Source organism: Streptomyces sp. CA-288835 (assembly GCF_050936385.1).
GTDB lineage: Bacteria > Actinomycetota > Actinomycetes > Streptomycetales > Streptomycetaceae > Streptomyces.
Genome location: NZ_JBNJMW010000001.1, coordinates 6,875,155 through 7,105,840, shown reverse-complemented (window position 1 = coordinate 7,105,840; position 230,686 = coordinate 6,875,155). Strand labels below are relative to the sequence as shown.

The 230,686-nt window shown below is 69.7% G+C and carries 192 protein-coding genes and 4 tRNA genes (2 of these 196 running past the window's edge); 79 read left to right on the top strand and 117 right to left on the bottom strand.

Annotation, left to right across the window (positions count from 1 at the left end):
• Window positions 1-188 carry the end of a molybdopterin oxidoreductase family protein gene (locus ACQEVY_RS32150; RefSeq protein WP_432952879.1) on the top strand. It extends 2,047 nt beyond the left edge of the window, so 188 of the gene's 2,235 nt are visible here — the last part of the coding sequence; the start codon falls outside the window, past its left edge; its stop codon occupies window positions 186-188.
• A gap of 111 nt (window positions 189-299) precedes the next feature.
• On the opposite strand, the gene ACQEVY_RS32145 is transcribed toward ACQEVY_RS32150, so the two are convergent.
• Window positions 300-2,759 carry a CBM35 domain-containing protein gene (locus tag ACQEVY_RS32145; protein WP_432952878.1) on the bottom strand — a complete coding sequence of 820 codons (2,460 nt, stop codon included), beginning with the start codon at window positions 2,757-2,759 and terminating at the stop codon, window positions 300-302.
• Between the two features lie 260 nt (window positions 2,760-3,019).
• Here ACQEVY_RS32145 and ACQEVY_RS32140 point away from each other — a divergent pair, with 260 nt between their 5' ends.
• Together ACQEVY_RS32140 and ACQEVY_RS32135 are read left to right on the top strand one after the other, a co-directional pair.
• Complete coding sequence (locus tag ACQEVY_RS32140) at window positions 3,020-4,045, top strand: LacI family DNA-binding transcriptional regulator (RefSeq protein WP_432952877.1); 1,026 nt, start codon at window positions 3,020-3,022, stop codon at window positions 4,043-4,045.
• A 71-nt stretch (window positions 4,046-4,116) separates the two neighbouring features.
• A complete protein-coding gene (locus ACQEVY_RS32135; protein ID WP_432952876.1) occupies window positions 4,117-6,270 on the top strand; it encodes an alpha-galactosidase in 2,154 nt (717 codons plus the stop codon).
• A gap of 542 nt (window positions 6,271-6,812) precedes the next feature.
• Here the strand turns inward: ACQEVY_RS32135 and ACQEVY_RS32130 are convergent.
• The 9 genes from ACQEVY_RS32130 to ACQEVY_RS32090 form a co-directional block, all read right to left on the bottom strand.
• The gene (locus ACQEVY_RS32130; RefSeq protein ID WP_432952875.1) at window positions 6,813-7,286 is read right to left on the bottom strand and encodes a DUF6069 family protein; all 474 of its coding nucleotides are present in this window, start codon (window positions 7,284-7,286) and stop codon (window positions 6,813-6,815) included.
• A 108-nt stretch (window positions 7,287-7,394) separates the two neighbouring features.
• Complete coding sequence (locus ACQEVY_RS32125; protein WP_432952874.1) at window positions 7,395-7,811, bottom strand: gamma-glutamylcyclotransferase family protein; 417 nt, start codon at window positions 7,809-7,811, stop codon at window positions 7,395-7,397.
• A complete protein-coding gene (gene cutA / locus ACQEVY_RS32120) occupies window positions 7,808-8,134 on the bottom strand; it encodes a divalent-cation tolerance protein CutA (RefSeq protein WP_328771777.1) in 327 nt (108 codons plus the stop codon). Before cutA ends, ACQEVY_RS32125 begins: the two co-directional genes overlap by 4 nt.
• Window positions 8,135-8,368: 234 nt before the next feature.
• Window positions 8,369-9,181 carry a methyltransferase domain-containing protein gene (locus tag ACQEVY_RS32115; protein WP_432952873.1) on the bottom strand — a complete coding sequence of 271 codons (813 nt, stop codon included), beginning with the start codon at window positions 9,179-9,181 and terminating at the stop codon, window positions 8,369-8,371.
• Between the two features lie 166 nt (window positions 9,182-9,347).
• Window positions 9,348-11,000, bottom strand: a complete 1,653-nt coding sequence (locus ACQEVY_RS32110) for an AMP-binding protein (RefSeq protein ID WP_432952872.1) — start codon at window positions 10,998-11,000, stop codon at window positions 9,348-9,350.
• Window positions 11,001-11,051: 51 nt separating this feature from the next.
• Window positions 11,052-11,975, bottom strand: coding sequence for an NAD-dependent epimerase/dehydratase family protein (locus tag ACQEVY_RS32105; RefSeq protein WP_432952870.1), 924 nt, complete (start codon window positions 11,973-11,975; stop codon window positions 11,052-11,054).
• A 647-nt stretch (window positions 11,976-12,622) separates the two neighbouring features.
• Window positions 12,623-13,672 carry an LLM class flavin-dependent oxidoreductase gene (locus ACQEVY_RS32100; protein WP_432952868.1) on the bottom strand — a complete coding sequence of 350 codons (1,050 nt, stop codon included), beginning with the start codon at window positions 13,670-13,672 and terminating at the stop codon, window positions 12,623-12,625.
• 99 nt (window positions 13,673-13,771) lie between these two features.
• Entirely contained in the window at window positions 13,772-14,452 is a 681-nt protein-coding gene (locus tag ACQEVY_RS32095; protein WP_432952867.1) for a Clp protease N-terminal domain-containing protein, read from the bottom strand.
• Between the two features lie 138 nt (window positions 14,453-14,590).
• Complete coding sequence (locus tag ACQEVY_RS32090; protein ID WP_432952866.1) at window positions 14,591-15,202, bottom strand: NADPH-dependent FMN reductase; 612 nt, start codon at window positions 15,200-15,202, stop codon at window positions 14,591-14,593.
• Window positions 15,203-15,506: 304 nt separating this feature from the next.
• Here ACQEVY_RS32090 and ACQEVY_RS32085 point away from each other — a divergent pair, with 304 nt between their 5' ends.
• On the top strand, window positions 15,507-16,067 hold the full coding sequence (locus tag ACQEVY_RS32085; RefSeq protein WP_432952865.1) for a hypothetical protein: 561 nt from the start codon (window positions 15,507-15,509) through the stop codon (window positions 16,065-16,067).
• Between the two features lie 361 nt (window positions 16,068-16,428).
• Here the strand turns inward: ACQEVY_RS32085 and ACQEVY_RS32080 are convergent, their stop codons facing one another.
• Window positions 16,429-17,493 (bottom strand): acyl-CoA dehydrogenase family protein, encoded by a 1,065-nt coding sequence (locus ACQEVY_RS32080; RefSeq protein WP_432952864.1) that lies wholly within the window; start codon window positions 17,491-17,493, stop codon window positions 16,429-16,431.
• A 719-nt stretch (window positions 17,494-18,212) separates the two neighbouring features.
• Here ACQEVY_RS32080 and ACQEVY_RS32075 point away from each other — a divergent pair.
• The 6 genes from ACQEVY_RS32075 (at window position 18,213) to ACQEVY_RS32050 (ending at window position 25,280) form a co-directional block, all read left to right on the top strand.
• Window positions 18,213-19,427, top strand: a complete 1,215-nt coding sequence (locus tag ACQEVY_RS32075) for an NAD(P)/FAD-dependent oxidoreductase (protein WP_432952863.1) — start codon at window positions 18,213-18,215, stop codon at window positions 19,425-19,427.
• Complete coding sequence (gene nirB / locus ACQEVY_RS32070; protein WP_432952862.1) at window positions 19,427-22,021, top strand: nitrite reductase large subunit NirB; 2,595 nt, start codon at window positions 19,427-19,429, stop codon at window positions 22,019-22,021. The genes ACQEVY_RS32075 and nirB overlap by 1 nt, the downstream gene beginning before the upstream one ends.
• Window positions 22,018-22,377: a nitrite reductase small subunit NirD gene (gene nirD, locus ACQEVY_RS32065; RefSeq protein ID WP_432952861.1), complete on the top strand. Its 360-nt coding sequence runs from the start codon at window positions 22,018-22,020 to the stop codon at window positions 22,375-22,377. The genes nirB and nirD overlap by 4 nt, the downstream gene beginning before the upstream one ends.
• Before the next feature lie 61 nt (window positions 22,378-22,438).
• Entirely contained in the window at window positions 22,439-23,023 is a 585-nt protein-coding gene (locus ACQEVY_RS32060; protein ID WP_432952860.1) for a TetR/AcrR family transcriptional regulator, read from the top strand.
• Window positions 23,024-23,097: 74 nt separating this feature from the next.
• On the top strand, window positions 23,098-24,468 hold the full coding sequence (locus tag ACQEVY_RS32055; RefSeq protein ID WP_432952859.1) for an MFS transporter: 1,371 nt from the start codon (window positions 23,098-23,100) through the stop codon (window positions 24,466-24,468).
• Window positions 24,469-24,512: 44 nt separating this feature from the next.
• Window positions 24,513-25,280 carry an SDR family NAD(P)-dependent oxidoreductase gene (locus ACQEVY_RS32050; RefSeq protein WP_432952858.1) on the top strand — a complete coding sequence of 256 codons (768 nt, stop codon included), beginning with the start codon at window positions 24,513-24,515 and terminating at the stop codon, window positions 25,278-25,280.
• Window positions 25,281-25,334: 54 nt separating this feature from the next.
• On the opposite strand, the gene ACQEVY_RS32045 is transcribed toward ACQEVY_RS32050, so the two are convergent.
• From ACQEVY_RS32045 to ACQEVY_RS32035, 3 genes are read right to left on the bottom strand one after another with little or no spacing between them, the layout of a single operon-like run.
• Window positions 25,335-26,261 (bottom strand): oxidoreductase, encoded by a 927-nt coding sequence (locus tag ACQEVY_RS32045; RefSeq protein ID WP_432952857.1) that lies wholly within the window; start codon window positions 26,259-26,261, stop codon window positions 25,335-25,337.
• 59 nt (window positions 26,262-26,320) lie between these two features.
• Window positions 26,321-27,199, bottom strand: coding sequence for an NAD(P)H-binding protein (locus ACQEVY_RS32040; RefSeq protein ID WP_432952856.1), 879 nt, complete (start codon window positions 27,197-27,199; stop codon window positions 26,321-26,323).
• Window positions 27,199-27,621: a nuclear transport factor 2 family protein gene (locus ACQEVY_RS32035; RefSeq protein ID WP_432952855.1), complete on the bottom strand. Its 423-nt coding sequence runs from the start codon at window positions 27,619-27,621 to the stop codon at window positions 27,199-27,201. Before ACQEVY_RS32035 ends, ACQEVY_RS32040 begins: the two co-directional genes overlap by 1 nt.
• Window positions 27,622-27,717: 96 nt before the next feature.
• On the opposite strand from ACQEVY_RS32035, the gene ACQEVY_RS32030 reads away from it, so the two are divergent.
• Window positions 27,718-28,311: a TetR/AcrR family transcriptional regulator gene (locus ACQEVY_RS32030; protein WP_432952854.1), complete on the top strand. Its 594-nt coding sequence runs from the start codon at window positions 27,718-27,720 to the stop codon at window positions 28,309-28,311.
• Between the two features lie 56 nt (window positions 28,312-28,367).
• Window positions 28,368-29,108 (top strand): SDR family NAD(P)-dependent oxidoreductase, encoded by a 741-nt coding sequence (locus ACQEVY_RS32025; RefSeq protein WP_432952853.1) that lies wholly within the window; start codon window positions 28,368-28,370, stop codon window positions 29,106-29,108.
• Window positions 29,109-29,334: 226 nt separating this feature from the next.
• On the opposite strand, the gene ACQEVY_RS32020 is transcribed toward ACQEVY_RS32025, so the two are convergent.
• Both ACQEVY_RS32020 and ACQEVY_RS32015 read right to left on the bottom strand, forming a co-directional pair.
• Complete coding sequence (locus ACQEVY_RS32020; protein WP_432952852.1) at window positions 29,335-31,815, bottom strand: SulP family inorganic anion transporter; 2,481 nt, start codon at window positions 31,813-31,815, stop codon at window positions 29,335-29,337.
• On the bottom strand, window positions 31,812-32,426 hold the full coding sequence (locus ACQEVY_RS32015) for a carbonic anhydrase (protein WP_432952851.1): 615 nt from the start codon (window positions 32,424-32,426) through the stop codon (window positions 31,812-31,814). Before ACQEVY_RS32015 ends, ACQEVY_RS32020 begins: the two co-directional genes overlap by 4 nt.
• Window positions 32,427-32,727: 301 nt before the next feature.
• On the opposite strand from ACQEVY_RS32015, the gene ACQEVY_RS32010 reads away from it, so the two are divergent.
• The 9 genes from ACQEVY_RS32010 to ACQEVY_RS31970 all read left to right on the top strand — a co-directional run bounded on the left by ACQEVY_RS32010 (window position 32,728) and on the right by ACQEVY_RS31970 (window position 38,840).
• Window positions 32,728-33,672 (top strand): winged helix-turn-helix domain-containing protein, encoded by a 945-nt coding sequence (locus tag ACQEVY_RS32010; protein ID WP_432952850.1) that lies wholly within the window; start codon window positions 32,728-32,730, stop codon window positions 33,670-33,672.
• Complete coding sequence (locus ACQEVY_RS32005; protein WP_432952849.1) at window positions 33,669-35,183, top strand: sensor histidine kinase; 1,515 nt, start codon at window positions 33,669-33,671, stop codon at window positions 35,181-35,183. The genes ACQEVY_RS32010 and ACQEVY_RS32005 overlap by 4 nt, the downstream gene beginning before the upstream one ends.
• 46 nt (window positions 35,184-35,229) lie before the next feature.
• On the top strand, window positions 35,230-35,565 hold the full coding sequence (locus ACQEVY_RS32000; RefSeq protein ID WP_432952848.1) for a hypothetical protein: 336 nt from the start codon (window positions 35,230-35,232) through the stop codon (window positions 35,563-35,565).
• A gap of 216 nt (window positions 35,566-35,781) precedes the next feature.
• Entirely contained in the window at window positions 35,782-36,219 is a 438-nt protein-coding gene (locus ACQEVY_RS31995) for an LAETG motif-containing sortase-dependent surface protein (protein ID WP_432952847.1), read from the top strand.
• Window positions 36,220-36,246: 27 nt separating this feature from the next.
• Window positions 36,247-36,378, top strand: coding sequence for a hypothetical protein (locus ACQEVY_RS31990; RefSeq protein ID WP_432952846.1), 132 nt, complete (start codon window positions 36,247-36,249; stop codon window positions 36,376-36,378).
• A 164-nt stretch (window positions 36,379-36,542) separates the two neighbouring features.
• Entirely contained in the window at window positions 36,543-37,142 is a 600-nt protein-coding gene (locus ACQEVY_RS31985; protein ID WP_432952845.1) for a sulfite oxidase-like oxidoreductase, read from the top strand.
• Complete coding sequence (locus ACQEVY_RS31980; protein ID WP_432952844.1) at window positions 37,112-37,876, top strand: ferredoxin reductase; 765 nt, start codon at window positions 37,112-37,114, stop codon at window positions 37,874-37,876. The genes ACQEVY_RS31985 and ACQEVY_RS31980 overlap by 31 nt, the downstream gene beginning before the upstream one ends.
• Before the next feature lies 1 nt (window position 37,877).
• Complete coding sequence (locus ACQEVY_RS31975; protein ID WP_432952843.1) at window positions 37,878-38,159, top strand: DUF6510 family protein; 282 nt, start codon at window positions 37,878-37,880, stop codon at window positions 38,157-38,159.
• Window positions 38,160-38,225: 66 nt separating this feature from the next.
• Window positions 38,226-38,840 carry a GOLPH3/VPS74 family protein gene (locus ACQEVY_RS31970; protein WP_432952842.1) on the top strand — a complete coding sequence of 205 codons (615 nt, stop codon included), beginning with the start codon at window positions 38,226-38,228 and terminating at the stop codon, window positions 38,838-38,840.
• 259 nt (window positions 38,841-39,099) lie between these two features.
• Here the strand turns inward: ACQEVY_RS31970 and ppdK are convergent, their stop codons facing one another.
• Together ppdK and ACQEVY_RS31960 are read right to left on the bottom strand one after the other, a co-directional pair.
• Window positions 39,100-41,841, bottom strand: a complete 2,742-nt coding sequence (ppdK, locus tag ACQEVY_RS31965) for a pyruvate, phosphate dikinase (protein WP_432952841.1) — start codon at window positions 41,839-41,841, stop codon at window positions 39,100-39,102.
• Between the two features lie 453 nt (window positions 41,842-42,294).
• Window positions 42,295-43,539 (bottom strand): ROK family protein, encoded by a 1,245-nt coding sequence (locus ACQEVY_RS31960; protein WP_432952840.1) that lies wholly within the window; start codon window positions 43,537-43,539, stop codon window positions 42,295-42,297.
• A gap of 119 nt (window positions 43,540-43,658) precedes the next feature.
• On the opposite strand from ACQEVY_RS31960, the gene ACQEVY_RS31955 reads away from it, so the two are divergent.
• Together ACQEVY_RS31955 and ACQEVY_RS31950 are read left to right on the top strand one after the other, a co-directional pair.
• A complete protein-coding gene (locus ACQEVY_RS31955; RefSeq protein ID WP_432952839.1) occupies window positions 43,659-45,188 on the top strand; it encodes an MGH1-like glycoside hydrolase domain-containing protein in 1,530 nt (509 codons plus the stop codon).
• Window positions 45,185-47,119, top strand: coding sequence for an amylo-alpha-1,6-glucosidase (locus ACQEVY_RS31950; RefSeq protein ID WP_432952838.1), 1,935 nt, complete (start codon window positions 45,185-45,187; stop codon window positions 47,117-47,119). The genes ACQEVY_RS31955 and ACQEVY_RS31950 overlap by 4 nt, the downstream gene beginning before the upstream one ends.
• 79 nt (window positions 47,120-47,198) lie before the next feature.
• Here ACQEVY_RS31950 and ACQEVY_RS31945 read toward each other — a convergent pair whose 3' ends face one another.
• Complete coding sequence (locus ACQEVY_RS31945; protein WP_432952837.1) at window positions 47,199-47,855, bottom strand: response regulator; 657 nt, start codon at window positions 47,853-47,855, stop codon at window positions 47,199-47,201.
• Entirely contained in the window at window positions 47,852-50,263 is a 2,412-nt protein-coding gene (locus ACQEVY_RS31940) for a sensor histidine kinase (protein WP_432952836.1), read from the bottom strand. The genes ACQEVY_RS31945 and ACQEVY_RS31940 overlap by 4 nt, the downstream gene beginning before the upstream one ends.
• A gap of 219 nt (window positions 50,264-50,482) precedes the next feature.
• Here ACQEVY_RS31940 and ACQEVY_RS31935 point away from each other — a divergent pair, with 219 nt between their 5' ends.
• Window positions 50,483-50,929: a peptidoglycan-binding domain-containing protein gene (locus ACQEVY_RS31935; protein ID WP_432952834.1), complete on the top strand. Its 447-nt coding sequence runs from the start codon at window positions 50,483-50,485 to the stop codon at window positions 50,927-50,929.
• 165 nt (window positions 50,930-51,094) lie between these two features.
• Here the strand turns inward: ACQEVY_RS31935 and dusB are convergent, their stop codons facing one another.
• Window positions 51,095-52,303 carry a tRNA dihydrouridine synthase DusB gene (dusB, locus tag ACQEVY_RS31930; RefSeq protein WP_432952833.1) on the bottom strand — a complete coding sequence of 403 codons (1,209 nt, stop codon included), beginning with the start codon at window positions 52,301-52,303 and terminating at the stop codon, window positions 51,095-51,097.
• A gap of 103 nt (window positions 52,304-52,406) precedes the next feature.
• On the opposite strand from dusB, the gene ACQEVY_RS31925 reads away from it, so the two are divergent.
• Window positions 52,407-53,852 (top strand): MFS transporter, encoded by a 1,446-nt coding sequence (locus tag ACQEVY_RS31925; RefSeq protein WP_432952831.1) that lies wholly within the window; start codon window positions 52,407-52,409, stop codon window positions 53,850-53,852.
• Window positions 53,853-53,857: 5 nt separating this feature from the next.
• On the opposite strand, the gene ACQEVY_RS31920 is transcribed toward ACQEVY_RS31925, so the two are convergent.
• Complete coding sequence (locus ACQEVY_RS31920) at window positions 53,858-54,793, bottom strand: helix-turn-helix transcriptional regulator (protein ID WP_432952830.1); 936 nt, start codon at window positions 54,791-54,793, stop codon at window positions 53,858-53,860.
• Between the two features lie 101 nt (window positions 54,794-54,894).
• Between ACQEVY_RS31920 and ACQEVY_RS31915 the strand changes: the two genes are divergently transcribed.
• On the top strand, window positions 54,895-56,328 hold the full coding sequence (locus ACQEVY_RS31915) for an MFS transporter (protein WP_432952829.1): 1,434 nt from the start codon (window positions 54,895-54,897) through the stop codon (window positions 56,326-56,328).
• 125 nt (window positions 56,329-56,453) lie between these two features.
• Entirely contained in the window at window positions 56,454-56,660 is a 207-nt protein-coding gene (locus ACQEVY_RS31910) for a hypothetical protein (RefSeq protein WP_165343914.1), read from the top strand.
• Window positions 56,661-56,672: 12 nt separating this feature from the next.
• Here the strand turns inward: ACQEVY_RS31910 and ACQEVY_RS31905 are convergent, their stop codons facing one another.
• On the bottom strand, window positions 56,673-57,569 hold the full coding sequence (locus ACQEVY_RS31905; protein WP_432952828.1) for an AraC family transcriptional regulator N-terminal domain-containing protein: 897 nt from the start codon (window positions 57,567-57,569) through the stop codon (window positions 56,673-56,675).
• 135 nt (window positions 57,570-57,704) lie between these two features.
• Here ACQEVY_RS31905 and ACQEVY_RS31900 point away from each other — a divergent pair, with 135 nt between their 5' ends.
• On the top strand, window positions 57,705-58,751 hold the full coding sequence (locus ACQEVY_RS31900; protein ID WP_432952827.1) for an aldo/keto reductase: 1,047 nt from the start codon (window positions 57,705-57,707) through the stop codon (window positions 58,749-58,751).
• Window positions 58,752-58,776: 25 nt separating this feature from the next.
• On the opposite strand, the gene ACQEVY_RS31895 is transcribed toward ACQEVY_RS31900, so the two are convergent.
• The 4 genes from ACQEVY_RS31895 to ACQEVY_RS31880 form a co-directional block, all read right to left on the bottom strand.
• Window positions 58,777-59,364, bottom strand: coding sequence for a TetR family transcriptional regulator (locus ACQEVY_RS31895; RefSeq protein ID WP_432952826.1), 588 nt, complete (start codon window positions 59,362-59,364; stop codon window positions 58,777-58,779).
• 26 nt (window positions 59,365-59,390) lie between these two features.
• Entirely contained in the window at window positions 59,391-60,395 is a 1,005-nt protein-coding gene (locus ACQEVY_RS31890; RefSeq protein WP_432952825.1) for an aldo/keto reductase, read from the bottom strand.
• 149 nt (window positions 60,396-60,544) lie between these two features.
• Window positions 60,545-61,483, bottom strand: a complete 939-nt coding sequence (locus ACQEVY_RS31885) for a DUF4394 domain-containing protein (RefSeq protein ID WP_432952824.1) — start codon at window positions 61,481-61,483, stop codon at window positions 60,545-60,547.
• A gap of 402 nt (window positions 61,484-61,885) precedes the next feature.
• A complete protein-coding gene (locus ACQEVY_RS31880; RefSeq protein ID WP_432952823.1) occupies window positions 61,886-63,268 on the bottom strand; it encodes a glycine--tRNA ligase in 1,383 nt (460 codons plus the stop codon).
• A gap of 293 nt (window positions 63,269-63,561) precedes the next feature.
• Here ACQEVY_RS31880 and ACQEVY_RS31875 point away from each other — a divergent pair, with 293 nt between their 5' ends.
• The 4 genes from ACQEVY_RS31875 to ACQEVY_RS31860 are packed head-to-tail and all read left to right on the top strand — an operon-like array spanning window position 63,562 to window position 66,834.
• A complete protein-coding gene (locus ACQEVY_RS31875; RefSeq protein ID WP_432952822.1) occupies window positions 63,562-64,587 on the top strand; it encodes a zinc ABC transporter substrate-binding protein in 1,026 nt (341 codons plus the stop codon).
• A gap of 60 nt (window positions 64,588-64,647) precedes the next feature.
• Window positions 64,648-65,430, top strand: coding sequence for a metal ABC transporter ATP-binding protein (locus ACQEVY_RS31870; protein WP_432952820.1), 783 nt, complete (start codon window positions 64,648-64,650; stop codon window positions 65,428-65,430).
• Between the two features lie 19 nt (window positions 65,431-65,449).
• Complete coding sequence (locus tag ACQEVY_RS31865; RefSeq protein WP_432952819.1) at window positions 65,450-66,346, top strand: metal ABC transporter permease; 897 nt, start codon at window positions 65,450-65,452, stop codon at window positions 66,344-66,346.
• A 59-nt stretch (window positions 66,347-66,405) separates the two neighbouring features.
• The gene (locus ACQEVY_RS31860; protein ID WP_432952818.1) at window positions 66,406-66,834 is read left to right on the top strand and encodes a Fur family transcriptional regulator; all 429 of its coding nucleotides are present in this window, start codon (window positions 66,406-66,408) and stop codon (window positions 66,832-66,834) included.
• A 246-nt stretch (window positions 66,835-67,080) separates the two neighbouring features.
• Here ACQEVY_RS31860 and ACQEVY_RS31855 read toward each other — a convergent pair whose 3' ends face one another.
• Complete coding sequence (locus tag ACQEVY_RS31855) at window positions 67,081-67,932, bottom strand: isoprenyl transferase (protein WP_432952816.1); 852 nt, start codon at window positions 67,930-67,932, stop codon at window positions 67,081-67,083.
• A gap of 48 nt (window positions 67,933-67,980) precedes the next feature.
• On the bottom strand, window positions 67,981-68,727 hold the full coding sequence (gene recO, locus ACQEVY_RS31850; RefSeq protein ID WP_432952815.1) for a DNA repair protein RecO: 747 nt from the start codon (window positions 68,725-68,727) through the stop codon (window positions 67,981-67,983).
• Window positions 68,728-68,863: 136 nt separating this feature from the next.
• On the opposite strand from recO, the gene ACQEVY_RS31845 reads away from it, so the two are divergent.
• Both ACQEVY_RS31845 and ACQEVY_RS31840 read left to right on the top strand, forming a co-directional pair.
• Window positions 68,864-69,136, top strand: a complete 273-nt coding sequence (locus ACQEVY_RS31845) for a hypothetical protein (protein ID WP_432952814.1) — start codon at window positions 68,864-68,866, stop codon at window positions 69,134-69,136.
• Complete coding sequence (locus tag ACQEVY_RS31840; RefSeq protein WP_432952813.1) at window positions 69,133-69,537, top strand: twitching motility protein PilT; 405 nt, start codon at window positions 69,133-69,135, stop codon at window positions 69,535-69,537. Before ACQEVY_RS31845 ends, ACQEVY_RS31840 begins: the two co-directional genes overlap by 4 nt.
• Before the next feature lie 31 nt (window positions 69,538-69,568).
• Here ACQEVY_RS31840 and ACQEVY_RS31835 read toward each other — a convergent pair whose 3' ends face one another.
• The 3 genes from ACQEVY_RS31835 to ACQEVY_RS31825 all read right to left on the bottom strand — a co-directional run bounded on the left by ACQEVY_RS31835 (window position 69,569) and on the right by ACQEVY_RS31825 (window position 70,707).
• Complete coding sequence (locus tag ACQEVY_RS31835; protein WP_432952812.1) at window positions 69,569-70,195, bottom strand: DUF1266 domain-containing protein; 627 nt, start codon at window positions 70,193-70,195, stop codon at window positions 69,569-69,571.
• A 75-nt stretch (window positions 70,196-70,270) separates the two neighbouring features.
• Window positions 70,271-70,486 (bottom strand): hypothetical protein, encoded by a 216-nt coding sequence (locus tag ACQEVY_RS31830; RefSeq protein WP_328771702.1) that lies wholly within the window; start codon window positions 70,484-70,486, stop codon window positions 70,271-70,273.
• Window positions 70,483-70,707, bottom strand: coding sequence for a hypothetical protein (locus tag ACQEVY_RS31825; protein ID WP_328771701.1), 225 nt, complete (start codon window positions 70,705-70,707; stop codon window positions 70,483-70,485). Before ACQEVY_RS31825 ends, ACQEVY_RS31830 begins: the two co-directional genes overlap by 4 nt.
• Window positions 70,708-70,825: 118 nt before the next feature.
• Here ACQEVY_RS31825 and ACQEVY_RS31820 point away from each other — a divergent pair, with 118 nt between their 5' ends.
• Together ACQEVY_RS31820 and ACQEVY_RS31815 are read left to right on the top strand one after the other, a co-directional pair.
• Window positions 70,826-71,659, top strand: a complete 834-nt coding sequence (locus ACQEVY_RS31820) for a helix-turn-helix domain-containing protein (protein ID WP_432952810.1) — start codon at window positions 70,826-70,828, stop codon at window positions 71,657-71,659.
• Window positions 71,641-71,919: a DUF397 domain-containing protein gene (locus ACQEVY_RS31815; protein WP_432952809.1), complete on the top strand. Its 279-nt coding sequence runs from the start codon at window positions 71,641-71,643 to the stop codon at window positions 71,917-71,919. Before ACQEVY_RS31820 ends, ACQEVY_RS31815 begins: the two co-directional genes overlap by 19 nt.
• Before the next feature lie 1,563 nt (window positions 71,920-73,482).
• Here ACQEVY_RS31815 and ACQEVY_RS31810 read toward each other — a convergent pair.
• Window positions 73,483-73,680 (bottom strand): hypothetical protein, encoded by a 198-nt coding sequence (locus ACQEVY_RS31810; RefSeq protein WP_432952807.1) that lies wholly within the window; start codon window positions 73,678-73,680, stop codon window positions 73,483-73,485.
• 20 nt (window positions 73,681-73,700) lie between these two features.
• Window positions 73,701-75,047 (bottom strand): MFS transporter, encoded by a 1,347-nt coding sequence (locus ACQEVY_RS31805; RefSeq protein WP_432952806.1) that lies wholly within the window; start codon window positions 75,045-75,047, stop codon window positions 73,701-73,703.
• Between the two features lie 57 nt (window positions 75,048-75,104).
• Here ACQEVY_RS31805 and ACQEVY_RS31800 point away from each other — a divergent pair, with 57 nt between their 5' ends.
• Entirely contained in the window at window positions 75,105-75,734 is a 630-nt protein-coding gene (locus ACQEVY_RS31800) for a CGNR zinc finger domain-containing protein (RefSeq protein ID WP_432952805.1), read from the top strand.
• A gap of 16 nt (window positions 75,735-75,750) precedes the next feature.
• Here ACQEVY_RS31800 and ACQEVY_RS31795 read toward each other — a convergent pair whose 3' ends face one another.
• The gene (locus ACQEVY_RS31795) at window positions 75,751-76,905 is read right to left on the bottom strand and encodes an abortive phage infection protein (RefSeq protein ID WP_432955502.1); all 1,155 of its coding nucleotides are present in this window, start codon (window positions 76,903-76,905) and stop codon (window positions 75,751-75,753) included.
• A 310-nt stretch (window positions 76,906-77,215) separates the two neighbouring features.
• On the opposite strand from ACQEVY_RS31795, the gene ACQEVY_RS31790 reads away from it, so the two are divergent.
• A complete protein-coding gene (locus tag ACQEVY_RS31790; RefSeq protein ID WP_328771697.1) occupies window positions 77,216-77,668 on the top strand; it encodes an NUDIX hydrolase in 453 nt (150 codons plus the stop codon).
• 87 nt (window positions 77,669-77,755) lie between these two features.
• Here the strand turns inward: ACQEVY_RS31790 and ACQEVY_RS31785 are convergent, their stop codons facing one another.
• Entirely contained in the window at window positions 77,756-78,235 is a 480-nt protein-coding gene (locus ACQEVY_RS31785) for a protein-tyrosine phosphatase family protein (protein ID WP_432952804.1), read from the bottom strand.
• Window positions 78,232-78,903: a FadR/GntR family transcriptional regulator gene (locus ACQEVY_RS31780; RefSeq protein WP_432955500.1), complete on the bottom strand. Its 672-nt coding sequence runs from the start codon at window positions 78,901-78,903 to the stop codon at window positions 78,232-78,234. Before ACQEVY_RS31780 ends, ACQEVY_RS31785 begins: the two co-directional genes overlap by 4 nt.
• Window positions 78,904-79,281: 378 nt before the next feature.
• Here ACQEVY_RS31780 and ACQEVY_RS31775 point away from each other — a divergent pair, with 378 nt between their 5' ends.
• Genes ACQEVY_RS31775 through ACQEVY_RS31755 form a run of 5 tightly spaced genes read left to right on the top strand, consistent with a single transcriptional unit; the run spans window position 79,282 to window position 86,009 of the window.
• Complete coding sequence (locus ACQEVY_RS31775) at window positions 79,282-80,910, top strand: ABC transporter substrate-binding protein (RefSeq protein WP_432952803.1); 1,629 nt, start codon at window positions 79,282-79,284, stop codon at window positions 80,908-80,910.
• A gap of 24 nt (window positions 80,911-80,934) precedes the next feature.
• A complete protein-coding gene (locus ACQEVY_RS31770) occupies window positions 80,935-81,897 on the top strand; it encodes an ABC transporter permease (RefSeq protein WP_432952802.1) in 963 nt (320 codons plus the stop codon).
• Window positions 81,897-83,951 (top strand): dipeptide/oligopeptide/nickel ABC transporter permease/ATP-binding protein, encoded by a 2,055-nt coding sequence (locus ACQEVY_RS31765; protein WP_432955498.1) that lies wholly within the window; start codon window positions 81,897-81,899, stop codon window positions 83,949-83,951. The genes ACQEVY_RS31770 and ACQEVY_RS31765 overlap by 1 nt, the downstream gene beginning before the upstream one ends.
• Window positions 83,952-83,959: 8 nt before the next feature.
• Window positions 83,960-85,057 (top strand): oligopeptide/dipeptide ABC transporter ATP-binding protein, encoded by a 1,098-nt coding sequence (locus ACQEVY_RS31760; protein ID WP_432952801.1) that lies wholly within the window; start codon window positions 83,960-83,962, stop codon window positions 85,055-85,057.
• 16 nt (window positions 85,058-85,073) lie between these two features.
• Window positions 85,074-86,009 carry a dihydrodipicolinate synthase family protein gene (locus ACQEVY_RS31755; protein ID WP_432952800.1) on the top strand — a complete coding sequence of 312 codons (936 nt, stop codon included), beginning with the start codon at window positions 85,074-85,076 and terminating at the stop codon, window positions 86,007-86,009.
• 352 nt (window positions 86,010-86,361) lie between these two features.
• On the opposite strand, the gene ACQEVY_RS31750 is transcribed toward ACQEVY_RS31755, so the two are convergent.
• The 3 genes from ACQEVY_RS31750 to ACQEVY_RS31740 are packed head-to-tail and all read right to left on the bottom strand — an operon-like array spanning window position 86,362 to window position 90,456.
• Window positions 86,362-87,033, bottom strand: a complete 672-nt coding sequence (locus ACQEVY_RS31750) for a response regulator transcription factor (RefSeq protein ID WP_432952799.1) — start codon at window positions 87,031-87,033, stop codon at window positions 86,362-86,364.
• Complete coding sequence (locus ACQEVY_RS31745; RefSeq protein ID WP_432952798.1) at window positions 87,030-88,301, bottom strand: sensor histidine kinase; 1,272 nt, start codon at window positions 88,299-88,301, stop codon at window positions 87,030-87,032. The genes ACQEVY_RS31750 and ACQEVY_RS31745 overlap by 4 nt, the downstream gene beginning before the upstream one ends.
• Before the next feature lie 58 nt (window positions 88,302-88,359).
• Window positions 88,360-90,456: an MMPL family transporter gene (locus tag ACQEVY_RS31740; protein ID WP_432952797.1), complete on the bottom strand. Its 2,097-nt coding sequence runs from the start codon at window positions 90,454-90,456 to the stop codon at window positions 88,360-88,362.
• 385 nt (window positions 90,457-90,841) lie between these two features.
• Between ACQEVY_RS31740 and ACQEVY_RS31735 the strand changes: the two genes are divergently transcribed.
• The 4 genes from ACQEVY_RS31735 (at window position 90,842) to fxsT (ending at window position 99,411) form a co-directional block, all read left to right on the top strand.
• Window positions 90,842-92,092, top strand: a complete 1,251-nt coding sequence (locus ACQEVY_RS31735; RefSeq protein WP_432952796.1) for an alpha/beta fold hydrolase — start codon at window positions 90,842-90,844, stop codon at window positions 92,090-92,092.
• A gap of 121 nt (window positions 92,093-92,213) precedes the next feature.
• The gene (locus tag ACQEVY_RS31730; protein WP_432952795.1) at window positions 92,214-93,869 is read left to right on the top strand and encodes an effector-associated domain 2-containing protein; all 1,656 of its coding nucleotides are present in this window, start codon (window positions 92,214-92,216) and stop codon (window positions 93,867-93,869) included.
• Window positions 93,866-94,921, top strand: coding sequence for an AAA family ATPase (locus ACQEVY_RS31725; protein ID WP_432952794.1), 1,056 nt, complete (start codon window positions 93,866-93,868; stop codon window positions 94,919-94,921). Before ACQEVY_RS31730 ends, ACQEVY_RS31725 begins: the two co-directional genes overlap by 4 nt.
• Entirely contained in the window at window positions 94,918-99,411 is a 4,494-nt protein-coding gene (gene fxsT, locus ACQEVY_RS31720) for an FxSxx-COOH system tetratricopeptide repeat protein (RefSeq protein WP_432952793.1), read from the top strand. Before ACQEVY_RS31725 ends, fxsT begins: the two co-directional genes overlap by 4 nt.
• Before the next feature lie 85 nt (window positions 99,412-99,496).
• Here the strand turns inward: fxsT and ACQEVY_RS31715 are convergent, their stop codons facing one another.
• The 5 genes from ACQEVY_RS31715 to leuA all read right to left on the bottom strand — a co-directional run bounded on the left by ACQEVY_RS31715 (window position 99,497) and on the right by leuA (window position 105,551).
• Entirely contained in the window at window positions 99,497-101,380 is a 1,884-nt protein-coding gene (locus ACQEVY_RS31715) for an aKG-HExxH-type peptide beta-hydroxylase (protein ID WP_432952792.1), read from the bottom strand.
• On the bottom strand, window positions 101,380-101,559 hold the full coding sequence (locus ACQEVY_RS31710) for a hypothetical protein (protein ID WP_432952791.1): 180 nt from the start codon (window positions 101,557-101,559) through the stop codon (window positions 101,380-101,382). Before ACQEVY_RS31710 ends, ACQEVY_RS31715 begins: the two co-directional genes overlap by 1 nt.
• Before the next feature lie 165 nt (window positions 101,560-101,724).
• Complete coding sequence (locus tag ACQEVY_RS31705) at window positions 101,725-102,870, bottom strand: effector-associated domain 2-containing protein (RefSeq protein WP_432952790.1); 1,146 nt, start codon at window positions 102,868-102,870, stop codon at window positions 101,725-101,727.
• A gap of 57 nt (window positions 102,871-102,927) precedes the next feature.
• Window positions 102,928-103,638, bottom strand: a complete 711-nt coding sequence (locus ACQEVY_RS31700; protein ID WP_432952788.1) for a TerB family tellurite resistance protein — start codon at window positions 103,636-103,638, stop codon at window positions 102,928-102,930.
• A 173-nt stretch (window positions 103,639-103,811) separates the two neighbouring features.
• The gene (gene leuA / locus ACQEVY_RS31695) at window positions 103,812-105,551 is read right to left on the bottom strand and encodes a 2-isopropylmalate synthase (protein WP_432952787.1); all 1,740 of its coding nucleotides are present in this window, start codon (window positions 105,549-105,551) and stop codon (window positions 103,812-103,814) included.
• Window positions 105,552-105,972: 421 nt separating this feature from the next.
• On the opposite strand from leuA, the gene ACQEVY_RS31690 reads away from it, so the two are divergent.
• The 4 genes from ACQEVY_RS31690 (at window position 105,973) to ACQEVY_RS31675 (ending at window position 109,478) form a co-directional block, all read left to right on the top strand.
• Entirely contained in the window at window positions 105,973-107,043 is a 1,071-nt protein-coding gene (locus tag ACQEVY_RS31690; RefSeq protein WP_432952786.1) for a M4 family metallopeptidase, read from the top strand.
• 64 nt (window positions 107,044-107,107) lie between these two features.
• The gene (locus tag ACQEVY_RS31685; protein ID WP_432952785.1) at window positions 107,108-107,374 is read left to right on the top strand and encodes a protealysin inhibitor emfourin; all 267 of its coding nucleotides are present in this window, start codon (window positions 107,108-107,110) and stop codon (window positions 107,372-107,374) included.
• 57 nt (window positions 107,375-107,431) lie between these two features.
• Window positions 107,432-108,769: a GH1 family beta-glucosidase gene (locus ACQEVY_RS31680; RefSeq protein WP_432952784.1), complete on the top strand. Its 1,338-nt coding sequence runs from the start codon at window positions 107,432-107,434 to the stop codon at window positions 108,767-108,769.
• 232 nt (window positions 108,770-109,001) lie between these two features.
• Window positions 109,002-109,478 (top strand): hypothetical protein, encoded by a 477-nt coding sequence (locus ACQEVY_RS31675; protein WP_432952783.1) that lies wholly within the window; start codon window positions 109,002-109,004, stop codon window positions 109,476-109,478.
• Between the two features lie 102 nt (window positions 109,479-109,580).
• Here the strand turns inward: ACQEVY_RS31675 and ACQEVY_RS31670 are convergent, their stop codons facing one another.
• Window positions 109,581-109,919, bottom strand: a complete 339-nt coding sequence (locus tag ACQEVY_RS31670) for a P-II family nitrogen regulator (protein WP_165341890.1) — start codon at window positions 109,917-109,919, stop codon at window positions 109,581-109,583.
• Between the two features lie 106 nt (window positions 109,920-110,025).
• Here ACQEVY_RS31670 and era point away from each other — a divergent pair, with 106 nt between their 5' ends.
• The 7 genes from era (at window position 110,026) to ACQEVY_RS31635 (ending at window position 119,515) form a co-directional block, all read left to right on the top strand.
• The gene (era, locus tag ACQEVY_RS31665) at window positions 110,026-110,994 is read left to right on the top strand and encodes a GTPase Era (RefSeq protein ID WP_432952782.1); all 969 of its coding nucleotides are present in this window, start codon (window positions 110,026-110,028) and stop codon (window positions 110,992-110,994) included.
• Window positions 110,995-111,162: 168 nt separating this feature from the next.
• A complete protein-coding gene (locus ACQEVY_RS31660) occupies window positions 111,163-112,215 on the top strand; it encodes a PhoH family protein (RefSeq protein ID WP_432952781.1) in 1,053 nt (350 codons plus the stop codon).
• Between the two features lie 13 nt (window positions 112,216-112,228).
• Complete coding sequence (gene ybeY / locus ACQEVY_RS31655) at window positions 112,229-112,726, top strand: rRNA maturation RNase YbeY (protein ID WP_432952780.1); 498 nt, start codon at window positions 112,229-112,231, stop codon at window positions 112,724-112,726.
• Window positions 112,723-114,030 carry a hemolysin family protein gene (locus tag ACQEVY_RS31650; protein WP_432952779.1) on the top strand — a complete coding sequence of 436 codons (1,308 nt, stop codon included), beginning with the start codon at window positions 112,723-112,725 and terminating at the stop codon, window positions 114,028-114,030. The genes ybeY and ACQEVY_RS31650 overlap by 4 nt, the downstream gene beginning before the upstream one ends.
• Window positions 114,027-114,386, top strand: a complete 360-nt coding sequence (locus ACQEVY_RS31645) for an MmcQ/YjbR family DNA-binding protein (protein ID WP_432952778.1) — start codon at window positions 114,027-114,029, stop codon at window positions 114,384-114,386. The genes ACQEVY_RS31650 and ACQEVY_RS31645 overlap by 4 nt, the downstream gene beginning before the upstream one ends.
• Window positions 114,387-114,493: 107 nt before the next feature.
• Entirely contained in the window at window positions 114,494-119,134 is a 4,641-nt protein-coding gene (locus ACQEVY_RS31640) for an HAD-IC family P-type ATPase (RefSeq protein WP_432952777.1), read from the top strand.
• 33 nt (window positions 119,135-119,167) lie between these two features.
• Window positions 119,168-119,515, top strand: coding sequence for a cytidine deaminase (locus ACQEVY_RS31635; RefSeq protein WP_328771666.1), 348 nt, complete (start codon window positions 119,168-119,170; stop codon window positions 119,513-119,515).
• Between the two features lie 75 nt (window positions 119,516-119,590).
• Here the strand turns inward: ACQEVY_RS31635 and ACQEVY_RS31630 are convergent, their stop codons facing one another.
• The 5 genes from ACQEVY_RS31630 to ACQEVY_RS31610 all read right to left on the bottom strand — a co-directional run bounded on the left by ACQEVY_RS31630 (window position 119,591) and on the right by ACQEVY_RS31610 (window position 124,503).
• Window positions 119,591-120,703 carry a carbohydrate kinase family protein gene (locus tag ACQEVY_RS31630; RefSeq protein WP_432952776.1) on the bottom strand — a complete coding sequence of 371 codons (1,113 nt, stop codon included), beginning with the start codon at window positions 120,701-120,703 and terminating at the stop codon, window positions 119,591-119,593.
• Between the two features lie 237 nt (window positions 120,704-120,940).
• A complete protein-coding gene (locus ACQEVY_RS31625) occupies window positions 120,941-121,933 on the bottom strand; it encodes an adenosine deaminase (protein WP_432952775.1) in 993 nt (330 codons plus the stop codon).
• Window positions 121,934-121,953: 20 nt separating this feature from the next.
• Window positions 121,954-122,859, bottom strand: a complete 906-nt coding sequence (locus ACQEVY_RS31620) for a ribonuclease Z (protein WP_432952774.1) — start codon at window positions 122,857-122,859, stop codon at window positions 121,954-121,956.
• A gap of 16 nt (window positions 122,860-122,875) precedes the next feature.
• Window positions 122,876-123,256: a histidine triad nucleotide-binding protein gene (locus ACQEVY_RS31615; RefSeq protein ID WP_432952773.1), complete on the bottom strand. Its 381-nt coding sequence runs from the start codon at window positions 123,254-123,256 to the stop codon at window positions 122,876-122,878.
• 116 nt (window positions 123,257-123,372) lie between these two features.
• Window positions 123,373-124,503, bottom strand: coding sequence for a hypothetical protein (locus ACQEVY_RS31610; protein WP_432952772.1), 1,131 nt, complete (start codon window positions 124,501-124,503; stop codon window positions 123,373-123,375).
• Window positions 124,504-124,796: 293 nt separating this feature from the next.
• Between ACQEVY_RS31610 and ACQEVY_RS31605 the strand changes: the two genes are divergently transcribed.
• The 4 genes from ACQEVY_RS31605 (at window position 124,797) to ACQEVY_RS31590 (ending at window position 130,359) form a co-directional block, all read left to right on the top strand.
• The gene (locus ACQEVY_RS31605; RefSeq protein ID WP_432952770.1) at window positions 124,797-125,396 is read left to right on the top strand and encodes a cysteine hydrolase family protein; all 600 of its coding nucleotides are present in this window, start codon (window positions 124,797-124,799) and stop codon (window positions 125,394-125,396) included.
• 10 nt (window positions 125,397-125,406) lie between these two features.
• Entirely contained in the window at window positions 125,407-126,315 is a 909-nt protein-coding gene (locus ACQEVY_RS31600) for a GlxA family transcriptional regulator (protein WP_432952769.1), read from the top strand.
• 69 nt (window positions 126,316-126,384) lie between these two features.
• The gene (locus ACQEVY_RS31595; protein ID WP_432952767.1) at window positions 126,385-127,011 is read left to right on the top strand and encodes a hypothetical protein; all 627 of its coding nucleotides are present in this window, start codon (window positions 126,385-126,387) and stop codon (window positions 127,009-127,011) included.
• 189 nt (window positions 127,012-127,200) lie between these two features.
• Window positions 127,201-130,359 (top strand): S41 family peptidase, encoded by a 3,159-nt coding sequence (locus ACQEVY_RS31590; protein WP_432952766.1) that lies wholly within the window; start codon window positions 127,201-127,203, stop codon window positions 130,357-130,359.
• Between the two features lie 55 nt (window positions 130,360-130,414).
• Here the strand turns inward: ACQEVY_RS31590 and ACQEVY_RS31585 are convergent, their stop codons facing one another.
• The 4 genes from ACQEVY_RS31585 to hrcA all read right to left on the bottom strand — a co-directional run bounded on the left by ACQEVY_RS31585 (window position 130,415) and on the right by hrcA (window position 134,557).
• A complete protein-coding gene (locus ACQEVY_RS31585; protein WP_432952765.1) occupies window positions 130,415-131,161 on the bottom strand; it encodes a 16S rRNA (uracil(1498)-N(3))-methyltransferase in 747 nt (248 codons plus the stop codon).
• Window positions 131,161-132,243: a nitronate monooxygenase gene (locus ACQEVY_RS31580; RefSeq protein WP_432952764.1), complete on the bottom strand. Its 1,083-nt coding sequence runs from the start codon at window positions 132,241-132,243 to the stop codon at window positions 131,161-131,163. The genes ACQEVY_RS31585 and ACQEVY_RS31580 overlap by 1 nt, the downstream gene beginning before the upstream one ends.
• Window positions 132,244-132,403: 160 nt before the next feature.
• Window positions 132,404-133,540, bottom strand: a complete 1,137-nt coding sequence (gene dnaJ / locus ACQEVY_RS31575) for a molecular chaperone DnaJ (RefSeq protein ID WP_328771655.1) — start codon at window positions 133,538-133,540, stop codon at window positions 132,404-132,406.
• Window positions 133,541-134,557 carry a heat-inducible transcriptional repressor HrcA gene (gene hrcA / locus ACQEVY_RS31570; RefSeq protein ID WP_328771654.1) on the bottom strand — a complete coding sequence of 339 codons (1,017 nt, stop codon included), beginning with the start codon at window positions 134,555-134,557 and terminating at the stop codon, window positions 133,541-133,543.
• Between the two features lie 214 nt (window positions 134,558-134,771).
• Between hrcA and ACQEVY_RS31565 the strand changes: the two genes are divergently transcribed.
• Together ACQEVY_RS31565 and ACQEVY_RS31560 are read left to right on the top strand one after the other, a co-directional pair.
• Window positions 134,772-135,566: an MBL fold metallo-hydrolase gene (locus ACQEVY_RS31565; protein ID WP_432955496.1), complete on the top strand. Its 795-nt coding sequence runs from the start codon at window positions 134,772-134,774 to the stop codon at window positions 135,564-135,566.
• Between the two features lie 28 nt (window positions 135,567-135,594).
• Window positions 135,595-136,398, top strand: coding sequence for a DUF3097 domain-containing protein (locus ACQEVY_RS31560; protein WP_432952763.1), 804 nt, complete (start codon window positions 135,595-135,597; stop codon window positions 136,396-136,398).
• A gap of 340 nt (window positions 136,399-136,738) precedes the next feature.
• Here the strand turns inward: ACQEVY_RS31560 and ACQEVY_RS31555 are convergent, their stop codons facing one another.
• Complete coding sequence (locus ACQEVY_RS31555) at window positions 136,739-137,392, bottom strand: TetR/AcrR family transcriptional regulator (RefSeq protein ID WP_432952762.1); 654 nt, start codon at window positions 137,390-137,392, stop codon at window positions 136,739-136,741.
• 349 nt (window positions 137,393-137,741) lie between these two features.
• Between ACQEVY_RS31555 and ACQEVY_RS31550 the strand changes: the two genes are divergently transcribed.
• The 3 genes from ACQEVY_RS31550 (at window position 137,742) to ACQEVY_RS31540 (ending at window position 139,280) form a co-directional block, all read left to right on the top strand.
• Entirely contained in the window at window positions 137,742-138,140 is a 399-nt protein-coding gene (locus ACQEVY_RS31550) for a VOC family protein (protein ID WP_432952760.1), read from the top strand.
• A gap of 94 nt (window positions 138,141-138,234) precedes the next feature.
• Window positions 138,235-138,876: a CatB-related O-acetyltransferase gene (locus ACQEVY_RS31545; RefSeq protein WP_432952759.1), complete on the top strand. Its 642-nt coding sequence runs from the start codon at window positions 138,235-138,237 to the stop codon at window positions 138,874-138,876.
• A gap of 50 nt (window positions 138,877-138,926) precedes the next feature.
• Window positions 138,927-139,280: a YciI family protein gene (locus ACQEVY_RS31540; protein ID WP_432952757.1), complete on the top strand. Its 354-nt coding sequence runs from the start codon at window positions 138,927-138,929 to the stop codon at window positions 139,278-139,280.
• 192 nt (window positions 139,281-139,472) lie between these two features.
• Here ACQEVY_RS31540 and ACQEVY_RS31535 read toward each other — a convergent pair whose 3' ends face one another.
• From ACQEVY_RS31535 to ACQEVY_RS31525, 3 genes are all read right to left on the bottom strand, one after another.
• A complete protein-coding gene (locus ACQEVY_RS31535; RefSeq protein ID WP_432952756.1) occupies window positions 139,473-139,952 on the bottom strand; it encodes a hypothetical protein in 480 nt (159 codons plus the stop codon).
• Between the two features lie 94 nt (window positions 139,953-140,046).
• A complete protein-coding gene (gene hemW / locus ACQEVY_RS31530) occupies window positions 140,047-141,279 on the bottom strand; it encodes a radical SAM family heme chaperone HemW (protein WP_432952755.1) in 1,233 nt (410 codons plus the stop codon).
• 40 nt (window positions 141,280-141,319) lie between these two features.
• Window positions 141,320-143,326 carry a SpoIIE family protein phosphatase gene (locus ACQEVY_RS31525; protein WP_432952754.1) on the bottom strand — a complete coding sequence of 669 codons (2,007 nt, stop codon included), beginning with the start codon at window positions 143,324-143,326 and terminating at the stop codon, window positions 141,320-141,322.
• A 210-nt stretch (window positions 143,327-143,536) separates the two neighbouring features.
• On the opposite strand from ACQEVY_RS31525, the gene ACQEVY_RS31520 reads away from it, so the two are divergent.
• Together ACQEVY_RS31520 and ACQEVY_RS31515 are read left to right on the top strand one after the other, a co-directional pair.
• Window positions 143,537-147,664 (top strand): HAMP domain-containing protein, encoded by a 4,128-nt coding sequence (locus tag ACQEVY_RS31520; RefSeq protein ID WP_432952753.1) that lies wholly within the window; start codon window positions 143,537-143,539, stop codon window positions 147,662-147,664.
• 18 nt (window positions 147,665-147,682) lie between these two features.
• Complete coding sequence (locus ACQEVY_RS31515; protein ID WP_328771649.1) at window positions 147,683-148,255, top strand: response regulator; 573 nt, start codon at window positions 147,683-147,685, stop codon at window positions 148,253-148,255.
• Window positions 148,256-148,437: 182 nt separating this feature from the next.
• Here the strand turns inward: ACQEVY_RS31515 and ACQEVY_RS31510 are convergent, their stop codons facing one another.
• Complete coding sequence (locus ACQEVY_RS31510) at window positions 148,438-150,324, bottom strand: AMP-dependent synthetase/ligase (protein WP_432952752.1); 1,887 nt, start codon at window positions 150,322-150,324, stop codon at window positions 148,438-148,440.
• Window positions 150,325-150,601: 277 nt separating this feature from the next.
• The gene (lepA, locus tag ACQEVY_RS31505) at window positions 150,602-152,470 is read right to left on the bottom strand and encodes a translation elongation factor 4 (RefSeq protein ID WP_432952751.1); all 1,869 of its coding nucleotides are present in this window, start codon (window positions 152,468-152,470) and stop codon (window positions 150,602-150,604) included.
• A 294-nt stretch (window positions 152,471-152,764) separates the two neighbouring features.
• On the opposite strand from lepA, the gene rpsT reads away from it, so the two are divergent.
• Window positions 152,765-153,031 carry a 30S ribosomal protein S20 gene (gene rpsT / locus ACQEVY_RS31500; protein ID WP_432952750.1) on the top strand — a complete coding sequence of 89 codons (267 nt, stop codon included), beginning with the start codon at window positions 152,765-152,767 and terminating at the stop codon, window positions 153,029-153,031.
• A 339-nt stretch (window positions 153,032-153,370) separates the two neighbouring features.
• On the opposite strand, the gene holA is transcribed toward rpsT, so the two are convergent.
• From holA to leuS, 8 genes are all read right to left on the bottom strand, one after another.
• Window positions 153,371-154,375: a DNA polymerase III subunit delta gene (gene holA / locus ACQEVY_RS31495; protein WP_432952749.1), complete on the bottom strand. Its 1,005-nt coding sequence runs from the start codon at window positions 154,373-154,375 to the stop codon at window positions 153,371-153,373.
• Between the two features lie 72 nt (window positions 154,376-154,447).
• Window positions 154,448-154,696, bottom strand: a complete 249-nt coding sequence (locus ACQEVY_RS31490; RefSeq protein WP_432952748.1) for a hypothetical protein — start codon at window positions 154,694-154,696, stop codon at window positions 154,448-154,450.
• A 29-nt stretch (window positions 154,697-154,725) separates the two neighbouring features.
• On the bottom strand, window positions 154,726-155,613 hold the full coding sequence (locus ACQEVY_RS31485; RefSeq protein WP_432952747.1) for a YceI family protein: 888 nt from the start codon (window positions 155,611-155,613) through the stop codon (window positions 154,726-154,728).
• Between the two features lie 167 nt (window positions 155,614-155,780).
• Complete coding sequence (locus ACQEVY_RS31480; protein WP_432952746.1) at window positions 155,781-159,848, bottom strand: ComEC/Rec2 family competence protein; 4,068 nt, start codon at window positions 159,846-159,848, stop codon at window positions 155,781-155,783.
• A gap of 140 nt (window positions 159,849-159,988) precedes the next feature.
• Window positions 159,989-161,080, bottom strand: coding sequence for a helix-hairpin-helix domain-containing protein (locus ACQEVY_RS31475; RefSeq protein WP_432952745.1), 1,092 nt, complete (start codon window positions 161,078-161,080; stop codon window positions 159,989-159,991).
• A gap of 260 nt (window positions 161,081-161,340) precedes the next feature.
• Complete coding sequence (locus ACQEVY_RS31470) at window positions 161,341-162,186, bottom strand: DegV family protein (RefSeq protein ID WP_432952744.1); 846 nt, start codon at window positions 162,184-162,186, stop codon at window positions 161,341-161,343.
• Window positions 162,187-162,279: 93 nt separating this feature from the next.
• Window positions 162,280-163,062 carry a hypothetical protein gene (locus tag ACQEVY_RS31465; RefSeq protein ID WP_432952743.1) on the bottom strand — a complete coding sequence of 261 codons (783 nt, stop codon included), beginning with the start codon at window positions 163,060-163,062 and terminating at the stop codon, window positions 162,280-162,282.
• Between the two features lie 189 nt (window positions 163,063-163,251).
• Complete coding sequence (leuS, locus tag ACQEVY_RS31460) at window positions 163,252-166,128, bottom strand: leucine--tRNA ligase (RefSeq protein WP_432952742.1); 2,877 nt, start codon at window positions 166,126-166,128, stop codon at window positions 163,252-163,254.
• Between the two features lie 594 nt (window positions 166,129-166,722).
• Between leuS and ACQEVY_RS31455 the strand changes: the two genes are divergently transcribed.
• Together ACQEVY_RS31455 and ACQEVY_RS31450 are read left to right on the top strand one after the other, a co-directional pair.
• The gene (locus ACQEVY_RS31455; RefSeq protein WP_432952741.1) at window positions 166,723-168,024 is read left to right on the top strand and encodes a ferric reductase-like transmembrane domain-containing protein; all 1,302 of its coding nucleotides are present in this window, start codon (window positions 166,723-166,725) and stop codon (window positions 168,022-168,024) included.
• The gene (locus ACQEVY_RS31450) at window positions 168,021-169,646 is read left to right on the top strand and encodes an NADH-ubiquinone oxidoreductase-F iron-sulfur binding region domain-containing protein (protein WP_432952740.1); all 1,626 of its coding nucleotides are present in this window, start codon (window positions 168,021-168,023) and stop codon (window positions 169,644-169,646) included. Before ACQEVY_RS31455 ends, ACQEVY_RS31450 begins: the two co-directional genes overlap by 4 nt.
• A gap of 89 nt (window positions 169,647-169,735) precedes the next feature.
• Here ACQEVY_RS31450 and ACQEVY_RS31445 read toward each other — a convergent pair.
• From ACQEVY_RS31445 to ACQEVY_RS31400, 10 genes are all read right to left on the bottom strand, one after another.
• Window positions 169,736-169,808 (bottom strand) — tRNA-Ala (locus tag ACQEVY_RS31445).
• An 87-nt stretch (window positions 169,809-169,895) separates the two neighbouring features.
• The gene (locus ACQEVY_RS31440; RefSeq protein WP_328771636.1) at window positions 169,896-170,129 is read right to left on the bottom strand and encodes a hypothetical protein; all 234 of its coding nucleotides are present in this window, start codon (window positions 170,127-170,129) and stop codon (window positions 169,896-169,898) included.
• Window positions 170,130-170,132: 3 nt separating this feature from the next.
• A complete protein-coding gene (locus ACQEVY_RS31435; protein ID WP_328771635.1) occupies window positions 170,133-170,306 on the bottom strand; it encodes a hypothetical protein in 174 nt (57 codons plus the stop codon).
• A 281-nt stretch (window positions 170,307-170,587) separates the two neighbouring features.
• A tRNA-Ala gene (locus ACQEVY_RS31430) sits at window positions 170,588-170,660 on the bottom strand.
• A 159-nt stretch (window positions 170,661-170,819) separates the two neighbouring features.
• Window positions 170,820-171,512 carry a histidine phosphatase family protein gene (locus tag ACQEVY_RS31425; protein ID WP_328771634.1) on the bottom strand — a complete coding sequence of 231 codons (693 nt, stop codon included), beginning with the start codon at window positions 171,510-171,512 and terminating at the stop codon, window positions 170,820-170,822.
• Window positions 171,509-171,952: a ribosome silencing factor gene (gene rsfS / locus ACQEVY_RS31420; protein ID WP_432952739.1), complete on the bottom strand. Its 444-nt coding sequence runs from the start codon at window positions 171,950-171,952 to the stop codon at window positions 171,509-171,511. Before rsfS ends, ACQEVY_RS31425 begins: the two co-directional genes overlap by 4 nt.
• Window positions 171,953-172,074: 122 nt before the next feature.
• A complete protein-coding gene (locus tag ACQEVY_RS31415; RefSeq protein WP_432952738.1) occupies window positions 172,075-173,835 on the bottom strand; it encodes a LytR C-terminal domain-containing protein in 1,761 nt (586 codons plus the stop codon).
• Between the two features lie 25 nt (window positions 173,836-173,860).
• Window positions 173,861-174,523 (bottom strand): nicotinate-nucleotide adenylyltransferase, encoded by a 663-nt coding sequence (nadD, locus tag ACQEVY_RS31410; protein WP_432952737.1) that lies wholly within the window; start codon window positions 174,521-174,523, stop codon window positions 173,861-173,863.
• 47 nt (window positions 174,524-174,570) lie between these two features.
• Window positions 174,571-174,735 (bottom strand): hypothetical protein, encoded by a 165-nt coding sequence (locus ACQEVY_RS31405; protein WP_328771630.1) that lies wholly within the window; start codon window positions 174,733-174,735, stop codon window positions 174,571-174,573.
• A 183-nt stretch (window positions 174,736-174,918) separates the two neighbouring features.
• Complete coding sequence (locus ACQEVY_RS31400; RefSeq protein WP_328771629.1) at window positions 174,919-175,074, bottom strand: hypothetical protein; 156 nt, start codon at window positions 175,072-175,074, stop codon at window positions 174,919-174,921.
• Between the two features lie 102 nt (window positions 175,075-175,176).
• Here ACQEVY_RS31400 and ACQEVY_RS31395 point away from each other — a divergent pair, with 102 nt between their 5' ends.
• Window positions 175,177-176,286, top strand: coding sequence for a M48 family metallopeptidase (locus ACQEVY_RS31395; RefSeq protein WP_432952736.1), 1,110 nt, complete (start codon window positions 175,177-175,179; stop codon window positions 176,284-176,286).
• 25 nt (window positions 176,287-176,311) lie between these two features.
• Here ACQEVY_RS31395 and ACQEVY_RS31390 read toward each other — a convergent pair whose 3' ends face one another.
• The 5 genes from ACQEVY_RS31390 to proB all read right to left on the bottom strand — a co-directional run bounded on the left by ACQEVY_RS31390 (window position 176,312) and on the right by proB (window position 181,205).
• Entirely contained in the window at window positions 176,312-177,379 is a 1,068-nt protein-coding gene (locus tag ACQEVY_RS31390) for a hypothetical protein (RefSeq protein ID WP_432952735.1), read from the bottom strand.
• A gap of 54 nt (window positions 177,380-177,433) precedes the next feature.
• Complete coding sequence (locus ACQEVY_RS31385; protein ID WP_432952734.1) at window positions 177,434-178,021, bottom strand: hypothetical protein; 588 nt, start codon at window positions 178,019-178,021, stop codon at window positions 177,434-177,436.
• An 86-nt stretch (window positions 178,022-178,107) separates the two neighbouring features.
• Complete coding sequence (locus tag ACQEVY_RS31380; protein WP_432952733.1) at window positions 178,108-179,394, bottom strand: glutamate-5-semialdehyde dehydrogenase; 1,287 nt, start codon at window positions 179,392-179,394, stop codon at window positions 178,108-178,110.
• Window positions 179,395-179,479: 85 nt separating this feature from the next.
• Complete coding sequence (locus tag ACQEVY_RS31375; protein ID WP_388671726.1) at window positions 179,480-179,944, bottom strand: hypothetical protein; 465 nt, start codon at window positions 179,942-179,944, stop codon at window positions 179,480-179,482.
• 154 nt (window positions 179,945-180,098) lie between these two features.
• A complete protein-coding gene (gene proB / locus ACQEVY_RS31370) occupies window positions 180,099-181,205 on the bottom strand; it encodes a glutamate 5-kinase (protein ID WP_432955495.1) in 1,107 nt (368 codons plus the stop codon).
• A gap of 346 nt (window positions 181,206-181,551) precedes the next feature.
• On the opposite strand from proB, the gene ACQEVY_RS31365 reads away from it, so the two are divergent.
• Window positions 181,552-183,633, top strand: coding sequence for a hypothetical protein (locus tag ACQEVY_RS31365; protein ID WP_432952732.1), 2,082 nt, complete (start codon window positions 181,552-181,554; stop codon window positions 183,631-183,633).
• Window positions 183,634-184,135: 502 nt separating this feature from the next.
• On the opposite strand, the gene obgE is transcribed toward ACQEVY_RS31365, so the two are convergent.
• The 18 genes from obgE to ACQEVY_RS31275 all read right to left on the bottom strand — a co-directional run bounded on the left by obgE (window position 184,136) and on the right by ACQEVY_RS31275 (window position 210,118).
• A complete protein-coding gene (gene obgE / locus ACQEVY_RS31360; RefSeq protein ID WP_432952731.1) occupies window positions 184,136-185,572 on the bottom strand; it encodes a GTPase ObgE in 1,437 nt (478 codons plus the stop codon).
• A 144-nt stretch (window positions 185,573-185,716) separates the two neighbouring features.
• Window positions 185,717-185,971 (bottom strand): 50S ribosomal protein L27, encoded by a 255-nt coding sequence (rpmA, locus tag ACQEVY_RS31355; protein ID WP_033328070.1) that lies wholly within the window; start codon window positions 185,969-185,971, stop codon window positions 185,717-185,719.
• Between the two features lie 14 nt (window positions 185,972-185,985).
• On the bottom strand, window positions 185,986-186,306 hold the full coding sequence (gene rplU / locus ACQEVY_RS31350; RefSeq protein WP_033328069.1) for a 50S ribosomal protein L21: 321 nt from the start codon (window positions 186,304-186,306) through the stop codon (window positions 185,986-185,988).
• A gap of 291 nt (window positions 186,307-186,597) precedes the next feature.
• On the bottom strand, window positions 186,598-191,037 hold the full coding sequence (locus ACQEVY_RS31345; RefSeq protein WP_432952730.1) for an Rne/Rng family ribonuclease: 4,440 nt from the start codon (window positions 191,035-191,037) through the stop codon (window positions 186,598-186,600).
• A gap of 259 nt (window positions 191,038-191,296) precedes the next feature.
• The gene (locus tag ACQEVY_RS31340; protein WP_432952729.1) at window positions 191,297-192,085 is read right to left on the bottom strand and encodes a TIGR03936 family radical SAM-associated protein; all 789 of its coding nucleotides are present in this window, start codon (window positions 192,083-192,085) and stop codon (window positions 191,297-191,299) included.
• Between the two features lie 169 nt (window positions 192,086-192,254).
• Window positions 192,255-193,613, bottom strand: a complete 1,359-nt coding sequence (locus ACQEVY_RS31335; RefSeq protein WP_432952728.1) for a hypothetical protein — start codon at window positions 193,611-193,613, stop codon at window positions 192,255-192,257.
• Between the two features lie 15 nt (window positions 193,614-193,628).
• Window positions 193,629-194,162: a GNAT family N-acetyltransferase gene (locus tag ACQEVY_RS31330; RefSeq protein ID WP_432952727.1), complete on the bottom strand. Its 534-nt coding sequence runs from the start codon at window positions 194,160-194,162 to the stop codon at window positions 193,629-193,631.
• A gap of 75 nt (window positions 194,163-194,237) precedes the next feature.
• On the bottom strand, window positions 194,238-196,163 hold the full coding sequence (locus ACQEVY_RS31325; RefSeq protein WP_432952726.1) for a TIGR03960 family B12-binding radical SAM protein: 1,926 nt from the start codon (window positions 196,161-196,163) through the stop codon (window positions 194,238-194,240).
• 43 nt (window positions 196,164-196,206) lie between these two features.
• Window positions 196,207-197,790 (bottom strand): CHAD domain-containing protein, encoded by a 1,584-nt coding sequence (locus ACQEVY_RS31320; RefSeq protein WP_432952725.1) that lies wholly within the window; start codon window positions 197,788-197,790, stop codon window positions 196,207-196,209.
• A gap of 150 nt (window positions 197,791-197,940) precedes the next feature.
• Complete coding sequence (rodA, locus tag ACQEVY_RS31315) at window positions 197,941-199,140, bottom strand: rod shape-determining protein RodA (protein WP_432952724.1); 1,200 nt, start codon at window positions 199,138-199,140, stop codon at window positions 197,941-197,943.
• Window positions 199,137-201,404, bottom strand: coding sequence for a penicillin-binding protein 2 (gene mrdA / locus ACQEVY_RS31310; RefSeq protein ID WP_432952723.1), 2,268 nt, complete (start codon window positions 201,402-201,404; stop codon window positions 199,137-199,139). The genes rodA and mrdA overlap by 4 nt, the downstream gene beginning before the upstream one ends.
• A 226-nt stretch (window positions 201,405-201,630) precedes the next feature.
• Window positions 201,631-202,326, bottom strand: a complete 696-nt coding sequence (gene mreD / locus ACQEVY_RS31305) for a rod shape-determining protein MreD (RefSeq protein WP_432952722.1) — start codon at window positions 202,324-202,326, stop codon at window positions 201,631-201,633.
• 13 nt (window positions 202,327-202,339) lie between these two features.
• Window positions 202,340-203,293, bottom strand: a complete 954-nt coding sequence (mreC, locus tag ACQEVY_RS31300; protein WP_432952721.1) for a rod shape-determining protein MreC — start codon at window positions 203,291-203,293, stop codon at window positions 202,340-202,342.
• Window positions 203,294-203,432: 139 nt separating this feature from the next.
• Window positions 203,433-204,452: a rod shape-determining protein gene (locus tag ACQEVY_RS31295; protein WP_037747701.1), complete on the bottom strand. Its 1,020-nt coding sequence runs from the start codon at window positions 204,450-204,452 to the stop codon at window positions 203,433-203,435.
• 349 nt (window positions 204,453-204,801) lie between these two features.
• Window positions 204,802-205,215, bottom strand: a complete 414-nt coding sequence (ndk, locus tag ACQEVY_RS31290) for a nucleoside-diphosphate kinase (protein ID WP_328771610.1) — start codon at window positions 205,213-205,215, stop codon at window positions 204,802-204,804.
• A 293-nt stretch (window positions 205,216-205,508) separates the two neighbouring features.
• Window positions 205,509-205,862, bottom strand: coding sequence for a DUF4233 domain-containing protein (locus tag ACQEVY_RS31285; RefSeq protein ID WP_432952720.1), 354 nt, complete (start codon window positions 205,860-205,862; stop codon window positions 205,509-205,511).
• 3 nt (window positions 205,863-205,865) lie between these two features.
• On the bottom strand, window positions 205,866-207,374 hold the full coding sequence (folC, locus tag ACQEVY_RS31280) for a bifunctional tetrahydrofolate synthase/dihydrofolate synthase (RefSeq protein WP_432952719.1): 1,509 nt from the start codon (window positions 207,372-207,374) through the stop codon (window positions 205,866-205,868).
• Between the two features lie 119 nt (window positions 207,375-207,493).
• Window positions 207,494-210,118, bottom strand: a complete 2,625-nt coding sequence (locus tag ACQEVY_RS31275) for a valine--tRNA ligase (protein WP_432952718.1) — start codon at window positions 210,116-210,118, stop codon at window positions 207,494-207,496.
• Window positions 210,119-210,253: 135 nt separating this feature from the next.
• On the opposite strand from ACQEVY_RS31275, the gene ACQEVY_RS31270 reads away from it, so the two are divergent.
• Window positions 210,254-211,198 carry a hypothetical protein gene (locus tag ACQEVY_RS31270; RefSeq protein WP_432952717.1) on the top strand — a complete coding sequence of 315 codons (945 nt, stop codon included), beginning with the start codon at window positions 210,254-210,256 and terminating at the stop codon, window positions 211,196-211,198.
• A gap of 68 nt (window positions 211,199-211,266) precedes the next feature.
• Here the strand turns inward: ACQEVY_RS31270 and clpX are convergent, their stop codons facing one another.
• The 5 genes from clpX to ACQEVY_RS31245 all read right to left on the bottom strand — a co-directional run bounded on the left by clpX (window position 211,267) and on the right by ACQEVY_RS31245 (window position 216,283).
• Entirely contained in the window at window positions 211,267-212,553 is a 1,287-nt protein-coding gene (gene clpX, locus ACQEVY_RS31265; protein WP_432952716.1) for an ATP-dependent Clp protease ATP-binding subunit ClpX, read from the bottom strand.
• Between the two features lie 170 nt (window positions 212,554-212,723).
• Window positions 212,724-213,404, bottom strand: a complete 681-nt coding sequence (locus tag ACQEVY_RS31260; protein WP_432952715.1) for an ATP-dependent Clp protease proteolytic subunit — start codon at window positions 213,402-213,404, stop codon at window positions 212,724-212,726.
• A gap of 132 nt (window positions 213,405-213,536) precedes the next feature.
• On the bottom strand, window positions 213,537-214,145 hold the full coding sequence (locus ACQEVY_RS31255; protein ID WP_119103789.1) for an ATP-dependent Clp protease proteolytic subunit: 609 nt from the start codon (window positions 214,143-214,145) through the stop codon (window positions 213,537-213,539).
• A gap of 404 nt (window positions 214,146-214,549) precedes the next feature.
• The gene (gene tig / locus ACQEVY_RS31250) at window positions 214,550-215,962 is read right to left on the bottom strand and encodes a trigger factor (RefSeq protein ID WP_432952713.1); all 1,413 of its coding nucleotides are present in this window, start codon (window positions 215,960-215,962) and stop codon (window positions 214,550-214,552) included.
• 244 nt (window positions 215,963-216,206) lie between these two features.
• Window positions 216,207-216,283: transfer RNA gene (locus ACQEVY_RS31245), tRNA-Pro, on the bottom strand.
• A 153-nt stretch (window positions 216,284-216,436) separates the two neighbouring features.
• Between ACQEVY_RS31245 and ACQEVY_RS31240 the strand changes: the two genes are divergently transcribed.
• A tRNA-Gly gene (locus tag ACQEVY_RS31240) sits at window positions 216,437-216,510 on the top strand.
• A gap of 162 nt (window positions 216,511-216,672) precedes the next feature.
• On the opposite strand, the gene ACQEVY_RS31235 is transcribed toward ACQEVY_RS31240, so the two are convergent.
• Window positions 216,673-216,867 (bottom strand): hypothetical protein, encoded by a 195-nt coding sequence (locus tag ACQEVY_RS31235; protein WP_328771602.1) that lies wholly within the window; start codon window positions 216,865-216,867, stop codon window positions 216,673-216,675.
• A 740-nt stretch (window positions 216,868-217,607) separates the two neighbouring features.
• Here ACQEVY_RS31235 and ACQEVY_RS31230 point away from each other — a divergent pair.
• Window positions 217,608-218,708 carry an acyltransferase family protein gene (locus ACQEVY_RS31230; RefSeq protein WP_432952711.1) on the top strand — a complete coding sequence of 367 codons (1,101 nt, stop codon included), beginning with the start codon at window positions 217,608-217,610 and terminating at the stop codon, window positions 218,706-218,708.
• Window positions 218,709-218,722: 14 nt separating this feature from the next.
• Here ACQEVY_RS31230 and ACQEVY_RS31225 read toward each other — a convergent pair whose 3' ends face one another.
• The 4 genes from ACQEVY_RS31225 to ACQEVY_RS31210 all read right to left on the bottom strand — a co-directional run bounded on the left by ACQEVY_RS31225 (window position 218,723) and on the right by ACQEVY_RS31210 (window position 224,418).
• Window positions 218,723-219,178 (bottom strand): HD domain-containing protein, encoded by a 456-nt coding sequence (locus ACQEVY_RS31225; RefSeq protein ID WP_328771600.1) that lies wholly within the window; start codon window positions 219,176-219,178, stop codon window positions 218,723-218,725.
• Window positions 219,175-221,628 carry an ABC transporter permease gene (locus tag ACQEVY_RS31220; protein ID WP_432955494.1) on the bottom strand — a complete coding sequence of 818 codons (2,454 nt, stop codon included), beginning with the start codon at window positions 221,626-221,628 and terminating at the stop codon, window positions 219,175-219,177. The genes ACQEVY_RS31225 and ACQEVY_RS31220 overlap by 4 nt, the downstream gene beginning before the upstream one ends.
• Window positions 221,628-222,458: an ABC transporter ATP-binding protein gene (locus ACQEVY_RS31215; RefSeq protein ID WP_432952709.1), complete on the bottom strand. Its 831-nt coding sequence runs from the start codon at window positions 222,456-222,458 to the stop codon at window positions 221,628-221,630. The genes ACQEVY_RS31220 and ACQEVY_RS31215 overlap by 1 nt, the downstream gene beginning before the upstream one ends.
• Before the next feature lie 793 nt (window positions 222,459-223,251).
• On the bottom strand, window positions 223,252-224,418 hold the full coding sequence (locus tag ACQEVY_RS31210; protein WP_432952707.1) for a PP2C family protein-serine/threonine phosphatase: 1,167 nt from the start codon (window positions 224,416-224,418) through the stop codon (window positions 223,252-223,254).
• Between the two features lie 195 nt (window positions 224,419-224,613).
• Here ACQEVY_RS31210 and ACQEVY_RS31205 point away from each other — a divergent pair, with 195 nt between their 5' ends.
• On the top strand, window positions 224,614-225,849 hold the full coding sequence (locus tag ACQEVY_RS31205; RefSeq protein WP_432952705.1) for a GNAT family N-acetyltransferase: 1,236 nt from the start codon (window positions 224,614-224,616) through the stop codon (window positions 225,847-225,849).
• Between the two features lie 16 nt (window positions 225,850-225,865).
• Here the strand turns inward: ACQEVY_RS31205 and ACQEVY_RS31200 are convergent, their stop codons facing one another.
• The 4 genes from ACQEVY_RS31200 to ACQEVY_RS31185 all read right to left on the bottom strand — a co-directional run bounded on the left by ACQEVY_RS31200 (window position 225,866) and on the right by ACQEVY_RS31185 (window position 229,358).
• Entirely contained in the window at window positions 225,866-226,675 is an 810-nt protein-coding gene (locus ACQEVY_RS31200; protein ID WP_432952703.1) for an Fpg/Nei family DNA glycosylase, read from the bottom strand.
• A 294-nt stretch (window positions 226,676-226,969) separates the two neighbouring features.
• The gene (locus tag ACQEVY_RS31195) at window positions 226,970-227,455 is read right to left on the bottom strand and encodes a ribose-5-phosphate isomerase (RefSeq protein ID WP_432952702.1); all 486 of its coding nucleotides are present in this window, start codon (window positions 227,453-227,455) and stop codon (window positions 226,970-226,972) included.
• A gap of 68 nt (window positions 227,456-227,523) precedes the next feature.
• The gene (locus ACQEVY_RS31190) at window positions 227,524-228,567 is read right to left on the bottom strand and encodes a serine/threonine-protein kinase (protein ID WP_432952701.1); all 1,044 of its coding nucleotides are present in this window, start codon (window positions 228,565-228,567) and stop codon (window positions 227,524-227,526) included.
• A gap of 215 nt (window positions 228,568-228,782) precedes the next feature.
• Complete coding sequence (locus ACQEVY_RS31185; RefSeq protein ID WP_432952700.1) at window positions 228,783-229,358, bottom strand: biotin transporter BioY; 576 nt, start codon at window positions 229,356-229,358, stop codon at window positions 228,783-228,785.
• A gap of 322 nt (window positions 229,359-229,680) precedes the next feature.
• Between ACQEVY_RS31185 and ACQEVY_RS31180 the strand changes: the two genes are divergently transcribed.
• On the top strand, window positions 229,681-230,322 hold the full coding sequence (locus tag ACQEVY_RS31180) for a superoxide dismutase (RefSeq protein ID WP_432952699.1): 642 nt from the start codon (window positions 229,681-229,683) through the stop codon (window positions 230,320-230,322).
• Between the two features lie 122 nt (window positions 230,323-230,444).
• Here ACQEVY_RS31180 and ACQEVY_RS31175 read toward each other — a convergent pair whose 3' ends face one another.
• Window positions 230,445-230,686, bottom strand: the 3' portion of a protein-coding gene (locus ACQEVY_RS31175; RefSeq protein ID WP_432952698.1) for a methyltransferase domain-containing protein. It continues 1,423 nt past the right edge of the window; only the last 242 of its 1,665 coding nucleotides appear in the window; its start codon lies off the right edge, out of view; it ends in the stop codon at window positions 230,445-230,447.

The following is a 230,686-nucleotide window of genomic DNA, read 5'->3' as shown; positions in this document are numbered from 1 at the left end:
CCGCGCCCGCGCGGATCACCACCTCCATCCGCCCGGACACGGTCTTCATGCCCTTCCACTGGCCGGGCGAGGGCCGGGCCAACACCCTGACCAACCCGGCCCTCGACCCGACATCCCGCATGCCGGAGTTCAAGGCGTGCGCGGTGCGCGTTGAGCGAGCCGACCGCTCCGCGGAGGGGGCGGTTTGACGCTGCGGGTGCGTCGTGGCTGGTCGCGCCCACGCGGCGGAGCCGCATATCGACACAGCACCGCGCCCCTGAGAGGCCTGCGGCCTCCACAGGGGCGCGGTGCTGCACCAACTAGCCCAGTACCGGCGCCAGTTCGACCCTGTCAATGTTCGGCGCCCACGCGGTGGCGTTGCCAAACGTCACCGCGTTCGCGCCCTTCTTCAAGTCGACCGGAAACCCCACCGTCCAGTAGTCGTCCCAACTCCACGTGTTCTTGAAGGTCACCTTCCGCGTGGTGTCGCCCACCGTGACATCCGCCGTGCGGGACACGATGTCCGTGTTGTACGCGTGGCCGTTGTCGCGGCGGTCATTGTTCGCGTACGAGATCACCAGCATGTAGCGCCCCGCCTTCGGCGCGTCGACCGTGAACTGCGCCGTGCTCCCCGACGAGTTGCCCAGCCACCCGATGTACGAGCCCGCCGAGGCGTACGGCGAGGACTCCAGGCGTGCTCCCCCGGCCAGGGTCGCGTCCGCGCCCTCGTACGCGAGCGTGCCCGAGGACGAGCCCGCCCCCGACACGTCCAGCGAGCGCAGTCCGACGCCCGAACCGGTCGCCGTCACCCGGTTGTTGCCCGCGACCAGGTACAGCCGGAGCGCCCGGTCGGGCGGTGCCGTCACCGACTGGCCGTGCAGGGACAGCTTCACGGCCGCCGAAGCCCGCGAGGTCAGCGTGTAGTAGCCGTCGCGCGGCGCGTACACGTCGAAGACCGCCTTGTCGCCGGAACCGAGCCGCAGCGTGCCCGTCCCGGTGCCGGCCGAACTCCCGTAGTCGTACGTCGGCTTGCCCGAGATGTCCGCGAGCGTCGCCTCGTACCGCGCCGAAGGCGTCGTGCTCGCCGTCAGGTCGACGCGGTCCAGCGTCACCTCCTTGCTGTCCTTGGCCAGCGTCAGCGTGTGGCTGCCCGCCGTGAGGGAGACGGGGACGGTCTTCAGGGCGCGGTACGTCCAGTTCTCCGTCGAGGGATACGTCACCGTCGTCGCCGGACCGCCGTCCACGGAGAGCTTCTGCGTGGCGGGCGTCCCGCTCTGGTTGCCGTACAGGATCCCCAGGTCGTACGTCCCCGTGCGCGGCACCGAGACCGTGAAGTCCACCTTGCTGGAAGCGGTGTTGAGCGAGCCGACATCCTTGGTGCCGGAGGCGGCGTACCCGTTGGCGTTGGACACCGTGCCCTGGGTGTAGACCTGGCCGCCGGTCATGGCCGCGTCCTCGGCCTCGTACGACGCCGACCAGGGGACGGACGGCGTGGCGGGCGTGCCGGAGCCGGCCGGGTTGAGGACGACGCGGTACGCCGACATCTTTCGCATCCCGGTGAGCGGAACGGTGACCGTGCCGTCCTTCGCCACCTTCAGCTTCACGCGCTTGAGCACCTGAGGCGCCGCGTGCGCGCCCTCGTACCCGGACCAGGCCGCCTCCGCCACGGTCGCGGTGACCGAGGACCCGAAGACCTTGCGGTCGACGCTCTTGACGACGACGTCCGCGTCACCCGCCGCGCCGCCGAGCACCACCTGCGCCTGCCGACGCTTCGTGTCGTACGAAGCGAGGCCCTGGAGTGTGTCGATGGTGTTGGCCTGCGGCGGGGTCACCTTGACGGTGTCGCCGGTCAGTCCCGCGTACCAACGGAACAGCCACCAGCCGCCGTTGGGGATGTTGGAGCGCACGACATGGCCGCTGAGATTGCCTGCGGCGTCCCAGTACGCCATGTTGCCGTACACCTTGTTGCGCTCGAGCATCGAGACCCACTGCACGAGTTGCCCCGGCACGGACAGGTCGCGGCGGTTGGCGTACTCATCGATGTTGATCTTCAGCGGGGCGATGCCCAACTCACGCTCGATGGAACGGTAGTTGTCGTAGTGCCCCTGGAAGTCCCGCAGCGAGCCGGAGCCGAGCTCGTGCCAGGTCATGATCTGCGGAAGTACGTTCTCGCGCTTGGCGAAGGCGAGGAAGTCCGTCAACAGGCGTGTGTGGTACGCGGCTTCGTTCGGGCCCGCGATCCTGGCGTCCGGGTCGATCGCGCGGATCCGCTGGTACACCGTCTTCCAGTCCTTGAAGAACCGGTCGCGGTTCTTCTCGTACGTCGCCTGGTCCGCGACGCCGAGGTTGTACCAGATCTGGTCGGGCTCGTTGAACGGGATGTAGACGAAGCGGTCGCTGTTCGGGGCGGCCGACACCTCCTTGGCGATCTTGTCGACCTTGGGGAGGTAGTCGTCGATGCCGAGATCCTCGTACGGCCACTTGGCGTAGATGTCCTGCATCATCACGTTGATCTCGCCGCCGCCGTTGCGGAAGAACGACTTGGAGACGGTGATCGCGTCCCCGTTGGGATGCTGGGCGCCGCCCTCCGGCTTCTGCGAGATGCTGGTGACCTTCAGAGGCTCGAGCGCGGCGTCGCTGGGCACGCCGTCGTCACTGAGCCCGTACAGCGCGCCGTTCGCGCCGCGCATCACCGGCCCCTCGGAGTCGGCGAGGTCGACGGAGAGGCGGGGCGCCGCCCGTTCCGCGCCTTGGGCCGCGGACATCTGGGCCGCCGACATGGCGCCTCCCATCAGTGCGAACGCGAGGACCGTGGTGGTCCACCGTCTGATCCCTGTGATCCCTGTGATCCCTGTGATGCCTTTGGTCCCTTGTGTCGTGCGCGTTCTCCGAGTCATCCATCGGCTCCTGGACTCTTGTGTGAACGATCACATCAGCGCATGATTCTCCCGCCGCAGTACCATCTGTCAACACCTGTTGCAGCAATAAGCAGCGATAACACTGAAGTAGCCAGTGCAGTAAACAGGGAGTGACCGTTCACATGAGGAGCGTTCAAGAGCCCACCATCAGGGACGTCGCCCGCGCGGCCGGCGTCTCGTACCAAACCGTCTCGCGCGTCATCAACGGCAACGAACGCGTCGCCGAAGCCACCCGCCGACGGGTGCAGACCGCCATCGGCGAACTCGGCTACCGGCCCAACCGGGCCGCCCGCGAACTCGCCGGCAAGGCGGTCCGCTCGCTGACCGTGCTGACCTCCGACACCTCCCTGTACGGCAACGCGGCGGCGCTGCGCGGCATCGAGGAGGCGGCGCGCACTGCGGGCTTCGCGGTCTCCATCAGCGTGCTCGACCGCCACGCGGCCCTGGACGCCGAGGAGTTGCGGGCCCGGCTGGTACGCCCGGGCGAGCCCGTGATCGTCATCGCCTTCGACGCGGCGGGCGTCCGGGCGCTGGAGCTGCTGCCCTCGGACGTACCGGTGACCGCGCTGGTCGAGCGCCCTCCCGGCGACGACCCGGACCCCCGGCACGTCTGGCTCGACGACCGCCTCGCCGCCACCCGCGCCACCCGCCATCTGCTCGGCCTCGGCCACCGGACCGTGCACTGCCTCGCTCTCCCGTCGTCCACGGCACGAACCGCACAGCGGACGGAGGGCTGGCTGGATGCCTTGCGGGAAGCGGGAGTTGACGCGCCCGCGCCGGTCGAGGGCGGCTGGACACCGCGCTCCGGTCACCTCGCGGCGCGCACGCTCCTAGAACGCCACCCCGACGCCACCGCCGTACTGTGCGGCAACGACGACCTCGCGCTCGGAATGCTGCGGGCGGCACGGGAGGCGGGGCGCCGGGTGCCGGACGAGCTGAGCGTCGTGGGCTTCGACGACACGCCCGCGTCCGCGTACCTCGCCCCCGCGCTGACCACGGTGCGGCTGGATTTCGAGGGGCTCGGGCGTACGGGTTTCGGCTTGCTGCATCGGCTGCTGGATCCGTCGGCTCCGGGGCAGGAGCCTTGTGCGGAGCCGGAGTTGATTGTGCGGGAGAGTACGGGGCCCGGTGGCAGGGGTAACGGTTGACTTGTTGGCTTGAAGATCACGGCATCACGGCACCAGGACATGAGTCATCAGGGCTATCGCGGGGAGATCGGGTGACGCAGGACCACGGCAACGGCGTACGGCACTTTCGCTGGGGGCATTCGGAGCTTGCGGTCGACTTCGACTTCGGCGAGTCCGGTGAGACGGGTGAGACCGGCGGGGCCGCTTGGGCCGCCGGTGTCGGCGGGGACTCGGCTCGGCTGCTCCAAGTGGGGCGGCCGGGCGATCCGGAGCCCAAGGACGAGGATGCCGAGATCCGTGCCGCGTTGCCGCTCGTCGATCTGGTGTTGGCCGGTGAGGGTACGGGATTTTCGGGGCCGCGGTTCACGGGGACGGCGCTCGGGCCACGGCTGAAGTACCGGGCGCATGCCGCCACGTACGACGACGACGGCTGGCACCGTCTGACCGTCGAACTCCACGATCCCGCAAGCGAGTTGGTGGTCTTCGCGGAGTACACCTCGCCCGACGGGGTGCCGGTGCTGCGCTCCCGGGTGCGGCTCCGCAACGACGGCTCCGCGCCGGTCACCGTGCGCTCGGTCAGCAGCCTGCTGCTGGGTGCCCTGCCCTCCCCCGACGACCTGCTCGTGTTCCGGGCGCGCAACGACTGGCTCGCCGAGTGCCGTTGGTACGCCGAACCGCTGCGGGCGTCCGTGCCCGACATCGGCCGGGACGTCCACGAGCACGACAGCCGGGCCTCGGTACGCCTGTCCGGGCGGGGCAGCTGGCCCACCGACGGGCACTTGGCGATGGGTGCCCTCAACCACCGTACGGACGAACGCAGTTGGCTGTGGCAGATCGAGTCCGCGGCGAGCTGGGCCTGGGAGGCGGGGGAAGCCGGCGGGCACACGTACCTGACACTCGGCGGGCCGACCTCGGACGAGCACGGCTGGCGTGAAGTCCTTGAGCCGGGCGGGGAGTTCGGCAGCGAGTGGGCTGCACTGGCCCTCGGTACCCGCTTCGACGGAGCGCTGGCCGCGCTGACGACGTACCGCCGTCTCGTCCGCCGCCCGCACCCCGACCACGAGCGGCTCCCCGTCATCTTCAACGACTACATGAACACGTTGATGGGCGACCCGACGACGGAGAAGCTGCTGCCGTTGATCGACGCGGCCGCCTCGGCCGGGGCGGAGTACTTCTGCATCGACACCGGCTGGTACGACGATGACGCGGCGGGCTGGTGGGACAGCGTCGGCGCCTGGCTGCCGTCCGCCGGGCGGTTCCCTGGTGGGGGGCTCGGCGCGGTGCTCGACCGTATCCGCTCGCGCGGGATGGTGCCGGGGCTGTGGCTCGAGCCGGAGGTCGTGGGCGTCCGCAGCGCCGTCGCGCGCTCGCTGCCGGATGAGGCGTTTCTGCGCCACGAGGGGGGCGTGCGAGTCACCGAACAGGGCCGTCATCAGCTGGACTTGACGCATCCGGCGGCCCGGGCGCACCTCGACGAGACGGTGGACCGTCTCGTGGGTGAGTGGGGTGTGGGGTATCTGAAGCTGGACTACAACATCACCACGTCCGTGCCGGGGTTGCTCTCGCATACGCGGGCGTGGCTGTCCTGGCTGTCGTCGGTCCTTGACCGCCACCCGTCGCTGGTGATCGAGAACTGCGCGTCCGGCGGTATGCGCATGGATGGCGCGTCCTTGGCGGTGGCTCAGCTGCAGTCCACGTCCGACCAGCAGGACCCGCTCCGCTATCCGCCGATCGCGGCGGCGGCGCCTACGGCTGTGCCGCCGGAGCAGGGGGCTGTGTGGGCGTACCCCCAGCCCGAGTTCTCGGACGACGAGATCAACTTCACGTTGGGTACGGCGTTGCTGGGGCGGGTGCATCTGTCCGGGCACCTCGACCGGATGTCGGCCGGGCAGCTGTCGCTGGTACGGGACGCTGTGGCGACGTACAAGTCGATCCGGGATGACCTGCGGTCGGGGGTGCCGTTCTGGCCGCTTGGGTTGCCGGGGTGGGGGGATGGGTGGGTGGCTTTGGGGGTGCGGGTGCCGTCGGCGAGGGTGACGTATCTGTCGGTGTGGCGCCGGGGCGGCGAGGCCGAACAGACGCTGTCCGTGCCGCACTTGGCGGGTCGGGGGGACGTACGGGTGGAGGTCCTGCACCCGTCGGTGCCGACCGGTACGGCGGAGTGGGATGAGGAATCGGGGTCCTTGCGGGTCGCGCTTCCCGCGTGTCCGGGGGTGCTGTTGGTGCGGGTTGCCTCCGGCGGTTGAGCAGGGGGGGCCATTTTGGCTGCGGCGCCATTGTGGCTGGTCGCGCAGTTCCCCGCGCCCCTGAGGTACATGGTGGGTGCGGGGCCGCGTCGGGGGTGTCCGTCCTCGGACCGGCGCGCGTTGCTGTTGGCTGGTAGAGGGTGCTCGGGGTGGCGCGCCGGCCGCTGCGGGCGCACACCCCCGCCCCGTCCCCTTGCCGCCGCGGGCGGCTGCGGGGCCATGGGGGTGCGGGCTTTTCCGGGGCCCTTGCTCGTCGGGGTGCGGGCAGTCGCAGGTCCTTTAGGGGCGCGGGGAACTGCGCGACCAGCCACGACGCGCCCGCAGCCGCGACACGAGTGTCACCCACCACCCCCTGGCGGGGGGGCCTGGGGCGCAGCCCCCCACGCGGCGGAGCCGCAAATTGTTACAGCCGGGAAGGGGCGGGGCTGGGGATCGACCCCGTTGATCACGCCGCCTCGATACGCCCCCACCCCACCCGCCCGTAGTGGCACCCTCGGTATCGCCGAGGGTGCCACTACGGGCGGGTGGGGTCGTCCCCTTCGTCACCGGTGGTGCTCGGCGAGGCGGCGGGCCAGTACGGGGATGATTACGGCGGCTGCGACCACGTGGGACGCGGCCAGGATGATCTGGGTGGACGTGGCGGTGTGCGGGGCGGCGGCCGGGCCGGCGAGGGAGAGGGCCGTGAGGGCGACGGTGATCGTCACGAAGGTACGGGCGGGACGCTTGGCCCAGCGGGCGAGAACCACCGCGAGGACGATCCCGGCGATCGACCAGAACACCACGCCTCCGGCGAAGCCGCCGACCGGAATCTCCGCGGCCTCCTTGGCCCCGGGACTGGCCGCCTCCATTGGTACTCCGACGCCGCGAGCGATCAGCGCGAACACTTCGGTCACAACGGCCCCGGCGAGCGTGGCCAGCACGCCGACCAGCCACACGGGCCGCGTGACGAGGGACCGGATCGAGGAGGGGGAGGAGGACTGGGCGATGGTCTGGGTCTGGGGCGTGGTCGCGGTCATGGCTCTGACTCCTGTTTGTCGTACGGGGGTTGGTGTTCCTTTCGTAGATGTAGACCGGGGTGCGTCAGAAAACTGAGCGGTGATTGGACGACAGTTTTTGCTCGCCCCTCAACAAGCCCGCGCCCGCCAGTCCCCGCCCTCGATGAGCTTGCCGCGGGCGCGCAGGCGTGTGGCGACGGTAGGTGCGGCCACGTACACCCAGGCGTCCACACTCGTGCCGTCCTCGCGGATCACGTTCCGGGCCACACGCTCGTACAGGTTCGCGGGATCCCCCGGCGCGTAGTCCTCCAACCGGTCGAGGGTGAGCAGGAGTTGGTCGTAGCGCTCGGGTGCGGGAGTGATCAGCTCGCCGGAGACCATGCCGCCGGGCTCCTCGACGGCGTACGGGTAGCCGGGGCCCTCGTACAGCACCGCCCCCGCCAGTCGGCCCGGCACCTCGGACACGGTGTGCCCGAGCAGGAAGAGGTCGTGGTTGGGCTCTCCGGGGCGCAGCGTTCCGTACACGAAGATGGGTGGACGGCTCACCCCGCCGTCTCCTGCTCAAGCCACTCCAGATACGCCGCACTCCCCCGCACGATCGGTGTGGCGATGATCTCCGGCGTGTCGTAGTCGTGTGCCTCGCGCAGGTACACCTCGAGCTCCGCGTACCGCGTTTCCGTGGTCTTGAAGAGCACCTGCCACTCGGACGCGGTCTCGATCTCTCCCTTCCAGCGGTAGACGGACGTGACCGGTCCGGAGATCTGCGCGCAGGCGGCCACGCGTGCCGCGACCGCGCCGCGTGCGAGTGCGTCCGCCTTCTCCGGGGCGTCGGTCGTGGTCAGGACGGTGAGCCAGTCGGGCATGGCCATGATCGATCTCCTTTGCAGACCTTCGCAGAACGATTCTCGCTCCTCACACGAACGGCCGCTTCGGGCTTACCTCCGGGGCGACGGCCGTACGCCGGGAAGCGCGGGCGTCACACGGGTGTCCGTCCCTGCGTCCTCCATGTCGTCCGCGGTCGCCTCTCGCAGGCTCGGCACCTCGCCCTTCGGGTCGGAGACTGAGGCGGCCTCGCATGCACTCCCGACCGAACGGCTCCACCCCTACGACGCCAGGCGGGCCGTGGTGACGAAGAAGGTCGCCGTCGCGGTGAAGGCGTTCCGGCGAGAGAGATCGCTCAGGTCGTCCTTCCACCGCTCCGCCGCCTCCTCGCTGACGGCGCCCTGGGCGAGAGCCGCCGTCAAGGCCGGCTCCAGTACCACGCCGAACGCGGACGCGTGGTCGTTCAGAGCCGCCATGACGGGAACGACCTCGATGTCGGTGAATCCCGCGTCGGCGAGGTGGTAGGCGCTGTGGGTGCCGGCGTGGGGATTCGGGACGGCTGAGCAGAACGCGTCCTTGACCGCGTCGGTCGTCTCCGGGATCCGCGAACTCAGCACCATCGACCCGAGATCGGGGTCCGCGAGAACGATTGTCCCGCCCGGCCTCAGCACCCTGCGGGCCTCGGACAGTGCCTCGGCGGGATCGCCGAAGTGGAGGAAGGTCCGCTCGGACCGGTACCACGACAGTTCACCGTCCTCGAACGGCAGCTCGAAGGCGCTGCCCCTGACGACGCGACAGTGCGGGAACCTGGCCAGGGCCGCGTCAACCATGGCCTGGCTGCTGTCGACCCCCACGGCGTCCTTTCCGAGCCGTACGAGATCCGCGACGGCGCGGCCGGCGCCGCACCCGATGTCCGCTCCCTTGCCCTCGGCGGCATCCAGGGCGCGGTAGGTGATTTCCCGCACTGCGCGGCCGCTCTCGCTCTCCTCCATCTTCTGCAAATAGGCGATGAAGTCCTCGGGGACGCCGGACGAGTCGACGTCGTGGAAACGTGCGGCAAGGCTTTCGGCGGTGCGTGGTCCGGTGGTGTCCACGTGCTGATGTCTCCTGTCAGGGGGTGCCTGATGCTTCAGTGCGGATAGCGCTTGTCGATGAGCCGAATCAGCTCACGTGCTACGTAAGTTCGGAACAAGGCCTGGTAGTCGGGTCGCCCGGGGATGATTCTCCCGGGCGACCCGAGCCTCATGGCGCAAGGACCCCTTAGTCAGCTGCGCGGAGCTGAAGCCGTTCCCGGAGCAGGTTCTTCCGCACCTTGCCGGTCTCGTTGCGCGGCAGTTGGGGCAGGAGTTCCAGGCGGGACGGCTGGCACCATTCGCTCATGCCGAGCCCGCCGAGCCAGTCGCGCAGGCCCTCGAGGGTGGGCGTCCGCTCCCCCGGGACGACGACCGCGCAGGCGAGCTCGCCGCCGTGGCCGTCCGGGTAGCCGACCAGGGCGACATCCCGTACGTCGGGGTGGTCCAGCAGTGCCGACTCGACGTCACTGACCGGGATCATGATGACGCCAATCCGGTCTTCGGCACGGCCGTGCAGCCGGATGCCGCCGTGGCCGTCCGGTGCCGCGAGGTCACCGGTGTCGTACCAGCCGTCGTCGTGCTCGGCGAGCACGGTCAACCGACCGTCATCCCGGCCCCAGGTGGCCAGACACAGCGAAGGGCCGCGGACGAAGAGACGCCCGGGTTGGTCGTCGCTGATCGGGTGGTCGGCCCGCAGGTCGATCTCATGGCCCGGGGCGGGGCGCCCGACGGTGTGGCCGGCCAGCTCCGGGTGTTCTCCGGAGCGGGTGAAGACATTGGCGCCCTCAGTCATGCCCCACCCCACATCCAATGGGATTCCGAAGGTCTCGGTCACCCGCCTGAACAGCGGCTGCGGGACCGTGGTGCCTCCCGCGCGGATGATCCGCACGGTGGGCAGCCGCAGCGAGGTGCGTTCCATCGCGTCGATCAGGGTGGAGAGGAAGACGGGGACGATGACTATCCAGCTGACCTGGGCCTCGGCCAGGAAGGGAATGACAGCCTCCGGCTCCCAGCGGTCCGTGATGACCGCGCAGGCCCCGCGGTGCAGCGGCATGAAGATCCCCATGGTGAGGCCGACGATGTGCGTCGCCGCGTTCGGTGAGTAGACGCGGCTGGCGGGGCCGATTCCGTCGGCGGCTGCGACGGCGGCATACCAGGCGTAGCAGGTGTTCATGGTGTGCAGCACGGCCTTCGGCTCGCCGGAGGTGCCGGAGGTGAACAGCACCAAGGAGACCCGGTCCGGGTCCACGACGGACGCATCCGGCAGGGTGCTGTGCTCTGTGTGCTCGAAGTACTCGCGGAAGTCGAGTTCCCCGTCGTCCCCGTCGGCGGTTCGCTCGCCGAGCACCACACGGTGGCGCAGTGCGGGCAGCCGGTGGGCCATCTCGGCCAGCGCCGCAGCGTGTTCGAAGTTGTCCCACCGATCGATGGTCACGCAGACGACGGCATCCAGCCGGCGGAGCATCCGCTCCAGCTCACGGGGGCGGAACGCGCACATGATCGGCGCGGCGACGGCCCCGAGCCGGGCGCAGGCCAGTACCAGCGGTCCGACCTGCCAGAGGTTCGGCAACTGCATCGCGACGACCTGACCGCTGCGCACCCCCAGCGCGTGCAATGCGCCGGCGAAGCGGTCCACATACTCGGCGTACTGCGCGTAGCTCAGCTGCAGGAGGCCCCGGCCGGCCTCCGACACAAGAAGGGCGGGGGCGTCGGGAGTCTCGGCACGCCACCGCGCCAGGTCGTCCAGGATGGTGTCAGCGCGCCAGAGGTCCTCCTTGCGGTACTGCTCCACGGTGGTGGCGGAGGGGCGCAACCTGGGGATCGGGTTCACAATTTCCACTTCCAATAAGGTAAATCCGTAAGTTTATTTCGTTTGGTTCCGTTGGGCCGGTCATTCCTGGCCCAGCCCGTCGCGCCAGCTCGGCCGCAGCGGCTTCCAGCCCAGCGTCGTACGGGCCCGGTCGTTGGACGCGCCGTGTGCCGCGGTGAGTTGATGGGTCAGGTACCAGCCGAGCATCCGGGGTGCGAGCTCCGCCGGGATCGTGCGCGGGGACGGGCCGGCCAGCACCTGGGCGTAGTGCGGCAGCCACTGCGCGGCCGGGGCCGGGTCGTCGTACGTCACATGGAACACCCCGATGGCATCCGATTCGACGGCAGCGACCGTGGCCCCCACGGCGTCCTCCACGTGCAGGAACGACATGATCCCGGCGCCGTCCCCGGGCAGCGGGAGCTGTCCGGCCAGCACGGCTTGGGCAGCCCCGCCGGTACGGGCATACATGGTGCCGGGGCCGTACAGCGTGCCGTACCGCAGCACCACGCCGGCGAGCGGCCCGCTGTCCAGAACCAGCCGCTCCAGCTCGGCGACGGCCCGTACGGTGGCAGCCCAGCCGGGGTCGGGGGCGTCCACGTACAGCGGCGCGTCCTCGTCGACGACGGGAACCGAAGCCGGGGCGGCGGCGAAGGCGATGGACTGCGCGACCAGCCGCCGCGCACCGGCCGCCCGGGCCGCCTCGATGAGGTTGGCGGTGCCCTCGGTACGCAGCCGCGCGGTCAGCGCGAAGGCCGCCACAGGGTCGTCGCCCAGCAGCCGCAGCGCCGACATCTGATGGACGATCACCTCGGGCCGGGCAGCCGACACCGCCGACAACACGGCCTCGCGGTCGAGGGCGTCGGCGACCACGACGTGGTCCGCCTCCGGGGCCCGCTCCCGCGATTCCTGGCGTACCAGCGCGCTCACCTCGTGCCCCCGTGCCCGCAGCGCGCCCACCAGGGGGTGTCCGATCACTCCGGTGGCCCCGGCGACGAGAATGCGCATGGTTCAGTCCTCCGTATTTGTGTAGAGAGGGGAGTGGCGACCCGCATCAAACGAAATAATTTGCCAGTTATCAGCATGAGTAATGCGCCTTCCGGGCCCAGCGACCGCACGGCAAGGACCGGCAGCGACTTCGAGCGAAACATTACGGAAAGCCGAGCCACTGCACCCCATCACCTGTGCCCGAAAAGCGGTGGTCCTATAACTTTCAAGCCTTGCCACGCATCAGCATTCCCCCCGTGATCACTCGTTGACAAGGCGAAGCCGCTGGTAAATTTTTATGCCAACCGCCGCATGATTATTGATAATAAATCGACAGGAATGCCAGCCTTGACGACGCCGAGCAGGGGTGTTCGTGGGCTATTATGCGGAAATTAGCGAGGTGACACGTCGCTGTATGCTCTGCACCTGTTTGGGAGACCTGTCCGCACCCATAACTGCATCGGATATTTTGCGGCTGTTGTGATGCGCAGGGGGCGCCTATTCCTTTCCCCCCGCGCGGCCTCCTCCCGGTTAAAACGTACGAGTCCATGGAGCACGGTGATGATCGCGCGGGGGCATTCGGCTGCGAAATCGAACCGGACCGACCCCGTCCCCTATGAGTGAGCCGTCCGGGAGCCTGGATCAGCAGTTCGGCAACCGGTGTCCGGTCACGCGAACGCCGGCATCATCCGCTCCCGAATGAGGCGGAGCTGGGTGTTCACGTCTGCCACCTCCGCCAGGTCACGGCCGGTGAAGGCCTTGACCAGGGCGCGGTCGGTGAGGGCGCAGATCATGTGGTTCACACCGGTGGGGGCGATCTCGCGTTGAATCTTGTCCCGGCATTCCTCGGGGGTGCCCGCTATGGAGAGGCGCTCGGCTATCTCCGGCGTCGTCAGTTCGATGCCTCGGGCCAGGTCGCCGGCGGCGATGGCGTCGATGATCGGTTTGAGTTCGGTCGGGTCGACGCCGTTGCGGCGTAGTTGTTCCTCGGGCATCGAGGAGGCGTAGATGCCGACCATGCTGCGTGCCGCGTCCTTGGCGGCGGCGGAGTCGGGGCCGGTCGCGAAGACGACCCAGGCGCCGATGTCCAGGGACTGCCAGTCCTTGCCGGCACGCTCGGCCCCGGCCCGGATGTGCCGCACCGCGTACTCGTACGCCTCGCGCTTGTAGCTCAGCGCGTGATGGCAGCCGTCGGACAACTCCCCTGCCGCTTCGAAGGACTTGGGCCCGCGCATCGCCCCGAGCTTCAGCGGCACCCGGCTCTGGACCGGTCGCGCGAACGTGAACAGGCCTTCGTACGAGGCGAATTCGCCGTCGTACGAGATCGTCCCCTCGTCCAGCAGCGTGCGCACCACATGCAGCGCTTCCTTGACGCGGGACAGCGGGCGGGTGCGGGCCCAGTCGATCTTGTACTGAGCGAGGAGCCCGAAGTTGCCGCTGGAGAGCACGGCCTCCGCGCGTCCGCCGGACAGTTCGTCGAGTGTGGCGACGGCCTGGGCGATCAGGGTCGGTTCGCGGAGGGTTATCGGTGAGACGCTCGGGCCGAGGCGGATGCGGCTGGTCTGCCCGGCGGCCGCGGCGAAGAGGAGCCACAGGTCCTTGTGCCAGGTCTCGTCGGCGGCGTAGCAGGCGTGGAAGCCGAGTTCATCGGCGAGTTTGATCGAGTCCAGGGACTCCGTGAGCGGGTAGTCGGGGAGCAGCGCGTAGCTGAACTTCACGATGTCACCTTCCGAAGAGGGGGACGGCGGTCAGTACGGGTCTCTCCATGAGGATGGGAAAAACGGCGCCCAACTGTCCAGCGTTTTCAAGCCCGTTGGCTACCCCTCGTCCGGTGCGGCCGTCGTGAAGCCGGCCTCGGCCAGTACCGTCGCCGCCACCCCACGGCCGACCCGGCAAAGACCCCTCAGCAGGTGGTCGCAGTCGATGAGGGCGGAGCCCGCTTGTTCCTCCGCCAGGGCGATGGCCTTGCGGGAGTAGGGAGTCCAGGCGATCCGTTCGGCGGCTTGCGAGGCGCCCATGCTCAAGTGGGCCTCGACCGAGCGGTGTACGACGTCGGGGGCGACTCCGGACGCCTCGAGGAGCCGGGTGGCGCTATTGGGCTTCGCGGTGAGGCCCCACAACAGGTGCTCGGTGCCTATGTAGTTGTTGCGGTGCTGCACCGCGGCCCGCTTGACGTGGGTCATCGCCTCGCGGAGGTCGTCGGTCATCGTCTCGGGGGCGTATCGCTTGTGTGGGGCGTGAAAGCGCTGCTGCACCGCCTGCCGGGTGACGCCCAGGGCGGCCCCGATGTCGGTCCACGAGCAGCCATGCATCCGGCAGTGCTCGACATAGTCCTCGACCAAGTCGTCCGCCAGGGCCTGCAGTTGGCCGGAAAGCTGCGCGGCCACGGTCAGCAGGGCGAGCCAGTCCGGCTGCTCCGTACCGCCGCCGGGTCGGTGTGCGGTGTCGCAGGTGCGGTCGACTTCCGCGATGAGTTCGTCCAGGTCTGGGAGAGGCATGAGGCAAGTGCGCCTTGACAGTTGGGGATTGTCAAGGCGCACTTGCCTATCCGCCGGCGCAAGGAGCGAAAACGCGTCACTCGCCGTCAGGGCGGTCGGGACCGTCGGAACCGTCGGGCGGCCGACAGCCCGTCACCGTCATCCCGCGTACGGGCGTACCTTCTTCGCCTCCCTCAACGTCCGTCCCCACCACTCCAGTTGGTCCAGCATTCCCTTCGCGGCGGCGTTCGGAGTCGCCGGGTCCTTGTGGCGGCCCTCGTCGTCGAAGTGGGCGCCCGCATTGTGGAAGGAGACGGTGTCGCGGACGGTGACGGCGTGGAGTTCGGCGAAGACCTGGCGGAGGTGCTCGACGGCGCGGAGACCGCCGGAGAGTCCGCCGTACGAGACGAAAGCGACGGGCTTGGCCTGCCACTCGGTGTAGTGCCAGTCGATGAGGTTCTTCAGGGGGGCCGGGAAGGAGTGGTTGTACTCGGGGGTGAGGACCACGAAGGCATCGGCGCCGGCGAGCTTCGGCCTGACCTTCGCGAGCTCGGCGGTCACCTCGGCGGACGGCGAGTGGGACAGGGCCGTCGGCAGTCGCAGGTCGGCGGTGTCGACGACGTCGGCCTCGATGTCGTCGCGCTCGCGGATGCGGCCCAGCAGCCATTCGGCGACCACGGGGCCGAAGCGGCCCTCGCGGTTGCTGCCGATGATGAGGGCGACGCGGATGGGGTCGTCTGTGGTGGAGTGCGTGGGGTTCATGGAGTTCATGGGGACAGGCTCGTATCTCAACCAAAGTTGAGGTCAAGTGTTGCGGGGCCGCTTGCCGGGACCACCCGATCGGGCCACCGGTGGAGCCGCTCATCGGCGAGTGCTGGTCACCCGTTCACACCCGCGCCCCACGCCCCGCCGATACTTTTTGCTCGTACGTCCGTGACCTGCCGAAACGCTATCGGGCACCCTGGCCGCCGCCGCCGCTGACACCCGTTCTGACGCCTCATCAGGAGGCGTTCCGGGCGGAGTGGCACTTACCTCGACAGTGCAGGGATGCGACCGAGGTGGAGGAGCGAGCACGATGCGCACAGGGCGTCTGCTGACCGGTACCGGGCTGGCGCTCGCCGCTGCGGGCCTCCTCGCCGCGCCCGCCTATGCGCAGGCGTTCGCGTTCGCGCTCGGCTCGGACGCCGGTCCGCTGGAGGTGTACCCGGCGACCGTCGCGCCTGGTGCCGAGGTCACGGTGAACACGGCGTTGTGCGGTGCGGACGGGGCGATGACGGGGGACGCGAGTGCGGTCGGCGCGGGGGCGTTTGCGCTGACGCCCAGCGTGCACGAGCGGAACGCGGTCGGGCGGTTCCGGGTGCCGGCGTCTGCGCAGCCCGGAACGTACGAGATTGTCGCGCTCTGTTCCAGCGGTACGCGGCTGACGGGGGATCTGGAGGTCGCGCTGGCCCATGTGAAGGGGGCCGAGGAGGGGGCCGGGGAAGCGGTGCGGCCGCGAGGGGGTGTGAAGACGGGGGCCGGTGGTGCGGTTGGCTCCGGCCCTGTGCAGGCTGCGGCGGGAGTGACGGTGGTTGCCGTCGCCGCCGTGGGCGGTACCTGGTTCCTGGTTCGCCGGGCGAGAGGCGACGGGGCCTGACGGACACCTCCGCTGTCCATCGGTACCGCTGTCCCCTTCCCCTTCGGGTCCGATGCCCCTCGCGGCCCGCGGGGGAGGGGGTTTTCTTTCCCCAGCCCCGCCCCTTCCCGAAACTGGGGGCTGCGCCCCCAGGCCCCCCGTTGCCTCCGGCGGGGTGGGGGCGCCTACGGCGGGTGCGCGCCTACCGCGGGTGGGTGGGGTGCTTACCGCGGGTGGGTGAGGTGCCTACAGGGGTGGGGTGTTGGGGATCGTGTCGCGGCTGCGGGTGCGTTGTGGCTTGGCGCGCAGTTCCCCGCGCCCTGATGGGGCGCTCCCGGAGCCGCCAGCCGCCATGCTCGCCCGGGGGTGGTGGCTTCCATGCTCATGATGTTGCTGCAAGGTCCGTGCCGTAGGCCTCGGTTGCGAGGTATGGGTTCATGTGGGGGTGGCGGCTGGCGACGGCGACGTCTCGCCAGTAACGCTGAAGCGCGTTCGCGGACTTGAAGCCGCTCGCGCCGTGCAGGTCGAGCATCCGGTCGACCGCGGCTCGGCAGTCCCTGGCGGCATCCGCGAGGTCCATGCGCAGGCGGGGGCCGTCGGTTTCGGACAGTTCGGTCGTGTCTGCCGCGCGGGCGACCGTGAGCATGGTGTTCTCGGCGCGGTTCACTAGGTGGGTCGCCTCCGCCAGCCAGTGCCGGGCACCGGGAGACTCGCCCATCCGGAAGTACTGGGTCATGTACGGCTTGCGGTCCGAGGCGAACATCTCGTTGACCACGTCGAGCGCGCCCTTGGCGGCCCCCACCACCGGGCCGAGCGTCGTCATCGAGTACAGCATCAGGTCCCCGACGGGGAAGGGGGACCCCGGCACGACTCGATCGGCCGGCACCAGGACGTCCTCGGCGACCAGGGTGTGGCTGCCCGTGCCGCGCATTCCGGCCATGTTCCAGTCCCGCTTGATGGCCAGGTCGGCAACGGGTACGACGGCGAAGGAGAACTCGCCGTCCACCATCAGACCGAGCCCGGCCCAGGCCGCGTCCTCACACCCGGAGACGTTCGGCCAGCGGCCGTTGACGCGTACGCCCTCGGACACACGCTGGCCCTGGGCGCTGGGGGCTCCCGCTCCGCAAACGAGCGCGTCGGGGTCGGCGAAGACCTCACGCGCCGGCGCGGCCGGGAAAAGCCCGGCGATGAGGCTCTTCCCGACCACGCATGTCCCGGCGACCCATGCCGTGGAGGGACAGGCTCGGCCCAGCTCGGTCAGGCGCCGGGCGACGGTCTCCGCGCCCGCCCAGGCACCCCCGTACTCGCGCGGCGTCCGCAGGGCGAAGACCCCGTCCTTGCGCGCGGCTTCCAGGCTTTCCGGGGCCGGCCGATCGTTCTGTTCCGCGTTCTCGGCGTGGGCACGTAGGACCCGGGTGGTCTCGTCCTCGGTGGCGTAATCGATCACCCCACCGACCCAACCAGCGACCACGCGTGCCGGACCATACGTGAGCCGCCCTAGTTCATACGCGGCTGCCCCTCCCGGCGGTTGAGCAGGGCGCCTGCCGGGAGGGTGGGTTCGGTTCGTTGGCGACTGCGGGCCCGTGTGGGTGGTCGCGCAGTTTGCCCCAGTCCCGCCCCTTCCCGAAACTGGGGCTCCGCCCCAGACCCCCGCCAAGGGGTGGTGAGTGACACTTCGTGTCGCGGCTGCGGGTGCGTTGTGGCTGGTCGCGCAGTTCCCCGCGCCCCTAAAAGCAAAAGCCTGCGACTTCCCTGGGCCCGGAAAGGCCGCCCGGAGGGAGCCCAGACCCCCATGGCCCCGCAGCCGCCCACGGCGGCAAGGGGACGGGGCGGGGGTGTGCGCCCGCAGCGGCCGGCGCGCCACCCCGAGCACCCTCTACCAGCCAACAGCAACGCGCGCCGGTCCGAGGACGGACACCCCCGACGCGGCCCCGACCCCCAACGAACCCAAGGGGCGCGGGGAACTGCGCGACCAGCCACGACGAACCGTCAGCCGCCCAACCGTCGGAGGCACCCCGCACGGCTGCGCGACCAGCCACCACGGCGCCGCACCAAAAAAGCGAACCCAACCCTCACACCGCCGGAGGCACGTCGCTGAGGGCAGCGTTCCCCGCGGGAAACAACCGTGATGCCACCGGGTAACACCCACCCCGCACCCTCGACACCATGACCTCGAATACGCGTGTGGTGGTGATCGGCGCCGGCCTCGCGGGCGTGCGGCTCGCCCGGCGGCTCGGCGAGCTCGGGCTGCGCGCCACGCTCATCGGCGAGGAGGAGCACACCCCGTACAACCGGGTGCTGCTCGCCGAAGTGCTGGCCGGCCGGTACGCCCCCGAGGTGATCGCCCTGCCGGCACCGGCGGACTTGGTCCGCTCCCGAGTCACCCGCATAGACCGCGCGGAGCGCCTCGTGCACTGCGAGAACGGCTCAGTGATCGCATACGACACGCTGGTCCTGGCGACCGGATCGAACGCGAAGCTGCCACCCCTCCGCGGGCTCTTCACCGAGGATCACGTACTGCCGGAGGGCGTCCATGCCTTCCGTACGATGGACGACTGCCTCGGCCTGTCCAAGGCCGTACGCCCGGACGCCCGAGCCGTCGTCATCGGCGGCGGCCTCCTCGGCGTCTCGGCCGCCCGCGCCCTCGCCGCCCGCGGCGCGCAGGTCATGCTCGCGCAGCAGGCCGAACGCCTCATGGAACGCCAACTCGACCCGTCCGCATCGAAGTTGGTGCTCCGCCACCTGAAGGACCTCGGCGTCGAGGTGCACACCGAGTGCCGCGTACGGGACGTGCGCTGCGTCGGCGGCGCGGTCCGTTCCGTCGAGCTGGCCGACGGATACGCGCTCGACGCCGACCTCGTGGTGCTGACCTGCGGCGTACACCCGCGCGTCGGCCTGGCCCAGGACGCGGGCCTCGCCGTACACAAGGGCGTCATCGTCGACGACGAGCTGCGTACGTCCGACCCGCACATCCGGGCGATCGGCGACTGCGCCCAGCACGCCGGCACCGTCTACGGTCTCGCGACGCCCGCCCTCGAACAGGCCGAAGCGCTCGCCGAGTTGCTGGCGACGGGCGAGGGCGCCGCCCGCTACACCGGCACCCGCGCCCTCACCCGCCTGACCCTCGCCTCCGGCACCCCGCTCGACCTCGCCGCCTTCGGCGAGCCCACCCCGCAGCCCGGTGACGACGTCATCCAGCTCGCCGACGCGACCCGCGGCACCTACCGCAAGGTCGTCGTCCGCAACGACCGCGTGGTCGGCGGCGTACTCGTCGGCGAACTCGGCACCGTAGGCGCGCTCGCCCGCGCCTGGGAGGGAGCAGAGCCGCTCCCCCAGACCGGCCCTCTGCTCCACCTGCTCACCAACGATGGAGGCTCCTGATGACCGCCACTGGGGCGACCCCCACGATCGTGCTCGTCGGCCATGGCATGGTCGGCCAGCGCTTCCTCGAGGCGCTCGCCGAGCGCGGCCTGACCGCCACGCACCGCGTGGTCGTGCTGTGCGAGGAGCCGCGCCCTGCGTACGACCGCGTGGCGCTGACCTCGTACTTCTCGGGCAAGACGCCCGAGGACCTCTCGATGACCGACATGGCGTTCATCGAGAAGGAGGGCATCGAGCTGTACGTCGGCGACCCGGCCGAGACCATCGACCGTGAGGCGCGCAGGGTGACCGCCCGCTCCGGTCTCGTCGTCGACTACGACGTCCTCGTCATGGCCACCGGCTCGTACCCGTTCGTGCCGCCGGTGCCGAACAAGGACGCCGAGGGCTGCTTCGTCTACCGCACGATCGAGGACCTCCTCGCGATCGAGGAGTACGCGAAGTCGAAGGCGACGACCGGTGCCGTGGTCGGCGGCGGTCTGCTCGGTCTGGAGGCCGCGGGCGCGCTGAAGGGTCTCGGGCTGAACGCCCACATCGTGGAGTTCGCGCCCCGCCTGATGCCGGTGCAGGTCGACGACGGCGGTGGCGCCGCCCTGCTGCGCACGATCGCGGACATGGGCCTGTCCGTCCACACAGGCGTGGGCACGCAGGAGATCGTGACCGACGAGTCGGGCGCCGTGACCGGCATGAAGCTGTCCGACGGTTCCGAACTGGCCACCGACATGGTGGTGTTCAGCGCCGGTGTACGTCCCCGTGACCAGCTCGCCCGTGACTGCGGCCTGACCGTCGGCGAGCGCGGCGGCATCTCGGTCGACGAGCAGTGCCGTACGGTCTCCGACCCGCACGTCTTCGCGATCGGCGAGTGCGCTCTGGCGGCGGACGGCCGGGTGTACGGCCTGGTGGCGCCCGGTTACGAGCAGGCCGAGACGGTGGCGGCGACGATCGCGGCGGACGAGGCCTCCTTCACCGGTGCCGACATGTCGACCAAGCTGAAGCTGCTCGGCGTCGACGTGGCGTCCTTCGGTGACGCGCACGGCGCGACCGAGGACTGCCTGGACGTCGTCTACTCCGACTCCCGCTCGGGCCTGTACAAGAAGCTGGTCATCGGCCGCGACGGCGAGCTGCTCGGCGGCATCCTGGTCGGCGACGCGGACGCGTACGGCACACTGCGCGCGCTGACCGGTTCCGTACCGCCCGTCTCCCCCGAGCAGCTGGTGCTCCCGGCGGGCTCCGGCGGCGGCGCCCAGCTCGGCCCGTCCGCACTGCCCGACGAGGCGGTCATCTGCTCCTGCCACAACGTCACCAAGGGCACGATCCGCGGCGCGGTCACCGACCACCAGTGCACCACGGTGCCCGAGGTCAAGAAGTGCACCAAGGCCGGTACGGGCTGCGGCAGTTGCGTCAAGGTCCTCGGTCAGCTCGTCAACGCCGAGCTGGAGGCCAGCGGCGTCGAGGTCGACAAGGGCCTGTGCGGCTGCTTCTCGCAGACCCGCGAGGAGCTGTACGAGATCGTCCTCGCCCTGCGCATCAACAAGTACCAGGACCTGCTGGACCGTTACGGGCGTGAGAGCGCCCGAGGCGGCGACGGCTGCGAGATCTGCAAGCCGGCCGTGGGCTCGATCATCGCCTCCCTCGCCCCCACGATCGGCGCGAGCGGCTACGTCCTGGACGGCGACCAGGCGGCCCTGCAGGACAGCAACGACCACTTCCTCGCCAACCTGCAGAAGAACGGCTCGTACTCGATCGTGCCGCGCATCCCGGGAGGGGAGATCACCCCCGAGAAGCTCATCGTGATCGGGGAAGTGGCGCGCGACTTCGGCCTCTACACGAAGATCACGGGTGGCCAGCGCATCGACATGTTCGGCGCACGCGTCGAGCAACTCCCCCTCATCTGGGCTCGGTTGGTGGACGCGGGCTTCGAGTCCGGTCACGCGTACGGAAAGGCGCTGCGTACGGTGAAGTCGTGCGTCGGCCAGACCTGGTGCCGCTACGGCGTCCAGGACTCCGTACGCATGGCGATCGACCTGGAGCTGCGCTACCGGGGGCTTCGTTCCCCCCACAAGCTGAAGTCGGCGGTCTCCGGCTGCCAGCGCGAGTGCGCCGAGGCCCAGTCGAAGGACTTCGGCGTGATCGCCACGGCCAACGGCTGGAACCTGTACGTGGCCGGCAACGGCGGCGCCACCCCGCGCCACGCGGACCTGCTCGCACAGGACCTCTCCGACGCCGAACTGATCCGCCTGATCGACCGTTTCCTGATGTTCTACATCCGCACGGCCGACCGCCTGGAGCGCACCTCGACCTGGCTGGAGCGGATCCCCGGCGGCCTGGACCACGTACGCGACGTGGTCGTGAACGACTCCCTGGGCATCTGCGAGGAGCTGGAGTCCCTGATGGCCGCGCATGTCGCGAACTACCGCGACGAGTGGGCCGAGACCATCAACGACCCCGAGAAGCTGTCCCGCTTCGTCTCCTTCGTGAACGCGCCGGACACCCCCGACCCCGTCGTCGGCTTCGTCCCCGAGCGCGACCAGATCAAGCCCGACCTGCCGCTGCTGACCATCGGCACCCGTCCCCTGGAAGGAAGCGCCCAGCGATGACCCTCGCACCCGAGACGACGACCCTGAAGGTCCAGCTTCGCGTCGACGACGCGGCGGACGACTGGTTCACGGTCTGCGACATCAGCGCGCTGATGCCCGGCCGCGGGGTGGCTGCCCTGCTCCCCGACGGCCGCCAGATCGCCCTCTTCCAGGACCGCGCGGGCCGCCTGTACGCCATCGACAACCGCGACCCGTTCACCGGCGCCGCCGTCCTCTCCCGCGGCCTCCTCGGCTCCCACCAGGGCCGCCCGTTCGTGGCCTCACCCCTGCTCAAGCAGCGCTTCGACCTGGAGTCGGGGCGGTGCCTGGACGACGACGCGGTGACGGTGGCGACGTACGAGGTACGTACGCGGTAGGGCCCTTGCCCGAGGAAACCTTGCTTGACCGATCGTTCCAGTAAAGTCTAGGCTGCGATGCGTGGCCAGGACCAAGGAATTCGATCCGGACGCCGCGCTCCAGTCGGCCCTTGAGCTGTTCTGGCGGCGCGGCTACGAGGCGACGTCGATGGCCGACCTCGTCGAGCACCTCGGCATCGGGCGCGCCAGCATCTACGCGACCTTCGGGAACAAGCACGACCTGTACCTGAAGGCGCTGGACCGGTACGGCGAGACACGCGACCCCGCGATCGTGCGTGAACTGTCCCAGCCGGGCCCCGCGCTGCCCGCCGTGCGCGCGATGGTGCGGCGGTTCGCGGCGGAGGCCGCGGATGAGATCGAGCGCCTGAACGGCTGTTTCGTCACCAACACGGCGGCCGAGCTGGGTCCGCACGACACCGCGGCGGCCCGCCGCGTGGAACTCAGCTGGCAGCACATCGAAACACCCCTGCACTCGGCGCTCGTACGCGCCCAGGCACAGGGCGAACTCCCGGAGGACCGCGACCCGCGGGCGCTGGCGCGCATGCTGCTGGTGCTGATGCAAGGGATGCGGGTGGTCGGCAAGGCGTCGACGGACCCGGCGCGGGTGCGGGACGCGGCGGAACAGGCGCTGACACTGCTGGACTGAGCCGCAGATACGGCTTTGGGTGCCCTTTCGCATGCCCTCATATTGAACCGATCGGTCAAGTAAAGGGGAGTTTCATGACCGTGGTCGACGGCACCCTGCCGACAGCCGGATCCTCACGCTCCACCCGCGGAGCGTTCGCCCTGCTCGGAACCCTGCAGGCCACGCTGATCTTCACGCTGGCCGCGGTGGCGGTGCCGCTGCCGCGGATCGGGCATGAATTCGGGCTGCGGCGTGAGGACTTGATCCTGCTCAGCGCCGCATACGGGCTGACCTTCGCCGGCCTGCTGCTGTTCGGCGGACGCCTCGCCGACCGCTACGGCGGACGCCGGGCGCTCACCGCCGGCCTGCTGCTGTTCGGCGCCGCGTCGCTGGCCGCCCCGTTCGCCCCGGGATACGCCTCGCTGCTCGCGGCCCGTTTCGCGCAGGGCGCGGGCGCGGCCCTGATCGCCCCGGCCGCGATGACGGTCCTGCGGACGGTGTTCCACTCCCCCGCCGCGTACGCAAGGGCGATGGCCACCTGGGGCGGTCTGTCGATTCTCGGCGCCACCGCGGGCAACCTGCTCTCCGGCGTCATCTCGGCGCTGCTGTCCTGGCGTTGGGCCTTCGCCGTGCCGCTCGCGGTGACGGCGGCGGCGCTCGCGCTGGCGCCCCGAATACTGCCGGCATCCGCCGGGGCGGAGAAGCGGGGGAAGCGTCCCGCTCTTGACCTCCCCGGCGCCCTACTGGCCACGGCGGGCCTCGCCCTGGCCAGCTACGGACTCGTACTCACCGATGCCCGGCCCTGGGCGTCGGGCCGCGTGCTGGGGCCGTTGGCAGCAGGTGCCGTGCTGCTGGCCGTCTTCGTCGGAGTCGAGCGGCGGGCGCGCGATCCGCTGCTGCCGCCGCGGTTCCTCCTCGACGGGCGGCGCGGGCTCGGACTCGCCGCCACGGCGCTCACCGCGGCCGGGACCGCAACCGTCTTCGTGCTGTTCTCGCTCCATCTCCAGGACGGCCGCGGCTGGTCGGCGCTGCGGACCTCGGCCGCGTTCGTGCCGTTCGCCGTCGCACTCATCGCGTCGAGCCGGGTGGCGGGACGACTCGTCGGGCGGTACGGGGCTGCCGTCGTCACCGGGGTCGGGCTGGTCACGGGGGCCGTGGGCCTCGTACTCCTCGCGCTCTTCGGTCTCGACGCGGGTGTCCCCTACGCGTACGGGGCACTCCCCGGGTTCGTTCTGCTGGCGGCCGGGGCCGCCGCCTCCTTCACCGGAGCCGCCGTCCTGGCCACCGCCCGCGTGCCCGCCGAGCGGACCGGGCTCGCGGGCGGGGTGCACAACACGGCGATGGAGACCGGGCCGACCGTCGTCTTCGCCCTGGTACTCGCGGTCGGCGGCGACGCGGCGAGCCTCGCGGCGACGGCAGCACTGTTCGGCACCACCGCCGTGGCCTCGCGCCTCGCGCGCTCCTGATCTCCCTGCACCACAACTACCCACATCAGAAAGAGAGTTACGCCATGATCCCTAACCGCTTCTCAGGCCGTACCGTCCTCGTCACCGGAGGTGGCTCCGGGCTCGGACGGGCCATCGCGCTCGCGTTCGCCGCCGAAGGGGCCTCCGTCGTCGTCGCGGGCCGTACGCGGGCCTCACTCGACGAGACCGTCGCCCTCGCCGAGGGGGCGGATGGCACGGTGGTCGCGCAGGTCGCCGACGTAGCTCGGGCCGCCGACGTGGACGCGCTCGTCCGGACGGCCGTCGACCGCTTCGGCTCCCTCGACGTCGCCGTGAACAACGCGGGCGTCTTCCGGGGCGGGCAGCCCGTCGTCGACCTCTCCGAGGAGGACTGGCAGACGCTGCTCGACACCAACGTCACAGGCGTGCTCCTCGCCCTGCGCGCCGAGGTCCGGCAGATGCGGACGCAGCCGGACGGCGGTGCCGTCGTCAACGTCTCGTCCAACCTGGGCGCGCACATGCAGGTGCCCCGCACCACCGCGTACGCCGCTTCCAAGGCCGCCGTCTCCGCGCTCACCCGTGGCGCCGCACTCGACCACATCGCGGACGGCGTCCGTATCAACGCCGTGAGCCCCGGCGCGTCCGCCACCGCCATGTCGCTGCTGCCCGGCGAGACCGAGGACGAACGTGCCGTACGGATGAAGGAGCAGTCGCCGCTGGGCCGCGTCTCGTCGACCGGGGAGGTGGCGCAGGCTGTGCTGTACCTGGCGTCCGATGCCGCCGGGTCGGTCATCGGCACTGATCTGGTGATCGACGGTGGGACATCGCTATAGGGCATGTCTTGGCCTGCGGCCACTCGGTGTCATCGGGCGCTCGGTCCGCTTCGCTCACACCTTCAGGGCGTCGTACGTCACTCCCGTCATCCTTTCCGATTCCGCCCAGAGCCGTTCCCCCGCCGTGTCGTTGAGCGTCCACTTGGCACGGCGGGACTTGGCCGGTGAGCCGCGCCAGTTGGCGAACGAGGGGCCGGTGAAGGAGTCGGGTTCGACGCCGGGGGCGGTGGCCGCGTACAGGATGGGCAGGGCGCCCGCTTCGGCGGACTGGGCGAAGAAGCGGTTACCGGTCCGCATGAACAGTTCGGCGGCCTTGCGTCGCTCCTGCTTGGGTCCCTTGGTCTGCAGGTTCGTGGCCGCGTAGCCGGGGTGGGCGGCGGCCGCCACGACGTCCGAGCCGGTTGCGGCGAGGCGGCGGGCGAGTTCGTGCGTGAAGAGCAGGTTGGCCGTCTTGGAACGGGAGTAGGCGAGCCAACGGTTGTAGCGGCGCTCGCTGTTGAGGTCGTTGATGTCGATGTTGGCCACCGAGTGCATGGTGCTGGACACGGTGACGATCCGCGCACCCGGCGTCTTCAGCAGCAGCGGCAGCAGAAGCCCCGTGAGCGCGAAGTGCCCGAGATGGTTGACCCCGAACTGGGTCTCGAAGCCGTCCGCCGTGCGCCCGTGGGGCAGAGCCATCACACCAGCGTTGTTGATGAGCAGATCGAGCCGCTCGTGCCCGTAGGAGGCCACGAACTCCCTTACGGATTCCAGGCGTCCGAGGTCGAGAACCCTCAACTCGACCTGCGCGTCAGGGATTTCCTCAAGAATCCGGTCGCGAGCGCGGGCCCCCCGCTCCTCACTCCGGCAGGCGAGCACCACATGGGCCCCACGCCGGGCCAGCTCACGCGAGGTGGCCAGTCCGAGCCCACTGTTGGCACCGGTCACGACGGCGATGCGCCCGCCCTGCTCAGGGATGTCCTGCACACTCCAGCCGGCCATGACGGCTCCTTCTCACGGCGCCTTGAGGACCCTCTCAACTCCGCACGAGACGTGCAGTTTCAGGCTAGCCGCGGTTCCGCTTTTCCACAGGTGCTGGTGGGGAGAGACCGTTCCGCGAACGCGCGGAAGCTACGCGGCGGGCGGCCGGTGAGGCGCTGGACCGTGTCGGTGGTGCGGTCCTCGGCGCCGTCGGCGATGGCGCGGTCCATGCCGGCGAGCATCGCGGCGAATTCGGCGGGCATGTCGGCGGCCAGACGGTCGCGCATCTGCTCGTAGGTCAGCCGGCGGTGGGTGGTGATCCGGCCGGTGACCTGGGTGAGGGTGGCGGCGATGTCGTCGTAGCTGAGCGCTTGTGGCCCGGTAATGATCAGGTCGGTGTTCGGGGCCCGCGTCTCGGTCAGTGCGTGCACGGCGACGGCGGCGATGTCGTCGGCGTCGATGAATCCGACGCGGCCGTCATCGGCTGCCGTGTGGATGGTCCCGTACGCCTTGATGTTCCGGGCGTGCATGAGGGTGCCGGTGAAGTTCTGCATGAACCACGAGGGCCGCAGCACCGCCCACTGGTCGAACAGGCCGGGCAGGGCCTGGTGAACCTGTCCCACGGCAGGGCCTCCGGCGGGGATCGCCGACGAGCTGAGCAGGACGGCGCGCTGGACGCCTGCGGTGCGGGCCTGCTGGAGGAAGGGCAGCATGACGGCTGCCGGGTCGGAGGAGCCGAGCGGCGGGATGAGATAGACCCGGTCCACGCCTTCGAGGGCGCCTTCGAAGGACGCGGGGTCGTCCCAGTCGAAGCGCACGGCACAGGACCCGTCCACGGGAGTGGCACGTCGGCTGGCGGCCTTGACGCGCCGGCCTGCGGCGGCCAGTCGGGCGGCGACGCGGCTGCCGGTGGTGCCGGTGGCTCCGATGACCAGGGTGAACTCCTGGGAGGCGCCCATCAGTTGCCCCCGGCGAAGTTGGTGGCGGGATCCTGGACCGCGAGCGGGTTCCAGTAGTCGCGGTAGCGGGTGATGAGGCCGTCCTTGACGGTGACAACGGCGATGTAGGACATGTCGAAGGGGCTGTCGGTGTCCACCAGACGGCCCACACCGCGCATCTCGACCACGATGGTCTCCGGGGCGAGGGTCTGGTGGATCTCGACGTAGGGGAAGTCGTGCAGGTCTATGTGGTCGGGGTAGGCGCGCATGTACTCGGCGATCGCCGCCTTGCCCTCCAGGCGCTTCGGCCAGCCTTCCGGCGCGAAGGGGAACTCGAAGATCCCGTTCTCGTCCCACAAGTCGACCCAGGCGGGGATGTCCTTGTCCAGCAGTAATTGCAGGCCGTGGCGGTACAGGTCCGCCGGTGCGGTGCTCGCGCTCATGGGTTTACTCCATCCCGTACGATACGGACCGCGGGTCCGTTTCAGGAATGGCCGACGATACGGACCCGGGGTCCGCTTTGCAAACGGAGGAACCGCATGCCCGGACGCAAGCCACGCGCGGATGCCACTCGCAATCGGGAGGCCGTCCTTGCGGCTGCCGACGCACTCTTCGCCCGTGGCGGGAGCCCTGAGTCGGTCACCATGGCCGACATCGCGGCAGCAGCTGGCGTCGGCAAGGCGACGCTCTTCCGCGGCTTCGGTGACCGCACGGGCCTGATCCGCGCGCTGTACGAGATGCGGCTCGCTCCGATCAGGCTCGCCGTCGAAGAGGGGGCACCCCCTCTGGGGCCGACCACCCCGCCGACCCAGCGCGTGCCCGCCCTCCTCGACGCCGTCCTGTGCTTCAAGATCGACAACCGCCACCTCGCCCTGGCCTTGGAGGGAACCGGCGGCGACAGCCCGTATGCGGCGGAGCACTACGAGCGGTGGCACGGCATGCTCCAGGCCGCGCTGGAGCAGATCCCCGGCCTCACCGACAGCAACTTCACCGCACATGCTCTGCTGGCCGCCACCCGCGCCGACCTTGTCGAACACCTCGCCGGCCAACAGCGGATGACTCGCGAGCAGATGCGCTCTCAACTGGCGGCCTTCACCGCCAGGGTCCTGGGCTCCGGTCCGCCGCGGGATTGAACGCCAGGTCGGATAACCGCCAGCTTCCGGGGCTGGTGCCAGCGATGCTCAACGTCATGAACCGACTTGAGGGAAGCGTGGCCTTGATCACGGGTGGAAGCCGGGGTATCGGTGCCGCTGTGGCGTTACGACTGGCCGAGGAAGGCGCCGACGTCGTCCTGACCTATGAGAACAGCGCGGAGCGCGCCGCCAAGGTGGTGGAGCAGGTCAAGACCCGGGGGCGCCGGGCTCTTGCCATCCAGGCCGACAGCGCGGTCCCTGAGGCACTCACCGCCGCGGTGGACGAGGCCGCCGCGACGTTCGGCAGACTCGACATCCTCGTCAATAACGCCGCCGTCTTTCTCGTCGGCCCACTCGAAGACCTGGGGCCGGAAGAGATCGATCGCACTCTGGCGGTGAACGTCCGGGCGCCGTTCGTGGCGTCCCAGGCGGCCGTGCGCCATATGGGCCGGGGTGGCCGCATCATCAGCATCGGCAGCAACGTCGCCGAGCGTGCGGTCTTCCCCGGACTGGCGCTGTACTCGATGAGCAAGACGGCTCTGGCCGGGATGACGAAGGGCCTGGCCCGAGAACTCGGTCCGCGTGGAGTCACCGTCAATCTGGTGCACCCCGGCCCCACGGACACGGATACCAACCCCGCTGACGGGCCGAACGCCGAGGTGATCGCCGGCTTCACGGCTGTCGGCCGCTATGCGGAAGCGGCCGAGATCGCGGCCACCGTCGCCCACCTGGCGAGCACGGACGGCTCGTACATCACCGGAGCCTCGATCCATGTCGACGGCGGCTTCACCGCCTGACACGCGACCTCGATTTCGCGATCAAGTTGAGGGCAGAGTGTGTCGGCTGCGAGTGTTACACATCGGGGAGATCTGTAACGTTCGCAGATCCACCTGCGTGCTGGCAGGTGCCGTACACCGCGCTGGAAAGCGGACTGGGTCGGGCACCTCCCGGAGCCCGACCCAATCCGCTTTCCAGACCTGCCGGCCTCCCCCATCTGGTCCGCGTCCCAGGCGGAGCCCTTCCTCAGGCCCGGTCGGCCGTTGACCGGCCGCGGCGGAACAGGGGCATGACGGGCGGTGAGGGCGTGCCCGGCATCGGCTCCGTGTCCAGGTAGAACCACTCGGCTGTCGGGCCGGGGACGGGGGCCGGATCGGCAGATCGGTCGGCGGTGGCTCGGTCATGGGGTGGGGTGGTGAGCCGGTCGGCGTCCTGGGCGTGGTCCGTGGTCCAGGGACGGTCGGTGTCCCATGCCTGGCCGGTGCCCCACGCCCGGTCGGAGTCCCAAGGCGCAGGCCCGTCCGGAGTCGGGCTCGTGCCCCGGCCGGAGGTGGCGTCCCAAGCCGAGCCCGTGGACGCGTCGGTGTTCCACGCCTGGCCGGGGTCCCGAGGCCCGGTCCCGTTGTCCCGAGCCGGGTTCGTGTCCCCGCCGGGGGTGGCGTCCCAAGCCGAACCTGTGGACCCGTCCGCTTCCCAAGCGGAGCCGAGAGAAAAGTCCGGATCCCACGCCCGACTCGCTCCCCCGTTGAGTGCCGCATCCTGGGCTGCCCGGCCGACGGAGTCAGAGGCTTCCCAGGCCCGGCTCGTATCCCCCTCCCAGGCCGGACTCGCCGCCCCGGAGGCACCTCCCGCTCGAGCGAAGCCGAGAGCGGGGGAAGGTGTCGAGGCCTCGTCCCATCCCCGGTCGGCTTCCCCGTCGACGGCGGCAGAAGGGACCGAGGCCAGGACGCGCTCCCCTTCCGCATCCGCCCCCTGCGCGGATGCGGAAGGGGATGCCCCGGCGCCGGCGGCGCCGGCCGTCACGTCCGGCTCCGGCGACGGCGGCACCTTCGCCCCCGCCCCGGCAACCCCCGTACCCGTAACCCCCGGCCCCGGCATGAGCAGCTCCACCCGCAACCCCGCCCCCCGCTGCTGCGCGACGAACTCGTCGATCTGGCTGCGGCAGGCATGGTCCAGGTGGGTTACGCCCGTGAGGTCGAGGCGGATGCGGGGCTTGCCGGAGGCGGCCGCGGACTCGAGGGCGTCGATCAGGCGCGGCAGGCGCAGGAACGTGGCGTTGCCCGCCATGACGACCTTCGCCGTGTCGTTGTCGATGTGCTGCCGGACGACCGTCTGCGACATCCGCAGCGCCGCCAGGATCACACCGGCCGCGAGGCCGATCAGTACGCCCTCCAGGAGCGCCGTGGCGGTGATGACCAGCGTCGTCGTGGTCATCACCGCGAACTCGCCCCGGTCCTGACGCCACATCTTCGGGAACTCCTCGGGCGCGAACAGCTTCCACCCGCTGTGCACCAGGACACCCGCGAGCACCGAGATCGGGATCAGCGCGAGCACCTGCGGCAGCAGCAGCGCGAAGGCGAGCAGCCACAAGCCGTGCAGCGTACGGGAGAGCCGGGTCTTGGCCCCCGCCTGCACATTGGCCGAGCTACGGGCCACGACCGCCGTGACGGGCAGCGCACCGAGGACACCGGCCACCGTGTTTCCGGCACCCTGGGCGATGAGTTCGGTGTTGTAGCGGGTGCGCGGGCCGTTGTGCATCCGGTCCACGGCCGCCGCCGTGAACAGGCTCTCCGCCGAGGCGATGACCGTGAAGGTCAGGATCGCGGTGATGATCCCGACGTCGGCCAGGCCCGCGAACTGCTCCGCCCCCGGCACCTGTACGGAAGCCAGGATGTTGCCCACCTGGAGCGTCTTCACGTCCACGCCCGGCAGCGAGGCCACCCCGATACCGATGCCCACGGCCACGAGCGCCGCCGGGACCTTCTTCACCGGCCCCGGCATCTTCTTCCACACGAAGCTGAGCACGATCGTCACGATGCCGAGCAGCGCCGCAATCCCCGCCTGGGGGTTCCCCAGGGTGTCCACGACCAGGCCGGGAACACCGGCGATGTTCTCGATCGGCATACCGGGAGCCTTGGCGTCGGCCATCGGATACGCCTGGCTGAACATCAGCGGCAGTCCGATCCCGGCAAGCATGCCCTGGACAACGGCAAGGGAGATCGCCTGGAACATGCGGCCGAGCCGCACCATCCCCAGAATGATCTGCAGGATGCCGGAGAAGAGAACGATCACGCCGAGCATGGCGACGCCGAACTCCATCACCGTCTCCGCGACCAGCGCCGCGAGCCCGGCGGCCGGCCCGCTGACCTGGAGCGTGCTGCCCCGAGCCGCCCCTACTACCAGTCCCCCGATGACCCCGGAGATGATCCCCAACTCGGCGGGCACCCCGGACGCCACGGCCACCCCGATACACAGCGGCAACGCGACGAGGAACACGACGAGCGAGGCGGTGATCTCGGTGGCGAAGTCGACGCGACCGCCACTGCCGCTCTCCTTGCCCAGGTTGGCAGGACCGGCAGATCCTTCCTCGGTACTTCGGGCCCCCGGAGGATTCTGAGGGCTCTGACTGCGAGGGCTCAGCGGCTGCTCCATCGTGACCGTCGACGACGAGGCCCCCGACGCCCCCGTACCGCGTCCGCGCGCCCGCCGCGCATGCTGCCCGCTCATGACGCGTGCACCCGGAACAGACCGTCCTCGTCCAGCTCATGGACCTGGCCGGTGTCGATCTCGTAATACCAGCCGTGCAGCCGAAGCAGCCCGGTGTCCAGGAGTTGACGGGCCGTCGGGTACTCACGCAGCGCGGCCAGCTGGTTGCGTACGTTCATCTGGACGACGTCCCGCACAGCCGGGTCCTCCGGCTCGACGGCGTCCCCGAGCAGGGGGGCGAGCCCCGGCCTGGCGAGGTCGAGCCAGGCGTCCACCCGCGGCAGTCCGGACAGATCCGTGCCGCGCTTCAGCACCCCCATGGCGCCGCAGTGGGAATGACCACACACGACGACGTCCTGAACGCCGAGCACCTCCAGCGCGTACTCGATGGTGGCGGCCTCGCCGGAGGCCGCTCCGTGCTCATCGTGCGGCGGCACGATATTGCCCGCATTGCGCAGCTCGAATATCTCGCCGGGCCTTGCGCCGGTGATCAGAGCGGGGATCACCCGCGAGTCCGAGCAGGTGATGAACAGGGCTTCAGGGAATTGCCCCTCGGCCAGCTTCCGGTATTCACCGCTCTCGAAGTCGACCCGACGTTTGAACGACCGGGCGCGATCCAGCAATGCCTTCATGCTTCCTCCCTCAAACCTGCCGCGAACCTGGTTTGACCAGGCTTTATGCACCGTAGGGGAGGTCCGACCAGAGAAAGGTTAAGGGGACACTAAGGCAGCACCAGGTTTGCCATATATTTCTCCCAGGCGCCCACCGAAGCCGCCGGAACCAGTCGAATCGGACAGATACAAGCGCTTACTGAGCCCCTTTTCACAAAGTCCGCATTCATGGGACACGCACATGAGTCCTCTTGTAGCGTGGCGACCCCACAGCACGGGATTCGTGTTGTCCGGATTCATGTTTCATGGAGAGACAGGACGCATGGGCGTACGAGTGCTGCTCATCGAGGACGACGAGACGATCGCCGAACCGCTGACCGAGGGCCTGCGCCACTTCGGGCTGACGGTCAGCCATGTCGCCACCGGCGCCGACGGGTTGAGAGGGCCGTACGGCGATGTCGTCCTGCTCGACCTGGGCCTGCCCGACCTGGACGGCATCGACGTCTGCCGCGGCATCCGCCAGACCTCCGACGTCCCCATCATCATCCTCAGCGCGCGCGGCGAGGAAGCCGACCGCGTACTGGGCCTTGAACTCGGCGCGGACGACTACCTGGCGAAACCGTTCAGCATCCGCGAACTCGTCGCCCGCATCCGGGCGGTGACGCGACGGCTGCACCGCACGGGGCCGGGGGCAGGGACGCTGGGGGACGCAACTCCCGCCGCCGGTACGTACGTTGGCCCCGCAGCCGGTACGTACACGCCCGATCCGTACGCCGCCCATTCAGCGACGTACGATCCGAACGCGTACGAACCTGCCGCCCCCGCCCCGTACGACCGCGGGTCCTACGAACCGCCCAGGTACGAGCAGTCCCCGCCCGAACCCGGCGAGCCGGCGGGCGACGCCCCGGCGCCCGGACCGCTCGTGGTGGACCGGCGGACGCGGCAGGTCTGGGTCGGCGAGGTGCCGGTGCCGCTGACGCCCAAGGAGTTCGAGCTGCTGGCGCTGCTCGCCGAGGATCCCGGCGCGGTGTACTCGCGGCAGCAGATCCTCAACCGGGTCTGGGACACGCACTATCAGGGCCCGACGAAGACCCTGGACGTGCATGTCGCCACGCTGCGCCGCAAGTTGGGCGACACGGCGTGGATCCAGACCCTGCGCGGGGTGGGGTTCCGGCTGGCCGTACGGACCGCGGGACAGCCGACCGGCCGGGAGCGCGAGGGCCACGGCGACGCCCCCGACACCTCCGAGGAGGCCGCGGTGTCATGACCCGCCGTCTGCTGCTGACCTACCTCAGCCTCGCCGCCTTCGTCCTGCTGTGCCTGGAGATCCCGCTGGGGATCGTCTACTCGCGCGCGGAGCGCGAGCGGATCGTCAACTCCGCGAGCGACGAGGCCGAGTCGGTGGCCGCGTTCGCCGCGCTGTCCGTCTCGGCGGGGCGGGGGCGCGAGCTCGCCGAGCGGGTCGCCCAGTGCGCCGAACGTATCGGCGGACAGGTGGCCATCCTCGACGCGGACGGCAAACTGCTGGCCACCTCGCATCCGCTGACCGATACGGAGAAACGCGAACTGCCGTCCCGTACCGAGGTGTCCGCCGCACTCGACGGCACGGCCACCACCGATGTCCGTACGTCCACGATCGGCGGCGTGCAGTACCTGTCCGTCGCCGCCCCGGTCGTCGCGCCCGGCGGGGCTCAGGGCGCGGGCGATGAGCGGGCGCGGGGCGCGGTGCGGATCACGCTGCCCACGGACATGGTCGCCGAACGGGTCGGCCGGGTCTGGCTGTTGCTGGCGTTCACCGGGTGCTCGGCGCTGACCGCCGTCGCGGCCCTGGCCTTCGCGTTCGCCCGATGGGCCGGGCGTCCGATCCGCCAACTCGAGGAGGCCACACACCAGTTGGCCGACGGCGGCCAGGCGACTCCGGTGGCGGTCACCTCCGGTCCACCGGAGATACGTAGCTTGGCGGCGGCCTTCAACCGGACCGCCGCCCGCCTCGAACACCTCCTGGCCTCGCAACGCGCCTTCGCCGGCGAGGCCTCGCACCAGCTGAAGACCCCGCTCGCGGCCTTGCGGCTACGGCTGGAGAACCTGGAGCCCGACACGGCCCAGGGTGCCCGGGGCAGTCTCGCCGCCGCCGTGACCGAGACGGACCGGCTGTCGCGGATGGTCGAGGGGCTGCTGGCGATGGCCCGCCTCGAGGACAGCGCGGCGGCTCCGGGCCCGGTCGACGTGGGCGAGATCTGCGCGGAACGGCACCGGACGTGGGCGCCGTTGTTCGCGCGGCACGATGTCTCGCTCGTACTGTTCGCAGGCAGCGTGGGCCATGTGCTCGCGATCCCGGGAGCGGTGGAGCAGATCCTGGACAACCTGCTCTCCAACGCCCTGCGGTACTCACCGCCCGGCAGCACGGTCTCGATGGAGCTCCGCCTCTCGGCCCCGGCCCGCCGGCATCCCCTGCACCATCTCCACCACCTTCGCGAAAGCCGCGCGTCCTGGGTCGACCTGCACGTCACGGACGAGGGCCCCGGCATGAGCCCCGAACAGCGAAGCCGCGCCTTCGACCGCTTCTGGCGCGCCCCCGGAGCCCCCAAGGGCGGCACCGGCCTGGGACTCTCCCTGGTCCAACGCCTCGCCCACGCCAGCGGCGGCGAGGCAATCCTGCACGCGGCGGCCACGGGCGGCCTGGACGCGGTGGTCCGCCTCCCGTCCGCGCAATCGCAGGAGCCTCCGGCAGGGAAACCCGGCCCTCGCCGCAGAGAGGCCCCGGCGCTGCGCGCCTGAGTCGTAGCCTGGCGCTCGACGGCTCGGGAGCGGAGGGGTGACGTACATGGGCGAGACCGATCCGCACATCCACGTCGAGGAAAAGGTGGCGCAGGCCGGCGCCGCCTACCGCAACACGATCGCGTCGACGCTTGGCCGCGTGCCCGACGCGCCGAGCGTCGTCACCACCGGTTGCGCACGCCGGGTGCCGTACGCGATGACCTCTCCCCATCCGGAACGCGTCACCTGCCTTGCCTGCCGGGAACACGCCCACCGGGAGCATCTGCGCTTCGCCGACCAGGTCGAACGCCTGAGCCGGATGCCCGGCGCGGTCATCACCGGGGACCAGGCGGCCGAGGCCGCGCAGTGGCACCGGGATCTGGCGAGAAGGTTCTCCGGCTGATTCTCGGGTCGAACGCGGCGGTGTTCGCACGCCCGCGCTTTACAGAGCCCCGCCCCATGAGCGGAGAGCTACCTTCCAGTCACGTCACGTTCGCATCACAGGTCCTTCATATCGCCTCCACATCGACAGCCCCTCAATACGTTGATCACCTCAAATCCGCTCGATCGCCACTTCGTGATCACGGTACGGATATCCGCACATATCTGGGGGCTCTCCATGAACCGTTTCCGCAGACCAGCCGCCGTGGCCGTCGCAGCCCTGGCACTGGCCGCCCTGCCGGCCACCGCCGTGGCCCATGACGGCGACCACCCGTTCAAGAACTGCACCGAGGCGTACGACAACGGGTACTCCAACATCCGCGAGGGCAACGAGCACTACGGCGACCATCTCGACCGCGACGATGACGGCATCGGCTGCGACCAGCCGCCCGCGGACTTCGTCCCGAACGAGGACAGGAACACCAGCGACGAGGACGAGAGCACCGGAGCCGAAGAGTCCAACGGCACGGACGACACCGCGGGCGACGAGAGCACCGACCTCGCCGCGACGGGCGGCAGCAGCGCGACTCCCTACCTCGCGGGCGGCGGCGCGGCCGTCCTGCTCGCCGGGGGCGGCGTCCTGCTGGCGGCCCGCAAGCGCCGTACGACCCGCTGACCTGTGGTCGCCTGACAGGATGACGGAATGACCGACGGACTCCGCTGGGTGTTCGAGGCGGCTCCCTTCGGCTACAGCCTCGCCTTCTGCGAGGACCTCGCGCCGGAGGAGGGCTCGTACGACTCGGTGCCCGGCGAGAGTCCGTCCTCTTCCCGCTGACCCGGGAGCAGGCTCAGGAGATCGAGGTCGGCAACTCGGCGGACGAGCCCTAGGGCGGGCGGCACGGCGCCACGACATGTGCCTTCCGCTCACGTCTCCCACAATGGAGATGTCGTCCCCGGGGTCGTCGGCGTCGTGTCCCTCTGACGGAATGGGGCAGGTCCATGGGAATCGTTTCGCGGGGCTTTCACAGCCGGGCGCGCCCAGCGGATGTGAAGCTGCCTCCCGGGCAATATCTGACCGAGGACTTTCCGGTGCTGTCGGCCGGTCCCACGCCGAACATCGCACGGGAGGAGTGGGAGTTCACCCTCACGACCGAAAGCGGTACGCGCCACCGCTGGTCGTGGCAGGAACTGCTGGCGTTGCCGAGCGAGCGGCCGACAGTGGACCTGCACTGCGTGACCAAGTGGTCGAAGCTGGGCACCGGCTGGGAAGGGGTGTCGCTGGACACGCTGTTCGCCGATGTGGAGACGGCGGCCGAGTTCGTGCTGGTCCACTCCTACGGTGACTACACGACGAACATCCCGCTGGAGGACCTGCTGGGCGGCAAGGCGTGGATCGCCTACCAGTACGAGGGGGAGGACCTCGCTCCGGTGCACGGCGGCCCGGCCCGGCTGCTGGTGCCGCATCTGTACCTGTGGAAGTCGGCCAAGTGGGTGCGCGGGATGCGGCTGCTGACCGAGGACGAGCCGGGGTTCTGGGAGAGCCTCGGCTACCACGACTACGGTGACCCGTGGCGCGAGCAGCGGTACCAGGGCGACTGAAAGCGCCCCTGACCTGGCAGGCCGCCCGGCTGGTCGGTCTGCGCGACGAGACGCCTTCGGCCCGCACGCTGGTCTTCGACGTACCCGGCTGGTCCGGGCACCTGGCCGGCCAGCACGTGGATGTGCGGCTGACGGCCGAGGACGGCTACAGCACCCAGCGCAGCTACTCGCTGGCCTCGGCACCCGACGGTGACCGGTTCGAGCTGACGGTGCAGCGTGTGCCCGGCGGAGAGGTCTCGCCGTACCTGGCCGATGTGATGGAGATCGGTGACCTGGTGGAGATCCGGGGCCCGGTGGGCGGCTGGTTCGTCTGGCGCCCGGCCGACATCCGGCCGGTGCTGCTGGTGGGCGGCGGATCGGGGATCGCCCCGCTGATGGCCATGATCCGCACGCGCCGCAGCCTCGGCAGCCACACCCCCTTCCGGCTGATCTACTCGGTCCGCACCCCCGAGGACCGCTACTACGCCTCCGAACTGCGCACCCCGCAGCCCGGTGACGGCGGCCTGGAGATCACCCACCTCTACACCCGGCACACGCCTGAGGGCTGGCCGAGACCCGCCAAGCGCCTGCAACTCGCGGACCTGCAGACCCACGGCTGGCCACCGGAGTTCGAGCCGGTCTGCTTCGTCTGCGGGCCGACCGGTTTCGTCGAGACCGCCGCAGCCCAGCTGGTGGCGCTGGGCCACGACCCGCGCCGGATCAGAACCGAACGCTTCGGCCCCACGGGAGGCTGACATGGACCGACAGGACACCACGGACTACGAGGACGGCAACGCGCTCGCCGGCCCGCTGGGCGAACTGTTCACCGCGGACGTCACCGCGGCCGCCGGGCGCTGCGCCGGCTGCGGGCGCACCGCTCTCGTCGCCGACCTGCGCGTGTACGCGCATGCCCCGGGCCTGGTGGCCCGCTGCCCGAGCTGCGACGCTGTGATCCTGCGACTCGTACGGGCCCCCGACGCCGCATGGCTGGACCTGCGCGGCACGGTCTACATGCGTGTCCCGCTGCCGCCCGCATGAGGCCACCGCCCGCGGCAGCGGCCAGCGGCAGCCCCGATTGCTCCTCGAGGTGAGATGGAGTCATTCATGACCACGCCGCGGGACCTGTTGATCACCGCCATGGACTTGACGGCCAGTCGTCCTGCGGAACAACCGGAACAAGGCGATCTGTCCCTTGCGCTCGCGGGAGCCGAGCTGATCGACCTCCTGGAGGCCCGGGCCATCACACTGGACGGTGATCACATCGTGCCGAGCGACCGGCGAGCCACAGCCGATCGGGGGTTGGATGAGGCCGCGTCGTCACTTGCGCGACAACCGCCGTACGAGTCGGTCGGCGACTGGCTGTGGCGCAGAGGCCGCGGCCTGTCCGCGGCCTATCTGGCCGCCCTCGAAGCGGAAGGCCGGCTCACTCGGCAACGCCGCCCCTGGATGATCTTCCAGCCCGCTCGCCTGGTGCTGGTGGATTCGCCCGCACGCCGCCAGGCGGCGAACCGCTGGGCATCGGAGGAGCCCGTCCTCACAGCCCTCGCGGCGGCCGTCGGGATCGGCGACAAGCAGACGGGAGAGTCACCAAGCGTGGCCGACGATGCCGTGGCGGCAGTGCTCGCCGCCGTCCATGACGCGGTAAGGAGCCTGGAGGCCGAACGGCAGCGGCGAGCCCTCGACGAGGCGGCCTTCGACAACATTTGGCGGGGCGAGTAAAGACCGCACGCGCGGTGGCATGGTCGCCTGTACAGGGCCGATTCCTGCTCCCGGCCGGTCCCTTGGCCCTGCCGCTCGCAAGCGAAAGGGGCGGCGCCTCCGCACAGGCGCCGCCCCTTCTCTTTCACGCACCGGAGCCGCCATCGCGTCGGTGAGGGTCGGGGTGACCGACGGCGGCTCCGGAGTCGGGAAGGTCAGCGATAGTCGCTGACCCTCGACGTGAGGGTCAACGATGATCGCTGCCCCTCGATATGGCGGGTCAGCGGTGGTCGCTGCCCTTCGACGTAGATGCCGCGCGGCCGGCCTCCAGGCGGGCCACCGGGATCCGGAACGGCGAGCACGATACGTAGTCCAGACCCACCTCGTGGAAGAAGTGGACCGACTCCGGGTCGCCGCCGTGCTCGCCGCAGACCCCCAGCTTCAGGTCGGGGCGGGTGGCGCGGCCGGCGTCGGCGGCGAGTTTCACCAGGGAGCCGACGCCGTCCTTGTCGATCGTCTCGAAGGGGGAGACGCCGAAGATGCCCTTCTCCAAGTACGCCGTGAAGAACGACGCTTCGACGTCATCGCGCGAGAAGCCCCACACCGTCTGCGTCAGATCGTTCGTGCCGAAGCTGAAGAACTCGGCCGCCTCCGCGATCTGACCCGCCGTCAGCGCGGCCCGCGGCAGTTCGATCATCGTGCCGATCGACAGCTTCAGTTCCGTGCCCGTCGCCGCCTCAACCTCGGCAACGACCTGGTCGGCCTCCTCGCGGACGATCTCCAGCTCCTGGACCGTGCCGACCAGCGGGATCATGATCTCGGCGCGCGGGTCGCCCTTGGCGTTCTTGCGCTCGGCCGCGGCCTCGGCGATCGCCCGTACCTGCATCGTGAACAGGCCGGGGATGACCAGGCCCAACCTCACACCCCTGAGCCCAAGCATCGGGTTCTGCTCGTGCAGGCGGTGCACCGCCTGGAGGAGGCGGAGGAGGTTCTCGTGCGGCTCCTGGCGGGCCTCCGCCAGGGCGACCCGGACCGAGAGCTCCGTGATGTCGGGCAGGAACTCGTGCAGCGGCGGGTCGAGCAGACGGACCGTCACCGGCAGGCCGTCCATCGCCGAGAACAGCTCCACGAAGTCCTGCTTCTGCAGCGGCAACAGCTGCTTCAGCGACTCCTCGCGCTCGTCCTCCGTGTCGGCCAGGATGAGGCGCTCGACCAGCTCACGACGGTCACCGAGGAACATGTGCTCCGTGCGGCACAGGCCGATGCCCTGCGCGCCGAAGCGACGGGCGCGCATCGCGTCCTCGGCGTTGTCCGCGTTGGCACGCACCCGCAGGCGGCGCTTGCGGTCGGCGAACGCCATGATCCGGTGTACGGCCTCGACCAGTTCGTCGGCGTCCTGGGCGCCCGCGTGCATCCGGCCCTCGAAGTACTCCACGACGGGAGACGGGACGACCGGGACCTCGCCCAGGTAGACCTTGCCCGACGACCCGTCGATCGAGATCAGGTCGCCCTCCTCCACCACATGCCCGCCCGGGACAGTCATCCGGCGCCGCTTGGTGTCGACCTCGAGCTCCTCGGCACCGCACACACACGTCTTGCCCATACCGCGCGCGACCACGGCCGCGTGCGAGGTCTTGCCGCCGCGGGAGGTCAGAATCCCCTCCGCCGCGATCATGCCGTCCAGGTCGTCGGGGTTGGTCTCGCGGCGGACCAGGATCACCTTCTCGCCCGAACGCGACCACTTCACCGCCGTGTACGAGTCGAAGACCGCCTTGCCGACCGCCGCACCCGGCGAGGCCGCGATGCCCCGGCCGACCGTCTCGACCTTCGTGTCCTCGTCGAAGCGCGGGAACATCAGCTGCGCGAGCTGAGCGCCGTTGACGCGCTGCAGCGCCTCGGCCTCGTCGATCAGCCCCTGGTCCACCAGCTGGGTCGCGATACGGAAGGCCGCGCCCGCCGTCCGCTTGCCGACGCGCGTCTGGAGCATCCACAACTGGCCGCGCTCGATGGTGAATTCGATGTCGCAGAGATCCTTGTAGTGGTTCTCAAGGGTCTCCATGATCTGCATCAGCTGGTCGTACGACTTCTTGTCGATCTTCTCCAGATCGGCGAGCGGGACCGTGTTGCGGATGCCGGCGACGACGTCCTCGCCCTGAGCGTTCTGCAGGTAGTCGCCGTACACGCCCTGGTGGCCGCTGGCCGGGTCGCGGGTGAAGGCCACGCCCGTGCCCGAGTCCGGGCCGAGGTTGCCGAAGACCATCGAGCAGACGTTGACGGCCGTGCCGAGGTCGTGCGGGATGCGCTCCTGGCGGCGGTAGAGCTTCGCGCGGTCGGTGTTCCACGAGTCGAAGACCGCGTGGATGGCGAGGTCCATCTGCTCGCGCGGGTCCTGCGGGAAGTCGCGCCCGGCCTCGGTCTTGACGATCTTCTTGAACTTGGTGACGAGCTTCTTCAGGTCGGCCGCTTCGAGCTCCGTGTCGACCGTGACCTTCTTGGCGGCCTTCGCCGCCTCCAGCGCGTCCTCGAAGAGTTCGCCGTCGACGCCGAGGACCGTCTTGCCGAACATCTGGATGAGACGGCGGTACGAGTCCCATGCGAAGCGGTCGTCGCCGGCCTGCTTGGCCAGTCCCTGGACGGACTTGTCGGAGAGCCCGATGTTCAGGACGGTGTCCATCATGCCGGGCATGGAGAACTTCGCCCCTGAACGGACCGATACGAGCAGGGGGTTATCGGCCTGTCCGAGCTTCTTGCCCATCTTCTCTTCGAGGGCGTCGAGGTGCGCACTCACCTCGTCACGCAGTGCCGCGGGCTCCACGCCGCTCTCGAGGTACGTCTTGCACGCCTCGGTGGTGATCGTGAAGCCCGGCGGGACGGGGAGGCCCAGGTTGGTCATCTCGGCGAGGTTCGCGCCTTTGCCGCCGAGGAGGTCCTTGAGGTCCTTGTTGCCCTCGGTGAAGTCATAAACGAACTTCACGCCCTGAGCGTCGCTACCAGTTACGTGGGGATCTTTGTTTTCCGACACGGATCTCGACTCCTCGAGGACGCGCTGGCTGCCCTGACGGCGAGGAACATACCCAAATCGAAGGTACCTCGGTACGTCCACTTGCGCGTCATGCGGCCGTAACCGCCCGTCCGCCAACAGATCGCAAGTCAAGAGCTGGCAATGAGTCGGGAGGTGATGTTTTCACTTCCTGAACGAGTCAACGCACGTAGACCCCCTCAAGCGCTCATGTGAGCAGCGCTTCGTACGTGTGAGTTCACAGCGTGAACGATCAAGGGGTGGCACTCAGTGCCACCCCTTGGAGAAGTGCAGTTGCCCAAGATCCGCTCATCTGAGCGCAACCCTTATCAAGGGTGGCAAGAATCACGCCGATTTGAGCGGCCAGATTTCACCATGCGGACGCGTACACGGTCCGTAATGCGGATGTCACACACCGATCGGCCACCCACGGCGCATCCGCTTACGCCGGGCGTTTCACACGCCCATCGCCAGCAGTCGCTCCTCGGCCCGCTCCGGCGCGTACAGGTGCTCCACCACCAGCAGCCCCGCCCCCACCAGTCCCGCCCGCTCCCCCAGCCGTGAGGTGACCACGTCCAGGTGGGCGGTGGAGCGGGGCAGGGCGCGCTGGTAGAGCAGTTCGCGTACGCCCGTGAGGAACGGGGTGCCGGCCAGGTCCCCGGCGATCATCAGCACCCCGGGGTTCAGCAGCGTCACCACGGTCGCCAGTACGTCGCCGACCAGCCGCCCGGCGTCCCGCGCGAGCGCCGCCGCCCCGGGGTGCCCGGCGGTCAGCAAGTCCCGTACATCTGAGCCGGAGGCCGCCGGCACCCCGGTCTCCGCGAGCCGCCGCGCCACGGCACCGCCGCTCGCGACGGCGGCGAGACAGCCGTACGAACCGCACTTGCACAAGGCGTCGGCACCCTCCGGGACCCGTATGTGCCCGATGTCCCCGGCGCCCCCGTCTATGCCCCGGTAGATCTCGCCGCCGACGACGACGCCCGCGCCGATGCCGGTGGAGACCTTGATGAGGACGAAGGCCGAGCAGTCCGGGTAGGCGGTGCGCTGTTCGCCGTACGCCATGAGGTTGGCGTCGTTGTCCACAAGGACCGGGACGGATTCGGTACCCGTGTGCTCGGCGAAGGCGCGGGCCAGCCGGGTTCTTATGTCGTAGCCGTCCCAACCGGGCATCATCGGCGGCTGGACCACGCGGCCGGTGTCGCTGTCGACCGGGCCCGGCACGGAGAGCCCGATCCCGCACACCTCGTGCGCCCGGTGCCCCGCCTTCTCCAGCAACTCGCCGAACCAGCGGCCGAGTTCGCCGAGTACCGCGTCCGGGCCGTCCTCGATGAGCAGCGAACCCGTGTGCTCGGCCAGCAGCTCGCCGCTGAGCGAGAGGACCGCGGTGCGCGCGTGCCGGGTGTCGAGGTCGGCAGCGAGGACGACGGAATGTGAGTCATCGAACTCAAGTCGGACCGAGGGCCGACCACCGAGCGGCGAGTCCACCGGGCCCGCGGCGCCCTCGCGCAGCCAGCCCGCCCGGAAGAGCCGGTCCAGGCGCTGGCCGACCGTGGCCCTGGACAGGCCCGTGACCTGCTGCAAGGCACCGCGCGTGGTGGCCCGTCCGCTGCGTACCAGCGCCAGCAGCTCGCCGGCGCTCCCCTGGCCGGCCGCCCTCGCGGCCCGTCCTGCCGTACCGGTTCTCCCGGCGTTCTCGGTCATGCACACCCCCTTGCGCTCCTCAACTCTGCATTACATATTGAGTTTTGCGTGTTAAATAGACGTAACCCTACGGCAGCATCAACCGAACTGGCCGGACATACGTCTTCGTGGAGACCCGAGTGGACCGCTCGACCCAGCTCACAGCCCGCCGCACCGGACACCCGGAGCCCGTACGCACCTCGGCCTCACCCCCATTTTCCGGCCAGGGTGAGATCGGCCATTCCGGGGCAGCCGTATACGATCCGGGCCTCGCCGCGCGCTCCCTGCATCTGAGGGCCGCGCGCGTCCTGCACGACAACTGGACCGGGACGTCCACGGTGCCCTCGCGCGGCCTGTATCCCCACCAGTGGTCCTGGGACTCGGCGTTCATCGCGATCGGGCTGCGCCACCTGTCGCCGCTCAAGGCGCAGGTCGAGCTGGAGACGCTCCTGAACGCGCAGTGGGGCGACGGCCGGATTCCGCACATCGTCTTCAACCCCTCCGTCCCGCTCGACGCGTACTTCCCGAGCCCCGACTTCTGGCGCTCCTCCACCGCGGGACGCGCCGCGGGCGCCCCGCGCACCGTACAGACGTCGGGCATCGTGCAGCCACCGGTGCACGCACTCGCCGCCTGGCTGGTGCATGTCGCCGACCCGGGTCTGTCGCGGGCCCGCGGCTTCCTGTCCGGCCTGTATCCGCGGCTCGCGGCCTGGCACCGCTATCTGCTGCACCGCCGGGACCTGGGCGGCGGGGGCCTGGCCTCCGTGGTCCACCCCTGGGAGCAGGGCATGGACAACGCCCCGTCCTGGGACGCCCCGCTCAGCCGCGTCACGCCCGCCCCGGCCCGCACCTTCCGCCGCGCCGACCTCGACCACGGGGCCGCTTCGGACCGGCCTACGGATCTGGACTACGGGCGGTACGTGGCGCTGGCGAGCGACTACCGGGACCGTGAATACGCCGACGGAGAGGGGCAGTTCGCGGTCGAGGACCCGGCGTTCAACGCGCTGCTGATCGCCTCCGAGTACGCGCTGGCCCGGATCGCCCGCGAGCTGGGCGCCACGAGCACGGCCCGCAGTGCGCGGGCGGAGCGGCTGACGGCCGCGCTGGTGGAGCGGCTGTGGGACCCGGCGGAGGGCATGTTCTTCTGCCGGGACGTACAGACCGGGGAACTCATCCCCGAGCGCGGCGTGGCCGGGCTCGTCCCGCTGCTGCTGCCCGCCCTGCCCCGCGACGTCGCCGACAGTCTCGTACGGACCCTGCGCGGGCCGCACTTCGGGCTCGGCGGCGTCACCCGGCTCGTACCGAGTTACGACCTGACCGGCGAGGCCTTCGATCCGCACCGGTACTGGCGGGGTCCGGCCTGGTTCAACACCAACTGGATGCTGGAGCGCGGCCTCAGGCTGCACGGGGAGCAGGCCCTCGCGAACCGTCTGCGCGGTGCACTGCTCGACACGGCGGGCGCGTCCGGATTCGCGGAGTACGTGACCCCGTACAGCGGCGAGGCCTGCGGAGCGCTCGGCTTCAGCTGGACCGCCGCGCTGACGCTCGACCTGCTGCACGACCACGACCACCAGCACGAGCCGGGCCCTTCACTGAGCGCGGCGCATCACGTGAGCGATCACGTAGGCGAAGAGATCGGCAAGGGTGCCAAGGGAGGGGACCAGGGATGACGGACCGGCAGCATCTGCTCGTGCACGGTGGGACGTTCGCGGCCGTGGGCGACGGCGGGGACATCAGCGGAGTGCGCGGCAGCGGCTCCCCCGACGGGCTGTTCGTACGTGACGCCCGGCATCTGAGCCGCTGGCAGCTGACCGTCGACGGGGCGATGCCCGAGTTGCTGTCGCCGGTCGCGGACGGCGACGTGGCGCGCTGTGTTCTCGTACCGCGCGGGGGCCGGCAGGAACCGCCCGCGTACACGCTCTTCCGTGAACAGGCCGTCGCCGACGGCGCGTTCGTCGAGTCGCTGCGCGTCACCAGCAACCGACCGGTGCCGACGACGGTCCGGATCGCGGTCACCGCGGACGCCGACTTCTCGGACCAGTTCGAGCTGCGCTCCGACCACCGTACGTACGCCAAGATCGGCGCCGTCCGCTCCCGCGAAATCCTGGACGACGGCGTGGAGTTCAGCTACCGGCGCGGTGAGTGGCGTTCTTGTACGACGGTCACCGCCGAGCCCGCGCCTGACGGCGTCGAGGAGACGGGTACGGGCGCCCGTCGCCTGGTTTGGGCTCTGGAGCTCGAACCGCACGGTTCCGCAGAGCTGGCCCTTCGGGTCGCGGCCCGCCCGCACGGCACACCGCACCCGGAGGTGCCCGCCTCCCCGTCCGCCGTGAACGCCCAACTCCGCGCGCTGGAGAACGAGTTCACCGAGGGCGTGCCCTTCCCGACGGGCTGGCCGGAGCTGGCCGCGGCCTGCGAGCGGGGCCTCGCCGACCTGGCCGTCCTCCAGGTTCCGGCCACGGGCCCCGACGGAGAGGAACTTCGCGTCCCGGCGGCCGGAGTCCCCTGGTTCCTGACGCTGCTCGGCCGGGACGCGCTCCTCACCTCCCTCTTCGCGCTCCCCTACCGCCCCCAGCTCGCCGCCGCCACCCTGCCCGCGCTCGCCGCCGCGCAGGCGACCGCGACCGGCACCGGGGCGGTGGCCCAGCCGGGCAAGATCGTGCACGAGGTACGGCACGGGGAGCTGGCGCACTTCGGGCAGGTGCCGTACGGGCGGTACTACGGCTCGGTCGACGCCACGCCGCTCTTCCTTGTGCTGCTCGGGGCGTACGTCGAGCAGACCGGCGATGTCGCGACCGCCCGCCGCCTCGAGCCCCACGCCCGCGCGGCGATCGGCTGGATGCTGGACCACGGCGGGCTCACCTCGCGCGGCTACCTCGTCTACCGCGCCGACGAGGGCGGCCTCGCCAACCAGAACTGGAAGGACTCCCCCGGCGCCATCTGCTCCGCGGACGGCAGCCGCGCCACCGGGCCGGTGATGGCCGCGGGTGCGCAGGGGTACGCGTACGACGCCCTGCGCCGTACCGCGCATCTGTCGCGCTCGGTGTGGGGCGACGACGTGTACGCGGCGCTGCTGGAACAGGCGGCCGGCGACCTCCGCGACCGCTTCCAGCGGGACTTCTGGATGCCTGAACTCGCCTTTCCCGCACTGGCGTTGGACGGCGACGGCAATCAGGTGGATGCGCTGGCCTCCGATGCCGGGCATCTGTTGTGGTCCGGGTTGTTGGACAAGGAGTACGGGGAGTTGGTGGGCCGGCGGTTGTTGGAGCCGGACTTCTTCTCGGGGTGGGGAGTGCGGACGGTGGCCTCCGGGCAGGCCGCCTACCATCCGCTGTCGTATCACCGGGGGTCGGTCTGGCCCCACGACAACGCGTTGATCACACTGGGGTTGGCGCGGTACGGGCTCCATGACGAGGCCCAAACGGTCGCGCATGCCCTGGTGAACGCGGCGACGGCGGCCGGCCACCGGCTCCCGGAGGTCCTTGCGGGCTACGGCCGCGACAGTCAGGGGGAGCCGGTGCCTTACCCGCACGCGTGCGTGCGGGAATCCCGGTCGGCGGCGGCTCCTTTGGCGTTGCTGACTGCCGTCGGGGGCGCCTGAGCTCGGGCTCAGGCGGCGCTGGCGTCGACCTTGAAGTTGTAATTGACCTGCTTGCCCGTACTGCCCGTACTGCCCGTACTCAGAGGTCGTCCACGTCGACCAGCCCGTCCTGGATGGCGCGGGCCACCAGGCTTGCCTTGGTCCGCGCGGGGCGGCCAACGTTCGCGTACTTGATCCGCACCCGGTCCAGATACGAGTTGACCGTCCGTACGGAGATGCCGAGACGCTGGGCGACCAGCTCCTTCGACTCCGACTGGAACCACTCGATGAGCACGTTCTCCTCGCGCACGGAGAGCTGGGGGCGGTCGGCGCGGGTGTTTGTTCCCAGCGCGCCGGCCAGCGCGGGCGGCATATAGGGCCGCTCGTCGGCTGCCGCCAGCGTCGCCTCGACCAGGTGGTCCCGGCCCTCACTCTTGGTCAGAAAGGTCGCGGCTCCCAGGTCCAGGCAGTTGAGTGCTGTCTTCTCGTCGTCCCGCATCGAGTAGACGACCACCTGCCGCCCGGCGTCGACGAGTCTTCGTAGGCTGCCGAAGGCGGGGCCGCCCTCGCCCAGTTGCAGATCCAGGACGACGACGTCGGCGGTGCTGCCCGGCGCGGTCCAGGCTTCCTGTATGGAACCGCCGGCCGCGACCACGGTGATGGGCCGCCGTGATGCGGCGTACCACGCCTCCACGCCCGAGAGGATGGCCGGATGGTCGTCCACGACGACCACGCTGACTGGTGCGTTGTCACTCATGTCAGGTCAACTCCGGAGATCGCCGGTCTTCTCCAGCCGGCTTCCACCCACACACTTTCGCCGCGCGTCGTTCGGGCCACGGTCACCTTGGCGTCCGTGGCGTCCGTGGCGTGGCCGTGTGCTTGAGCGGCTTCTCCCGGGCCACGGCCGCCGGCGCAGTCCTCGCTGACCACGCTCACGCGTACCGCGCGAGGGGTCCACACGACGGTCACCCGCGCGGTCGAGCGGGTACGGCCCAGAATCACCGCCAGCGGGTCGACCAGCTCCCTGCGTATCTCCACAGGCACCTCCCCCGGCTGGCCTCGTACGGCCAGGCTCACCGTCACCCCCTGGTGCTCGACCACCTCCACGCATGCCCGCAACTCGTTCAGCAGCGGGTCGGTGACGGCGTCGCTCTCCGCGAACAGGCGGCGCATACGGGCGGCTTCCACGCCGCACCGCAGCCTGACCTCCTCGTCGTGCGGGCTCAGCACTCCGTGGCCGAGGCCCACGAGCAGCGGCACCGTCGTCGCCGTCAGGGCGCGGTAGCGCTCCTTGTGATCACGCTGCATGTCCTCGTGGATACGTTCCCGGGTACGCAGTTCCTCCTCCTGTGCGGCCGCGGTCCCCGCTGCCGGCGCCGTGCCGTGGAGCAGGTGCGTCAGCAGTACACCGACGGAGAGCTGGAAGCCGCAGACGGAGATCCCCATGACGGCCGCCTCCGCGGCGGTCGGCGCCCCCGACAGGAACACAGCGGTCGCGTTGAGCCCGATATGCACCCCGAGGAACGCCGCGAACACCCTGAGCCGCAGGTCTGCCAGCAGGAACAGCGCGTGCCAGCCGACCAGCCCGAACACCCAGTCCTCCGCCCCTGCCAACCGCTCCGGCGGGAGCGTGAACGCGCCGATCGCGGAAACCGTCAGCACCGCGCCCAGGCTCCACCAGCGCACCCTCGGCGGGATCTGTCTGCCACGCAGCAGATAGGCGCCCCCGGTCGCCGCGACGGCGGCGAGACAGACGAAGGCCGCCGTCTGTGCCCACGCGGGGCGATACACGCTCTGGTAGGCCGTGAGCTGGTACAGCGAGAGGGTGAACTGCGACAGCAGGCTGATCAGCAGCGCGGCCAGTTGAGCCCCGTAAAGGAGCTGCCCGCGGATGAGGCGGACGAGGGCCGTGTGCTGTGCCTGGGCGCGGGGCGGGCGCGGTACGCCGCCGGTCACCTGCGCTCCGCCCCCTGTCTGTGACGCCCGGGCCGGGCCGTGCCAGCGCCACTGCACGCGGGTCCCGGTGCCCGGATGTGAGCTGACGGAAGCGGAGCCGCCGACCGCGTGCATCCTGCCGATGATGGAACCGGAGATGCCCCGGCGCCGTGCGGGGACGGAGTCCGGGTCGAATCCCCGCCCCGCGTCGGACAGTTCGACGACGGTGCCGTCCCCCTCCGTCCATGCCCTGAGCTCCGCCTCCCGCACTCCGGCATGGCGTGCCACATTGGTGACGGCCTCCCGGACCCCGTTGAATATCGCAAGACCAGGGCCGGACGGGATCGCGAGCGGGCCCTCGATACGCGTCTTGAGCCGCACCCTGGCCTGTCCCTCACCCTCGGGCACGCAGCCGAGAAGTGCCGCGAGGTCGACGTTCTCCGTCTCGAATCCGGGCATGGCGGACAGCGCCTCCAGATCCTGTCGGGCCCGTGCGGGCAGCCACGACCAGTCCCGGCCGTCGCCCTGGGAGACCATCAGCAGCGTCGCGCTCGCCGTGTCGTGCAGGGTCGCCAGGTACTCGCGCTCGGCCGCTCTCCGTGCGGCGGCGACATCGGCCTTCCGACGCGACGCCGCCCTGGCCGCGGCCGCCCGGTCAGCCGCCCGGGCCCGCGCCCGAACCATCAGGAAAGCGGCCCTCGACAGTCCCGCCAGGAAAAGCATGCGCACCAGGGGGAGCAACTCCGGGCTGTGCCCGGGCGAGGAGAGGACGTCGCCCAGCGCGCAGACGACGGCCCCCAACGCGGCCAGGGCAGCCCCGGCCACGGGTCGCGTCGCCCACTCGTGCTGGAAAGTGATGAGGCTGATGCCGACAATCGCCTCCACCATCACATTCGCGCCGTCGCCGCCGAGCACCGGCTGAGACAGTCCCGTCAGCACCAGCGCGGCCGCGTCCAAGGTCCACAGCAGGGCGAACGGGAGCGGGCGGCGCAGCGAGTAGAGGCGCACACCGCAGGCGAGGAGAGCGGGCACCAGCAGAGACATCGCCAGGGGAATGTCCGCCGCATCTGCCGAGGCGACGCCCAGCGCACTGCACAGACAGACCACGGTGGACCGGAGCCACACCCCGTACCGCTCGAGGGCCAGGATCAACAGGCGCTCGCTGGACCTGGGGCCGCCTGTCGGCTCAGCGGCTCCATCGCTGTGCCCCTCGTGCCCCCCGTGCCGCATGGGGCCAAGAGTAATTGACCAGCGATCAAGGTAGAGCGTCACATGAGCCCGCAGCCTTGCGCGATGTCCGTGTGCGGCGGCCGTTCCTTGTGGGGCAAACGACCGACACACTCAGCGACCGGACCGGGCTACCGTGCCCGTCGTACGGAACTGACACCGGCCGTGGCGGGCGCCGCAAGAACTCGGGCAGTCCGCCAACAATCAGAAGGTGGAGCAGAGTTGAGCAAAATCCGAAGCGGGCGCGCCAAGTCGGCTACGGCCGCGGGAGCCCTTCTGGCCGGCCTCCTCGGCGGCGCTCTCGCCGGCGCGCCGTCCGCGACCGCGGCTGACTACTCCCCTTGCACCTACGGGGCGGTTCTGCACAACAAAGTCACAAACCCCACCTCTTACAAGTACGTCCCGTACGTTGGCAATTCGCCCAATTGCTGGCTTGACTGGGGGATGAGCAATACGGCAGTCCGCGCTCTCCAGAAGAACCTGAATTCCTGCTACGGATACCGGCTGGCAACCGATGGGGACTTCGGAGACCTCACCGAGTCGGCGCTCAAATCCGTTCAGAGGAAGGTGGGCGTCCGGGCGGACGGCGATTACGGCCCCAATACGCGGAATGCGATGGTGTGGGCGAACTACAGCATGGAAACCGGGGCGCGGATCAGCTGTAACTGACGAACAGCCGATCCACCGCCCGGCCCCGCCCCCGGCGTGAACCTTCGGGACCGTTCGGTCCGCGTCCCTATCGAGGGGAGGACGCGGCTCGGACTTGGGCGCCGCCGTTGTTCACAACGGCGGCGCCCACTCGACCGCTTGGGCCGCTGCACCCGCAGCGAACGCTCAACCCCCGGACGTGTCCAACTCCGCGTCCTCGCCGATCCCGGCACAGTCGTACGGGTCCTTCAGCCAACCGTCCGGCAGGACAACCCTGTTGTTGCCGGACGTACGGCCCCGGGGCCCGTCCGCGCCCGTCGGCCACGGCTGGTCAAGGTCCAACTCATCGAGCCCTGACCGGAGTTCGGCCAGTGACGACGTGATCGCCAGGCGCTTACGCATCTCCGAGCCGACCGCGAAACCCTTCAGGTACCAGGCCACGTGCTTGCGGAAGTCGATGACTCCGCGCGCCTCGCCCGCCCGTCTCCCACCACCACCCTCAACGGTGGCCCTTCGGGCCGCCCCTCCTTGTTCGATCCACTCGCCGAGCAGGGTCGCGTGGCGGACCATGACGTCGGCCACCTCGCGGAGGGTCGGTCGCGCGTAGTCCCCCGTACGACCCTCGAAGGCGGCCACCAGGTCCGCGAACAGCCACGGGCGGCCCAGGCAACCCCGGCCGACCACCACCCCGTCGCAGCCAGTCACCCGCACCATCCGCAGCGCGTCGTCCGCCGACCAGATGTCGCCGTTGCCGAGGACGGGAATCTCCGGGACGTGCTCCTTGAGGCGGGCGATCGCCTCCCAGTCCGCCGTGCCGCCGTAGTGCTGCGCGGCCGTCCTGCCGTGGAGGGCGATCGCCGTCACGCCCTCCTCGACCGCGATCCGGCCCGCGTCCAGGTACGTGATGTGGTCGTCGTCGATGCCCTTGCGCATCTTCATCGTGACCGGCAGGTCCCCGGCCCCGCTCACCGCCTCGCGCAGGATCGCGCGCAGCAGGTTGCGCTTGTACGGGAGGGCCGAGCCGCCGCCCTTGCGCGTCACCTTCGGTACCGGGCAGCCGAAGTTGAGGTCGATGTGGTCGGCGAGGTCCTCCTCCGCGATCATGCGGACGGCCTTGCCGACGGTCGCCGGGTCGACCCCGTACAACTGGATCGAGCGCGGCGTCTCCGAGGCGTCGAAGTGGATCAGCTGCATGGTCTTCTCGTTGCGCTCGACCAGCGCCCGCGTCGTGATCATCTCGCTGACGAACAGGCCCTTGCCACCGCTGAACTCCCTGCACAGCGTGCGGAACGGCGCGTTCGTGATCCCGGCCATGGGGGCGAGGACGACGGGCGGCCGCACCGGGTGCGGGCCGATCGGCAGGGTGGAGTTCAGGAGAGGTGCGGGCGTGGGCATGGCCCCATTGTCCCGTACGCCGACGGGCGCGAGCCACGGCCTTTCGACGACCGACCGAGGTCGTTAGTTAGGCGCACTACCGATATCGGCGTACCCTGGTGCAATGCCCGAGCTCAACCACCGCCGACGCATGCTGGTGCTCGCGATCTGCTGTATGAGCTTGCTGATCGTGAGCCTCGACAACACCGTGCTGAACGTCGCGCTGCCCTCGATGCAGCGCGAACTGCACGCGAGTACGGCCGGCCTCCAGTGGACGATCGACGCGTACACGCTGGTGCTCGCCTCGCTACTGATGCTCGCGGGCTCGACGGCCGACCGCATCGGCCGCAAGCGGGTCTTCATGGCGGGCCTTGTCGTCTTCACGATCGGCTCGGTGCTGTGTTCCCTCGCGCCGAACCTCGAATCGCTCATCGCCTTCCGGATGGTGCAGGCGGTGGGCGGTTCGATGCTCAACCCGGTGGCGATGTCGATCATCACCAACACGTTCACGGATCCGCGCGAGCGCGCCCGCGCGATCGGGGTGTGGGGCGGTGTGGTGGGCATATCGATGGCCGCAGGACCGCTGATCGGCGGCCTTCTCGTGGACTCGGTCGGCTGGCGCGCGATCTTCTGGATCAACCTTCCGGTGGGCCTGGCCGCGCTCCTGCTCACCCTCCGGTACGTCCCCGAGTCCCGCGCCCCGAAGGCCCGCCGCCCCGACCCGGTCGGCCAGCTCCTGGTGATCGCGCTGCTCGGCTCCCTGACGTACGCGATCATCGAGGCCCCCCACTCGGGCGCCCCCACGGTCATCGCGTTCGGCGCCCTGGCCGTGGCCGCCCTGCTGAGCCTCCTGTGGTACGAGCCGCGCCGTGCCGAACCCCTCATCGACCTGCGCTTCTTCCGTTCGGCGCCGTTCAGCGGGGCCACGGTCGTGGCGATCAGCGCGTTCGCGGCACTCGGCGGGTTCCTCTTCCTCTCGACGCTCTATCTGCAGAACGTACGCGGGCTCACCGCGCTGAGCGCGGGCCTGTGGATGCTCCCGATGGCCGCCCTGACCTTCGTATCCGCCCCGCTGTCCGGCCGCCTGGTCGGCAGCCGCGGCCCTCGCCTCTCCCTCCTCGTCGCCGGAGTGGCGATGACGGCGAGCGGGGTGCTCTTCGCCGCCTTCGAGGCCGAGACGTCGAACGTGACGCTGGTCATCGGTTACGTCCTCTTCGGCCTCGGCTTCGGCTTCGTCAACGCCCCCATCACCAACACCGCCGTCTCGGGCATGCCCCGCGCCCAGGCCGGCGTCGCCGCCGCGGTCGCCTCCACCAGCCGTCAGATCGGCCAGACCCTGGGCGTCGCCGTGGTCGGCGCCGTACTCGCCTCGGGCCTGGGCTCGCTCCCGTACCGCGAGGTCTACGTCTCAGCGGCCCGCCCCGGCTGGTGGATCATCGCGGCCTGCGGCCTCGCGGTCCTGGTCGTCGGCGCCCTGACGAGCGGCCGCTGGGCCCGCCGAACCGCCGAACGCACCGCGGAACGGCTGGAGTCGGCGGAGGTCAAGGAGCAGGCGGACGTACTGGCCTGAGGCTCTCAGCTTCGCTCGAGGGCGATCGCGTGCAGCTTCTCCAGGCGTTCGCGGGACTCGGTGTCGACCGGGGCGAACGTCAGCATGCGGGGGCCGTTGTGCGGGCCCAGCCACAGGTCGGTGCTGTCCACGGTGAGCAGGCCGACGTGGGCGTTGGTGAACTGCTTGCGTTTGCTGCTCGAGGTCACGACCTCGTGCCGCTCCCAGATCTCCCGGAATTCCGGCGACTCGGTACGCAGCCGATGGAGCAGCATCTTCCAGGCGGGCTCCGCGAGATGACCGGCCATCGAGGCGCGGAACTTGGCCGCCATGACCCGCATGGTCTCCTCCAGCCGCACGAGCGACGACTGCCAGTCCTCGTTCGTGAAGCACAGGAGCATGCAGTTGCGGTCCTCCGGCGGGATGGCGTCGAGGTCGCAGAACAGCAGCCCGTACGTGCGGTTGTGGGCGAGGATGTCGTACCGGCTGTTCTGGATGGAGGCCGGGATCGGATCCAGCTGTCGCAGGAGTGCGCGCTGGGCGTCGGTGACCGACGCGCAGTGCGCGCCGGGTGCGGGGTCGACGGCCCCCGCCAGGTTGAACAGGTGCGCACGCTCGCTGGAGTCGAGCATGAGCGTGCGGGCGAGGGCGTCGAGGACCTGGACGGACACCTGGATGTCCCTGGCCTGCTCGAGCCACGTGTACCACGTGACGCCGACCGCGGAGAGCTGCGCGACCTCCTCGCGGCGCAGGCCAGGGGTGCGCCGGCGGCGGCCTCGGGGCAGGCCTGCCTGTTCGGGGGTGATGTGCTCGCGGCGGTGGCGCAGGAAGGCGGCGAGTTCATGCCGCCGGATCTCCGACTCCTTCGCACCGCGGGCCTCGTCGGCCTTCTGGGCGCCGGGCGGCACGGCGTCCCGTACCGCCGTCTTCCGTGGAGCCGTCTCCTGGGCCATGCTCGTCATGCCTCCAGCCTGCCGCCACGCCAAGCCTGTTGCCAGGTACTGCTGCTACCAGGATAAGAAGACTCTGGTACCAGGCTGAGAGTCGGCCAAAGCTGAGGGACGTGACTGAAACGACGACTCTCGACCGCAGTGCCGCCCGCTCCCCCGCCGCCCCGCCCGTACTCGGCGGACTCGGACTCTTCACCGTGCTCCTGGGCGCGGCGCTCCCCCTCATCGACTTCTTCATCGTCAACGTCGCCCTGCCGACGATCGGCCGCGACCTGTCCGCCGGCGAGGCGGTCCTGGAACTCGTCGTCGCCGGCTACGGAGTCTCGTACGCCGTGCTCCTCGTGCTCGGCGGACGCCTCGGCGACATGTTCGGCCGACGCCGGCTCTTCCTCGCCGGTATGGCCGCCTTCGGGCTGACCTCGCTGGCGTGCGGCCTCGCGCCCACCGCCTGGACGCTGGTCGCGGCGCGCGTCGCACAGGGCGCGGCGGCCGCGGCGATGCTGCCGCAGGTCCTCGCCACCATCCAGTCGGCGACCGAAGGCCCGCGCCGCGCCAAGGCCATGAGCCTGTACGGAGCGACGGCCGGGCTCTCCATGGTCGCGGGCCAGATCCTCGGCGGCGTCCTGGTCGCGGCGAACATCGCGGGCACGGAATGGCGTTCGGTGTTCCTCGTGAACGTCCCGGTCGTCCTGCTCGGCCTGATCCTGGCCGCACGCACCGTCCCCGAGACCCGCTCGCAGCACCCGGAGCCGGTGGACGTCCCCGGCACGCTGCTCCTGGCCGTCTCCCTGCTGACCCTGCTGGCGCCGCTGACCGAGGGCCGGGCGGCGGGCTGGCCGCTGTGGACCTGGCTGGCGCTGGCGGCGTTCCCCTTCGCGGCGACTGCCTTCTACCTGGTCGAGCGCCGGGAGGACCGCCAGGGCCGTACGCCCCTGGTGCCGCCGAGCTTGTTCGCGCTGGCGTCGCTGCGCCGGGGCCTGGCCATGGTGGTGCCGTTCTCGATCGGCTTCAGCGGCTTCATGTTCGTGATCGCGGTGGCGCTGCAACAGGGTGCCGGGCTCGGCCCGGTCCCGGCCGGGCTCGCGCTGGCGCCCATGGCGGTGGTGTTTCTCGTCGTCTCGCTCTGGGGCCCGCGGCTCGTCACCCGCTACGGAACCCGCATCGTGACGGTCGGCGGACTGATCCAGGGTGTCGGCGTGGCGCTCATCGCCCTCGCCGCCTGGCGCTCCTGGCCGGACCTGGGTGTGGTGGAACTGCTGCCGGGCGCGGCCGTGGCGGGCGCGGGCCAGGCCCTCCAACTCCCCATCCTTTTCCGCGTGATCCTCTCCGAGGTCCCGCCCGCCCGGGCCGGAGTCGGCAGCGGCGTGATGATCACGGTCCAGCAGTCGGCCCTCGCCCTGGGCGTCGCCTCCCTCGGCACCCTCTTCCTCGGCCTGGTCCCGGGCATGGGCATGCGAGATGCCCTGGTCACCACGCTGTTGGTGCAGCTGGCGGGCATCGTCCTGACGATCCTGCTGAGCCTGCGGCTGCCTCGCAAGGTCAGTTAGCGCGCAGATGGTGCGCCCGTGGCCTGACGCCGTTCGTGCGCTAACTCTCCTCATAAGTAACCCCTGTTGATGTTGGTCTTGCTGCACACTCGCTCTGCGAGCCACCCCCACAAGAGGAGTTCGTCATGCTGCAGATCAACACAAGCAAGGTGAGCCGCTGGGACCAGCACGGCCGCGAGCACGTCGTACGGGTTCAACGCTCTGGCGTGCAGCGCACGATCAGATGCGATACGTGCGGTTGGCGGAAGGGCGCCCAGTTCCTGCCGTGGCTGAAGGCGGAGGAACACCTGGCGGAGGCGCATCAGGCGACGGTGGATCCGTCGGAGGGATAGCGGAGCCGGTCCCTACCGTGCCCGCCCGGTGCCCACCAGTTGGCTCCGCAGACGGGCCGCGTCCTGGGCCGGCGGCAGTCCGTACGCCCTTCGGTACTCGCGGTTGAACTGGGTCGCGCTCACATAGCCGACCGCTTCGGCGACCACGGCCGCCGTGGTGTCACCGGCGAGGAGCCGGCGGCGGGCCTCCTGAAGCCGCAGGTGCTTCTGGAAGCGCAACGGGCTCATGCCGGTCGCGGACTTGAAGTGGCGGTGCAGGGTGGCGGGGCTCATATGGGCCACGGCCGCGATCTTTTCGATGCTGAGCGGCTCGGTGTAGTGCTCGCAGATCCACCTGGCCGCCGTACGGACCCGGGCGGCCGCGGTGTCGGCAAGCGGGAAGTGACGCAGGGTCGGACCGAGGGGACTGCCGAGCAGGCGGTAGAGGATCTCGCCCTCGATACGGTTCGCCAGGGGGCGGATGTCCTCCGGAGTGTCGAGCAGCCGTACCCACCGGGTGACCGCGTCGACGATCTCGGGGGTCATCGGTGCGGTGATCTGCCCGCCGGCCTCGGGCTCGGGACCGGTGGGCGTGACGGGGTCCGTGCCGTCCAGTTCCAGCAGGAGGTCGGCGAGCATCGTGCCGTCGAGGCGCATCACCGCCGAGCGGTACGGCAGCCGCTCGAACGTGGAGGTGACCGGCAGCACGAGCGAGTTGAAGAGCATCTCCCCGCTCCCGGTGGTCCAGCTCCTCTCGCCCGCGACACTGCTCTTGGAGCCGTCGACGATGAAGCAGATCATGGGCTCGTACAGCAGGTCGATGGGGGTGATGGGCTCGTCCAGCCTCACCAGCCGGAGGCGTGGCACCGCGGTGTCGGACCACCAGTCGTCGCCGTGCCGGGCGATGGCCGACGCGAGCTCGTCCAGCATGAAGCGCTCCCTGGGTAGCGGGTCCTGAGTGGGTCCCGAGCGGGGGTCCTGAGCGGGCGTCCTGAGAGGATCAGGCAATCCTATGCGGTCCTCGGCCCATGACCGCTGGGTGCCCGCGCTCGTAGCGTCGACGACATGACACAGCAGGACACAGGCCAGACAGACCAGCAGGGCACAGACCAGAGCAGCAACCTGCCGACCCGCAAGCTCGGCACGCAGGGCCTTGAGGCCGGGGCGATCGGTCTCGGCACGATGGGCATGACCATGGCGTACGGCGCCGGTGACGAGCCCGGCGGCATCGCCACCATCCGCCGGGCGTACGAGCTCGGCGTCACCCTCTTCGACACCGCCGAGCTGTACGGCATGGGCACCGGCAGCAATGAGCAGCTGCTCGGCCGGGCCGTGAAGGACTTCCGCGACGACGTGGTCATCGCCACCAAGTTCGGCTTCGACATGAGTGCCCCGCAGACTGGCGCGGGCATGAAGCTGAACAGCCGCCCCGACCACATCCGCGAGGTCACCGAGAACAGCCTCCGCCACCTCGGTACCGACTACATCGACGTCCTCTACCAGCACCGCGTCGACCCGGACGTACCCATCGAAGACATGGCGGGCACCGTCGGCGAACTGATCGCCGAAGGCAAGGTGCGCTACTTGGGACTCAGCGAAGCTGGCCCGGACATCTTGCGGCGCGCCCACGCCGTCCACCCGGTGTCCGTGCTGCAGACCGAGTACTCGGTGTTCGAGCGGGCGGTCGAGGCCGAAGTGCTGCCCGTGGTACGGGAGTTGGGCATCGGCTTCGTACCGTACTCACCGCTGGGCCGCGGCTTCCTCACCGGCGCGGTGAAGCCCGCCGCCGAATATCCGGCGGACGACATGCGCAGCTGGGACGACCGCTGGCAGCCCGGCAACTACGAGAAGAACCTGGCCGCCATCCGCGAGCTGACCGCGCTATCCGACGCGAAGGGCATCACGGTCACGCAGTTGGCGCTGGCCTGGCTGCTCGCCCAGGCCGACGACATCGTGCCCATCCCCGGCACCCGCAGCCCGCAGCGCCTCGCCGAGAACGTCGCGGCGGCGCATGTCACGCTCACACCGCAGGACTTGGCCCGTGTCCAGGAGATCCTGCCGCGGGGCGCGGCCGGATCCCGCTACCCGGAGGCGATCATGCCGTCCTGGTAAGGCCCGGGGGGGCTGCTGATGGATCTCACGCGCGCAGGCCTCGTAGCACCAGGTCCATGACGGCCTCGAACTCCGCGTCGATCCCCGGCCGTTCCCATTCCGGGGCGTAGACGGGGTCGTGGAAGCGGCCGGTGGCCTGGAAGAGGGCGCGGGCGGTGGCCGCCGGGTCGGCGGTGGTGAAGACACCGGCGTCGACACCGGCCCGGACGATCTCCGTCAGCTGGCCGGTCAGGTCGTCGAGGTGCCGGCCGACCGCCTCGCCGTTCTCGTGGGCCAGCACGCTGTACGTGGCGAACAGCTCGGGATCGTCTCCCGCCTTGCGGCGCTTGGCGGCGAAGAGGGCCCCGAGCCATTCGCGCACCCGGGCCTCCGGGTCCCGTCCGCCCTCGGCGACGATGCCGGACAGGGTCGCCGTCGTACGGTCCAGCCATCGCATCGTCACCGCCTCCCGCAGCGCCGCCTTCGTACGGAAGTGCCGGTAGACGCTGCCATGACTGACGCCGAGCGCACGGGCCACGTCCACCACGGTGGCCTTGGCCGGGCCGTGGCGGCGCAGCACCTCCTCGGTCGCTTCGAGGATGCGCTCGGCGGTCAGAGTCCCGGTGGTCGCCATGTCGATGACCGTACCTGGCGGTGAGGTCAGCGTTCGCTGTCGAGGTGTGCCATCTGCTGCTCGGGGTAGCGCGCGCCCGCGACGGCGTCGGCTGGCACCGCGTCCTCGATGGCGGCGAGGTCGGCGGCGTCGAGGGTGACGTCGAGCGCGCCCAGCGCCTCCGTCAGCCGATCCCGGCGCCGGGCGCCGATCAGCGGCACGATGTCCTCGCCGCGGGACAGCACCCAGGCGATGGCGATCTGCGCGACCGAGACGCCCTTCTGCTCGGCGATCTTCCGCAACGCCTCGACGAGGCCCAGGTTGTGCTGGAGGTTCTCGCCCTGGAAGCGCGGTGAGAACGAGCGGAAGTCGTTCGGCGCCAGCTGCCGGTCCGCGGTGAAGTGCCCGGAGATCAGCCCACGAGAGAGCACGCCGTACGCCGTGATGCCGATCCCCAGCTCACGGGTGACCGGCAGCACCTTGTCCTCGATGCCGCGCGAGATGAGCGAGTACTCGATCTGAAGGTCCGCGATCGGCGCGGTCGCGGCGGCCCGGCGGATCGTCTCGGCGCCGACCTCGCTGAGGCCGATGTGCCGGACGTATCCCTTCTCGACCAGTTCCGCGATCGCGCCGACCGTCTCCTCGATCGGTACGTCCGGGTCGAGGCGGGCGATCCGGTAGACGTCGATGTGCTCGACGCCGAGGCGCTGAAGCGAGTACGCGGCGAAGTTCTTCACCGCGGCAGGTCGGCCGTCGTAACCGACCCAGCCGCCGTCCGGGTCGCGCAACGCCCCGAACTTCACGCTGGTGAGCGCCTGTTCGCGCCACGAGGCGGGCGCGGTCCTGAGCGCCTCGCCGATCAGCATCTCGTTGTGCCCCATGCCGTAGAAGTCGCCGGTGTCGAGCAGGGTCACGCCCGCCTCGAGGGCGGCATGGATGGTCGCGATGGACTCGGCGCGGTCGGCCTCGCCGTACAAGGCCGACATGCCCATGCAGCCGAGGCCGAGCGCGGAGACCTGAGGGCCGGTCGTTCCGAGAGGGCGGGTTTGCATACGAGCTCCTTGGGGTCCCGGCGGGGGCGGTGGCCCCCGCCGGATGGGGTGTCGTACATCCACCACCCACCCTGACATGACAACTGACAGATTTCAATATCTGTCATCTGCCAGTTGTCATGTGTCAGCGATTGCTAGCCAGGCACGGCTCAGCCCTGCCGGAGAGGCAGCGCCAGGTCCACGACCGCCCGGCCTCCGTCGAACGTCCCCGTACGAGCCACCGAGCCGTTCAGCAGGTCCGCCCGGTACAGCCGCTGCTTGCCGTCGACGCGCAGGACGGCGTACGCGGTGTTGGAGCCGGAACGGGTCGAGGTGTAGATGTCGAAGCCCGCGCTCGGGCCGGCGTCCACGCCGAGCTTGCCGGCGGGCGCGAGGTTGCCCGCGTTGGCCGGGGACTGGAGGGAGACCTGGTCGAGGGCCGTGTCGAGGTCGAAGAGGGTGGTGGCGGTGTTCGCCGCGAGATCGTTGTTCGTGTACGCGGCTCCCGTCACTCCCTGCGCCGTGGCACCCGTCGTGGCGGGCGGGACCGGCGGGTTGGTGAGCGTGCCGTCGACCGCGGTGGTGCCGGCGGGCGGGGCGCCGGCCGGGTCGTCGATGTTGTGGCGGAGGTTCTGGCCGGTGTCGCTGATGACCCGCAGCCGGTTCGCGGCCGGGTTGAAGTCGACACCGAAGGAGTTGCCCTGCAGGGCCACGCTCAGCTGCGAGACCTTGGTGGCCTTGGCGCCGATCTCGCGGATCGTGTAGATGCCGCCGCGGTCGCCGACGCCGTACAGCTTGCCGTTCTGTACGCGGTAGTCGATGCCGATCAGCTTGCTGTCGCCCTTGAGGCCGTTCACCTTGCCGAGCGGGAGGGTGCGGTTGGGCTGGTCGACGCGGAACTTGACGAGGCGCTGGTTGTCGGTGAGCCCGATCGCGCTGAGCCGCCCGCCCGAGCCCGCCGGCAGCGATCCGGCCCCACCCTTGGCCTCGATCGCCGCAGGGGTCGCCGCCCCCGGGGCCCCCTGCTCCCCGTCACTCCCCGCGCCGCAGCCGACGGTTCCGATGGCCAGTGCCATGGCCGCGATGGCGATGATTGCCTGCTTACGCATTGATGCCCCCGTGAGAGGTCCGGCGGCCCACCCCCTGCGGGCCGCGCATGCCCTCTCTTCGGAGCGATTTGCCCCGCGGATTGCGAAAGCCCCGGTTCGTTACGTCCGTTACGGACGTGACAGAACCGGGGCATTTCTACGGGGCCGCGGCGGGGTGGCTGCAGAGGGTTCATTTCCCCAAGCCCGCCCCTTCCCGAAGCCAGGGGCTGCGCCCCTGGACCCCGTTTCGGGGGCCAGCCCCCGAACCCCCGGTCCTCAAACGCCGGACGGGCTGAGAATCAGCCCGTCCGGCGTTTGAGGACGAGGCCGTCCAGGCCGATGGGGGGTCTGGGGGCGAAGCCCCCAGCGGGGTCCAGGGGCGGAGCCCCTTGGTATGGGACGGGTAAGGGCGGCGGGGGCGAACTAGCAGCCGACCAGCCGGCTGGCGAGGTACCCCTCGATCTGGTCGAGAGACACCCGCTCCTGCTTCATCGAGTCCCGCTCCCGCACAGTCACCGCATTGTCGTCGAGCGTGTCGAAGTCCACCGTCACGCAGAACGGCGTGCCGATCTCATCCTGCCGCCGGTACCGGCGCCCGATCGCCCCGGCGTCATCGAACTCGATGTTCCAGTTCTGCCGCAGCGCAGAAGCCAGCCCCTTGGCCTTGGGCGAAAGCTCCGGGTTACGCGAAAGCGGCAGCACCGCGACCTTCACCGGAGCGAGCCGGTGGTCCAGCCGCAGCACGGTCCGCTTCTCCATCTTGCCCTTGGCGTTGGGCGCCTCATCCTCGATGTAGGCGTCCAACAGGAATGCGAGCATCGCCCGCCCAACGCCGGCCGCGGGCTCGATGACGTACGGAGTCCACCGCTCGCTGGCCTCCTGGTCGAAGTAGGAGAGATCCTGCCCAGACGCCTTCGAGTGAGCGGAGAGGTCGAAGTCGGTACGGTTCGCGACGCCCTCCAGCTCACCCCACTCGTTGCCGCCGAACTGGAAGCGGTACTCGATGTCCGCCGTGCGCTTCGAGTAGTGGGAGAGCTTCTCCTGCGGGTGCTCGTACCACCGCATGTTCTCCTCGCGCAGGCCCAGGCCCGTGTACCAGTTCCAGCGCTGCTCCATCCAGTACTCCTGCCACTTCTCGTCCTCGCCCGGCTTGACGAAGAACTCCATCTCCATCTGCTCGAACTCGCGCGTACGGAAGATGAAGTTGCCCGGAGTGATCTCGTTCCGGAAGGACTTGCCCATCTGCGCGATGCCGAACGGCGGCTTGCGGCGCGAAGTCTGCTGTACCTGGGCGAAGTTGGTGAAGATGCCCTGCGCGGTCTCGGGCCGCAGGTAGGCGACGGAGCCGCTGTCCTGGGTGGGGCCGAGGTGCGTGGAGAGCAGGCCGGAGAACTGCTTGGGCTCGGTGAACTGGCCCTTGTTGCCGCAGTGGGGGCAGTTGACATCGGTGAGGCCGTTCTCGGGCGCGCGGCCGTGCTTGGCCTCGTACGCCTCCTCCAGGTGGTCCGCGCGGAACCGCTTGTGACAGGAGGTGCACTCGGTGAGCGGGTCGGTGAAGGTCGCGACGTGACCGGAGGCCACCCAGACCTCGGTCGCCAGGATCACCGAGGAGTCGATACCCACGACGTCCTCGCGCGACGTCACCATGTAGCGCCACCACTGGCGCTTGAGGTTCTCCTTGAGCTCGACACCCAGCGGCCCGTAGTCCCAGGCGGCGCGCTGGCCGCCGTAGATCTCACTGCACGGGTAGACGAAGCCACGGCGCTTGCTCAGGCTGACGATGGTGTCGATCTTGTCGGCGGCCACGGTGCTCTCTTCATTACGACGATTACGGACAGGTGCGGCGCGTAGCGCCTCGATGAGGGGTGGTGGTCGGGAGACGGGCGGGAGAAGCATTGCTTGAGGAGCGATTGCTTCAGGAGCGAATGCTTCAGATTACCGGCGGTCCCGCCCCCCGGATCAAATCGGTTCGGGGTCACGGACAGACAGAGGACCTGAGCAGGGCGTGAGCAGGGCCCGAGCAGGGCTTTTCCGGCCTTACCGGCCTCTTACCAGGCGCTTGTTGACAATCGTTTCCACTTTCACTGAAAATGGGTGTCATGAACGTACGACGACGCCTTGCCCGCTCTCGAATAAACACCGCCGGGACCGCGGCACTGGCGGCCACAGCCCTCGCGATCGGCACCCTGTCCGGCTGCTCCTCCGACTCCAACGCCGCGGAGGGTGAGGGTGAGGGCGGCAAGCTCGACGTCGTGGCGTCGTTCTATCCGTTGCAGTTCCTCGCGGAGCAGATCGGCGGGGACCACGTCAGTGTGACCTCCCTGACGGAGCCCGGCCAGGAGCCGCACGACCTGGAGATCAGCGCCCAGCAGACCGCGAAGCTCCAGGAAGCGGACGCGATCCTCTATCTGAAGGGTCTGCAGCCGTCCGTCGACGAGGCGGTGGGGCAGTCCGAGGTCAAGACGAAGGTCGACGCGGCCACGCTGACGAAGCTCGAGGACCTCGGCACCGAGGACAGCCACGGGCACGGCGAAGGCGAAGAACACGCGGGCGAAGAGGAGCACGCCGGCGAGGAGGAGCACGCGGGCGAGGAAGGGGAGCACGCCCTCGATCCGCACGTCTGGCTGGACCCGGTGAAGTACGCCGAGATCGCCGAGGGCGTCGGCAAGGCCCTCGAGAAGCAGGACCCGGACAACGCGGCGGACTACAAGAAGAACACCGCGGACCTCGTGAAGAAGCTGGACGGCCTCAACACCGAGTACGAGAACGGCCTCAAGAACACCAAGACCAAGGTCTTCTTCACCAACCACGCGGCCTTCGGCTACCTCGCCCAGCGCTACGGCCTGACCATGGAGGCCATCTCCGGCCTGGAGCCCGACAGCGAGCCCAGCGCCGCGCGGGTCAAGGAACTCCAGGAGGAAGCGAAGGCGGACGGCGTCACCACCGTCTTCTACGAGACACTGGTATCCGACAAGACCGCGAAGACCCTGGCCTCGGACGCCGGTCTCAAGACTGATGTACTCGACCCCCTCGAGGGCATCACCGACAAGTCCAAGGGCGACGACTACTTCCAGGTCATGCAGGCGAACCTGACGGCGCTGGAGAAGGCCCTCGGCCAGAAGTGATCGCTTTCAGTGCACGCGGGAGTGCACGCAATATGAAGCAGCGAACGGAAGGCGCGAGCCATGAAGGCTGACCGGCCCGGGGAACCCGTCATCTCTCTGCGCGGCGTGACGGCCGAACTCGGCTCGCGCCCCGTCCTGCGCGGCATCGACCTCACCGTGCACCACGGCGAGGTCGTCGCGCTGCTCGGCGCCAACGGCTCCGGCAAGTCCACGGCCGTCCGCACGGTCATCGGTCAAGTCCCGGTCACCCGCGGCGAGATCGAGCTGTTCGGCACACCGCGGCGCCGTTTCAACGACTGGGCGCGCGTGGGGTACGTACCGCAGCGCACGACGGCCGCGGGCGGGGTGCCCGCGACGGTGACCGAGGTCGTGTCGTCTGGGCGGCTGTCCCGGACCCGCTTCGGATTCCTGCGCAAGGCGGACCGCGAGGCCGTCCACCAGGCCCTCGAACTGGTCGGCATGGCGGACCACGCCAAGCACAACGTCGACGCGTTGTCGGGCGGCCAGCATCAGCGCGTACTCATCGCCCGTGCCCTCGCCTCCCAGCCCGACCTGCTGATCATGGACGAGCCGATGGCGGGCGTCGATCACGCCAGCCAGGAGATGCTCGCCGAGACCCTGCGTCAGCAAGTCGGCGAGGGCGCGTCCGTACTCCTCGTACTGCACGAGCTGGGCCCGCTGGAACCGTTGATCAAGCGCGCGGTCGTCCTGCGCGACGGCTGTGTGGCGCACGACGGCCCGCCGCCACCCGCGGTCGGCCAGCACGCGCTGCCCGGCCACGACCACGTACACCCGCACGCGGCGCACGGCGCCGAACCGGTCCGCACGGGCCTGCTGAGCTGAGGAAGCTGAAGGACCGGCCATGGACATCCTCGATTACGCCTTCATGCAGCGGGCTCTGCTCGCCGCCGTGCTCGTCGGCATCACCGCGCCCGCCGTCGGCATCTATCTCGTACAGCGCCGCCAGGCCCTGATGGGCGACGGAATCGGCCATGTCGCGATGACGGGCGTGGGCCTCGGCTTCCTGTTGTCCTGGTCCCCGATCTGGATGGCGACGCTGGTGTCCGTGGTGGGCGCGGTCCTCATGGAACTCATCCGCTGGTACGGCAGAACGCGCGGCGACATCGCCCTGGCCATGCTCTTCTACGGCGGTATGGCGGGCGGCGTGATGTTCATCAACCTCGCGCCGGGCGGCTCCAACGCCAACCTGACCTCGTACCTCTTCGGCTCGCTGTCGACGGTGAGCGAGAGCGACGTGACGGCGATCTGCCTGCTGGCGGCTTTCGTGGTCCTTGTCACTCTGGGCCTGCGCCGGCAGCTGTTCGCGGTGAGCCAGGACGAGGAGTTCGCGCGGGTTACGGGCCTGCCGGTCCGCGCGCTCAATCTGTTGACGGCGGTGACGGCGGCCGTCACGGTGACGGTCGCGATGCGGGTCGTGGGCCTGCTTCTGGTCTCCGCCCTGATGGTGGTGCCGGTCGCGGCCGCGCAGCAGCTCAGCCGCAGTTTCGCGGCCACCTTCGCGATCGCTGTGGCGATCGGGATCAGCGTGACGATCGGCGGCACGGTCACCTCGTACTACCAGGACGTGCCGCCCGGCGCGACCATCGTCCTGCTGACCATCGGGGCGTTCATCGCCCTGACCGCACTGGCCACACCGCTGAACCGGCGCCGGGCCCGGGCCATGGCACAGTCCACCGGAGACCCCGCGGAGTGCCCGATTCCGGCCACCCGGGACTCCTCGGGAAAGGTCGGCGTCTGACTGCGCAAAGACCGGGCTGGCACAATGGCCCGGCACCCCGCAGATAGAAGGAGGCAACGGTGACGACCGCTGGACCGCCCGTACGGGGCCGTTCGACCCGGCAGCGCGCTGCCGTGGCCGCGGCGCTGGACGAGGTCGACGAGTTCCGCAGTGCGCAGGATCTCCACGACATGCTCAAGCACAAGGGCGACTCCGTAGGTCTCACCACGGTGTACCGCACACTCCAGTCCCTGGCCGACGCGGGCGAGGTGGACGTCCTGCGCACGTCGGACGGCGAGTCGGTCTACCGCCGCTGCTCGACGGGCGATCACCATCACCACCTGGTCTGCCGTGTGTGCGGCAAGGCGGTGGAGGTCGAGGGCCCGGCGGTGGAGAAGTGGGCGGAAGCGATCGCCACGGAGCACGGGTATGTGAACGTGGCGCACACGGTAGAGATCTTCGGCACTTGCGCGGAGTGCGCGGCGGCGCGGGCTGCCTCCGGCGGTTGAACGGGGCGCCTACGGCGAGGGTGAGTTCGGTTCGCTGGCGGCTGCGGGTTCGTTGTGGCTGGTCGCGCCCCGCGGCGGAGCCGCTAATGTCACAGCCCCGCGCCCCTAAGAGGCCTGCGGCCTCCTTCGGGGCGCTGGTCGCGCCCGCGCGGCGGAGCCGCAAATCGATACAGCCCCGCGCCCCTGAAGGGCGCGCCCCACGAGCCGCAACGCCCCCCACCCCGGCAAGGGGCATCGCGGGGGCGATCAGCCCCCTTCGGGACGTCCCTTCATCGCGGCCTCCATCGCCAGCAACTGCTCATTAGGGACGGCCCCGCCAAACCGCCGGTCCCTCTGGGCGTATTCCACACACGCCCGCCACAGATCCCGCCGATCGAAGTCCGGCCACAGCACATCCTGGAAAACCATCTCGGCGTAACTCGACTGCCAGATCAGGTAGTTGGAGATGCGCTGCTCACCGCTAGGCCGCAGAAAAAGATCAACATCCGGCATGTCCGGGTAGTACAGATACTTCTGCACGGTCTTCTCGGTGACCTTCTCCGGATCAAGCTTCCCGGCGGCGACATCCGCGGCCAACGCCTTTGCCGCGTCAGCGAGTTCAGCCCGTCCGCCATAGTTGACGCAGAAATACAATGTCAGCGCATCGTTCCGCTTCGTCTGCTCCTGCGCGACCTGAAGCTCCTGAACGACGGACTTCCACAGCTTGGGCATCCGCCCGACCCAACGGATCCGGATCCCCATCTCATCCATCTCGTCCCGCCGGCGTCGGATGACATCCCGGTTGAAGTTCATCAGGAAGCGGACCTCGTCCGGCGACCGCTTCCAGTTCTCGGTCGAGAAGGCGTACAGGGAGAGGTTCTTGATGCCCATCTCGATGCAGCCTCTAAGAACGTCCAGAACGACGCCCTCACCAACCCGGTGCCCCTCGGTCCGCGGCAGCCCTCGCTGCTTGGCCCACCGCCCGTTCCCGTCCATGACGACCGCCACATGGTTCGGGATCAGCTCACCGGGAAGCTTCGGCGCGCGGGCGCCGGACGGATGCGGCTCCGGCGTCTTGTACTCGCGGCGCTGGCGCCCCAGGATCCCACGTACCACCATGTGCTTCTCGTCTCCTAGTTCTCGTACTTCTGTAGTGGTTCTACGTGGCTACTTCTCGACGTAACGCAGCGACCGCAGCCCACGCTCCAGATGCCAGTGCAGATAGGCCGACACCAGCCCACTGCCCTCCCGGACGTACCGCGACTCGCACGCGTCGGCCGTCGCCCAGTCCCCCGTCAGCAGCGCTCCGAGCAGTTCGAGGGCCTGCGCCGAGGGTACGACGCTGCCGGGCACCCGGCAGTCCACGCAGACGGAACCTCCCGCCGAGACCGAGAAGAACCGGTTCGGTCCGGCCATCCCGCACTTCGCGCAGTCGCTGAAACTGGGCGCGTACCCGTTCACGGCGAGCGAGCGCAGCAGAAAGGCGTCGAGCACGAGATGCGGCTCGTGCTCCCCGCGGGCCAGCGTCCGCAGCCCGCCGACGAGCAGCAGATACTGCTGCACCGCCGGTTCGCCCTCATGGTCCGTGAACCGCTCGGCCGTCTCCAGCATGGCCGTCCCGGCGGTGTAGCGGGCGTAGTCGGCGACGATCCCACCTCCGTACGGAGCGATCGTCTCGCTCTGCGTGCACAGCGGTAGCCCGCGCCCCACCAACTCGCTCCCGCGCGCGAAAAACTGCACGTCCACATGCGAGAACGGTTCGAGCCGCGCCCCGAACTTCGACTTCGTACGCCGTACTCCACGGGCCACGGCCCGCACCCGCCCATGCCCGCGCGTGAGCAGGGTGATGATGCGGTCGGCTTCACCGAGCTTCTGCGTCCGCAGGACGATGCCGTCGTCCCGGAAGAGACTCATGGGCCCATTCTCGCTTACGTGGAGCCGGCAACAGCAGGGAGCCGCCTCCACTCTCACCGGTGAACCCGGCACTCTCACGGGTGAACGGGGCCGATATGCCTGGCGTGGCACCGCTCAGGCCAGTAAGACTCTCAGTATGAGCCTAGAACGCGTCACCATCACCATCCCGAGCGAAATCCTCGAAGCGGCCAAATCGGCCGCCGAGCGCGAAGGCCTGAGCGTCTCCGCCTGGCTTTCGCGAGCGGCCGAGCGTGCGGCGAAGATCGAGGCGGGTCTGGCCGCAGCGGAGGAGGCTATGGCGCACGTCGCTCCGCCTACACCGGAAGAACAGGCATGGGTGGACGATTTCATGGACCGTGTCACCCGGCCCGCCGTCCCGGCCGCCGACCAGTCGCGGGGTGCCGCATGAGTGCGCTACGACCAACGGTGTACGACGCCGGGGCACTGATCGCCGCGGAGCGGAACCACGCGGCCTTCTGGCGAGCCCACCGTTCCTACCTCCTCGCCGGTGGCGTGCCCCTGGCACCCGCGCCCGTGGTGGCGCAGGTATGGCGCGACGGCACCCGCCAGGCCCAGTTGGCCCGCATGCTCAACGGCTGCGACATCCCGGCCCTCGACCACGCGCTCGCCAGGAGCGTGGGGCAACTCCTAGGGCAGGCCAGGACGTCAGACCCGGTCGACGGGGCCGTGGCGGTGTTGGCCGCGGACCTCGGGGCCGTGATCGTCACCTCGGATCCCGAAGACATCCAGCACCTGCTGGACCACCTTGGCCCCGTCGGCAAGCGCGCCGAGGTGGATGCCCTGCGCTGACGCCCAGCTGAGACTCCCGGACCGCGCCCCCTCAGCGGGCGCGGTCGGGATGGCTGATCGCCTCCCAAGGCGCCATGTTCCAAGGGCTGGCCTTGTTCATCGGGTCCAGCAGGGCCTGCAGGTGGGCGTCGGACGCCTCCTGGGGGGCCGGGAGGTCGGCATCCCCTCGGCCCTGGAGGCCCTCGAGCCACACCTTCCGCCCCAGCAGATAGTGCTCGGCGTACTCCTTCCAGGAGCCGTACGTGCGCGCCACCGCCGGCACGATGTTCTTGAGCGCCGTCCACGCCTCGGCCTCGCTCAGCAGCCCGCAGGCGAAGCCCCGCCGGGAGATGTCCACGTACAGCCCGGCGTCCCACGCCAGCGGTTCGACACCGAGTCGCAGCCGCGCCCGCGCGCGGTAACCGCTCCGCGCGAGCCCGTCGAGCCGGCCGGCCAGCGCCTCACGCGAGGTGATCTCCCACTGGTCGGCCAGCCACCGCCGGGCCTTCTCGTCGTCGATGCGGGTGAAGGGGTACAGCGTCGTCCGCGAGGCGTCCCCGTCGCGGTTCACGGGCGCACTCAGCGACACCATCCACAGCTGGTGCATGGTGAGCGGCACGGGGTACTTGCGAGCCGTCTTCGGCCTGCGAAGGTTCCGTATCGGGTTCCAGATCGCCATGCGCCCGCACTTTATGTCACACCGGCCTCAGGAGTTACCTCCGGTCACAGTCACGCCTCTCACACCCCACTCCCTTCAAGGGACCTCCCCGCGGCTGCGTGCGTTCGCGTACGCCGTGGCCGCGCGGAGCCGTTCAGCCTGGGTGGCCTTGCGGACCGAGCCCGGTTCGCAGTCCCACTCGCGGCCGCCGCCGATCGGTCTGAGCTGTACGTACGGTCCCTCGTGCCCCATCACCACGCCCACCTTCCCCGTCTTCGTATCGAAGGCGTACGCCCCGATCGGCAGCCTCACCGGATCACCGCCGCCAGCCGTGCCGCCGTCTCGACGGAACACCGCCCCAATTCGATGAGCGGGCAAGGCGTCTCCCGCGCCAAACTTGCCGGGTCGATCCGGAGCGTCGGCAACTTAATTCCCGCGTTCACGAGAGCTTCCCGCAACTCTTTCACCGTTTCCTCCGCCTCTTCGACGCATCCCGTCGAGTGCCGTACGCCGCGACCCTCATAGTCAGCCATCGTGGCGCTCCCCTCGCTTTTGAGTTTCACGCTTTTCATCTCCACGGTGGAGTCGGCCGCATAGACTTTGGAAGACCTCTACGCTCAGCAACGTCGGTGCAGTACAAGGGGGTTGGCCATGGCCAATGGTTCGCGTCAGGCGGCCTGGGAGTTCTTCGGCACAGAGCTGAAACGGCGGCGCGAGGAAGCCGGATTCACTCAGTCCGACTTGGGTTCTCGCGTTTTTGTGTCGGGCGGCTACATTGGGCAATTCGAACAGGCCATTCGGAAACCGCAGTTGGATGTGGCGCAGCGGATCGATGAGGTCCTACAAACCGAGGGTTTTTTCGAAAGGCTTTGGCGAAAGCTCATCAAGGAGCAGCCGTATACGGAGTACTTCGCTCACGTCGCGGAGCTGGAGCGGCTCGCTACGGAGATCTGCGAGTACGCGCCGACAGTGATTCCGGGGCTGCTCCAGACGCGGGAGTACGCGCGAGCGGTGTTCCTGGCGGGCAATCCGCTGGCCACCGACGAGTACATCGAGGAGCTGGTGGAGGGGCGCATGGACCGGACGCAGCTCCTCAAGGACGCTACACGGCCGGTGTATTGGGCAGTCCTGCACGAGACGGCTCTGCGCATCCCGGTCGGCGACGCCGACGTCATGGCGCGCCAGCTGGACCGCATCGCGACGCTGATGCGGGAGCGTGCGGTGCTGGTGCAAGTGCTGCCGTTCGCGGCGGGAGCGCATCCCGTGATGGGCAAGCTGACGAAGCTCATGAAGTTCGAGGACGCTCCACCAACCGCCTATACAGAGGGGGTGTTTTCGGGGAATCTGCTGGACGAACCGGCGGTGGTGAAGCGGGTCCAAGCGTCTTACGATCACATCAGGGCTGCCGCATTGTCGCCGGAGGCGTCCCTGGCCATGATCGAGTCGGCGGCGGAGGACTACAGACGATGCGCGAGTACGACCTGACCAACGCCCGCTGGCGCAAGAGCAGTTACAGCGGCGGCGACGGCGGGGAGGACTGCATCGAGGTCGCGTACGACTTCGTAGGCGCAGCCCGCTGGCGAAAGAGCAGTTACAGCGGCGGCGCCGGCGGCGAGGACTGCGTCGAGGTAGCCGACGGAGTCCCCGGCATCGTCCCCGTCCGGGACAGCAAGGTCATGGACGGGCCCGTGCTGGTGATCGGTGCGGCGGCCTGGACGGAGTTCATCGGCGCCGTAGCCGAGTAACTCGCATCGCAAGCTCTCAAGTGAACGTTTGGGCTGCCCGCTTCTTGCCAGTGTCGTGCTTCCACGGCCCGAGTAAAGGGCGCTCCCTCCGGTCGCGTCGGCTACGCCGATTCCGCTTCGCTCCACCCTTGACTCGACCCGCTCCAGCACGGGTAAGAAGCGAGCGGGCAGCCCGAAAGAAGGGCTCCCCAGGTAGGGTTACGAACGGGGTGGGCTCACCCGTGGGCCGGAGCTCACGGGCGCGTTCGCGCCTCGCCAGCACGCCGGGCCGACTCAGCGACTGACCGCCGGTGGGTGCGGGCGCCTTCGGTTGGGAGGGCACGCCGGTTGGGTTTGGCGACTGCAGGTAGGGAGCGGGGACGCGGTGGCGTCTCGCCTGCACGCCGGGCCGACTTAGCGGCTGACGGCCGGTGGACAGGGGACCGTCGGCTGCTGGTCCGCCCTGGTCCGCCGCGGGTGGGCTTGGCGACCGACGGCCGGTAAGCGGATGCGCATCGGCGCTGGGCTCGCACGCCGCGGGAGCGTGGCGACTGCGGGCAGTGGGCCGGGACGTGGCGGCGTCTCGCCAGCACGCCCGCGGCCAGCTCAGCGACTCACGGCCGACTCTGGCAGCGGTCCGCAGCAGCGCCTCGCTGGCATGCCACGGCTCAGCGGCCGGGGGGGCGGGGGAGGTGGGGTGCGAAATTGTGACACTTCGGGGGGCAAGTGTCACAATTTCCCGCGACAGGGTACGGGTCGCGGGCGCGTGGACGCGTCGGTGCAACTCCGAAGCGAACAGGGTGAGTGCGGGCTGGCAAGGCTGAGCCGGGACCGCCCGCAGCTGGACGCCCGAGGCGTGATTGGCGGGTTTGGGACAGGGGCGGGGATGGATCACCCCAGCTCAGTGATGTCGTAGGCCCTCCGACGATGTCCCAAATCTGCCAATCACCACCGTACGGATAGGAAGTGGGCGCAGACGGGGCCCCAACCCTCCATCCGCAGCCCCGGCCCGCCGCTGGTCAGCCCACCCGCAGGCCATCCCGCCCACCCAAGGTGCCCACCCGACCCAAGGCCCCAACCACCGGCCGTTGGCCGCCCATGACCCCGGCGCTTCCGGCCACGCCGATGCCGCCTACCCGCCACCGGTCACCGCGCCGACCAACCCGGCATGGAGACGAGACTCCGCCGCATCCCCGCCCACTACCCGCAGTCGCCAACCCAATCCGGCGTCCCCTCCCAACCGAAGGCATCCCATCCACCGGCCGTGAGTCGCTGAGCCGACCCGGCGTGCAGGCGAGACGTGATCGCGCCCCACCACCGGCGGTCAGTCGCTGAGCCGGCCCGGCGTGCTGGCGAGGCGCGATCGCGCCCGTGAGCTCCGGCCCACGGGTGAGCCCACCCCGTTCGTAGCCGTACCTTGGGAGCCCTTCTTTCGGGCTGCCCGCTCGCTTCTTACCCGTGCTGGAGCGGGTCGAGTCAAGGGTGGAGCGAAGCGGAATCGCCGAAGGCGACGCGACCGGAGGGAGCGCCCTTTACTCGGGCCGTGGAAGCACGACACTGGCAAGAAGCGGGCAGCCCAAACGTTCACGTCACGAGCCCCGGCCCACCGTCACCAAGCCCGTCGCCCTGCTCCTTGCGCACACCCATGCGCTCGGCCACCTGCACCTGGGTGGCCTGGGTGAGCATCCGCTGGGCACCCTCGAGAAACGCAGCCCGGCCACCGGCCAACTCCTCGGCCCGCTCCCGGTGCCCACTGCGCGACCACCGGACGTATCCGCTCACTTCCCGACTCCTTCGTCCGCTCAACCACGTACTCGCGTACTGAACTTAGCCGCCCCGTAGCTCAGCCCCGCGGCAAGCTGCACTCCGGCCGCCGTCAGGAGCGCGGCGGAAAGCGACCGCGTCGCGAGCGGGCCGGCGGCCGCCGCGCCGACGGCGAAGGCGGTGATCTTGAGACTGGCGCCTGTGGTGAAGACCTGGCTGCGTAGGCGTTCCGGTGCCTCGCGGTGCCGGATCGTGAACAGTGCGACGAGTTGGGGGCCTTCGCCGATGCCCGCCACCACGGCGGCCGCGATGACCAGAGCCGGATGGCCGGTCGCGGCCAGCAGGAGCGCGGCGGCCAGGAACAGGGTGCTGGACCAGATGATCGTGTCCGGGGCTATCGCGTGGGGACGGCGGGCGAGTACGGCGTTGGCGGCGAGGGCCGAGACTGCGGTGCAGGACAGCAGCATCGTGCCGTCGGCGGCCGAACCGAAGGCCCGTTCGCCGAGGGACGGGTTGCAGGTGATCAGCATGCCCAGTCCCGCGCAGGAGATCACCGAAGTGAGGGTCGCCCGGGCCAGGGGCCGGGTGCGGGTGATGCAACGAAAGCCGGCGACCACATCCCCGGCCACGGACACCGTCGTCCGGCCCTGCTCCGGACCATGGCCCGCGGCCGGACGAATCCGCGCCGGACCATGATCCGCAGGCAACCGGTCGCACCCTAGATCGTCGTCCGCGGGCAGTCGGTCCCGCACCGGACTGCGACCCACAGGCAATCGACCCCGCACATGACCGCGCCCCACAGCCACTCGCCCCCGCCCCGGACCGTCATCCGCGGGCAGCCTCCACGCCGCAGGCAGCGCGAGCGAGATCAGCGCCACGGACGCCACCACAGCAGCCGGTGCCCCGAACAGCTTCGCCAGGACTCCGGCGAGCGCTGGGCCGGCCAGACTCGCCAGGCTGAACGTCATCGCGTCGAGTGCGTTCGCGCGTGGCATCTGCTCGCGAGGTACGACCCTTGGCAGTTGGGCGGTCCAGCCGCCCGACAGAGCAGGTCCGAGCAGGCCGGTGAACACGGCGATCAGGACCGTCAAAGCGAACGGAAGGCGACCGAGGCTCAGAAGGATCGCCGCCAATCCCGCCCCGTAGAGGGCAAGCGCCCGGGCCAGCAGCCGACCCGGCCGCGCGGACCTGTCGAGAAGCGCCCCGAGCACCGGCCCACCGACCGCCGCCGCCACCGTGATGCCGGCCAGCAGCGACGACGCCTCCGCAACCGAACCTCCGACCGCGAAACCAGCCAGCAGCAACGCCGGGCCGGACATCTCGTCGCCCATCCGCGCCGCTGCCGCCCCGGAGAGATACGACCACTTCAAGTAACGCTTCCCCATCGGGATGACGTTACGGACGTAACTCAAACCTTCGCAATATGCGTTACATTCGGGCCCATGACGGCCCCCACCGACGACTGGTCCACACGGCACTCCGTACTGACCAACGCCCGCCGCACCGCAGCACTGATCAACGTCCTCACCGGTAACAGCACCGGTACCGGTACCGGAGACCAACCCCCACCCCACCCCAACGCCGTCGCCGAAGTACTGCGCGAATACGGCGAGTTGGACCCCATAGAGATCACCCCCGCCGACATCACCCGCATGCGCGCAACCGCCCTCCTCCTCCGCGAGGTGTTCGCCGTCGAGCACATCGACCCCGCAGCCGCAGCCCTCAACCGCCTGCTCCGGGAACACACGGGTCCACTACGCCTCACCTCGCACGGCGGCAGCGCCCCCTGGCACCCCCACCTAGACCGCCACGACGACGCCCCCTGGGACGAATGGTTCCTGGCCTCGTCCTGCCTGGCACTCACCGTCCTCCTCTGGGACCGCCAACGCCCACCCGGCGGCCTCTGCGCCTCCCCCACCTGCCAGAACGTCTACATCACCCAGGGCCCCGGCCCAACCCGCCGCTACTGCTCCCGCCGCTGCGCCACCCGCGAACGCGTCGCAGCCCACCGCCGCGGCCAGCGGGACGGGCAGTCCCTCAGTCCTGCGCCGGAGAGCGGCCGGCGTCCCTGATCTCTGCGCCCAGCTCTCAGCAGCGTGCCCGGCCGTAATGGCGGGCGACCGCGTGGAAGGACTGTTTGGGTTCCCAGTGCCAGTCGGAGGTGGGGTCGTCGGGGTTGTCCTTGAGGGGCTTGACTATGGCGTAGGACGCCATGTCGAGGTCGTAGCGTGGGTTGTCGGGGCGGTGGGGGGCGTCGGCGGTGATGAACTCGAAGGTCATCGCCGCGTGCAGGTTCATGGACTCGAAGACGTCGAGTAGATCGGTGAGGTACGCGGCCTGGGTGCGTTCGCTGCGGACGGGGTTGCCTTTGATCTCCGGCGGCTCCTTGGTGTAGTCGACGATGTTCCAGCCCATGCCGCCGGCCTCCGGGGCGCCCTTGAAGGTGCAGGTGCCGAACTCGGTGATGGCCAGGGGCTTGCCCCAGCGCAGGTACGTACGCAACTCCCGTACGTAGTCGGCCCGTTGACGGAAGTACGAGTAGTAGTCGATGCCTACGATGTCGAACAGGCCCCAGTCGACCTTCTCGAACGTCTCGTCCTGCGCGGCGGCATAGCTGAGTTTGCCGCGGAAGACGGACCGGCCCACCGCCGCCGCCTTCGCGGTGAACCCGGCCAGCCGCTGCTGCATCTTCGCGAAATCGAAGTTCCCCTTCTCCAGGTTGTCGATCCGCTCGAGGACGTCGTCCCCCGGCACGATGCCCGGCACGAACAGCCAGAACTCACACCCCACGGCGAGCGTGACCTGCGCGCCCTGCCGCCGCAGCCGCTCCCCGTGCCGCCCGCTCTCGGCGAGGTGCTCGAGGATCTCCTTCTCCGGCACGTCGCCCAGCGTCGGCTGCAGCCACACATGCAGTCCGCGTTCGGCCACCTCACTCGCCGTGGCGTTGAGCCGCTCGACACCGTCCCCGGTGACCTCGACGGAGTCGGCGTGCAGTTCGTCCGCCATGACGCGGACGTCCTCGCGCATCCTCCGCTCGCTCCAAGCGGTACCGGGCGTCTCGCCGGCGCCCAGGGTGTAGACGATGCCCCTGTGCTTCAGCCCGCGCCGAACCTCCGTTGCCGTTGACTCTGTGGTCACTGCCCTCGCCCCTGACGCAGCCGCTCGGGCCGAAGCCGACGCGGGGGCCGGGGCTGCGAGGCCCCCGGCCGCCACCGCACCCCCGACAACAGCCGCTCCCGCCATGAAGCGCGCACGACTGATCCCCCCGTTCTCCGTGTTCTCCGTGTTCTCCGTGTTCTCCGTGTTCTCCGCGTTCCCCGTGCTCCCCGTGTTCCTTTTGTTGCCCGTGTTCCCCTGACTCCCCTTGGTCTTCTCCATGCCGCAAGTCTCTTGAGCCGATGGGAAGTTGGCTGTCCGCCGATGGTCGATGGGAGCGCAACCAAGGTATGAACTCCCGACGAGGTACCGTCCGTAGGGGCGAAGTCCTCGCCCGACCGCCACCCGTTCGCGGGGAGCGACAACCCCGTACCCCCGTAACCCCCTCGGAGGCCCCGTGAGGCGACTCCTTGTCCGCCTTTGGCGCGCCCTGCGCCCGGTGCAAAGCCGCGTGATGTGGCTCCTGAACGCGAAGTTCGTGGTCGGCGTGACCGGTGTCGTGCGCGACGACGAAGGCCGCGTGCTGCTGCTACGGCACCGGATGTGGCCGCCGGGACGCCAGTGGGGCCTGCCGAGTGGCTTCGCGCACAAGGGCGAGGACTTCCGGCGGACCCTGGTCCGCGAGATCAAGGAGGAGACCAACCTCGACGTCGAGGCAGGCCGCCTCGTCCTCCTGAACAGCGGCTTCCGCACCCGCCTCGAAGTGGCCTACGAAGCCCGCCTGCTGGGCGGCGAACTACGCATCGACCCCTTCGAAATCCTGGAAGCCCGCTGGTGCCGCCCGGACGAACTCCCCGCCGACCTCCAGCCGATCTGCCATCCCCTCGTACGCGGCGAGACCGTCCCCTGAGCCGCTCCGGCTCGGCTCAGTCGAGCGGTACGTGCTGCCGGACGACACCGTTCCCTCGATCACCCTGCGCCTCGCCTGACCAACGCCTCACCTGACGCGCGACGGCTCCGCGAAACCCCGTACGTACCGTCGCTGCCACGGCGTCTCCACCGCATGCCGGTCATAGTTCCGGCGTACGAAGTCCACCGCATCCTCAGGCGGTACACCGTCCAGGACCGCCAGGCAGGCAAGGGCCGTACCTGTACGTCCGCGGCCACCCCCGCAGGCGACCTCGACCCGCTCGCCCTCGGACGCCGCCCGGTTCCACGCCTCCGTCAGCACCTCGCGGGCGTACGCGCGGTCCTTCGGAAGCCAGAAGTCCGGCCAGCGGATCCAGCGGGTTTCCCAGGGGACTTGGGGTGGGTTTTTGCCCAGCAGATAGACGGCGTACGTGGGTGTCGGCGCCGTCGGCGGGAGCGGGTGCCGGAGGCCTCGGCCCCGTACGAGCCGGCCTGACGGCAATCGAAGTACGCCGGCCGTCTCGTCCGGCCAGCCCCCGTCCCGAGCCGTATCCCCGAACCCGCTCACCCGACACCCCTCGACTCCTGCGCCGCACGCGCCTCGATTCCCCGGAAATGTACCGCCATCGCCCGCTGTGCACCTTCGATATCCCGTGCCCTGAGGGCGACGACTATGTCCCGGTGGCGCCGCACCGTGACGTCGGGGGTGGGATCGTCCGTCCAGCCCTGGACTCCGGCGACCCGCCGGTACACGGTCCAGAAGGCGCCGAGGAGTTGGGGGACGAGCGCGTTGCCGAGCGAGGCGTACATCAACTCGTGGAATTCGCGGTCGAGTTCGGGGAAGGGAAGGCCTGCCCGCCCCGCCTCCTCCATCCGTGTGACCACGCCCTCCAGCCGGTCCAGTTCCGCGTCGGACAGCACGCCCGCGACCCGTCGTATCAGCCCTTCCTCTAGCACTTCGCGGACTTGGAGGATGTCTCCGAGCGCCAAGGCTCCGCCGTCGTCGCCCTGCTGGGCTGCCAGCGTGCGGAAGGTCAGGCCGTCGACGAGGGGAGTCAGGGACGCCTGGCCGACATATGTCCCGTAGCCGTGTCTGATCTCCACGATGTCGAGGGCCTGGAGCGCTTTGAGGGCCTCGCGGACGGAGTTGCGGCTGACGCCGAGGGCGCCCATGAGTTCGGCCTCGGTGGGCAGGGGCGCGCCGGCGCGGAGCTTACGGTCGAGGATCAGTTGCATGACCTCGCGCTGGATCTGGCTGCTGACCCGCCGCGGACCAGCGGACGCCTGCCCCCTGGAGAGGGAGTTCAGGGAGGCGTTTCCGGCTGGCTGGAGGGTGGGCTCCTGCGGCACGGACTCCTGCGACATCGGCTCCTGAGACATGCGCCGCATCGTACGCGTGGCGGACATCCCACGTCCCACCTCCTGACTAAACTTCTCGCCACGACCCGTCAGATACAGGGCTCAACTCCCGTTCCGTGGTACCGACATTGGTCGCACCTCTGGAAGAAACGGCATTCGTGCGCGATCCCTTGACCGCCCCCACGCCCCCTCTTATGGTCACGCTGCACCTATGACGTAGGACGTCGTATCTCCCCACTGCATGCTGGAGGAACCGTGCGCGACGCGACCCACGCACCGGCGCTGCACCGCCGGTCGTTCCTGAAGTACTCCGGCGCGCTGGGCGCGGCCGCCGCGATCAGCTCGACGCTGTCCGCCTGCTCCTCGGGGCCGGAGTCCACGAACGAGACGGGCGGCGGGGGCGAGGGCGCCAACCGGACGCTCACGGCGGTGATCGGCTACGGCAACGACCAGAGCTGGGACCCGCTGATCACGGCGTCGGCGTTCTCGGTGGCCGCCAACCATCACATCTACGAGGGGCTGCTGGACACCGATCCGATCAGCCGTGAGCCGTACGCGGCCCTCGCGACCGAGATCCCGGCCGATCTCCAGGCGACCACGTGGAGGTTCACGCTGCGGGAGGGCGCGAAGTGGCACGACGGGCAGCCCGTCACCGCCGACGACGTGGTCTTCACCTACGGGCGTGTGCTGGACCCCAAGACGACGACGCTCGCCAAGAGCTTCTTCGCGTCCTGGCTGAAGGAGGTGAAGAAGGTCGACGAGAAGACGGTGGACCTGGTGCTCAGGTTCCCGTTCCCCGACGGGGCGCAGCGGCTCACGCTCGCGAAGATCATGCCGAAGCACGTCTTCTCCAAGGCGGGTGCGCTGGACGAGGCGACGGCGGGGAAAGCGGTCGGTTCGGGGCCGTACCGGCAGACCGCGCACAATCCGAAGTCCAACACGTCGTTCGAGGCCTTCGCCGATTACAACGGGCCGCGAAAAGCCACGTTCAAGAAGATGAACTGGCTGTCGATCGTGGACGCCGCGCCACGCGTCGCCAAGATCTCCGGTTCGAGCGCGGGCGCGCAGATCTCCGACAACATTCCGTACGCCAATATCTCCCAGCTGGAGAAAGGCGGCCTGAAGGTCGAGGGCGGAGCCGGAATGAACCATCTGTTCCTGCTCTTCAACACCGCCCACAAGCCGTTCGACGACGTACGGGTGCGGCAGGCGCTGCATTACGCGATCGACACGGAGAAGATGATCCAGGCCGCGCTACGCGGTCACGGGAAGCCGGCGAGCTCGTTCCTCAACGAGGGAAATCCGAGCTACCGGAAGGCCAAGACGGTCTACGCGTACGACCCGGACAAGGCGCGTGAGCTGCTGAGGGAGGCCGGGGTCAGCGACCTGACGGTCAATCTCATGGCGGTGAGCGTGAGCTGGATCGTGGACTGCTTGCCGACCATCAAGGCCTCATGGGACGCCATCGGCGTCAAGACGACCCTCCAGCCGCAGGAAACCGCCGCGCTGTTCACAAAACTCGACCAGAAGCAGGATTTCCAGGTGGTCGCCGCCGCTTCGAATCCGAACCAGTTCGGCCTCGAAGCGGACCTGATCATGCGTTACAACTACGGGCCCGAGAACACCTGGATGCGGTACGCCCGTTGGACGGACAACTCCGTGGCCAAGGACCTCTTCAAGCGCATGGACGAGGCCACGCGGGAACCCGACGCTGAGACGAAGAAGCAGATGACGCAGGAATACATCGACATCGTCGCGGAAAACGCCGTGATCTATCCGGTCGTCCACACCGAGCTGATGACCGCCTGGAACGCGAAGGAACTGACGGGTATTCGGCCACAGCCGTATCCGGGGATAAACCTGCTCCAGGCCAAGTGGGCGTAGCCGCGATAGCAAGGAGAGCTCCACGTGGTCGCGATCGTCAGGATTCTGGCCCGCCGTATTGCCCTGCTCGTTCCGCTCGTACTCGGCATCGTGCTGTTCGTGTTTCTCGTGATGCGGTTCTCGGACAGTGATCCGGCGTCCGCGTACTTCCAGGGGGCCAACCCCACCGAGGAGCAGTTGCACGAGTTCCGGGAGCGCAACGGGCTGCTCGACCCGCTTCCGGTGCGTTACGTCGCCTTCGTCGCGGACCTGGCTCGAGGGGACATGGGTGTCAGTGCGCTGACCAGGGCGCCGGTCGTCGAGCAGGTCACCACCGCGTTGCCGCTCACCATGCAGCTGACGTTCATGGGACTCGGCATCGCGGTGGTGCTGGCGCTGCTCGGCGGGGTCACGGCCGCGATCTACCGGGACCGGCTGCCCGACCAGCTGATCCGGGTGGTCTCACTGACCGGTGTCGCGGCGCCCGGCTTCTGGCTGGCGCTGCTGATGATCCAGTACCTGGCCGTTGACTTCGGCTGGTTCCCGACCAGCGGTTACGTCAACCCGGCGGACTCGTTCAGCGGCTGGCTGAAGACGATGACGCTGCCGGCGTTCGCGCTGTCGCTGCCGGTCGCCGCGAAGCTCACCCGGATCGTACGGACCGCCGTGGTCGAGGAGCTGGACAAGGACTACGTACGGACTGCCGTCGGCAGCGGTCTGCCACCGGTGGTCGTCGTCGGCCGGAACGTGCTGCGCAACGCGCTGATCAACCCGATGACCGTGCTCGGACTCCAGGTCGGCTATCTGCTCGGCGGCGCGGTCGTCATCGAGACGATCTTCTCGCTGCCGGGGATGGGGAAGCTGATGATCGACGCCGTGAAGAACGGTGACCCGGCCGTCGTACAGGGCGTCGTCCTGACGACCGCCTTCGGGTTCGTGATCGTGAACCTGGTCATCGACATCCTCTATCTGCTGGTCAACCCGCGTCTGAGGGGTGCCGAAGCATGATGCCGCTGTCACGGAAGCGGATGACCGAGGCCCTCTCCCGGCCCGGCATCCGGCTGAGGGGATTCAGGCGCCTCCCCGTGATGTCGAGGGTCGCGGTCGTCGTCATCGGGATCGTCGTCCTGACGGCCCTGCTGGCCCCGCTGATCGCCCCGCACGACCCGCTCGACCAGGCCACGATGATCGACGACGGGAACGGCGAGGGCGCGCCCTCCGGCGAGCACTGGATGGGCCAGGACAGCCTGGGCCGCGACATCCTCAGCAGGCTGATGTACGGGGCGCGTTGGTCCCTCGCGATCGGCCTCGGCGCGACCGGGCTCGCGCTCGTCGTGGGCGCGGTCCTCGGTGCGATCGCGGCGACCTCGCGCAAGGCGGTCGACGAGACGGTGATGCGCTGCCTGGACGTCATCATGGCGTTCCCGGGCATCGCGCTCGCGGCCGTGCTCATCGCGGTGTTCGGCGGCAGCATCCCGGTCCTCATCGGCGCGATCGCGTTCCTCTACACACCGCCCATCGCACGGGTCGTACGGGCCAATGTGATGGACCAGTACGGCGAGGACTACGTGACCGCCGAACGCGTCATAGGGGCGCGCACGTCACACATCGTGCTGAAGCACGTCGCCATCAACTGTGCCGCCCCCGTGCTGGTGTTCTGCACCGTGCAGGTCGCCGAGGCCATCGTCTTCGAGGCATCGCTGTCGTTCATCGGCGCGGGCGTACGGCCCCCGGACCCGTCCTGGGGCAGCGTCATCGCGGACGGCAAGAACATGGTGCTGACGGGGGGCTGGTGGGCGACCGTCTTCCCCGGACTGCTGATGCTGATCACGGTGCTGGCGCTGAACATCCTCTCCGAGGGCGTGTCGGACGCATGGGCGGCGCCCACCGCGCGGGACGTGGAGGCGGCTCGTACGTCCGTGGAGAAGGACCGCCTCGAGGCCCCCGAGCCGGGCAGCGGAAAGGTCCTCGAACTGCCGGGACTCACGGAGGCCGCACAACGGCTACGTGCCCGGGCCCGGCCGCTGCGCGAGGGGCAACCGGTGCTCGCCGTCGAGAACCTGGCCATCGGCTTCGATGCCCGCCACGGGGGTGTGGACATCGTCGACGGCATCAGTTTCGACGTACAGCCCGGTGAAGTGCTAGGCCTGGTGGGCGAGTCGGGCTGCGGCAAGTCGCTGACCGCGCTCGCGGTGATGGGCCTGGAGCCGAAGGGCGCGCGAGTACGCGGCCATGTCCGCTTCAACCAGCGGCAGTTGGTGGGCGAGCCGATGCGCGTACGACGCAAACTCCTCGGCCACGACATGGCGATGATCTACCAGGACGCCCTGTCGTCCCTGAACCCCGCGATGACGATCCGCGCCCAGCTCAAGCAGGTGATACGGCGCGGCGGCAAGCGCACGGGCGCCGAGCTCCTCGAACTCGTCGGCCTAGACCCGGAACGCACCCTGCGCAGCTACCCCCACGAACTCTCCGGCGGCCAGCGCCAACGCGTACTGATCGCCATGGCCCTCTCCCGCCAGCCAAAGCTGATCGTCGCCGACGAGCCGACCACGGCCTTGGACGTCACGGTCCAGGCCCAGATCATCGAGCTGCTGCTGCGGCTGCGCGAGGAACTGGACTTCGCGCTGATCCTCGTCTCCCACGACCTGGCGCTGATCGCGGACGTGACGGATCGGGTCGTGGTGATGTACGGCGGCCAGATCGTGGAGTCGGGGGTGACGGCGGACCTGGTGGAGTCGCCCGCCCACCACTACACGCGCGGGCTGCTCGGCAGCGTCCTCTCCCTGGAGGGCGCGGCGGAACGGATGACGCAGATCAAGGGCGTCGTCCCCTCCCCCGCCGACTTCCCGGCGGGCTGCCGGTTCGCGGACCGGTGCCCGATGGCGACGGAGGTGTGCCGTACGACAGCGCCCCGGCTGGTGGGCCCGCACCGCCATCACGAGGTCGCTTGCCACCATCCGGCGATCGCTCTGCCTGCAAGCGCGGAGGCGGCCACGGGCACGGGCACGGGCGCGACCGAGCCGACGGGGAGCACGACGGAAAGCGAGGCAGTGAATTGAGCGGGGCCATGAAGCAGGAGGGTGGGGCGACGCAGGGCAGTGGGGCGGGTCCCATCATCACGCTCTCCGACACGCACGTCGTCCACAAGGCGCGCACCGGTGGCCTGTTCTCGCGCGATCGCGTGTACGCCCTCACCGGCGCCGATCTCGCGATCGCGCCCGGCGAGACGGTGGGCGTCGTCGGCGAGTCCGGCTGCGGCAAGTCGACGCTCGCCAAGGTGCTGGTGGGCGTACAGAAGCCGACGTCCGGGACGGTGGCCTTTCGTGGCCGCGACCTGTGGACGATGAAGCCGGCCGAGCGGCGGGCCACGGTCGGCGCCCACACCGGCATGATCTTCCAGGACCCGTCGACGGCTCTGAACCGTCGGCTGACGGTACGGCAGATCCTGCGGGACCCACTCGATGTGCACAGGCGCGGCACGGTCCAGCAACGGGAGGAACGCGTACGGGAGTTGATGTCTCTCGTCGGACTGCCGCGCGTACTGGCCGAAGGACTCCCCGGGCAGCTGTCGGGTGGCCAGCGTCAACGAGTCGCCATCGCAAGGGCGTTGGCGCTGGAACCGGACCTGGTGGTGGCCGACGAACCGACCAGCGCGCTGGACGTATCGGTACGAGCGCAGATCCTCAACCTGCTCCTGGACCTCAAGGAACGCCTAGGACTCGCGCTCGTCTTCGTCTCGCACGACATCCAGACCGTGCGGCGGATGAGCGACCGCGTCATCACGATGTATCTCGGCCGGATCGTCGAGGAGTCCCCCGCCGACGAGGTCACGGACCGGGCCCGGCACCCGTACACCCGCGCACTCTTCTCCGCGACGCCCGGCCTGCTGGACCCGATCGACCCCATTCCGCTGGTGGGACCCGTACCGTCGGCGACCCGTCCGCCGAGCGGCTGTCCCTTCCGTACGCGCTGCTGGAAGGCCGACGCCCAGTGCGCCGAGGTGATGCCCGATTTTGCGGACGCGTCGAGTCCCGGGCATCGCTTTCGTTGCCATCATCCTGTGGAGGAGGAGCAGTCGACACGTGAGCTGGTGGCGCAGGCCGTCACCGCGGTTCCGGAGGCCACCGCCATGGCCGACATCCCCGTAGAGAAGTCGAAGCAATAGCACCAGGGAGCCCTTGATGACCCTTTCCGCCCCGCTGACCGGTGTCGTTCCGCCCGTCTGCACGCCCCTGACACCGGACCACGAGGTGGACGTACCCTCGCTCCTCAGGCTTGTCGATCACTTGGTGGAGGGCGGGGTGCATGGGCTGTTCGTGCTCGGTTCCTCGTCCGAGGCCGCGTACTTGACGGACCGTCATCGGCGTCTTGTCGTCGAGACGGTCGTCGGTCATGTGGGGGGTCAGCTGCCCGTTCTCGCCGGGGCCATCGATATGACGACTCCTCGGGTTCTCGATCATGTTCGGTACGTCACGGAGGCGGGGGCCGATGGTGTCGTCGTCACCGCGCCCTTCTACACGCGGACGCATCCCGCGGAGGTCTCCCGCCACTACCGGGTGATCGCTGCGCGGTCTTCGGTGCCGGTGTTCGCGTACGACCTGCCGGTGTCCGTTCACAGCAAGCTGAGTGCGGAGTTGGTGCTGGAGCTGGCTGCGGATGGGGTGTTGGCCGGGTTGAAGGATTCCAGTGGGGATGAGGGTGGGTTTCGGGCCGTTGTGATGGGGGCTCGGATGGATCCTGCTGTGGGGGGGTTCAGTGTGTTGACGGGGTCTGAGCTGGTCGTTGATACCGCGTTGGCGATGGGGGCGGATGGGGCGGTGCCCGGGCTGGCGAATGTGGATCCGCACGGGTACGTACGGCTCTATCGGCTCTGTCGGGAGGGGGACTGGGAGCGGGCTCGGGGCGAGCAGGAGCGGTTGTGTGCGTTGTTCGGGATGGTGCGGGTTGGGGACGGGGCGCGGATGGGAGGGAGCTCGGCGGGGCTTGGGGCGTTCAAGGCTGCGCTGTATCTGCGGGGGGTCATCGATTGTCCGGTGACCGCGGAGCCGCAGGTTCCGTTGGCGGCGGGGGAGGTTGAGCGGGTGGGCAAGTTCTTGGCGGGGGCGGGGTTGCTGTAGAGGTTTTTCTGTCCCCAGCCCCGCCCCTTCCCGAATCTGGGGGCTGCGCCCCCAGACCCCCGTATCGGCCTTGCGGCCTCGTCCTCAAACGCCGGACGGGCTGGGTTGTGCCTGGCGCGGCTCGATTGTGACCGGCTGGGCGGGATTGTGCCTGCTGGGCTGGACGATGCCTGGCTGGATGGCTGAGCTGGGCACAAGCGCCCCGTCAGGGGCGCGGGGAACTGCGCGACCAGCCACATCGGACCGGCAGCCGACACACTGCCCCTCAGGGGGCCTGGGGGCGCAGCCCCCAGTTTCGGGAAGGGGCGGGGCTGGGGAAAGAAGCCCGCCGCAGGCGCCGCCCCCACCCCCGTCACCCCTCCCCCGGTACCACCAACCCCGACTCATACGCCACCATCACCAACTGCGCCCGATCCCGCGCCCCCAGCTTCCCCATGATCCGGCTGACATGGGTCTTCGCCGTGAGCGGGCTCAGCCCCAACGCCTCAGCGATCTCCGTGTTGTTGAGCCCACGCGCGACCAGGGCCAGCACCTGCCGCTCCCGCTCGGAGAGCTCCTCCGGACCACCCGCCGCCGGAGCCACGGCATGCGGCGCCCGCAGAAAACGAGCGATCAGCCGCGACGTCGGCCCGGGCGACAGGAGCGACTCGCCCGCGGCCACCGTACGGATCGCGTCCAGGAGTTCGGCAGGCTTGGTGTCCTTCACCAGGAACCCCGACGCCCCGGCCCGTAGCGCCTCGACGATGTGCTCGTCGGTGTCGTACGTCGTCAGGACGAGGACTTTCACCCCGGCGAGATCCTCGTCGGCGGCGATGAGCCGCGTCGCCTCGATCCCGTCGAGGTCGGGCATGCGGATGTCCATCACCACGAGGTCCGCCCGTTCCGACCGGGCCAACTCCACGGCCTCCCGCCCGGTACCCGCCTCGGCGACGACCTCCATGTCCCCGGCCGACTTGACGAGCATCGCGAAGGCGGACCGTACAAGGGTCTGATCGTCGGCGAGCAGCACGCGAATCATGGTCATCGGGCCCCTTCTCGATGCACGGACGGCGTGGACGGCTCGGACGGTGCCGGAGGTACAGGCAGCCCAGACACCACAGGCACCACAGGCAGTACGGCCCTCACCTCGAACCCCCCACCCTCCCCCGCCCCGGCGTCCAGTGTCCCGCCCACACTCCGCGCCCGCTCCCGCATCCCCACGAGCCCGAACCCGGGGGACCCAGGAGTGCCCCCGGCGGGCGGCCCCGTGCCGTCGTCGGTCACCGACACACACAACGCGCCGCGCTCCTCGTACACGTCCACCCGGATCGAAAGCCCCGGCCCCCCGTGCCGTACCGAGTTGGTCAGCGCCTCCTGCACGATGCGGTACGCGGCAGCGCCCACGGCGGGCGGCGCGTCGTCGGCCCGTACGGTCAGATCGACCTGTGCCCCGGCGGTGCGGGCGGTCTCCGTGAGGTGGGGGATGCCGTCGAGGCCGGGCAGCGGTCCGCGGCCGTCGCCGTGTTCGGCGGCGCGCAACACCTCGAGGGTGGTGCGGAGTTCGCCGCGGGCGGTGCGGCAGGTGTCGGAGATGTCGTCGAGCGCCTTCGCGACGGCCTCGCGGTCGAGGCGGTCCGGGTCGGCGGTCAGGACGTGGGCGGCGACGGAGGTCTGCACGCCGATGAGCGTGATGCTGTGGGCGAGCAGGTCGTGCAGGTCGCGGGCGATACGCAGCCGCTCCTCGGCGACGCGGCGGAGGGCCTCTTCCTCGCGGGTGCGTTCGGCGCGTTCGGCGCGTTCCAGGGTGGAGGCGAGGTACTGGCGGTGGACGCGGATGTAGCGGCCGAAGAGGAGCACGGAGATCAGCCAGCCGCTGATGCGGAGCATCTCGGCGAGTCCGTCCGGATTGGTGACCGCGTTGACGGTGAGGGTCGTGCCGATGAGGACGGTCCCGATGAGCAGGGTGCGGCGGGCGCTGCCGGCGACGGCGACGGTGTAGAGCGCGAGCAGGGTCGCCGGGATGGGGGCGGTGTGGGTGTAGTCGAGCGCGTGGTACGGGACGACGCAGGCCACCATGGCCAGCATCACGGTCATGGGGTGGCGCCGGCGCCAGATCAGCGGGACGTTCGCGCCCAGCAGCAGCAGCCACGCGAGGGGGTCCGGCTGGCGCCCGTCCTTGAGGAAGAGGGCCATGACCGTGGTGAGGGCGGCCACCGCGGCGGCGAGGTACGCGTCGTTGCGCAGGGAGCGGACCGCCGGAGGGTGGTTGACGGCGGTCAGGGCCCGCTCGATGAGGGATTGGGGGCGCGACACTGCTCCATCTTCCGTCAGGCGGGCGTCCCTCCGGCAGTGGGAGGGACGCCCGCGGTGTCTACGGAACTGCGACAGGCTCCTGCTGTCGCGGCGGCTCCTGTGCGTCAGGATCCGGCTCCGGTTCCCGCGACAGGCGACCCGGCCACCACATCTTCCGCCGCAGGGCGACGCTTGCGCTGGTCACCAGGTACGTCCGTACGAGGAAGGTGTCCAGCAGCACTCCGACCGAGATCACGAAGCCCAGCTCGACCAGCTGCACCAGGCCCATGTTCACCAGCACCGCGAAGGTCGCGGCGAGGACGAGGCCCGCGGAGGCGATGACGCCCCCCGTCGTCCGCAGCGCGGTGAGCGCGGCGTCCACGGGTTCCTTGCCGGACAGGGACTCCTCGCGCATCCGGTGCATGAGGAAGATGCCGTAGTCGACGCCGAGGGCGACCAGGAACACGAACGAGAGCAGTCCGAGTCCGGGATCGGTTCCCTCGAGGCCGAAGACCGGGCCGAAAACCAGTCCGCCGATGCCGAGCGCCGCGCCCCACACGGCGACCACGGCGGCCACCAGCAGCAGCGGGGCGACCAGGCTGCGCAGCAACGCGATCAGGATCAGCAGTACGGAGGCGAGGACGAGCGGCACGACGACCTTGGTGTCGCTGGCGTTGGTGTCCTTGAGGTCGAGCTGCTCGGCGCTGGGACCGCCGATGTACGACCCGTCGAGCTGCGTGCGCAGGGACTTGATCGTGGCGGTCTCGGCCGCCGACTCGGGCGGGTCCTTGGCGATCACGGAGATCTCCGTCCAGCCGTCCACGCTGCGGCCCCGCTCGGCGCTTGCGACACCGTCATGGTCACGCACCACCGCCAAGGTCTCGTCGGTCTGCCCGCTGGGAGTGATCACATCGAGCGGCTGGGTGCTCTGCTCGGGGAAGGCCGCGGCGAGCGTCTCCATCGCGACGACCGCTTCCGGCGTCTTGACGAAGGAGTCCTCCTGCTTGACCGCCCCGGGCAGGTTCAGCATGCCCATCGCGAGCGCGCCGAGCAGAACCACACCGCCCGCGAGCACGGCCAGCGGCCGACGCCTCGCGGAACTGCCCATCGCGGTGAACAGCGACCTGCGCTCCTTCGGCCGGCTGCCGAACGCGGGCACCATCGGCCAGAACACCCGGCGGCCCAGCAGTACGAGGAGCGCGGGCAGCAGCGTCAGCATGGCGAGGAGCGCGCACAGTACACCGACGGTGCCCAGCGGCCCCATACCGCGGCTGCTGTTGAGGTCGGCAGCGAGCAGGCACAGCAGTCCGGCGGCGACCGTGCCGGACGAGGCGAGAACGGCGGGACCGCAGCCGCGCAGGGCGGCCCACATGGCGTCGTACGGCCGCTCGATGCGCCGCAGTTCCTCCCGGTAGCGGGCGATCAGCAGCAGCGCGTAGTCGGTGCCCACGCCGAACACGAGGATCGTCATGATGCCCGTGCTCTGGCCGGAGACGGTCGTGCCGAACGCCGAGTTGAGGCCGTACGCGACGCCCATCGAGAGGTAGTCGGCGACGCCCGCGACGGCGAGCGGAACGAGCCACAGCAGCGGGCTGCGGTAGATGAGGATCAGCAGGATCGCGACCACGCCGACGGTGGTGAAGAGCAGTGGCCCGTCGAGCGAGTCGTACACCTCGTTCGCGTCGGTGTCCAGCGCCCCCGGGCCGCCCACCTCGACGCTCAGCCCGCCGTCCCCCTGAGCGACATCGCGCACCTCTTTGACGAACTCGTTCTGGAGTTCCTCGTCGATGCCCGGTTCGTTGCTGGCGACCGGGTACATCAAGGTGGTCCCGTCCTCGGACGGCACCGCCTTGGGCGTCGCGGTCAGCCGACTCGCGCCCGCGATCTCCTCGACCTGCTGGGCCGCCGTCTCACGGTCGGCGGCGGTCAGCCCGCCGTCCCGGTGGTAGACGAGCACCAGCTCGGTGGTCTCGCCGCCGGGCAACTGATCCTCGATCTTGGCGACTTGGGTGGAGTCCGCGCTCGCCGGCAGATTGTCGACGGCTCGGTCCTGCTGCACATCGGACAGCTTGGACGCGAACGGCAAGGTCAGGACGAGCAAGGCCGCCCAGAGCCCGAGCAGCACCCAGGGCACGGCTCGTCGCCGCGTACGCGTGGTTGTCTTTCCGGGCCCCATGGCGGGGTCCCCCTTCCCTTGGACGGTGTCTGGACTCCACCAGACTCCCGGCGAGAAGGGCCGGAATCGTCGCGCGTCAGGGCGACTTCGGGGGTACTGCCGGGGGTGTCTGAGGGGGCGGATTACTCCCCGGGGAGTACTCCCCTCCAGCAGCGGGAGCGCGCTGTGACCGAGTACCTGACGTGCAATGGGTCGTTGATGTCCGTTTCCGCAGCGGATTTTCCCTTTGTTGCTTCCACTTTTCCGCCGTTTTCCGGTGCGGCCTTGTCCCTGTCCGGCCGTGCCGGTAGCAATGCCCGGTAGTGGTACGAGTGCCTGGACGCCGGAATGTCATGGGATTTCCGCGCCGACGGGCCCACGGGGTGTCCAACGGGGGAGTGCGCTTATGGTGACAGTTCTGTTTGTGCACGGCACGGGCGTGCGGGAGCCCTCCTACAGCAACGCGCTGGCGCGCGTACGCGAGGGAGTGGCCGCGGTGCGTCCGGACGTGCGGGTGGAACCGTGCGACTGGGGATCGGCCCTGGGCTCGTACCTACGGGCGGAGGGCGCGTCGATCCCGGGTTTCGCCGCGCAGGGCGGTCAGGGACCCCCCGCTCCCGACCCGCGCGACGAGGCGGTCGCGCGGTGGGCCCTCCTGTACGCGGACCCCTTCGCCGAATTGGAGTTGTTCGCCCTCACCGGAGCCGGGGCCGTCCCGTCGAGCGGCTTCGTGCCGGGTCCGCGGGCACGCGGGGATCTGCTGCTGGACGGGGTGAGCGGTCTCGATGCCCGGGACACGGTGCGCGAGGCCTGGGCGGACGTCGGTCTCGGAGAGCTTCTGACGGAGGCGGCGACCGCGGTCCGCGGGGCGCCGGCCTTCCGGCGGGCGATCGTGGTGGACGGTGACCCGGCGGGCGCGCTGCCCAGGCTGACGGCTCGCGCCCTGGTGGCGTACGCGCTGAGCCGTACGGACCGCGACGCCGGGGAGGTGTCCGCGAAGGCGCGCGACGAGCTGGTGGACTGCGTCACCGACGCACTCGGCGGTGACCTCCGCGTCGTCCCCGAGGCCCTGACGGCCGCCTTCAGGTTCTCCGCCCGCCTCTTCGAGAACGTCCTGGGATCCCGTCTCGTGGTGGCCCGCAGGACACCGTGGAGCGGCCGGTCGGTGGGCTTCTTCGGCGACATCGTGAGGTACCTGGTCCGGGGAGAGGCCGTGCGCGCCTTCGTCGCGGAGGCAGTGCGTGCGCAGCCCGGTCCTGTGGTGCTGCTCGGGCACAGCCTGGGCGGGATCGCCGCGTTCGACCTGCTGGCCTCGGGAGTGCTGCTCGACGGCGCCGGCGAACAGCGGGCCGGGCGTCTCCCCCAGGTGGAAGCGCTGATCACCGTGGGCTCGCAGGCGCCGCTCCTGTACGAGCTGGACGCCCTGCCCTCACGGCCGTACGGCAGCGGTCTGCCCAGCGGTTTCCCGCGCTGGGTCAACGTGTACGACCGTCGTGACCTGCTGTCCTACACGGCCTCGGAGGTGTTCGGCAGTGAGGTGACCGATGTGGAGGTCGACAACCGGCAGCCGGTCTCCGCCGCGCACAGCGCCTACTGGACGAACGACCGCTTCCACTCGGTGCTCCACGACGTGCTGGACCAGGTCTCTCCTCCTTGAGTCCGGCGGAGCCCCGTTCTTCGCGGCCGCTGTGGTGCGGCCCGTTTCCTGAGGTGTTTCCGCCGGTATTCAACCAAGTGCCCAGCCTGGCATCCCTACCACGGTGCGAGAGGGAACGCGCGTGGCGAGACAGAGGTTCGATGACATCCAGCTCGATCTCATCGCGGCGATCGTCGCGATACTCGAGGAACCCGCCGGAGGTCTGATGCAGGACGGCGGGCGCCTGCTGTGGCGGCAGTTCGTCCACGAAGCGGTGGACGGGCTGCCGCAGGAGACCTACTCCGTTCCGCACCAGGAGTTCCTGAGCGTGGTGCGGGCCTGCGCCCGGCAGGAAGGTGCGCTGGAGGAGCTGGTCCGCGCCACCGAGCTGGTGGCCCCGGCGGTGGGCCGGCAACTGCAGCCCCTACTGGAGGAGTGGTGGGCACATCACGTATACGGAGGGCGGAACTGGTCCTCCCTGCGCCAGGCACTCCAGCCCCGGCTGCCCGAACTGGCCTCCCTGGTCTCCCTGTCGACCGGTGGGCGCCGCACCCTGCCCGCACACTGCGGGACGCCGTGGCAGGCGTTCGTCCACCTTGCCGACCTCAACTCACCAGTCGGCGGACTGCCGCCGGGCATGGTGTTCCTCGAGCACCTGGCGCACTGCCCCGAACTGGCCGCGGCGGTAGGTGAGATACGGACCTGGAACGACCACTTCGCGCGGGAATGGGGATTGCTGGACGGGTCCGACGGCTTACGGGGGCTGCGCCGACGGCTGGACTCGGCCCGCCGGCACGAGGGAGTCGGCTTCAGCGCGGCCGACCCGGCGGGCGGCGCGGCCGACAGGCCCCAGGACGACGGTGCGGAGGCTGGACGGGAGGACCACACCGCGCCGGACGGACGCCCCCTCATCCGCTTGTACATCAGAGTGGCCACCGACCGCACACCCCAGCCCAGTACCGGGCGCCGCCGGGCCGCACGGATCCCGCGCTACCAGGTGTCGGCGTGCGTGAAGTACGCGAACTCCCCCACGCTCCACCGGGAACCCGGAGCGGAGCCCCAGGCGCCTGCCACCCGTGAGCAACTCGGCTCCCGTGTCGCCGAGTTACTCACCAGGATGGCAGCGCTCTGGCATAACCGCTCGGAACTCGTGGCCCTTGAATTCTTCCTGCCTCTGGAACTGCTGAACGAGCCGGTCGAATGGTGGGACCGCGATCCGGCCCGCGGTTACGCCAATCCGCTGCTCAGTACGTACCGGGTGTCCGTCCACAGTCTGGATCGCGTGCAGCGGCGCGAATTCCACCGCGCATGGCGGGCGCGCTGGACACACTGGAGGGAAAACGGGAGCAACCTGGAGCACACCCGGCGCGTTGTGCACGAGTGTGCCCCAGAGCCGACGCTCACCGACTCCGAGCATCTGGCACGACTGGACGCGGTAGTCGGCAGCGACGATGATGTGGTCGGCATGCTGTTGTGCCAACCGCCTTGGGATCACAGCAAGTTGGGCATACAGGAGGTGAGCCTGGCCCTGGACCTGGGAGTGCCCTTACTGATGTACCACCGTGAGGACGAAGCAGCGTCCGCCTGTCGGGCCGCGGTGCGGGAAGCCTTGGCCGAAGATGGGCTGGCCGCTCTTCCTCGGCTCGCGCAACAGTGGAAGACCGATGCCGCCGCCGGCCGGCCTTCCGCGCATGACCCCAAGGCGATCCGCTCAATGGGCATGATCTGGGACGACCCTGAGCATCTTCTCGACGGGGGACCGAGCGCTCCCGCCACGTTTGTAGGGGGGACCGATTGAACGCGCCGCTGGAAAACGGAGGGCCTCTCTACAAGGGCACCGGCGCCCCGGTGCCGGACATCCCGTACGAGGAGCGGACTTGGCCGACCGGGCCACCGTGGCGCATGTTCAGCCCTCCGCCCGTGATGCCGCCACCACCCGAGGACGAGGAGGCCGACCGCAGGCTCGGCCGGCCGGGAGTGGAGCGCCGTCCGCGGCCGGAGGAGGTACGACTGGTCAACGCGGCCTTGCTCCTGCGCAGGCCGCTGCTGGTGACGGGGCGCCCGGGCGTCGGAAAATCGGGCCTCGCCTACCGCATCGCACGGGAGTTACGCCTGGGGCGAGTTCTTCACTGGGCGGTGACCAGCCGCACCACGCTCACCTCGGGGATCTTCGAGTACGACGCCATTGGGCGCGCGCAGGCCTTACAGAGCCCGCCGGGAGCGGCGGAAACGTCGGCGGGGACCGGCGCCTTCGTCCAGCTCGGCCCGCTGGGGACCGCGCTGCTGCCCTACAAGCTGCCTCGAGTCCTGCTCATCGACGAGATCGACAAGTGCGACATCGATCTGCCCAACGACCTCCTCACGCTCTTCGAGGACGGATATTACGAGGTGCCTCCCCTGGCCCGGGTGAAACCGCAGGAGCCCACCACGACCGTCCACACGGCGGATCCGGGCGGGACGGCGGAGATCACGGCGGGTGTGGTGCGCTGCCACGCCTTCCCCGTCATCGTGATGACGTCCAACGGCGAGCGGGAGTTCCCGGAGGCGTTCATGCGCCGGTGTCTGAGGCTGGACATGCCCGATCCCGACGCGGCGGCGTTGGGCGAGCTGGTGGCCGCGCACTTCGGGGACCGGCTGGGTACCCGTCAGGAGGAGTTGATCCGTGACTTCCTCCGGCGCAGCGAGCGGGTGGGCGGGCTCGCCGCCGACCAGTTGCTGAACGCGGCGCACCTGGTGACCTCCGGCCACTATGCGCACCAGCCCGCGCAAGAAGGCGGGGCAGATGAGTGGACAGATCTGCTGGAGGCCATCTGGCACCCGCTCGGCGGTGAAGGGGCGGAACCGGCGTGACTCACGATCCCTCCCCCGCGCAGGACGGGCGGACCGTGCGCGGGCGGGACGGGCCACGTGCGCCGTTGGCCGAGGAACAACAGCCCCTCACCCGCCTCCACCCCCGGGAAGTGGCCGATGCGGTGTGGGTGGCGAGCGAACACGCGTGGCTGACCGGGGTGCCGGATCGGTCCGCCGACGAGGGCGAGCAGGCCGGCCACCCGGCGGGCCCGGTGCCGGACCCCGCCGTACCCGCACCCGCCCAGCCGGAAGCCCCGTCCGGGCCCGACGGTAGCGGCAGGCCCGACGAGCACCCGGGAACACCAGGCGACGCCCCGGACGAGGACCCCACGCTCAATGGCGTAGTGGCGCGGGTGGACGCCCAGCCATCCGTGCCCGCCGCCGAGCACCGCCGTCGGCTGTCCCGCGTGCCAGAACCAGTGTCCACGCAGGGGTCCGCCTCCCGGACCACGTGGCGCTCGAACGCCCGGGCCGTGGGGCGGGCGCTGCGTGCGTTCCGTACCGCCGTCGCCTCCGCGTACGCGAGCGAACTGAACGAGGAGGCCACCGCGGAACGCATCGCGCTGGCCCTGCCCCTGCCACCGGTCCTCCGTCCCACGGCGGAGCGCCGTTGGCGGGCGGTGCTGCTGGTGGACGGCGCGCCGCACATGGCGGTGTGGCGCGACGCCACGGAACAATTCGCGAAGATCGCCCGCCGCTTCGGCGGGTTCCGTGACGTCATGGAGCTGTCGCTGGACGCAAGTTCGGCCGAGCGCGCCACCGTGTCGCTGCCCGGCCCGGCCCTCGAAGCCCGGACCGCCTCTCCGCGCAGTCTGGTCGACCCGACGGGGCGGTCCGTCATCTTCGTGCTGACCGACGGGGCCGCCCCCGCCTGGCGGTCGGGCGCCGCCCAACGGCTACTCGCGCTGTGGGGCAAGCGGCAGCCGGTGGCCGTACTGCACATGCTGCCCCAGCGGCTGTGGCACCGTACCGGCCTGAATCCGTCCTGGATCAGACTGCGGGCGTCCGGCCCGTGGGCCGCGGACCGGCGACCCTCCTGGGAGCCGGCGGAGGCACTCTCCGGGGTGTTACGGTCCCGCTCCGGCCGGGGAACGACCGTGCCCGTACCGGTACTCGAACTTGACCCGGACTGGCTGGAGCCATGGGCCCGGTTCGTGGGAGCGGACGAGCCGCGCGACGTCGAGCTGGCGGCCGTCCTGACCACGGTGCACGCGCGGCCGGCGCCACCGGCGCCGACGTCGTCGTCCGACCCCGCCGAGCAGGTCGCGATGTTCCGCGGCTGGGCGTCCCCCGAAGCGTTCCAGCTGGCTACGCACATGGCGGCGATCCAGCTGGACCTGCCCACGATGTCCGAGGTCCAGCGGCGCACCATGCCCCACTTGGGCACGGAGCACATGGCGGAGTTCCTTCTCAGCCGCCTGGTCTCACCACTCCTGTGGTACGACGACGACCAGCTGTCCTTCGTCTTCGCCCCCGGAGTGCGCGAGGAACTACTGGCCTACGGCTCACGGAACGCCACGGAGCACGTGATCAAACAGGCCGCCGAACTCCTGGCCCCCCGCAGCGCCGCCGCGCAGGACCTGCTGTCCTACCTCCGAGGACAGGAGGCGAGCGCGACCCCCGCGCGCGGCCAGGACCGCGAGTTCAGGGAGGTCGAGCGGGCCGTCCTGCACGCGTTGAGCGGACCACACCGCCCCCGCGCGAGAGAACTGGACGCGCTGGAGGACGTGCGCGGCTCCTTCGGAGGGCGCCCTGAGGGCCCCAAAGTGTCGGCCGCTGTGGTCGATTCGGCCCAACCTCGCGTTGCTGAACCGGCAGACCCGTCGTTCTCGGGTATGCCGCAGTCATCGCGCGACAGCTTCCCGCTCGGCACCCAGGCGTTGGACGGCACGGCAGACGCCGATCCAGGAGAAGGAGAATCATCAGTGAGCACGGTCCCCGCCGCGTCCGAACGTGGGCACGATCAGCATCTGACCGCAGGTGGTCCCCGTCCGTCAAGGCCCACTGTCTGGGGGAACATGCCACCACGGAACCTGGTGTTCACCGGTCGCGACGAGCTCCTGGTCTCCCTGGAGCAGGGGCTGCGATCGGGTCCCACGGCCGTCCTGCCCCACGCCCTCCACGGCATGGGCGGTGTCGGCAAATCACAACTGGCGTTGGAATTCGTCTACCGGCATGCCGCTCAATACGATCTCGTCTGGTGGATTCCAGCAGAGCGCCCGACCCAGATTCAGCAGGCATTCGTCGAACTCGCCCGCAGAATGCATCTCCCGGTCAGTTCCGAGGCCATCACCGCAGTACCCGCGGTCCTGGAATCCCTGCGCACCGGAGTTCCGTACGGGAACTGGCTTCTGGTCTTCGACAACGCGGAAAGCCCGAACGCGGTGCAGGAATATTTCCCCAGCGCTCCCGAGGGCGGGCCGACCGGTTCCGTGATCGTGACCTCACGCAATCCCCAGTGGAACACCCTCGCCCACCCCTTGGAGGTCGACGTGTTCGACCGCTCCGAGAGCATCCAGCTGCTGCGGCGGCGTAATCCCGATCTGACCGACCAAGAGGCCGACATGCTCGCCGAAGTCCTCGGCGACCTTCCGCTGGCCGTCGAGCAGGCCTCGGCGTGGCGCGCCGAGACGGGCATGCCCCCTGCCGAATACTTGAGGGTGTTTGAAGAAAAGCGCGCAGAACTCATGGCGGTCTCTCCGCCCACACAGTACGAAGAGACGGTCGCCACAGCGTGGAACGTATCTCTCGATCACGTGGAGACCAAGAACCCTGGCGCCCTGCAACTTCTCCAGTTGTGCTCCTATTTCGCGCCGGAGCCGATTTCCCGACAGTTCTTCTCCAACGCAGTGGCCGATCCCATCGCGCCGGAACTTGATGTCATCTTCACGGATCCCATTCGACTGAGCCGGGCCATCCGCGAGATCAACCGCTATTCCCTCGCCAAGATCGATCACCGGACCAATTCGATCCAGATGCACCGGCTGGTCCAGGCCGTGCTGAAGGCGCGGATGACGGAGGAGCAGCGCGAGCGCTTCCAGCACGGGGCGCATCTGCTGCTCGCCGCCAACGCGCCGAGCGACCCCCAGGACCCGCGGGCCTGGGTGCGCTTCGGTGAGCTGTACTCGCACGTGATCGTCTCCGAAGCCCTGGAGTCGCCCCACCGCTATGTGCGGCAACTGGTCTACAACGTGGCCGAATACCTCTTCTACTGGGGAGATCACGCGGCTGCCCTGGACTTCGCGAGCCAGGTCTACTCGATCTGGCGCGAGCGATTCGGTGAAGGCGATCCACAGACGCTGGTCCTGGGCCGACACCTGCGGTTCGTGATGTGGCGCATGGGGCGGTACACCGCGGCCGCGGAACTCGGCGAGCGGATGCTGGCCACGCTGGAGGCGGCCGGGTCCGAACTGGAGGAGGAGTACCTCCGGGTCAAGGGCCAGGTCTCCAGCGACCGCCGGGTGCGCGGCGACTTCCGCGGCGCCCTGGAATTCGACGAGGACGTCTACAACCGGGCGGTGCGCGCCTTCGGGGACGACGACCCCGACACCCTGCTGCATGCCTTCAACCTGTCGGTGTGCCTGCGCGTCAACGGGGACTTCCGGCGGGCGCTGGAACTGGACCAGGCGGTCTGGCGCCACCGGGTGCAGATGTTCGGCGCCGACAGCCCCATCACCCTGAGCTCCGAAGCCTCGGTCGCCCTGGACCGCCAGGAACTCGGCGAGTACACCCAGGCCTTGGGAATGTGCGAAGAGGGTGTGGAGAAGTCCAAGGAGGTGTACGGCGACTCCCACCCCATGACATACCGGGCCATCGCCCGGCTCGGCGTCGCGCAGCGCAAGGCCGGCATGCACGCGGAGGCAGCCGAGAACACGCGGATCGCACTGGCGGCGCTGGCCGAGCGGTACGGCGACCGGGCGCCGGACGTGCTACAGATCTCGCTGAACTTCTCCATCGACCTGCGCCAGAACGGGGACCTCCAGGAAGCCTTGAAGCTCGGCGAGCGCACCCGCAAGCTGTTCGCGGAGACACTGGGCGCCGATCACCCGCACACCGTCTCGGCCGACGTCGACCTGGCCGTGACGCTGAGGCTCCTGGACCAGGTGGACGCCGCCCGCAAGCTCAACGAGTCCGCTCTGATCCGGTTCAAGGAATCTCTGGGCGACACCCATCCCTGCACCTTGATCACCGCGATCAACCTGGCCAACGACCTGTTCGCGCAAGCCGAGGCCGCCCGGGCGCGTGACCTGGACGAACGTACGCTCGGCCAAGTGCGGGATTACCTGGGCGACACGCATCCCACCGCACTCGTGCTGCAGGCGAACCTCGCGGCCGATCTGCGGGCCCTGGGGCAGTCCGAGGAGGCGGCGTCTCTGCACAGGGAAGCGGTTGAGGCGATCAAGGAAAAGCTGGGCAGCGCTCATCCCGCTTACCAGGACGCGCTGGCTTGGCGACGGGCGAACTGCGATATCGATCCCATGCACCTGTAGGGCCTGTGCCGGAAGCCCGGCACAACACATTCGGGAGCCGCCAAGGCAGCCGGGCACGACCCGGCGGCCTTGGAAGGAGCCTTCGTCAGACCTCCTCGCCGAGGCCTCGCCCCACCCAGTGAGCGAGTCCGACCGGATCCACTCGCGTCCTGGTGCGCCGACGGACGGCACGGGCCACAGCGCCGACTACCTCCGGAACGGCCCCCAGGGCACGTACCGCCTCCGGTGAGCGACCGGTCTCTTCCAACGTCAGCCGCAGGCCCGCCCAGGCGGCTGGCGGAGCGGTGCCGTCAACGACAGTCCGGGTGAAGTGTTCCGCAGCGGCGGACGGGTCGCCGGTCGCCCAGAGCAGATCGGCCCGACCCGCGCCCGTCACCCCCGGCACGTCGGCCTCCTCCGCGACGTCCCGGAGTTTGACCAGCGCAACAGGGTCGACGAGCCGAATACGGGCCAGCACGGCACGCGCGTCCAGATGCCGCTGCCTGCGCTCCGCTCGGACCTGCTGCCGGCGGCGTGGCAGCACGGGCTCGTCCCCCCGCAACCAGGCTGCGGCCAGTCGGTCCGTGTCTACGGGGTACGGGCGCACATGATGCAGGCGCCACAGGGCACGGTGGTCGGCGGCCAGCCGTTGCGCGAGGCCTACAGCCTCCCGGGCCGCTGTCGTCACCGGGCACTCGGCCGCCCAGCCCGCCACCGTGGACCGCACCGCGACAAGCAGACGCCGACCCGCCGCCGTCAGCTCCGGATCGGCCGCGACCCGCGGCAGAACACTCGCCAACTGACCTCGCCACAAGGCGAATTCGAACCAGTCGAGCGGCTCGTACCGCTCAGCGGGCAGCCGAGTCCGGCCACGCCAGAAGCGGGTGACCCCGGTGAACGCGTAGATCCCCTGGAGCATGCCCGGTAACGGCCTCGGGTCGTCCCGCCAGGGGGCGTAGTAGAGCCGCCCAGGTAACGGGCCCTCCTCGAACAGCGGGACAAGATGGGAGAGCGCGTTGAGCTTGCTGTGCTGGAGTTCATGGACGATGGCCGCCGCACAAGCCAGCTCGGAGTCGGGCCAGGACAGGGCCAGGCCACCCACCGCGTGGGAACTGCTCGCGCTGCGGACCCGGAACGCCTCGTGAGCCGGCATGGGCTGGACGGTGCGCAGCAGCGCCCCCACGGTCACGGCCGACGGTGGATCGGCCTCCACCAGCAGGTCGCAACCCTCCTGTATCAGCTTGGTCAGCCCTGCTGCCGCGCCGGCCGGCAGACGCCGGGCAGCCCCCATCGGAGGCGGGACGATCCGGTGTCGCCCCAAGTCGTCGAGGGTGACGCGGACAGCCGGGGCTCCCGGTGGCCGGACCTCGTCGCGGTGCAGGGGCAGCCATCCTGGCGCCCGGCGGCCCAGCGGGCCGGGCAACTGCAGAGTGCCGGTCGCGGAGGTCAGCACGACACCGCCCTTGTGGGAGGTCAGCACGGCGGTCTCCCACGGCGCCTGGTAAGGCAGCCGGGCCTGGCCGAGAGTAGGGAGATCGACCCTGCCCTCAACGGACGGCACGGGGAAGGAGAAACTCAGACCGGCGCGGACCGCGGCCGCCGCAGCGATGCAGTGCAGGTGCCCCACGTCGGCCCAGAGGGGCAGCTCAGTGGGCCGAGGTGCCCGCAGCCGCTGCAGCAACTGCCCTGCCCACAGGCCCGTTTCGGGCAGATCCAGCAGTTCTTGGACGACCGCCGGAGCGATGCGCTGCGTGTCGGCCAGCAGGTTCCAGGCTCGTTGAGGGGCAGGCAACGGCCTGCCGACACCCGCCATGGTCGTGAGGGAGTCCATGACGAGGTCGAGGACCAGCAGGCGGTGACTGCGCTCGGCCAGGACCAAGGCGGTCAGCGCGTCCGCGTCCCCCTCTCCGCGTATCAGACTCTCGAACTGCCGAGAGGTGAACCGGTGCAGCGGCTCTGTGTCCGGCGCCGCCCCCGAAGCCTGCGTCATCACACGACCCAGCTGTTGCCGGTCCCTGGAGAGGCGCTTCGTGTCGGCCTGCCGATGGTCTTGAGCAGCCGCTGTTTCGCTCTCTCCCGGTGGTCGCTGCTGTGCTCGCGCAGCTCCTCGAGAGAGGTGCCCGTCAAGTCGGGCAGGTCCGACCTGACAGCCCTTTCCGGCTTCTCCATCCTGCGGTAGACCTCCCCCGGGAATCGAGCCCTGTTCAGTCCGCCCTTACATCATGTCCCAAGCCTCCGTCGGCGGAAACATCGTCAACCAGCCAGCCTGGTGGGCCCGTTGGCCGGTTACCCCCGACAGGTCTGTCAGCCGTCCGGCTTGCGGTACCAGAAGGCTCACAACGGCGTGAACCACTCCGGATAGTCACGCAGAACGGTTTCCAGCTCGGAGAGCGCAAGCGTTCCGGCATCCAGCAGTGACACCGCGTCCCACAGGTGGAGCAACCCGTTCTCAAACACCAGACAGGTCCTGATCAGCGCGAGGATTTCGATCCGCATCACCGGGGAGCGAGGGACACTGGCGCAGATCTCGAGCGGCAGATGTCCGATGACCGCGGCCCGTAGGCCCGGGTCCTGCATGACCGGAAGGTCGGCCAGCGCGTCGTACATCCGCCGGTGGTCCGCCGGGCCGAGCCGCCGCCGGGGAGCGGCCCGGCTCACTTCCGCTCGGGTCGTGTGGCCCGCGCCCTCGAACCAGAGCGACGTCGGCATCACGGCGGCCTCACCGCCCGCCGCGGCCGCGCTGAACTCCTCCCGCAGCGCGGCGGCCAGCTGGGCCGCGTCGTGCCGCCACTCGGGGTGGGCGCGCAACAGAGCCAGGGCCGCCGAGCTGAAGGCACCGGAAGCACGGGGTACGCCGTCCCTCGCCCCGGCACCCGGAACTCGGTTGCCCGTAGCCTCGCCGGGCCCGCAGGCGAACAGCACCTGCTGCTCCCGCACCGCGCGCAGACGGCCGCGGGGCACGGGGTCGGGCCGCAGTGCGTTGGCCGCGGAGGCCGCGTCGGTGAAAGTCTGGCAGGCGTCCAGGAGCCACAGTTGCCGCGGGTGCGCCGGTGCGATGTCGGAGCGGAACGCCGCAAGGGCGGCTTCCACGTCGAGACTCCGCAGATCGCGGCCGACCGCGTCCGCGTACACCAGTCGCCGGTGGCCGTCCAGGTCGACCAGTCCGTGCCCGGACCAGGCGACGAACAGCCAGTCGCTGGCCGTCTCCGCCAGCTCCCGGAACAGGGCCCGGTGCACGCTCTCCCGGTCGGCCGGCTGCTCTTCCACGCCCGCCTTCTGGAGCAGGACACAGTTCTCCGGCAGCGGCGACACCAGCAGGGTGATCGCTTCCGGAGCGAAGCCCTGTCCGAGCAGCCAGCTGCGGTGGGCCAACGCGTCCCGCACCGGGCCGTCCAGGTTCCAGGCGGTCCCGGCCTCGTACGTCTCGACCGCGACCAGCAGCGCCCGAGCGGCTGACGGCTCCCCCTGCGCCGGGTTCATGAGCCGAGTGTCCCCGAAATCAATCCGCTCCCTCGCCGGTATGGCAGTCGATCCGCCCTAGGACGGCGTACGCGCCGCAGCCAGCAGCCTCGTCACCTCGTCCGAGCAGATAGTCAGCGCCGCGCCCACCGTCGCGAGGGTGTCGCGTTCGGCGGGGGTGTACGGGCCGTCGGCCAGCGCGATGCGGGCGCCCTGGAGGAGGATCGACTCGCGGCCGGTGGGGGCGAGGTGCGGGGCCAGCGGGTCCAGCGCCTCGTGGAGCTCTATGGCCAGGCCCGGTCCGCAGGGGCCGCCGTGGACGCGGCCGGTGTCGGCGGCGAGGGCCTCGACGAGCGCGGCGAGCTGCTCCTCGGTGCAGTCCTCGAAGCCGGCCGCGCGTACGGCGTCGGCGGCCGTCTCCAGGGACGTACGGGAGCAGGTGCCGCCCGCGGCCAGGATCGCGAGCGCGACCGTGTGGACGGCGTCGCGGAGCATCGCGGAGAAGCGGGTGGTGGTGGGGTGGTCGAGGACGTCCGCGCCGAAGTGGTCGCCGCAAGCGGCGCATTCCACGACGGGTCCGGTGGCGCCGCGCGGCAAGACGGGCATGCCGAGCAGGGTGAAGCGGCGGCGGCCCGCGAGGCGCTGGTAGTTGCGGTCGCCTCCGCAGCCGGGGCAGAAGAACTCGCCGTCGCCGACCGTCGTCCACGCGGTACGGGTCCCCAGGACGCGGGAAACGCCGAGCGCGCGAGCGCGGACAAACCGGCCGTTTCGTCCCCATCCTGGCAGCACGTGGCACCTCCCTGACCCCGCGGCATCATCGCCGCGCTGGCGTGATGTTAGCCACATCGTCGACTCGGAGTCAGTACCCCGTACGAGGCCACTCGGCGACATGGCCGGTTATCGCACCGCGGCCCCGCCCGCCGAAGCGGCGGACGGGGCCGGAGAAAAGCAGGTGAACGGGCTTATCGCGTCGCGCGGTTGACCGCGGAGACGACCGCCTTCAGCGAGGCGCGTGTCGTATTCGCGTCGATGCCGATCCCCCACAGGACCTTGTCGTCGATCGCGACCTCGATGTACGAGGCGGCCTGCGCGGAGGCGCCCTCGCTCATCGTGTGCTCCTGGTAGTCCAGGAGCCGGGCGTCGACGCCGATGCCCTGCAGTGCGTGGAAGAACGCGGAGATCGGGCCGTTGCCGGTGCCGACCAGGGTGGTCTCGACGCCGTCCACCGCGGCCTCGACGGTCAGTGTGTCCACGCCGTCCTTGTCGGTGGTGGACTGGCCGTTCTTGAGCTGGATACGGCCCCAGGCGTTCTCGGCGTTAGGCAGGTACTCGTCCCGGAAGATCTCCCCGATGGCCTTCGGCGTGACCTCGCCGCCCTCGGCGTCCGTCTTCGCCTGGATGATCTTCGAGAACTCGATCTGCATCCGGCGCGGCAGGTCCAGCTTGTGGTCGTTCTTCAGGACGTACGCGATCCCGCCCTTGCCGGACTGCGAGTTGACGCGGATGACCGCCTCGTACGAGCGGCCGACGTCCTTCGGGTCGATCGGCAGATACGGGACCGCCCACTCGATGTCGTCGACCGTCTTGCCCTGCTCCTTCGCGGACGCCTCCATGGCGTCGAAGCCCTTCTTGATGGCGTCCTGGTGGGAGCCGGAGAAGGAGGTGTAGACGAGGTCGCCGACGTACGGGTGGCGGGCGTGGACCTCCATCTGGTTGCAGTACTCGGCGGTGCGCCGGACCTCGTCGATGTTCGAGAAGTCGATCTGCGGGTCGACGCCCTGCGAGAACAGGTTCATGCCCAGGGTGACCAGGTCGACGTTGCCGGTCCGCTCGCCCTGCCCGAACAGGCAGCCCTCGATGCGGTCGGCGCCGGCCATCAGCGCCAGCTCGGCCGCCGCGACCGCCGTACCGCGGTCGTTGTGCGGGTGCACGGACAGGCAGACGTACTCGCGGCGGGAGAGGTTGCGGCTCATCCACTCGAAGCGGTCCGCGTGCGTGGAGGGGGTCGAACGCTCCACGGTGGCGGGCAGGTTGAGGATGATCTCGCGGTCCGGGCCCGGCTGCCATACGTCCATGACGGCCTCGCAGACCTCCAGGGCGAAGTCCAGCTCGGTGTCGGTGAAGATCTCGGGGCTGTACTGGTAGCCGAAGGTCGTCCGCTCGTCCAGCAGCTTCTCGGCGTACTCCATCACCAGCCGCGTACCGTCGACCGCGATCTGCTTGATGTCGTCCTTGGAACCACGGAAGACGACCCGGCGGAACACGGGCGCCGTGGCGTTGTACAGATGCACGGTGGCGCGCTTCGCGCCGACCAGCGACTCGACGGTCCGCTCGATCAGGTCCTCGCGGGCCTGGGTCAGTACGGAGATCGTGACGTCATCGGGGATCGCGCCCTCTTCCTCGATGATCGACCGTACGAAGTCGAAGTCGGTCTGCCCGGAAGCGGGGAACCCGACCTCGATCTCCTTGTAACCCATCCTCACCAGCAGATCGAACATCTCGCGCTTACGGGCGGGCGACATGGGGTCGATCAGGGCCTGGTTGCCGTCGCGCAGGTCCGTGGAGAGCCAGCGGGGGGCGACGGTGATCCGGTTGTCCGGCCATGTGCGGTCGGGGATGTCGACCTGGTCGTACGGCTTGTACTTGTGGATCGGCATGGAGGTGGGCTGCTGCCGGTTCTTACGATTCTGGCTGTTCGCCATGATGCGTGGGCTCCTGAAGGGTGTCCGGAAGGACGGCCGACGGCGCAACGCCAGACTCCGCGGGGAGGGGGTCGGCCTCGACTACAGGCCCTCGCCGCGGCAGCTAAGGAGAAGCAGCCCGAAACGCATGATGTTCGGCATGCTAGCGGAGCTTGGCTCCGAGCGAGGGTTCGTATCAGTATGCGGGACCAGGGGGACGCACTACACAAAAGGTGCACAAGGTCACAAGGGCCCACTACAACGCGCCCCTTAGGGGCGCGGGGCTGTATCAATTTGCGGCTCCGCCGCGTGGGCGCGACCAGCCACGACGGGCCCGCAGCCATAACACAACGGGTAACCCCCACGGCGCCCATATCCCCACGTTTCACCAATCATGGTTGCGCCTAGTGACACCAAAAGCACTCAGTGCAAAGGTGCGGTCATGACCGCGACCCGTGGCTTTGAGCCCACCTTCTGCACCATCGTGCCGCCCCACGTCCTAGACACCCTCGCCCAGTCCGAGGATCCCGCCCTCGCGGGCCCGGCGCGCCGCACCCTGGAGCGCGACGCCCTCGAGCGCACCCACCGCCGCCTGACCACGGTCCTCGGCGCACCCACCGCCACCCCGCCCGCGGGCGCCACGGCGGACCAGCCGAACCGAACCATCTACGACGCCAAACACAAGCAGGACCTCCCCGGCAAAAAGGTGCGCGGCGAGGGCGACAAGCCCGGCAAGGACGCCACGGTCAACCGCGCGTACGCGGGTCTGGGCGCGACCTTCGACCTGTTCCTGAAGGCGTACGAGCGCAACTCGATCAACGGCGAGGGCCTGCCGCTGAGCGCGACCGTGCACTTCGGCGAGGACTACAACAACGCGTTCTGGAACGGCGAGCAGATGGTCTTCGGCGACGGTGACGGCGAGATCTTCCTGGACTTCACGATCCCCGTCGACGTCATCGGCCATGAACTCGCCCACGGCGTCACGCAGTACACCGCGAACCTCACCTACTTCGGCCAGCCGGGCGCCCTGAACGAGTCGATGTCGGACGTGTTCGGCGCGCTGATCAAGCAGTACACGCTCGGCCAGACCGCCGCCGAGGCCGACTGGCTGATCGGCGCGGGCCTGCTTGCGCCGCGCGTCACCGGCAAGGCGCTGCGCTCGATGAAGGAGCCGGGCAGCGCGTACGACGACGACGTCCTCGGCAAGGACCCGCAGCCGGCGACGATGGACGACTACGTCCAGACGGGCCGCGACAACGGCGGCGTCCACATCAACTCCGGCATCCCCAACCGCGCCTTCTACCTCGCCGCGACCGCCCTCGGCGGCAACGCCTGGGAGCGTGCGGGTCAGATCTGGTACGACGTGCTGACCGGCGGCGAGCTGGACTCCGAGGCGAACTTCACCGACTTCGCGAACCTGACCATCGCGCAGGCCCGCACCGCGTACGGCGAGGGCGAGGAACTCCAGGCCGTCACGAAGGCGTGGGAGCAGGTCGGGGTGCCCACGGCCTGAGCGCGAGGTGTGCGGCCGCGGCCCAGGAGTGGCCCGCCGGACGCTTTCGTACTAGACAGGAACCATGCGTATCCAGGTGAAGCGCACGGGCGGATTCGCGGGCATCGACCGTCACGCCTCGGTGGAGACGGCGGGACGGGCCGATGCCCAGGAGTGGCACGACCTGGCCAAACAGGCGGTCGCCGCAGCCCGCCAGACACCCCCGATCGGCGTCCCCGACGGCTTCAGCTACCAGATCACCGTCGACGAAAAGACGGTGTACTGCTCGGATCCGCGCTTGACGGAGGAGCAACGAAAGCTGATCTCAAGGGTGCTGAAAGAGGGGACGTAACGGCCAGTTCTCACTGGACTGTTGACTTCCGTTACCGCCGGTAAGGATGATCCGTGCATGGCGACTGACGCGCGCGGCGGAACGAACCCCATTCCTCAGTTCCCGGCCGACTTCCTCTGGGGCGTATCCACCTCGGCCCACCAGATCGAAGGCGCCGCGGACCAGCGCGAGCCCTCCGTCTGGGACGCCTTCACCGCCGAACCAGGCCGGGTGAAGGACAACACCACCGCGACCGTGGCCTGCGACCACTACCACCGCTACCCCGAAGACGTGGCCCTCCTGCGCGACCTCGGCGTGGGAGCGTACCGCTTCTCCATCTCCTGGCCCCGCGTCCAGTCCTCCGGCGGCCTCGACTTCTACGACCGCCTGGTGGACGAGCTGTCGGCAGCGGGCGTACGCCCCGTTCCGACCCTCTTCCACTGGGACCTACCGCTCTCTGTGGAAACGGAGGGCGGCTGGCTACGCCGCGAGACCGCCGAGCGTTTCGCCGAGTACGCGGCTCTCGTCGCCGAACGCCTCGGCGACCGGGTCAGCAAGTGGATCACCCTCAACGAGCCCGCCGAACACACCCTGTTGGGTCACGCCCTCGGCACCCACGCCCCCGGCAAGCAGCTGATGTTCGACGCCCTCCCCGTCGCCCACCATCAGCTGCTGGCCCACGGTCTGGCCGTACGAGCCCTGCGCGCGGCCGGAGTCACGGACATCGGGATCGCCAACTCGCACGGCCCGACCTGGCCGGCGACCGACGAGGAAGCCGACGTCGAAGCGGCCGGCTTCTACGACGTGCTGCTGAACCGGCTGTTCGCGGACCCGATCCTCCTGGGCCAATACCCGGAAGGACTGGGCGAGTTGATGCCCGGGGACGTCGAAGCCGACCTGAAGGTGATCGCCGAACCGCTCGACTGGTACGGGATCAACTACTACGCACCGACCAGCGTGGGCGCACCCCAGGGCGCCGACATCGAGTTCGGCGGCTTCACGCTTCCGGCCGAACTCCCCTTCTCCGTAAGGGAGATCGAGGGCCACCCCGTCACCGACTTCGGCTGGCCCGTGATCCCGGAAGCACTCACCGAGCTGCTGACGAGCTTCCGCGACCGCTACGGCGACCGCCTCCCGCCGATCGTCATCACCGAGAACGGCTGCTCGTACGAAGGCATCGACGACCAGAAGCGGATCGCGTTCCTGGACGGCCATCTCCGGGCGCTGCACCGGGCGTTGGAGGCGGGCGTCGACGTACGCGGGTACTTCGTGTGGTCGCTGCTGGACAACTTCGAGTGGGCGGAGGGCTACGCCAGGCGCTTCGGCCTGGTCCACGTCGACTACGAGACGCTGAAGCGGACACCGAAGGCGTCGTACGGCTGGCTGCGGGACGTACTGCGCGCCCAACACCCCTGAGACGGAGCCGGTTTTCGGGCAACCGTCAGCCGCCTTCGGCCACTTCCTCCAACCATTAGAAGAATCACTTCCGCATCTCTTGCCAACAGGCGCCACTCAGGCCTCAATAGACCTCGACTCTCTCTTTTGACGGACCGTCAGGTCTGACCCGCGCGGCACTTTCGCGCCCCCACCCGTGGGCGGTCCGTCAACCGTTCCCACATGGCAACTCCCCACCAAGGAAAGGGAATTCATGAGACGCAAGCGGATCGGAATCGGAGCGGCCGTCGCGGCCGGCACCCTCGCAATGACCGGCTTCGTCCTGGCCCCCAGCGCCGCCGCGGTGGTCCCGCAGTCGGCGACCATCAACGCGGAATGCAGCCTCCTCGGCGGCGGCGAGGCCACCCTCACCGCCACGCAGGACGGCACCTCCGCCACCATCACGGTCAGCTCCACCGCCATCACCTCGCCGATCGCCCTCGGCGAGGACTCCATCCAGGCCTCGCTCACCATGGTGAAGGCGAGCGGCGGCACCACCACGTTCTCCGGCACCGAGAACCCCGCGATAGCCGCCGGTGAGGGGGTCACCGTCGGGCCCCTGACCGGCACGGTCGCCGCCGGGGACAGCCTTGAGACGTTCGGCGGCTCCCTGAACCTGACGGTCATCGGGATCAACATCACGTGCACCGCCCAGGCACCGCAGTCGCCGGGCCCGTTCGTGTTCGAGTAGGCCCGCAGCAAGCTCCGTACGGAATGATCCGCATGCAATGATCCGTACGTAACGATCGGTGCCGTCGGCGCGCAGACGGCACCGATCAGCCGGCGCGACGGCTCAGAGCGCGTCCGGGCCGCGCTCCCCCGTCCGTACCCGCACCACCGTCTCCACCGGCAGCGCCCACACCTTGCCGTCGCCGATCTTCCCCGTCCGCGCCGCCTGGACGATCGCGTCGGTGACGGCATCGGCGTCCGCGTCGTCGACGACGACCTCGATACGGACCTTGGGGACCAGGTCGACCTGGTACTCCGCCCCGCGGTACACCTCGGTGTGCCCGCGCTGCCGCCCGTAACCGCTGGCCTCCGTGACGGTCAGGCCGTGGACGCCCGCCTCCTGGAGCGCGTTCTTGACCTCGTCGAGGCGGTACGGCTTGATGATCGCGATGATGAGCTTCATGAACCCGTGATCGTAAGGGGGCGCGGCGTGCACCGTAAGGCCCGTACGTGAAGGTGCGGACGTACGGACGTGAACACGTGCGGCGGGACTCCGATGATCAGGGACAATGGGCGCCATGAGCGTTCGTACCCAGTCATCCGAGCCGCCGGAGTCTTCCGGGGCCATCCATCGCGCGGGCTTCGCCTGCTTCGTGGGCCGCCCGAACGCGGGCAAGTCCACCCTCACGAACGCTCTGGTCGGCCAGAAGGTGGCGATCACCGCGAACCAGCCGCAGACCACGCGGCACACGGTACGGGGCATCGTGCACCGGCCCGACGCGCAGCTGATCCTGGTGGACACCCCCGGTCTGCACAAGCCGCGCACGCTGCTCGGCGAGCGGCTCAACGATGTCGTACGGACCACCTGGGCCGAGGTCGACGTGATCGGTTTCTGTCTGCCGGCGAACGAGAAGCTGGGGCCGGGCGACCGTTTCATCGCCAAGGAACTGGCGTCCATCAAGAAGACGCCGAAGATCGCGATCGTGACGAAGACCGACTTGGTGGAGGGCAAGGCGCTCGCCGAGCAGCTCATCGCCATCGACCAGCTCGGCAAGGAGCTCGGCTTCGAGTGGGCGGAGATCGTGCCGGTGTCGGCGGTCTCCGGCAAGCAGGTTGACCTGCTTGCCGACCTCCTCGTCCCGCTCCTCCCGGAGGGCCCGGCCCTCTACCCCGAGGGCGACCTCACGGACGAGCCCGAGCAGGTGATGGTGGCCGAGCTGATCCGCGAGGCCGCCCTGGAGGGCGTACGCGACGAGCTCCCCCACTCCATCGCGGTCGTGGTGGAGGAGATGCTGCCGCGCGAGGACCGCCCCGCCGACCGCCCCCTCCTCGACATCCACGCCTTCGTCTACATCGAGCGCCCCAGCCAGAAGGGCATCATCATCGGCCCGAAGGGCAAACGCCTGAAGGAAGTCGGCATCAAGTCCCGCAAGCAGATCGAGGCGCTGCTGGGCACGCCGGTCTTCCTGGACCTTCATGTGAAGGTCGCGAAGGACTGGCAGCGGGATCCGAGGCAGCTGCGGAAGCTGGGGTTCTGAGGGCGCGGCTCCGAACTCCCTCGTTCCTCCGTCCCATACCCCTCCGGTAACGGCCACTGAAAACGCCTACGGCGTTGTCAGTGCTCCGACGTACCCTGGGCAGTGCAAAGGCAGTCATCTGGCTGCGGACCCTGTCGAGGAGGACGAGCAAGGCCTACGAGCCGGCCCATGACTGAGACACCCACAGCGCAAGGCCCTGTTCAGGGAAACGCGAAAGCGCAGTTCACCGTTCCGCCCAAGCACCCCATGGTGACCGTGCTGGGCTCAGGAGACGCCCTCCTGCGTGTGATCGAAAAGGCCTTCCCGGCGGCCGACATCCACGTCCGGGGCAACGAGATCAGCGCGGTCGGCGACGCCCGCGAGGTGGCCCTCGTCCAGCGCCTGTTCGACGAGATGATGCTGGTGCTCCGCACCGGACAGCCGATGACGGAGGACGCGGTGGAACGCTCGATCGCCATGCTGAGGGCCAGTGAGGACGGGAACGGCCCGGAGGAGACTCCGGCCGAGGTGCTCACCCAGAACATCCTGTCCTCCCGAGGCCGCACGATCCGCCCCAAGACCCTCAACCAGAAGCGGTACGTCGACGCCATCGACAAGCACACCGTCGTCTTCGGCATCGGCCCCGCGGGCACCGGCAAGACCTACCTCGCCATGGCCAAGGCGGTCCAGGCCCTCCAGTCCAAGCAGGTCAACCGCATCATCCTGACCCGCCCGGCGGTAGAGGCGGGCGAGCGGCTCGGCTTCCTGCCCGGCACGCTGTACGAGAAGATCGACCCGTACCTGCGCCCGCTGTACGACGCCCTGCACGACATGCTCGACCCGGACTCGATTCCGCGGCTGATGGCGGCGGGGACGATAGAGGTCGCGCCGCTCGCATACATGCGTGGTCGCACCTTGAATGACGCCTTCATCATCCTGGACGAGGCTCAGAACACGAGCGCCGAGCAGATGAAGATGTTCCTCACCCGGCTCGGGTTCGACTCGAAGATCGTGATCACCGGTGATGTCACGCAGGTCGACCTCCCGGCGGGCACCAAGTCCGGTCTGCGTCAGGTCCAGGACATCCTGGAGGGACTCGACGACGTCCACTTCTCGCGGCTGTCGTCGCAGGATGTCGTACGGCACAAGCTGGTCGGCCGTATCGTCGACGCGTACGAGAAGTACGACAGCGAGAACGGCACGCAGAACGGCTCCCACAAGGGCCGTGACAAACGGAAGTAGACCAAGCCCGATCATGTCGATCGACGTCAACAACGAGTCCGGAACCGAGGTCGACGAGCAGGCGATCCTCGACATCGCCCGTTACGCGCTCGCGCGGATGCGTATCCACCCGCTCTCCGAGCTCTCGGTGATCGTCGTGGACGCCGATGCCATGGAGCAGCTCCACATTCAGTGGATGGAGCTGCCGGGACCGACGGATGTGATGTCGTTCCCGATGGACGAGTTGCGTCCGCCGTCGAAGGGCGACGACGAGCCGCCGCAGGGGCTGCTCGGTGACATCGTGCTCTGCCCCGAGGTCGCCGAGCGGCAGGGCAAGGAGGCGGCGACGCAGCATTCCATGGACGAGGAGCTTCAGCTGCTCACGGTGCATGGGGTGCTGCATCTGCTCGGTTACGACCATGAGCAGCCGAACGAGAAGACCGAGATGTTCGGTCTGCAGGCCGCCATCGTGGACGGCTGGCGTGCGGAGAAGGGCCTGACCGGTCCCTCCCCGGCCCCGACCGTGTCATGAATCCTCAGATCGTTCTCGGCGCGATAGCGCTGGTCATCGTGGCCTGGCTCGCCGCCTGCGCGGAGGCGGGCCTGGCGCGCGTCTCCAGTTTCCGCGCGGAGGAGGCCGTACGGTCCGGTCGCCGCGGCAGCGCCAAGCTGGCCCAGGTCGCCGCGGACCCGACCCGCTATCTGAACGTCGCGCTGCTCGTGCGCGTCGCCTGCGAGATGGCGTCCGCCGCGCTCGTCACGTACGCCTGCCTGCAGGCGTTCGACGAGACGTGGGAGGCGCTGTCGATCGCGATCGGCGTGATGGTCCTCGTCTCGTATGTCGCGGTGGGTGTCTCGCCGCGCACGATCGGCCGCCAGCATCCGCTGAACACGGCGACGGCGGCGGCGTATGTCCTGCTGCCCCTCGCCCGCATCATGGGGCCGATCCCGCCGCTGCTGATCCTCATCGGCAACGCGCTGACTCCCGGCAAGGGCTTCCGCCGCGGCCCGTTCGCCTCCGAGGCCGAGCTGCGAGCCCTGGTGGACCTCGCCGAGAAGGAGTCGCTGATCGAGGACGAGGAGCGCCGGATGGTGCACTCGGTCTTCGAGTTGGGCGACACCCTCGTACGCGAGGTGATGGTGCCCCGTACGGACCTGATCGTCATCGAGCGCTACAAGACGATCCGGCAAGCGCTGACCCTCGCCCTGCGGTCGGGTTTCTCGCGGATCCCCGTCACAGGGGAGAGCGATGACGACATCGTGGGGATCGTGTATCTGAAGGACCTGGCCCGTAAGACGCACATCAACCGGGATGCGGAGAGCGAGCTGGTGTCGACGGCGATGCGGCCCGCGGCCTTCGTGCCCGACACCAAGAACGCGGGCGATCTGCTGCGCGAGATGCAGCAGCACCGCAATCACGTCGCGGTCGTCATCGACGAGTACGGCGGCACGGCCGGCATCGTCACCATCGAGGACATCCTGGAGGAGATCGTCGGCGAGATCACGGACGAGTACGACCGTGAACTGCCGCCGGTCGAGGACCTGGGCGACGACCGTTACCGCGTGACGGCCCGCCTGGACATCGGGGACCTCGGTGAGTTGTACGGCTTCGAGGCGTACGACGACGAGGATGTCGAGACGGTGGGCGGGCTGCTGGCCAAGGCACTGGGGCGGGTGCCGATCGCGGGTGCTTCGTCGGTGGTGGCGCTGCCGGACGAGCGCGAGCTGCGGCTCACAGCGGAGACCGCGGCGGGCCGGCGGAACAAGATCGTGACGGTGCTGGTGGAGCCGATGGGTCCGGCGGATCCGCCGGAGGAGGAGAAGAAGCCGGAGTGACTCCTCAGGAACTGCGCGCGTTCTGCCTGTCGTTCAACGCGGCGGTGGAGGACTTCCCGTTCAGCCCGGAGATTTCCGTCTTCAAGGTGCTGGGCAAGCTGTTCGCGCTGACGCACCTGGACTCCCGCCCTCTCACCGTGAACCTCAAGTGCGACCCGGAGGACGCGGTTCGGCTGCGGGACGAGTACCCCGGGCTGATCATCCCCGGCTGGCATATGAACAAGCGGCACTGGAACACCGTCACGGTGGACGGGAAGCTGCCGGACCGGCTCGTACGGGAGCTGATCGAGGACTCGTACGACCTGGTGGTGGCCGGTCTGCCGCGCGCCGAGCGGCTGCGGCTGGACCGGCCCTGAAGATCTCCTGAAGACCTCGCCTGGATGACCACTCGTGTTGCGGGCACTCGGACGGCGCAGTAAGGCGCTGTTACGGGAGGCGCCGTCACGAGAGGTGGAGCCGTGCGATGGGTCTGGGACTGCTGTTGACGACGTCTCCTTCGGCCGGCGGTTTTGCGCTGGCGGGGCCGCGGCTGCTCGCGCGGGCGGTCGCGCCCGCGGTGGGCGTGGCCGCGGCGGCGGTGGCGGGGACGGCGCGGGCCGGGGTGCGGAGCGTGGACTCCGCGGTGCGGGTCGGGCGGGTCGCCCGTAACGCACTGCCCGGTGGTTCGCCGCATTGGCGGTCCGGTACGCGGGCGCATCTCGCGTTGCGGCCGTCCGCGCCGGAAGGGCCGGAAGGGCCGGAAGGGCCGGAACGGGTGCGGCGGGAGGACGGGACGGAGCACCGGGCGCGGCGGGTGGCCGCCGCGCTGGCGGAGCACCCGGATGTGGCGTTCGCGTACTGGGACGGCGGGCTGGCTCGGTTGGTGGTGACGGCCACCGAGGACGCGCTCACCGATCGGGTGGTGGAGAAGGCGACCGCTCTCGCGGCCCGGCACGGACTCACGCCGTCGGACGAGCCGGTGGAGGAGTTCGCGCATCCGGGCGACCCGGCCGGAGTACGGGCCGCAGCGGCGGCGATCGCCATCGACGCCGTGGGTACCGGAGCCGCGCTGGTCGCGAGCGCCCTGCGCCTGCCGCCCTCACCGCGGCTGGTGACCGCGGTGGTGACGCTGTTGCGCGAGAACCCGCGCTTCCGTGGCCTGCTGCGCGCCCGGCTCGGCCGCTCGCGGATGGACCTGGTGCTCGCCGCGGCGAACGCGGCCGCGCACGGCGCGGGCCAGTCGCCGACGTCGCTGTTGCTCGACGGGGTGCTGCGCGCCTGCCAGTTGGCGGAGACCGTGGCGCGTCTGGCCGCCTTCGACTCGGTGCACGACCAGGTGTGCGCGCCGGAGCGGATCAGTGCGGCGGCGGACCACTTCCCGCGCCCGCCGTTGCGGACTTCGCCGGCTCAGGAGTACGCCGCCCATGCCTCCGCCGGCAGTGTGGCGGGCGCCGCGGCGACACTGCTGGTCAAGCACGACGGTGCGGAGGCGGCGGAAGCGGTCCTCGCGGGCTCGCCCAAGGCCGCCCGCTACGGGCCCGCCGCCTTCCACGCCGTGCTGAGCGGCGCGCTGTCGCGCACGGGTGTGCTGGTGCGCGATCCGGAGCGGCTGCGGCAACTGGAGATGGCTGACACGGTGGTCCTGCATCCGAGCGCGCTGCGCAGGCCGGGCGCGGGGCCGGATCCATGGGTCGAGACCGTACTGGACGCAGCCCGGCGCGCCGGGCTGCGGGTCGTGGTGGTGGACGATCCCGAGGATCCCTCGCTGAGCGAGTTCACCGTCCTCGCAGACCAAGTCGTGGGCGGTGACCGGCCGTTGAGCGAGGTGGTGCAGGGGCTGCGCGACGGGCACGAGGACGGGGAGGGCACCGTCGTCACGGTCGCCCGGCTGCTGTCGGCCGACGACAGCGACGTACTGTCCGGGCTGCTCGCCGGTGACGTGGCCGTCGCCCTCGCGGACCAGGAGGGCGCGGTCGTGTGGGGAGCGGACGTCGTGGCCCTGCATGGGCTGGCCGACGCGTGGCGGCTGCTGACCGCCGTGCGGGCCGCCCGCGTCACCGGGCACAGGTCGCAGACGCTGGCCCGGTCCGGCGCGGCGCTGTCGGGTCTGCTGGTGGCGGTCGGCGAGTCGGGGCGGGGACGCCGTACGCCGTTGCTGCCCGGACTGCGGCATGCACCGGTCGACGCCGCCGCGGCGGTGGCCCTGCTGTCCGGGGCGCGAGCCGCCCTCGGCGTTGCGGCGACCCGGGCCCCGCACCCGCGTCCGCGGGTGGCCTGGCATGCGCTGGAACCGGCGGACGTCCTCTCCCGGCTGGAGCATGAGCCGGACGCCGAGGCGAGTGCCGCCGAGCAGGCGACCCACCAGGTGCGTGAGGCGGTCGCTGCCGTCGGCCGTCATCCCGTAATGGCCCCGGCGCGGTGGTCACTACGGCTCGCCCGGGCCGTACGCGGCGAGCTGGACGATCCGCTCACCCCGGTGCTGGCGGTCGGCTCGGCCGCCTCGGCGATCCTCGGCTCCGTCGTGGACGCCCTGCTCGTCGTGGGCGCGCTCGACCTGAACGCGCTGGTCGGAGGCGTACAGCGGCTGCGGGCCGAGCGGGCACTGTCCGGGCTGCTCGCGGGGCAGAAGCAGAAGGCGCGGGTGACGGACCGGGCGGTGGGCGGCCTCTACGACGACACGTCCGCTGAAGCACGCGGCGCGGCGACCGAGGCACGCAGCACAGCGGCCGAAGCACGCGGCAAGGCCGCCGAAGTACCCGTCACGTCCGCCGAAGCGCAGGACACGTTCGGCGAGACGCATATCGTCGATGCCGCTCAGCTCGCTCCCGGCGATGTGATCGAGCTCGAGGCGGACGATGTCGTACCCGCTGACGCCCGGCTCCTGTGGGAGGACGGCCTGGAGGTGGACGAGTCCGCGCTGACCGGCGAGTCGCTGCCGGCGGACAAGCGGACCGACGCGACTCCGCAAGCTCCTGTGCCCGAACGCTGCTGCATGGTGTTCGAGGGCACGACCGTGGTGGCCGGGCATGCCCGGGCCGTCGTGGTGGACACCGGCGACCGCACCGAGGCCGCCCGGGCCGTCTCCCTCGCCGCCCGGACCCCGCCGGCCGGCGGCGTACAGGCCAGGCTGCAGGAACTCACCCGCAAGGCGCTGCCGTTGACGCTGGCGGGCGGCGCCGCCGTGACGGGCCTGTCGCTGCTGCGCGGCACGCCGATACGCCAGGCCGTGAGCGGCGGTGTGGCCGTGGCCGTGGCCGCCGTCCCCGAAGGACTGCCGCTGGTGGCCACAGTGGCTCAACTCGCCGCCGCCCGACGGCTGAGCCGCCGCGGCGTCCTCGTCCGCACCCCGCGCACGCTGGAGGCGCTGGGCCGCATGGACACGATCTGCTTCGACAAGACCGGCACCCTCACCGAGAACCGGCTACGGCTGGTGCGGGTGACGGACGCCGACGGCACGGCCCACACCCCGGACGAGGCGAAGTCCGGGCGTACGCTGCGCGACGCCGCGCGCGCCTGCCCCCGCCTGAACGGCGACTCGACCCGCCCGGCGCACGCCACCGACGAGGCCGTCCTGGACGCGGCCGGTCCCGACCCGGACTGGACGCAGACCGAGGGCCGCCCGTTCGAGGCCGCCCGCGGCTACGCCGCCTCAGTCGGCCGGACCGCGGACGGCACACCGCTGCTCGTGGTCAAGGGCGCCCCGGAAACCGTCCTGCCCGCCTGCCGCGACCTCCCCGGCCACGCGTCCGACGCGGCGCAGTCCCTGGCCCGCGACGGACTGCGGGTGCTGGCGGTGGCCGGGCGCCCGCTGGCGGAGGGCGAGGAGGCGACGGACGTACTCGAAGAGCCCCTGAACGAGCTGGAGTTCACCGGCCTGCTCGCGCTGGCGGACGTGGCGCGAGACACGTCCACCGCGCTCGTGCACGGTCTGCGGCAGGCGGGCGTACGACCCGTCATGCTGACCGGCGACCACCCGCAGACCGCCCGGGCGATCGCCGCCGACCTGGGCTGGCCGGACGACACCACCGTGGTCACGGGCGACGAACTGGCCGCCGCGGACCGGTCGGCACGGTCCCGGATGCTGCGCGACGCGAGCGTGGTGGCCCGCGTCGCGCCCGAACAGAAGCTCCAGGTCGTGGAGGCGTTGCGGGACGCGGGCCGGGTGGTCGGGATGGTCGGCGACGGCGCCAACGACGCCGCGGCCATCCGCGCCGCCGACGTCGGCGTGGGCATCAGCGCCCGCGGCTCGGCGGCCGCACGCAACGCGGCCGACATCGTCCTCACCGACGACGACCTCACCGTCCTCATCGAGGCGGTCACCGAAGGCCGCGCGCTGTGGCACGGCGTCGCCGACGCCATCGCGATCCTGATCGGCGGCAACGCGGGGGAGGTCGGCTTCGGCATCCTCGGCTCCGTGCTCTCGGGCTCGGCTCCGCTCTCCACCCGCCAGATGCTGCTGGTGAACCTGTTCACGGACCTGTTCCCGGCGATGGCGGTGGCGGTGACCCCGAAGGGGGAGGCCACGGGAGCGGGGGACGGCGGCACGGAGTCGCATGAGGCGGCAGGCACGACAGCGGGGGAGGCAGCGGAGGCGGCAGGCGTGGCCGATCCGGGCACCGAGCCGCTCGGCACCTCGCTCCTCGGCGCGCCACTGATCCGCCAGATCCGCCACCGCGCCCTGACCACATGCCTGGGCGCGACCACGGCCTGGCTCATCGGCCGCTTCACCCCGGGTACGGCGCGCCGCTCCACGACCATGGCCCTGTGCGGCGTGGTCGGCACCCAGCTCGCCCAGACCCTCACCGACCGCCGCGACAGTCCGCTGGTCCGCATCACGTCCCTCGGCTCCGCCGTCGCCCTCGTGGCGCTGATCCAGACGCCGGGCCCCAGCCAGTTCTTCGGCTGCACCCCCCTGGGCCCGCTCGCCTGGGCCGGAGTCGCCGCAGCGATAGCCCTCGCGGTGCTGGGGCAACGGGCCGTGCCGCGGCTCGAAAAGGCGATCATCGAGCACGGGCCGTCCGGCGAGGCGTGGGCGACCTGGGCAAGGTCTCTCCCCGCCGTCGTCCAAGGCCAGGGACACCGCGTCGTCCAAGGCCAGGGACAGGGCCAGGGACACCGCGCCTGATGTGGCCGGGCTCGGGCTTCGTATGCTCAGGGCATGACCGACACGCTTGACCCCGAGGACCGCAAGATCGTCACCCTGGCCCGTTCCGCACGGGCTCGCAACGGTGTGCCCGAGGGGGCGGCCGTACGCGACGAAACCGGCCGTACGTACGTCGCGGGCACCGTCGCCCTGGACTCCCTGCGGCTCAGCGCCCTGCAGACCGCCGTGGCGATGGCCGTGGCGTCGGGCGCGAAGTCGCTGGAGGCGGCGGCGGTGGTGAGCGAGGCGGAGTCCTTGGCGGACGGCGACCTGGCGGCCGTGCGGGACCTTGGCGGGGCCTCAACGCCGGTGTTGCTGGCGGGAGTTGACGGGGTGGTGCGGGTGTCTGCGACGGCTGGGTGAGGGTGCTCCCCAATCCCGCGCACTTCCCAGAACCCAGTGGCTCCAGGAAGTGGCTGCGCCCAGACACCCCTCGGCCTACGCCGACGTCCGGAACCCGATCGTCGGTACCGCCCGCCGCAGTGGCCAGGGCCTGGCGTCCGCCGGGAGCAGTTCCTCCAGGAAGGCGTACCGTCTGAGCGCGGTCGGGTCCTGGTCGTCGTACGACTGGACGCGGCGCCACCAGGCGGCGATCTCGGTCCAGCCGGGGGCGGAGAGAGAGCCGCCGAACTCCTGGACGGAGAGGGCGGCCGTGAGGCCGGCGAAGGCTAGGCGGTCGGCCAGCGGCCAGCCGGCCAGGGTGCCGGTGACGAAGCCGGCCACGAAGACGTCGCCGGCGCCGGTGGGGTCGAGGGCCTCGACGGCGATGGCGGGAACGTCGGCGGTCTCTCCGGTGCGTCCGTCGACGGCGTACGCGCCTTCCGCGCCGAGGGTGACGACGGCGAGCGGTACGTGGTCGGTGAGGGCGCGGGCGGCTTCGCGGGGGCAGCGGGTGCGGGTGTAGCGCATGGCCTCCTCGGCGTTCGGGAGGAAGGCCTCGCAGTGCTCCAGGTCGGGGAGGGCGGCGAGGTCCCAGCGGCCGGTGTCGTCCCAGCCGACGTCGGCGAAGATCCTGGCTCCCTTGCGTGCGGCCTGCGCGATCCAGGGCGCGCGGGTGCCGGGCGTCAGGGAGGCGATGGCGGCACGCGCGCGTGGGGGGCAGTCGGGCGCGGGCTCCTCCGGGGGCGGTTCGTGGCCGTGGCTGACCATGGTCCGCTCACCCTCGTACGCCATGGAGACGGTGACCGGGGAGTGCCAGTGGGGCACCGTACGGGACGTGGACAGGTCGATGTGCTCGCCCTGTTCCAGAGCGTCCCAGCAATACTCCCCGTAGTGGTCGTCCCCGAAGGCAGCCGCCAGGGAGGTCTTCAGGCCGAGGCGGGCCAGCGCGGTCGCCATGTTGGCGACGCCTCCGGGACTCGAGCCCATGCCGCGCGCCCAGGACTCGGTGCCGCGTACGGGGGCGGAGTCGAGCCCGGTGAAGATGATGTCGAGGAAGACGGTGCCCGTGAGGTAGACGTCCCAGGGCGGGTCGCCGGGTGTGCGCAGCCCGGCGAGCGGATCGACGTGGGCGTGGCAGTGGTACGGGCCCTCTCCGTGGGGCGTGGTCACGGTGCGCTCCCCTGGGTGGTGCGATTTCCAGTCAGTGTGCACCACACCACTGACAGCCGCCCTGCGGGCCGAGCGCTCCGCTGGAAGGCCGGTTCGAAACTGCGGATCCGTCGTGGCTGATCGCGCAGTTCCTCGCGCCCCTTGCCGGGCGCGGAACCGCAGCGGACTGCCGGGTGCGCCCGGCGTGCCAGCTTTCGGAGGCGCACCTGCGCCCGTATCGCGCGCCCCTCCGCTCACCTACTCGAAGACGTACGCCTCCACCTCGGCGAGGTACCTCCGCCGCCGCTCCTCGTCGTGTTCCAGGAACGCCGCGAGGAACGAGTTCCGCGCCAGTTCCCGCAACCGCTCCTGCGAGAGCCCCAACGTCTCGTGCAGGGCGTCGAAGTTGTCGCCGACGTAGCCGCCGAAGTACGCGGGATCGTCGGAGTTGACGGTGCACAGCAGCCCGGCGTCGAGCATCGCGGGCAGCGGGTGCTCGGCCAGGGTGTCGACGGCCCGCAGTCGTACGTTCGACAGGGGGCAGACCGTCAGCGGCACCCGCTCCCGTACGAGCCGTTCGACCAGCGCCGGTTCCTTCATGCAGCTCAGCCCGTGGTCGATCCGTTCGGCGCCGAGCACGTCGAGGGCCTCGGTGATGTACGCGGGCGGCCCTTCCTCCCCCGCGTGGGCCACCCGTCGCAGCCCGAGGGCGCCGGCAGCCTCGTACACCTCGCGGAACTTCCCCGGCGGATGCCCGACCTCGGCGGAGTCGAGGCCGACGCCGGTGATCCGGTCGAGATACGGCCTGGCGGCGTCCAGGGTCTCCATCGCGGACTCGGCGGACTCGTCCCGCAGGAAGCACATGATCAACTGGCTGGAGACGCCGTGCACGGCCTCGCTCCGGCCGAGGGCCCGCCAGAGCCCCTCCACCACCGTCCCCATGTCGACGCCGCGCGCGAGGTGCGCCTGCGGATCGAAGAAGATCTCCGCGTGCCGCACTCCCTGCGCCGCGGCGCGCGCGAGATAGGCGTCGGCAAGCTCCTCGAAGTCCCGCTCGGTCCGGAGCCCGGCCATCAGCTCGTAGTAGAGATTCAGGAAGGACTGGAGGTCGCTGAACTGGTACGCCTTGCGGAGCTCCTCCGTATCGGCGTACGGCAGCTCGACGCCGTTGCGCGCCGCGAACGCGAGGGCCTGCTCGGGTTCGAGGGTGCCTTCGATGTGCACGTGGAGTTCGGCTTTGGGGAGAGGCATCAAGGCATCGTACGACCGGATCAGCGGCGTTTCGGAAGCGGTACCCGCAGCAGATCGTGGGCCACCGTCAGCTCCCCCTCGAACCCGGCGGCCCGCGCCTCCCGCTCGAATTCATCGGGTTCGGAGTACCGCTGGCTGAAGTGCGTCAGCACGAGATGCCGTACGCCCGCGTCCCGAGCCACGCCACCCGCCTGCCCAGCCGTCAAGTGGCCGTACTCAACGGCCAGTTCAATTTCGGCATCGAGGAAGGTCGACTCGATGACGAGCATGTCGGCCTTCTCCGCGAGCGCGTACACCCCCTCACACAGCCGGGTGTCCATGACGAACGCGAACCGCTGCCCCCGCCGCACCACGCTCACCTCCTCCAGCGCGACGTCGCCCAGTACTCCCTCCCGCTGGATCCGCCCGACGTCCGGCCCTTTGATCCCGTACGAGGCGAGCCGCTCGGGCAGCATCCGCCGCCCGTCGGGTTCGACGAGCCGGTAGCCGTACGACTCGACGGGGTGGGCGAGTTTGCGGGCCTCCAGGGTGTACGCCTTCGAGGCCGCGAGTACGCCGTCGGCGGCGACCGGTGCTTCGGTGAGCTGGACGGTCTCGCGGTAGGCGGTGGCGTACCGCAGCCGTTCGAAGAAGTGCCGCCCTGAGCGCGGATAGTGGGCGGTGATCTCGTGCGGCACCCGGTCGAGGTTGATGCGCTGGATCACTCCGGCGAGGCCGAGGGAGTGGTCGCCGTGGAAGTGGGTGACGCAGATCCGGTGCAGGTCATGGGCCGCGACCCCGGCACGCAGCATTTGCCGCTGCGTGCCCTCGCCGGGGTCGAAGAGCAGCCCCTCCCCGTCCCAGCGCAGCAGATAGCCGTTGTGGTTGCGGTGCCGGGTGGGGACCTGGCTGGCAGTGCCGAGGACCACCAATTCACGTACGGACACGGTGAGTTGTCCTGGCCTAGCCTGGCGGCCACTGCATGCCGCGGCCGCCCAGGACGTGCGCGTGCACGTGCCAGACGGTCTGGCCCGCACCGCTTCCGGTGTTGAAGACGAGGCGGTAACTCTCCTGCTTCTCGTCGGCCGCGACCTCCCCGGCCTCGCGCACCACGTCGGCGAGGGCCGCGGGGTCGCCGGCGGCGAGCGAGGCGGCGTCCCGGTAGTGGGCCTTCGGGATCACCAGAACGTGGGTGGGCGCCTGCGGGTTGATGTCCCGGAAGGCAACGGTCGTCTCGGTCTCCCGCACGACGGTCGCCGGCACCTTCCCTGCGACAATCTTGCAGAACAGACAGTCGTCTTGCGGTGCGCCGCCCTCTTGGCGCCCCTCTGGCTCCTGTGCCATGCGCGGCCTCCTCACGCTGGATGATCGTTACGTCGGCATCGTAGCGAGCGGTGGGGGCGGGCAGGAGTGTGTGGCCCGGCCGTAAGCATCTCGTTCGTGCTCGGCAGACAGGTGGGTCATCCCGTGCCCAGGCCCTGGGGCGCGGCCGGGGCCGGTTCGCGCACGGCCAGGTACACCGCGTGCACCGCGAGCACGTGCTCGATCTCGTCGATGATCGGCGCGAAGAACTGCTGTCGATGGTCCGCGTCCGTCATCGAAGTGACCGCGAAGTACATGCTGCCGAACGCGGCGAAGAGTGTGGCGTTCCGCAACATCGCTACGGGGATCACGGAGAAAAGTGCAGACATCTCCGGTTTTTCGCCGATCCACTGTTCCGCTGTCTCGGGCGTGACCACCAGCACGCCCAGGGCGAGGAAGAAGGTGAACAGTGCCAGGCCGACCACCGCCGCCTGCACGAGCTGGCGGCTGGCCAGCATCAGCAGCAGGTTGCGTTCCTGCCGTGGGGTCAGCGGCATCGCAGGCAGTTGACCGTCGGGCGCCAGCTGCTCGACCGGCACACCGGCCAAGGGAGTACCTCGGCACGCCGCCGCGAGCGTGGGCCGGCTGAGGTCCTGCTCGACCCGGCCGATCTCGTCGCGCAGTCGGGCGGCGGCGGCAAGCACGGTGATCGCGGCGAACAGCACGACGACGAGCCCGACCCGCCACCACGCCAGCCGGTTCATGGCCTGCCACAACTCGCCGGTGAAGAACAGGAAGAGCGTGACGAAGAGCAGCGCGGGCAGCGCCCGGCCCAGCAGGTGCACGCTGTTGCGCAGGTCGAAGACCGAGTGGCGGACCGCCCGACGTAGCAGCGTGCCGAGACCGTACGTGGTGGCCAGAAGTGTGGCGACGAAGGCGGCGGCGAAGAAGATCACGAAACCCAGCAGCCCGACCACGCTGCCGCCCGGCGGTGTGACGGCTCCGTCGACGGCGAGCTGCAACAGAGGTACTGCGACGGGCATCGTGGCGTACGCGGCGAGGATCGCGATGGCGGTCCTGCGTGAGAAACGGGGAAGCCGCTGGACGAAAACCGTACTTGTGCCCCACGCGGCCAGCGTCATCACGGCGACGCCACCGAGGAGGAGCCACCCGTGCGAGCCCGCGGATCTGAGCGGGACGAGCCAGGCCAGGCTGGCCAGCGCCACGAAGGCCAGCGACGGCAGCATGCGAGGGAGCGCGTGATCGACGAAGCCGTACCCCTCGATCATCGTGGGTGCACCTCGCCGGACAAGCCAACGTTCGGTTCGGCGTATCACCGCCTGCGACACCGTGAACGGCATGATTGATCGGCCCTTTGATCACTATGGACGAACGATCCGAACATCAACTCGAGCGCACCTTATGCCAAGACTCGTCACCCACTGGGAGAGGCAGCGTTCCGGTGCTCTCGACGTCCCTTGATGTGGTTGCTCACCCACCTGACCACCGATGACCAGATCGGTCCGCTCCTGGACCCGATGCGGCCTGTCGCCGCTCCGGCGGCGCGACCGAGACTCGGGACATGACCCGAGCACTGATCGTCATCGATGTCCAGGAATCCTTCCGTGCCCGTCCGCTGTGGGCGACCATCTCCGAGCCGAAGATCGCCGACCAGGTGAACCGCCTGGTTCGGCTCGCCCGGCAGGCCGGGGACCTGGTGGTGTGGGTGCTGCACACCGCTCCCGGCTCCGGCGATGTCTTCGACCCGGCCCTCGGCCATGTCCGGCTGATGGAGGAGCTGGAGCGAGCGGACGGGGAGCCGCTGCTCCACAAGACCTCGCACAACGCCTTCACCACCACCAACCTGCAGCAACTCCTCACCGAGCGCGGCATCAGCGAACTCATCGTCTGCGGCATCCGCACCGAGCAGTGCGTGGAGACCACCACCCGCCTCGCCTCCGACCTCGGCTACCAGGTCACCTTCGTCACCGACGCGACCGCGACCAACCCCATCCCGCACCGCGACGCTCCCGCCGGCCAGAGCGTCGCCGAGCTGCTGGCCGACCCCCGCACGCTGTCTGCCGAAGAGATCATCCGGCGCACCGAGTACGCCCTCTCCGGACGCTTCGCCACCATCGCGACGGTCGAGCAGCTGGAGGCAGCGGCAGGACCTCAGGCATGATGACCGAATCGTGAGCCACGTCGTCTTCTTCCTGGTGCCCGGAGTCCACTTGCTGGACCTGGCCGGTCCCGCGCAGGTCTTCTCCACGGCCGCCAACTTCGGGCACCCCTACACGCTCACCTACGTCGCCGAGCAGCCCCAGGTCCCCACCGCCCAGGGGCTGCCGCTGGTGGCCGGGCTGGACTGGCCCGAACTCGGTCCCGAGGACCTGATCGTGGTGCCCGGCTGGCGGTGCGTCACCCTGGCCGACGCTCCCGCCATCGGGGCCGCCTCCCTCCAGGTCCTCCGGGACCACCACGCCAAGGGCGGGACCGTGGCCAGCGTCTGCGCCGGAGCCGACGCGCTCGGCCGGGCCGGCCTGCTCGACGGCCGCCGCTGCACCACCCACCACGACGTGCAGGACGAGCTGGCCCTGCGCCACCCCAAGGCATTGGTCGCCCGCGACGTCCTGTTCACCGCCGACGAACGGGTGATCACCTCGGCCGGCATCGCCAGCGGTATCGATCTCGCCCTGCACCTGGTCGCGACCCGGCACGGCCCGGCCGCCGCCGCCCAAGTGGCCCGGAACATGGTCGTCTACGCCCGCCGCAACGGCCACGAGCCGCAGTCCAGCGCAATGCTCCGCCACCGCTCCCACCTCGACGACACCGTCCACCGAGCCCAGGACCTCATCGACGCCCACTTCGACCAGCCACTCCCGCTAGCCACCCTGGCGTCGGCGGTAGGCGTCAGCGAACGCACCCTCACGCGCCTCTTCACCCGCGCCACCGGCCTCACTCCCCTCCGCTACCAACAAACCCTCCGCCTCGAACGCGCCCAACACCTCATCAGCCACGGCACGACGATCGACGCCGCCGCCCGCTCGGTCGGCTTCGAGGACGCACGCATGCTGCGGCGGCTGCGCGCCCGCACGGCCTGAGTAGGTACGGGTACAGCGTGGCCGCATGCGGTCTACCGCAGCCCCCGCCGTAGTGGCACTCTGCCGCCCATGGGGGCATTGAGGCGTATACGGCACGGTTTACAGGGGCGGTGGCGGAGCCCGGTCGTGGCCGGGTTCGTGGTGGTCGCCGTCGTCGGAGTGGCCGCGTGTGAGCCGGGGGACGGGTTGAGTACCGCGGCCGTGGCCGTCACCACCGATCAGGTCGGGACGCGGGAGCTTGAGCGGCAGGGTGTCGATGTGCGGTGGGTCAGCTGTACGGCCTCGTACGGGGAGAAGGCGACCGCCGGGAGTTCGCCGAGTGCGCGGAGTATGGCGATCGTCGACTGTGTCGGCGAGGACAAGGACGGGCGGGACATCACGATCAAGGGGAAGGTCACGCAGGAGGTCGATGGGAAGTGTGTACGGGGGGATCTGACCGCCAAGGTCGGCGGCAAGGAGTGGTTCCGGGCGGATGTGCTGGGGAACTGCGATGCGGCCGACCCCACCACCACCGCTCCGACCTCTACCGCTCCCGCTCCGACCACCACCGGCCCCACCTCGACGCCACCCGACGACGACCACGAGACCACCCCGCCGCATGACCAGCCCGGTCCCACCGTCACCGTCACCGTCACCGTGACCAAAACCGTCACCGTGCACCCCAGCCCCACCTGTTCCTGCCAACCGGCGAAGTGATCCAAAGCTCTGGCCGGAGGAAGGACCGCTGCATAGGGTGATCGGGTGACACAGACCGCATCCGCTGCATCCCATGCCTCCGCTGCGTCCTCGGAGTCCGCCCCGTCAGCCACGTCCTCAGCGTCCTCAGCGTCCTCAGCGTCCTCGGCGTCCGCGACGTATCTCCGGTATCCGCATCTCCACGGCGAGTTGATCACCTTCACCGCCGAGGACGACGTCTGGGTCGCGCCCCTCGACGGCGGTCGCGCCTGGCGGGTCAGCGCGGACAACGTCCCGGTGAACCATCCGCGCATCTCCCCGGACGGTACGACCCTCGCCTGGACGTCCACCCGCGACGGCGCCCCCGAGGTGCACATCGCCCCCATCGACGGCGGCCCCGCCAAACGCCTTACGCACTGGGGCAGTTGGCGAACCCAGGTACGCGGCTGGACCCCGGAAGGCCAGGTCCTCGCGCTCAGCACCTACGGTGAGGCCAGCCTGCGGCGCAGCTGGGCGCGGGCCGTACCGCTCGACGGCGGTCCCGCAACCACCCTCCCGTACGGGCCTGTTGGCGGCGTCGCCTACGGCCCCGGTAACGGCGTCGTCCTGCTGTCCGCGCCCATGGGCCGCGAGGCCGCCTGGTGGAAGCGATACCGGGGCGGCACGGCCGGCAAGCTGTGGATCGACAGCGAGGGCGGAGGCGAGTTCGTACGGCTGCATGCCGACCTGGACGGGAACATCGAGTATCCGTCGTGGGTCGGGGACCGGGTCGTCTTTCTCTCCGATCATGAGGGTGTGGGGGCGGTCTACTCCTCCCTCGCCGACGGGTCGGATCTGCGGCGGCACACGGCAGTTGACGGTTTTTACGCCCGGCATGCGGCGACCGACGGTACGCGCGTCGTGTACTCGTCCGCCGGTGAGCTGTGGATCCTCGACGACCTGGACGGGGCCGAGCCGCGGCGGCTCGACATCCGGCTCGGCGGGCAGCGCGTCGATCTGCAGCCGCATCCTGTGAACGCGTCCCGGTGGTTCGGGGCGGGGGCGCCCGACCACACCGGGCGCGGGAGTGCGATCGCCGTGCGCGGTGCCGTCCACTGGGTCACGCACCGTTCGGGGCCCGCCCGGGCGCTGGCCGCGGAGCAGGGCGTACGGGCCCGGCTGCCGCGTACGTTCCGCGTGGACGGCGAGGAGCATGTGGTGTGGGTGACGGACGCGGAGGGCGAGGACGCGCTGGAGTTCGCGCCCGCCACCGGAGCCGCACCCGGCGCGACCCCGCGCCGGCTCGCCGCCGGACAGCTCGGCCGGGTGGTCGGGCTCTCGGTGGCACCGGACGGCAGCCGCGCCGCCGTGGCCTCGCACGATGGACGCTTGCTGCTCGTCGAGCGGGAGACAGGAGAGGTACGGGAGGTCGACCGCAGCGAGGACGGCGACGTCTCCGGGCTGGTGTTCTCGCCCGACTCGGCCTGGCTCGCCTGGTCGCATCCCGGCCCGCGCCCGCTGCGCCAGCTCAAGCTCGCCAACACCGCCGACCTGTCGGTGACCGAGGCGACCCCGCTCCGTTTCCGCGACTACGCGCCCGCGTTCACGCTGGACGGCAAGCACCTGGCCTTCCTTTCGGCCCGCTCCTTCGACCCGGTCTACGACGAGCACGTCTTCGACCTGGCCTTCGTCGGCGGCTCGCGGCCACACCTGATCACGCTCGCCGCCACCACACCCTCCCCCTTCGGTCCGCAGCGGCACGGCCGTCCCTTCGACGCCCCCGACAAGGAGGAGACGCCGGACAGCGAGGGCGCCCCCACGACCCGTATCGACCTGGACGGACTCGCCGACCGCATCGTGCCGTTCCCGGTCGAGGCCGCCCGTTACTCGCAGCTGCGCGCCGCCAAGGACGGCGTGCTGTGGCTGCGCCACCCGGTGCGCGGCGTACTCGGCGCCTCCCGCGCCACCCCCGACGACCCGGACCCGAAGACGGACCTCGAGCGCTACGACCTCGTCCAGCAGCGCATCGAGCATCTCGCCTCGGACGCCGACCACTTCGCGGTCACCGGCGACGGCAAGCGGATCCTGCTGTGGACCGACAGCAAGCTCAAGGTCGTACCGAGCGACCGGCGCGCCTCGAACGACGACGAGAGCGACACCAACATCACCGTCGACCTCTCGCGGGTCCGCCAGAGCGTCGACCCGGCCGCCGAGTGGCGGCAGATGTACGACGAGGCCGGTCGCCTCATGCGCGACAACTTCTGGCGGCCGGACCTCGGCGGGGTCGACTGGGACGGCGTACTCGACCGCTACCGGCCGGTGCTCGACCGGGTCGCCACCCACGACGACCTGGTGGACCTGTTGTGGGAGGTGCAGGGGGAACTCGGCACCTCGCATGCGTACGTCACTCCGCGCGGCGGCTTCGGCGGCGGGGAGCGGCAGGGGCTGCTCGGCGCGGACATCTCCCGTCACGAGGACGGCAGTTGGCGTATCGACCGGATCCTGCCGTCGGAGACCTCCGACCCGGACGCACAGGCCCCGCTCGCCGCGCCCGGCGTCGCGGTACGCGCGGGCGACGCGATCGTCGCCGTCTCCGGGCAGCCGGTCGACCCGGTGACCGGGCCCGGACCACTGCTCGTCGGTACGGCCGGAAAGCCCGTCGAACTGACCATCTCGCCCTCGGGCGGCGGCGATCCACGCCACGCCGTGGTCGTCCCCATCTCCGACGAGGAGCCGCTGCGCTACCACGCGTGGGTCGCCGACCGGCGCGCGTACGTCCACGAGAAGTCGGAGGGACGGCTCGGCTACCTCCACGTGCCCGACATGGTCGGCTCCGGCTGGGCGCAGCTCCACCGCGACCTGCGCATCGAGGTCGCCAAGGAGGGCCTGGTCGTCGACCTCCGCGAGAACCGCGGCGGGCATACTTCCCAGCTCGTCGTCGAAAAGCTCGCCCGGCGCATCGTCGGCTGGGACCTGCCGCGCGGAATGCGCCCGTACAGCTATCCCGAGGACGCGCCGCGCGGCCCGGTCGTCGCCGTCGCCAACGAGTTCTCCGGCTCGGACGGCGACATCGTCAACGCGGCGATCAAGGCGCTCGGGATCGGGCCGGTGGTCGGTACCCGCACCTGGGGCGGCGTCGTAGGCATCGACAGCCGCTACCGCCTCGTCGACGGCACGCTCGTCACCCAGCCCAAGTACGCGTTCTGGCTGGAGGGTTACGAGTGGGGCGTGGAGAACCACGGTGTCGATCCGGACGTCGAGGTCGTCCAGGCGCCGCACGACTACGCGGCGGGTCGCGACACGCAACTGGACGAGGCGATCCGTATCGCGCTGGCGGCTCTCTCGGAGAATCCGGCGAAGACGGCTCCGGCTTTGCCCGGGGGTGAGTGACGGGAGTACCGGGAGGCACAGGACGTAGGTGCGGCGAGGGCGAGAGCCCTCGCCCTCAAGACCAGCGGCCCGTGCGCCCCAGCAGCAACGCCGTAGCCGCCGTGCCCGCCGTCGACGTACGGAGCACGCTGCGGCCCAGCCGGTACGCCCCCGCCCCCGCGTCCGCGAAAGCCGCCAACTCCTCCGGAGACACGCCCCCTTCGGGCCCCACCACGAGCACGATCGAGCCGGAGGTGGGGAGTTCGGCGGTGGCGAGGGGGTCGCTCGGGTGGGAGCGGTCCTCATGCAAGACCGCTGCGAAGTCCGCTGTGGTGAGGAGTTCGGCGACCTGCTTCGTCGTCATCGGGTCCGTGATGTGGGGGAAGCGGACTCGGCGTGACTGTTTGCCCGCCTCCCTCGCCGTCGCCCGCCATTTGGTGAGGGACTTGAGGCCGCGCTCGCCCTTCCACTGCGTGATGCAGCGGGCGGCGGACCAGGGGACGATCTCGTCTACGCCCGTCTCCGTCATCGTCTCGACGGCGAGTTCGCCCCGGTCGCCCTTCGGTAGGGCCTGGACGACGGTGATACGGGGCGTCGGCTCCGGCTCCTCTTGGGTTTCTTGGAGTTCGGCGAGCACCAGACGGTCCTTGCCCTCGGCCGCCTTCACCACGCCTTCCGTCCAGCGTCCGCGGCCGTCCGTGAGCACCACGTCCTCGCCCGGGCGGAGTCGTTTCACGGACACGGCGTGCCGTCCCTCGGGGCCGTCGAGGACGAACTCCGGGCCCGTCGGCACCGCGTCCACCACGAACACCGGCGCGGTCATCAGCCGGCACTCCCGCCGGGCAGCGCCGCCAGGGCCGCCTTCGCCTCGGCGATCTCGTCCGCGAGCACCTCGACCAGCTGCTGTGCCGGCAGATCGCGGGCGAGCCGGTGTCCCTGCCCGGCCCACAGCGCCATCCCCTGCGCGTCCCCCGCCTTGGCCGCCGCCTTGCGCAGGCCGGAGGTGAGGTGGTGGATCTGGGGGTACGCGGCGGGGGCGTACGGGCCGTGCTCGCGCATGAAGCGGTTCACCAGGCCGCGGGCCGGGCGGCCGGAGAAGGCGCGGGTCAGCTCCGTACGGACGAAGAGGGGGTTGGTGAGCGCCTGCTTGTGCAGGGCGTTCGCGCCGGACTCGTGGGTGGCGAGGAAGGCCGTGCCGAGCTGGGCGGCGGTGGCGCCCGCGGCGAGTGCGCCGGCGATCTGGCCGCCGCGCATGATGCCGCCGGCCGCGACGATCGGGATCTGTACGGCCTCGCGGACCTGCGCGATCAGGGAGAGCAGTCCGATGCCGGCGCCGTCCGTCTCGGGGTTGTCGCGGTGGGTGCCCTGGTGGCCGCCCGCCTCGACGCCCTGCACGATCACCGCGTCGGCGCCCGCCCGCTGCACGGCCTGCGCCTCCTCGACGGTGGTCGCGGTGACCATGGTGAACGTTCCGGCGCGGGCGAGGGAGTCCAGGACCTCGCGCGTGGGGCAGCCGAAGTGGAAGGAGACGATCGGCGCGGGGTTGTCGAGGAGTACGGCGAGTTTGGCGTCGTAGCCGTCGTCGCGTCCGCTGTCTGGGTCGCCCAGCTTGGTCTCGTACCAGGCGGACTCGCCGGCGAGCTGGTTGGCGTAGACCTCGACGGCGGCGGGGTCGGCGTACTCGGGCTGCGGCATGAAGAGGTTCACGCCGAAGGGCCGGTTCGTCGCCCCGCGGAGTTGCTTGATCTCCTGGTACATGCCGTCGGCCGTTTTGTAGCCGGCGGCGAGAAAACCGAGCCCCCCTGCCTCGGACACGGCCGCGGCGAGCTGCGGCACGGAGACGCCGCCCGCCATCGGGGCCTGCACGATCGGAAGGGGGAAAAGATCGGTCAGCGCGGAGGACATGACGGCATGTTGTCACGTCGCTCCAAGAGGACCGAATCCGGCCTTCCGCCCGGCATACGCCAGAGGAATGGGCGCCGGTCAGCAGGTACGGCGGAGGCCTCCGGGCACGAGATCAAGCCGTGCTCAGAGGCCTCCGGAAGCGTGCGAGAAGGACCCGCCGTCAGCGCCCGTTGAACGCATCCTTGAGGCGCGAGAACAACCCTTGCTGCCCAGGCTGGAACTGCCCCGTAGGCCGTTCCTCCCCCCGCAGCTTGGCCAGCTCGCGCAGCAGCCGTTCCTGCTCCACGTCGAGCTTGCTCGGGGTCATGACCTCGACGTGGACGATGAGGTCGCCGCGACCGCCGCCGCGCAGATGCGTGATGCCGCGGCCGTGCAGCGGGATCGACTGGCCGGACTGCGTGCCCGGGCGGATGTCGACCTCCTCCATGCCGTCGAGCGTCTCCAGCGGAACCTTCGTGCCGAGCGCCGCCGCGGTCATCGGGAGGGTGACCGTGCAGTGCAGATCGTCGCCGCGTCGCTGGAAGGCGGGGTGCGGGACCTCGTGGATCTCGACGTAGAGGTCACCGGCGGGCCCACCGCCGGGGCCGACCTCGCCCTCTCCGGCGAGCTGGATCCGCGTGCCGTTGTCGACACCGGCCGGGATCTTCACGGTCAGTGTCCGGCGGGAGCGTACGCGTCCGTCGCCCGCGCACTCCGGGCACGGGTTCGGTACGACCGTGCCGAAGCCCTGGCACTGCGGGCAGGGCCGGGACGTCATGACCTGGCCGAGGAAGGACCGCGTGACCTGCGAGACCTCACCACGGCCGCGGCACATGTCACACGTCTGCGCCGAGGTCCCCGGAGCCGCGCCCTCACCGCTGCAGGTGGTGCAGACGATGGCCGTGTCGACCTGGATGTCCTTCGTCGTCCCGAAGGCCGCCTCGTCGAGCTCGATCTCCAGGCGGATCATCGCGTCCTGGCCGCGCCGGGTGCGCGAGCGCGGGCCGCGCTGGGACGCCGTACCGAAGAACGCGTCCATGATGTCCGAGAAGTTCCCGAAACCGCCCGCGCCGAATCCGCCCGCGCCACCGCCGGCCGCCTGGGACAGCGGGTCACCGCCGAGGTCGTAGACCTGCTTCTTCTGCGGGTCCGACAACACCTCGTACGCGGCGTTGATCTCCTTGAACCGCTCCTGCGTCTTCGGATCGGGATTGACGTCCGGATGCAGCTCGCGTGCGAGCCTCCGGAAGGCCTTCTTGATCTCGTCCTGTGACGCATCGCGGCGCACGCCGAGTACGGCGTAGTAGTCCGTGGCCACTTACGACTCCGCCAGGATCTGTCCGACGTACCGTGCCACCGCTCGTACCGCTCCCATCGTTCCCGGGTAATCCATGCGGGTCGGTCCGACCACGCCGAGTTTGGCTACTGCCTCGCCGCCCGAACCGTAACCGACAGAGACGACCGACGTGGAGTTGAGTCCCTCATAGGCGTTCTCATGACCGATCCGCACCGTCATGCCCGAATCGCTTGCCTCACCAAGGAGTCTGAGCAGGACGACCTGCTCCTCCAATGCTTCCAGAACGGGCCGGATCGTGAGGGGAAAGTCATGTCCGAAGCGAGTGAGATTGGCGGTGCCGCCAATCATCAGCCGCTCCTCGGTCTCCTCGACGAGCGTCTCCAGGAGGGTGGAGAGCACCGTCGAGACCGTGCCGCGGTCCTCGGCCTCGAAGGCCTCCGGCAGGTCCTGCACCAGGTTCGGGACGTCCGTGAAACGGCGGCCCGCGACCCGGCTGTTCAGCCGCGCGCGTAGATCCGCCAGCGACGTCTCCCCGAACGGCGCCGGGCAGTCGATCATGCGCTGCTCGACCCGTCCCGTGTCCGTGATCAGTACGAGCATGACGCGCGCCGGAGCCAGCGACAGCAACTCCACGTGCCGCACCGTCGAGCGCGTCAGCGAGGGGTACTGCACCACGGCGACCTGCCGGGTGAGCTGCGCCAGCAGTCGTACGGTCCGGCCCACCACGTCGTCCAGATCAACGGCGCCGTCGAGGAAGTTCTGGATCGCCCGTCGCTCGGGCGCCGTCATCGGCTTGACGCCCGCGAGCTTATCGACGAACAGGCGGTAACCCTTGTCCGTGGGGATGCGTCCGGCGCTGGTGTGCGGCTGCGCGATGTAGCCCTCGTCCTCCAGCGCCGCCATGTCGTTACGCACTGTCGCCGGCGAAACCCCGAGGCTGTGCCGCTCCGTGAGCGCCTTGGAACCCACCGGCTCTTCCGTGCCCACGTAGTCCTGGACGATGGCGCGGAGCACTTCGAGCCTGCGTTCACTGAGCATCGCGCACACCTCCAGCTGGTCTCCCGTGTTCTTCGCTTGGCACTCAGCGCGCAAGAGTGCCAGCATCCCGGCTCAAGTGTACGGCCGTGGGGTAGCGCCCCGGCAAGGGCGGACGTGAGCCGCCGATCCGAGGTGTACGGGCATGTCCTGCTCTGTCGGGGACATACAGCTAGCGTCGTTGCATGACGGTGACTTGGGAAGAGTCCGCGCGATGCTGAACACGGTCTGGGCGGAGGCGGGGTGGGAGGAGCTGGCCCCCGGGGTCGGTCGGTGCCGTCTTCCCGGGTGGGACTGCACGGTCGGGCTCGTGATCGGCGAGGGCGCGGCGCTCCTGATCGACGCGGGGTCGAGCGTGCGGGAGGGCGTACGGCTGCGTACGGAGGCGCAACGGCTCCTCGCGGGTGGCAGGGTGACCCACCTCGCGCTCACGCATCCGCACTTCGACCATGTCCTCGGGGCGGCGGCGTTCGCGGGGGTCGAGGTCTTCGGGGCGGTGGGCGTGGACAAGGTGCTCGATGACGACCGCGATGAGCTGCGCGCGGATGCGGTGCGCAACGGTGCGGATCCGCGCGAGGCGGCGGAGGCGGCGGATCTCCTCGTCCGGCCGCGGCATCTGGTGTCTGGCGAGTGGACGCTGGACCTGGGGGGCGGGCGACAGGTGCTGCTGGCGAATGTGGGGCCGGGGCATACTCCTCACGATCTGGCGGTGCTGGTCCCCGCCGGGCCCGGCGGCCCTGGCAGGCCCGGCAGCCCCGGCGGACCTGGTGCGGTCCCCTCCCCGGAGGCGCTCGAGGCCCGCGAGGTCGTCTTCTGCGGCGACCTGGTCGAAGAGTCCGGCGAACCGCAGGCCGGCCCCGACGCCGTACCGTCCCACTGGCCCGCGGCCCTGGACCGGCTGCTGGCCCTGGGCGGCGAGGACGCGGTGTACGTCCCCGGACACGGTGCCGCGGTGGACGCGGGCTTCGTCCGGGCCCAACGGGACGCGCTGGCAAGGCGTTTCGGGGTGTGACGAAGGTCGTATCGGTATCGTCTGCCGAATGCGCCAGTACTCACCGGATCTGACCCCTCCCTGGAAGAAGCCCAAGCCGGTACCGGAGGTCCCGGCCGAGCCCGGCCTCGTCGTCGAGGAGCCCGGCACCGGCTTCTGCGGCGCCGTGATCCGCTGCGAGGCGGCAACGGTCACGCTGGAGGACCGCTTCGGCAAGCACCGGGTGTTCCCGCTGGAGCCGCGCGGGTTCCTGCTGGAGGGGCGGGTGGTGACGCTCGTACGTCCGTCGTCGGCGCCGGTACGTCCCACGCGTACCGCCTCCGGCTCGGTGGCCGTCCCCGGCGCCCGCGCCCGCGTGGCCCGTGCCGGGCGGATCTACGTGGAGGGGCGCCACGACGCGGAACTGGTCGAGAAGGTGTGGGGCGACGATCTGCGCATCGAGGGCGTGGTCGTGGAGTACCTGGAGGGCATCGACGACCTCCCGTCGATCGTGGCCGATTTCGACCCTGGCGCCGATGCCCGCCTGGGCGTCCTGGTCGACCACCTGGTGCCCGGCAGCAAGGAGTCGCGTATCGCGGAGGCGGTGACGAGTGAGTACGCGCTGGTCGTCGGGCATCCGTACATCGACGTCTGGGAGGCGGTGAAGCCGTCGTCGGTGGGGATTGAGGGGTGGCCCCGGGTCCCGCGCGGGCAGGACTGGAAGACGGGGGTGTGCCGGGCGTTGGGGTGGCCGGAGAACACGGGGGCGGCGTGGGGGCGGATCCTTGGCTCGGTGCGCTCGTATCGGGACTTGGAGCCGGAGCTCTTGGGGCGCGTGGAGGAGTTGATCGACTTCGTCACGGCGGCGGAGTGACTTTCTCGGCCGTGAACGGCCGAGCTTGTGTACTCGGTCTTTCACACCTTGTCGCGCTCCCGACTGCCCCCTACGGCGGGACGGTCACGGGTCGCATCTCCCACTAACGGCCAGGCCAGTTGCAGGACGGGCATGGTGACGAATGCCCACGCCGAGCGTGCGCGGTTGCGCACGTTGACCCCGGCGACGTGGTCGGCGGACCTAGCGAGGCCGCACCGACGACAACGGAAATGGTCCCGGTCGGGCCGTTGGCCCGCCCGGTGTGCCCGCAGCGGGGACAACGCTGCGAGGTGTGGGCCCGCATCCACCTCCGTCGGAACGCCGACGGGCGACGCCTGGCTCACGCTGCGGCGTAGTCGGCGAGCGAAGGCTCCAACAGGCCGAAGGCGCTGTCCGCCTCCGCGATGACGGTGGCGGAGATCCGGACGTTGTCCTGGCCGGTGAGGGTGAGTTCCTGGATGCGCTGGAACAGGGTGCGGTGCACGGCGCCGAGCAGGGCGGCGGCGGTGCGGGGGGTGATGTCGCCGCGGGGTGTGCCGGTGGCGTCGGCCAAGGCGTCTGCCAAGGCGGCCTCTCGCAGGTCGTGCAGGTCGCGCAGTCGGGCGGAGAGGGTGGGGCTGTCGGCGATCATGCGGGCGAAGTCGGGGCCGGAGAACCCGGCGACCGGGTCGGCGTCCGCGGCCGCGTCGGCGAAGGCGCGGCGCAGGGCCGCCAGGGCCGACTCGCCGGCTTGACGGCCGGTCACCGTACCGGCCAGGGAGGCGGTGAAGGCGTCCTGGTGGTCCAGGGCCAGGTCCTCCTTGCGCGGGAAGTAGTTGGTCACCGTCTTCTTCGCCACCCGCGCGGCGGCGGCGATCTCGGCGATGGTGGTCCGCTCGAAACCCTGGGCGAGGAACAAGCCGGTGGCGACGTCGGAGATGAGCTGCCGGGTCTCCTGCTTCTTGGATTCCCGCAGGCCAGCAGGGGGTGCGGACGAAATGGCGTCAGTAGTCATGGAGCAATCTTACCCTCGTAGTATTTTTATGTTGACATCCTCGAGCGGACCAGCCTAAGTTTACATCCGTTGCAAGTTTCCTCCGAAGCGAAGAACGGATGTGCCCATGCTCGAACCCCCCCTGTCGCCCTTCGGATCGCGCCCGTCAAGATCGGCCCGGTCCTGACCGAGCGCGACAACCGCGCCCCGGCTCTGCCCCGCGGCAATCAGCGTTCCGCCCGCGCTCTGCCCGCACCCGCCCGGCGGGTCCCCCCGAAGGCCCGCAATCTGCCGCGCCGCTCCGGCTACTGACCCGCACTCACCCGGCACCTGTACCTCCGCCTCCCGGAATCCAATGAGGAGAAGCACCTTGCAGATCACCGCGTCCACCGTCTCACTCACCGTCGACGACGTCGCCGCGTCCCAGCGGTTCTTCACAACACACCTCGGCTACGTCGAGCAGGCCGCCGCCGATGGATTCGCCTCCCTGTCGCGCGACGACGCCGCGATGGACATCGTCCTGCTCGCACGTGGCACCGAAGTGCTGCCGGCCGACCAGCGTGACCAGCACGCCTCCGGCCTGATCCTCGCCTTCACCACCACCGGTATCGAGCAGGAGGAGAAGCGGCTGCGCGCCGAGGGCGTCGAGATCACCATGCCGCTGCGCGAGGAGCCCTGGGGCGAACGCCTCTTCCAGGTCACCGACCCCAACGGCGTGATCGTCCAGTTCGTCGAGTGGGTCACCCCGTCCGGCCCCGAGAACGCCTGACAGCCCACCGCGTCAGGCCGATCCGCGCCATGCCCCGGCAACGCCCGGCCCGGACCGTGTGCGACATCCCGCAACTCGGCAGAGGACCTCAACCTTGTCACCTGATCCGACCACCGTTCACCCGCTGCCCGCCCACGACCGCGTGGTGTTCCTCAAACCGCTGGTCATGTCACCGACCATCGCCGTGGGTGAGTACACCTACTACGACGATCCGAACGGCGCCACGGACTTCGAGCACCGCAACGTCCTTTACGCCTACGGGCCGGAGCGTCTCATCATCGGCAAGTACTGCGCGATCGCCTCGGGAACCACATTCCTGATGGCCGGTGCCGAGCATCCGGCGATGGGGGTGTCCACGTACCCGTTCACCATGTTCGGCGGCCGGTGGGCCGAGCAGACCCTGGACATCGTCATGGCCATGCCCAGCCGCGGCGACACGATCGTCGGCAACGACGTCTGGTTCGGCTACCAGGCGACCGTCATGGCCGGCGTGCGGATCGGCGACGGCGCCATCATCGCGGCCGGCGCCGTGGTCACCGCCGACGTTCCGCCCTACACGATCGTCGGTGGCAACCCGTCCAGGCCGATCCGGCAGCGCTTCGACGACGCCGACATCGAGCGGCTGCTGCGCGCCGCGTGGTGGGACTGGCCCGCCGACCTGGTCACCGAACACGCCCGCACCATCATGGCCGGAACGCCGGCCGACATCGAATGCATCGCCGCCAGGAACCGCTGACCCGAAACCCGATGACCGCGGTCTCTCCTGCGGAGACCAGACCGGAGAGAGTGCCCGTGAAGTACGCGCTGGTGATCTTTGAGACCGAGGAGTCGCGCCGCAGCATCCAGGCCGACCGGGACGCCTACCGCAAGGCGTACGAGACCTGGATCGGCCAGGTCGCGGCGGGCGGCAAGCTGGCCGGCGGCGAAGCCCTCGAGACCGAGCGCATCGCCCCGGTGACCGTGCGCAAGGCATCCGACGGTTCGCTGCAGGTGACCGAAGGTGCTGCGCAGGCGGGCGAGGAGACCCTCGGCGGCTGGTTCGTGCTCGAGGTCGCCGACCGCGAGGAAGCCGTCGAACTGGCCAAAGGGCTGCCCACCCCGGAGACGATCGAGATCCGCCCGATCCTCGAATCCGCCTGACCGGGGTCGGGGACTGACCCCGGGGGCGCAGCACCGGCCCACGGGGTCGCTGCGGTCGTGCCCGTACTGGTTGGTGCCGCCGACTTTCCCGCTCGGGCGGCCGGGAGGGTGCGTACGCGCGGGCGGTGTGCCGACCATGTGGCCGGTGCTGCCGTGTAGGCGGCCGCTTCGATGGCGGCCAAGCCCCGACCGCTACGTCGAATGGTGTGACACCACGGTCCGGTAGGAGCCCACTTCAAGGCGGAGCAGCCTCCGGCCCGCGCGGAGGACGCTGAGGCCGCGCTGGTTCTGCTCGCCCTGGTTCGTCGCATGCTCGACGACGGCGAGCGACGGCTGATCGACATTGCCCGCGAACGCAAGGTCACCTGGCCCCGGATTGCTCTGGCTCTCGGCCTCGGCCAGCCCCAGGGTGCGCAGCAGCGCCGGAAGCGGTGGAAGCCGATGACTCGCTGCTCGACCCTGCCCGGCGTACGTCAAGGTCCTGATCCGTCGGCTGGCGGCCGCGGTTCGCAGCGGGCGCAGACCGCCGCCGACCGGGGTAGAGGCGCGGAAGCTGTAGCGGCCGAGCACGTTGAGGTTCGCGCGCTTGAGCGGGGAGACGCGGGCGACGTCCTCGTCCAGGACGTCCTGCTCGCGCTCCTCGGCTGGCAGCGCCCGCAGCCCCTCCGGCATTTGAGGAGCGCAGGTGCGGGGGCTGGCCCACGAAATTGGATCCGGGGCTGGCCCTCGGGGATGGGACGGGTTGGGGCGGCGGGGGCGGAACCCTTCAGTCCACCAGGTCCCGCACCACCGCATCCGCCAGCAACCGCCCCCGCAGCGTAAGAACCGCCAGCCCCTCCCCGTACGGCCCGGCTTCGAGAAGCCCCTCGGCCAGCGCCCGCCGGGACGCGGCGAGGCCGTCCGGCCTCAGCAGGGACAACGGGCAGCCCTCCCGGAGCCGCAGCTCCAGCAGGATCCGCTCCACCCGCCGGTCCTCCTCCGACAGGAGCTCCCGCCCGGCGCCCGGCGACCTACCCTCCGCCAAAGCCCCCGCATACGCCCCCGGATGCTTGACGTTCCACCACCGCACACCCCCCACATGGCTGTGCGCCCCTGGCCCAGCCCCCCACCAGTCGGCCCCCCGCCAGTACAACTCGTTGTGCAGACACCGCCCGGCCCGCGACGTGGCCCAGTTCGACACCTCGTACCACTCGAACCCGGCCCCCGCCAGCACCTCGTCCGCGATCAGATACCGGTCCGCGTGAACGTCGTCATCCGTCATCGGAACCTCACCGCGCCGGATCCGCCGCGCCAACTGCGTCCCTTCCTCGACGATCAACGCGTACGCCGACACATGATCCGGCCCGGCCCCCAGAGCCGCCTCCAACGACGCCCGCCAGTCGTCATCCGACTCCCCGGGCGTGCCGTAGATCAGATCCAGGTTCACATGCGAGAACCCCGCCGCCCGCGCCTCCGCGACGCACGCCTCGGGCCGCCCCGGCGTATGCGTACGGTCCAGCACCTTGAGCACATGCTGCCGCGCACTCTGCATCCCGAACGAGATCCGGTTGAAGCCCCCGGACCGCAACGCGGCCAGATACGACGGATCCACCGACTCCGGATTCGCCTCCGTCGTGATCTCCGCGTCCTCCGCGAGCCCGAACTCGTCCCGGATCGCCCCCAGCATCCGTACGAGATCATCGGCGGCGAGCAGAGTCGGCGTACCGCCACCGACGAAGACCGTACGGACGGGCCGGGGGTCGTCGCCCAGGACCTTGCGAGCCAGCCGCACCTCGTCGATCAGGGTCGAGGCGTAGTTGTCGCGGGACGCGAGGACGCCTCCACTCCCCCGCAGCTCGGTCGCGGTGTACGTGTTGAAGTCGCAGTAGCCGCAGCGCGTCGCGCAGTACGGCACGTGCAGATAGAACCCGAGGGGGCGCGCGGCGGCGCCCGCCAGGGCGTGCGCGGGCAGCGTCCCGTCGTCGGGGACGGGCTCACCGTCGGGAAGTGCGGAAGGCATGCCTTCCATTGTCCAGCACCCCCGGCACCGACTACGCCGTCTACTCCGCCTGCAGCACCAGCAGCGCCAGATCGTCCTCCGGCGGCTTCGGCCCGAATTCGTGCACCAGTCGCCGGATCCGCTCGGCGATCAGCTCGGCGCTCAGGCCCGCGCAGCCGCTGAGGACAGTGGCGAGCCCCTCGGAGTCGTCGAACTGCCGGGCCCCGCTCCTCCGCTCCGTCACCCCGTCCGTGACGCACAGGAGACTGTCGCCGGGGCGCAGTTCGAAGCTCCCGTACGTGTACGTGGCGTCCTCGAAGACGCCGAGCAGCGTCTGCGGCTGGGCCACCTCGGTGAGCACCGTTCCGCAGGGTTCCAGGACCAGCGGCAGCGGATGGCCGGCGGAGGCGATGGTGCAGTGCACGCCGCCGTCGTGGGGGACCAGCTCGCCGTACAGCAGGGAGAGGAACCGGTTCTGCGGGCCCTCGTCGGCGAGGCCGGGAGCGCCGGCCGCCACCAGGGAGCGGGCCGCGGCGTCCGCGGCCTCGGTCGCGTCGTCGAGGAGCAGCTGATTGAGGCGGTCGAGCACGTCGGGGACCTCGTACCCCTCGCGGGCGAGCAGCCGCAGCCAGGGCCTGGCGAGGCCGATGACGACGGCTGCCTCGGGTCCCTTGCCCTGGACGTCGCCGAGCGCGAAGCACCAGCGTCCGTCCCCGGCCGGGAAGAGGTCGTAGAAGTCACCGCTCGGGCCGCCCTTGTCGCACGGTTCGTAGACGAGCGCGCTGCGTACGCCGGGTATTTCGGCGACCGCGCCGGGCAGCAGGCCACGCTGCAGTACGCGGCTGATGGTGGCCTGTCGCGCGTACTGCCGGGCCGCTCCGATGGCGAGCGAGACCCGGCGGCTGAGGTCCTCGACGAGCCCGGTGATCTCGTCGGGGAAGCGGACGAGCCCCGTCCGTCCGATGACGAGCGTGCCGAGCGGCCGGCCGCCCGCGATCAGCCGGTACGCGAGTGCCGTACCGCTGTCCGCGCCCGCGCCGAGCGCCTGTCCGGGCCAGGGGACGGGGACGGGGCTGGAGCCCGCCGAGTCGGGTACGCGCGGCGGGTCCTTCTCCAGGAAGAGGCGCAGTTCCTCGATGCGGTTCTCGCTGCCGTGCCAGACGCGGGCGAGGCGTGGCCCGCCGGTCAGGCCACCGTCGGGCCGGCCCGGGGTCTCGTCCTCGAGCCACACCGCGCACCAGTCGGCGAGCCGCGGCACGAGCAGCTGCGCGGTGAGCGCGGCGACCAGGTCCTCGTCGAGCTGCCCGGCCAGCAGGTCGGAGGCTTCGGCGAGGAAGCAGAGGGCGCCGCGATTGAGCCATTCCTTGTCGTGCAGCGGTACGCCGCGCCGGGGTGCGGGGGTGAGGATCTCGGCGGCCCGCACCCCGCGCAGGAGGGCGCGTTCACCGTCGTACGCCTCTGGCCCGGCCGTCTCCTCGACGGGCGCGACCCCGGCAACGGGCAGCCGGGCCCACACGATCTTGGTGCCGGTGCGGTACGTGATGCCCCACGACTCGGCGAGCGCGGAGACGAGCCGCAGACCACGCCCGTACTCGGCGCTGTCGTGCGGCCGCTCGACGCCGTCGCCGCGCACCACGCGCGCGGGATGGTGGTCGGCGACCTCGATGACGAGCACACCGGCGGCTTCGGCATCACTTTCGGCCACGTCGGCAAACTCGGCGAGCCGCGCGGGCTCGGCGAACCCGGAGTTCTCGGCGAACCCGGCGTTCCCCACGAACTCGCCGTCCTCGGCGGGCTCGGCGGGCTCGGCGGGCTCAAGGCGCGTCCGGAGTTCTACGTCCGTGCCGGCGTGCACCACCGCATTGGTGACGAGTTCGCTGACCACGACCACGGCCTCGTCGACCAGCTGGTCGGTGATAAACTCGACGCCCGGCAGGGCAAGTTCGGTCCACTCGGCGAGCGCGGTGCGGACGAAGCGGCGGGCGGCTCCGGGCGCGAGAGGGTTGCCCGGCAGCGACGTACGCGCGGTCGGGCGCGGGCGCTCAGGTGCATCAGGAGCACGGGACATGCTCCCCCGTCGCGTTGGTATGGGCCCCACTGTGCGGCTCCCTGAGCAGTTGGACGATTAGGCCTCAGGCGGCATCGACAGAGTGACAGACTGACCCCGCCCATAAGCGTCGAGTTACCGAAGTGGGCTCGCATGAGTGAGAACAGTGCTACGCAAGTGCTCGAAGACGGACAGATTCGAGCATCCGATCTGCGTCCTCTGCTCGCTGCCATGACCGCTGCCCGCGACGGTGACTTCACGAAGGTGCCGGAGTCGGGGCAGGGGCTGGTGGCCGAGCTCAACGCCGTGTTCAACCAGATCATGGGCCGTGACGCGCACTTCAACTCCGAGGTGCAGCGCGTCCGTCGGGAGCTGGTGCGCCACGGCCGGCTCGACGAACGGCTCTCCGCGAGCCCCGGTCAGGGCCAGTGGACGACCAGGGTCGACGACGTCAACCAGCTGCTCGACGCGCTGGTGGCCCCCGCCGCGAACGCGACCCGCGTACTGGACGCGGTGGCCGGCGGCGATCTGACGCAGCGGGTCGACCTGCATGACGGGAACCGTCAACTCCGAGGCGATCTGCGCCGGTTGGGGCGAGCCGTCAACAAGATGGTCGATCAGCTGTCCCTGTTCACCGGAGAGGTGACCCGGGTCGCGCGCGAGGTCGGCACCGAGGGACGGCTGGGCGGTCGCGCCAAGGTGACGGGCCTGTCTGGGAGTTGGCGGGATGTGACCGAGGCCGTCAACACGATGGCGTCCCGGCTGACCGCGCAGGTGCGCGACATCGCCCTGGTGACGACGGCGGTGGCGCGGGGCGATCTGACCCGCTCGGTGACGGTCGAGGCGACGGGCGAGCTGCTCGAGCTGAAGCTGACCGTGAACACGATGGTCGACCAGCTCTCCGCCTTCGCCGACGAGGTCACGCGAGTGGCCCGCGAGGTGGGCACGGAGGGCCAGTTGGGCGGTCGCGCCCAGGTCCGTGGCGTATCGGGCGTCTGGAAAGACCTCACCGACAACGTCAACTTCATGGCGTCCAACCTGACCAGTCAAGTCCGAAATATCGCCCAAGTCACCACAGCCGTGGCCAACGGCGACCTCAGCCAGAAGATCACGGTCGACGCCCAGGGCGAGATCCTCGAACTGAAGTCGACCATCAACACGATGGTCGACCAGCTCTCCGCCTTCGCCGACGAGGTCACCCGTGTGGCCCGCGAAGTCGGCACCGAAGGAAACCTGGGAGGTCGCGCTCAGGTCCGTGGCGTATCGGGCGTCTGGAAAGACCTCACCGACAACGTCAACTTCATGGCGGACAACCTGACGTCACAGGTACGGAACATCGCCCTCGTCTCGACCGCCGTGGCCCAGGGCGACCTCGGCAAGAAGATCACGGTGGAGGCGAAGGGCGAGATCCTGGAGCTGAAGTCGACGATCAACACGATGGTGGACCAGCTCTCCGCCTTCGCGGACGAGGTCACCCGTGTGGCCCGCGAGGTCGGCACCGAGGGCAACCTGGGAGGTCAGGCCCAGGTCCGTGGCGTATCAGGGGTCTGGAAAGACCTCACCGACAACGTCAACTTCATGGCGCTCAACCTGACGTCACAGGTGCGGAACATCGCGCAGGTGACCACGGCCGTCGCGAACGGCGACCTGTCCAAGAAGATCACCGTCGACGCCCGCGGCGAGATCCTCGAACTCAAGGACACCGTCAACACGATGGTGGAGCAGCTGCGCGCCTTCGCCGACGAGGTGACCCGGGTGGCCCGCGAGGTCGGCACGGACGGGCGGCTCGGCGGACGTGCCCAGGTACTCGGCGTCTCGGGCGTGTGGCGGGACCTGACGGACAACGTCAACTACATGGCGGACAACCTCACTTCGCAGGTACGGAACATCGCTCAGGTCGCCACCGCCGTGGCCCAGGGTGACCTCTCCAAGAAGATCGACGTGGACGCGCGCGGCGAGATCCTGGAGCTGAAGACCACGATCAACACGATGGTGGACACCCTGTCGTCGTTCTCGTCCGAGGTGACGAGGGTGGCCCGCGAGGTGGGTTCCGAGGGCCAACTCGGCGGTCAGGCAAGGGTCGAGGGCGTGTACGGCACCTGGAAGCGCCTGACGACGAACGTGAACGAACTCGCCTCCAACCTCACCACCCAGGTCCGCGCGATCGCCGAGGTGGCGTCCGCGGTGGCCCAGGGCGACATGTCCCGCTCCATCTCGGTGGAGACCCGCGGCGAGGTCACCGAGCTGAAGGACAACATCAACCTGATGGTGGCCAACCTGCGCGAGACGACCCGCGCGAAGGACTGGCTGGAGTCGAACCTCGCCCGCCTCGCCGCCCTGATGCAGGGCCACCGGGACCTGATGGAGGTCGCCGACCTGATCCTGCGCGAGCTGACGCCGCTGGTGAACGCACAGTACGGCGCGTTCTATCTGGCCGACCCCGACGAGGACAGCCCGGCGCTGCGAACTGCCGTGCCTGCCAAGGGGCTTGCCTTCATCGCCGGGTACGGAGCGGCGCAGGGCGCGACCGTGGAGACCGGCGGGCTCCCGGTGCACGGACTGGTGGCGCAGGCGGCCCGCGAGAAGAAGCGGATCCTCGTCGAGGAGGCCCCGCCGGACTACATCAAGATCAACAGTGGTCTGGGCGAGGCGTCCCCGGCCAGCGTCGTCATCATTCCGATCCTCTTCGAGGACAAGCTGCTCGGCGTGGTCGAACTGGCCTCGTTCTCCCGCTTCTCCGATGTCCACCTGGCGTTCTTCGACCAGTTCGTGAACACCATCGGTGTCGCGATCAACACCATCATCGCCAACTCGCGTACGGAGTCCCTGCTCGGCCAGTCCCAGCAGCTGGCCACCCAGCTCCAGGACCGCTCCGACGAACTACAGCGCCAGCAGGCCAAGTTGCAGCGCTCGAACGCCGAACTGGAGGAGAAGGCGGCTCTCCTGGCGACGTCCTCCCAGTACAAGTCGGAGTTCCTGGCGAACATGTCGCACGAGCTGCGCACCCCGCTGAATTCGCTGCTGATCCTCGCCCGCCTGCTCTCCGACAACCCGGACGGCCATCTCTCCGACCAGGAGGTGCAGTTCGCGTCCACGATCCACCGTTCGGGCTCGGACCTGCTCCAGTTGATCAACGACATCCTCGACCTGTCGAAGATCGAGGCCGGCCGGATGGACGTACGCCCGAAGAAGCTGCCGCTGATCAAGCTGCTCGACTACGTCCACGCCACGTTCCGGCCGCTCACCATCGACCGGGGGCTCGCCTTCGAGGTGGCGGTCGGCGAGGACGTACCGCGCGAGATGTACTCGGACGAGCAGCGCCTCCAGCAGATCCTGCGCAATCTGCTCTCCAACGCGATCAAGTTCACCGCGAACGGCCGGGTCGAGCTGCGCGTCAACCGCATCAAGGACCCCGAGCACCGCTACACACGCGGCGAGCACGACGACGTGATCGCCTTCGAGGTGACGGACACCGGCATCGGTATCGCGCCGGAGAAACTCCCGGTGATCTTCGAGGCGTTCCAGCAGGCCGACGGCACCACCAACCGCAAATACGGCGGCACAGGCCTTGGTCTGTCCATCAGCCGCGAGATCGCCGGACTGCTCGGCGGCCGCATCATCGCCGAGAGCCAGCCCGGGAAGGGTTCCACCTTCACGCTGTACGTCCCTGTCGCCAGCCCCGGCAACGCCGCGACCGGTCCCGTACCCGAGGAGCGCCAGTCGCCCGTACCCGAGCAACTGTCCACCGAGTCCACCGCCGAGTCCACCGAATCCGCCGAGTCCATCGGGTCGTACACCGCGCACGACACGGACGACACCTGGCCTACGCCCACCAAGCTGGAGGAGTGGAAGGCGGGCCGGGCGGGTCAACTTCTGCCGGGGCGCAGGGTGTTGATCGTGGACGACGACATCCGCAACGTCTTCGCTCTCACGCACGTCCTGGGCCGGGTCGGCATGCCGGTGCTGTACGCGGAGAACGGCCGCGAGGGCATCGAAACGCTGGAGCGCAACCCCGATGTCGAACTGGTCCTGATGGACATCATGATGCCGGAGATGGACGGTTACGAGACCATCGCCGCCATCCGCCGCACCCCACGCTGGGCCGGCCTGCCCATCGTCGCCCTCACCGCCAAGGCGATGCCCGGCGACCGCGAGAAGTCCATCGCCCGCGGCGCCAACGACTACGTACCCAAGCCGGTGGACGTCGATCAACTGCTGACCGTCGTCTGCGCCCTCCTGAACCCGGCCGGAGAAGACGACGGACCAGACGACGAAGAAGGCGACGATGCGGAGGCGGAAGGACGCGGCGAGGAGCCGGAAGCCGTCGGCCCCGCCCCCGTCCCGTCGCCGAACGACTGAGGCAGGCAGACGATCACCATGAGTACTGAGGCATCGACCGGCGAGCGCGCCAACATCCTCCTCGTGGACGACATGGAGGACAACCTGATCGCGCTGGAGGCGGTCCTGGGCTCCCTCAACGAGCCGCTGATACGGGCCCGTTCGGGCGAGGAAGCGATGAAGGCGCTGCTGCGGCAGCGGTTCGCCGTAGTGCTGCTCGACATCCGCATGCCGGGCATGGACGGCTTCGAGACCGCCGCGAACATCAAGCGGCTGGACCAGACCAAGGACGTCCCGATCATCTTCCTGACGGGCACGGACGCCGACTCCGGCTACGCCTTCCGCGGCTACGCCACCGGCGCCGCCGACTACCTCACCAAGCCCTTCGACCCCTGGGTCCTAAGAGCCAAGGTCACAGTCTTCCTGGACCTCCACCGAAAGAACCGCCAACTGGAACGGATGCTGGCACAGCAACGGGCCCACGGCGCACAGGTGAACGCCAGCTTGGACGCCCTGGAGAAGCAACTGACGGAGGCTTCCCCGGACTTGGCGGGGGTGCGCAGGCAGGTGAGAGACCTACGGGCATTGGTGAAGGGCAACGGCGCCGTGTGAGAGGCCGTAGGCCTCTTAGGGGCGCGGGGCTGTATCAATTTGCGGCTCCGCCGCGTGGGCGCGACCAGCGGCCCCTTTAGGGGCGCGGGGAACTGCGCGACCAGCCACGTACAACCCGCAGCCAACAGCCGAACGCAGTTCCCCGCCCTTCCTGGAGGAAACGCCCGCTGAAAACGCCCTGCTTACGCCTCGCGAGAGCCCGCGTACATCTCCTCGATCAACCCCTTGTACTCCCGCTCAACAACCGGCCGCTTCAACTTCAGACTCGGCGTCAGCTCGCCATGCTCAATGTCGAGGTCCCGCGGCAGAAGCCGGAACTTCTTGATGGTCTGCCACTTCTGAAGCCCTTGGTTGAGCTGCTTGACGTACCCGTCAATGAGCTCGACCGTCGCGGGGTCGGCGACGACCTCGGCGTACGACTTGCCCTCCATACCGTTCTCCTTGGCCCAGCCGAGGATGGACGGCTCGTCGAGCGCGATGAGCGCGGTGCAGAAGTTCCGGTCAGCACCGTGCACGAGGATGTTGGAGACGTACGGGCACACCGCCTTGAACTGGCCCTCGACCTCGGCCGGCGCGATGTACTTGCCGCCGGACGTCTTGATGAGGTCCTTCTTGCGGTCGGTGATCTTCAGATAGCCGTCGGGCGACAGCTCGCCGATGTCACCGGTGTGGAACCAGCCGTCCGGCTCCAGGACCTCGGCGGTCTTGTCGGGCAGCTTGTGGTAGCCCTCCATGATCCCGGGCCCGCGCAGCAGGATCTCGCCGTCGTCCGCGATCCGCACCTCGCAGCCGGGCAGCGGCTTACCCACGGTGCCCGTGCGGTACGCCTCCCCCGGGTTCACGAAGGAGGCGGCGGACGACTCGGTCAGTCCGTAGCCCTCCAGGATGTGCACGCCGGCGCCGGCGAAGAAGTAGCCGATGTCGGGCGCGAGCGCGGCCGATCCGGAGACGCAGGCGCGCAGATTGCCGCCGAAGGCCTCGCGCAGCTTGGAGTAGACGAGCGCGTCCGCGATCTTGTGCTTGGCTCCGAGTCCGAAGGGCACGGAGGCCGTACCGGTCCTGCGGAAGTTGTCCTGGCTGACCTTCGCGTACTCGCGCGCGACTCCCGCCGCCCACTGGAAGATCTTGTACTTGGCGCCGCCACCGGCGCGGGCCTTGGCCGCGACGCCGTTGTAGACCTTCTCGAAGATGCGGGGCACGGCCGCCATGTACGTCGGCTTCACCACCGGCAGATTCTCGATGATCTTGTCCACCCGGCCGTCGACAGCGGTGACGTGCCCGACGTCGATCTGCCCGGACGTGAGCACCTTGCCGAAGACGTGCGCGAGCGGCAGCCACAGGTACTGCACGTCCTCGCCGCTGATCAGACCGGTCGCGGAGGTCGCCTTCGCCATGTACGACCAGTTGTCGTGCGGCAGCCGTACGCCCTTGGGGCGGCCGGTGGTGCCGGAGGTGTAGATCAGCGTGGCGAGCTGGTCGGAGGTGATCGCGCCGACCTTCTCCTTGACGAGGTCGGGGTTCTTCTCCAGGACGGCGGCGCCGCGCTTCTCCAGCTCGGCGAGGGTGAGTACCCAGTCGCCCTCGTCCTGGGAGGAGTCCACGCCGGTGCCGTCGATGACGATGACATGGGTCAATTCGGGAAGTTCGGCCCGCTTCTCGCGCGCCTTGGCGAGCTGTGCGGCGTCCTCCGCGATCAGGACCTTGCTCTCGGAGTCGGAGAGGATGAAGGCCGACTCCTCGGCGTTCGTCTGCGGGTAGACGGTCGTCGTCGCCGCACCCGCGCACATGATGCCGAGGTCGACGAGGATCCACTCGACCCGGGTGGCGGAGGACAGCGCGACGCGCTGCTCGGGCTGGACGCCCAGTTCGATCAGACCCGCGGCGATGGCGAAGACCCGCTCGGCAGCTTGCGCCCAGGTCAGCGACTTCCAATCGTCCGGGCCTTCGCCCGATGCGGGGGGTACGGGGTAGCGGTAGGCCTCGGCGTCCGGTGTGGCCGCCACGCGCTCCAGGAAGAGGGCCGCCACGGACGGCGGACGGTTCTCGATCAGGGTTTGTGTGTCGCTCACGACATCCTCCGGGCCCGCGACAGTGTGCGGCTGGCTCTTTGCGGCTGTTGTGTCACTCGCGGCCGCTGTTTAACTCGCGAGTAACCATCGATGGGTGATCAGAGTAGAGCGGGACTCGCCAGTGCGTAAGGGGCGGCGAGCTGTCACTTCCTACGAGACTCCTACGCTGAGCGAACCTACGCATGCGTACGGGCCCGTCGCGCCGAAATGCGACGAGCCCGCATTCTTCCCCAGTTTCCTGGGGTAACAGTGGTCGGCTTACCCGGAACGACGTCTCCTACTTCTTGCCCCTGCCGGAGGTCGCGCTCTCGTCGCTGGCCAGCACCGCGATGAAGGCCTCTTGCGGAACCTCCACAGAGCCCACCATCTTCATCCGCTTCTTGCCTTCCTTCTGCTTCTCCAGCAGCTTCCGCTTACGCGAGATGTCACCGCCGTAGCACTTGGCGAGGACGTCCTTGCGGATGGCGCGGATGGTCTCGCGGGCGATGACCCGGGAGCCGACGGCCGCCTGGACAGGCACCTCGAAGGCCTGCCGCGGGATGAGCTCGCGCAGCTTGGCGACGAGCCGCACGCCATATGCGTACGCCTGGTCCTTGTGGGTGATCGCGGAGAACGCGTCCACCTTGTCGCCGTGCAGCAGGATGTCGACCTTGACGAGTGAGCTGCTCTGCTCGCCCGTGGGCTCGTAGTCGAGGGAGGCATAGCCGCGGGTCTTGGACTTCAGCTGGTCGAAGAAGTCGAAGACGATCTCCGCGAGCGGCAGCGTGTAGCGGATCTCGACGCGGTCCTCGGAGAGGTAGTCCATGCCGAGCATGGTGCCGCGACGGGTCTGGCACAGCTCCATGATCGAGCCGATGAACTCGCTCGGGGCGAGAATCGTGGCGCGTACGACCGGCTCGTACACCTCACTGATCTTCCCCTCGGGGAACTCGCTCGGGTTCGTCACCGTGTGCTCGACGCCGTCCTCCATGAGCACGCGGTACACCACGTTCGGCGCGGTGGCGATCAGGTCGAGCCCGAACTCACGCTCCAGCCGCTCCCGGATCACATCCAGGTGCAGCAGCCCGAGGAAGCCGACGCGGAATCCGAAGCCGAGGGCGGCCGAGGTCTCCGGCTCGTAGACCAGCGCGGCGTCGTTGAGCTGAAGCTTGTCGAGAGCGTCACGCAGCTCGGGGTAGTCGGAGCCGTCCAGCGGATACAGGCCCGAGAAGACCATCGGCTTCGGGTCCTTGTAGCCGCCGAGCGCCTCGGTCGCCCCCTTGCTCAGGGTGGTGATGGTGTCACCGACCTTGGACTGGCGGACGTCCTTCACACCGGTGATGAGGTAGCCGACCTCACCGACTCCGAGGCCGTCGGCGGAGAGCATCTCCGGCGAGTTGGTGCCGATCTCCAGCAGCTCGTGCGTGGCGCCGGTGGACATCATCCGGATCCGCTCGCGCTTGTTGAGCTGCCCGTCGATGACTCGTACGTACGTCACGACGCCGCGGTAGGAGTCGTAGACGGAGTCGAAGATCATGGCGCGCGCCGGGGCGTCCTTCACGCCGACGGGCGCGGGGACCTGCGCGACGACCTTGTCCAGCAGGGCCTCGACGCCGAGTCCCGTCTTGGCGGAGACCTTGAGGACATCGCCGGGGTCGCAGCCGATGAGGTGGGCGAGCTCGTCGGCGAATTTCTCGGGCTGCGCGGCGGGCAGATCGATCTTGTTCAGTACGGGGATGATCGTGAGGTCGTTCTCCATCGCCAGGTAGAGATTGGCGAGGGTCTGGGCCTCGATGCCCTGAGCGGCGTCGACGAGCAGGATCGTCCCCTCGCACGCGGCGAGCGACCGGGACACCTCGTACGTGAAGTCCACGTGCCCCGGAGTGTCGATCATGTTGAGGATGTGGGTGTTGCCCTTGTCCTCGGTCGGGGCCCAGGGCAGCCGGACCGCCTGGGACTTGATCGTGATGCCGCGCTCGCGCTCGATGTCCATACGATCGAGGTACTGAGCGCGCATCTGCCGCTGCTCGACCACACCGGTCAGCTGGAGCATCCGGTCGGCGAGCGTGGACTTGCCGTGGTCGATGTGCGCGATGATGCAGAAATTGCGGATCAGAGCCGGGTCGGTACGGCTCGGCTTCGGCACATTGTTAGGGGTCGCGGGCACGCAGGGTCCTGATTCTTGAGATATCCGCAGGGGTCAGCGGCTCGGGTTCGGATCGATACGTAGGTTCCATGGTCCCACGGGCGGGGACCGGCCACGGGTTTGGGCCGGTAGGACTACGGCTGCTAGTCTGAGCAGCTGTGTCTCATGCACTTTGGGGTGCCCCTTGAAGGGCTCTCTGCGGAGCCCTCTTGGGAGACACAGACGGCTCTGCCGGGTCACCGGTGGGCCACTCGAAGATCAATCACCGGCGTGTGAGGCTGGCCCTCGTGCGCCTGAACCTGAAAAGGCTCATTCGTGGCGAACATCAAGTCCCAGATGAAGCGGATCAAGACCAACGAGAAGGCGCGGCTGCGCAACAAGGCCGTGAAGTCCTCGCTGAAGACCGCGATCCGCAAGGCCCGTGAGGCCGCTGCCGCGGGTGACGTCGAGAAGGCCACCGAGCTGCAGCGCGTTGCCGCGCGTCAGCTCGACAAGGCCGCCTCGAAGGGCGTCATCCACAAGAACCAGGCCGCCAACAAGAAGTCGGCGCTTGCTTCCCAGGTCGCTTCCCTCAAGGGCTGAACCTGTAACGATCACTTGATTTGATCGCCGGAAGGACTCGAGCGGGCCCTCTCTCTTCCGCTCCCGACCGGCACCCCGACTCGTACGCGGCCTGCGTTCGCCACGCGGGTACGAGTCCTCAGCTTGAACCGAAGGCCCCGCTTTCCGCCCTTCCCCAGGGCGGAACGCGGGGCCTTCGGCTTGGGCTGGGCGGCGTTGGGTTTCCCTGTTTCGAGACCTGGGGGGAGCGGCCCCTTAGGGGCGCGGGGCTGTATCAATTTGCGGCTCCGCCGCGTGGGCGCGACCAGCCACAAACGACCCGCAGCCGCCCGCGAACCGAACCCACCACCCCCGTAGGGCCTACCGCACTCCGCGCGGAGCGCTCCGCGCCGCCCGGGCGATCGCAACAACCGCCTTCTCGAGGGCGTACTCGGGGTCATCGCCCCCACCCTTGACGCCCGCGTCCGCTTCCGCCACCGCCAGGAGGGCCGCGGCGACGCCGTCCGGCGTCCAGCCCCGCATCTGCTGCCGCACCCGGTCGATCTTCCACGGCGGCATCCCGAGCTCTCGGGCCAGGTCGGCCGGACGCCCCCCACGCGCGGAGGACAACTTGCCGATGGCCCGCACCCCTTGCGCCAGCGCGCTGGTGATCAGCACCGGCGCGACCCCCGTCGACAAGGACCACCGCAGCGCCTCCAAGGCGTCCGCCGCCCGCCCCTCTACGGCCCGGTCGGCGACGGTGAAGCTGGAGGCCTCGGCCCGCCCGGTGTAGTACCGCCCGACGACCGCGTCGTCGATCGTTCCCTCGACGTCCGCGACCAGCTGCGCCACGGCGGACGCCAACTCCCGCAGATCACTCCCGATCGCATCGACAAGGGCCTGACACGCCTCGGGCGTGGCCGACCGCCCGAGCGTACGGAACTCACCGCGCACGAAGGCCAGCCGGTCCGCCGGCTTGGTCATCTTGGGGCAGGCGACCTCCCGCGCTCCCGCCTTCCGCGCGGCATCGAGCAGCCCCTTGCCCTTGGCCCCGCCGGCATGCAGCAACACCAGCGTGATCTCTTCGGCGGGCGCACCGAAATACGCCTTCACGTCCTTGATCGTGTCCGCCGACAGATCGTGCGCACCCCGCACGACCACGACTTTCCGCTCGGCGAAGAGCGAGGGACTCGTCAGCTCGGCGAGCGTCCCCGGCTGCAACTGGTCCGAGGTGAGGTCCCGTACATCCGTGTCCGGATCGGCGGCCCGCGCGGCGGTCACCACCTCCCGCACGGCGCGGTCGAGCAGTAGGTCCTCCTGCCCCACGGCGATCGTGACGGGGGCGAGTACCTCTGCCGGGTCTGCGGATTCAGTCTTCCTGGCCATCGCGCTCAAGCATCCCACGCACCACTGACAACGACCCTCGGCTGAGGCCGCTCAGGCACCCCGGCCCCGCGGCTACGGCTCTTCCCGCCAGCCGTCCCACTCGCCCGCGAACTCGTCCAACTCCCCGGCGTCCAGCCGTCCCTCGGCATCCCGCAGGACCACCAGCCACTGCGCGTCCTCGGCATCGTCCTCACCGGCCAGGGCATCCCGTACGAGCCGCGGCTCCTCGTCGTTTATCCCGAACCGCTCCCCGAGCGCCTCCAACGCCTCCTCAGCGGCATCGCGATCCGGCAGCACCAGCACATGTCTCACATCGCTCACGCGGACATTTTCCGGTACGGCCGAGCAGCTCAGCTCTTGGGGACGACCTGTACGTCCAAGGCGATCTGGATGCTGGGCCCGACCACGGCGATGCCACGGGCGAGCATCGTCTGCCAGCTCACCGTGAAGTCGTCGCGCCGGAGCTCTGTGGTGGCTCGGCACGCCGCCCGGACCTCGCCCTCCATGCCGTTGCCGATCCCGAGGTACTCGGTGTCGAGCGTGACCGTACGCGTCACGCCGTGCAGCGACAGCGCCCCGGTGACCGCCCAGCGGTTACCGCCCTTGTGCACAAAGCGGTCACTGTAGAACTCCAGCGTGGGGAAACGGTCGACGTCGAGGAAGTCCGCCGATCGCAGATGGTCGTCGCGCATCTTCACATTGGTGTCGATGGAGGAGGCGTCGATCACCACGTGCATCGCCGTGTGCTCCACCGGATCGGCGACACGTATCACCCCGGCGAAGGTGTTGAACCGGCCGTGAACCCGCGCCAGCCCGATGTGCCGTGCGGTGAACCCGATCGAGGAATGCGTCGGCTCGATCTCCCAGTCCCCCGGCTCGGGCAGCTGGGGAGGCTGGGCGATGCGAAGCGCCATGTCGCCGAGCGAGGTCACCGAGTTCTCCCGCACCGTGGCGCTCTCCCGGATCGGCGTGAACCCCTCCGCCGACACCCCGAGCCGGTACTCCCCCGCGGGAACCGTCGCCATGAACGACCCGAAGGGATCCACGCCCCCGCCGACCACTCTGCGTCCCCTGACGTCGCTGACCGTGAACTCGGCATGCGACACCGGCTGGTTGACCGGATCCAGCACCCGGCAGCTGAGCATCCCGGCACCTGTCGGCATCGGCAGGGCAGCGCGGAGGCCCGTACCCGTTCCTTGCACTCGGTTCTTACGGCTTCCCAGCCACCGGCCGACCATCTACGACACACCTCGCGCAATATGAAATAAGACAGGTTTGTTGGCGATGCATTCGACCACTGGTGCGGCTTTCGAGGCAAGACTCGACCACATCACGGGAATCCAGCAAGTGTGCTGGTTATTGGCACGATCAGTCCGAGTTGGCCGTTCCGCTTGTGTTTCTTCCTTCAGGAATCCGCTCCCCCCAGCGTCGGAACGCGCTCCAGCACGATTCCGAATCGCTCCCGGTACGTCTCCAACACCTCCTCGTCCGTGGCCAGATCCGATACCTCCTTCGTCCCGTCGGCGGCCGTGATCGTGAGCTTCCGTCCGCTGAGCGTGATTCGGCCACCGTCGTCGGTGAGCCGCGAACAGACGAGGGATCGCGTGAAGTGCGACACCGGCGAGGTGCTGTGCCACCAGGCACCGCTCACACAGTCCTCGAGCACCCGTGGCCGCAGCTCCAGCCGGTACTGAGGTGTGCCGTCCCGCAGGACGTCCAGGTCCGGGGCCAGGTCCAGGTCCCTGGAGCCCGCGGAGCGCACGGCACCTCCTCGCACTCCGGCCGGATCCGCCCCGGCCTCCACCAGCTGGAACGTGCCGCCCGGATCCACCTGCTCGCCCCGCTCCCCGAAGGCCAGCGGATAGTGGCTGTTCGCCCCGAATCCGACGTCGACCAGCCAGTCACCCCCGTCCGACGTCCGCACCCGCAGCGCGAGATGGTCGAAGGGAATGCCCAGCCGCCCCTCCTCCCCGTACACCCGTGCCGCGAGGAGCGTCACCTCGAAGCCCAGTTCCGCGAGCAGCGCCCCGAACGCCCCGTTCAGCTCGTAACAGAAGCCGCCCCGCCGGGCCCCCACCAGCTTGTCCAAGAGCCGTTTCTCCTCCAGCACGATCTCCTCTCCCAGATGGATCGACAGATTCTCGAACGGCACGGCCAGCAGATGCCGCAGTTGCAGCTCCTGGAGAGCGTCAGCGGTGGGCAGTGCGGGACGGTCAGCCCCCATCCGCCGGAGATAGGCGTCTGCCTGTACGGATTCCATGGCTCCAGTTTCGCGGACGTCGAGCTTCGGGATCTGGCCGCCCGGTGTCCGGGAGTCGGTCTCCGAGAGCCGGTCGCCGGCCTCCAGCCTCCGGGAGCCGGTCCCCGGGACCTGGCCTTCCGGCCTCCGGTCTCCGGCCCTCGGCTCCTGGCTCCCTGCTCCCTGCTCCCTGCTCGTGGCTCCTGGCTCCTGGCTCCTGGCTCCTGGCTCCTGGACGTCAGGCTCCAGGAGCTTCAGGCTCCCGCCACCCACAGGCGGTCCCCCCTCTCCGGCGACGGCTATCGCCCCGTGCTCGTCCGTGCTCAGTACCGTGGCGCCCCCGGCACGCAGTGCCGCCACCGTGCTCGGGGCCGGGTGCCCGTACGGGTTGTCCGCGCCGGCTGAGATGAGTGCGAGGCGTGGCGCTGCTCGGCGTATGAGCTCGGGGTCCTGGTAGGCCGAGCCGTGATGGGCGACCTTGAGCACGTCCACGCCACCCAGGGTGGCTCCGGCCGGGGATCTCAACAGGGCCTGCTGGGCGGGCGGTTCGAGGTCGCCGAGCAGGAGCAGGGTCAGCCCGGCCGACCGTACGAACATGGCGACGCTCGAGTCGTTCGGGCCCTCGGGAGTCGGGGCCGGGCGGGGCGGCGGCCACAGCACCCGCCAGTCGAGCGCGCCCGTACGCCGCCGCTCTCCCGCTACTGCACGGGTCACCGGGATACGCCGGGCCGCCGCCTGCCGGTGCACGAACTCCGCCTGGTCCAGCGGCTCTTCGAAGTCCGTCGTCTCGATCGCGCCCACCGAACGGCCGCGCAGCACGCCCGCCAGCCCCGCGACATGGTCCGCGTGGAAGTGGGTGAGCACGACGAGGGGGATTCGGGTGATGCCGAGCGTGCGCAGGCAGCGGTCGACGAGCACCGGATCGGGTCCCGCGTCGACCACCACACCGGCGCCGTCTCCTGCCGCGAGCACCGTCGCATCGCCCTGTCCCACGTCGCACATCGCGAACCGCCAGCCGGGTGGCGGCCACCCCGTGATCACCCGTGTGAGGGGCGCCGGCTGCACCAGCACCAGCAGGAGCAGCAGACCGCAGGCAGCGCTCAGCCAGGGGTGCCACAAGAGCCTCCGGCCGACGAGTACGAGCACCACCGTTACGCAGGCGAGCAGCAGCGCGCCTGCCCAACTGTCCGGCCAGTCCACGCCCGCGCCGGGCACGGCGGCTCCGGTGCGGGCGATGTCCGCGATCCAGCCCGCGGGCCAACTCGCGCACCACGCCAGCGCCTTGGCGACCGGCATCGCCCACAAGGCCGTGGCCAGCGTCATGAAGCCCAGCACCGTGGCGGGCGCGACCGCGAACTCCGCGAGGAGATTGCACGGCACCGCCACCAGGCTCACCCGAGCCGAGAGGACCACGACAACGGGCGCGCACACGGCCTGCGCCGCGCCCGCCGCGGCCAGCGCCTCGGCGAGCCGCGGCGGGACCCGCCGCCTCTGGAGCGCGGCGCTCCACCTCGGGGCCAGGGTGAGCAGAGCACCGGTCGCGAGTACGGAGAGCAGGAAGCCATAACTCCTGGACAGCCAGGGGTCGTACAGCACCAGGAGCAGGACCGCCGTGGCCAGCGCCGGAATCAGCGACCTGCGGCGGCCGGTGGCGATGGCCAGCAGCGCGATCGATCCGCAGGCCGCGGCCCGCAGCACACTCGGGTCCGGCCGGCACACGATGACGAAGCCGAGTGAGAGCGCGCCACCGAGTACGGCGGTCGCCCGCAGCGGGATGCCGAGTCTGGGGGCGAGGCCTCGGCGTTCGGCGCGCTGTGCAAGGCCCGGTGGTCCGATGAGCAGGGCGAGCAGGATCGTGAAGTTGGCGCCGCTGACGGCCAGCAGGTGAGTGAGATCAGTCGCTTTGAACGCCTCGTCCAGCTCCGGCGGGATCCGCGAGGTGTCCCCCACCACCAGTCCCGGCAGCAACGCCCGCGCATCCGGCTCCAGCCCCTCGGTCGCCGCACGCAACCCGGCCCGCAACTCCCCCGCGAACCGCTGCGCCCCCGACGGCTCCCCCACCACCCACGGCGGCCCACTCCCCTGCACCCGCAACACCGCCGCGACCCGACCACCGTCCCCCAACTCGGGCACAACCCGCGCCGCCACGCGCACCTTCGTGGAGGGCAGAAGGGAGAGCCAGGGCGAGCGTTGCGCCTTCGCAGAATCCGGCCCCGCCATGGCTCCGTCGCCGGAGTCCGACCCCACCGTCACGATCACCAGGACCGGTGTCCGTGTCGCCGTCACCGTTCCGTCCGGCTGCTCAATGCGGCGGACCTCGGCGTTGAGCAGTACGGAGGTCGGGGCGGCGTGGGCTCCCCTGATCCGAGGTCGGGTGAGCCGGGGGTCCGAGGTGACCTCCACGTCGGCGGTCACCTCGGTGTACTGGCGTGCCAACTCCGGGACGGGGCCACGGCGCAGGTCCGCCCCGTGCAGCCCACCGGAGGCAGCCGCTGCCGCCACGCAGAGCAGCACGGCGGCTACGGAGGCCTTCGGCCAGGTACGCCACAGGAGGCGGCGGCGCGCGCGATGGGCCTCCGGAGCGGCGCGGTTACGGTCCTGCTCGGCGCGGTTGCGTACCGGCTCACTGTGACTGCGCTCCGGCTCGGCCTGGCTGCGGTCCGACTCGTCGTGACCGCGCTCCGGCTCGGCGCGGTTGCCGTCCGGCTCATTGCGGTTGCGGCCCGGCTGGACGCGGCGGCGGCCCGAGTTGCCTCGGCCCCCGTCCGGGTCGCCCCTTCCGCGGTCCGATTCACCTCTCCAGCGGCCTGGTTCACCGTGGCTGCCGTGCGGCTCGGCGTACCTGCGTTCCGAATCGATGCGGTTCCAGTCCCGCTCGCTCATGCCGCCGTCCGAGCCACCGCTCCCGCGGCCTAGTTCACCGTGGCTGCGTTCCGGCCCGGCATGCCTGCGGCCCGACCCCCTGTGGCTACGGTCCAGTTCGCTGCGCACGCGGTCCACCTCGCTACGGTCGCGGTGCGACACGACGCGCTCACGATTTCGGCCGGTGACCAGCAACCCTCCCGCCACGACCAGGCAGACGGCCACCACCCCGACGGTCCAGCCCGGTGACGCGCCCAGCGTCAGTGCCGCCGTAACCCACGCCGCCAGTGCGGGAGGCACCAACCGCAGGTCGGTCGGCCCCTCTTGGCGAGGACGCGAGGAACCAAGCGGGTTCCCAGAGGCAGCGTGCACGGCCGGGCGGTCGCGCCCGCCAGAGTTGGGCGCACCGGGGCCAGCCTCAGCAGAGCCGGGCACACCAGCGCTGGGCGCCCCGGGGCCGCGAACGGCGGGGCCAACCACAGCGGAGCTGAGCGGATGAACCTCCGGCCCATTCATGGCCGTACGAGATTCTGCAAATCAGCGAAACGACGATCACCGATTCCGTTCACTTCCCGGAGTTCGTCGACCGAGCGGAAACCGCCGTGCTGCGTGCGGTAGTCGATGATGTGCTGGGCCAACACGGGGCCGACGCCCGGCAAGGTGTCAAGCTGCTCCAGTGTGGCCGTGTTGAGGGCGACCGGAGCGGCCGGAGCGGCGGCGGCTCCTCCGGGACCGACAGCGCCCGCGGCACCAGCGGAGCCACCGGCACCGGCGCCGCCTGTGCCTCCGGTCGCGCCCGCTGCCATCCCGCCGGGCGGCGCCCCGACCACCACCTGCTCGCCGTCCACAAGGAGCCGAGCGCGGTTCAGCCCCACCGTGTCCGCGCCCGGCCGCACTCCTCCGGCAGCCCGCAGCGCGTCCGCGACCCGGGAGCCGGCCGGCAGCCGGTGGATACCCGGTTCGCGCACCTTGCCGATGACGTCCACCACGACCGCCGGGCCTGGCGCACCGACGGGATCCCGCGCGGCTGTTGAGGATCCGGGTGCCACCGCCGCTTCCTCGTACGGAGCCGTGGGTGCCGCCCGTACCACCTCCGGTGGACGCACCGGCTGGGTACGGCCCGACCAGAAGTGCTGAGCGGCGAAGACAGCGGCCACCACCAGCAACACCGAGAGCGCGATCACACTCTTCCGCTCCAGGCCGCACCTCGACTGGAGCCACAGCGGCATCCGCTCCCGCACGGCAAGCCCAACCCGCTCCCGCCACACGGCTTCAGACCTGGCCGCGGCTTCCACCCCGGCCTCGTTGCCGACCGTCTCGGCGCCGCCTGCCCCCACCGCGTCGCCGCCAACTGCCCGTTCGCGAGGGGGCACACGCGTCCTCGGGCCGGCGTCGGGCGGCCAATGCCCCAACCCCCGCCGTTCTCCTGCCCTTTCGGCGAAGATCGCCTCCGCGCGCAGGCGGAGGGCCTCCGCCGAGGCCTGATGTCGGCGTGCCCTGCCGCGGTAAGGGCGGCGGCGGTGCCGGACGCGGCCGTCGGAAACGGGGCCGCGGCCCGGGCCACTGGTAGCGGTCGTTGTCCGTGAAGGTGATCGAAGTGCCATGCGACGAGAATCGAGCACACCGGCACTCTCGCGATGATCTTGCTCAATTCCCGTGGATTACCACCCAGTTGTGGATAACTCCGTCACCCACACGAGGAGCCTGACGGGCGTCCGACAGGGCTCCCGACAGGGCTCCCGACACAGCCTCCGACAGAGCACCCGTCGGGCCACCCACGCACGCAGCACACGACTTCCCCACATAACCCACACACTTTGCGAGATACATCACAGTGGGATACCTCACCAAGCCCCGTGAAAGCTCACCGAGGCGAGACCACAGCCCCCAGCAACCCCGGCCCCGTATGCGCCCCGATGGCCGCCCCGACCTCGCTCACATGCAGATCTGCCAGGCCCGGCACCCGGGCCCGGAGCCGCTCCGCGAGCGCCGACGCCCGTTCGTGCGCGGCGAGATGGTGAACCGCGATGTCGACCTGTGCACTTCCGGCCCGGTCGGCCGCGATCTCCTCGAGGCGGGCGATCGCCTTCGATGCGGTGCGCACCTTCTCCAGTAGTTCGATCCGGCCGCCGTTGAGCTCCAGCAGCGGTTTCACGGCCAGTGCGGAGCCGAACAGGGCCTGTGCCGCCCCGATCCGGCCGCCCCGGCGCAGATAGTCGAGCGTGTCGACGTAGAAGTACGCGGACGTGCCGGCGGCCCGCTTCTCCGCCGCAGTCACCGCCTCGTCGATCGTGCCGCCCGCCTCCGCGGACTCAGCCGCGGCCAGGGCGCAGAAGCCGAGAGCCATGGCGACCATGCCCGTGTCCACGACCCGTACGGGCACCGAGGCTTCGCGCGAGGCGAGGACCGCCGCGTCGTACGTACCCGAGAGCTCGGCGGACAGGTGCAGCGAGACGATGCCGGTGGCGCCCGACTCGGCCACCTTGCGGTAGGTCTCGGCGAAGACCGCGGGGCTGGGCCGGGACGTGGTGACGGGGCGTCGCTTCTGGAGTGCCTGGGCCAGTGAGCGGGCCGAGATCTCGGTGCCCTCTTCGAGTGCCTGGTCGCCGAGAACCACGGTCAGGGGCACCGCTGTGATGCCGTGGCGCTCCATCGTCCGCGGCGGCAGGTAGGCCGTTGAATCGGTGACGATAGCGACATGGCGGGACATGAGCTGGAGATTACCCGCAGGAACGCCTGGGCGGCAGCCCGGCAGATCGCGCCTGGCGCTGCCGATTCGGCCGGATCCCGTCGCGTTCCCGGATCAAGTCGTGCTCTCCGGGCGGGGCTTCTTCTCCCAGGGGTACGTGGGCCGCGCTGCCGGCGGTGCGATGGCGGGCTGGGTGGGCGTGCGCTCCTTCTCGGCGCTGGGCTCCTTCGCGGCGGTGGGCGTGGGCTCCTCCTCGGCGCTACGCGACGGAGCCGTGTCCGGCCAGGTCTGCTGGTCGCCCGGGGCGGCCGGCGCCTCCGGCCACGGGGGCGGCGGCTGAGAGGGCGCCGGCTCCTTGGTCCAGTGCCGCAGCGCGCCCGCCTCCATGTCGATCTGCTGGCTCAGTGAGTCCAGGTCATCGCCCGCGAACCGCCGGGCCCGGTCACGCGCCGCCCACCGCAGGGCGTCGGCCGACTTCGTGATCTGCTCCGTACGCTCCCGCAGTTGAGGCAGCTGCTCGACGAGGCGGGCTCTGTTCGGCTCGCGCTCCAGTCGCTTCATGTCGGCGTCCAGTTCATGGCCGTGCGCGCTGAGTCGCTGGAAGAGGGCCAGGGACTCCTTCAGCGACTCGTCCTCGGCCACGCCCGCGTGCAGCGCGTCCTGGGTCGCGCGCATCGATGTGCGCAAGGAGAGCCGCAGTTGGGCCAACTCACCGAACGCTCCAGGCTGCGCGAGGGTCTTCGCCTTGAGCGTGGAGTCCTCGACCGTACGGCGGGCCTGCGCGACGGTGCGGTCCACTCCGCGCTTGGCGGCGCCGACCACCTTGACCGTCGCATACGCCCCGAGGACCACGAACAACACGAAGATCAGCGCCACGATTACTGCCACGGCTTCCACGACGTCGTTCCTCTCGGGACCTGCTTCTCGGTCTGCTCGGTCTACTAGATCTGCTCGGTCTTCGCGGTCTACTAGATCTGCTCGGTCCTGTTCCAGTGCCCGCCGGCTCTTCCACGGTAAACGGAAAAGGCAGGCCGGAGGTTCCAGCGGAACCCCCAACCTGCCCGTAGGGGACTACCCCGACGCCTGTTACGCGGGAACGATGTTCACCAGCTTCGGCGCCCGCACGATCACCTTGCGGATCCCCGCGCCATCCAGCGCCGCCACGACCTTGTCGTCACCCAGCGCCGCCTTCTCCAGCTCCACGTCGGAGATCGACGGGGACACCTCCAGGCGCGCCTTGACCTTGCCCTTGACCTGCACGACACAGGTCACGGTCTCGTCCACGACATACGCCGGGTCGGCGACGGGGAAGTCCTGGTGCACGACCGAGTCGGTGTGCCCCAGCTTGCGCCACAGCTCCTCGGCAATGTGCGGGGCCAGCGGCGCGACCAGCAGCACCAGGGGCTCGGCGACGGACCGCGACACCGGGCCTCCCGCCTTGGTCAGATGGTTGTTCAGCTCGGTGACCTTGGCGATGGCAGTGTTGAAGCGCAGGCCCTCCAGGTCCTGGCGTACGCCGTCGATGGCCTTGTGCAGGGCACGCAGCGTGTCCTCGTCGGGCTCCGCGTCCACCACCGTCACATCACCGCTCGCCTCGTCCACGACGTTGCGCCACAGCCGCTGCAGCAGCCGGAACTGACCCACCACCGCGCGCGTGTCCCACGGCCGCGACACATCCAGGGGGCCCATCGCCATCTCGTACAGGCGCAGCGTGTCCGCCCCGTACTCGTCGCAGATCTCGTCCGGAGTGACCGCGTTCTTCAGGGACTTGCCCATCTTGCCCAGCAGCTTGGTGACCTTTTCGCCCTGGTAGTAGAACGCACCGTCGCGCTCCTCCACCTCGGCGGCGGGCACCGCGATGCCTCGGCTGTCGCGGTAGACGAAGGCCTGGATCATGCCCTGGTTGTACAGCTTGTGGAACGGCTCGGCCGACGAGACGTGCCCCAGGTCGTACAGGACCTTGGACCAGAAACGCGCGTACAGCAGGTGCAGCACGGCGTGTTCCTGGCCGCCCACGTACAGGTCGACGCCGCCATGCGGCATGCCCTCGCGCGGGCCCATCCAGTAGCGCTCGTTCTCCGGGTCGACCAGCTTCTCGGAGTTGTGCGGGTCCAGGTAACGCAGCTCGTACCAGCAGGAACCGGCCCAGTTCGGCATGGTGTTGGTCTCACGGCGGTACGTGCGCGGGCCGCGGCCGTCGCCCAGGTCCAGGGTGACGTTCACCCAGTCCTCGTTGCGGGACAGCGGGGTCTCCGGCACGGTGTTCGCGTCGTCCGGGTCGAAGGTGCGCGGCGAGTAGTCCTCGACCTCCGGCAGCTCCAGGGGCAGCATCGACTCGGGCAGCGGGTGGGCGATGCCTTCCTCGTCGTAGACGATCGGGAAGGGCTCGCCCCAGTAGCGCTGGCGGCTGAACAGCCAGTCACGCAGCCGGAAGTTGACAGTGCCCTCGCCGATGCCCTCGCGCTCCAGCCACTCGGTGATACGGGCCTTGGCCTCGGCGACACCCAGGCCGTCCAGGGAGATGTCGGCACCGGAGGAGTTGACGATCTTCGCGTCGTACGACACGAAGGCGTCGTCCCAGGTCGAGGCGTCGGTGCCCCGGTCATCTGTCGGTTCGACGACGCAGCGGATCGGCAGCTCGAAGGCGCGCGCGAAGGCGAAGTCCCGTGTGTCGTGCGCCGGGACGGCCATGATCGCGCCGGTGCCGTAGCCCATCAGTACGTAGTCGGCGATGAAGACGGGCACCTGTTCGCCGCTGACGGGGTTGGTGGCGTACGAGCCGGTGAAGACGCCAGTCTTGTCCTTGGCCTCGGCCTGCCGCTCGACATCCGACTTCGAGGCGGCCTGCGCGCGGTAGGCGGCGACGGCTTCGGCGGGGGTCGCGTGGCCGCCGGTCCACACCTCGTGCGTGCCCTCGGGCCACTCCTGGGGTGTGAACTTCTCCACCAGCGGGTGCTCGGGCGCCAGCACCATGTAGGTCGCGCCGAACAGGGTGTCCTGGCGGGTGGTGAAGATCGTGATGTTCTCGCCGTCGATCGGGAAGTCGACGCGGGCACCTTCGGAGCGGCCGATCCAGTTGCGCTGCTGCAGCTTGATGGCCTCGGGCCAGTCCAGCTGCTCCAGGTCGTCCAGCAGCCGGTCGGCGTACGCGGTGATGCGCATGTTCCACTGGCGCAGCTTGGCCTTGAACACGGGGAAGTTGCCGCGCTCGGAGCGGCCGTCCGCGGTCACCTCCTCGTTCGCCAGTACGGTGCCCAGGCCTGGGCACCAGTTGACGGGCGCGTCGGAGGCGTATGCCAGCCGGAACCCACTCAGGACGTCGGCGCGCTCGGCGGCCGTCAGCTCATTCCAGGAACGCCCACCGGGTACCGCCCGCTCCCCGCTCTCGAACCGGGCGACCAGCTCCGAGATCGGGCGGGCCTTCTTCGCCTCGTCGTCGTACCAGGAGTTGAAGATCTGCAGGAAGATCCACTGGGTCCACTTGTAGTAGTCCGGGTCGATCGTCGCGAACGAGCGGCGGTTGTCGTGGCCCAGGCCCAGCCGGCGCAGCTGCACCTGCATGTTCTTCATGTTGGCTTCGGTGGACACGCGCGGGTGTGTGCCGGTCTGCACGGCGTACTGCTCGGCGGGCAGGCCGAAGGCGTCGAAGCCCAGGGTGTGCAGGACGTTGTGGCCGCTCATGCGCTGATAGCGGGCGTACACATCGGTGGCGATGTATCCCAGCGGGTGGCCGACGTGCAGGCCCGCACCGGAGGGGTACGGGAACATGTCCATGATGAACTTCTTGGGCCTGGCCACCAGGGCGGGGTCAGCGGCCAGATCGCCGGTGGGGTTGGGCGCCGCGTAAGTGGCGTTCGCCTCCCAGAAGTCCTGCCAGCGTGCCTCGATCTCGTTGGCCATGGCGGCCGTGTAGCGGTGCGGCGCCACCACCTCGGAGGCAGCGGCGGGGTTCGTCTCGCTCATGATCCTCAAAGCTCCATCGATCGTCTCTGCCAGCGGCGGGAAATGAAAAAGCCCCTCGCACAGGAGGGGACGCCGCGCTGATTCCGGCCACGGAATCGTCGGTGGCCGGGACTGGTCAGCGCGGCTCGCTAAGCAGAAGGCGTACGGCACGCATGGCGTCAGGGTACCGCAGCCGTCGAGTGGGCCGCGACGGAGATTTCAGGGGCACATGACACGGCGTGCCACACTCTTGTTGCGGCACCAAAAGCTGAACAAAGGTCAAGGGTTACTCCGCGTAAGGCAATCTAAGGGACATCACAGCCCCCTAAGGACCCTTAGATAACGGCGCAATAACTCAAACCTCGTACCCCTCGGTATGTACTCGGCCTAGAGTGCGGCAGCGGGACCGCTTCCCCGAACTGTTTGGGAGACACCCCCCATGAACACTCGACGCAGTAACAGCCCGGTTCCCCGACCGGGCTGCTCAACCCGCGGTGGATTCACCGCGGGTGCGTTGTCGCTCATATCCTTCGTCGCGATGTTGGGAGGTATGTCGTGATCTCAGACAGCCAACCCTTGGCGGCGGACTGCCCCGGGTGCGAGTTGAACAGCACGATGGATGACGCGTTCGCGGAGTTCCTCAACTTCGGTACAGGCGTCCTGTCCCTCGTCTGCCTCAGCGCCTCGGTGATCTGGGGACTCGTCGCCCAGGACAGGATCTTCCTGGACGCCCGCCAGCGGATGCTGGCGCAGGCGGTGCACCGGATCACCGCGGTCTCCGCGGTCGTGTTCATGCTGGTGCACATCGGGACCAAGCTCGCGCTGAGCCACACCTCGTGGATCGCCGCGATCATCCCCTTCGGACTCGTCGGCTCGAACGACGAGATGCTGGGCCGGGCCATCTTCATCGGCCTGGGCACCCTGGCCAGCCTGATGATGATCTTCGTGGCCATCACCGGCATCCTGCGCAATCGCTTCGCGACCTCGGCACCCGTCGCCTCCCGCTGGCGCATGATGCACAGCCTGGCCTACCCGGCCTGGTGCTTCGCGCTGATCCACGGCCTGTTCACCGGCCGCGAGGCGAAGCCGGTCTTCGTGATCCTGTACTGCCTGAGCCTGGCGGCGGTCGGCGCGGCGCTGGCCCTGCGGGCCTCTCCACCGCCGTTCAGGCGCAGGGTCGCCCAGCGCCTCCGGGAAGTGATCGGCAACAACAACGGCACGCTACGCGCGGAGCCCCCCGGGCGCCGTACCGCCGCCCAGTCCCGGCTGCAGGGCGCCGGTTCCCGTCCGGGCTTCCCGGAGGGGAAGGTCCCGCGGCAGCGGACGGGTTCCCCGTCTGGCGCCTCGCTGTACGACACCGGCCAGCGCGCCGCCCTCACAGACACCGGGGCAGGCTCGCTGTACGACACCGGTCAGCGCGCCGCGCTCACGGACACCGGCTCCAACCCGCTCACCGACACCGGCGGCTTCTCCGCCGCCTACCGGGCCGTGTCCAACACCGGCAGCATCCCGCGCATCCAGGCACCCATCGCCCAGCCCGACCCGACCCAGCGCATGCAGGGCCTCCCGACGGACATGCAGCCCACCGAGGTGCTCCCGCCCGTCGACGACAACGCCCCCCGCTGGCCGGCCCCGTCCCCGCAGCTGTACGAGGCCCCGCCGCCCCCCTCCGAGGCGCCCGCCCCGTACAACAGCCCGCTCTACGACACGGGCAACATGCCCTACGTGACTCCCGACACCCCCTCGCCGTACGGATCCAATGATTTCTACGACACCGGTGAGTCGAACGACCCCCTTGGCACGTACAACACGAATGACACGTACGACAGCGGTCCCGCCACTGAAACGCTGCCCGGTGCGTTTGACGCACCCAGCTCCGGCGAACCCTGGAACGCGCCTTCCGGAGGCTCTTGGTGAACGCCGCTCTGCCTGATGTCCCCGAGGTCCGTGTGGTCGGACTTCCCCAGCTCACCTCGGGTTTCGACCTGGTCGAAAGACTCGACCTGGACATGCACCTCAAGGTGCACGGTCCGCTCGAGCCGATGGGCGGAGAACAGCTCGCGCAACTCGCCGAGCGGATATCCCTGAAGGGCCGCGGCGGCGCGGGCTTCCCCTTCCACAAGAAGCTGCGTTCGGTCGCCGAGTCGGCGATCAAGCGCGGTGTGAGGCCCGTGGTCGTCGTCAACGGCAGTGAGGACGAGCCGGCCTGCCGCAAGGACACGGTGCTGATCAACCGTGCTCCGCACCTCATCCTCGACGGCGCCCTGCTGGTCGCGGAGGCACTCGGTGCCCGCACCCTCGTGGTCGGTGTCACCCGGGAGTCCACCCAGCGCTCCATGGAGTCCGCGCTCGCCGAGCGGGGCCTGAACAACCGGCGCGGCTCGGTCCTCCGGGCCCGTGTACAGCGCAACCCGGTACGGATGGTGACCGGCGCCGCCGCCTCGCTGATCCGCTCCATCGACGGCGGTCCCGCGATCCCGCCGGGCCGCAAGGTCAGCGCCTCACAGACCGGCGTCGGCGGTGCTCCCACGCTGCTGTCCAACGCCGAGACGTTCGCCCAGCTGGCGATCGCCGCCCGCATCGGCTCCGAGCGCTACGGCAACACCGGCCTGTACGACGAGCCCGGCACCGTCATGGTCACCGTCTCCGGCGCCGTCGCCCGCCCCATGGTGATCGAGATGCCGACCGGTGTGCCGCTGCGGTACGTCCTCCAGCTCGCCGGCGCCCCACCGGTCCCGCAGGGCGTGCTGACCGGCGGCTACCACGGCAAGTGGATCGACGCGGCCACGGTCAACGAGGCGATCGTCTCGCGTGACTCCCTTGCGGCGGTGGGCGGTTCACTCGGCGCGGGCGCGATCCTCCCGATCAGCCAGGAGACCTGTCCGCTGGGCGAGTCGCTGCGCGTCGCGCAGTGGCTGGCCGAAGAAAGCGCGGGCCAGTGCGGTCCCTGCTATCTCGGTCTGCCCGCCGCGGCCCGCGGCATGGAGGACATCCTCAACGGCGGCGGCCCCGCCGCCCTGGAAGCGGTCAAGCAGGTCGCCCACGCCGTGAAGCGACGCGGTGCGTGCTCGCACCCGGACGGCTCCGCGATGTTCCTCGAGTCGACCCTCAAGGCGTTCACCGACGACCTGGCCGCGCACGTCCTCGGCAACGGCTGCGGCAGGCCCGTGGAGGGCGTACTGCCGCTCTTCGAGGCCGGCGGAGTTCCCACCGGTATCCCGGGCGGACAGGGGCAGTTGGAGTCCGGCCCCAGCCGCCAGAAGATCCACGTCGACTGGACGCTGTGCCGAGGGCACGGCCTGTGCGCCGACATCCTCCCGGAGGTCTTCGAACTGGGCGCCGACGGGTTCCCGACCGTCGCCCAGGCCCAGGTGCCGCGCTACGCCGAGCAGAAGGCCATGCGCGCCGTACGCCGCTGCCCGGCACTCGCGCTGCGCATCGAGGAGGACAACTCCGGCGGCCCGGCCCGCAACAACCTGCCCGTCCTGTCGCAGCGCGGCCAAGGACGCGGTCGCCGCGCGCTCGGCAGCGGCCGCTGACCGCGACGTAACAACGCAGGAGGCAGCACATACAGAAGGCGGGCCATCCGATCGGATGGCCCGCCTTCTGTATGACTCTTCATCTGCTGTGGAGCTAAGGAGATTTGAACTCCTGACCCCCTGCATGCCATGCAGGTGCTCTACCAACTGAGCTATAGCCCCTTGTGTGTCCCCCGGTTGACCCGGCGGCGACGCCAACATTACACGGTCATCCCGGTGCACCACCAAATCGTTTACGGGTGCCCCGAGTCAGGACGTGGCGAACGAATAGAACCGTTTGAGCGTGCAGTGCTCGTCGAGGAGCCGGCCGTAGATCGGCTCCCCCTCCAGCTCGCGGTACGTCTCGATCGGGTCGCCTTTTATGATCAGCGCCCGTGCGCATTCCTCGCACCAGTACTGGTAGTCGTGGTTGAGCGGTTCCATGTCGCGGACGATGGGCGTACCGCTGCCGCACCAATCGCACTTCCGCCTGTGTGCACCCATCGCTCAGCTCCAAATGTGGCCGCAGGCCGTGCACACGTAGGAGATCCCGCCGTTGTCGCCGAGAACTTGGGCGACGTGGGCCGATCCGCAGGAAGGGCAGTCGAGGCGGGTGATCCGGTCGCGTGTCACCTCAGCATCGGGGTGGTCGTCGACCTCCCCGAGGATGCTCGCAGGCATCGCCAACTCCCTCCCGTCGGGCCGCGCCCCCTTCCGGCCGTTTGATTCTGCCACGGCCGGACCAATACGGTCAGCGACGCCTGCGTACCAGTCCGGACACGGAGGCCGCGATACCCGTCACGGCCAGCGCGAACGTACAACGAGGGGCGCCTCCCAAGAGGTATACGCCTCCCGGGCCCAAGTGACTCAAGCGATTCAAGAAGAGTGTGCCGATCGGCACGAAAAATCCCGCTCCCCCTGTGGGGAACGGGATCTTCACGCCGTAGCGCCTGTGTTCTGTGTGGAGCTAAGGAGATTTGAACTCCTGACCCCCTGCATGCCATGCAGGTGCTCTACCAACTGAGCTATAGCCCCTCGCGTTCACCCGCCCGGCGGGCTGAACAAGAGGAACTTTAGCTTGTGGCCTGCCGGAAAGTGAAATCCGGGTCCACGCGTCCGCGGGCACGGGCCTACGGGCCCCTGGAGCCGAGGCCCACCGCCGCGGGCCTCCGCGTCGGTCACTGTCTGACGGGGTCAGTCGTCGTCTCCCAGGACCGGCTCCGGCAGCGTGCCCGCGTTGTGTTCCAGCAGGCGCCAGCCGCGGGCGCCCTCGCCGAGGACGGACCAGCAGCAGTTGGAGAGGCCGCCGAGGCTTTCCCAGTGGTGGGAGTCGAGGCCGAGGAGGCGGCCGATGGTGGTGCGGATGGTGCCGCCGTGGCTGACCACCACGAGCGTGCCCTCGTCGGGGAGCTTCTCGGCGTGCCGGAGCACTACGGGGGCGGCGCGGTCGGCGACCTCGGTCTCCAGTTCGCCACCGCCACGGCGGACCGGCTGACCGCGCTTCCACGCCGCGTACTCGTCGCCGTAGCGCGCGATTATCTCCTCGTGCGTCAGGCCCTGCCAGACGCCCGCGTACGTCTCGCGCAGGCCCTCGTCGTGGGTGACGTCGAGGGTGGTGAGGGCGGCCAGCTCGGCCGCCGTGTCGGCGGCGCGCTTCAGGTCCGAGGCGACGATCGCGTCCGGCTTGAGCGAGGCGAGCAGCCGGGCGGCGCGGCGCGCCTGCTCGAGGCCGGCCTCGGTGAGCTCGACGTCGGTCGTGCCCTGGAAGCGGCGCTCCACGTTCCACGAGGTCTGTCCGTGGCGCCACAGGATGACGCGGCGGCCCCGGCCGGCCTTGCCGGACTCGGACAGCGGCCTGCCGTCCGCCGCCCCCGTTCCCGCGCTCAACGCAGCTCACCGCCCAGTCCGGCGTCCTCGGCTTCCTGGAGCTTGGCGTGCTCGGCGGCCTTGCCGCGGGTGGCCTTGGCGTCGGCGGGCAGCTCGAGTTCCGGGCAGTCCTTCCAGAGCCGCTCCAGGGCGTAGAAGACGCGCTCCTCGCTGTGCTGGACGTGCACCACGATGTCGACGTAGTCGAGCAGCACCCAGCGGGCCTCGCGGTCGCCTTCGCGGCGGACCGGCTTGGCGTCGAGTTCCTTGTTCAGCCGCTCCTCGATCTCGTCGACGATCGACTTGACCTGGCGGTCGTTGGGAGCGGAGGCCAGCAGGAAGGCGTCCGTGATCGACAGCACGTCGCTGACGTCGTACGCGATGATGTCGTGCGCGAGCTTGTCGGCGGCCGCCTGCGCGGCGGTGGTGATGAGCTCGAGAGAGCGGTCAGTGGCGGTCACTACCAAGGCTTTCCGTCGGCGGTCAGTTGTCCCCAAGGGGTTACCCCAAGGGTCTCACGGACCGCCGACACCGCCCCACGATTAGCCCGCCCATGGGTTGGCGGCCGAGGCGCCCGCCTTCCTCAGCCCGCCGAGCCGCCCACCTCGTAGTCCTGTCCGAGTACCACCGACACATCCGCGTTCGAGGCGCCCTTGGCCTTCTTCACGGAACTGGTCGGCAGGCCCAGCGTCTTGGCGACCTCCACCGCGTCCGCCTTCTTCGCGGCGTCGGCGTACGTGATCTGGGACGCCGTCTGTGCCGTATCGGTCCTGCCTGCGTCCACGAAGGCGTAGCCGCCGTTGAGCAGGACGACGCGGGCCTGCTCGGTGGCGTCCTTCTTGCCGGTGGCGTTCCTGATGCCCACCTGGACGGCCGCGCCCTGCTCCGGGCTCTTCGCGGCCCCGCCGAGCACGTCCTTGACCACGCTGTCGCTCGCCTTCGTGCTCAGCCTGCCGTCCGACTGGACCGGCAGCAGCACGGACTTGTAGTCGCCGCCCTTGGCGTGGTCCGCGAGCTTGGCGAGGAAGGTGCCCAGGTCCTTGTCGGTCAAGGGGGGCTCGATGATCTGCGCGAGCGTCTGCACGGTGGTCGTCGCGGCCTGCGGATCCGACGACACCTTGCGCAGCACGCCCTGCATGACCTGCCCGAACCGCTCCAGCTGCGCGTTCTGCGCCTCCCCGGAGCCACGGTAGGTGGCGTACGCGACGGCCATCTTGCCGCTGAGCGTCTGGTCCTCGCCCTTGTTGACGAGGGGTGCCTCGCCCTTCCGCTTGGAATCCGGGTCCGGCACGTTCGCGTTGGTGTCGATGTCGATGTTGCCGACGAGGTCGACGAGGTTGCTGAGGTAGGGGGTGTCGAGGCGCCAGGTGCCCTCGATCTTCGTGCCGAGCACGGTGTCGATCGCGTCCCGCGTCCCGGAGGTGCCGTCGTCGTCCACGGACTTGGCGAGCGTGGTCGTGGTGCCGTTGTCGTCCGCCACGGCAAGGGAGTTGGGGACCAGGACGGTGGTGCCCTGCTTGGTGGTGGTGTTGTTGACGAGCAGCGCTGTCGCGGTGCCGCCGCCCTTGGTGTTGTGCAGGTGGACGACGATCACATCGCGGTTCTGGGCGCCCGCGGCCGTCGCGGTGCCGGTCTTCGCGTCCGACGACGTGCCGGGCAGCTTCCCCGCGTACCAGAGGTAGCCGACACCGCCGACCGCGACCAGGGCGAACACCACGACCAGGGCGACGACGCGGCCACGGGCCCGGCGGCGGGCCTCCTCGCGCCGCTCGGTGCGGTTCTCGGTGAACTTCAGCCAGTCGATGACGTCTTCGGAGTCGTCGGTCGGCTCCTCGACGAAGGTGAACTGCTCGGTGCGGTAGTCGCGCTCCTCCCGCTGCCCGTCCGCCGGCTCCTCGGCCTCCGTCCGCTCGGCGGGCCCGGCCTGCTGGGGGATGTAGGCGGTCTGCTCGGCGACGCGGGGCTGCTGACCGCCGGCCGCGGGCTGCCCGTAGGGGTCGTACGAGTTTGGGGCTGCCGGAGCGGTCCCCTGAGCAGTCGTGCCGTAGGGGTCGTACGAGTCCTGCGCGCCGTATGTCCCGTACGAGGCTCCCGGCTGCTGATGGCCGTTGCCGGTGTCGTACGACGGCGTCTGCTGCTGACCGTGCCCGTACGGGTCGTACCCGTAACCCTGCTGCCCCTGTTGCTGCGCGCCGTAGGCGTCGTACCCGTACGGCGTCTGGGAAGGCGGTGGCACCTGCCGGTACACCGGCTGCCCGAACTCGTCGTAGCCGACCAGCTCGTAACTCTGATCACCTTGGTAACTCTGGTCGCCCCCGTACCCAGCGTCGTATCGGTCGCTCACCGGCGCCCCTCTCGGTTCACTCGCCTCACTCGCCGCGGTACAGCTCACGCTTGTCGATGTAACGCACCACACCGTCCGGCACCAGATACCAGACCGGGTCACCCTTGGCGACCCGAGCTCGGCAGTCCGTGGACGAGATGGCGAGCGCGGGGACCTCGACGAGCGAGACACCGCCCTCCGGGAGCCCCGGGTCGGTCAGCGCGTGGCCGGGCCGGGTGACCCCGATGAAGTGCGCGAGGGAGAACAGCTCTTCGGCATCGCGCCAGGTGAGGATCTGGGAGAGCGCGTCGGCGCCGGTGATGAAGAAGAGGTCCGTGTCGGGATTGAGCGCCCGCAGATCGCGCAGCGTGTCCGTGGTGTAGGTCGGGCCGCCGCGGTCGATGTCGATACGGCTCACCGAGAACTGCGGGTTCTCGGCGGTCGCGATGACCGTCATCAGATAGCGGTCCTCGGCCGGGGAGACCTTGCGGTCGGTCTTCTGCCACGGCTGCCCGGTCGGCACGAACACCACCTCGTCGAGGTGGAACTGCGCGGCGACCTCACTGGCCGCGACGAGGTGGCCGTGGTGGATCGGGTCGAACGTTCCGCCCATGACGCCGAGGCGGCGCTTGCCCGGGTTCGACGGGCCGGGGGCCGGGCTGTTCTCCCGGCCCGCCGACGGACCGCTTGGCATGTCCTGCTCTCCCATGCGTGCAGACCCTACCGGCCCGGTCCCTGAGCCCCGCCCGGCGGACGTCAGCGGTCCCGGTTGAAGCGGGTGGTGATCCACAGCAGCAGAAGGAGGACGAAGAGCGCGCCGCCGCCGGTCAGATAGGGGTTGAGGCTCTCGTGGTTGCCACTGTGCTCTCCGCCCTCGGAGGCGAGGGTGGCCAACTGGGCAGCGGTGCTGTGGAAGCTCATCTTCGGCAGGACCTATCCGGTGAGGGCGGGATACAGACGTACAGACGTAGGGCCATCGTAAGCGGGCGCCGTCGCGCGGATCACGCCGACTCCGTCACGCCCGCTCTCCGCCGTGTGCATCGCGCCGCTCGGCCACTGCCGGGAATGCCGCTTTCAGGCGCCGCCGGGAACTTCGGGCGGGGCTCAGTCGTCCCGCTTGTAGCCACGCAGCAGGAACCAGGCAACCAAAACGCAGCCGACGACCATCACTATCAACACGACACGGAGCAGAATTCCCGGTCCCTGCTGCTCGGCGGCGCTCGCTGCTTCGGCGAGCCAGGCTTGGGGGTGGTGCTCCATGACGTGCGACTCCTTCGCTGTACTGCACGTCCCACGGTATATCCGCCTAGGCTGTACCCCGCCTCGGGGGCACAGGAGGCAACCAGACGCATGGGGGACCACATGCCAGAAGAAAGCCACGAGAACGTACCGAGCAGGCAGCGCAGGCGCTTCGAGGGGATCTCCTCCCGGGCGTACGAGCACCCCGCGGACCGCTCGGCCCTGGTCGCCCTGCGCAAGCTCAGCGGCTTCGACACGGTGTTCAAGGCGCTCAGCGGACTGCTTCCGGAGCGCAGCCTGAGGCTGCTGTTCCTGTCCGATTCCGTACGGGTCTCGGACGCCCAGTTCGCGCACCTGAACGACATGCTGCGGGACGCCTGTTACATCCTGGACCTGGAGAAGGTCCCGCCGATGTACGTCAACCAGGACCCGCAGCCGAACGCGATGTGCATCGGCCTGGACGAGCCGATCATCGTCGTCACCACCGGCCTCGTCGAGCTGCTCGACGAGGAGGAGATGCGGGCGGTCGTCGGCCACGAGGTCGGCCATGCCCTGTCCGGCCACTCCGTCTACCGCACGATCCTGCTGTTTCTCACCAGCCTCGCGCTCCGCGTGGCCTGGATCCCGCTGGGCAACATCGCGATCATGGCGATCGTGACCGCCCTGCGCGAGTGGTTCCGCAAGTCCGAGCTGTCCGCGGACCGTGCCGGGCTGCTGGTCGGCCAGGACCTGAAGGCCTCGATGCGCGGCCTGATGAAGATCGCGGGCGGCAACCACCTGCACGAGATGAACGTGGACGCGTTCCTCGCCCAGGCCGAGGAGTACGAAGCCGGGGGCGACCTCCGCGACTCCGTACTCAAGATCCTGAACGTCCTGCCCCGCTCCCACCCCTTCACCACGGTGCGCGCCGCCGAGCTGAAGAAGTGGGCCGAGTCCCGCGACTACCAGCGGATCATGGACGGTCACTACCCGCGCCGCGACGAGGACGGCGACACCAAGGTCACGGACTCCTTCCGCGAGTCGGCCTCCGCCTACGCCACCCACGTACGCAGCTCCAAGGACCCGCTGATGAAGCTGGTCACGGACATCGCGGGCGGGGCTGGCGACCTCGGCGGCCGGGTCCGGCGCGGTTTCGGGGGCTTCGCGAGCGGCTCGAGCGCAAGCTCCTCAACCAAGGAACGGCCGCAGGACGACCGCCCCGACGACGAGAGCCCCAACGGCAGCGCCAGCTGAACAGCAGCACGAAGAAGGCCGACGACTACACCCTGGGCTGTGCGCTGGCCGACAGCGACCCGCACAGCGCCGTGGCACCGCCCGTCGCGAACGGGTCGGTGCCGGCCGGTCCGCCCGCCTTGGCCGTCTGCCCCGCGAGCAGCGGGCGCAGATGGCTGGTCGCGTCCTCGGCGCAGGCGAGCGGCCCGGCCTGGACGTACGAGCCCACCAGCTCCGCCTGGCGCATCCGCAGATCATCGCGGTCGAACCGGAAATGCAGCTCGCGCCGCACGGTGAACAGCGAGGCTTTCGCACCGTCCTCCGAGCCCGTCGGCCGCAGCGCGTAGACGAAGGTGTGGTCGGCCGTCACCTCAAGGGTGTCGGCGTCGGTCTCGGCCGCCTGCAGCGTGCCCTGCACCCGGATCTGCGGGTCGGCCAGCTGAGCGTGGGAAGGGTCGAAGCGGACCAGCCAACCGGTGGGCGCGTGCCGCCCGTCCGCGGTCGGATGGTCGAAGCTCCGGTCGAACTGGTCGAGCTGCTGCGGATCGAGCAGAATCCGTACAGGCCTGGTGGCGCCGCCGGTGAGCACGTCCGGGTCGAGCGCCGACTCCACGAGGTAGTCCTTCGCCGTGGTGAGCGCGGTGACGACCTGGCTGTCCGAGAAGTGGGCGGTGCGCCGGGTGGCGGGCATCGTGATCCCGTCGGCGCCGATACGGAACTGATCGGCCGGGCTGCGCGCGTACAGCAACCCGGTGTCCGCGGTACCGGGCACCGCGCCCTGTGGCGCGAGGGGGATGACCGTCATCCGCAGCGGCTCGGGCGGCTTCGCGGCGGGCGCCTGATACGGGTGCCGTACACCCATATAGATCGCCGTGCCGAAAGCGACGGCGATCAGCAGAACCAGGATCAGCGCCTGCCGGGACAGACCACGGCGCATCGGCGGGCGGCGGCGCACGGCCGGGGCATGATCGGCGATCCGCTCCTGCGCGGAGAACTCCTGGAGACGGGCAGCTCGGACGAACGACTCGTCGAAGACGACGGATCGGTACTCTTCCTCACCGCCACCGGAAGCCCCGTCGGGTGGTCCCTCCGGTGGGTCTCCTAGCCCGCCCATACATTCAGAGTAGGTCTCTGGAACCTCACGTAAACGCCGCCGTACGCGACAAGTTCACGGCGTACGCGGTTCCGCGGGGACGGGTGGCTGGGAGTAGTCGGCGGAGGCCGAAGGGCGCGTTCCGGTGCCCTGTTCGACGCCTGTGGAGGCGGGCGGCGGTACCTGGGGCTGGCGGCCCGAGGAGCCGCCGCGGTAGACCGCCGTGAAGGCGAGCGCGACCATGCCGACGCCCATCACGACGGCGAGGATCCAGGCGACGGGACGGTGCCAGCGGGTCTGTTTTCCGTACGACCCGGAGTGACCGTAGCGACCGTCGTAGTAGTCACGGTCGTCGAGATCGTCCAGGTCCGGATCGTGGCCGAAATCATGGCGGCCGTCGGGTCCGAAGTCGTCGTACCGCTCGTCGTCACCGCGTGGGCCCCGGGTGCGGCCGCGACGCGCCTCGGCCTCGGAAGCCTCCGCGCGGGCCTGCGCGGCGGCGAGGAGGCGTTCGACGGCGGTCGGCTCATGGACCCTGGCCGCCCGCACAAAGGCCTCGTCGAAGACCACGGAGGCGAACTCTTCGTCCGAGCCTCCGCGGTCGCGGTCGTCGTCGGGCTCCCAGCCGTCAGGAAACGGCGTGCCCCCCACGTCCTCCGGCACAGACCCAGACTAGACCTGGGGGTTCAATTTGGGCAGACGGTATGGAGATTCATCCACCTGGCGAGACAGCTTCTTCGGGGGCCTGCTCAGCGCCGGATGTGCCCGTCGCCCGTGACGATGTACTTCGTGCTCGTCAGCTCCGGCAGGCCCATCGGGCCCCGCGCGTGCAGCTTCTGGGTGGAGATGCCGATCTCGGCGCCGAAGCCGAACTGGCCGCCGTCCGTGAAGCGCGTGGACGCGTTCACGGCGACCGTCGTGGAATCGACCAGCTGGGTGAAGCGGCGGGCGGCCGGCTGGGAGCTGGTGACGATGGCCTCGGTGTGGCCGGAACTCCACAGCCGGATGTGCGCCACGGCCTTGTCGAGCGAGTCGACGACGGCGGCGGCGATGTCGTACGACAGGTATTCGGTGTCCCAGTCGTCGGTCGTGGCCTCGACGACGGTGGCCTTGGAGCCCTTGGCGTACGCCAGCACCCGCTCGTCGGCGTGCACGGTGACCCCGGCCTCGGCGAGGGCGTCCAGGGCGCGCGGCAGGAACTCGGCGGCGATGTCCTGGTGCACGAGGAGCGTCTCGGCGGCGTTGCACACGCTCGGCCGCTGGGCCTTGGAGTTGATCAGGATCTCGATCGCCATGTCGAGGTCGGCGTTGGCGTCCACGTACACATGGCAGTTTCCGGTGCCGGTCTCGATGACCGGGACGGTGGATTCCTGCACGACGGTACGGATCAGGGAGGCGCCGCCGCGCGGGATGAGCACGTCGACGAGGCCGCGGGCGCGCATCAACTCCCGTACGGATTCGCGGCTTTCGCCCGGTACGAGCTGGACGGCGTCGGCGGGCAGCCCCGAGCCGCCGACGGCGTCGCGCAGCACGCGGACGAGGGCGGTGTTGGACTCGAACGCGGAGGACGAGCCGCGCAGCAGGACCGCGTTGCCGGACTTCAGGCAGAGCGCGGCGGCGTCGACCGTGACGTTCGGGCGGGCCTCGTAGATGATCCCGACGACGCCGAGCGGGACGCGGACCTGGCGCAGGTCGATGCCGTTCGGGAGCGTGGAGCCGCGGACGACCTCGCCGACCGGGTCGGGCAGCGCCACCACGTCGCGTACATCTGAGGCGATGGCGCGGATCCGCTCGGGCGTGAGCGTGAGCCGGTCGATGATGGACTCGCTGGTGCCGGCCTCACGGGCACGCTCGACGTCCTTGGCGTTGGCCTCGACGATTTCGCTCGTACGGACCTCCAGGGCGTCCGCGATCGCGAGCAGCGCGTCGTCCTTCTCGGCCCGCGGCAGCGGAGCGAGGTCGGCGGCGGCGGCCTTGGCGCGGTAAGCGGCCTGAGTGACCGGGGACATCGAGTCGTACGGCGAGAGCGTGGTCATGAGGGAAGCGTAATGCTCGCCGCATGGGCGTCCAGCGTTTGTTCCAGAACCCGAGACAGGGCCGAAAACGCCCCCCGGCACTCCCCTAGAACGGGTGGACCCCTACGGGAGTCGCCGGTTGTGGGCCGTAGCCCTCGGCGATGCGCTGGTGGTAGGTCTCGCGGTCGATGACCTCGAGGCCGACGATCTCCCAGGGCGGGAGTTTCGCGGTCTGGCGGTGCTCGCCCCACAGGCGCAGCGCGACGGCCGCGGCGTCGTGCAGGTCGCGGGCCTCTTCCCAGTAGCGGATCTCCGCGTGGTCGCCGGCGTACCGGCTGGTCAGCAGAAAGGGGTGGTCGTGGGCGAGCTGCTCGAGCGAGCGCCGGACGTCGTTGAGCGGGGCCTCGTCGCCCGAGACGCTCAGCGTGACGTGCCACAGCCGCGGCAGGTCCTTCGGTTCCTCACCCTGGTACGTGTCTCCGGCCGCGACGCTGGTGAGGGTCCGCTCCTCACCGGCCGCGCGGGAGGTGCCACCACCGCGGGACGCCGCCCCGGGGCGTACTCGTCTCACGACGGCCTCCTTTACGCAGTGGGTTCGCAATGGGTTATGGATTACTGCAGCGCGGAATCTCGAGGGCTCCTTGAATCAAAGTTGAGCAGGCGGGACGGCTTCGTGGGGCGGTTTTACCGAACGTAGCCCTGCGGGGGCTGTCCCTTTCGGCCGTTTACGCGTGCAGCAGCACCAGATCGTCCCTGTGTACGACCTCCCGTTCGTACGCGGGACCCAGCTCGCGGGCCAGCTCGCGGGTGGAGCGGCCGAGCAGCTGCGGTATCTCCTTGGCGTCGAAGTTGACGAGCCCGCGCGCCACCGCCCGTCCCGTGCTGTCGCGCAACTCGACGGGATCGCCCGCCGTGAACTCGCCCTCGACTGCCGCGATACCCGCGGGCAGCAGCGACTTGCGGCCCTCGACGACCGCGCGCACGGCCCCGTCGTCGAGCGTGAGCGCGCCCTGCGGGGTGGACGCGTGCTGGAGCCAGAGGAGACGGTCAGCGGAGCGGCGCCCTGTGGCGTGGAAGTGCGTACCGGTGTCCCGGCCCGCGAGGGCGTCGGCGGCGTGCACGGCGGCGGTGAGGACGACCGGGATGCCGGCCGCCGCCGCGATCCTGGCCGCCTCGATCTTGGTGACCATGCCGCCGGTGCCGACGCCGGCCCGGCCCGCGCTGCCGATCTCGACGTGCGCGAGGTCCGCCGGAGCGCGTACCTCCGCGATCCGCGTCGTACCCGGCCTGGTGGGGTCGCCGTCGTAGACGCCGTCCACATCGGAGAGGAGGACCAGCAGGTCGGCGCGTACGAGATGGGCGACCAGGGCGGCGAGCCGGTCGTTGTCGCCGAAGCGGATCTCGTCCGTGGCGACCGTGTCGTTCTCGTTGACGATCGGCAGGGCACCCATGGCGAGGAGCTTGTCGAAGGTGCGCTGGGCGTTGCGGTGGTGGGCGCGGCGGCTCATGTCGTCGCTGGTGAGCAGGACTTGGCCGACGCGGACGCCGTAGCGCGCGAAAGAGGCGGTGTAGCGGGCGACGAGCAGCCCCTGCCCGACGCTGGCGGCGGCCTGCTGGCGGGCCAGGTCCTTGGGGCGGCGGCGCAGGCCCAGCGGGGCGAGGCCGGCGGCGATGGCACCGGAGGAGACGAGGACGATCTCCTTCTCGCCCCCGCTGCGGCCTTTCGCGAGTACGTCGACCAGGGCGTCCACGCGGTCCGCGTCGAGGCCTCCCGACGCGGTGGTCAGGGACGAGGAACCCACCTTGACGACGATCCTGCGGGCGTCCGCGATGCCGTGTCTGGTGTGTGCCTGTCCTGCCGTCGCCTGCCTTGCCGCTGACACGCTTTCCCCAATGTTCTGACCAGCCCCGTCCGTGCAATCTACGCGATTACGGGCAGGGGGCGCCGCCGCGTTCCGAGGGGCGGACGTGGGGCCGGTGCCCAGCGGCCGACGCCGCGTGCGTGACGTACGCCCCAGAAGTTCACCGCGGTTTCATCCGATATCCAGCGATAGCTCCTTGGGAAGATTGCTTGGCGGGCCGCCCAAGTCATACGGTCAGGGATCGGCCTCGTAGTGTTCGGCCGACCGAACCCGTTGCTTGCCCTCATCCGCCGTACCCTCCGCAGGAGCCCAGCCCGTGCCTTCCGCAGGCCTCTCCCCCCGCCGCGTCACGCAGCTTGCCGCGCTGCTGTCGATGTTCGCGCTCTTCACGGCCCAGATCGTCTCCGCGCTGCTGCCGAACGTCCCGGTGTTCATCGCCGTGAGCGCGGCGGGCCTCGCCCTCGACGTCTATCTGCAGTACCGCGACCCCGGGCTGCTCGCGCTGCTGGGCAAGGTCCGCTTCGATGCGACGGTCCGTCAGTTGCTGCGCGACATGCTGGTCCTGGTGGGTCTCCTGCGGATCGACGGCATCGACGCGGGCAGCGAGCAGGCACCGCTCCTGGTCGCCGTATGCGCCTTCTACGCCCTGCACTTCGCCTGCCAGGCCGCCGCGGTCCTGGTCCGCCGCACCCGTACGCTGCCGATCGTCACCCGCAACATCGACGCGTCCGCCCTGCACCTGACCGCCGCGCCGCCGCGCATCCTGGCCCGCCGTCAGGGCCACCGGCTGCTCACCTTCTCCATTCCGACGACGGCCGGCCTCCTGCTCACGGCGGCCACCACGGACGGGTACTGGGGCGCCATCGGTGTCGTCGCCTCCCTCGCGCTGATCGGCGGCGGCACGGCGTACCTCGCCACCTGGCTGCTCCCCAAGAAGCGCGCCAAGAGCGAGCAGCAGGTCATGAACTGGCTGGACAAGTGGCTGGCCGACTACCAGCCGACGGTCGGCATGTACTTCTCCGGCGGCGCGACCTCCGCGTACCAGGCGAACATGTGGCTCTCGACGCTCTCCTCGATCGACGCCAGGCCGCTGATCGTGCTGCGCGAGCGGTTCATGGTGCAGAAGATCGACGCGACGGACGTGCCGATCATCTGCTTCCCGAAGGTGTCGACGATGTTCTCGCTGGAGAACTCGACGCTGAAGATGATGCTGCACCCCGCCAACGCCGCGAAGACCTCGCAGGTGCTGCGCATCCCCACCATCAAGCACGCGTTCATCAACCACGGCGAGAGCGACAAGCTGTCCTCCTGCAACCCGTACGCGAAGGCGTACGACGAGGTGTGGGTGGCCGGTCCCGCGGCCCGCGAGCGGTACGCGCTGGCGGAGGTCGGCGTCGAGGACAAGGACATCGTGGAGGTGGGCCGCCCGCAGCTCGCGCCGATCCGGCCGTACGCGGGCCCGCCGACCGGTCCGTACACGACCGTGCTGTACGCGCCCACGTGGGAGGGCTGGGACGGGAACCCCGGCAACACCTCGGTGGTGCTGGCCGGCGAGAACATCGTGCGGCATCTGCTCGCGGACGAGGGCGTACGGCTCCTCTACAAGCCGCATCCGCTGACGGGTTCCGTCGATCCGCGTGCGGGCGCGGCCAATGAGCGCATCATGGCGATGATCCGCGAGGCCAACACCAAGCGGTCGGGGCCCCGGCCGGATGCGGAGGCGGCGGCCGAACTGGTGCGCCGTACGGCCGAGTTGGACCAGCTGACGAAAACCTCCTTCCGTCCCGGTGCGGACGAGATGGAGCGCATGCTGCTCCAGGGGACGCCACGCGGCGACCGTGAGGCGGCGATCGCCGAGGCCACGCTGGCCTGGGAGAAGGCGTACTGGGCCTCCTTCCCGGAGTGGGAGCACCAGATCATCACGGACGCGCGGCCCGCGATCTTCGCCTGCTTCAATCAGGCGGACCTGTTGATCAGTGATGTGTCGTCGGTTGTCTCCGACTGGCTCTCGAGCGAGAAGCCGTACGCGGTGGCCAACACGTCCGGGATGCCCGAGGCGGACTTCCGCGCCGGTTTCCCCACGGTGTCCGCGGGCGTCATCCTGACGCCCGCGGCGGACGGCGTCCCGGCGCTGCTGGAATCGGTACGCCACCCGGAGAAGGACCTCTTCACGGCGGCCCGCGCCGAGCTGAAGGTGCACCTGCTGGGGCCGTCGGACCCGCCGTCCTTGGCCCGCTTCAACGCCGCGATCGCCGCGCTGTGCGCGGCGGCTGACGAGCGCCGCGTCCGCATGGAGACGCGGCTGTCGTCGGAGCTTCCGTCGCCGCGGGAGGAGGCGGCCGAGGAGACGGCGCAGGATCCGCATGAGGCGGAGGAGACGGTTGCCTCCGGCGGTTGAGCGGGTTGCCTCCGGCGGTTGGGCGGTTGGGTTCGTTGTCGACTGACGGTTCGTTGTGGCTGGTCGCGCAGTTCCCCGCGCCCCTTGGGTGGTTGGTGGGTGCGGGGCCGCGGTCCGGTGCGTCAGCCCGTCGCCAACGGGGCATACGGCCCCGTGCTGGTACAGGGTTCTGGTGTGCCCAGACCGAAGCTAAGCGACGGGCATAGGACGCACCGGCCCACGTCCCCTCCCACCGGCGGAAAGCTGCCAGTTTCGTCGGGGCGGGCGAGCATGGCGACTGGTGAGCTTTGTGGCTGACGGTTCCGGGAGCGCCCCATCAGGGGCGCGGGGAACTGCGCGACAAGCCACAACACACCCGCACCCGCGACACGACTGTCACCCACCACCCCAGTAGGCACCCCACCCACCCGCCGTAGGCGCCCCACTCACCCCCTTGGAGGCAGCGGGGTCTGGGGGCGGAGCCCCCAGTTTCGGGAAGGGGCGGGGCTGAGGAAAGGAAAGCCTAGAACGGCTCGAAGTCGTCGTACTCGCGCTCCGCCTCGTCCCGCTCGGCCTGCTTCTCGCGGCGACGCGTCACCGCAGGGCGGGGCGCCTCGAAGCGATGGTCCTCGCCCCGGCGGCCGAGCATCTCCGCGCCGGCCATGACCGTGGGCTCCCAGTCGAAGACGACGGCGTTCTCCTCGGGCCCGATGGCAACGCCATCCCCCGTACGGGCCCCCGCCTTCATCAACTCGTCCTCGACACCAAGCCGGTTGAGGCGATCGGCGAGGTAACCAACGGCCTCGTCGTTGCTGAAGTCGGTCTGGCGAACCCAGCGTTCGGGCTTCTCGCCCCGTACGCGGAAGAGGCCGTCCTCCTCGCGCACAACCGTGAAGCCCGCGTCGTCCACGGCCTTCGGCCGGATGACGATCCGAGTCGCCTCCTCCTGCGGCTTGGCCGCACGGGCCTTCGCCACCAGATCGGCAAGGGCGTACGACAGCTCCTTGAGGCCGATGTGGGCGACCGCCGACGCCTCGAAGACCCGGTAGCCCCGCGCCTCGAGATCAGGGCGGACCATCTCGGCGAGATCCTTGCCGTCGGGGACGTCGATCTTGTTGAGGAGGACGATGCGCGGACGATCGTCGAGGCCGCCGTACTGCTTCAGCTCCTCCTCGATCAGGTCAAGGTCGGAGACGGGGTCACGGTCCGATTCGAGCGTGGCCGTGTCGAGTACGTGGACCAGGACCGAGCACCGCTCGACATGGCGCAGGAACTCAAGCCCCAGCCCCTTGCCCTGGCTCGCCCCGGGAATCAGGCCGGGCACGTCCGCGATCGTGTAGACCGTGGCGCCCGCCGTCACCACCCCCAGGTTGGGGACGAGCGTCGTGAACGGATAGTCCGCGATCTTCGGCTTGGCGGCGGACAGGGCGGAGATCAGGGAGGACTTGCCCGCACTGGGGTAGCCGACGAGCGCCACGTCAGCGACCGTCTTCAGCTCCAGGACGATGTCCTGCATGTCACCGGGCACACCAAGCAGCGCGAACCCGGGCGCCTTGCGCCGGGCCGAGGCCAGCGCCGCGTTCCCGAGACCGCCGCGCCCGCCCTGCGCGGCCACGTACGCCGTGCCGTGCCCGACCAGGTCCGCGAGCACGTTGCCCGCCTTGTCCAGTACGACCGTGCCGTTCGGCACCGGCAGGATCAGGTCCTGGCCGTCCTTGCCGGAACGGTTGCCGCCCTCACCGGGCTTGCCGTTGGTGGCCTTGCGGTGCGGGGAGTGGTGGTAGTCGAGGAGCGTGGTGACGGACTGGTCGACGACCAGGATCACGTCACCGCCACGGCCGCCGTTGCCGCCGTCCGGGCCGCCCAGCGGCTTGAACTTCTCGCGATGGACGGAGGCACAGCCGTGGCCTCCGCTACCCGCGGCGACATGCAGCTCGACGCGGTCCACGAAGGTGGTCATGGGATGTGCCTCCAGTTACGTACGGAAAACTCTGCGTTGTGCGGCGCAGAAATCTCCGCTGAGAAATCTCTGCTCAGGTGAAACACGCGAAAGGCGGACCCGCTTCCCGTACGGGAAGTGAGGTCCGCCTCGCGAAAGATCCGGTCAGGCGACCGGAACGATGTTCACGACCTTGCGGCCACGGCGCGTACCGAACTCGACCGCACCGGCGTCAAGGGCGAACAGCGTGTCGTCCTTGCCGCGGCCGACGCCGCTGCCGGGGTGGAAGTGGGTGCCGCGCTGGCGGACCAGGATCTCACCGGCGTTGACGACCTGACCGCCGAAGCGCTTCACGCCGAGCCGCTGAGCGTTGGAGTCGCGACCGTTCCGGGTGGACGATGCGCCCTTCTTGTGTGCCATCTCTCCTCAGTCCCTTACTTCGCAGCCGCGGGGATCTCAGTGACCTTGATCGCCGTGTACTGCTGGCGGTGGCCCTGACGACGGCGGTAGCCGGTCTTGTTCTTGTAGCGAAGGATGTCGATCTTCGCGCCCTTGTGGTGGTCCACGATCTCGGCCTGGACCTTGATGCCGGCGAGCACCCACGGGTCGCTGGTGACGGCGTCACCGTCGACAACGAGCAGAGTCGAGAGCTCGACCGTGTCGCCGACCTGGGCAGTGGAAATCTTGTCAACCTCAACGATGTCGCCGACAGCAACCTTGTGCTGGCGACCACCGCTGCGCACGATGGCGTACACGCGGATCTCTCTCTCGCTCGATTCGGAATCCCCGCAGTCCAGCCGCCGACAGAAAGCAGACGGCCTCTCCCGGGGCGCGAGCCACCGGGAGGAAAGAGGTTTACGGGAATGCGGCGGGTCTGTGGACACGCCGAGGGTCAAGGTTACGGGGCCCTGACCAGCGGGGTCAAACCGGGTCCCGGGCAGCCCATGGGGCAGTCGGTCGGTTGACCGGCTTCGGGTACGCCGACGCCCTCTGACCGGCGGGTTCTCTGCCGGTCAGAGGGCGTCGGGCGACGATCTAGACGGTTCTCAGTCCTCGTCGGTGGCGGCCGTGACGGTGGACGACGACGGCGTCTGCTCCGCCGCCGCGGTCTTCTTCGTCGCGGCCTTCTTGGTGGTCGCCTTCTTCGCGGTCGCCTTCTTGGCCGTGGCCTTCTTGGCGGCCGTCTTCTTGACCGCCGTCTTCTTCGTGGCGGCCTTCTTCGCGGTCGCCTTCTTGGCCGTCTTACGGGCCGCCTTCTTGGCCGGTGCCTCGTCGGCGTCCTCGGCTTCCGCGACCGGGGCCTCCGCAGGCTCGTCCGCCGGGGCCGACGGGACGACCACGACGGCCGTCTCCTCCGACGCGGTGGGCGCGGTCGCCATCCGGACCGCACGGCGCCGCGGGCGGGCCGGAGCCGCGCTCTCGGCGGCGGGCTCGGGCTGCGGCTCGGCGACCGGCTCGGGCTCGGCGGCGGGTGCGGCGACCGGCTCGGTGACCGTCACCACGACCTCCTCGGCCGCCTTCGGCGAACCGGCCGGCGCGGAGACCTTGCGGGTCGCCCTTCGACGCGTACGCCCCTTGGGCGCGGCCTCCTCGGCAGTCGAGGCCTCGACGACCGGGTCCTCGGCGGCCATCGGCTCCGCGTGCGCGACGGCGGCAGACTCCGGCTGGACAGGACGCTCGGCCTCGTCCTCGGCGGTCACGGTCTGCGCCGTCGGCACCTCGGGCTGGGCCCTGCGCTCGGGCCTACGGGACTCGGGGCGCGGGGCGCCCGCCGGAGCCGACGCGCGCCGGCTGGCCCGCCGCCGGGAACGGCCGCCGCGGGTGGCCGCGGCCTCCGCCTCGGCCGCGCTGCTGTACAGGTCCTCGTCCGGTACGAAGGCGGGCTCGGCCAGCGCGACCGGCTCGGCGACCTCGGCGGCGATCTCCGCCTCGGTCTCGGCCTCCTCCTCGGCGGTCTCGACAGCCTCTATGGCCGGAGCGGGGAGCTGCTCGGGCAGCGGCTCGGCACCGGCCCGCGCACGCTTCTTGCGCTTGCCGCCGCCTCCGACGGCAGTCGGCTGCTCCATGTGCACGATGACGCCACGGCCGTTGCAGTGGACGCAAGTCTCGGAGAACGACTCGAGCAGACCCTGGCCCACGCGCTTCCGCGTCATCTGGACGAGACCCAGCGAGGTCACCTCGGCGACCTGGTGCTTCGTACGGTCGCGTCCCAGGCACTCGAGGAGGCGCCGCAGCACCAGATCCCGGTTGGACTCCAGAACCATGTCGATGAAGTCGATGACGACGATGCCGCCCAGGTCGCGCAGCCGCAGCTGGCGCACGATCTCCTCGGCCGCCTCCAGGTTGTTCCTGGTCACGGTCTCTTCGAGGTTGCCGCCCTGACCGGTGAACTTGCCGGTGTTGACGTCGATCACGATCATCGCTTCGGTCTTGTCGATCACCAGCGAACCGCCGCTCGGCAGCCAGACCTTGCGGTCCAGCGCCTTGGCGAGCTGCTCGTCGATCCGGTACGACGCGAAGACGTCGACCTCGCTCGTCCACTTCTGCAGACGCTCGGCCAGGTCGGGGGCGACATGGGACACGTATCCGTGGATGGTCTCCCAGGCCTCGCCGCCGCTGACGATGACCTTGGTGAAGTCCTCGTTGAAGATGTCGCGTACGACGCGGACGGTCATGTCCGGCTCGCCGTACAGCAGCGTCGGGGCGTTGCCACCACCCTTCGCCTTCTTCTGGATGTCCTCCCATTGCGCCTGCAGCCGCTCGACGTCACGGCGCAGCTCGTCCTCGCTCGCGCCCTCGGCGGCGGTGCGCACGATGACGCCCGCGTCCTCGGGGACGATCTTCTTGAGGATGGTCTTCAGGCGGGCCCGCTCGGTGTCGGGCAGCTTGCGGCTGATACCGGTCATCGACCCCTCGGGGACGTAGACCAGGTAGCGGCCCGGCAGCGAGACCTGGCTGGTCAGGCGCGCGCCCTTGTGCCCCATCGGGTCCTTCGTGACCTGCACGAGGACCGACTGGCCGGACTTGAGGGCGGTCTCGATACGGCGCGGGCCGTTGGCCATGCCCAGCGCCTCGAAGTTGACCTCGCCGGCGTACAGGACGGCGTTGCGTCCCTTGCCGATGTCGATGAAGGCGGCCTCCATCGACGGCAGTACGTTCTGGACCTTGCCGAGGTAGACATTGCCGACGTACGAGGTCGACTGCTCCTTGTTGACGTAATGCTCGACGAGCACGTTGTCCTCGAGTACGCCGATCTGCGTACGGTCGCCGTTCTGCCGGACCACCATCACGCGCTCGACAGCCTCGCGGCGGGCCAGGAACTCGGCCTCGGTGATGATCGGCACCCGGCGGCGGCCCTGCTCGCGGCCTTCACGACGGCGCTGCTTCTTGGCCTCCAGCCGGGTCGAGCCCTTGATGGACTGCACCTCGTCGGACGGCTCGGCCTTCGGGCGGGCCTCGCGGACCTTGACGACCGTACGCTCCGGGTCGCCGTCACTCGGCTCGGCCTCCACGGGCGCGTCACCGGCCCGACGCCTACGGCGACGGCGGCGACGGCTGCTGCTGGAACCGCCGGACTCCTCGCGCTCCTCGCGCTGCTCCTGAGCGTCCTCTTCGGCCTGCTCAGCGGTGTCCTCGTCGTCCTGGGAAGCCTGCTCGGCGGCGGTCTCCTCGCTCTCCGAGGTCTCGCCCTCCGCCTCGGCGTTCTCGCCCCGGCGACGCCTGCGGCCACCGCGACGGCGCCGACGACGCGAGCCGGTCTCCTCGGTCTCGTCGCCCTCGTCGTCAGCGGACTCCTCGGCCTCGGGGGCCTCGGGGGCCTCCGCGGGCTCCTCGGCCGCGCCCCTGCGGCGACGGCGCCGACGCGGACCGGTCTCCTCCTCGACGGGCTCCGGGGCCGCCGCCGTCTCGACGACGTCCTCGTCCTCGTCCTCCTCGGCCTCAGCAGCGGCGGCGGCCGCCGCGCGCTCCGGCGTCTGGAACATCGGCTCGGTGAACACGGGCGCCTGGAAGACGGCGACCGCGGGCCGCGCGGGCGGCTGCGCGGCCTCGCCGTCCTCGGCGGCCTTGGGCGCGGGCTCGGCGAAACCGGCAGCGGCGGTCTTACGGGCGGAACGACGCCGCGTACGACGCGGGGTGTCGCCCTCCGGCTCGGGGGTGGTCTGGTCGGTCTCGGCAGCGGCCACAGAGGCCTCCCTGCGCTCGTCTTGGACAGCGGCCTCAGCGGCGGACTCCACCTCGGCACCCTCGGGCACCCCGGCGGGCGCGACAGCGCGCCGTGTCGCGCGACGGCGCCCACGGCGCGGGGCACTGTCCTCGGTCTCGGTGGTCAGCTCCGGCTCGACTACGGCGGCGGGCTCGGGGGTGGTCTGGGTGGTTTCGGTGGCGGACGCGGGGGTGAGGGCCGCGGTGTCAGCAGCCTCGTCGGCGCCGGGCGCAGCGGTGAGAGCTGCGCTGTTTGCGGGCTCGGGCGCACCGGCGGGAGCGGAGGCACGACGCGACGCACGGCGGCGCGTGCGCCCGGCGGGCGCGGCCTCGTCGAGGGCAGGCTCCGCGTCGGTGGTTCCGGTGGCTTCGGGGGCGATCTCGGCGGAGGCCGCTACGTCGGCGGCGGGCTCCGCAGCAGCCGAGGTCGAGGCCGGGGCCTCGGCAGGCTCAGGCGCAGCGGCCGGTGCGGTGACACGACGCGTGGCGCGACGACGCGTACGCCCGGCAGGCGCGGCCTCGTCGACCGCAGGCTCCGCCTCGGCGGCCTCGGACGCGGCGGTCTCGGCAGGTGCCGCCGCTACCTCGGCCGCGGGCTCTGCAACAGCCGGAGTCGAGGCCGGGGCCTCGGCAGGCTCAGGCGCAGCCGCCGGTGCGGTAACACGACGCGTGGCGCGTCGGCGCGTACGCCCGGCAGGCGCGGCATCAGGCTCAGCGTCGGCAGCAGCGGAAGCAGCCGTCTCGGCAGCGGGCTCCGCGACAGCCGGGGCCTCGGCGCCCGTCTCGGGCGCCGCGAGACCGGCACCAGCCCCGGAGGCGGACGCGGTCACCACGGCCTCCGACACCTCGGCGCCCTCGGGCGCACCAGCAGGAGCGGAGACGCGACGCGTCGCACGGCGGCGCGTACGCCCGGCAGGCTCCTCCGCTGCCGGAGAGGCAGCAGCGGGAGCAGTGGTCTCGGCGGGCGCGGACTCCTCCGCACCCGGTGCGTCGGCGGTGGCCGCGGCTGCCGTCTCGTCGGCGGCAACCACCTCCGGCGCCCCAGCGGTCTCCGGCGCGGCCGCCGTCTCTTCGGCAGCATCCGTCTCAGCGGTCGCCACGAGATCGGCGGAGCTCACCGGCGGTATGGCCGGTGCCGTGGTCTCGGCCACAGCCGAGGACTCGGTCGTCTCCGCGGGCGGGCCCGCGGGGCGGGACGCGGCGCGGCGGCGCCGGCGCGGCGGCAAGGTGTCGCTGGGGGTGCTGTTCTCGGGACCCTCAGCGGGTTCGTTCGGCTCGAGCATGCGGGTGGATCTCCCGTCAGGCTCCCGGGCGCCGCACCTGGTCCGGCTGTGCCGGTGACGTCCGCGGCTCGCGCGATGCGCGGTGCCGCCGTCCGGGGCGCGGGCGCCGCTCGGGAGCTCTCTGTGTTCTGTCTCGCCGGTTCCGTATGCCGTGTTGCGTACGGCCTGGCGAAAGTCTTGTGGTCGGTGCGCTGCCCGACCCAGGTGGCTCCCGAGTACGAGGGCGGCGCTACGACATCCGTCCTACGCGGGACCTTCCTTACGCCGGCGCCTTCGCGGCGGCGGTGGCTGCGGCCATGTGTGGGGCGGCTGCCACTGCCTCGCGGTCGGGCGCGAGCGGGTCGGTCACCGTGCCGGTCTCTTCATCGAAAAGCCCCTGCGCCAGCCTGGTCACCGCTGCGGGGACCGGCGGCGCCAGGTCGGCCACAGCTCGGAGACCGGACAGGACGTCGTCGGGTCGTACGGCAGGCGTCACGTGCCGAACAACCAGCCGCAGTATCGCACAGGGCTGGCCGGTCGGCCTATCAGGCTGTGGACTGTCCGTCCCGGGACGGACACTGTGCGCCTCCAGGCTCGCGACCGCGGCGCGGGCGTCGAAGGTGCGCATGCCGTTCTTCATCTTGCGCTGGACCTCGACGGTCTCGGCCTTCTTGAAGGCGTCGACCGCGCGCTCGGCGTCCGCGGGTGCCACGCCGTCGAGGCGCAGCTCCCAGACGGAGGCCGTGAGCCGGTCGGCTAGCCCGGAAGTCCGGGCCTCGACCGCGTCGACGATGTCGAGCCCGGCGGGCAGCGACTCGTCGAGCAGCGCACGCAGCTGCTCGGGATCGCGCGCTTCGGTGAGCGCGATCTCCAGGTACTCGGCCTCGCTGCCCGTGCCGGTGGGTGCGGCATTGGCGTACGACACCTTCGGGTGCGGAGTGAAGCCCGCCGAGTACGCCATCGGCACCTCGGCGCGGCGCAGCGCACGCTCGAAGGCGCGCTGGAAGTCACGGTGGCTGGTGAACCGGAGGCGGCCGCGCTTGGTGTAGCGCAGTCGAACGCGCTGCACCGCGGGTGCGGGCGGCGGGCCTTCGGGCTGTCGCTTGCCCAGTGGTTCTTCTCCTCGCTGTGAAGCGGTACATACGTGCGCCGCCTCGTGGACGTGCGGTGGACCTCGTCGCCCCCGCGTGGGCGGGGGACGTCGGCAGATGACGCCTTGCGGCGTCGCCCGGTCCGGATCATCCCCGCGCCTGCGGGGACAGGTCGTCGCGTCCGGACCTACCCTCCAGAGTACGCGCAGGAACCACCGTGGGTTCCCGGAGTCCCTTGGACAAGGACACCGGCTCGGGTTCCGGCCGCGCCCCGAACAGCATCCGCCGGATGTCGGCCCGGGTCTGCCGCGCGGTCTCGCGAGCACTGGCCAAGGCCTGCCGGGTGCCCCGCCCCACGCTGCGCGCGGCCTCGGCGACGGGCCGCCAGATCGAGTCCCGTACGGCATGTCCGACGGGCGTGAGCACGCTCTTGTACACCCACCGCACCGGCTCCACGAAGATCCACCGGAAGAGCCGCCCCAGGAACCGCCCGACGGCGAGCGACACATACCCGGCGACCCGCCACGCGTGCCCGATCGCGGTACCGATCTCGCGCGCGACGACGGCGATCGCCCGCCCGACCGGCACGAACACCCAACGCCACAGGGCAACGGCCGGCACGACGAAGACCCACCGCAGCAAGGCCCCGACGACCATCGCAACCCAGGTCACCCCGGCCCAGACCCCACGCCCGACCCATGTCAGACCGGCCCACAGACCGCCCCCGACCCACGCCAAACCGATCCACACGCCGCGACCGACCCAAGCGACACCGGCCCACACCCCACGGCAGACCCATGTCACGCCCGCCCAGACGCCGCTGCACACCCACGTCACACCGGCCCACACGCCCAGGCCGGCCCAGGCAATCCCCGACCACACCCTCAGCGCCACCCACGCCACCCCGGCCGCGATGCCCCGCACCACCCAGGCGATCCCCCGCCCAGTCGGCGCGAGCACCCGCGCGTACAGCCAGCCCGCCGGAACGACCACCAGCACCCGCCACAACCAGGCGCACCCGGCCCCGATCCCCCGCAGCGCCGCCACGATCCCGTGCCCGAGCGGCGTCAGCACCCGCGCGTACAACCACACGCCCGGCACGACGAACAGCACACGCCCGAGCCACCCCAGCCCCCGCCCGACCGGCACGACCACATACCGCCACAGCCCCACCCAGGGCCACACGAACACCAGCTTGGCCAGCCACTCGACAACGGTGGCCACCGCCCGCCCGACCGGCACAAGCACCCACATGACCGCCCGCCCCAGCGGCCGGAACACCGTGTCCCGCAGGAACCGCCCGCCGACCACCAGCGCGTCCCACACCATCCGCACCGGCACAACCAGCACGAGCACCACGATCCGCACGGGTATCCGGATCGCGACCGCGAGGCACCCCTCAGGCGCCGCGTCCTGCTGCTGCCGGGGCGCGGGCTTCGTCTCGTACGACTTCGACTCGTACGGCTGTGGCTCAGGCGTCGCGGACGACGGCTTTTCCAGGTCCATGCCGACGAAGACGCATCAACACCCTGTATGGATCCAGAACCTCAGCTTCCCGCCCCGCTCATCCTCGAACTCCCCACCATTGGCCTCGATGACCTTCCGCGAACCGACGTTGGTGGTGTCACAAGTGACGAGCACCCGCTCGAGCCCGAGGGCACGCGCGTACGGCAGAACGTCGCGCAGCATGGCGGTGGCGTGGCCTTTCCGCCGCGCGGTGGGCCGTACGCCGTAGCCGATGTGGCCGCCGTAGTCGCGAAGGTGGGGCGTCAGGCGGTGGCGTACCTGGATCCGGCCGAGATAGGTCTCGCCGTCCACGTACCAGTACCAGCTGCCGGGCACGAATCCGTCGGGCCGGCGCCCGTCTTCCAGCTCCTCCTCGCGGACGGCGGCGACATAGCGCGCGAACCCGTCCGGCTCATGCCAGCTGTCGCCGTACACGGCGAGCTCCCGCTTGAGGGTGTCACCGAAGTACTCGTCCTCGGCGAGGTTCTCCTGGACCGCCGCCAGGAAGGAGACACGGAAACGCGGATCAGGGCTCACGAGCTGCGGCATCACCGCATTGTGCCGCGACGCACGAGGGCCCGGCCACGGCGTTTCCGCCGTCGGCCGGGCCCTCGCCTCGTCGTCCTACTTGACCACCGTCAGCGGCAGCAGCTTCTTGCCCGTCGGCCCGACCTGGATGGAAGTGTCCATGGCAGGGCAGACCCCGCAGTCGAAGCAAGGCGTCCAGCGGCAGTCCTCGACCTCCGTCTCGTCGAGGGCGTCCTGCCAGTCCTCCCAGAGCCAGTCCTTGTCGAGGCCGGAGTCGAGGTGGTCCCAGGGGAGGACCTCCTCGTACGTACGCTCGCGGGTGGTGTACCAGTCGACGTCCACGCCGAACGCGGGCAGCGTTTTGTCGGCGCACTGCATCCAGCGGTCGTACGAGAAGTGCTCACGCCAGCCGTCGAAACGGCCGCCGTCCTCATAGACGGCGCGGATGACGGCGCCGATGCGGCGGTCGCCGCGCGAGAGCAGGCCCTCGACGATGCCCGGCTTGCCGTCGTGGTAGCGGAAGCCGATGGAGCGGCCGTACTTCTTGTCACCGCGGATCTTGTCGCGGAGCTTCGCGAGACGGGCATCCGTCTCCTCCGCCGAGAGCTGCGGGGCCCACTGGAACGGGGTGTGGGGCTTGGGCACGAAGCCGCCGATCGACACCGTGCAGCGGATGTCGTTCTGGCCGGAGACCTCGCGGCCCTTCTGGATCACGCGGGTCGCCATGTCGGCGATCTGCAGGACGTCGTCGTCGGTCTCCGTCGGCAGGCCGCACATGAAGTACAGCTTCACCTGACGCCAGCCGTTGCCGTACGCCGTCGAGACCGTCCTGATCAGGTCCTCCTCCGAGACCATCTTGTTGATGACCTTGCGGATGCGTTCCGAACCGCCTTCGGGTGCGAAGGTCAGGCCCGACCGGCGGCCGTTGCGCGTGAGCTCGTTGGCCAGGTCGATGTTGAAGGCGTCGACGCGGGTGGAGGGCAGCGACAGGCCGACCTTGTCCTCCTCGTACCGGTCCGCCAGGCCCTTCGCGATGTCGCCGATCTCGCTGTGGTCCGCCGACGACAGCGACAGGAGGCCGACCTCCTCGAAGCCCGTCGCCTTCAGGCCCTTGTCGACCATGTCGCCGATGCCCGTGATGGAGCGCTCGCGCACCGGGCGCGTGATCATGCCGGCCTGGCAGAAGCGGCAGCCGCGCGTGCAGCCGCGGAAGATTTCGACCGACATGCGCTCGTGGACCGTCTCCGCGAGCGGCACCAGGGGCTGCTTCGGGTACGGCCACTCGTCCAGGTCCATGACCGTGTGCTTGGACACGCGCCACGGGACACCGGACTTGTTCGGTACGACGCGTCCGATGCGGCCGTCCGGCAGGTACTCCACGTCGTAGAACGCCGGAATGTAGACGTTGCCGGTCTTCGCGAGGCGGAACAGGACCTCCTCGCGGCCGCCCGGCCGGCCCTCCGCCTTCCAGGCGCGGATGATCTCCGTCATGTCGAGCACGGCCTGCTCGCCGTCGCCGATGATCGCCGCGTCGAGGAAGTCGGCGATCGGCTCGGGGTTGAAGGCGGCGTGGCCTCCGGCCAGGACGATCGGGTCGTCCAGCGTCCGGTCCTTGGACTCCAGGGGGATCCCCGCGAGGTCCAGGGCCGTCAGCATGTTCGTGTAGCCGAGCTCTGTGGAGAAGCTGAGCCCGAGCACGTCGAAGGCGCGCACCGGGCGGTGGCTGTCCACCGTGAACTGCGGGACGCCGTGCTCCCGCATCAGCTCCTCGAGGTCCGGCCACACGCTGTACGTGCGCTCGGCGAGCACGCCCTCGCGCTCGTTGAGGACCTCGTAGAGGATCTGCACGCCTTGGTTGGGCAGTCCGACCTCGTACGCGTCGGGGTACATGAGCGCCCAGCGGACGTCGGAGCTGTCCCAGTCCTTGACGGTGGAGTTGAGCTCACCGCCTACGTACTGGATCGGCTTCTGCACATGCGGCAGCAGGGCCTCGAGCTGTGGGAAGACCGACTCGACAGACATCGTGGTGGGGACCTTCGTGAGCTGACAGGGGTGACCCTCAAGACTAACGCGTCCCTATGAGCCCTCCGGTCGCCGCGAAGATCGCCGTCCAGGCTTCCGGCAGCGCCCGCTCGACGTCCGCTGCCCGCTGCTCCTCCCTGCCGTACAGCACCCCGTACGTGAAGGAGCTCTCGCCCGCCGCGTGGGCCTGGGTGGCGAGGTCGCGCAGGGCGAGGCGGGTCATGACGCTGTCCTGGTGGTCGCCGAGGAGGGTCTGGAGGGACTTCATCGATCTGACCAGGTCGACGGCCGGTTCGCCGAGCGCCTTGGTGGCGGCCTCGGCCGCGTACCGGGTGCGCTTGGCCTTCTTGCGGGCGTCGTGGATCGCGAGGTCGCGGTCCGTGCCGGGCAGTGCGTCGATGGCCTCGACGACCAGGGCGGACAGCTTCGCGAAGTCCCCGCGTACGGCCTTGCCGATCACCATGTCCGGCGGGCCCGCGGCGGCCTTGAGCAGCGGCGGTTCGGCGACCAGGGAGTCGAGGGTGGCGAGCAGATCCAGGTACCGCTTTCCGTCCAGGACCGCGATCAGCCGACGCCGTGAACCGCCGCGCCGGGCGTTCGCCCAGGTCCGCAGCCGCGTGCGGACAGGACCGGCGAGCAGGGTACGCGGCAGCTCGTCGAGCGCCGCCGTCAGCCGCTCGGTCAGCACCTCCTGGTCGCGGTCGACGCCCAACTCCCCGGCCAGCCACTTGAGTTCGTCGCCGATCGGGTCGGTGACGGCCCGGTCCAGGGCCTTCCCGTACGAGCGGAAGCTGCTGCGCAGCCGGCGGGTGGCGACGCGCATCCGGTGCACGGAGTCGTATACGTCGCGCCGTACGGCAGGGTCGAGTTCGACGAGCGCGTCACGCTGGGCGCGTATGTACGCGAGGACATGGTCGCCCGCGTTGGGCGGCTCAGGCTCGGCGATCACGACGACCTTGGCCTTCTCCTTCTTACGACCGTTCGACTTGGCCTGCTTGGGCAGCTTGACCGGCCCGGTCTTCGCCTCAGTCCCGGTCTCCGCCAGCGCCCTGGCCAGTTTGGAGGCGGACTTGGAGCGGCTGATCCCGGCTTTACGGAGCTTCTTCTCGACCTTGTCGAGGAAGGCGGGGTCGCCGTCGTCGGCCAGCTCCACCTCGATCTCGGTCCACTCGGTGGTCCTGTCGCCGCCGCTGAGCCGCTCGGCATGTACGCGGTCGACGCTGACCTCGGCGAGCAGGCCACCAGAGGCGTCGACGAGGTGGCGGACGTCGCGCGCGGACTGCAGTCGTACGACGGGGAGCAGTTCGGCGTCGCGCACCCGGGAGCGGACGAGTCCGGCGAGGCCCCGGGGCAGGGCGTCGGACAGCGGGGCGCTGATCTCGTCGCGTACGCCGTCGGAGACCGGCAGCTTCAGATGCCAGCCCGCGTCATCGCCTCCGGTACGGCGGCGCAGTGTGATCGAGGACGCGGCGAGCCGCTGGTCGGCCGTGTCGTAGTAGGTCGCGTCGAGGTCGGCGACGCCCTTGTCGATGACGCTGTCGACGCCGCTCACACCGCTCAGATCGGGAAGCCCCGCACCTTCGCCCACCTCGTACTTACGCTCGATTTCCCGCTTTGTGTCCGCCATGGACTGAATCTAGTCACGATTCGGCATCGGGGGCAGCCCTCAAAGGGCACGCACTCGCCATCTGAGACACATTTAACGTTCTTCCGGACGTTACTTGGCGCTTGCCTCAGCAATAGCCCCGCCGACGCGATCCCTGCCGATCCGCCCCTCCTACGCCGACATGGGGCGCTGGACGCGGATCGACTGCAGCAACCCCACAGCCACCCACACCGCGAACATCGACGACCCCCCGTACGACACGAAGGGCAGCGGCAGCCCCGCTACCGGCATGATCCCCAGCGTCATGCCCACGTTCTCGAAGGACTGGAACGCGAACCAGGCGATGATCCCGGCGGCGACGATCGTGCCGTACAGCTCGGTCGTCTCGCGGGCAATGCGGCAGGCGCGCCACAGGATGACGCCCATGAGCAGGATGATCAGGCCGGCGCCGAGGAAGCCCAACTCCTCGCCCGCGACCGTGAAGACGAAGTCCGTCTGCTGTTCCGGGACGAACTGCCCTGTCGTCTGCGAGCCGTTGCCGAGGCCGGTGCCGAACAGTCCGCCCGAACCGATCGCGATGCGGGCCTGGTTGGTGTTGTAGCCGACGCCGGCCGGGTCGAGCTCGGGGTTGGCGAAGGCGGCGAAGCGGTTGATCTGGTATTCGTCGAGGATCCCGAGCTGCCAGACCGCGATCGCGCCCGCGGCACCCGTGCCCATGAGGCCGAACACCCAGCGGTTGGAGGCGCCGGAGGCGAGCAGTACGCCGAGCACGATGATCACCATGACCATGACCGAGCCGAGGTCGGGCATGAGCAGGACGATCAGTATCGGCACGGTGGCCAGGCCCAGGGACTGCAGGACCGTGCGGTGGTCGGGGTAGGGCTTGTCGCCGGCGTCGACTCTGGCCGCGAGCAGCATCGCCATGCCGAGGATGATCGTGATCTTCACGAACTCCGAGGGCTGCAGCGAGAATCCGCCGGGCAGCTTGATCCACGCGTGCGAGCCGTTGATCGTGGCGCCGAGCGGGGTCAGCACCAGGATGATGAGGAACACCGAGATGCCGTACAGGATCGGCACGGCCCCACGCAGCGTGCGGTGGCCGAGCCAGACCGTGGCGATCATCAGGGCGAAGCCGATGCCCGTGTTGAGCAGGTGCCGGACCAGGAAGTAGTACGGGTCGCCCTGGTTGAGTTCGGTGCGGTTACGGGTCGCCGAGTAGACGAGGGCCGCGCCGATCACGGAGAGGGCGATGGCCGAGAGCAGTATCGGCCAGTCGAGCCTGCGCGCCAGCGAGTCGCGGGCGAACAGCCGTGCCCAGACGGAGCGTTGGGGCCCGTAGCCGGAGACGGAGAAACCGCTCGCGCCGGTCATTCGGTGGCCCTCCGCCTCTTCTTGGAGCGATCGGCAGAGCGATCGGCACGCCGTCGGGTGTCGCGGTTGGTGCCGGTGTTCGGCGAGGGCACCGTGGCGGCCGGATCGTCACCGGTCGCCGCCTGCTGGCTCTCCGGGCTCGCTTCCTCCTGCGGCACGTACTTCCCGATCTTCGGGGCGTCGATCGAACCGTCCGGCTGGATCTTCGGCAGGCTCTTCTGCGGCTGGGGCAGCAGGGCCTTCTTCTTGTCGATCGTGCCGTCCTCGGAGACGCCGTACAACGCGTCGTAGATGTTGCGCACGGCGGGGCCGGAGGCGCCGGAGCCCGTACCACCCTGGGAGATGGTCATGACGACCGTGTACTCGTCGGTGTACGTGGTGAACCACGAGGTGGTCTGCTTGCCGTAGACCTCGGCGGTACCCGTCTTGGCGTGCATCGGGATCTTGTCCTGCGGCCAGCCGGCATCGGCGAAGCGCCAGGCCGCCGTTCCGCGGGTAGCGACTCCCTCGAGGGCTTCGTCTATCTCGCCGAGCGTCTGCTGCGACATCGGCAGCTTGCCGTGCGGCTTCGGGACGATCTCCTGGACGCTGCGGCCGTCGGCGCTGACGATCGCCTTGCCGACACTCGGGTCGTACATGGTGCCGCCGTTGGAGATCGCCGAATAGATGGTGGCCATCTGGATCGGGGTGACGAGGGTGTCGCCCTGGCCGATGGAGTAGTTGACGGAGTCACCTGCGCGCAGCCGGTTGCCTTCGAGGCAGTTCTCGTACGCGATGCGCTCGGCGTAGTCGCCGTCCTTCTTGCCGGTCTTGCACCAGGAATCCTTGTTGGCCTTCCAGTACGCCTGCTTCCACTGGCGGTCGGGGATACGCCCCGTGACCTCGTTCGGCAGGTCGATACCGGTCTCCTTGGCGAGGCCGAACTGGTGGGCCGTCTTGTAGAACCAGTCGTTGGCGTTCTTCTTCGGCTTGGTGCCGCCGTCCCGCTTCCATTCCTCGTGGGAGAGCCGGTAGAAGACGGTGTCACAGGACACCTCGAGCGCGCGGCCCAGCGAGATCGGGCCGTATCCCTTGGACTCGAAGTTCTTGAAGACCTGGCTGCCGATGTTGTACGAGCTGGAGCACTGGTACGGGCCGTCGAAGGAGTAGCCGGCCTTGATCGCGGCGGCCGTCGGGATGACCTTGAAGACGGAGCCGGGGGCGGACTGGCCCTGGATCGCCCGGTTCAGCAGCGGGTAGTTGGACTTCTTGCCGGTGAGCTTCGCGTAGTCCTTGCCGGAGATGCCGCCGACCCAGGCATTCGGGTCGTACGACGGGTTGGAGGCCATGGAGACGATGCGGCCCGTCTTGGACTCCATCACGATGACGGCGCCGGAGTCCGCCTTGTAGTTCGTGCCGGTGTTCTTGTCGAACTCCTTGCGGGCGTTCTTCATCGCCTTCTGCAGCTCGTACTCGGCGACGCGCTGGACCCGGGCGTCGATGCTGGTGACGAGGTTCGCTCCGGGCTGGGCCGGGTCGCTCTGGGCCTCGCCCATGACGCGGCCGAGGTTGTCGACCTCGTAGCGGGTGACTCCGGCCTTGCCGCGCAGTTGCTGGTCGTACTGCCGCTCAAGCCCTGACCGGCCGACCATGTCGGAGCGCAGGTACGGGGATTCGCTCTTCTCCGCTTCCTTGATCTCCTCGTCCGTGACGGGCGAGAGGTAACCGAGGACCTGCGCGGTGTTGGCGTCGCCGGGGCTCGCGTAACGGCGTACGGCCTGGGGTTCGGCGGTGATGCCGGGGAAGTCCTCGGAGCGTTCGCGGATCTGGAGGGCCTGCTTGGCGGTGGCCTCGTCGGTGATGGGGATCGGCTGGTAGGGCGAGCCGTTCCAGCAGGGCTGCGGCGTCTTGGAGTCGCACAGCCGCACCTTGTCCATGACGTCCTTGGGCTTCATGCCGAGGACACCGGCGAGCTTGGTGAGCACCGCCTCGCCGTCGTCCTTCATCTTCAGCAGATCGGTACGCGACGCGGACACCACAAGCCGCGTCTCGTTGTCGGCGATCGGCACACCGCGCGCGTCGAGAATCGACCCGCGCACGGCCGGGCTGACGACCTGCTGAACGTGGTTCCCGGACGCCTCCTTGGCATAGGCGTCGCCTTCGCGGATCTGCAGATACCAGAGACGTCCGCCGAGAGTCGCAAGGAGGGAGAAGACAAGGATCTGGATGATGACGAGCCGAATCTGGACGCGCGGGGTCCGCCCGGTCTCGGGGATGTTGGTCACGGCGTGCCTCCGGCGGTGGGACGGTTCGCCTCGGGGCGGTAGGTGCGGATGCGCCCCCTAAGGGGCGCGGGGAACTGCGCGACAAGCCACAACGAACCTGCAGCCGATGTACGACGTCTCGAGGGGGCTCCGGGGGCTTTGCCCCCAGGGATGATGGGGGTCCCCCCGCTCGAGCGAAGCCGAGAGTGGGGGAGGGTAGGGGCGGCGGGGGCGAAACCAACCACACTCACAGCCGCTTAACCCCCTTGATCCGCCCCGCCCGCGCAACGCGCGACTTCACGGACTTCATCCGAAGCCCGCCCGCGGCCTTCATCCGCAACCCACCCCGCTGGCCACCGAGGCGCAGCCCCGTGCCGCCGGAGGACAGCCAGCCGGAGGAGACGTCGGTCGCCTTCGCGGACGTGGTCTCGGCGAGCGGATCGTTGTCGGCGCGGCGGGCCAGCGCCATGATCCCGGGCACCACGAAGGGCGCGAGCAGCAGGTCGTACAGCGCGGACGTGAACAGCAGGCTGCCCAGGCCCACCTGGCGTGCGGCGGTGTCACCGACGAGGGCGCCGACTCCCGCGTACAGGAGCGTGGACCCGATCGCCGAGGCGACGACCACGACCATCGGGCCGGTCGCGGATCTGATCTGCCCGTTGTCGGGCTTGAAGAGCCCGGCGAGGTAGCCGATGACGCACAGTACGAGCGCGTAGCGACCGGCGGCATGGTCGGCGGGTGGTGCGAGGTCGGCGAGCAGTCCGGCGCCGAAGCCGATGAGGGCGCCGCCGACGTGGCCGTACACCAGGGCGAGGCCGAGCACGGTGAGCAGCAGCAAGTCGGGGACGGCGCCCGGGAGTTGGAGGCGGGCGAGGATGGTCACCTGGGTCACCAGGGCGACGATCACCAGGGTGACGGAGAGCAGCATTCGGTTGAAGCGCATGCGGGTTCAGCTCCTACTGCTCTTGCTGATTTTGGGGCAGGCCGTCGGCGGACGCTCCGGCCGAGGGGGTGACCGTCACGGTCACCGTCGGCCTGGGCGTCGGCTTGGGTTTGGGCGGCAGCACCTGGTCGCGCGGGTCCCGGGGCGGGGCCTGGGTGACGACGCCGACGATGTCGAGCTTGCTGAAGCCGACGTACGGCTCGACGTAGATGGTGCGCGTCAGATCGCCGCCGGAGGGGTCGACGCGGGAGACGACGCCGACGGGGACGCCGGGCACGAACGGCTTGTCGGCCTGGGAGCCGAAGGTGACAAGGCGGTCGCCCTTCTTGATCTTGGCCTTGCCGTTGAGCATCTCCACGCGCAGCGGCCGGTCGCCCTGGCCGGAGGCGAAGCCGAGTTCGTCGGTGGACTCCATGCGCGTACCGACCGTGAAGTCCGGGTCGCTGGCGAGGAGCACGGTGGCGGTGTTGGGCCCGACGGTCGTCACGCGCCCGACGAGCCCGTCCCCGTTCAGGACGGTCATATCGCGCTTGATGCCGTCGTTCGCGCCGACGTCGATGGTGACGGTCCAGGAGAAGCCCTGGGCCGCCCCTATCGCGATGACTTCGGCGCCCTTGATGCCGTACTGCCCGGCGCCCGCCGTCTTGAGGATCTTGTCGAGCTGCTTCAGCCGGCTGCGGTTACGGTCCTCGCTGCCCAGCTCCGCCTTCAACGAGGCGTTGTCCCGCTCCAGTTGGGCGATACGGTCGTGCCGGTCGCCGGAGTCGCGGATCGCTGCGATCGCGTTGCCGACGGGGTCGACCGCGGTGGACACCCCGTTCTCGATCGGGCCGAAGACCGTGGCGGCGGCCGATCGGGCCCCGTCGACGGGCGAGTCCTCGCCGCCGCGGATATCCACCGTGATCAAAGCGAACGCGATGGCGATCAGCAGCACCAGGAGCAGCCGGCTCTCTCGTGTGTCCCTCACGTGCGGCGGCCGTGCCTTCCTTATCGGATTCGTGTGGGGCTCCCCTCGGCCGGGGCGCTTTGGGGGAGCTTATGCCTCTATATCAACGATCCGCCGTACGAGAGGAGATCATCCCGTACGGCGGAATCGAAGAGTTACTTCATCTGCGGGGCTGGGCGTCCAGCACCTGCTGGAGCGCCTCGAACTCCTCTACGCACTTGCCGGAACCGAGCGCCACACTGTCCAGCGGATCCTCGGCAATGTGGATCGGCATACCGGTCTCGCGCCGCAGCCGCTCGTCGAGCCCGCGCAGCAACGCACCGCCGCCGGTGAGGACGATCCCGCGGTCCATGACGTCGCCGGAGAGCTCCGGAGGACACTTGTCGAGGGTCGTCTTGACCGCGTCGACAATCGCGTTGACCGGCTCCTCAATCGCCTTGCGCACTTCGGCGGCGGAGATGACGACGGTCTTCGGCAGACCGGAGACCAGGTCCCGGCCGCGGATTTCGGTGTGCTCGTCATTGTCGAGGTCGTACGCCGAACCGATCGTGATCTTGATCTGCTCGGCCGTCCGCTCACCAAGAAGCAGGCTGTACTCCTTCTTGATGTGCTGGATGATCGCGTTGTCCAGTTCGTCGCCCGCGACACGGATGGACTGTGCCGTGACGATTCCACCGAGCGAGATGACCGCGACTTCCGTGGTGCCGCCGCCGATGTCCACCACCATGTTGCCCGTGGCCTCGTGGACCGGCAGTCCGGAGCCGATGGCCGCGGCCATCGGCTCCTCGATGATGTGCACCTGGCGGGCACCGGCCTGGGAGGAGGCCTCGATGACGGCGCGCCGCTCGACTCCGGTGATCCCCGAGGGCACACAGACGACGACCCTCGGCCGGGCGAGATACCGCCTCTTGTGGATCTTCAGAATGAAGTAGCGGAGCATCCGCTCGGTGATCTCGAAGTCGGCGATGACGCCGTCCTTCAGTGGACGCACGGCGACGATGTTGCCGGGAGTCCGGCCGATCATCTTCTTCGCTTCGGCGCCGACGGCGAGGATGCCACCGGTGTTGGTGTTGATCGCGACGACGGACGGCTCGTTGAGTACGATCCCTCGACCCCTGACGTACACCAGCGTGTTGGCGGTCCCGAGGTCGACAGCCATGTCACGGCCGATGAACGACATTGAGTTCCCCATCAGGATTCGTCTGGCCTTCCCAAGTGGAGCTTTTGATGGCTTGTTAGGTCGGCGAGGGTGAGCGCTGTGACGTGAAGGCTTCCATCGTAGTCTCGCCTGCACCGAACACCGCGCGAGGGTCTTCGCCATTGTCAGCAGATGATGTGCCGCCTCGCTTGTGGAGACGAGCCAATGGAGGCAAGCGTTCCCCCGATCGCCACGCATATGCCAGGCCCCGCCGCCTTTTTGCGGCAGGGCCTGGTCAGATACGGCTCAGGGTTGACGCATCGTCAGAAAATCTTCGCGTACGCCGGGTGGGTGTGCCGTGTCGCGGACGGACATGACCGGATATCGGCGATCAAGCCAGCCCGGGGAAGAAGATCTTCATCTCACGCTCGGCGGACTCCTCGGAGTCCGAAGCGTGGATCAGATTCTCGCGAACGATCACCCCGAAGTCCCCACGAATGGAACCCGGAGCCGCCGCGATCGGATCCGTAGGCCCCGCAAGAGCCCGCACCCCCTCGATGACCCGCTCCCCCTCGACAACGAGAGCAACCACAGGCCCCGACGCCATGAACTCGACCAGCGGCTCATAAAAAGGCTTGCCCTTGTGCTCGCCGTAGTGCAGCTCCAGGGTCTCCTGATCCAGGTTCCGCAACTCCAGCGCGGTGATCTGCCAGCCGGCCTTACGCTCAATACGGCTGATGATCTCGCCGGTCAGGCCACGACGAACAGCATCGGGCTTGAGAAGGACGAGGGTGCGCTGGCTCACGTGGAAACTCCTTAGCAACAGGGGTGGGACCACAGAGATTACAGGGGGTTGCGCCCCTTTAGGGGCGCGGGGAACTGCGCGACAAGCCACGACGCACCTGCAGCCGCGACACGGCTGTCATCCCCCACCCCGTTGGCGCCCCCACCCGCCCCACGAACCCACCCACCCGCCGGTAGGCACCCCAACCCGCCGGAGGCAGGGGGGCCTGGGGGCGCAGCCACCCCACGCGGCGGAGCCGCAAATTGATACAGCCGGGAAGGGGCGGGGCTGGGGAAAAAGCCCGCCGCAGGCGACTACGCCGCTTTGGTCTCCCCCTCAGCCTGCGCAGCAAACCGCGCCTTGGCCTCGTCAACCTTCCGCCCGTAATGAACCGAAGCCCACCACAGCGCCGCAAAGATCGCCCCCAAGAGGAACATCGTCGGCACGACGAACCCGGACGCGATCAGCGCGATCTGCAGCGCCCAGCCCAGCTGAACACCCCAAGGCCGAGTGACCACACCACACAACAGCAGACACAGCAACATCGCGACGCCACTCACGGTCCACACAGTGGTCATGGACAGATCGGGATCCTTCATGGCCACAAGCCCGGCAAAGCCGATGACGAAGAACTCACCGATCAACGTAGAAGCACAGAGCGTACGCACAGCTCAGCCCCTCCCGAGGAGCAGTCGGGCCTCACCCACGGTGATAACGGACCCGGTCACAAGCACGCCCCCACCCGCAAACTCCCCCTCCTCCTCGGCCAGAGTGATCGCGGCTTCCAGCGCATCATCAAGCCGCGGCTCCACCTGAACCCGCTCCTCCCCGAACACCTCCACAGCCAGCGCGGCCAGCGCATCCGCGTCCATGGCCCGATGGCTGGAGTTCTGCGTGATCACCACCTCGGCGAAGATCGGCTCGAAAGCCTCCAGCAGCCCGCGCACGTTCTTATCGCCGCTCACCCCGACCACGCCGATCAGCCGGCTGAAGTCGAACACCTCGCTGACCCCCTCGGCAGTCGCCCGAGCCCCCGCCGGATTGTGCGCGGCATCCAGCACCACGGTCGGCGACCGCCGCACCACCTCCATCCGCCCCGGCGCGGCCACCGCCGCGAACGCCTTCCGCACGGTGTCGATATCGAGCCGGTCCGCCCGCGCCGCGCCCACACCGAAGAACGCCTCCACCGCGGCAAGCGCGACGGCGGCGTTGTGCGCCTGGTACGCCCCGTGCACCGGCAGAAACACTTCCTCGTACTCCCCGCCGAGCCCACGCAAGGTCAACAGCTGTCCTCCGACAGCGAGTTGACGCGAGACGACCCCGAACTCCAGCCCTTCGCGGGCGACCGTCGCATCGACCTCGACGGCCTTCTTCAACATCACCTGCGCCGCGTCGACCGGCTGCTGCGCCAGAATCACGGTCGCGCCCTGCTTGACGATGCCCGCCTTCTCCACGGCGATCTCACCGGGCGTATTGCCCAGCCGGTCCGTGTGGTCGAGATCGATGGGCGTCACCACGGCAACATCACCGTCGATCACATTCGTGGCATCCCAGCTGCCGCCCATCCCCACCTCGACGACGGCCACATCGACCGGCGCGTCCGCGAAGGCCGCGTACGCCATGCCCGTCAGCACCTCGAAGAAGGACAGCCGGAACTCCTGCTGCCCGTCCACCATCTCGACGTACGGCTGAATGTCCCGGTACGTCTCCACGAACCGCTCGGCGTTCATCGGTGCGCCGTCCAGGCTGATCCGCTCGGTGATCGACTGGACGTGCGGCGAGGTGTACCGCCCGGTGCGCAGTTCGAAGGCGCCGAGTAGCGCCTCGATCATGCGGGCCGTGGACGTCTTGCCGTTCGTCCCTGTGATGTGGATCGAGGGGTACGAGCGCTGCGGCTCCCCCAGTACGTCCATCAGGGCGGCGATCCGCGTGATCGACGGCTCCAGCTTCGTCTCACCCCACCGCGTGGCCAACTCGGCCTCGACCTCACGCAACGCCTTGTCGACCTCGGGATCGGCCGGCCGCGCGGGTACATCGGCCTCCGGCGGCGCACCCTGGGCGCGCAGGGTACGGCTGCCGGCCTCGATCACCGCGAGATCGGGGTCGCGCTGCGTCTCCGCCTCGACGATCTCTTCGAAGGGGTCGGGCTCGCTGCTGTGGTCTGGGGGGAGCTCACTCACGGGGCCAGTCTACGGAGCCGGACTGACAGGCGTAGCTGCGGGCAGTCGTGCCGCTGGGGCGGCAAAAGGCGCCCGGAGCCTTCCAGCTCCGGGCGCCTTCAGCGACGTAACACCGCCTGCTAACCCTGCGGCAACCGCTCCAGCTGCGCCTGAATCCGCGCGATGTCCTCGCCCGCCTTGGCAAGCCGCGTACGGATCTTGTCCACGACCTGCTCCGGAGCCTTCGCGAGGAACGCCTCGTTGCCCAGCTTCGCCTCGGCCTGCTGGCGTTCTTTCTGGGCGGCGGCCAGATCCTTCGCGAGCCGCTTCCGCTCCGCGGCCACGTCGATCGTGCCGGAGAGATCGAGCGCGACCTGCGCACCCGCGACCGGCAGCGTCGCCGTGGCCGCGAAGCCCTCGCCCTCCGGCTGGAGGCGCAGCAGCTGGCGGATGGCCGCCTCGTGCGGAGCCAGGGCGGTCCCGTCGAGGGTGAGCCGGGCCGGGACGCGCTGGCCGGGCTGCAGCCCCTGGTCGTTACGGAACCGGCGGACCTCCGTGATGACCTGCTGAAGCGTCTCGATCTCCCGCTCGGCCGCCGCGTCACGGAACCCGGAGTCGGCCGGCCAGTCCGCGATCACCACGGACTCGCCGCCCGTGAGCGTGGTCCACAGCGTCTCCGTGACGAACGGAACGATCGGGTGCAGCAGCCGCAACGTGACGTCCAGGACCTCGCCGAGGACCCGCTTGCTGACGTCGGCCGCAGGGCCGCCGGCGTTGAACGTCGTCTTCGACAGCTCGACGTACCAGTCGAAGACCTCGTCCCAGGCGAAGTGGAAAAGGGCGTCCGACAGCTTGGCGAACTGGTAGTCCTCGTAGAAGGCGTCGACCTCCGCGACCGTCGCGTTCAGCCGGGACAGGATCCAGCGGTCGGTGGACGACAGCTGCTCGACGGGCGGCAGTTCGCCCTCGATCGTGGCGCCGTTCATCAGCGCGAAGCGCGTGGCGTTCCAGATCTTGTTGGCGAAGTTGCGCGAGCCCTGGACCCAGTCCTCGCCGATCGGCACGTCCACACCCGGGTTGGCGCCGCGCGCGAGCGTGAAGCGCAGGGCGTCGGAGCCGTACTTGTCCATCCAGTCCAGCGGGTTGACCGCGTTGCCGAAGGACTTCGACATCTTCTTGCCGAACTGGTCGCGGACCATCCCATGCAGGGCGATGGTGTGGAACGGCGGGGTGCCGTCCATCGCGTACAGGCCGAACATCATCATCCGGGCGACCCAGAAGAAGAGGATGTCGTAGCCGGTGACCAGGACGGAGTTCGGGTAGAACTTCGCGAGGCTGTCGGTCTGTTCGGGCCAGCCGAGCGTGGAGAACGGCCACAGGCCGGAGGAGAACCAGGTGTCGAGGACGTCGGTGTCCTGCGTCCAGCCCTCACCGGTCGGGGCCTCGTCGTCGGGGCCGACGCAGACGACCTCGCCGTTCGGCCCGTACCAGACCGGGATGCGGTGACCCCACCACAACTGCCGTGAGATGCACCAGTCGTGGAGGTTGTCGACCCAGTCGAAGTACCGCTTCTCCATCTCCTGCGGGTGGATCTTGACCCGGCCGTCGCGGACCGCGTCACCGGCGGCCTTGGCGAGCGGGCCGACCTTGACCCACCACTGCATGGATAGACGCGGCTCGATGGTGGTCTTGCAGCGCGAGCAGTGGCCCACGGAGTGGACGTACGGCCGCTTCTCGGCCACGATCCGGCCCTCGGCACGCAGGGCGGCGACGATCGCGGAGCGGGCCTCGAGCCGGTCCAGGCCCTGGAAGGGGCCGTGTGCGGTGATGACAGCGTGCTCGTCCATGATCGTGATGGCGGGCAGGTCGTGCCGCTGGCCGATCTCGAAGTCGTTCGGGTCGTGTGCCGGGGTGACCTTGACGGCACCCGTGCCGAACTCGGGGTCGACGTGCTCGTCCGCGACGACCGGGATGGAACGGTCGGTCAGCGGCAGCTTGATGAGCTTGCCGATGAGGTGCTTGTACCGCTCGTCGCCGGGGTGGACGGCAACCGCCGTGTCACCGAGCATCGTCTCGGCACGGGTGGTGGCGACGACGATCGTGTCGTCCCCTTCGCCGTACTTCATGGAGACGAGCTCGCCGTCGTCGTCCTGGTACTCGACCTCGATGTCGGAGATGGCGGTGAGGCACCGGGGACACCAGTTGATGATGCGCTCGGCGCGGTAGATCAGCTCGTCGTCGTACAGCCTCTTGAAGATGGTCTGAACGGCCTCCGAGAGCCCCTCGTCCATGGTGAAGCGCTCACGCGACCAGGCAACACCGTCGCCTAGACGCTTCATCTGCCCGGAGATCTGCCCGCCGGACTCGGCCTTCCACTGCCAGACGCGCTCGACGAAGGCCTCGCGCCCCAGGTCGTGCCGGGACTTGCCCTCCTTGCCCAGCTCACGCTCGACGACGTTCTGCGTGGCGATACCGGCGTGGTCCATGCCGGGCTGCCACAACGTCTCGTACCCCTGCATGCGCTTGCGGCGCGTGAGGGCGTCGATGAGCGTGTGCTCGAAGGCGTGGCCCAGGTGCAGGCTGCCCGTGACATTCGGCGGCGGGATGACAACGGTGTACGGCGGCTTCTCGCTCTTCGCGTCCGCCTCGAAGTAACCCCGCTCTACCCAGCGCTCATACAGCTTCCCCTCTACCTCGGCCGGCGCGTACTGGGTCGGCAGTTCGGGGGTGTTGGCTGGCGGCTGCTGCTGAGCGTTGTCGGTCACGGGGTCAGTTTAGAGGTGTCACCGGGCGGTCCTGAAACTCGATTGTTCGGTAACGGTGAGACCCCCGGTGCTCCCCGCGGACGCTCCTTACGCCAGGATGTTCGGAACGTATAAGTATCTGGAGGGGAACCCAGAATGAGCCACAACCAGCCGGGCCCGTACGGCGGGCAGCCTCAACAGCCGGGACCATACGGTCAGCCCGGCCCCTACGGCCAGCAACCGCAGGCCCCGCAGCCCGGCTACGGCTACCCGCAGCAGGCTCCTCCGCAGCAGCCCGGCTATGGGTACCCCCAGCAGACTCCCCCCGGTGCTCCGCCCCAGCAGCCCGGCTACGGCCAGCAGCCGCCGTACGGCCAGCAGCCCCCGCCCTACGGCATGCCGCAGCCGCCCGCTCCAGGCGGCGGCAAGAAGAAGACCGGGATCGTCATCGGCGCCGTGGCGGTCGTGGCCGCGATCGCGGTCGGCGCGTACTTCGTGATCGGCGGGGGTGGCGGCGGTTCCTCGGACGTCGCGGACGACGGCCCGCACAAGCTGACCACGCCGGCGTCGGTGCTCGGCGGTGAGTACAAGAAGGGCGACGAAGGCGCGAACAGCAGCAGCTTCAACGAGGAAGACATCAAGAACGCCGAGGAAGCCGGCGTGAAGAACCCCAAGGACGTGAACGCCGCGTACGAGGCCGGGGACAAGGACAACCCGCTGTCGCAGAAACTCCTCCAGTTCGTGGGCGTCTACGGCGAGATCGAGGACCCGGAGAAGGTCGTCGACGCCATGTTCGCCGAGTTGAAGAAGGAGTCCGACCCGGACAAGGGCGAGCTCGTCGGCAGCCCGAAGGCCTTCACGCCCGCGGGGCTCGACGGCGCCGTCATGAAGTGCCAGGAGACCAGGGTCCCGGGCGACGAGACCGGCGAGGCGGGACCCAAGGAGATCAAGATGCCGGTGTGCATCTGGGGTGACCACAGCACCCTCGGTGTCACCATCGACGCGAACATCGCCGACGCCCTGGCGGGCAAGGGCCCCGACCTCGCAGCGGCGGCCGAGCAGGCAGCCAAGTTCCGCAAGGAAGTCCGCGTCAAGGCCTGACGCCGCGCATCAACGAGCAAGGGGCCCCGGTCAGTTGACCGGGGCCCCTTCGCTACGCGTACGAGCGGCTACGCCGTCTTCTGCTCCCCCGGGCCCCGCCCCCGCGCATCGCGCGGAATGAGCGTCGGGTTGACGTTCGAGAGGACGACGTCCGCTGTGATGACGACGCGGCCTACGTCCTTGCGGGACGGGACCTCGTACATCACCGACTGCAGGACCTCTTCCATGATGGCGCGCAGGCCGCGGGCGCCGGTCTGCCTCAAGATGGCCTGGTCGGCGATGGCTTCGAGGGCCTCGCGCTCGAAGTCCAGCTCTACGCCGTCGAGTTCGAAGAGGCGCTGGTACTGCTTCACCAGCGCGTTGCGCGGCTCGACCAGGATCTGGAGGAGCGCCTCGCGGTCGAGGTTGTGGACCGAAGTGATCACAGGCAGGCGGCCGATGAACTCGGGGATCATGCCGAACTTGACCAGGTCCTCGGGCATGACGTCCTCGAACTGGTCCTTCTCCTCCAGCTCGCGCTTCGAGCGGATCGTCGCGCCGAAGCCGATGCCCTTCGCGCCCGCGCGGGACTCGATGATCTTCTCCAGGCCGGCGAAAGCACCGCCCACGATGAACAGGACGTTCGTCGTGTCGATCTGGATGAACTCCTGGTGGGGGTGCTTGCGGCCGCCCTGCGGCGGAACCGAGGCCGTCGTGCCCTCCAGGATCTTGAGCAGCGCCTGCTGGACGCCCTCGCCGCTCACGTCCCGCGTGATCGACGGGTTCTCGCTCTTGCGGGCCACCTTGTCGATCTCGTCGATGTAGATGATCCCGGTCTCGGCCTTCTTGACGTCGTAGTCCGCGGCCTGGATGAGCTTCAGCAGGATGTTCTCTACGTCCTCGCCGACATACCCGGCCTCCGTCAGCGCAGTGGCGTCGGCGATGGCGAAGGGGACGTTCAGCATGCGCGCCAGAGTCTGGGCGAGCAGGGTCTTTCCGGAGCCCGTGGGGCCGAGGAGCAGGATGTTGGACTTCGCCAACTCGATGGCGTCGTCGCGGTTCTGGCTCCCGCCGTTCTCACCGGCCTGGACCCGCTTGTAGTGGTTGTACACCGCTACGGAGAGGGCCTTCTTCGCCGACTCCTGCCCGACGACGTACCCCTCGAGGAACTCGTAGATCTCGCGAGGCTTGGGGAGTTCCTCCCACCTCACCTCGCTCGTTTCGGCGAGCTCTTCCTCGATGATCTCGTTGCAGAGATCGATGCACTCGTCGCAGATGTACACACCGGGGCCTGCGATGAGCTTCTTGACCTGCTTCTGGCTCTTGCCACAGAACGAGCACTTGAGCAGATCGCCGCCGTCACCGATGCGTGCCACGGTGTGCTTCCCCTTCGCCTGGGAGACGCCTAGGTCCAGCGGCTCCTGGTGCTGCCTTATGTCCGACGGTACCTTGCCTAGCCCCCCGTTCGGGCCCCCCTTGGCGCGGTTCACTTTGACGCGTACGGCGCCAAACCGTGCCAAGGGGCGGCTGACAATACAGCGCTACGTCACGCGACCGCGGCGTTGTTCATCTTCCGGGTCGAGATGATCTGGTCGATCAGGCCGTACGAGAGCGCGTCCTCGGCGGTGAGGATCTTGTCGCGCTCGATGTCCTCGCGGATCTTCTCGATGGGCGTCGTGGAGTGCTTGGCCAGCAGTTCCTCCAGCTGGGCACGCATCCGGAGGATCTCGTTCGCGGCGATCTCAAGGTCGGAGACCTGGCCGCGACCCGTCTCGCTGTAGGGCTGGTGGATCAGCACGCGGGCGTTGGGAAGTGCCATGCGCTTGCCCTGCGTACCGGCGGCGAGCAGGATCGCGGCGGCGGAGGCCGCCTGGCCCATGCAGACCGTCTGGATGTCCGGCTTCACGAACTGCATCGTGTCGTAAATCGCGGTGAGCGCCGTGAAGGAGCCGCCGGGGCTGTTGATGTAGACCGAGATGTCCCGGTCGGGGTCCATCGACTCCAGGCACAGCAGCTGCGCCATGACGTCGTTGGCGGAGGCGTCGTCGATCTGCACACCGAGGAAGATCACGCGCTCCTCGAAGAGCTTCGCGTACGGGTCGTACTCGCGCACGCCCTGCGAGGTGCGCTCGACGAAGCGCGGGATGACGTAGCGGGACTCCGCGCGGGGGCCGGTGTACTCGGCCTCCGTGCGGGCGTAGAGGCCGCTGCCGGGGAAGTCGTTCACTGTGTCTCCTGGGAGCCTGATAAAGAGCTGAGGCGGTCGGCTGGGGGCTCGGAAGGCTTACGCCGGCTGCGCCCCGGCCGCGTACGGGCTGCCCGTGGGCGCGTGCCGTACCAGCCGTGGGCGCGTGCCGAGCTAGGCCGCTCCGGTGCCTCCGCCGCCCGGCATACCGGCAGCGGTGGGCATGATGTCGTCGATCAGGCCGTACTCCTTGGCCTCGATCGGGTCGAACCAGCGGTCACGGTCCGAGTCGCGAGTGATCTGCTCCACGGTCTGGCCGGTGTGGAAGGCGGTCAGCTCCGCCATCCGCTTCTTGGTGTGCAGCAACCGCTCGGCGTGGATCTTGATGTCCGACGCGGAACCGGCGAGGCCGGCCGAGGGCTGGTGGATCAGGATCTCGGCATTCGGCAGGGCGAAACGCTTGCCCGGGGTGCCCGCGCTCAGCAGGAACTGGCCCATGGAGGCCGCCATGCCCATGGCAATGGTCACCACATCGTTCTGGATGTACTGCATGGTGTCGTAGATCGCCATGCCGGCCGTGATCGATCCGCCGGGGCTGTTGATGTACAGGAAGATGTCCTTGTCCGGGTCGGCGGCAAGGAGCAGCAGCTGTGCGGTGATCTTGTTCGCGATGTCGTCGTCGACCGGCTGGCCGAGGAAGATGATTCGCTCACCGAGCAGCCGGTTGTAGACCTGGTCGCCGAGGCCACCACCGATGGAGGGCTCGCCGGCGGCTGAAGGCATCAGATTCGTCACGTATCCACCTGCTCGTCTAAACGACGGCGCCGGGGCCGTCTTACGTAGTCTGCCGGGGGCTGGGCAGTTTCGGGGACTCCCCTGCCCTCGTACTCATGGACCCTAACGCGCGGGTCCCTTCGGGGAATCCCGAGGAGCTGACTGTTCGCTGTGAGCGCATGCGCTCCGCTGGTTGCGCAGGGGTTTTGGCGGGGGAACCTTGCGCTCAGCCCCCACAAGCCCCCACAAGCCCGCAGACGCGTCTGCCAAGGGCTGTGCATCGGCGGGTGCGGCTTGTTGTGGGTTACTCGCGCAGTTCCCCGCGCCCCTACGGGGCCTTTCCCCTGGGCGTAGCGCAGCAGGCCCCGGACCGCTGGTGCGGTCCGGGGCCTGCTCGGCGTACAGCGAGGCAATCAGGCCTCAGGCTTCTCCTCGGGGGCCTCAGTGGCCTCGGAGGAGCCCTCCGCGGGGGTCTCCTCGGCCGAGCCCTCGGCAGAGACCTCGTCCTCGTCCTCCTCGTCGTCCAGGTCCACGAGCTCGCCGTTCGTGTCCTTGACGGTGGCCGCCTCTACGACGACCGCGAGGGCCTTGCCGCGGGCGACCTCGCCGACGAGCATCGGGACCTGGCCGCCCTCTACGACGGCCTGGGCGAACTGGTCGGGGGACATGCCGGAGGAAGCGGCGCGGCGCATGAGGTGCTCGGTGAGCTCCTCCTGGTTGACGTTCAGCTTCTCCTTGTTGACCAGCTCGTCGAGGACGAACTGGGTCTTGATGCCCTTGACCGCGGCCTCGCGCGTCTCGGTGTCGAACTCCTCGGCCGTCTTGCCCTGGATCTCCAGGTACTGCGGCAGGTCCAGGCCCATCTGACCGAGCTGGTGGTGCTCGAGGTTGTGCTTACGGGTGTTGATCTCGTCCTCGAGGAGCTTCTCCGGGACGGGCACCTCGACCAGCTCGAGCAGCTTCTCCAGGACGCGCTCCTGGGCCTGCGTGGCCTGGTCGTACTGCTTCATGTTCTCGAGGCGCTTACGGCTGTCCGCCCGCAGCTCCTCCAGGGTGTCGAACTCGGAGGCGAGCTGAGCGAAGTCGTCGTCCAGCTCGGGGAGCTCGCGCGCGGCGACCTGGGTGACCTTGACGGAGACCTCGGCCTCCTTGCCGGCCGCCGAGCCGCCCTTGAGCTCGGAGGTGAAGGTGGCCTCGCCACCGGCCTCCAGGCCCTTCACGGCGTCGTCGATGCCCTCCAGCAGCTCACCGGAGCCGATCGTGTAGGAGACGCCGTTCGCGACGCCGTCCTCCAGGACCTCGCCGTCGACCTTGGCCTCCAGGTCGATCGTCACGACGTCGCCGTCCTCGGCGGCGCGCTCGACCGGCGTGGTGGACGCGAAGCGCTCACGCAGCTCCTCGACGGCCTTGTCGACGTCCTCCTCGCTGACCTCGACGGCGTCGACCTCGACCTCGATGCCGGAGTAGTCCGGGATCTCGATGGACGGGCGGATGTCGACCTCGGCGGTGAAGTTCAGCGTCTCGCCGTCCTTCAGCTCCGTGATGTCGACCTCGGGCTGACCGAGCACGTTCAGCTCGGCGTTGTTGACCGCGTCGGTGTAGAACTTCGGAAGCGCGTCGTTGACCGCCTCCTCCAGAACCGCACCGCGGCCGAACCGCTGGTCGATGACGCGCGCCGGAATCTTGCCCTTCCGGAACCCCTTCACCGTGACCTGCTGGTTGATCTTCTTGTACGCCGCGTCGAGGCTGTCCTTGAGCTCCTCGAAGGGCACCTCGACAGTGAGCCGAACCCGGGTCGGGTTCAGGGTCTCCACGGCGCTCTTCACGGTTCGGTCTCCTTGATGGCTGACTTCTTGGGGTTCTGCTGTCGACCTCTGCCGGATGCGGCGGGTGCCTCAGCGGATTCGCGGCCCTTGTGAGACGTAACAGTGCAGACATACGGGCGCGCAGTTTGCATAGTAGCCGCAGGCGGTACACGCCCCAAAAGGCGAGCTTCCGGTGCCGCGGTCCCGCGGAGCCCGGTCGGGTTCCGGACCGGGTCCCCGCAGGTGGTCACCGGGTCCCTGCTGATGGTCGGGGTGGCGGGATTTGAACCCACGGCCTTCCGCTCCCAAAGCGGACGCGCTACCAAGCTGCGCCACACCCCGTTCGGTGCGACACGTAGGGTACATGCCCGCCGACACCGAGGCTCCCGCATTTCCCGGGCGCCTGAAGGGCCGCGGAACGGGATGTGCGATGAAGGGTGCCACCCGCTAGGATGCTCCAGTGCCGCGCGTCCACTGACCTGCGGCGCGTCCCGTGCGGGCGTAGCTCAATGGTAGAGCCCTAGTCTTCCAAACTAGCTACGCGGGTTCGATTCCCGTCGCCCGCTCCATACGGCTCAGGGCCAGGTCAGAGGTTGAATCCTCTGCCTGGCCCTGAGGCGTTTTCGACGTCGAGCGCGTGCGGGAGCGGTCCGCGATGGCTCGCGGAGCTGGCGTACTCACAGACCGGGGCCTCGCGCAGGGGCGCCGGGAGCAGTACGTGCTCAGCTCGCTCAGAACTGGATCTCGTTGAGGGTCTCCGCTATCGAGTTGAGGAAGCGCTGGATGTCGTCGGCCATGCCCGTCGAGGCCAGGAAGAAGCCGAACAGTACGGCGACGATCGCCGGACCCGGCTTGATGGATCCTCCCCGGATCAACACCACGAGGACGATCGCCAACAGCAACACAACTGATAGCGAAATGGCCACAACTGATCACACCCTACGGTCGGTCCGCTCTCCCGGCCCGAGGGTGCCACCCCGCACACCCCCGCAGAACCATCGTGCCACCAACAGGCCCGGCCTATGCGGGAGGTGGGGCATCATCGGCCATCGTTCTCGCCGTACCTGCACAATCCGTACCCGCCCGGCGCTCTCCGGCGGCCATGAACGGCGGTGCCACGTACGGCAATTCGCGGAGTGTCCCGCACGCCGAATTCAGGAGGGTGATTGCCGTGCCCACCCATCCCGCTCGCCGATTATTCGAATTGTTGCCGCGGACACAGCGGGAGGCCGGTCAGCGGCTCGGAGAGGGTGTCAACAAACGCCAATCAACGGACATTTCACCAGAGTCGCCCGCGGATGTTATGCACCATTTAGTCGGGATGAAGTGGTACGTAACAGACGTACGTGTTACAGCAGTCGACCTCCGAGCCGATCTCCGCATCACCAAGTCGACTTCCCCCCTTCCCTCTCTCCTTCTTCAAATCCCCTGTACTCAGCGGGATAAGCAGAGGTTAAGCAGGAATGACGAGGAGGGTTTTACGAAAACGCACCGGCAACGCTAGGGTGCCTCAGATGTTCACCGCTGCCTCGTCCCCCGCATGCGCAGTGAGGTCCCGGATCCTCTCCCCCAGCTCCTGGTGGGAGGGTCTGTGACGAACTCGCTCCGCCCACACGGCCAACAGAGGGCGCCGCTCCCGCCGACGGAGGAATCGTCGCTGTCCGCGATGCCGAGCCCTCGCACCCGCGACAGCCCGCAGACGGACACCGCTCCCGCCGGGCCTCAGGCCAAGCCGGCCAGGCAACGCGACGCGTTCTTCGACAACGCCAAGTACCTGGCCATCGTGCTCGTCGCGATGGGCCACACCTGGGAGCCGCTGACCGACCACAGCCGCACCGCCGAAGCGCTGTACATGGTCGTCTACGCCTTCCACATGCCGGCGTTCATCCTCATCTCCGGCTACTTCTCGCGCAGTTTCGACATGCGTGCCGACCGGCTCCAGCGCCTGGTGACCGGCATCGCCGTGCCGTACATCCTCTTCGAAGCCGCGTACTCCGTCTTCAAGAAGGTCGCGGACGACGACCCGGCCCATCCGATCAGCCTGCTCGACCCCTGGTACCTCACCTGGTTCCTGGTCGCGCTGTTCGTATGGCGGCTGACGACGCCCCTGTGGAAGGTCGTGCGCTGGCCGGTGCCGCTCGCGCTCGCCATCGCGGTGCTCGCCTCGATCTCGCCCGACATCGGTGACGACCTGGATCTGCAACGTGTGCTGCAGTTCCTGCCGTTCTTCGTCATCGGCCTGTTCATGAAGCCCGAGCACTTCCAGTTGATGCGGCGCCGAGAGGTCCGGATCCTGTCGGTGCCGGTGTTCGCGGCGGCGCTGGTCGTTGCGTACTGGGCGGCTCCGCGCATGACGTCGGCGTGGTTCTACCACCGGGACAGCGCCCAGGAGTTGGGCACGCTGTGGTGGGCCGGTGTCGTGATGACGCTCGCGCTGTTCGGCTGCTCGATGGTCCTCACGGCCTGCTTCTTCTCCTGGGTGCCGCGTCGCAAGATGTGGTTCACGGTGCTCGGCGCGGGGACGCTGTACGGCTATCTGCTGCACGGTTTCCTGGTCAAGGGCGGCCGTTTCTGGGGCTGGTTCGACTACAAGTGGCTGCATGAGCCGCTCGGCGAGATCCTCGTCACGCTGGTCGCCGCCGCCGTGGTCACGCTGCTGTGCACCCCGCCCATCCAGCGCGCCTTCCGCTTCGCGATGGAGCCGAAGATGGAGTGGGCGTTCAAGCGGGACGCGACGGAGCTGGCCCGCGACCGGGGCAAGTCGTAGTCGAGGCCCAAGTCCTAGGCCAGGCCCAGGAGTTCGCGCATCCTCGCGTACTTCTCCTCCAGTCGCGTCCGCGTGGGCTCGTCCAGGGCCGCCAGCCTGGCCGGATTCGCGTTGTGGGCCAGGTCGGATTCCTTGACCAGGAGGGCTCCCGGGGTCGCCAGGATGCGTTCGGCGTACGACTCCGGGGGCTCGCCGGGGCGCTTGGTGAGGGCCAGCACGATGTCCTTGGTGCGCCGGGTCAGCGCGGCCTCGTGCAGCAGCCAGTCCTCCGAGAGGACCTCGTCCTCGATGGTGTCGTGCAGCCAGGCGGCGGCGATCTGTTCGTCGTCGCCGCCCCGGGCCCGTACCCCCTCGGCCACCGCCTGGAGGTGCTCGGCGTACGGACGGCCCGCCTTGTCGGTCTGGGCGGCGTGTGCGTTACGGGCGATGGCTTCGACTTCGGTGAGACTCAGCAGCGCTTTCTCGGTCATGCGTCGAGTGTCCCCCGCAGCGCCGACCTGGCGGGTACCGACGCCGCCGCCAGACCGGTCACGAGCACGGTCGCGGCCAGCGAGCCGTACAGCAGTGGCGGTATGTACGGCGCCTGCCCCGTCAGCCCCTTCATCATCGGGATGAGCGTGGCGAGCGCGATACCCGTGCCGAGGACGAGGCCCGCGAGCGTGACGAGCAGGGCCTCCCAGTGGATCATGTTCAGCACCTGGCGGCGAGTGGAGCCGATGAGCCGCAGGGTGTCCAGTTCGCGGCGGCGGTCGAGGACGGTCATCACCAACGTGTTGACGGCAGCGACGGCCGCGAAGCCACCGAGGACAGCGGCCATGACGGTGTTGGCCCAGGCGTTCAGCTCGCGGTCGAGGGACTGGGCGGCGGTGTAGCCACCACGGTCCGTGACCGTACCGAACTTCTCCAGCCCGGCGGCACTGCCTCCCTTCGTCCAGAGCTCGGTGGCAAAGGCGGAGCTGACATGCCGCGCCAAGTCCGCGTGACTGAGGGTCACTTGGGACAGCCCCATGCCGCGGCCGTACGTCGCCACGACCGTCGGCCTCACCTTCGTACCGTCGGGCAGCCGCAGCTCGACACGCTCGCCGACGCCGACACCGGCATCACGGGCCAGCGAGGCGTCCATCGCGACCTGCCCCCGCTCCAGCGACAGCGCGCCCTTCTCGACCTTCAAGTCCTGTACGCGGGCAAGGTCCCGCCCCGAACCCATGACGCCCTGAGCGGAGGCCTGCTGAAGGTACCCGTTCGCCGGGAGAAGGACCCCGGTCTTCAACAGTCCGACGGCAGCGGTGACTTCAGGGCTGCGGGCGGCCTGACGTACGGCATCCGGTGTCAGCCCGGCCTCCGAGGTCACGATGTGGTCGGCCACGGTGCCGGCCCGCTGCTGCTCCTGTGTGACCCGCTCCTCGCTGGTGTGCATGAAGACGAGCACGGACGAGAAGGCCATCGCCAGGACGATCGGGGTGATCGCGGAGGCCAGCCGGCGGGCGTTCGTACGGGCGTTGGCGGCCGCCAGCGAGGCGGAGGCGCCCGCGGCACGCAACGGCAGCCCGAACAGAGCGGCGCAGAGGCGCGCGATCAGCGGGCCGAGCAGCGCCACGGCCAGCATGAACAACATCACGATGCCGAGCGCCGCGTTGGCCGCGTCCTCGCCGGTCGTCGAGGCGGACACACCCGCGCAGACGAAGCCGCCGACGGCCGCCGCGATCCCCAGCGGCGTACGGATCCAGCCGATCCGCAGCCGCTCCACGGACGCCTCGGTGAGCGCCTGCCCCGGCTTGATCCGCGCCGGCCGCCGGGCCGCCATGTACCCGGCGACCAGCGCGGTGCCGAGCACACCGCCGACGGCCGTGAGCAGCGGTATGTACGACACCGACAGCTCCACCGGCTCCGGAATCGCCCCCTTGTCCTTGAGCTGCCCGAACCACCAGCGGGCCAGCCCGATGCCCGGCAGACAACCGACGAGCCCGGCGAGAGGGGCGACCAGCAGGGTCTCGGTGGCGATGGACCGGCGGATCTGGCGCGGAGTCGTACCGATCGCGCGCAACAGCGCGAACTCCCGGGCCCGCTGGGCGACGGACAACGCCACCGTCCCCGCCGCCGTGAACACGGCCACCATCGTCGCGACCCCGCCGAACGACCCGCCGATCCCGACGAGCAGTTCCTCGGCCTCGGCGAGGGAGGAGTCCTCGACGGAGCCACGGCTGTCGCCGGTGTGGACCTCGGCCCGGTCGCCGAGGGCGCGCGCGACCTGGGCTTTGAGTGCCTCGGCGGTCACCCCGTCCTTCGGTAGGACGGCGATCGCGTCTATACGCCCGGGGTGACCGGAGATGCGTACGGCTTCGGTGTCGGCGAACCAGACTGTCCCCTGTGCATCCCCCCGCTCCCCTGGCTTCGCGATGCCGGAGACACGGAAGGTGCGAGGCCCGTCGGCGGTGGTGAGGCGGACGCGTTCGCCGATCGTGCCCTTTGCTAATACGACCTCGCCGTCGCCCGGCGCCCGGCCCGCGGTCAGCCGCTCGCCAGTGAATGCGGTGGATCCCCAGCCGTGGGCGGTGAGCTGTGCGCCGTCGCCCGTCTGCACGGGGAAGGTGACATCCGCGACGGCCTGGCGTGCGCCGGGCACTGAACCGGCCTTCGCCACCAGGGAGTTGTCCAGCCAGGCACGGTCCGGGACCGGTACGGCGTCGTCCTCGCGGCTGTCGCCATGTCCGGTGACGTGGTGGGCGCGTTGGTCGGCGGCGGCGACCACGGGGGCGTCCTGGTAGCGGACGGGTGGGACGGAGGCGCGCAGGCCCGTCTCCAGGAGGATGCCGCAGGCCGAGACGATCAGCGCGGCCATCGCCAGGGCGACGAACGTGCCGACGAAGGCGGCGGGCTTGAAGCGGACTGCGGCGCGGGCGAGGCCGTTGGGTACGAACATCACGCGGCCGCTCGTACGGTCGTCGCGGGAGCCGTCAGCGCCGTCATCCTTGCGGCGATCTGCTCCGCCGGGGCGCGGTCCAGGTGGTCGACGATCGAGCCGTCGGCGAGGAACAGGACGCGGTCGGCCCAGGCGGCGGCCGTCGGGTCGTGGGTGACCATGACGACGGTCGCACCGAGGTCGTCGACGGCCTGACGGAGGAGGGCGAGCACCTCGGTGGCGGTGCGGGTGTCGAGGGCGCCGGTGGGCTCGTCTGCGAAGACCACGTCGGGGCGGGTGACCAGGGCACGGGCGATGGCCACGCGCTGCTGCTGTCCGCCGGAGAGCTGGCCCGGGCGGCGCCGGGCCAGGCCGTCCAGGCCGACCTGGGCGAGGACCTCGGCCGCGCGGTGGCGGTCGGGGCGGTGGCCTGCGAGGCGCATGGGCAGGACGACGTTCTGTTCGACGGTGAGGGATGGGAGCAAGTTGAAGGCCTGGAAGACGAAGCCGAGGCGTTCGCGGCGTAGGGCTGTGAGCTTGTTCTCGCTCATGCCGGTGATTTCTGTGCCGCCTAGGCGGACCGTTCCGCTGGTGGGGTGGTCGAGGCCTGCGGCGCACTGGAGGAATGTGGACTTTCCGGAGCCGGAGGGGCCCATTACCGCGGTGTAGGTGCCGCGGGGGAGGGTGAGGTCTATGCCGCGTAGGGCGTGTACGGCGGAGGTGCCTCGGCCGTATCGCCGCTGGACGCTCCGCAGTTCGACGGCCCAGTCGGCGTCCGGGCTTGGGCCGCTCCGTACGTTCTGCGGGGTCTTTTCGGCCCCGTTGTCGTACCGCCTCTTCCGCAGGCCCATGGCTGGGTCCGTCCTTCCGCCTCGCCGATCTCTGTCGATGGCTCGACGCTACGGATTTGGTGGCGGCCTTCACCATGCGGTCGACCGCCGAGTTGGGGTGGGGGAAACCCCAGGTCGGCCCCGGGGGTATTTCGTCCGCGGCGGCGAGGGAAGTTCTTTTCCCCAGCCCCGCCCCTTCCCGAAACTGGGGGCTCCGCCCCCAGGCCCCCTGCCTCCGGCTGAGTGGGGCGCCTGCGGCGGGCGGGTGGGTTCAGGGGGTGGGTGCAGCGCCTCCGGCGGGTGGGTGGGTTCAGGGGGTGGGTGGGGCGCCCACTGCGGGTCGTTGGGTCCGCGGGTGCCCACCGCGGGTGGGTGGCCGGGGCGTCCACCCGCGGGTGGGTGGGGCGCCTACTGGGGTGGGGTGTTGGGATCGTGTGCGGGTGCGGGTTCGTTGTGGCTTGTCGCGCAGTTCCCCGCGCCCCTGACGGGGCGCTCCCGGAACCGCCAGCCACACAGCTCACCAGTCGCCATGCTCGCCAGCCACCACGCACCCGCCCCTGACTACCCGCAGCTTCCCGTCGGCGGGAGGGGACGTGGGCCGGTGCGTCCTATGCCCGTCGCTTAGCTTCGGTCTGGGCACACCAGAACCCTGTGGAAGCAAGGGGCCGTATGCCCCGTTGGCGACGGGCTGACGCACCGGACCGCGGCCCCGCACCCACCAACCACCCAAGGGGCGCGGGGAACTGCGCGACCAGCCACACACAACCCGCACCCGAAAGCGAACCCAACCGCCCCACCGCCGGAGGCACCCCACCTAACCGCCGGACACCTCCCGGCAAATCAGCAGCAAAGCCCTGTCATCGTTCACATCCCGCGCAACCGCCTCGATCAAATGCCACGCCGCCCCATGGAACCCCCCGGCCACGTACCGGTCCGCCTCGCCGGTGAGGCGGTCGATGCCCTCCGCGATGTCCCGGTCGGACGTCTCGACCAAGCCGTCCGTGAACAGCATCAGAACGTCGCCGGGGCGCAACGTACCTTTCACGGGATCGAACTGAGCCCCGTCGTACACCCCGAGCAGCGGCCCCTCCGCCGACTTCTCCTCCCAGCGCCCGCTCCCCGCGCTGAGCTGCAGCCCGGGGGGATGCCCGGCGGAAAACAGCTCGTAGTCGCCCGAGTCCAGGTCCAGGACGAGGTGGATCGATGTGGCGAACCCCTCGTCCCAGTCCTGCCGGAGCAGGTAGCCGTTCGCCGCGGGGAGGAAGGCGTGCGGCGGCAAGGACCCGAGCAGGCCCCCGAACGCCCCGGACAGAAGCAGCGCACGCGACCCCGCGTCCATGCCCTTGCCGGACACGTCCGTCAGTACGACCTCGAGCGTGCGCCCGCCATTCGTACGGGCAGCCACCACGAAGTCCCCCGAGAACGACTGACCGCCGGCCGGCCGCAGGGCCATCTCACGGTGCCAACCCACCGGCAGCTTCGGCAACTTGCTCTGGACCCGGATCCGTTCCCGCAGGTCGAACAGCATGGTGCCGCCGCGCCGCCACGGCACACCGACCCGGCTGCGGAACTGCGCGATGAGCAGGCCGAAGAAGCCGCAGGCGGCGACGACCAGCACGGTTCCCGGCGTCACCCGGGACGGTCCCTCTGTGTAGGGGCCGAGTTTCACGGACTCGATGATCAGGGCGGTGGCAGCGGCCGCGTACAGACCGAGCAGGCTGGCCGGCCGCAGCACCAGCCCGCCGGCGACGATCGGGAGGACCAGCGCGGCCGGCGAGAACCAGACGGAGTTGACGAGTGTGGCGCACGTGATCACGGGAATGGTCAGCAGCAGACCGGCCAGCGCGACCCAGTCCGAGCCGTCCCCGCGGAAGTAGTCGACAGCGGATTTGCGCAGCCCTGTGCGGACCCGGTGCAGTTGCTTCTTGCACCGGGCCGTGAACGTGTCGGCTTCCGCGCGCCGCTCTCGTCCTGCTGCCATTGTTCGGGACCCTATCCATCGGACCAGGCACTTGGCACGGGAGGTCCCACTTGTCCCCCGTCCGAGAACCGAAGTCACAGAAACGTCCGATCCCCGAGGATCGCATGCCGCCGAGGGCCTCCCGCCCGGCCTGACGGAAATGCACCCGCTGGAAATCCACTCGCTGATCCCGGATTGCCCTGGTAGGCATGGCATATGACCACTGACTTGCGCGTGCTCCGGCCGGAAGAATGGGACAAGTGGTACGGAAAGCTGGTGCTCGCCTTCGGCGGAGTCGACGAGTCTCCCGAGGAGCGCGCCCTGTGGAACGGCCTCACGGAGTTCGACCGCTTCATCGGGGCCTGGGACGGCGACGAGTGCGTGGGTACGGCGGGTGCGTTCAGCTTCCGTATGACCGTTCCCGGCGGCGCCCTGGTGAAGGCGGCCGGCATCACGATGGTGAGCGTCGCCGCGACGCACCGCCGCCGCGGGCTGCTCAGGTCCATGAAGCGCAGGCAGTTGGACGACATCCGCTCCTGGGGCGAGCCGCTGGCCGTACTGACCGCCTCCGAGCCGGTGATATACGGCCGCTTCGGCTACGGCGCGGCGACCCAGCAGATGCGCGCGGAGATCGACACATCCCGGGTACGGCTGACGGTGCCGCCCGGCACCGATGACGTACGACTCCGCCTCGCCGAACCTGCTGCGGATGCCGTACGCGATGCGTGCGAGGCCGTCTACGCACGCCAGGTGCCCACCCGGCCCGGCATGCTCGCGCGGCTGCCCGGCTGGGAAGGGCTGCCGCTGCTCGACCCGCCGGCCGACCGTAAGGGCTCGTCGCCGCTGCAGTGCGTGCTCGCCGAGCGGGACGGTGAAATGGTCGGCTACGCCCGGTACTTCAACAAGCCGGAGTGGGACGCGGCCGGCCCCAAGGGCACGATCGAGCTGCGTGATCTGGAGGCGCTGGACCCGGCCGCGTACGTGGCGCTGTGGCGGTTCCTGTTCGACATCGACCTGACCTCGACGGTGAAGACGTACAACCGGCCCGTCGACGACGCCTTGCTGCACCTCGTCTCCGACGTCCGGCGGTGCGCTCTCAACCTGCGTGACTCGCTGTACGTACGGCTCGTCGATGTCGGGGCCGCGCTCGAGGCACGTACGTATCAGGCGCCCGTGGACGTCGTGTTCGAGGTCGAGGACGCCTTCTGCCCCTGGAACGAAGGCCGTTGGCGGCTCTCCGGTGACGCCAAGGGGGCGTCCTGCGAGCGGACCACCGACTCGGCCGATCTCGCCCTGTCCGTACGGGAGTTGGGGTCGGCCTATCTCGGTGGCGTGTCCCTGGCGTCACTCGCCGCGGCCGGGCGGGTACGGGAGCTGCGCCAGGGCGCGCTCGCGGAGGCCTCGCTCGGCTTCTCCGCCGCCGTCGCACCCTGGCTGCCGCACGGCTTCTGAGTCGGCCCGTAGCTCCCTATGCCTTTTGGCAGGTGGGGCACCAGAAGAGGTTGCGGGCGGCGAGACCGGCGGTGCGGATCTCGCCGCCACAGATGTGGCAGGGCAGGTCGGCCCTGCGGTACACGTAGACCTCGCCGCCGTGGTCGTCCTCGCGCGGCGGGCGGCCCATCGCGTCCGGCTCGTGTTCCGGGCGGACTGTGTCGATGCGGTTGTTGCGGACGCCCTGGCGCATGAGGGTGACGAGGTCCGCCCACATCGCCTCCCACTCGGGCCGGGTGATGTCTTTGCCCGGCCGGTACGGGTCGATGCCGTGCCGGAAGAGGACTTCCGCGCGGTAGACGTTGCCTACGCCTGCGACGACCTTCTGGTCCATGAGGAGGGCGGCGATCGTCGTACGGCTGCGGGAGATGCGGGCGTACGCCTGGGCCGGGTCGGCGTCCTCGCGCAGCGGGTCCGGGCCCAGGCGGGCGTGGACCGCCTGCTTTTCCGTGTCCGTGATCAGGGTGCAGGTGGTGGGGCCGCGGAGGTCTGCGTATGCGGTGTCGTTGGTGAGGCGTAGGCGGATGGTTTCGGTGGGTGGGGGTGTGGGGGCTTCGCCGAGGGTGACCTTGCCGAAGAGGCCGAGGTGGATGTGGATCCAGTCGTCGGTTTCGAACCGTAGGAAGAGGTGTTTGCCGTGGGCTTCGGCGGTGGTCAGGGTGGTGCTGTCCAGGAGGGCTGCGGCGTCGGTGAACTTGCCCTGGGGGCTGGTGACGTGGGCCGTCCGGCCGCCGAACCGTCCGAGGTAGTCCTCGGCCAGGCGGTGGATGGTGTGCCCTTCGGGCACGGGGGCCTCCTGTGCGTGTTCGTCCTGCGGTCGGGGCGGGATTCTTCCCCAGCCCCGCCCCTTCCCGAAACTGGGGCTGCGCCCCAGGCCCCCCGCCAGGGGGTGGTGGGTGACACTTCGTGTCGCGGCTGCGGGTGCGTCGTGGCTGGTCGCGCAGTTCCCCGCGCCCCTAAAGGGGCGCGCACCATCAGCCCGTCCGGCGTTTGAGGACGAGGCCGTTCAGGCCGATACGGGGGTCTGGGGGCGGAGCCCTCAGTTTCGGGAAGGGGCGGGACTGGGGACAGAAAAAGCGCCCTACCCCTGCGGGTGATGCGCCGGAATCTCCGGCATAACCCCCGCCGTCTCGTACGCCGACAGCATGTCAATGCGACGGACATGACGGTCATCGCCCGAGAACGGCGTGTTCAAGAACGTCTCGACGAACTTGATCGCCTCGTCCCGCGAGTGCATCCGCGCCCCCACAGCCACAACATTCGCATCGTTGTGCTGACGCCCCAACGCCGCAGTCTCCTCGCTCCAAGCGAGCGCCGCCCGAACCCCCGCCACCTTGTTCGCCGCGATCTGCTCCCCGTTCCCCGACCCCCCGATCACAATGCCGAGCGAGCCGGGATCCCCCGCGGTACGCGAGGCCGCGCGGAGGCAGAACGGCGGGTAGTCGTCCTGGGCGTCGTAGATGAGAGGCCCGCAGTCGACGGGCTCATGCCCGGCCGCCTTGAGCCACTCGACGAGGTGGTTCTTGAGTTCAAAACCGGCATGATCGGAGCCGAGGTACACGCGCATGGTCCGAGTGTGACACGCGTGTTTCGGCCGGGCCTCCTCGGGTCGGGCCGGTCGAAGGCACCCCCGCATCAGGGCGACGGGGTCTGACTCACCCCAGGTGAGGGCGGCGGACGCGACGTACCCGCGACCGTGGGCGCCGGGCTGGTGTCAGGCAGCTTCGTCTCACCACCAGGACGTACGGCAGTGATGATCATGACGACGCCCACAGCGGCGGCGGCCACCAGAACGAGCACGGTGAGCAGCCGCGGCAACCACTCAGGCCCGTCACTCTCCTCATCCGTCTTCCTCTCCCTCTCCTTCTCTGCGGGCGGCGCCGCGAGCACCCGCCCCAAGAACCGCACCACCTCCCCCACATCCGGCCGAGCCCCCGGATCCCGGGCCAGCAGCCTCCACAGCAACGGAGTCAACGGCCCGTCCTCCGGCGGAAGTTGAGGCTCCTCGTACATCACCGCGGCCAACGTGGCGAGCGTCCCGGCCCGTTCGAACGGGGAGTGCCCGGTGAGAGCGGTGCAGAGCGTGGCGCCGAGGGACCACAGGTCGGAGGCCGGGCCCTGCGGGCGGCCGGAGATACGTTCCGGCGGGATGTACTCCGGGGAGCCGACGATGACTCCGGCCTGCGTCAGCCCCTGCGCGTCCTGGAGAGCGGCGATCCCGAAGTCGGTGAGGACGACCCGGCCGCCCGGCTCGAGCAGCACGTTGCCGGGCTTGATGTCACGGTGCAGGACTCCGGCCGCGTGCACCGGGCGCAGCGCCTCGGCGAGCGCCAGGCCGATCCTGGCCGTCTCGCGTACGTCGAGGGGGCCGTGTTCGACGACGGTCCGGGCCAGCGAAGGGGCATCTACCAGTTCCATGACGATCCAGAGCCGGTCGTCTTCCTCGGCCACGTCATAGACCCGTACGACATTGGGGTGGTCGATACGGGCACTGGCGCGGGCCTCGCGCAGCGCGCGCTCCCGCCGGATCTCGAGTTCCTCGGCTCCGAGGGTGTCGAGCCGCAGTTCCTTCACGGCGACCGGGCGGTCGAGCAGTTCGTCGGCCGCGCGCCAGACACGGCCCATGCCGCCCTGCCCGATGGGTTCCAGGAGCCGGTACCGGTTCACGACGCAGAACATGCAGGTACACCCCCAACCTCCCTCTAGGTTGTGATATTTTCCTTGCGTCACGCAAGGGACCGGTTCGGGCTGGACCGCAACCCTCGGGTTGGAAGCCCCCCTCCTTCAGGAGAGGGAGCGGAGTCACGACAGCACAATCCGGGTGACACGAGACCGGAACCCAAGAAGCCCCCGCGGCCTTTACGGACGCGGGGGCTTGGGCTGTCTCCTCACTCCTACCGGTTCACGAGCTTCCAAGCGGTAGGCAGCAGTCCCATCGCCAGCGCCGCCTTGAACGCGTCGCCTATAAGGAAGGGCGTGAACCCGGCGGCAACAGCCTCCGTGGGGCTCAACATCGTGGCGGCGGAGAGATAGGGGACGCCGATCGCGTAGATGACGGCCGAACCGAGCAGCATCGTGCCGGCCATGCGGAACACCGAGCGGTCGGCGCCGCGGCGGGCCAGGGCGCCGACGAGTGCGGCCGCGAGCATCATGCCGACGATGTAGCCGAAGGTCGGGGAGAGGCCGTGGCTACCCTCCGCGAACCAGGGAACTCCGGCCAGGCCGACGAGCGCGTACAGAGCGAGCGACAGGAAGCCACGCCCCGCGCCGAGCGCGGTGCCGACCAGGAGGGCCGCGAAGGTCTGCCCGGTCACCGGCACCGGCGAGCCCGGTACGGGCACGGCGATCTGGGCGGCGAACCCGGTGAGCGCGGCGCCGCCGGCCACGAGCGCGATGTCGCGGACGCGGGACGCGGGAATCAGGTCGGCGAGGACCTTGCCCGGGAGGGCGTTGGCGGCAGCGGTGCTCATGGGGACTCCGGCGGTGAGGGGAGCGGGTGGTTCCGAACACCGCGACGCTATCCCAGCCCCTCGCCCCGATCACCAGCAGCGCTCGACAAACCACGGAGCGCACGCTTGGTGCGCTCCATACAAAGAGAGATTGGTACACCCGAGGCGGCGTGACCCTGGTCACTGAGGTACGGCGGCCTTACCCACAAGGACGGGACCGGCGCGGACTGTTGGATCTCGCCAATCCCTCTCATCACCCCCTCCCCTTGATCTCTCTTGCTGTTAATCTGCACTTGCAAGATACTTGCAATAAGACTTCGGACTTCGGAGGGGACGACCCACCATGCCCGTCTACACGCTCCCTGAGCTGCCGTACGACTACTCCGCGCTCGCGCCCGTGATCAGCCCCGAGATCATCGAGCTGCACCACGACAAGCACCACGCGGCGTATGTGAAGGGGGCGAACGACACCCTGGAACAGCTCGCGGAGGCGCGGGACAAGGAGTCATGGGGGTCGATCAACGGGCTGGAGAAGAATCTGGCCTTTCATCTCTCCGGCCATGTTCTGCACAGCATCTACTGGCACAACATGACGGGTGAGGGCGGTGGCGAGCCGCTCGCCGCGGACGGTGTGGGCGAGCTTGCCGACGCGATCACCGAGTCGTTCGGGTCCTTCGCCGGGTTCAAGGGCCAGTTGACGAAGGCTGCCGCGACCACGCAGGGCTCCGGCTGGGGCGTCCTCGCGTACGAGCCGCTGAGCGGGCGCCTCGTCGTCGAGCAGGTCTACGACCACCAGGGCAATGTCGGCCAGGGCTCGACCCCGATCCTGGTCTTCGACGCCTGGGAGCACGCCTTCTACCTCCAGTACAAGAACCAGAAGGTCGACTTCATCGAGGCCATGTGGCAGGTCGTCAACTGGCAGGACGTGGCTCGGCGTTACGCCGCCGCGAAGTCCCGTACGGATGTTTTGCTGCTCGCCCCTTGAGGGCAGTCTGAAGCGTCCTGCCTCGTGATCGTCTTCTCACCTTTCACGCGGGCGGGCGGAAAGAAGAAAGCCCCCGCGAGGACGTGACTCGCGGGGGTTTTCCTTGCATACCGTCAGGTGATTCAGTCGTCGGTGTCCAGCCTGAAGTGGAAGATGCCCCAGGTGAGGTGCTCCTCGCGGCCGCCGTCGATCCAGTGGCCGAGGCCCTTCTTCATCTGGGCGAGGTAGTCGTGGCTGATCTTTCTGGCCAGCCCTTCGGCCTCTTGGCGGGCCGTCTCCTCCAGGACCCGCGTGTAGTGGTTCACCAGCTGTTCGCGGTGTTCTTCGAAGCCGCCGTCCACCGGGGTGAATCCGAGGCGGTTCA

Excerpts from the sequence above, each read along its gene's own strand:
- era (WP_432952782.1), top strand. The coding sequence starts at position 110,026 with ATGGGCGCCATGAGCGTTCGTACCCAGTCATCCGAGCCGCCGGAGTCT.
- ACQEVY_RS31940 (WP_432952836.1), bottom strand. The coding sequence starts at position 50,263 with ATGCGGCACGGGGGGCACGAGGGGCACAGCGATGGAGCCGCTGAGCCG.
- leuA (WP_432952787.1), bottom strand. The coding sequence starts at position 105,551 with ATGGCGAACAGCCAGAATCGTAAGAACCGGCAGCAGCCCACCTCCATG.
- ACQEVY_RS31885 (WP_432952824.1), bottom strand. The coding sequence starts at position 61,483 with ATGCGTAAGCAGGCAATCATCGCCATCGCGGCCATGGCACTGGCCATC.
- ACQEVY_RS31820 (WP_432952810.1), top strand. The coding sequence starts at position 70,826 with ATGGCCAATGGTTCGCGTCAGGCGGCCTGGGAGTTCTTCGGCACAGAG.
- ACQEVY_RS31875 (WP_432952822.1), top strand. The coding sequence starts at position 63,562 with ATGAACGTACGACGACGCCTTGCCCGCTCTCGAATAAACACCGCCGGG.
- ACQEVY_RS31520 (WP_432952753.1), top strand. The coding sequence starts at position 143,537 with ATGACCGCTGCCCGCGACGGTGACTTCACGAAGGTGCCGGAGTCGGGG.
- ACQEVY_RS31780 (WP_432955500.1), bottom strand. The coding sequence starts at position 78,903 with ATGCAACTGATCCTCGACCGTAAGCTCCGCGCCGGCGCGCCCCTGCCC.
- ACQEVY_RS31395 (WP_432952736.1), top strand. The coding sequence starts at position 175,177 with ATGCCAGAAGAAAGCCACGAGAACGTACCGAGCAGGCAGCGCAGGCGC.
- ACQEVY_RS31390 (WP_432952735.1), bottom strand. The coding sequence starts at position 177,379 with ATGGGCGGGCTAGGAGACCCACCGGAGGGACCACCCGACGGGGCTTCC.
- recO (WP_432952815.1), bottom strand. The coding sequence starts at position 68,727 with ATGAGTCTCTTCCGGGACGACGGCATCGTCCTGCGGACGCAGAAGCTC.
- ACQEVY_RS32105 (WP_432952870.1), bottom strand. The coding sequence starts at position 11,975 with ATGCGCATTCTCGTCGCCGGGGCCACCGGAGTGATCGGACACCCCCTG.
- ACQEVY_RS32055 (WP_432952859.1), top strand. The coding sequence starts at position 23,098 with ATGACCGTGGTCGACGGCACCCTGCCGACAGCCGGATCCTCACGCTCC.
- ACQEVY_RS31605 (WP_432952770.1), top strand. The coding sequence starts at position 124,797 with ATGACCCGAGCACTGATCGTCATCGATGTCCAGGAATCCTTCCGTGCC.
- ACQEVY_RS32035 (WP_432952855.1), bottom strand. The coding sequence starts at position 27,621 with ATGAGCGCGAGCACCGCACCGGCGGACCTGTACCGCCACGGCCTGCAA.
- ACQEVY_RS32020 (WP_432952852.1), bottom strand. The coding sequence starts at position 31,815 with ATGAGCGGGCAGCATGCGCGGCGGGCGCGCGGACGCGGTACGGGGGCG.
- ACQEVY_RS31900 (WP_432952827.1), top strand. The coding sequence starts at position 57,705 with ATGACACAGCAGGACACAGGCCAGACAGACCAGCAGGGCACAGACCAG.
- ACQEVY_RS31795 (WP_432955502.1), bottom strand. The coding sequence starts at position 76,905 with ATGGCGGGAGCGGCTGTTGTCGGGGGTGCGGTGGCGGCCGGGGGCCTC.
- ACQEVY_RS31805 (WP_432952806.1), bottom strand. The coding sequence starts at position 75,047 with ATGGGGAAGCGTTACTTGAAGTGGTCGTATCTCTCCGGGGCGGCAGCG.
- ACQEVY_RS31485 (WP_432952747.1), bottom strand. The coding sequence starts at position 155,613 with ATGGTCGGCCGGTGGCTGGGAAGCCGTAAGAACCGAGTGCAAGGAACG.
- ACQEVY_RS31950 (WP_432952838.1), top strand. The coding sequence starts at position 45,185 with ATGACGGACCGGCAGCATCTGCTCGTGCACGGTGGGACGTTCGCGGCC.
- ACQEVY_RS31800 (WP_432952805.1), top strand. The coding sequence starts at position 75,105 with ATGACGGCCCCCACCGACGACTGGTCCACACGGCACTCCGTACTGACC.
- ACQEVY_RS31535 (WP_432952756.1), bottom strand. The coding sequence starts at position 139,952 with ATGCCGGAGGGGCTGCGGGCGCTGCCAGCCGAGGAGCGCGAGCAGGAC.
- ACQEVY_RS31680 (WP_432952784.1), top strand. The coding sequence starts at position 107,432 with ATGGCGACTGACGCGCGCGGCGGAACGAACCCCATTCCTCAGTTCCCG.
- holA (WP_432952749.1), bottom strand. The coding sequence starts at position 154,375 with ATGGCCAGGAAGACTGAATCCGCAGACCCGGCAGAGGTACTCGCCCCC.
- ACQEVY_RS31755 (WP_432952800.1), top strand. The coding sequence starts at position 85,074 with ATGACCCTTTCCGCCCCGCTGACCGGTGTCGTTCCGCCCGTCTGCACG.
- ACQEVY_RS32075 (WP_432952863.1), top strand. The coding sequence starts at position 18,213 with ATGACCTCGAATACGCGTGTGGTGGTGATCGGCGCCGGCCTCGCGGGC.
- ACQEVY_RS31455 (WP_432952741.1), top strand. The coding sequence starts at position 166,723 with ATGGATGACGCGTTCGCGGAGTTCCTCAACTTCGGTACAGGCGTCCTG.
- ACQEVY_RS31905 (WP_432952828.1), bottom strand. The coding sequence starts at position 57,569 with ATGCTGGACGAGCTCGCGTCGGCCATCGCCCGGCACGGCGACGACTGG.
- ACQEVY_RS31335 (WP_432952728.1), bottom strand. The coding sequence starts at position 193,613 with ATGGACCTGGAAAAGCCGTCGTCCGCGACGCCTGAGCCACAGCCGTAC.
- ACQEVY_RS31515 (WP_328771649.1), top strand. The coding sequence starts at position 147,683 with ATGAGTACTGAGGCATCGACCGGCGAGCGCGCCAACATCCTCCTCGTG.
- ACQEVY_RS31865 (WP_432952819.1), top strand. The coding sequence starts at position 65,450 with ATGGACATCCTCGATTACGCCTTCATGCAGCGGGCTCTGCTCGCCGCC.
- ACQEVY_RS32140 (WP_432952877.1), top strand. The coding sequence starts at position 3,020 with ATGAGGAGCGTTCAAGAGCCCACCATCAGGGACGTCGCCCGCGCGGCC.
- ACQEVY_RS31870 (WP_432952820.1), top strand. The coding sequence starts at position 64,648 with ATGAAGGCTGACCGGCCCGGGGAACCCGTCATCTCTCTGCGCGGCGTG.
- ACQEVY_RS31690 (WP_432952786.1), top strand. The coding sequence starts at position 105,973 with ATGACCGCGACCCGTGGCTTTGAGCCCACCTTCTGCACCATCGTGCCG.
- ACQEVY_RS31640 (WP_432952777.1), top strand. The coding sequence starts at position 114,494 with ATGGGTCTGGGACTGCTGTTGACGACGTCTCCTTCGGCCGGCGGTTTT.
- ACQEVY_RS31750 (WP_432952799.1), bottom strand. The coding sequence starts at position 87,033 with ATGACCATGATTCGCGTGCTGCTCGCCGACGATCAGACCCTTGTACGG.
- ACQEVY_RS31470 (WP_432952744.1), bottom strand. The coding sequence starts at position 162,186 with ATGTCCCGCCATGTCGCTATCGTCACCGATTCAACGGCCTACCTGCCG.
- ACQEVY_RS31675 (WP_432952783.1), top strand. The coding sequence starts at position 109,002 with ATGAGACGCAAGCGGATCGGAATCGGAGCGGCCGTCGCGGCCGGCACC.
- ACQEVY_RS31190 (WP_432952701.1), bottom strand. The coding sequence starts at position 228,567 with ATGTTCTGCGTCGTGAACCGGTACCGGCTCCTGGAACCCATCGGGCAG.
- ACQEVY_RS32095 (WP_432952867.1), bottom strand. The coding sequence starts at position 14,452 with ATGCCTCTCCCAGACCTGGACGAACTCATCGCGGAAGTCGACCGCACC.
- ACQEVY_RS31270 (WP_432952717.1), top strand. The coding sequence starts at position 210,254 with ATGAGCCACAACCAGCCGGGCCCGTACGGCGGGCAGCCTCAACAGCCG.
- ACQEVY_RS31925 (WP_432952831.1), top strand. The coding sequence starts at position 52,407 with ATGCCCGAGCTCAACCACCGCCGACGCATGCTGGTGCTCGCGATCTGC.
- dusB (WP_432952833.1), bottom strand. The coding sequence starts at position 52,303 with ATGCCCACGCCCGCACCTCTCCTGAACTCCACCCTGCCGATCGGCCCG.
- ACQEVY_RS31405 (WP_328771630.1), bottom strand. The coding sequence starts at position 174,735 with ATGAGCTTCCACAGCACCGCTGCCCAGTTGGCCACCCTCGCCTCCGAG.
- ACQEVY_RS32005 (WP_432952849.1), top strand. The coding sequence starts at position 33,669 with ATGACCCGCCGTCTGCTGCTGACCTACCTCAGCCTCGCCGCCTTCGTC.
- rpmA (WP_033328070.1), bottom strand. The coding sequence starts at position 185,971 with ATGGCACACAAGAAGGGCGCATCGTCCACCCGGAACGGTCGCGACTCC.
- ACQEVY_RS31295 (WP_037747701.1), bottom strand. The coding sequence starts at position 204,452 with ATGTCGTTCATCGGCCGTGACATGGCTGTCGACCTCGGGACCGCCAAC.
- ACQEVY_RS31995 (WP_432952847.1), top strand. The coding sequence starts at position 35,782 with ATGAACCGTTTCCGCAGACCAGCCGCCGTGGCCGTCGCAGCCCTGGCA.
- ACQEVY_RS31895 (WP_432952826.1), bottom strand. The coding sequence starts at position 59,364 with ATGGCGACCACCGGGACTCTGACCGCCGAGCGCATCCTCGAAGCGACC.
- ACQEVY_RS31975 (WP_432952843.1), top strand. The coding sequence starts at position 37,878 with ATGGACCGACAGGACACCACGGACTACGAGGACGGCAACGCGCTCGCC.
- ACQEVY_RS31670 (WP_165341890.1), bottom strand. The coding sequence starts at position 109,919 with ATGAAGCTCATCATCGCGATCATCAAGCCGTACCGCCTCGACGAGGTC.
- ACQEVY_RS31225 (WP_328771600.1), bottom strand. The coding sequence starts at position 219,178 with ATGACCGAGAAAGCGCTGCTGAGTCTCACCGAAGTCGAAGCCATCGCC.
- ACQEVY_RS31215 (WP_432952709.1), bottom strand. The coding sequence starts at position 222,458 with ATGGGCCTGCGGAAGAGGCGGTACGACAACGGGGCCGAAAAGACCCCG.
- ACQEVY_RS31740 (WP_432952797.1), bottom strand. The coding sequence starts at position 90,456 with ATGGGGCCCGGAAAGACAACCACGCGTACGCGGCGACGAGCCGTGCCC.
- mreD (WP_432952722.1), bottom strand. The coding sequence starts at position 202,326 with ATGCGCTTCAACCGAATGCTGCTCTCCGTCACCCTGGTGATCGTCGCC.
- ACQEVY_RS32040 (WP_432952856.1), bottom strand. The coding sequence starts at position 27,199 with ATGGGCGCCTCCCAGGAGTTCACCCTGGTCATCGGAGCCACCGGCACC.
- ACQEVY_RS31180 (WP_432952699.1), top strand. The coding sequence starts at position 229,681 with ATGCCCGTCTACACGCTCCCTGAGCTGCCGTACGACTACTCCGCGCTC.
- ACQEVY_RS31970 (WP_432952842.1), top strand. The coding sequence starts at position 38,226 with ATGACCACGCCGCGGGACCTGTTGATCACCGCCATGGACTTGACGGCC.
- ACQEVY_RS32025 (WP_432952853.1), top strand. The coding sequence starts at position 28,368 with ATGAACCGACTTGAGGGAAGCGTGGCCTTGATCACGGGTGGAAGCCGG.
- ACQEVY_RS31660 (WP_432952781.1), top strand. The coding sequence starts at position 111,163 with ATGACTGAGACACCCACAGCGCAAGGCCCTGTTCAGGGAAACGCGAAA.
- ACQEVY_RS32030 (WP_432952854.1), top strand. The coding sequence starts at position 27,718 with ATGCCCGGACGCAAGCCACGCGCGGATGCCACTCGCAATCGGGAGGCC.
- ACQEVY_RS31210 (WP_432952707.1), bottom strand. The coding sequence starts at position 224,418 with ATGGCAGCAGGACGAGAGCGGCGCGCGGAAGCCGACACGTTCACGGCC.
- ACQEVY_RS31945 (WP_432952837.1), bottom strand. The coding sequence starts at position 47,855 with ATGAGTGACAACGCACCAGTCAGCGTGGTCGTCGTGGACGACCATCCG.
- ACQEVY_RS31345 (WP_432952730.1), bottom strand. The coding sequence starts at position 191,037 with ATGCTCGAGCCGAACGAACCCGCTGAGGGTCCCGAGAACAGCACCCCC.
- ACQEVY_RS31560 (WP_432952763.1), top strand. The coding sequence starts at position 135,595 with ATGCGCCAGTACTCACCGGATCTGACCCCTCCCTGGAAGAAGCCCAAG.
- ACQEVY_RS31710 (WP_432952791.1), bottom strand. The coding sequence starts at position 101,559 with ATGGAGAAGCCGGAAAGGGCTGTCAGGTCGGACCTGCCCGACTTGACG.
- ACQEVY_RS31840 (WP_432952813.1), top strand. The coding sequence starts at position 69,133 with ATGAGTGCGCTACGACCAACGGTGTACGACGCCGGGGCACTGATCGCC.
- ACQEVY_RS31765 (WP_432955498.1), top strand. The coding sequence starts at position 81,897 with ATGCCGCTGTCACGGAAGCGGATGACCGAGGCCCTCTCCCGGCCCGGC.
- nirD (WP_432952861.1), top strand. The coding sequence starts at position 22,018 with ATGACCCTCGCACCCGAGACGACGACCCTGAAGGTCCAGCTTCGCGTC.
- ACQEVY_RS31960 (WP_432952840.1), bottom strand. The coding sequence starts at position 43,539 with ATGACCGAGAACGCCGGGAGAACCGGTACGGCAGGACGGGCCGCGAGG.
- ACQEVY_RS31585 (WP_432952765.1), bottom strand. The coding sequence starts at position 131,161 with ATGACCGCGCCGGTGTTCGTGGTGGACGCGGTGCCGACGGGCCCGGAG.
- ACQEVY_RS31380 (WP_432952733.1), bottom strand. The coding sequence starts at position 179,394 with ATGACCACGCTCTCGCCGTACGACTCGATGTCCCCGGTCACTCAGGCC.
- ACQEVY_RS31325 (WP_432952726.1), bottom strand. The coding sequence starts at position 196,163 with ATGTCTGTCGAGTCGGTCTTCCCACAGCTCGAGGCCCTGCTGCCGCAT.
- ACQEVY_RS31400 (WP_328771629.1), bottom strand. The coding sequence starts at position 175,074 with ATGGAGCACCACCCCCAAGCCTGGCTCGCCGAAGCAGCGAGCGCCGCC.
- ACQEVY_RS31195 (WP_432952702.1), bottom strand. The coding sequence starts at position 227,455 with ATGCGCGTGTACCTCGGCTCCGATCATGCCGGTTTTGAACTCAAGAAC.
- ACQEVY_RS31255 (WP_119103789.1), bottom strand. The coding sequence starts at position 214,145 with ATGCCTTCAGCCGCCGGCGAGCCCTCCATCGGTGGTGGCCTCGGCGAC.
- ACQEVY_RS32015 (WP_432952851.1), bottom strand. The coding sequence starts at position 32,426 with ATGAAGGCATTGCTGGATCGCGCCCGGTCGTTCAAACGTCGGGTCGAC.
- nadD (WP_432952737.1), bottom strand. The coding sequence starts at position 174,523 with ATGGGAGAGCAGGACATGCCAAGCGGTCCGTCGGCGGGCCGGGAGAAC.
- ACQEVY_RS31440 (WP_328771636.1), bottom strand. The coding sequence starts at position 170,129 with ATGGGTGCACACAGGCGGAAGTGCGATTGGTGCGGCAGCGGTACGCCC.
- ACQEVY_RS31220 (WP_432955494.1), bottom strand. The coding sequence starts at position 221,628 with ATGTTCGTACCCAACGGCCTCGCCCGCGCCGCAGTCCGCTTCAAGCCC.
- ACQEVY_RS31435 (WP_328771635.1), bottom strand. The coding sequence starts at position 170,306 with ATGCCTGCGAGCATCCTCGGGGAGGTCGACGACCACCCCGATGCTGAG.
- ACQEVY_RS31855 (WP_432952816.1), bottom strand. The coding sequence starts at position 67,932 with ATGGTGGTACGTGGGATCCTGGGGCGCCAGCGCCGCGAGTACAAGACG.
- ACQEVY_RS31760 (WP_432952801.1), top strand. The coding sequence starts at position 83,960 with ATGAAGCAGGAGGGTGGGGCGACGCAGGGCAGTGGGGCGGGTCCCATC.
- ACQEVY_RS31635 (WP_328771666.1), top strand. The coding sequence starts at position 119,168 with ATGACCGACACGCTTGACCCCGAGGACCGCAAGATCGTCACCCTGGCC.
- ACQEVY_RS32145 (WP_432952878.1), bottom strand. The coding sequence starts at position 2,759 with ATGTCGGCGGCCCAGATGTCCGCGGCCCAAGGCGCGGAACGGGCGGCG.
- cutA (WP_328771777.1), bottom strand. The coding sequence starts at position 8,134 with ATGGCCATGCCCGACTGGCTCACCGTCCTGACCACGACCGACGCCCCG.
- ACQEVY_RS31890 (WP_432952825.1), bottom strand. The coding sequence starts at position 60,395 with ATGCAAACCCGCCCTCTCGGAACGACCGGCCCTCAGGTCTCCGCGCTC.
- ACQEVY_RS32130 (WP_432952875.1), bottom strand. The coding sequence starts at position 7,286 with ATGACCGCGACCACGCCCCAGACCCAGACCATCGCCCAGTCCTCCTCC.
- hrcA (WP_328771654.1), bottom strand. The coding sequence starts at position 134,557 with ATGCTCAGTGAACGCAGGCTCGAAGTGCTCCGCGCCATCGTCCAGGAC.
- ACQEVY_RS31320 (WP_432952725.1), bottom strand. The coding sequence starts at position 197,790 with ATGGCGGACACAAAGCGGGAAATCGAGCGTAAGTACGAGGTGGGCGAA.
- ACQEVY_RS31475 (WP_432952745.1), bottom strand. The coding sequence starts at position 161,080 with ATGGCACTTCGATCACCTTCACGGACAACGACCGCTACCAGTGGCCCG.
- ybeY (WP_432952780.1), top strand. The coding sequence starts at position 112,229 with ATGTCGATCGACGTCAACAACGAGTCCGGAACCGAGGTCGACGAGCAG.
- ACQEVY_RS31845 (WP_432952814.1), top strand. The coding sequence starts at position 68,864 with ATGAGCCTAGAACGCGTCACCATCACCATCCCGAGCGAAATCCTCGAA.
- ACQEVY_RS31555 (WP_432952762.1), bottom strand. The coding sequence starts at position 137,392 with ATGACTACTGACGCCATTTCGTCCGCACCCCCTGCTGGCCTGCGGGAA.
- ACQEVY_RS32010 (WP_432952850.1), top strand. The coding sequence starts at position 32,728 with ATGGGCGTACGAGTGCTGCTCATCGAGGACGACGAGACGATCGCCGAA.
- ACQEVY_RS31705 (WP_432952790.1), bottom strand. The coding sequence starts at position 102,870 with ATGAACCCGGCGCAGGGGGAGCCGTCAGCCGCTCGGGCGCTGCTGGTC.
- ACQEVY_RS31685 (WP_432952785.1), top strand. The coding sequence starts at position 107,108 with ATGCGTATCCAGGTGAAGCGCACGGGCGGATTCGCGGGCATCGACCGT.
- ACQEVY_RS31525 (WP_432952754.1), bottom strand. The coding sequence starts at position 143,326 with ATGTCCCGTGCTCCTGATGCACCTGAGCGCCCGCGCCCGACCGCGCGT.
- ACQEVY_RS31615 (WP_432952773.1), bottom strand. The coding sequence starts at position 123,256 with ATGGCACAGGAGCCAGAGGGGCGCCAAGAGGGCGGCGCACCGCAAGAC.
- ACQEVY_RS32050 (WP_432952858.1), top strand. The coding sequence starts at position 24,513 with ATGATCCCTAACCGCTTCTCAGGCCGTACCGTCCTCGTCACCGGAGGT.
- ACQEVY_RS31835 (WP_432952812.1), bottom strand. The coding sequence starts at position 70,195 with ATGGCGATCTGGAACCCGATACGGAACCTTCGCAGGCCGAAGACGGCT.
- ACQEVY_RS31715 (WP_432952792.1), bottom strand. The coding sequence starts at position 101,380 with ATGACGCAGGCTTCGGGGGCGGCGCCGGACACAGAGCCGCTGCACCGG.
- ACQEVY_RS31185 (WP_432952700.1), bottom strand. The coding sequence starts at position 229,358 with ATGAGCACCGCTGCCGCCAACGCCCTCCCGGGCAAGGTCCTCGCCGAC.
- ACQEVY_RS31230 (WP_432952711.1), top strand. The coding sequence starts at position 217,608 with ATGCCGAGCCCTCGCACCCGCGACAGCCCGCAGACGGACACCGCTCCC.
- ACQEVY_RS31595 (WP_432952767.1), top strand. The coding sequence starts at position 126,385 with ATGGGGGCATTGAGGCGTATACGGCACGGTTTACAGGGGCGGTGGCGG.
- ACQEVY_RS32085 (WP_432952865.1), top strand. The coding sequence starts at position 15,507 with ATGCGCACAGGGCGTCTGCTGACCGGTACCGGGCTGGCGCTCGCCGCT.
- nirB (WP_432952862.1), top strand. The coding sequence starts at position 19,427 with ATGACCGCCACTGGGGCGACCCCCACGATCGTGCTCGTCGGCCATGGC.
- ACQEVY_RS31610 (WP_432952772.1), bottom strand. The coding sequence starts at position 124,503 with ATGATCGAGGGGTACGGCTTCGTCGATCACGCGCTCCCTCGCATGCTG.
- rodA (WP_432952724.1), bottom strand. The coding sequence starts at position 199,140 with ATGACCGGCGCGAGCGGTTTCTCCGTCTCCGGCTACGGGCCCCAACGC.
- ACQEVY_RS31625 (WP_432952775.1), bottom strand. The coding sequence starts at position 121,933 with ATGCCTCTCCCCAAAGCCGAACTCCACGTGCACATCGAAGGCACCCTC.
- ACQEVY_RS31815 (WP_432952809.1), top strand. The coding sequence starts at position 71,641 with ATGCGCGAGTACGACCTGACCAACGCCCGCTGGCGCAAGAGCAGTTAC.
- ACQEVY_RS31910 (WP_165343914.1), top strand. The coding sequence starts at position 56,454 with ATGCTGCAGATCAACACAAGCAAGGTGAGCCGCTGGGACCAGCACGGC.
- hemW (WP_432952755.1), bottom strand. The coding sequence starts at position 141,279 with ATGCCTTCCGCACTTCCCGACGGTGAGCCCGTCCCCGACGACGGGACG.
- ACQEVY_RS31580 (WP_432952764.1), bottom strand. The coding sequence starts at position 132,243 with ATGTCCTCCGCGCTGACCGATCTTTTCCCCCTTCCGATCGTGCAGGCC.
- ACQEVY_RS31205 (WP_432952705.1), top strand. The coding sequence starts at position 224,614 with ATGACCACTGACTTGCGCGTGCTCCGGCCGGAAGAATGGGACAAGTGG.
- ACQEVY_RS31330 (WP_432952727.1), bottom strand. The coding sequence starts at position 194,162 with ATGCCGCAGCTCGTGAGCCCTGATCCGCGTTTCCGTGTCTCCTTCCTG.
- ACQEVY_RS32045 (WP_432952857.1), bottom strand. The coding sequence starts at position 26,261 with ATGGCCGGCTGGAGTGTGCAGGACATCCCTGAGCAGGGCGGGCGCATC.
- ACQEVY_RS31920 (WP_432952830.1), bottom strand. The coding sequence starts at position 54,793 with ATGACGAGCATGGCCCAGGAGACGGCTCCACGGAAGACGGCGGTACGG.
- obgE (WP_432952731.1), bottom strand. The coding sequence starts at position 185,572 with ATGACCACCTTCGTGGACCGCGTCGAGCTGCATGTCGCCGCGGGTAGC.
- ACQEVY_RS31985 (WP_432952845.1), top strand. The coding sequence starts at position 36,543 with ATGGGAATCGTTTCGCGGGGCTTTCACAGCCGGGCGCGCCCAGCGGAT.
- ACQEVY_RS31650 (WP_432952779.1), top strand. The coding sequence starts at position 112,723 with ATGAATCCTCAGATCGTTCTCGGCGCGATAGCGCTGGTCATCGTGGCC.
- ACQEVY_RS31735 (WP_432952796.1), top strand. The coding sequence starts at position 90,842 with ATGGTGACAGTTCTGTTTGTGCACGGCACGGGCGTGCGGGAGCCCTCC.
- ACQEVY_RS31825 (WP_328771701.1), bottom strand. The coding sequence starts at position 70,707 with ATGGCTGACTATGAGGGTCGCGGCGTACGGCACTCGACGGGATGCGTC.
- ACQEVY_RS32000 (WP_432952848.1), top strand. The coding sequence starts at position 35,230 with ATGGGCGAGACCGATCCGCACATCCACGTCGAGGAAAAGGTGGCGCAG.
- ACQEVY_RS31990 (WP_432952846.1), top strand. The coding sequence starts at position 36,247 with ATGACCGACGGACTCCGCTGGGTGTTCGAGGCGGCTCCCTTCGGCTAC.
- ACQEVY_RS32090 (WP_432952866.1), bottom strand. The coding sequence starts at position 15,202 with ATGAACTCCATGAACCCCACGCACTCCACCACAGACGACCCCATCCGC.
- leuS (WP_432952742.1), bottom strand. The coding sequence starts at position 166,128 with ATGAGCGAGACGAACCCCGCCGCTGCCTCCGAGGTGGTGGCGCCGCAC.